Annotated in this window: 224 protein-coding genes, 2 tRNA genes and 2 riboswitches (1 of these 228 cut by a window edge); of the genes, 97 read left to right on the forward strand and 129 right to left on the reverse strand. The window is 58.4% G+C overall.

The window, feature by feature from the left end:
* Window positions 1-18: 18 nt before the first annotated feature.
* From tuf (ACP15F_RS11460) to rpsL, 4 genes are read right to left on the reverse strand one after another with little or no spacing between them, the layout of a single operon-like run.
* The gene (tuf, locus tag ACP15F_RS11460; RefSeq protein ID WP_163040919.1) at window positions 19-1194 is read right to left on the reverse strand and encodes an elongation factor Tu; all 1176 of its coding nucleotides are present in this window, start codon (window positions 1192-1194) and stop codon (window positions 19-21) included.
* Between the two features lie 59 nt (window positions 1195-1253).
* Complete coding sequence (gene fusA / locus ACP15F_RS11465; RefSeq protein WP_424940974.1) at window positions 1254-3371, reverse strand: elongation factor G; 2118 nt, start codon at window positions 3369-3371, stop codon at window positions 1254-1256.
* 21 nt (window positions 3372-3392) lie between these two features.
* Window positions 3393-3863, reverse strand: coding sequence for a 30S ribosomal protein S7 (gene rpsG / locus ACP15F_RS11470; protein ID WP_424940975.1), 471 nt, complete (start codon window positions 3861-3863; stop codon window positions 3393-3395).
* Window positions 3864-3875: 12 nt separating this feature from the next.
* A complete protein-coding gene (gene rpsL, locus ACP15F_RS11475) occupies window positions 3876-4247 on the reverse strand; it encodes a 30S ribosomal protein S12 (protein WP_008331617.1) in 372 nt (123 codons plus the stop codon).
* Between the two features lie 336 nt (window positions 4248-4583).
* Here rpsL and ACP15F_RS11480 point away from each other — a divergent pair, with 336 nt between their 5' ends.
* Entirely contained in the window at window positions 4584-5609 is a 1026-nt protein-coding gene (locus ACP15F_RS11480; RefSeq protein WP_424940976.1) for a glycosyltransferase family 2 protein, read from the forward strand.
* On the opposite strand, the gene ACP15F_RS11485 is transcribed toward ACP15F_RS11480, so the two are convergent.
* The 12 genes from ACP15F_RS11485 to ACP15F_RS11540 all read right to left on the reverse strand — a co-directional run bounded on the left by ACP15F_RS11485 (window position 5606) and on the right by ACP15F_RS11540 (window position 20637).
* Window positions 5606-6481: a DMT family transporter gene (locus ACP15F_RS11485; protein WP_424940977.1), complete on the reverse strand. Its 876-nt coding sequence runs from the start codon at window positions 6479-6481 to the stop codon at window positions 5606-5608. The genes ACP15F_RS11480 and ACP15F_RS11485 overlap by 4 nt on opposite strands.
* Before the next feature lie 117 nt (window positions 6482-6598).
* Complete coding sequence (gene rpoC / locus ACP15F_RS11490; protein WP_424940978.1) at window positions 6599-10855, reverse strand: DNA-directed RNA polymerase subunit beta'; 4257 nt, start codon at window positions 10853-10855, stop codon at window positions 6599-6601.
* A gap of 50 nt (window positions 10856-10905) precedes the next feature.
* A complete protein-coding gene (rpoB, locus tag ACP15F_RS11495; RefSeq protein ID WP_424940979.1) occupies window positions 10906-15042 on the reverse strand; it encodes a DNA-directed RNA polymerase subunit beta in 4137 nt (1378 codons plus the stop codon).
* A 244-nt stretch (window positions 15043-15286) separates the two neighbouring features.
* Window positions 15287-15661, reverse strand: coding sequence for a 50S ribosomal protein L7/L12 (rplL, locus tag ACP15F_RS11500; protein WP_424940980.1), 375 nt, complete (start codon window positions 15659-15661; stop codon window positions 15287-15289).
* A gap of 69 nt (window positions 15662-15730) precedes the next feature.
* Window positions 15731-16243 carry a 50S ribosomal protein L10 gene (rplJ, locus tag ACP15F_RS11505; protein WP_424940981.1) on the reverse strand — a complete coding sequence of 171 codons (513 nt, stop codon included), beginning with the start codon at window positions 16241-16243 and terminating at the stop codon, window positions 15731-15733.
* A gap of 451 nt (window positions 16244-16694) precedes the next feature.
* On the reverse strand, window positions 16695-17393 hold the full coding sequence (gene rplA, locus ACP15F_RS11510) for a 50S ribosomal protein L1 (protein WP_424940982.1): 699 nt from the start codon (window positions 17391-17393) through the stop codon (window positions 16695-16697).
* 1 nt (window position 17394) lies between these two features.
* Window positions 17395-17820, reverse strand: a complete 426-nt coding sequence (gene rplK / locus ACP15F_RS11515) for a 50S ribosomal protein L11 (RefSeq protein ID WP_142854942.1) — start codon at window positions 17818-17820, stop codon at window positions 17395-17397.
* Between the two features lie 105 nt (window positions 17821-17925).
* Window positions 17926-18459 carry a transcription termination/antitermination protein NusG gene (nusG, locus tag ACP15F_RS11520; protein WP_424940983.1) on the reverse strand — a complete coding sequence of 178 codons (534 nt, stop codon included), beginning with the start codon at window positions 18457-18459 and terminating at the stop codon, window positions 17926-17928.
* 155 nt (window positions 18460-18614) lie between these two features.
* Window positions 18615-18806 carry a preprotein translocase subunit SecE gene (gene secE / locus ACP15F_RS11525; RefSeq protein WP_108857582.1) on the reverse strand — a complete coding sequence of 64 codons (192 nt, stop codon included), beginning with the start codon at window positions 18804-18806 and terminating at the stop codon, window positions 18615-18617.
* A gap of 69 nt (window positions 18807-18875) precedes the next feature.
* Window positions 18876-19823 (reverse strand): nickel/cobalt transporter, encoded by a 948-nt coding sequence (locus ACP15F_RS11530; protein ID WP_424940984.1) that lies wholly within the window; start codon window positions 19821-19823, stop codon window positions 18876-18878.
* Window positions 19811-20512 (reverse strand): DUF1007 family protein, encoded by a 702-nt coding sequence (locus ACP15F_RS11535; protein WP_424940985.1) that lies wholly within the window; start codon window positions 20510-20512, stop codon window positions 19811-19813. The genes ACP15F_RS11530 and ACP15F_RS11535 overlap by 13 nt, the downstream gene beginning before the upstream one ends.
* A 49-nt stretch (window positions 20513-20561) precedes the next feature.
* Window positions 20562-20637, reverse strand: a tRNA-Trp gene (locus ACP15F_RS11540).
* 101 nt (window positions 20638-20738) lie between these two features.
* Between ACP15F_RS11540 and ACP15F_RS11545 the strand changes: the two genes are divergently transcribed.
* A complete protein-coding gene (locus ACP15F_RS11545; RefSeq protein ID WP_424940986.1) occupies window positions 20739-21578 on the forward strand; it encodes a hypothetical protein in 840 nt (279 codons plus the stop codon).
* Window positions 21579-21714: 136 nt separating this feature from the next.
* On the forward strand, window positions 21715-22107 hold the full coding sequence (locus ACP15F_RS11550) for a hypothetical protein (RefSeq protein ID WP_424940987.1): 393 nt from the start codon (window positions 21715-21717) through the stop codon (window positions 22105-22107).
* Window positions 22108-22225: 118 nt separating this feature from the next.
* Here the strand turns inward: ACP15F_RS11550 and tuf (ACP15F_RS11555) are convergent, their stop codons facing one another.
* From tuf (ACP15F_RS11555) to parC, 4 genes are all read right to left on the reverse strand, one after another.
* The gene (tuf, locus tag ACP15F_RS11555; protein ID WP_163040919.1) at window positions 22226-23401 is read right to left on the reverse strand and encodes an elongation factor Tu; all 1176 of its coding nucleotides are present in this window, start codon (window positions 23399-23401) and stop codon (window positions 22226-22228) included.
* A 197-nt stretch (window positions 23402-23598) separates the two neighbouring features.
* The gene (locus ACP15F_RS11560; protein ID WP_424940988.1) at window positions 23599-24774 is read right to left on the reverse strand and encodes a M48 family metallopeptidase; all 1176 of its coding nucleotides are present in this window, start codon (window positions 24772-24774) and stop codon (window positions 23599-23601) included.
* The gene (locus ACP15F_RS11565) at window positions 24771-25946 is read right to left on the reverse strand and encodes a DUF898 family protein (protein ID WP_424940989.1); all 1176 of its coding nucleotides are present in this window, start codon (window positions 25944-25946) and stop codon (window positions 24771-24773) included. Before ACP15F_RS11565 ends, ACP15F_RS11560 begins: the two co-directional genes overlap by 4 nt.
* A 6-nt stretch (window positions 25947-25952) precedes the next feature.
* Window positions 25953-28286, reverse strand: a complete 2334-nt coding sequence (gene parC / locus ACP15F_RS11570) for a DNA topoisomerase IV subunit A (RefSeq protein ID WP_424940990.1) — start codon at window positions 28284-28286, stop codon at window positions 25953-25955.
* A gap of 131 nt (window positions 28287-28417) precedes the next feature.
* Between parC and ACP15F_RS11575 the strand changes: the two genes are divergently transcribed.
* From ACP15F_RS11575 to ACP15F_RS11590, 4 genes are all read left to right on the forward strand, one after another.
* Window positions 28418-28996 (forward strand): SH3 domain-containing protein, encoded by a 579-nt coding sequence (locus ACP15F_RS11575; protein WP_424940991.1) that lies wholly within the window; start codon window positions 28418-28420, stop codon window positions 28994-28996.
* Between the two features lie 111 nt (window positions 28997-29107).
* On the forward strand, window positions 29108-29938 hold the full coding sequence (locus tag ACP15F_RS11580) for an SDR family NAD(P)-dependent oxidoreductase (protein WP_424940992.1): 831 nt from the start codon (window positions 29108-29110) through the stop codon (window positions 29936-29938).
* Window positions 29939-30010: 72 nt separating this feature from the next.
* Window positions 30011-30214, forward strand: a complete 204-nt coding sequence (locus tag ACP15F_RS11585; RefSeq protein WP_424940993.1) for a twin transmembrane helix small protein — start codon at window positions 30011-30013, stop codon at window positions 30212-30214.
* Window positions 30214-30786, forward strand: coding sequence for a cob(I)yrinic acid a,c-diamide adenosyltransferase (locus ACP15F_RS11590; RefSeq protein ID WP_424940994.1), 573 nt, complete (start codon window positions 30214-30216; stop codon window positions 30784-30786). The genes ACP15F_RS11585 and ACP15F_RS11590 overlap by 1 nt, the downstream gene beginning before the upstream one ends.
* Here ACP15F_RS11590 and ACP15F_RS11595 read toward each other — a convergent pair.
* Window positions 30783-31262 (reverse strand): GyrI-like domain-containing protein, encoded by a 480-nt coding sequence (locus ACP15F_RS11595; RefSeq protein ID WP_424940995.1) that lies wholly within the window; start codon window positions 31260-31262, stop codon window positions 30783-30785. The genes ACP15F_RS11590 and ACP15F_RS11595 overlap by 4 nt on opposite strands.
* A 224-nt stretch (window positions 31263-31486) precedes the next feature.
* Between ACP15F_RS11595 and ACP15F_RS11600 the strand changes: the two genes are divergently transcribed.
* Together ACP15F_RS11600 and ACP15F_RS11605 are read left to right on the forward strand one after the other, a co-directional pair.
* Window positions 31487-32245 (forward strand): electron transfer flavoprotein subunit beta/FixA family protein, encoded by a 759-nt coding sequence (locus ACP15F_RS11600; protein WP_424940996.1) that lies wholly within the window; start codon window positions 31487-31489, stop codon window positions 32243-32245.
* Complete coding sequence (locus tag ACP15F_RS11605; RefSeq protein ID WP_424940997.1) at window positions 32245-33171, forward strand: electron transfer flavoprotein subunit alpha/FixB family protein; 927 nt, start codon at window positions 32245-32247, stop codon at window positions 33169-33171. Before ACP15F_RS11600 ends, ACP15F_RS11605 begins: the two co-directional genes overlap by 1 nt.
* A 54-nt stretch (window positions 33172-33225) precedes the next feature.
* Here ACP15F_RS11605 and ACP15F_RS11610 read toward each other — a convergent pair whose 3' ends face one another.
* Window positions 33226-34053 (reverse strand): DUF6473 family protein, encoded by an 828-nt coding sequence (locus ACP15F_RS11610; RefSeq protein WP_424940998.1) that lies wholly within the window; start codon window positions 34051-34053, stop codon window positions 33226-33228.
* Window positions 34054-34247: 194 nt separating this feature from the next.
* Here ACP15F_RS11610 and ACP15F_RS11615 point away from each other — a divergent pair, with 194 nt between their 5' ends.
* Complete coding sequence (locus tag ACP15F_RS11615) at window positions 34248-35123, forward strand: 3-hydroxybutyryl-CoA dehydrogenase (protein ID WP_424940999.1); 876 nt, start codon at window positions 34248-34250, stop codon at window positions 35121-35123.
* A 41-nt stretch (window positions 35124-35164) separates the two neighbouring features.
* Here the strand turns inward: ACP15F_RS11615 and ACP15F_RS11620 are convergent, their stop codons facing one another.
* From ACP15F_RS11620 to ACP15F_RS11650, 7 genes are all read right to left on the reverse strand, one after another.
* The gene (locus tag ACP15F_RS11620) at window positions 35165-36022 is read right to left on the reverse strand and encodes a lysophospholipid acyltransferase family protein (RefSeq protein ID WP_424941621.1); all 858 of its coding nucleotides are present in this window, start codon (window positions 36020-36022) and stop codon (window positions 35165-35167) included.
* 53 nt (window positions 36023-36075) lie between these two features.
* Window positions 36076-36348, reverse strand: a complete 273-nt coding sequence (locus ACP15F_RS11625) for an HPr family phosphocarrier protein (protein WP_424941000.1) — start codon at window positions 36346-36348, stop codon at window positions 36076-36078.
* Window positions 36349-36354: 6 nt separating this feature from the next.
* Window positions 36355-36747: a PTS sugar transporter subunit IIA gene (locus ACP15F_RS11630; protein ID WP_424941001.1), complete on the reverse strand. Its 393-nt coding sequence runs from the start codon at window positions 36745-36747 to the stop codon at window positions 36355-36357.
* A 1-nt stretch (window position 36748) separates the two neighbouring features.
* Window positions 36749-37657, reverse strand: a complete 909-nt coding sequence (rapZ, locus tag ACP15F_RS11635) for an RNase adapter RapZ (RefSeq protein ID WP_424941002.1) — start codon at window positions 37655-37657, stop codon at window positions 36749-36751.
* Between the two features lie 80 nt (window positions 37658-37737).
* The gene (locus tag ACP15F_RS11640; RefSeq protein ID WP_424941003.1) at window positions 37738-38181 is read right to left on the reverse strand and encodes an HPr kinase/phosphorylase; all 444 of its coding nucleotides are present in this window, start codon (window positions 38179-38181) and stop codon (window positions 37738-37740) included.
* Window positions 38178-39923 (reverse strand): sensor N-terminal transmembrane domain-containing protein, encoded by a 1746-nt coding sequence (locus tag ACP15F_RS11645; RefSeq protein ID WP_424941622.1) that lies wholly within the window; start codon window positions 39921-39923, stop codon window positions 38178-38180. Before ACP15F_RS11645 ends, ACP15F_RS11640 begins: the two co-directional genes overlap by 4 nt.
* A 92-nt stretch (window positions 39924-40015) precedes the next feature.
* Entirely contained in the window at window positions 40016-40720 is a 705-nt protein-coding gene (locus ACP15F_RS11650; protein WP_424941004.1) for a response regulator transcription factor, read from the reverse strand.
* Window positions 40721-41090: 370 nt separating this feature from the next.
* Between ACP15F_RS11650 and ACP15F_RS11655 the strand changes: the two genes are divergently transcribed.
* Together ACP15F_RS11655 and ACP15F_RS11660 are read left to right on the forward strand one after the other, a co-directional pair.
* Complete coding sequence (locus tag ACP15F_RS11655; RefSeq protein WP_424941005.1) at window positions 41091-42689, forward strand: phosphoenolpyruvate carboxykinase; 1599 nt, start codon at window positions 41091-41093, stop codon at window positions 42687-42689.
* Window positions 42690-42815: 126 nt separating this feature from the next.
* Window positions 42816-43640 (forward strand): alpha/beta fold hydrolase, encoded by an 825-nt coding sequence (locus ACP15F_RS11660; protein WP_424941006.1) that lies wholly within the window; start codon window positions 42816-42818, stop codon window positions 43638-43640.
* Here the strand turns inward: ACP15F_RS11660 and ACP15F_RS11665 are convergent.
* Entirely contained in the window at window positions 43637-44404 is a 768-nt protein-coding gene (locus tag ACP15F_RS11665; RefSeq protein ID WP_424941007.1) for a sulfite exporter TauE/SafE family protein, read from the reverse strand. The two genes, ACP15F_RS11660 and ACP15F_RS11665, sit on opposite strands and share 4 nt — an antisense overlap.
* Window positions 44405-44594: 190 nt before the next feature.
* Between ACP15F_RS11665 and ACP15F_RS11670 the strand changes: the two genes are divergently transcribed.
* The 3 genes from ACP15F_RS11670 to ACP15F_RS11680 all read left to right on the forward strand — a co-directional run bounded on the left by ACP15F_RS11670 (window position 44595) and on the right by ACP15F_RS11680 (window position 47346).
* Window positions 44595-46244: an acyl-CoA dehydrogenase family protein gene (locus ACP15F_RS11670; protein WP_424941008.1), complete on the forward strand. Its 1650-nt coding sequence runs from the start codon at window positions 44595-44597 to the stop codon at window positions 46242-46244.
* Between the two features lie 109 nt (window positions 46245-46353).
* Window positions 46354-46911, forward strand: a complete 558-nt coding sequence (locus ACP15F_RS11675) for a TetR/AcrR family transcriptional regulator (protein WP_424941009.1) — start codon at window positions 46354-46356, stop codon at window positions 46909-46911.
* 36 nt (window positions 46912-46947) lie between these two features.
* A complete protein-coding gene (locus ACP15F_RS11680; protein ID WP_424941010.1) occupies window positions 46948-47346 on the forward strand; it encodes an META domain-containing protein in 399 nt (132 codons plus the stop codon).
* Here the strand turns inward: ACP15F_RS11680 and recO are convergent.
* The 12 genes from recO to folK all read right to left on the reverse strand — a co-directional run bounded on the left by recO (window position 47327) and on the right by folK (window position 56436).
* Window positions 47327-48067 (reverse strand): DNA repair protein RecO, encoded by a 741-nt coding sequence (gene recO, locus ACP15F_RS11685; RefSeq protein ID WP_424941011.1) that lies wholly within the window; start codon window positions 48065-48067, stop codon window positions 47327-47329. The two genes, ACP15F_RS11680 and recO, sit on opposite strands and share 20 nt — an antisense overlap.
* A 36-nt stretch (window positions 48068-48103) precedes the next feature.
* A complete protein-coding gene (locus ACP15F_RS11690; protein WP_424941012.1) occupies window positions 48104-48433 on the reverse strand; it encodes a DUF1491 family protein in 330 nt (109 codons plus the stop codon).
* A complete protein-coding gene (gene era / locus ACP15F_RS11695) occupies window positions 48433-49350 on the reverse strand; it encodes a GTPase Era (protein ID WP_424941013.1) in 918 nt (305 codons plus the stop codon). The genes ACP15F_RS11690 and era overlap by 1 nt, the downstream gene beginning before the upstream one ends.
* A gap of 3 nt (window positions 49351-49353) precedes the next feature.
* A complete protein-coding gene (gene rnc, locus ACP15F_RS11700) occupies window positions 49354-50034 on the reverse strand; it encodes a ribonuclease III (RefSeq protein ID WP_424941014.1) in 681 nt (226 codons plus the stop codon).
* The gene (gene lepB, locus ACP15F_RS11705; protein ID WP_424941015.1) at window positions 50031-50810 is read right to left on the reverse strand and encodes a signal peptidase I; all 780 of its coding nucleotides are present in this window, start codon (window positions 50808-50810) and stop codon (window positions 50031-50033) included. Before lepB ends, rnc begins: the two co-directional genes overlap by 4 nt.
* A 116-nt stretch (window positions 50811-50926) precedes the next feature.
* A complete protein-coding gene (gene acpS / locus ACP15F_RS11710; RefSeq protein ID WP_424941016.1) occupies window positions 50927-51325 on the reverse strand; it encodes a holo-ACP synthase in 399 nt (132 codons plus the stop codon).
* A complete protein-coding gene (locus tag ACP15F_RS11715; protein ID WP_424941017.1) occupies window positions 51322-51765 on the reverse strand; it encodes an ABZJ_00895 family protein in 444 nt (147 codons plus the stop codon). The genes acpS and ACP15F_RS11715 overlap by 4 nt, the downstream gene beginning before the upstream one ends.
* Window positions 51762-52514 carry a pyridoxine 5'-phosphate synthase gene (locus tag ACP15F_RS11720; protein ID WP_424941018.1) on the reverse strand — a complete coding sequence of 251 codons (753 nt, stop codon included), beginning with the start codon at window positions 52512-52514 and terminating at the stop codon, window positions 51762-51764. The genes ACP15F_RS11715 and ACP15F_RS11720 overlap by 4 nt, the downstream gene beginning before the upstream one ends.
* A 36-nt stretch (window positions 52515-52550) precedes the next feature.
* Window positions 52551-53198 carry a DUF2062 domain-containing protein gene (locus tag ACP15F_RS11725; protein WP_424941019.1) on the reverse strand — a complete coding sequence of 216 codons (648 nt, stop codon included), beginning with the start codon at window positions 53196-53198 and terminating at the stop codon, window positions 52551-52553.
* A gap of 33 nt (window positions 53199-53231) precedes the next feature.
* The gene (locus tag ACP15F_RS11730) at window positions 53232-55340 is read right to left on the reverse strand and encodes a RelA/SpoT family protein (RefSeq protein ID WP_424941623.1); all 2109 of its coding nucleotides are present in this window, start codon (window positions 55338-55340) and stop codon (window positions 53232-53234) included.
* 61 nt (window positions 55341-55401) lie between these two features.
* Window positions 55402-55758 (reverse strand): DNA-directed RNA polymerase subunit omega, encoded by a 357-nt coding sequence (rpoZ, locus tag ACP15F_RS11735; protein ID WP_163040754.1) that lies wholly within the window; start codon window positions 55756-55758, stop codon window positions 55402-55404.
* A gap of 81 nt (window positions 55759-55839) precedes the next feature.
* On the reverse strand, window positions 55840-56436 hold the full coding sequence (folK, locus tag ACP15F_RS11740) for a 2-amino-4-hydroxy-6-hydroxymethyldihydropteridine diphosphokinase (RefSeq protein ID WP_424941020.1): 597 nt from the start codon (window positions 56434-56436) through the stop codon (window positions 55840-55842).
* Window positions 56437-56539: 103 nt separating this feature from the next.
* Here folK and ACP15F_RS11745 point away from each other — a divergent pair, with 103 nt between their 5' ends.
* The 4 genes from ACP15F_RS11745 to rnhA all read left to right on the forward strand — a co-directional run bounded on the left by ACP15F_RS11745 (window position 56540) and on the right by rnhA (window position 59219).
* Window positions 56540-57097, forward strand: a complete 558-nt coding sequence (locus tag ACP15F_RS11745) for an NYN domain-containing protein (RefSeq protein WP_424941021.1) — start codon at window positions 56540-56542, stop codon at window positions 57095-57097.
* A 106-nt stretch (window positions 57098-57203) separates the two neighbouring features.
* Window positions 57204-58154: a 4-hydroxy-3-methylbut-2-enyl diphosphate reductase gene (ispH, locus tag ACP15F_RS11750; RefSeq protein WP_424941022.1), complete on the forward strand. Its 951-nt coding sequence runs from the start codon at window positions 57204-57206 to the stop codon at window positions 58152-58154.
* Between the two features lie 6 nt (window positions 58155-58160).
* A complete protein-coding gene (locus ACP15F_RS11755) occupies window positions 58161-58748 on the forward strand; it encodes a class I SAM-dependent DNA methyltransferase (RefSeq protein WP_424941023.1) in 588 nt (195 codons plus the stop codon).
* Window positions 58749-58766: 18 nt separating this feature from the next.
* Complete coding sequence (gene rnhA / locus ACP15F_RS11760) at window positions 58767-59219, forward strand: ribonuclease HI (protein ID WP_424941024.1); 453 nt, start codon at window positions 58767-58769, stop codon at window positions 59217-59219.
* A gap of 10 nt (window positions 59220-59229) precedes the next feature.
* Here rnhA and ACP15F_RS11765 read toward each other — a convergent pair whose 3' ends face one another.
* Genes ACP15F_RS11765 through def (ACP15F_RS11785) form a run of 5 tightly spaced genes read right to left on the reverse strand, consistent with a single transcriptional unit; the run spans window position 59230 to window position 62116 of the window.
* Window positions 59230-59892, reverse strand: coding sequence for a hypothetical protein (locus ACP15F_RS11765; protein WP_424941025.1), 663 nt, complete (start codon window positions 59890-59892; stop codon window positions 59230-59232).
* A 34-nt stretch (window positions 59893-59926) separates the two neighbouring features.
* Window positions 59927-60166 (reverse strand): GlsB/YeaQ/YmgE family stress response membrane protein, encoded by a 240-nt coding sequence (locus ACP15F_RS11770; protein ID WP_424941026.1) that lies wholly within the window; start codon window positions 60164-60166, stop codon window positions 59927-59929.
* Between the two features lie 38 nt (window positions 60167-60204).
* Entirely contained in the window at window positions 60205-61104 is a 900-nt protein-coding gene (gene fmt, locus ACP15F_RS11775) for a methionyl-tRNA formyltransferase (RefSeq protein ID WP_424941027.1), read from the reverse strand.
* Window positions 61101-61598 (reverse strand): peptide deformylase, encoded by a 498-nt coding sequence (def, locus tag ACP15F_RS11780; RefSeq protein ID WP_424941028.1) that lies wholly within the window; start codon window positions 61596-61598, stop codon window positions 61101-61103. The genes fmt and def (ACP15F_RS11780) overlap by 4 nt, the downstream gene beginning before the upstream one ends.
* Window positions 61595-62116, reverse strand: coding sequence for a peptide deformylase (gene def / locus ACP15F_RS11785; RefSeq protein WP_424941624.1), 522 nt, complete (start codon window positions 62114-62116; stop codon window positions 61595-61597). Before def (ACP15F_RS11785) ends, def (ACP15F_RS11780) begins: the two co-directional genes overlap by 4 nt.
* Window positions 62117-62216: 100 nt before the next feature.
* Here def (ACP15F_RS11785) and ACP15F_RS11790 point away from each other — a divergent pair, with 100 nt between their 5' ends.
* Window positions 62217-63386 carry a MalY/PatB family protein gene (locus tag ACP15F_RS11790; protein WP_424941029.1) on the forward strand — a complete coding sequence of 390 codons (1170 nt, stop codon included), beginning with the start codon at window positions 62217-62219 and terminating at the stop codon, window positions 63384-63386.
* A gap of 37 nt (window positions 63387-63423) precedes the next feature.
* On the opposite strand, the gene ACP15F_RS11795 is transcribed toward ACP15F_RS11790, so the two are convergent.
* The 9 genes from ACP15F_RS11795 to ACP15F_RS11835 form a co-directional block, all read right to left on the reverse strand.
* A complete protein-coding gene (locus ACP15F_RS11795) occupies window positions 63424-63774 on the reverse strand; it encodes a hypothetical protein (protein ID WP_424941030.1) in 351 nt (116 codons plus the stop codon).
* Window positions 63775-63851: 77 nt separating this feature from the next.
* Window positions 63852-64643, reverse strand: coding sequence for a precorrin-4 C(11)-methyltransferase (gene cobM, locus ACP15F_RS11800; protein WP_424941031.1), 792 nt, complete (start codon window positions 64641-64643; stop codon window positions 63852-63854).
* Entirely contained in the window at window positions 64640-66439 is a 1800-nt protein-coding gene (gene cobJ / locus ACP15F_RS11805; RefSeq protein WP_424941032.1) for a precorrin-3B C(17)-methyltransferase, read from the reverse strand. The genes cobM and cobJ overlap by 4 nt, the downstream gene beginning before the upstream one ends.
* Complete coding sequence (gene cobI, locus ACP15F_RS11810; RefSeq protein WP_424941033.1) at window positions 66430-67131, reverse strand: precorrin-2 C(20)-methyltransferase; 702 nt, start codon at window positions 67129-67131, stop codon at window positions 66430-66432. The genes cobJ and cobI overlap by 10 nt, the downstream gene beginning before the upstream one ends.
* On the reverse strand, window positions 67128-68327 hold the full coding sequence (gene cbiE / locus ACP15F_RS11815) for a precorrin-6y C5,15-methyltransferase (decarboxylating) subunit CbiE (RefSeq protein ID WP_424941034.1): 1200 nt from the start codon (window positions 68325-68327) through the stop codon (window positions 67128-67130). The genes cobI and cbiE overlap by 4 nt, the downstream gene beginning before the upstream one ends.
* Complete coding sequence (locus tag ACP15F_RS11820; protein WP_424941035.1) at window positions 68324-68980, reverse strand: precorrin-8X methylmutase; 657 nt, start codon at window positions 68978-68980, stop codon at window positions 68324-68326. Before ACP15F_RS11820 ends, cbiE begins: the two co-directional genes overlap by 4 nt.
* On the reverse strand, window positions 68977-70203 hold the full coding sequence (locus ACP15F_RS11825; protein WP_424941625.1) for a sirohydrochlorin chelatase: 1227 nt from the start codon (window positions 70201-70203) through the stop codon (window positions 68977-68979). The genes ACP15F_RS11820 and ACP15F_RS11825 overlap by 4 nt, the downstream gene beginning before the upstream one ends.
* A gap of 21 nt (window positions 70204-70224) precedes the next feature.
* Window positions 70225-70452, reverse strand: a complete 228-nt coding sequence (locus tag ACP15F_RS11830; RefSeq protein WP_424941036.1) for a DUF6732 family protein — start codon at window positions 70450-70452, stop codon at window positions 70225-70227.
* Between the two features lie 228 nt (window positions 70453-70680).
* Entirely contained in the window at window positions 70681-71502 is an 822-nt protein-coding gene (locus ACP15F_RS11835) for a protein-disulfide reductase DsbD domain-containing protein (RefSeq protein ID WP_424941037.1), read from the reverse strand.
* A 109-nt stretch (window positions 71503-71611) separates the two neighbouring features.
* On the opposite strand from ACP15F_RS11835, the gene ACP15F_RS11840 reads away from it, so the two are divergent.
* Window positions 71612-72190, forward strand: a complete 579-nt coding sequence (locus tag ACP15F_RS11840; RefSeq protein ID WP_424941038.1) for a YqgE/AlgH family protein — start codon at window positions 71612-71614, stop codon at window positions 72188-72190.
* Between the two features lie 6 nt (window positions 72191-72196).
* Here the strand turns inward: ACP15F_RS11840 and ACP15F_RS11845 are convergent, their stop codons facing one another.
* Entirely contained in the window at window positions 72197-73153 is a 957-nt protein-coding gene (locus ACP15F_RS11845) for an L-threonylcarbamoyladenylate synthase (RefSeq protein ID WP_424941039.1), read from the reverse strand.
* Window positions 73154-73247: 94 nt separating this feature from the next.
* Between ACP15F_RS11845 and ACP15F_RS11850 the strand changes: the two genes are divergently transcribed.
* Window positions 73248-74969, forward strand: a complete 1722-nt coding sequence (locus tag ACP15F_RS11850) for an acyl-CoA dehydrogenase (protein ID WP_424941040.1) — start codon at window positions 73248-73250, stop codon at window positions 74967-74969.
* Window positions 74963-76009, forward strand: coding sequence for an MBL fold metallo-hydrolase (locus ACP15F_RS11855; RefSeq protein WP_424941626.1), 1047 nt, complete (start codon window positions 74963-74965; stop codon window positions 76007-76009). Before ACP15F_RS11850 ends, ACP15F_RS11855 begins: the two co-directional genes overlap by 7 nt.
* Here ACP15F_RS11855 and ACP15F_RS11860 read toward each other — a convergent pair.
* Entirely contained in the window at window positions 76006-76953 is a 948-nt protein-coding gene (locus tag ACP15F_RS11860; protein ID WP_424941041.1) for an NAD(P)-dependent oxidoreductase, read from the reverse strand. The two genes, ACP15F_RS11855 and ACP15F_RS11860, sit on opposite strands and share 4 nt — an antisense overlap.
* A 163-nt stretch (window positions 76954-77116) precedes the next feature.
* Between ACP15F_RS11860 and ACP15F_RS11865 the strand changes: the two genes are divergently transcribed.
* From ACP15F_RS11865 to ACP15F_RS11875, 3 genes are all read left to right on the forward strand, one after another.
* Window positions 77117-77563: a DUF6173 family protein gene (locus ACP15F_RS11865; RefSeq protein ID WP_424941042.1), complete on the forward strand. Its 447-nt coding sequence runs from the start codon at window positions 77117-77119 to the stop codon at window positions 77561-77563.
* A gap of 95 nt (window positions 77564-77658) precedes the next feature.
* The gene (locus ACP15F_RS11870; protein WP_424941043.1) at window positions 77659-77793 is read left to right on the forward strand and encodes an aa3-type cytochrome c oxidase subunit IV; all 135 of its coding nucleotides are present in this window, start codon (window positions 77659-77661) and stop codon (window positions 77791-77793) included.
* Window positions 77794-77830: 37 nt separating this feature from the next.
* Window positions 77831-78427: a hypothetical protein gene (locus ACP15F_RS11875; RefSeq protein ID WP_424941044.1), complete on the forward strand. Its 597-nt coding sequence runs from the start codon at window positions 77831-77833 to the stop codon at window positions 78425-78427.
* Window positions 78428-78435: 8 nt separating this feature from the next.
* Here the strand turns inward: ACP15F_RS11875 and ACP15F_RS11880 are convergent, their stop codons facing one another.
* Together ACP15F_RS11880 and ACP15F_RS11885 are read right to left on the reverse strand one after the other, a co-directional pair.
* Window positions 78436-78768: an AzlD domain-containing protein gene (locus ACP15F_RS11880; protein WP_424941627.1), complete on the reverse strand. Its 333-nt coding sequence runs from the start codon at window positions 78766-78768 to the stop codon at window positions 78436-78438.
* A complete protein-coding gene (locus ACP15F_RS11885) occupies window positions 78768-79478 on the reverse strand; it encodes an AzlC family ABC transporter permease (RefSeq protein ID WP_424941045.1) in 711 nt (236 codons plus the stop codon). Before ACP15F_RS11885 ends, ACP15F_RS11880 begins: the two co-directional genes overlap by 1 nt.
* A 47-nt stretch (window positions 79479-79525) precedes the next feature.
* On the opposite strand from ACP15F_RS11885, the gene ACP15F_RS11890 reads away from it, so the two are divergent.
* Genes ACP15F_RS11890 through ACP15F_RS11905 form a run of 4 tightly spaced genes read left to right on the forward strand, consistent with a single transcriptional unit; the run spans window position 79526 to window position 83329 of the window.
* Window positions 79526-80413 carry a formate dehydrogenase accessory sulfurtransferase FdhD gene (locus tag ACP15F_RS11890; RefSeq protein ID WP_424941628.1) on the forward strand — a complete coding sequence of 296 codons (888 nt, stop codon included), beginning with the start codon at window positions 79526-79528 and terminating at the stop codon, window positions 80411-80413.
* On the forward strand, window positions 80410-80958 hold the full coding sequence (locus ACP15F_RS11895; protein ID WP_424941046.1) for a hypothetical protein: 549 nt from the start codon (window positions 80410-80412) through the stop codon (window positions 80956-80958). The genes ACP15F_RS11890 and ACP15F_RS11895 overlap by 4 nt, the downstream gene beginning before the upstream one ends.
* Window positions 80955-81572, forward strand: coding sequence for a molybdenum cofactor guanylyltransferase MobA (gene mobA, locus ACP15F_RS11900; RefSeq protein WP_424941047.1), 618 nt, complete (start codon window positions 80955-80957; stop codon window positions 81570-81572). The genes ACP15F_RS11895 and mobA overlap by 4 nt, the downstream gene beginning before the upstream one ends.
* Window positions 81569-83329 carry a bifunctional molybdopterin-guanine dinucleotide biosynthesis adaptor protein MobB/molybdopterin molybdotransferase MoeA gene (locus ACP15F_RS11905; RefSeq protein WP_424941048.1) on the forward strand — a complete coding sequence of 587 codons (1761 nt, stop codon included), beginning with the start codon at window positions 81569-81571 and terminating at the stop codon, window positions 83327-83329. The genes mobA and ACP15F_RS11905 overlap by 4 nt, the downstream gene beginning before the upstream one ends.
* 2 nt (window positions 83330-83331) lie before the next feature.
* Here ACP15F_RS11905 and smpB read toward each other — a convergent pair whose 3' ends face one another.
* The 3 genes from smpB to dapA are packed head-to-tail and all read right to left on the reverse strand — an operon-like array spanning window position 83332 to window position 85210.
* On the reverse strand, window positions 83332-83808 hold the full coding sequence (smpB, locus tag ACP15F_RS11910; RefSeq protein WP_424941049.1) for an SsrA-binding protein SmpB: 477 nt from the start codon (window positions 83806-83808) through the stop codon (window positions 83332-83334).
* Window positions 83809-83849: 41 nt separating this feature from the next.
* Window positions 83850-84335, reverse strand: coding sequence for a tRNA (N6-threonylcarbamoyladenosine(37)-N6)-methyltransferase TrmO (gene tsaA, locus ACP15F_RS11915; RefSeq protein WP_424941050.1), 486 nt, complete (start codon window positions 84333-84335; stop codon window positions 83850-83852).
* Complete coding sequence (gene dapA, locus ACP15F_RS11920) at window positions 84335-85210, reverse strand: 4-hydroxy-tetrahydrodipicolinate synthase (protein WP_424941051.1); 876 nt, start codon at window positions 85208-85210, stop codon at window positions 84335-84337. The genes tsaA and dapA overlap by 1 nt, the downstream gene beginning before the upstream one ends.
* A gap of 146 nt (window positions 85211-85356) precedes the next feature.
* Here dapA and ACP15F_RS11925 point away from each other — a divergent pair, with 146 nt between their 5' ends.
* Window positions 85357-87318 (forward strand): lytic transglycosylase domain-containing protein, encoded by a 1962-nt coding sequence (locus ACP15F_RS11925; protein WP_424941052.1) that lies wholly within the window; start codon window positions 85357-85359, stop codon window positions 87316-87318.
* Here the strand turns inward: ACP15F_RS11925 and ACP15F_RS11930 are convergent.
* Together ACP15F_RS11930 and mnmD are read right to left on the reverse strand one after the other, a co-directional pair.
* Window positions 87308-88171 carry a DMT family transporter gene (locus ACP15F_RS11930; RefSeq protein WP_424941053.1) on the reverse strand — a complete coding sequence of 288 codons (864 nt, stop codon included), beginning with the start codon at window positions 88169-88171 and terminating at the stop codon, window positions 87308-87310. The two genes, ACP15F_RS11925 and ACP15F_RS11930, sit on opposite strands and share 11 nt — an antisense overlap.
* 8 nt (window positions 88172-88179) lie before the next feature.
* On the reverse strand, window positions 88180-88857 hold the full coding sequence (gene mnmD / locus ACP15F_RS11935; protein WP_424941054.1) for a tRNA (5-methylaminomethyl-2-thiouridine)(34)-methyltransferase MnmD: 678 nt from the start codon (window positions 88855-88857) through the stop codon (window positions 88180-88182).
* Window positions 88858-88912: 55 nt separating this feature from the next.
* Between mnmD and ACP15F_RS11940 the strand changes: the two genes are divergently transcribed.
* Window positions 88913-89953, forward strand: a complete 1041-nt coding sequence (locus ACP15F_RS11940; RefSeq protein ID WP_424941055.1) for an NAD(P)/FAD-dependent oxidoreductase — start codon at window positions 88913-88915, stop codon at window positions 89951-89953.
* On the opposite strand, the gene ACP15F_RS11945 is transcribed toward ACP15F_RS11940, so the two are convergent.
* Complete coding sequence (locus ACP15F_RS11945; RefSeq protein ID WP_424941056.1) at window positions 89950-90489, reverse strand: NADPH-dependent FMN reductase; 540 nt, start codon at window positions 90487-90489, stop codon at window positions 89950-89952. The two genes, ACP15F_RS11940 and ACP15F_RS11945, sit on opposite strands and share 4 nt — an antisense overlap.
* A gap of 74 nt (window positions 90490-90563) precedes the next feature.
* Here ACP15F_RS11945 and ACP15F_RS11950 point away from each other — a divergent pair, with 74 nt between their 5' ends.
* Window positions 90564-92219, forward strand: coding sequence for a thiamine pyrophosphate-binding protein (locus ACP15F_RS11950; protein ID WP_424941057.1), 1656 nt, complete (start codon window positions 90564-90566; stop codon window positions 92217-92219).
* Window positions 92220-92241: 22 nt separating this feature from the next.
* On the opposite strand, the gene ACP15F_RS11955 is transcribed toward ACP15F_RS11950, so the two are convergent.
* The 3 genes from ACP15F_RS11955 to ACP15F_RS11965 all read right to left on the reverse strand — a co-directional run bounded on the left by ACP15F_RS11955 (window position 92242) and on the right by ACP15F_RS11965 (window position 94504).
* Window positions 92242-92553: a YciI family protein gene (locus ACP15F_RS11955; RefSeq protein WP_424941058.1), complete on the reverse strand. Its 312-nt coding sequence runs from the start codon at window positions 92551-92553 to the stop codon at window positions 92242-92244.
* Window positions 92554-92576: 23 nt separating this feature from the next.
* The gene (gene cobO / locus ACP15F_RS11960) at window positions 92577-93185 is read right to left on the reverse strand and encodes a cob(I)yrinic acid a,c-diamide adenosyltransferase (RefSeq protein WP_424941059.1); all 609 of its coding nucleotides are present in this window, start codon (window positions 93183-93185) and stop codon (window positions 92577-92579) included.
* Between the two features lie 113 nt (window positions 93186-93298).
* Entirely contained in the window at window positions 93299-94504 is a 1206-nt protein-coding gene (locus tag ACP15F_RS11965; protein ID WP_424941060.1) for a TsoY family (seleno)protein, read from the reverse strand.
* A gap of 161 nt (window positions 94505-94665) precedes the next feature.
* Between ACP15F_RS11965 and ACP15F_RS11970 the strand changes: the two genes are divergently transcribed.
* Window positions 94666-94980 (forward strand): hypothetical protein, encoded by a 315-nt coding sequence (locus ACP15F_RS11970; protein WP_424941061.1) that lies wholly within the window; start codon window positions 94666-94668, stop codon window positions 94978-94980.
* Window positions 94981-95008: 28 nt separating this feature from the next.
* Here the strand turns inward: ACP15F_RS11970 and cobN are convergent, their stop codons facing one another.
* Entirely contained in the window at window positions 95009-98710 is a 3702-nt protein-coding gene (gene cobN / locus ACP15F_RS11975; RefSeq protein ID WP_424941062.1) for a cobaltochelatase subunit CobN, read from the reverse strand.
* Window positions 98711-98773: 63 nt separating this feature from the next.
* On the opposite strand from cobN, the gene ACP15F_RS11980 reads away from it, so the two are divergent.
* Window positions 98774-98938, forward strand: a complete 165-nt coding sequence (locus tag ACP15F_RS11980) for a hypothetical protein (protein WP_424941063.1) — start codon at window positions 98774-98776, stop codon at window positions 98936-98938.
* 7 nt (window positions 98939-98945) lie between these two features.
* Here the strand turns inward: ACP15F_RS11980 and ACP15F_RS11985 are convergent, their stop codons facing one another.
* A complete protein-coding gene (locus tag ACP15F_RS11985) occupies window positions 98946-99398 on the reverse strand; it encodes a GNAT family N-acetyltransferase (protein WP_424941064.1) in 453 nt (150 codons plus the stop codon).
* Window positions 99395-100501, reverse strand: coding sequence for a cobalamin biosynthesis protein CobW (cobW, locus tag ACP15F_RS11990; protein WP_424941065.1), 1107 nt, complete (start codon window positions 100499-100501; stop codon window positions 99395-99397). The genes ACP15F_RS11985 and cobW overlap by 4 nt, the downstream gene beginning before the upstream one ends.
* Before the next feature lie 32 nt (window positions 100502-100533).
* A riboswitch (cobalamin riboswitch) is annotated at window positions 100534-100733 on the reverse strand.
* Between the two features lie 202 nt (window positions 100734-100935).
* Here cobW and smc point away from each other — a divergent pair.
* Window positions 100936-104391: a chromosome segregation protein SMC gene (smc, locus tag ACP15F_RS11995; protein WP_424941066.1), complete on the forward strand. Its 3456-nt coding sequence runs from the start codon at window positions 100936-100938 to the stop codon at window positions 104389-104391.
* A 69-nt stretch (window positions 104392-104460) separates the two neighbouring features.
* Complete coding sequence (locus ACP15F_RS12000) at window positions 104461-104928, forward strand: YbjN domain-containing protein (RefSeq protein WP_424941067.1); 468 nt, start codon at window positions 104461-104463, stop codon at window positions 104926-104928.
* 39 nt (window positions 104929-104967) lie between these two features.
* On the opposite strand, the gene ACP15F_RS12005 is transcribed toward ACP15F_RS12000, so the two are convergent.
* Genes ACP15F_RS12005 through ACP15F_RS12020 form a run of 4 tightly spaced genes read right to left on the reverse strand, consistent with a single transcriptional unit; the run spans window position 104968 to window position 108421 of the window.
* On the reverse strand, window positions 104968-106149 hold the full coding sequence (locus tag ACP15F_RS12005) for a lytic murein transglycosylase (RefSeq protein WP_424941068.1): 1182 nt from the start codon (window positions 106147-106149) through the stop codon (window positions 104968-104970).
* Window positions 106150-106197: 48 nt separating this feature from the next.
* Window positions 106198-107115: an adenosylcobinamide-phosphate synthase CbiB gene (gene cbiB / locus ACP15F_RS12010; RefSeq protein WP_424941069.1), complete on the reverse strand. Its 918-nt coding sequence runs from the start codon at window positions 107113-107115 to the stop codon at window positions 106198-106200.
* A complete protein-coding gene (locus ACP15F_RS12015; RefSeq protein WP_424941070.1) occupies window positions 107112-108053 on the reverse strand; it encodes a threonine-phosphate decarboxylase in 942 nt (313 codons plus the stop codon). Before ACP15F_RS12015 ends, cbiB begins: the two co-directional genes overlap by 4 nt.
* Window positions 108050-108421, reverse strand: a complete 372-nt coding sequence (locus tag ACP15F_RS12020) for a DUF1636 family protein (RefSeq protein ID WP_424941071.1) — start codon at window positions 108419-108421, stop codon at window positions 108050-108052. The genes ACP15F_RS12015 and ACP15F_RS12020 overlap by 4 nt, the downstream gene beginning before the upstream one ends.
* 159 nt (window positions 108422-108580) lie before the next feature.
* Between ACP15F_RS12020 and ACP15F_RS12025 the strand changes: the two genes are divergently transcribed.
* The 4 genes from ACP15F_RS12025 to ACP15F_RS12040 all read left to right on the forward strand — a co-directional run bounded on the left by ACP15F_RS12025 (window position 108581) and on the right by ACP15F_RS12040 (window position 111354).
* Window positions 108581-108949, forward strand: a complete 369-nt coding sequence (locus ACP15F_RS12025; protein WP_424941072.1) for a response regulator — start codon at window positions 108581-108583, stop codon at window positions 108947-108949.
* Window positions 108950-109028: 79 nt separating this feature from the next.
* Window positions 109029-109658 (forward strand): HAD-IA family hydrolase, encoded by a 630-nt coding sequence (locus tag ACP15F_RS12030; protein ID WP_424941073.1) that lies wholly within the window; start codon window positions 109029-109031, stop codon window positions 109656-109658.
* Window positions 109655-110569: an ornithine cyclodeaminase family protein gene (locus tag ACP15F_RS12035; protein WP_424941074.1), complete on the forward strand. Its 915-nt coding sequence runs from the start codon at window positions 109655-109657 to the stop codon at window positions 110567-110569. Before ACP15F_RS12030 ends, ACP15F_RS12035 begins: the two co-directional genes overlap by 4 nt.
* A complete protein-coding gene (locus ACP15F_RS12040) occupies window positions 110566-111354 on the forward strand; it encodes a phytanoyl-CoA dioxygenase family protein (RefSeq protein WP_424941075.1) in 789 nt (262 codons plus the stop codon). The genes ACP15F_RS12035 and ACP15F_RS12040 overlap by 4 nt, the downstream gene beginning before the upstream one ends.
* A 90-nt stretch (window positions 111355-111444) precedes the next feature.
* Here ACP15F_RS12040 and rpsU read toward each other — a convergent pair whose 3' ends face one another.
* The gene (gene rpsU, locus ACP15F_RS12045) at window positions 111445-111651 is read right to left on the reverse strand and encodes a 30S ribosomal protein S21 (protein ID WP_007255353.1); all 207 of its coding nucleotides are present in this window, start codon (window positions 111649-111651) and stop codon (window positions 111445-111447) included.
* A gap of 111 nt (window positions 111652-111762) precedes the next feature.
* Here rpsU and ACP15F_RS12050 point away from each other — a divergent pair, with 111 nt between their 5' ends.
* From ACP15F_RS12050 to ACP15F_RS12060, 3 genes are read left to right on the forward strand one after another with little or no spacing between them, the layout of a single operon-like run.
* The gene (locus ACP15F_RS12050) at window positions 111763-112446 is read left to right on the forward strand and encodes a COQ9 family protein (protein WP_424941076.1); all 684 of its coding nucleotides are present in this window, start codon (window positions 111763-111765) and stop codon (window positions 112444-112446) included.
* Window positions 112443-113426 carry an NAD(P)H-quinone oxidoreductase gene (locus ACP15F_RS12055; protein WP_424941077.1) on the forward strand — a complete coding sequence of 328 codons (984 nt, stop codon included), beginning with the start codon at window positions 112443-112445 and terminating at the stop codon, window positions 113424-113426. The genes ACP15F_RS12050 and ACP15F_RS12055 overlap by 4 nt, the downstream gene beginning before the upstream one ends.
* Window positions 113426-114073 (forward strand): sulfotransferase family 2 domain-containing protein, encoded by a 648-nt coding sequence (locus ACP15F_RS12060; RefSeq protein ID WP_424941078.1) that lies wholly within the window; start codon window positions 113426-113428, stop codon window positions 114071-114073. The genes ACP15F_RS12055 and ACP15F_RS12060 overlap by 1 nt, the downstream gene beginning before the upstream one ends.
* Here ACP15F_RS12060 and ACP15F_RS12065 read toward each other — a convergent pair whose 3' ends face one another.
* Complete coding sequence (locus tag ACP15F_RS12065; protein ID WP_424941079.1) at window positions 114074-114715, reverse strand: ribonuclease T2 family protein; 642 nt, start codon at window positions 114713-114715, stop codon at window positions 114074-114076.
* A 147-nt stretch (window positions 114716-114862) separates the two neighbouring features.
* Between ACP15F_RS12065 and ACP15F_RS12070 the strand changes: the two genes are divergently transcribed.
* Entirely contained in the window at window positions 114863-115603 is a 741-nt protein-coding gene (locus ACP15F_RS12070) for a DUF1013 domain-containing protein (protein WP_424941080.1), read from the forward strand.
* Window positions 115604-115741: 138 nt separating this feature from the next.
* Window positions 115742-117940 (forward strand): ATP-binding protein, encoded by a 2199-nt coding sequence (locus ACP15F_RS12075; RefSeq protein WP_424941081.1) that lies wholly within the window; start codon window positions 115742-115744, stop codon window positions 117938-117940.
* Here the strand turns inward: ACP15F_RS12075 and yaaA are convergent, their stop codons facing one another.
* From yaaA to ACP15F_RS12090, 3 genes are all read right to left on the reverse strand, one after another.
* Entirely contained in the window at window positions 117941-118702 is a 762-nt protein-coding gene (yaaA, locus tag ACP15F_RS12080) for a peroxide stress protein YaaA (RefSeq protein WP_424941082.1), read from the reverse strand.
* A 1-nt stretch (window position 118703) separates the two neighbouring features.
* On the reverse strand, window positions 118704-120749 hold the full coding sequence (recQ, locus tag ACP15F_RS12085; RefSeq protein ID WP_424941083.1) for a DNA helicase RecQ: 2046 nt from the start codon (window positions 120747-120749) through the stop codon (window positions 118704-118706).
* Between the two features lie 61 nt (window positions 120750-120810).
* A complete protein-coding gene (locus tag ACP15F_RS12090) occupies window positions 120811-121098 on the reverse strand; it encodes a YggT family protein (RefSeq protein WP_424941084.1) in 288 nt (95 codons plus the stop codon).
* 126 nt (window positions 121099-121224) lie between these two features.
* On the opposite strand from ACP15F_RS12090, the gene ACP15F_RS12095 reads away from it, so the two are divergent.
* From ACP15F_RS12095 to ACP15F_RS12130, 8 genes are all read left to right on the forward strand, one after another.
* Complete coding sequence (locus tag ACP15F_RS12095; protein ID WP_424941085.1) at window positions 121225-121755, forward strand: acyl-CoA thioesterase; 531 nt, start codon at window positions 121225-121227, stop codon at window positions 121753-121755.
* Window positions 121756-121813: 58 nt separating this feature from the next.
* Complete coding sequence (locus tag ACP15F_RS12100) at window positions 121814-123145, forward strand: MFS transporter (protein WP_424941086.1); 1332 nt, start codon at window positions 121814-121816, stop codon at window positions 123143-123145.
* A gap of 8 nt (window positions 123146-123153) precedes the next feature.
* Window positions 123154-124029, forward strand: a complete 876-nt coding sequence (gene mepA / locus ACP15F_RS12105; protein ID WP_424941087.1) for a penicillin-insensitive murein endopeptidase — start codon at window positions 123154-123156, stop codon at window positions 124027-124029.
* Complete coding sequence (locus ACP15F_RS12110) at window positions 124002-124928, forward strand: esterase-like activity of phytase family protein (protein WP_424941088.1); 927 nt, start codon at window positions 124002-124004, stop codon at window positions 124926-124928. The genes mepA and ACP15F_RS12110 overlap by 28 nt, the downstream gene beginning before the upstream one ends.
* Before the next feature lie 116 nt (window positions 124929-125044).
* Complete coding sequence (locus tag ACP15F_RS12115) at window positions 125045-125665, forward strand: queuosine precursor transporter (RefSeq protein ID WP_424941089.1); 621 nt, start codon at window positions 125045-125047, stop codon at window positions 125663-125665.
* 270 nt (window positions 125666-125935) lie between these two features.
* Complete coding sequence (arfB, locus tag ACP15F_RS12120; RefSeq protein ID WP_108857683.1) at window positions 125936-126355, forward strand: alternative ribosome rescue aminoacyl-tRNA hydrolase ArfB; 420 nt, start codon at window positions 125936-125938, stop codon at window positions 126353-126355.
* A gap of 91 nt (window positions 126356-126446) precedes the next feature.
* A complete protein-coding gene (locus ACP15F_RS12125) occupies window positions 126447-127724 on the forward strand; it encodes an aspartate aminotransferase family protein (protein WP_424941090.1) in 1278 nt (425 codons plus the stop codon).
* Complete coding sequence (locus ACP15F_RS12130; RefSeq protein ID WP_424941091.1) at window positions 127721-128665, forward strand: phosphotransferase enzyme family protein; 945 nt, start codon at window positions 127721-127723, stop codon at window positions 128663-128665. Before ACP15F_RS12125 ends, ACP15F_RS12130 begins: the two co-directional genes overlap by 4 nt.
* A 31-nt stretch (window positions 128666-128696) precedes the next feature.
* On the opposite strand, the gene pncB is transcribed toward ACP15F_RS12130, so the two are convergent.
* The 5 genes from pncB to ACP15F_RS12155 form a co-directional block, all read right to left on the reverse strand.
* On the reverse strand, window positions 128697-129989 hold the full coding sequence (gene pncB / locus ACP15F_RS12135; protein ID WP_424941092.1) for a nicotinate phosphoribosyltransferase: 1293 nt from the start codon (window positions 129987-129989) through the stop codon (window positions 128697-128699).
* Window positions 129990-130598, reverse strand: a complete 609-nt coding sequence (gene pncA, locus ACP15F_RS12140) for a bifunctional nicotinamidase/pyrazinamidase (protein ID WP_424941093.1) — start codon at window positions 130596-130598, stop codon at window positions 129990-129992.
* A gap of 321 nt (window positions 130599-130919) precedes the next feature.
* Window positions 130920-132020 (reverse strand): polysaccharide biosynthesis/export family protein, encoded by a 1101-nt coding sequence (locus ACP15F_RS12145; protein ID WP_424941094.1) that lies wholly within the window; start codon window positions 132018-132020, stop codon window positions 130920-130922.
* A gap of 157 nt (window positions 132021-132177) precedes the next feature.
* Window positions 132178-132831, reverse strand: coding sequence for an ABC transporter ATP-binding protein (locus ACP15F_RS12150; protein WP_424941095.1), 654 nt, complete (start codon window positions 132829-132831; stop codon window positions 132178-132180).
* Window positions 132832-132840: 9 nt separating this feature from the next.
* Window positions 132841-134106 carry a sugar transporter gene (locus ACP15F_RS12155; RefSeq protein WP_424941096.1) on the reverse strand — a complete coding sequence of 422 codons (1266 nt, stop codon included), beginning with the start codon at window positions 134104-134106 and terminating at the stop codon, window positions 132841-132843.
* A 130-nt stretch (window positions 134107-134236) separates the two neighbouring features.
* On the opposite strand from ACP15F_RS12155, the gene ACP15F_RS12160 reads away from it, so the two are divergent.
* From ACP15F_RS12160 to ACP15F_RS12175, 4 genes are all read left to right on the forward strand, one after another.
* The gene (locus ACP15F_RS12160; RefSeq protein WP_424941097.1) at window positions 134237-134989 is read left to right on the forward strand and encodes an ABC transporter permease; all 753 of its coding nucleotides are present in this window, start codon (window positions 134237-134239) and stop codon (window positions 134987-134989) included.
* 209 nt (window positions 134990-135198) lie between these two features.
* Entirely contained in the window at window positions 135199-136140 is a 942-nt protein-coding gene (locus tag ACP15F_RS12165; RefSeq protein ID WP_424941098.1) for a hypothetical protein, read from the forward strand.
* Window positions 136141-136198: 58 nt separating this feature from the next.
* Window positions 136199-138028 carry a DUF4422 domain-containing protein gene (locus ACP15F_RS12170; RefSeq protein ID WP_424941099.1) on the forward strand — a complete coding sequence of 610 codons (1830 nt, stop codon included), beginning with the start codon at window positions 136199-136201 and terminating at the stop codon, window positions 138026-138028.
* 4 nt (window positions 138029-138032) lie between these two features.
* On the forward strand, window positions 138033-138728 hold the full coding sequence (locus tag ACP15F_RS12175) for a sulfotransferase (protein WP_424941100.1): 696 nt from the start codon (window positions 138033-138035) through the stop codon (window positions 138726-138728).
* 7 nt (window positions 138729-138735) lie between these two features.
* Here the strand turns inward: ACP15F_RS12175 and ACP15F_RS12180 are convergent, their stop codons facing one another.
* The 3 genes from ACP15F_RS12180 to ACP15F_RS12190 all read right to left on the reverse strand — a co-directional run bounded on the left by ACP15F_RS12180 (window position 138736) and on the right by ACP15F_RS12190 (window position 141750).
* Complete coding sequence (locus ACP15F_RS12180; RefSeq protein WP_424941101.1) at window positions 138736-139476, reverse strand: phosphoadenylyl-sulfate reductase; 741 nt, start codon at window positions 139474-139476, stop codon at window positions 138736-138738.
* Window positions 139477-139548: 72 nt separating this feature from the next.
* Window positions 139549-140706 (reverse strand): NAD-dependent epimerase/dehydratase family protein, encoded by a 1158-nt coding sequence (locus ACP15F_RS12185; RefSeq protein WP_424941102.1) that lies wholly within the window; start codon window positions 140704-140706, stop codon window positions 139549-139551.
* An 87-nt stretch (window positions 140707-140793) separates the two neighbouring features.
* Window positions 140794-141750: an NAD-dependent epimerase/dehydratase family protein gene (locus tag ACP15F_RS12190; protein WP_424941103.1), complete on the reverse strand. Its 957-nt coding sequence runs from the start codon at window positions 141748-141750 to the stop codon at window positions 140794-140796.
* Between the two features lie 216 nt (window positions 141751-141966).
* Here ACP15F_RS12190 and ACP15F_RS12195 point away from each other — a divergent pair, with 216 nt between their 5' ends.
* Entirely contained in the window at window positions 141967-142950 is a 984-nt protein-coding gene (locus ACP15F_RS12195) for a glycosyltransferase (RefSeq protein ID WP_424941104.1), read from the forward strand.
* A gap of 1 nt (window position 142951) precedes the next feature.
* Here ACP15F_RS12195 and ACP15F_RS12200 read toward each other — a convergent pair whose 3' ends face one another.
* The 3 genes from ACP15F_RS12200 to ACP15F_RS12210 all read right to left on the reverse strand — a co-directional run bounded on the left by ACP15F_RS12200 (window position 142952) and on the right by ACP15F_RS12210 (window position 146871).
* The gene (locus tag ACP15F_RS12200; protein WP_424941105.1) at window positions 142952-144055 is read right to left on the reverse strand and encodes a hypothetical protein; all 1104 of its coding nucleotides are present in this window, start codon (window positions 144053-144055) and stop codon (window positions 142952-142954) included.
* 10 nt (window positions 144056-144065) lie between these two features.
* A complete protein-coding gene (gene glf, locus ACP15F_RS12205; protein WP_424941106.1) occupies window positions 144066-145211 on the reverse strand; it encodes a UDP-galactopyranose mutase in 1146 nt (381 codons plus the stop codon).
* A gap of 154 nt (window positions 145212-145365) precedes the next feature.
* The gene (locus tag ACP15F_RS12210; RefSeq protein WP_424941107.1) at window positions 145366-146871 is read right to left on the reverse strand and encodes a M10 family metallopeptidase; all 1506 of its coding nucleotides are present in this window, start codon (window positions 146869-146871) and stop codon (window positions 145366-145368) included.
* 250 nt (window positions 146872-147121) lie between these two features.
* Between ACP15F_RS12210 and ACP15F_RS12215 the strand changes: the two genes are divergently transcribed.
* Both ACP15F_RS12215 and ACP15F_RS12220 read left to right on the forward strand, forming a co-directional pair.
* Complete coding sequence (locus ACP15F_RS12215) at window positions 147122-150643, forward strand: calcium-binding protein (protein WP_424941108.1); 3522 nt, start codon at window positions 147122-147124, stop codon at window positions 150641-150643.
* Between the two features lie 110 nt (window positions 150644-150753).
* Window positions 150754-151575, forward strand: coding sequence for a DUF2793 domain-containing protein (locus tag ACP15F_RS12220; protein ID WP_424941109.1), 822 nt, complete (start codon window positions 150754-150756; stop codon window positions 151573-151575).
* An 18-nt stretch (window positions 151576-151593) separates the two neighbouring features.
* Here the strand turns inward: ACP15F_RS12220 and ACP15F_RS12225 are convergent, their stop codons facing one another.
* Entirely contained in the window at window positions 151594-152292 is a 699-nt protein-coding gene (locus ACP15F_RS12225; protein WP_424941110.1) for a sugar transferase, read from the reverse strand.
* Window positions 152285-153619 (reverse strand): UDP-glucose dehydrogenase family protein, encoded by a 1335-nt coding sequence (locus ACP15F_RS12230; protein ID WP_424941111.1) that lies wholly within the window; start codon window positions 153617-153619, stop codon window positions 152285-152287. Before ACP15F_RS12230 ends, ACP15F_RS12225 begins: the two co-directional genes overlap by 8 nt.
* 174 nt (window positions 153620-153793) lie before the next feature.
* Here ACP15F_RS12230 and ACP15F_RS12235 point away from each other — a divergent pair, with 174 nt between their 5' ends.
* The 3 genes from ACP15F_RS12235 (at window position 153794) to ACP15F_RS12245 (ending at window position 156365) form a co-directional block, all read left to right on the forward strand.
* Window positions 153794-154429 (forward strand): CAP domain-containing protein, encoded by a 636-nt coding sequence (locus ACP15F_RS12235; protein WP_424941112.1) that lies wholly within the window; start codon window positions 153794-153796, stop codon window positions 154427-154429.
* 159 nt (window positions 154430-154588) lie between these two features.
* Window positions 154589-154795 carry a hypothetical protein gene (locus tag ACP15F_RS12240; protein WP_424941113.1) on the forward strand — a complete coding sequence of 69 codons (207 nt, stop codon included), beginning with the start codon at window positions 154589-154591 and terminating at the stop codon, window positions 154793-154795.
* Between the two features lie 139 nt (window positions 154796-154934).
* Window positions 154935-156365 carry a mannose-1-phosphate guanylyltransferase/mannose-6-phosphate isomerase gene (locus ACP15F_RS12245; protein WP_424941114.1) on the forward strand — a complete coding sequence of 477 codons (1431 nt, stop codon included), beginning with the start codon at window positions 154935-154937 and terminating at the stop codon, window positions 156363-156365.
* Window positions 156366-156383: 18 nt separating this feature from the next.
* Here the strand turns inward: ACP15F_RS12245 and ACP15F_RS12250 are convergent, their stop codons facing one another.
* A complete protein-coding gene (locus ACP15F_RS12250) occupies window positions 156384-157121 on the reverse strand; it encodes a YjbF family lipoprotein (protein ID WP_424941115.1) in 738 nt (245 codons plus the stop codon).
* 3 nt (window positions 157122-157124) lie between these two features.
* On the reverse strand, window positions 157125-159248 hold the full coding sequence (locus ACP15F_RS12255) for a YjbH domain-containing protein (protein ID WP_424941116.1): 2124 nt from the start codon (window positions 159246-159248) through the stop codon (window positions 157125-157127).
* Between the two features lie 215 nt (window positions 159249-159463).
* Here ACP15F_RS12255 and ACP15F_RS12260 point away from each other — a divergent pair, with 215 nt between their 5' ends.
* From ACP15F_RS12260 to ACP15F_RS12285, 6 genes are all read left to right on the forward strand, one after another.
* Complete coding sequence (locus ACP15F_RS12260; protein WP_424941117.1) at window positions 159464-160621, forward strand: acyl-CoA dehydrogenase family protein; 1158 nt, start codon at window positions 159464-159466, stop codon at window positions 160619-160621.
* A gap of 48 nt (window positions 160622-160669) precedes the next feature.
* Complete coding sequence (locus tag ACP15F_RS12265; RefSeq protein ID WP_424941118.1) at window positions 160670-161758, forward strand: CaiB/BaiF CoA transferase family protein; 1089 nt, start codon at window positions 160670-160672, stop codon at window positions 161756-161758.
* Between the two features lie 110 nt (window positions 161759-161868).
* A tRNA-Arg gene (locus ACP15F_RS12270) sits at window positions 161869-161945 on the forward strand.
* A 131-nt stretch (window positions 161946-162076) separates the two neighbouring features.
* Window positions 162077-162364, forward strand: a complete 288-nt coding sequence (locus ACP15F_RS12275) for a hypothetical protein (protein WP_424941119.1) — start codon at window positions 162077-162079, stop codon at window positions 162362-162364.
* Between the two features lie 30 nt (window positions 162365-162394).
* Window positions 162395-162709, forward strand: a complete 315-nt coding sequence (locus ACP15F_RS12280) for a hypothetical protein (RefSeq protein ID WP_424941120.1) — start codon at window positions 162395-162397, stop codon at window positions 162707-162709.
* On the forward strand, window positions 162706-163986 hold the full coding sequence (locus tag ACP15F_RS12285) for a glycerate kinase type-2 family protein (RefSeq protein ID WP_424941121.1): 1281 nt from the start codon (window positions 162706-162708) through the stop codon (window positions 163984-163986). The genes ACP15F_RS12280 and ACP15F_RS12285 overlap by 4 nt, the downstream gene beginning before the upstream one ends.
* Window positions 163987-164033: 47 nt before the next feature.
* Here the strand turns inward: ACP15F_RS12285 and ACP15F_RS12290 are convergent, their stop codons facing one another.
* From ACP15F_RS12290 to ACP15F_RS12300, 3 genes are all read right to left on the reverse strand, one after another.
* Window positions 164034-164867 carry an alpha/beta fold hydrolase gene (locus tag ACP15F_RS12290; RefSeq protein ID WP_424941122.1) on the reverse strand — a complete coding sequence of 278 codons (834 nt, stop codon included), beginning with the start codon at window positions 164865-164867 and terminating at the stop codon, window positions 164034-164036.
* Window positions 164867-166492 (reverse strand): PHA/PHB synthase family protein, encoded by a 1626-nt coding sequence (locus ACP15F_RS12295; RefSeq protein ID WP_424941123.1) that lies wholly within the window; start codon window positions 166490-166492, stop codon window positions 164867-164869. The genes ACP15F_RS12290 and ACP15F_RS12295 overlap by 1 nt, the downstream gene beginning before the upstream one ends.
* An 82-nt stretch (window positions 166493-166574) precedes the next feature.
* Window positions 166575-167066 (reverse strand): MarR family winged helix-turn-helix transcriptional regulator, encoded by a 492-nt coding sequence (locus ACP15F_RS12300; RefSeq protein ID WP_424941124.1) that lies wholly within the window; start codon window positions 167064-167066, stop codon window positions 166575-166577.
* A 120-nt stretch (window positions 167067-167186) separates the two neighbouring features.
* Here ACP15F_RS12300 and ACP15F_RS12305 point away from each other — a divergent pair, with 120 nt between their 5' ends.
* Complete coding sequence (locus tag ACP15F_RS12305; protein ID WP_424941125.1) at window positions 167187-167786, forward strand: YceI family protein; 600 nt, start codon at window positions 167187-167189, stop codon at window positions 167784-167786.
* Window positions 167787-167789: 3 nt separating this feature from the next.
* The gene (locus tag ACP15F_RS12310; protein WP_424941126.1) at window positions 167790-168362 is read left to right on the forward strand and encodes a cytochrome b; all 573 of its coding nucleotides are present in this window, start codon (window positions 167790-167792) and stop codon (window positions 168360-168362) included.
* A gap of 63 nt (window positions 168363-168425) precedes the next feature.
* Here ACP15F_RS12310 and ACP15F_RS12315 read toward each other — a convergent pair whose 3' ends face one another.
* The 12 genes from ACP15F_RS12315 to ACP15F_RS12370 all read right to left on the reverse strand — a co-directional run bounded on the left by ACP15F_RS12315 (window position 168426) and on the right by ACP15F_RS12370 (window position 181895).
* Window positions 168426-169697, reverse strand: coding sequence for an ABC transporter permease (locus tag ACP15F_RS12315; RefSeq protein WP_424941127.1), 1272 nt, complete (start codon window positions 169695-169697; stop codon window positions 168426-168428).
* Window positions 169694-170614 carry an ABC transporter permease gene (locus ACP15F_RS12320; RefSeq protein WP_298563462.1) on the reverse strand — a complete coding sequence of 307 codons (921 nt, stop codon included), beginning with the start codon at window positions 170612-170614 and terminating at the stop codon, window positions 169694-169696. The genes ACP15F_RS12315 and ACP15F_RS12320 overlap by 4 nt, the downstream gene beginning before the upstream one ends.
* Window positions 170615-170625: 11 nt before the next feature.
* A complete protein-coding gene (locus ACP15F_RS12325) occupies window positions 170626-171738 on the reverse strand; it encodes an ABC transporter ATP-binding protein (RefSeq protein WP_424941128.1) in 1113 nt (370 codons plus the stop codon).
* Window positions 171739-171867: 129 nt separating this feature from the next.
* The gene (locus tag ACP15F_RS12330; RefSeq protein ID WP_424941129.1) at window positions 171868-173001 is read right to left on the reverse strand and encodes an extracellular solute-binding protein; all 1134 of its coding nucleotides are present in this window, start codon (window positions 172999-173001) and stop codon (window positions 171868-171870) included.
* A 334-nt stretch (window positions 173002-173335) separates the two neighbouring features.
* Window positions 173336-174175 (reverse strand): EamA family transporter, encoded by an 840-nt coding sequence (locus tag ACP15F_RS12335; protein WP_424941130.1) that lies wholly within the window; start codon window positions 174173-174175, stop codon window positions 173336-173338.
* Window positions 174176-174179: 4 nt separating this feature from the next.
* Window positions 174180-175325: an iron-containing alcohol dehydrogenase gene (locus tag ACP15F_RS12340; RefSeq protein WP_424941131.1), complete on the reverse strand. Its 1146-nt coding sequence runs from the start codon at window positions 175323-175325 to the stop codon at window positions 174180-174182.
* Entirely contained in the window at window positions 175322-176704 is a 1383-nt protein-coding gene (locus ACP15F_RS12345; protein WP_424941132.1) for an aldehyde dehydrogenase family protein, read from the reverse strand. Before ACP15F_RS12345 ends, ACP15F_RS12340 begins: the two co-directional genes overlap by 4 nt.
* Window positions 176705-176713: 9 nt before the next feature.
* The gene (locus ACP15F_RS12350; RefSeq protein WP_424941133.1) at window positions 176714-178063 is read right to left on the reverse strand and encodes a glutamine synthetase family protein; all 1350 of its coding nucleotides are present in this window, start codon (window positions 178061-178063) and stop codon (window positions 176714-176716) included.
* 54 nt (window positions 178064-178117) lie between these two features.
* On the reverse strand, window positions 178118-179152 hold the full coding sequence (locus ACP15F_RS12355; protein WP_424941134.1) for a TRAP transporter substrate-binding protein: 1035 nt from the start codon (window positions 179150-179152) through the stop codon (window positions 178118-178120).
* Window positions 179153-179185: 33 nt separating this feature from the next.
* Window positions 179186-180505 (reverse strand): TRAP transporter large permease, encoded by a 1320-nt coding sequence (locus ACP15F_RS12360; RefSeq protein ID WP_424941135.1) that lies wholly within the window; start codon window positions 180503-180505, stop codon window positions 179186-179188.
* Complete coding sequence (locus tag ACP15F_RS12365) at window positions 180502-181074, reverse strand: TRAP transporter small permease subunit (protein ID WP_424941629.1); 573 nt, start codon at window positions 181072-181074, stop codon at window positions 180502-180504. The genes ACP15F_RS12360 and ACP15F_RS12365 overlap by 4 nt, the downstream gene beginning before the upstream one ends.
* Before the next feature lie 8 nt (window positions 181075-181082).
* On the reverse strand, window positions 181083-181895 hold the full coding sequence (locus tag ACP15F_RS12370) for an N-formylglutamate amidohydrolase (protein WP_424941136.1): 813 nt from the start codon (window positions 181893-181895) through the stop codon (window positions 181083-181085).
* 87 nt (window positions 181896-181982) lie between these two features.
* On the opposite strand from ACP15F_RS12370, the gene ACP15F_RS12375 reads away from it, so the two are divergent.
* The 13 genes from ACP15F_RS12375 (at window position 181983) to ACP15F_RS12435 (ending at window position 197356) form a co-directional block, all read left to right on the forward strand.
* Window positions 181983-182855 carry a MurR/RpiR family transcriptional regulator gene (locus tag ACP15F_RS12375; protein WP_424941137.1) on the forward strand — a complete coding sequence of 291 codons (873 nt, stop codon included), beginning with the start codon at window positions 181983-181985 and terminating at the stop codon, window positions 182853-182855.
* A 160-nt stretch (window positions 182856-183015) separates the two neighbouring features.
* Entirely contained in the window at window positions 183016-185202 is a 2187-nt protein-coding gene (locus tag ACP15F_RS12380; RefSeq protein ID WP_424941138.1) for a hypothetical protein, read from the forward strand.
* A 20-nt stretch (window positions 185203-185222) separates the two neighbouring features.
* Window positions 185223-188675, forward strand: a complete 3453-nt coding sequence (locus ACP15F_RS12385; RefSeq protein WP_424941139.1) for a D-Ala-D-Ala carboxypeptidase family metallohydrolase — start codon at window positions 185223-185225, stop codon at window positions 188673-188675.
* 14 nt (window positions 188676-188689) lie between these two features.
* Window positions 188690-189742, forward strand: coding sequence for a hypothetical protein (locus tag ACP15F_RS12390; protein ID WP_424941140.1), 1053 nt, complete (start codon window positions 188690-188692; stop codon window positions 189740-189742).
* A gap of 176 nt (window positions 189743-189918) precedes the next feature.
* Complete coding sequence (locus ACP15F_RS12395; protein ID WP_424941141.1) at window positions 189919-190281, forward strand: hypothetical protein; 363 nt, start codon at window positions 189919-189921, stop codon at window positions 190279-190281.
* 6 nt (window positions 190282-190287) lie between these two features.
* Window positions 190288-191220: a proline racemase family protein gene (locus tag ACP15F_RS12400; RefSeq protein WP_424941142.1), complete on the forward strand. Its 933-nt coding sequence runs from the start codon at window positions 190288-190290 to the stop codon at window positions 191218-191220.
* Window positions 191221-191244: 24 nt separating this feature from the next.
* On the forward strand, window positions 191245-192483 hold the full coding sequence (locus ACP15F_RS12405) for an NAD(P)/FAD-dependent oxidoreductase (RefSeq protein WP_424941143.1): 1239 nt from the start codon (window positions 191245-191247) through the stop codon (window positions 192481-192483).
* A 101-nt stretch (window positions 192484-192584) separates the two neighbouring features.
* A complete protein-coding gene (gene msrB, locus ACP15F_RS12410) occupies window positions 192585-193031 on the forward strand; it encodes a peptide-methionine (R)-S-oxide reductase MsrB (RefSeq protein WP_424941144.1) in 447 nt (148 codons plus the stop codon).
* The gene (msrA, locus tag ACP15F_RS12415; RefSeq protein WP_424941145.1) at window positions 193028-193531 is read left to right on the forward strand and encodes a peptide-methionine (S)-S-oxide reductase MsrA; all 504 of its coding nucleotides are present in this window, start codon (window positions 193028-193030) and stop codon (window positions 193529-193531) included. Before msrB ends, msrA begins: the two co-directional genes overlap by 4 nt.
* Before the next feature lie 8 nt (window positions 193532-193539).
* The gene (locus ACP15F_RS12420; RefSeq protein WP_424941146.1) at window positions 193540-195006 is read left to right on the forward strand and encodes a protein adenylyltransferase SelO; all 1467 of its coding nucleotides are present in this window, start codon (window positions 193540-193542) and stop codon (window positions 195004-195006) included.
* Window positions 195007-195135: 129 nt separating this feature from the next.
* A complete protein-coding gene (locus tag ACP15F_RS12425; RefSeq protein WP_424941147.1) occupies window positions 195136-195840 on the forward strand; it encodes an ABC transporter permease in 705 nt (234 codons plus the stop codon).
* On the forward strand, window positions 195840-196553 hold the full coding sequence (locus ACP15F_RS12430) for an ATP-binding cassette domain-containing protein (protein ID WP_424941148.1): 714 nt from the start codon (window positions 195840-195842) through the stop codon (window positions 196551-196553). Before ACP15F_RS12425 ends, ACP15F_RS12430 begins: the two co-directional genes overlap by 1 nt.
* Window positions 196550-197356 carry a substrate-binding domain-containing protein gene (locus ACP15F_RS12435; protein ID WP_424941149.1) on the forward strand — a complete coding sequence of 269 codons (807 nt, stop codon included), beginning with the start codon at window positions 196550-196552 and terminating at the stop codon, window positions 197354-197356. Before ACP15F_RS12430 ends, ACP15F_RS12435 begins: the two co-directional genes overlap by 4 nt.
* A gap of 156 nt (window positions 197357-197512) precedes the next feature.
* Here the strand turns inward: ACP15F_RS12435 and ACP15F_RS12440 are convergent, their stop codons facing one another.
* The 4 genes from ACP15F_RS12440 to ACP15F_RS12455 all read right to left on the reverse strand — a co-directional run bounded on the left by ACP15F_RS12440 (window position 197513) and on the right by ACP15F_RS12455 (window position 201777).
* Window positions 197513-197914: a CBU_0592 family membrane protein gene (locus tag ACP15F_RS12440; protein ID WP_424941630.1), complete on the reverse strand. Its 402-nt coding sequence runs from the start codon at window positions 197912-197914 to the stop codon at window positions 197513-197515.
* Between the two features lie 23 nt (window positions 197915-197937).
* Window positions 197938-199716, reverse strand: a complete 1779-nt coding sequence (locus ACP15F_RS12445; RefSeq protein WP_424941150.1) for a helix-turn-helix transcriptional regulator — start codon at window positions 199714-199716, stop codon at window positions 197938-197940.
* 176 nt (window positions 199717-199892) lie between these two features.
* Window positions 199893-200882 carry a type I glyceraldehyde-3-phosphate dehydrogenase gene (locus ACP15F_RS12450; protein WP_424941151.1) on the reverse strand — a complete coding sequence of 330 codons (990 nt, stop codon included), beginning with the start codon at window positions 200880-200882 and terminating at the stop codon, window positions 199893-199895.
* Between the two features lie 67 nt (window positions 200883-200949).
* The gene (locus tag ACP15F_RS12455; RefSeq protein WP_424941152.1) at window positions 200950-201777 is read right to left on the reverse strand and encodes a bifunctional allantoicase/(S)-ureidoglycine aminohydrolase; all 828 of its coding nucleotides are present in this window, start codon (window positions 201775-201777) and stop codon (window positions 200950-200952) included.
* Between the two features lie 175 nt (window positions 201778-201952).
* On the opposite strand from ACP15F_RS12455, the gene ACP15F_RS12460 reads away from it, so the two are divergent.
* Genes ACP15F_RS12460 through ACP15F_RS12475 form a run of 4 tightly spaced genes read left to right on the forward strand, consistent with a single transcriptional unit; the run spans window position 201953 to window position 206158 of the window.
* On the forward strand, window positions 201953-202588 hold the full coding sequence (locus tag ACP15F_RS12460) for a CDP-alcohol phosphatidyltransferase family protein (protein WP_424941153.1): 636 nt from the start codon (window positions 201953-201955) through the stop codon (window positions 202586-202588).
* Entirely contained in the window at window positions 202585-203793 is a 1209-nt protein-coding gene (locus tag ACP15F_RS12465) for an ABC transporter substrate-binding protein (protein ID WP_424941154.1), read from the forward strand. Before ACP15F_RS12460 ends, ACP15F_RS12465 begins: the two co-directional genes overlap by 4 nt.
* A gap of 45 nt (window positions 203794-203838) precedes the next feature.
* On the forward strand, window positions 203839-205533 hold the full coding sequence (locus ACP15F_RS12470; protein ID WP_424941155.1) for an ABC transporter permease: 1695 nt from the start codon (window positions 203839-203841) through the stop codon (window positions 205531-205533).
* Window positions 205526-206158 (forward strand): ATP-binding cassette domain-containing protein, encoded by a 633-nt coding sequence (locus ACP15F_RS12475; RefSeq protein ID WP_424941156.1) that lies wholly within the window; start codon window positions 205526-205528, stop codon window positions 206156-206158. The genes ACP15F_RS12470 and ACP15F_RS12475 overlap by 8 nt, the downstream gene beginning before the upstream one ends.
* On the opposite strand, the gene ACP15F_RS12480 is transcribed toward ACP15F_RS12475, so the two are convergent.
* From ACP15F_RS12480 to uraH, 6 genes are all read right to left on the reverse strand, one after another.
* The gene (locus ACP15F_RS12480; RefSeq protein WP_424941157.1) at window positions 206155-206805 is read right to left on the reverse strand and encodes an energy-coupling factor ABC transporter ATP-binding protein; all 651 of its coding nucleotides are present in this window, start codon (window positions 206803-206805) and stop codon (window positions 206155-206157) included. The genes ACP15F_RS12475 and ACP15F_RS12480 overlap by 4 nt on opposite strands.
* Window positions 206792-207580: a cobalt ECF transporter T component CbiQ gene (gene cbiQ / locus ACP15F_RS12485; protein WP_424941158.1), complete on the reverse strand. Its 789-nt coding sequence runs from the start codon at window positions 207578-207580 to the stop codon at window positions 206792-206794. The genes ACP15F_RS12480 and cbiQ overlap by 14 nt, the downstream gene beginning before the upstream one ends.
* Complete coding sequence (locus ACP15F_RS12490; protein WP_424941159.1) at window positions 207577-208167, reverse strand: cobalt ABC transporter permease; 591 nt, start codon at window positions 208165-208167, stop codon at window positions 207577-207579. Before ACP15F_RS12490 ends, cbiQ begins: the two co-directional genes overlap by 4 nt.
* Window positions 208164-208781: a cobalt transporter CbiM gene (gene cbiM, locus ACP15F_RS12495; protein WP_424941160.1), complete on the reverse strand. Its 618-nt coding sequence runs from the start codon at window positions 208779-208781 to the stop codon at window positions 208164-208166. The genes ACP15F_RS12490 and cbiM overlap by 4 nt, the downstream gene beginning before the upstream one ends.
* 10 nt (window positions 208782-208791) lie before the next feature.
* Window positions 208792-209577, reverse strand: coding sequence for a DUF4198 domain-containing protein (locus ACP15F_RS12500; protein WP_424941161.1), 786 nt, complete (start codon window positions 209575-209577; stop codon window positions 208792-208794).
* Window positions 209578-209696: 119 nt separating this feature from the next.
* Window positions 209697-209908, reverse strand: a riboswitch (cobalamin riboswitch).
* Window positions 209909-210011: 103 nt separating this feature from the next.
* Window positions 210012-210365 (reverse strand): hydroxyisourate hydrolase, encoded by a 354-nt coding sequence (gene uraH / locus ACP15F_RS12505; protein WP_424941162.1) that lies wholly within the window; start codon window positions 210363-210365, stop codon window positions 210012-210014.
* A gap of 113 nt (window positions 210366-210478) precedes the next feature.
* Here uraH and puuE point away from each other — a divergent pair, with 113 nt between their 5' ends.
* Window positions 210479-211900, forward strand: coding sequence for an allantoinase PuuE (puuE, locus tag ACP15F_RS12510; RefSeq protein WP_424941163.1), 1422 nt, complete (start codon window positions 210479-210481; stop codon window positions 211898-211900).
* Window positions 211897-212388, forward strand: coding sequence for an ureidoglycolate lyase (locus ACP15F_RS12515; protein WP_424941164.1), 492 nt, complete (start codon window positions 211897-211899; stop codon window positions 212386-212388). The genes puuE and ACP15F_RS12515 overlap by 4 nt, the downstream gene beginning before the upstream one ends.
* On the opposite strand, the gene ACP15F_RS12520 is transcribed toward ACP15F_RS12515, so the two are convergent.
* The 3 genes from ACP15F_RS12520 to tmpA all read right to left on the reverse strand — a co-directional run bounded on the left by ACP15F_RS12520 (window position 212389) and on the right by tmpA (window position 216146).
* On the reverse strand, window positions 212389-214299 hold the full coding sequence (locus ACP15F_RS12520) for a M10 family metallopeptidase (RefSeq protein WP_424941165.1): 1911 nt from the start codon (window positions 214297-214299) through the stop codon (window positions 212389-212391). It lies immediately after the preceding gene.
* A 117-nt stretch (window positions 214300-214416) separates the two neighbouring features.
* Window positions 214417-215004, reverse strand: coding sequence for a (R)-1-hydroxy-2-trimethylaminoethylphosphonate oxygenase (tmpB, locus tag ACP15F_RS12525; protein WP_424941166.1), 588 nt, complete (start codon window positions 215002-215004; stop codon window positions 214417-214419).
* Window positions 215001-216146 (reverse strand): 2-trimethylaminoethylphosphonate dioxygenase, encoded by a 1146-nt coding sequence (gene tmpA / locus ACP15F_RS12530; protein ID WP_424941167.1) that lies wholly within the window; start codon window positions 216144-216146, stop codon window positions 215001-215003. Before tmpA ends, tmpB begins: the two co-directional genes overlap by 4 nt.
* Before the next feature lie 99 nt (window positions 216147-216245).
* Here tmpA and ACP15F_RS12535 point away from each other — a divergent pair, with 99 nt between their 5' ends.
* The 5 genes from ACP15F_RS12535 to ACP15F_RS12555 all read left to right on the forward strand — a co-directional run bounded on the left by ACP15F_RS12535 (window position 216246) and on the right by ACP15F_RS12555 (window position 220816).
* Window positions 216246-217106, forward strand: coding sequence for a LysR family transcriptional regulator (locus ACP15F_RS12535; protein ID WP_424941168.1), 861 nt, complete (start codon window positions 216246-216248; stop codon window positions 217104-217106).
* A gap of 133 nt (window positions 217107-217239) precedes the next feature.
* Window positions 217240-217971: an energy-coupling factor ABC transporter ATP-binding protein gene (locus ACP15F_RS12540; protein ID WP_424941169.1), complete on the forward strand. Its 732-nt coding sequence runs from the start codon at window positions 217240-217242 to the stop codon at window positions 217969-217971.
* On the forward strand, window positions 217946-218557 hold the full coding sequence (locus ACP15F_RS12545) for an energy-coupling factor transporter transmembrane component T family protein (RefSeq protein ID WP_424941170.1): 612 nt from the start codon (window positions 217946-217948) through the stop codon (window positions 218555-218557). The genes ACP15F_RS12540 and ACP15F_RS12545 overlap by 26 nt, the downstream gene beginning before the upstream one ends.
* Window positions 218558-218563: 6 nt before the next feature.
* Window positions 218564-219115: a biotin transporter BioY gene (locus ACP15F_RS12550; protein ID WP_424941171.1), complete on the forward strand. Its 552-nt coding sequence runs from the start codon at window positions 218564-218566 to the stop codon at window positions 219113-219115.
* Between the two features lie 165 nt (window positions 219116-219280).
* Window positions 219281-220816, forward strand: a complete 1536-nt coding sequence (locus ACP15F_RS12555) for an alkaline phosphatase family protein (protein ID WP_424941172.1) — start codon at window positions 219281-219283, stop codon at window positions 220814-220816.
* On the opposite strand, the gene ACP15F_RS12560 is transcribed toward ACP15F_RS12555, so the two are convergent.
* Together ACP15F_RS12560 and ilvD are read right to left on the reverse strand one after the other, a co-directional pair.
* Window positions 220789-221472, reverse strand: coding sequence for a haloacid dehalogenase type II (locus ACP15F_RS12560; RefSeq protein ID WP_424941173.1), 684 nt, complete (start codon window positions 221470-221472; stop codon window positions 220789-220791). The two genes, ACP15F_RS12555 and ACP15F_RS12560, sit on opposite strands and share 28 nt — an antisense overlap.
* A 106-nt stretch (window positions 221473-221578) precedes the next feature.
* Window positions 221579-223414: a dihydroxy-acid dehydratase gene (ilvD, locus tag ACP15F_RS12565; RefSeq protein ID WP_424941174.1), complete on the reverse strand. Its 1836-nt coding sequence runs from the start codon at window positions 223412-223414 to the stop codon at window positions 221579-221581.
* A gap of 187 nt (window positions 223415-223601) precedes the next feature.
* On the opposite strand from ilvD, the gene ACP15F_RS12570 reads away from it, so the two are divergent.
* Window positions 223602-224621, forward strand: a complete 1020-nt coding sequence (locus ACP15F_RS12570; RefSeq protein WP_424941175.1) for an NAD-dependent epimerase/dehydratase family protein — start codon at window positions 223602-223604, stop codon at window positions 224619-224621.
* A 76-nt stretch (window positions 224622-224697) separates the two neighbouring features.
* On the opposite strand, the gene ACP15F_RS12575 is transcribed toward ACP15F_RS12570, so the two are convergent.
* From ACP15F_RS12575 to ACP15F_RS12585, 3 genes are all read right to left on the reverse strand, one after another.
* A complete protein-coding gene (locus ACP15F_RS12575; RefSeq protein WP_424941176.1) occupies window positions 224698-224964 on the reverse strand; it encodes a spike base protein, RCAP_Rcc01079 family in 267 nt (88 codons plus the stop codon).
* A 101-nt stretch (window positions 224965-225065) separates the two neighbouring features.
* A complete protein-coding gene (locus ACP15F_RS12580) occupies window positions 225066-226028 on the reverse strand; it encodes a LysR family transcriptional regulator (protein ID WP_424941177.1) in 963 nt (320 codons plus the stop codon).
* Between the two features lie 14 nt (window positions 226029-226042).
* A protein-coding gene (locus ACP15F_RS12585; RefSeq protein ID WP_424941178.1) for an ABC transporter ATP-binding protein crosses the window boundary here: on the reverse strand, window positions 226043-226348 show its 3' end. 741 nt of this gene lie beyond the right edge of the window; 306 of the gene's 1047 nt are visible here — the last part of the coding sequence; its start codon lies beyond the right edge, outside the window — the gene reads right to left on this strand; it ends in the stop codon at window positions 226043-226045.

The raw sequence follows: 226348 nt of genomic DNA on the forward strand, positions 1-226348 counted from the left end.
TAAGAACGCTGGGCGTTCTTAGTCGATGATTTTCGAGACAACGCCCGAACCAACGGTGCGGCCGCCTTCACGGATAGCGAAGCGCAGCTTCTCTTCCATGGCGATCGGAGCGATCAGCTCGACGTTGAACTTCAGGTTGTCGCCCGGCATCACCATTTCGGTGCCAGCGGGCAGTTCAACAGTACCGGTCACGTCGGTGGTACGGAAGTAGAACTGCGGACGGTAGTTCGCGAAGAACGGCGTGTGACGGCCACCCTCTTCCTTGGTCAGGATGTAGACCTCGGCTTCGAACTTGGTGTGCGGGTTAACCGAACCCGGCTTACACAGAACCTGGCCACGCTCAACAGCTTCACGGTCGATACCGCGCAGCAGAACACCAACGTTGTCGCCTGCTTCACCGCGATCAAGCAGCTTGCGGAACATTTCAACACCGGTACAGGTGGTTTTCTGAGTGTCTTTGATGCCAACGATTTCGATCTCGTCGCCAACGTTCACTACGCCACGCTCAACACGGCCGGTGACAACAGTACCGCGGCCCGAGATCGAGAACACGTCTTCGATCGGCAGCAGGAAGTCGCCGTCAACCGGACGATCCGGGGTCGGGATGTACTCGTCCACAGCAGCCATCAGCTCGCGGATTTTCTCTTCACCGATTTCCGGGTTCTTGCCTTCCATAGCGGCCAGCGCGGAACCCGCGATGATCGGCATGTCGTCGCCCGGGAAGTCGTATTCGTTCATCAGTTCACGAACTTCCATCTCAACCAGCTCGAGCAGCTCTTCGTCGTCTACCTGGTCAACTTTGTTCATGAAGACTACCAGCGCAGGTACACCAACCTGACGTGCCAGCAGGATGTGCTCGCGGGTCTGAGGCATGGGGCCATCAGCTGCGTTCACAACCAGAATGCCGCCGTCCATCTGGGCCGCACCGGTGATCATGTTCTTGACGTAGTCGGCGTGGCCGGGGCAGTCAACGTGCGCATAGTGACGGTTCTCGGTCTCGTACTCAACGTGAGCAGTCGAGATGGTGATGCCGCGTGCTTTCTCTTCAGGTGCACCGTCGATCTCGTCGTATGCTTTGAAATCACCAAAGAATTTGGTGATAGCTGCCGTCAGCGTCGTCTTGCCGTGGTCAACGTGACCAATCGTGCCGATGTTAACGTGCGGTTTACCGCGTTCAAACTTTTCCTTAGCCATGATGGCCTCCTGTAAATCTAAGGACCGGGCAGCAATGGGTCACTGCCCGGCAATTTCGATTAGGCGTATTTCGCCTGAATTTCGTCCGAGATGTTCTGCGGAACCGGATCGTAATGCGAGAACTGCATCGTGAACTGCGCACGGCCCGAAGACATGGAACGCAGCGTGTTGATGTAGCCGAACATGTTGGCCAGCGGTACGTTGGCGTCAATTGCCACGGCGTTGCCGCGCGGCTCTTGACCCGATACCTGACCGCGACGCGAGGTCAAATCGCCGATGATGCCACCGGTGTATTCCTCGGGCGTGATCACTTCCACTTTCATGATCGGCTCAAGCAGCTTGGCGCCAGCCAAACGCATACCTTCGCGCATACACATACGTGCAGCGATTTCGAAGGCCAGAACCGACGAGTCAACATCGTGGAATTTACCGTCGTTCAAGGCAACCTTAAAGTCGATCACGGGGAAGCCAGCCAGGGGGCCGCTATCCATAACCGAGTTGATGCCTTTTTCAACACCGGGGATGTATTCCTTCGGAACAGCACCACCAACGATGCGGCTTTCGAACGAATAACCTTCGCCCGCTTCAGTCGGCATGATTTCCATTTTGACTTCAGCGTACTGACCCGAACCACCCGACTGTTTCTTGTGGGTGTAGGTGTGCTCGATCGCTTTCGAGATGGTCTCGCGGTACGCAACCTGCGGCGCACCAATGTTGGCTTCCACTTTGAATTCGCGCTTCAGACGGTCCACCAGGATGTCCAGGTGAAGTTCGCCCATGCCCTTCATGATGGTCTGACCACTTTCGATGTCAGTTTCCACACGGAACGAGGGGTCTTCAGCAGCCAGACGGCCCAGACCTTGCGACATCTTCTCTTGGTCAGCCTTGGTTTTCGGCTCGACCGCGATCTCGATGACGGGATCAGGGAAGGTCATGGTTTCCAGAACCACCGGATCGTTGACGGCACAGATCGTGTCGCCTGTGGTGGTGTCTTTCAGACCGGCCAGAGCGATAATGTCACCAGCGAACGCTTCCGTGATTTCCTCACGATCGTTCGAGTGCATCATCATCATACGACCAACGCGCTCTTTCTTACCTTTGGTCGAGTTCAAAAGCGTGTCGCCTTTGTTCAGGACACCCGAGTAGATGCGGGTAAAGGTCAGCGAGCCAACGAAGGGGTCGTTCATGATTTTGAACGCCAGCGCCGAGAAAGCCATGTCGTCGTCCGCACGGCGGGCGATGTCACGGGTTTCAGTTTCGTCACCGGGTTTAAAGCCCATGTAATCAACAACGTCCAGCGGGCTGGGCAGATAGTCGATAACAGCGTTCAGAAGCGGCTGGACACCTTTGTTTTTGAAGGCCGAACCACCCAGAACCGGAACGAAGTCCAGCGCCAGAGTACCCTTACGCAGCAGAGCGCGCAGGGTCGGAACGTCAGGCTCGTTGCCTTCCAGATAGGCTTCCATGGCATCGTCGTCTTGCTCGACGGCGGCTTCGATCATCTTCTCGCGCCACTCGTTGGCCATGTCCTGCAGGTCGTCACGGATCGGAACCCGTACCCACGATGCACCAAGGTCTTCACCCTGCCACAGCCATTCTTCCATGTTCACCAGGTCGATCAGACCTTCCAGCTCGGTTTCTGCACCGATCGGAATGCCAACCGGAACGGCGCGGGCGCCGGTGCGGTCTTCGATCATGTGAACACAGTTGAAGAAGTCAGCGCCGATTTTGTCCATCTTGTTGACGAACACCATACGCGGAACCTTGTAGCGGTCAGCCTGACGCCACACGGTTTCGGTTTGGGGCTCAACACCAGCGTTGGCGTCCAGAACACAGACAGCACCATCGAGAACCGCCAGCGAACGCTCAACTTCAATGGTGAAGTCAACGTGGCCGGGGGTGTCGATGATGTTCATGCGGTGCTTGGGCGTCTGAGCGGTTTCACCGTCTTCGGTGCGTTCCCAGAAAGTGGTCGTCGCAGCCGAGGTGATGGTGATCCCGCGTTCCTGCTCCTGCTCCATCCAGTCCATGGTGGCCGCACCATCGTGCACCTCACCAATGTTGTGGGACTTGCCGGTGTAGTAGAGGATACGCTCGGAGCAGGTGGTTTTACCTGCGTCGATGTGAGCCATGATACCGAAGTTACGGTACAGCTCGAGCGGATATTCGCGTGCCATGGTTTTGATCCTTCCTTGGCGTTACCAGCGGTAATGGCTGAACGCTTTGTTAGCGTCTGCCATTTTGTGGGTGTCTTCGCGCTTCTTAACTGCAGTACCGCGCGAGTTAACAGCATCCAGAAGTTCGCCTGCAAGACGCTCTTCCATGGTGTTCTCGTTGCGGTTACGAGCGGCGGTGATCAGCCAGCGGATTGCCAGAGCTTCGCGGCGCTCGGGGCGAACTTCAACCGGAACCTGGTAGGTGGCACCACCTACACGGCGCGAGCGAACTTCGACCGACGGTTTTACGTTATCCAGCGCTTCGTGGAACACTTCCACGGGGGCGCGCTTGATTTTGTCTTCAACGCGATCCAGCGCGTTGTAAACGATTTTTTCTGCAACCGATTTTTTACCATCGATCATCAGGTTGTTCATGAACTTGGTCAGAACCACATCACCAAATTTGGCATCGGGCAGGACCTGGCGCTTCTCAGCGGCGTGACGACGAGACATATCTGACTCTCCTTACTTCGGACGCTTGGCGCCGTATTTCGAACGACGTTGCTTACGGTCTTTGACGCCCTGGGTATCCAGAACACCACGCAGGATGTGGTAACGGACACCCGGAAGGTCTTTTACACGACCGCCACGGATCAGAACCACCGAGTGCTCCTGAAGGTTGTGGCTTTCACCGGGGATGTAGGAGATGACCTCGTAGCCGTTGGTCAGGCGAACCTTCGCAACTTTACGCATAGCCGAGTTCGGCTTTTTCGGGGTCGTGGTGTAAACGCGGGTACATACACCGCGCTTCTGGGGGCAAGATTCCAGGTGCTGCGACTTGGAACGCTTGACTTTGGGCTGACGCGGCTTGCGGATCAGCTGTTGGATCGTTGGCATAGGGCTCTTTTCCCGTTTCTCAACTCAGTCTACGCAGGGAAGCCCCCACGCGGTTAAATCTGTTTCGCGTTTCAGGATTGTGACAATCCACAAAACGAAAACCCGCGAGCGTTTCCATTCCGAGGCAAACGTCGCGGTTGGTTCACAGAGGATCGGCGCTTCAAAGTAGCCCGAACTTGATCCCTCAATTCTTGGATAGCCGGGTTAAACCCAGCTGGATGCTCGCGCGTATAAGGGGAGTCGATGGCACTGTCAACAGCAGGGCCTCTGCATTGCAGCGCCGGCGCCCCCCTTGTAAGCTCCTAAAGGCCGATGTTTCAACCTCAGGAGTTTCATATGAAGGGCACCTTGCTGCTGGCCTGCATGCGAAACGAAGGCGCGTTTGTTCTGGAGTGGTTGGCCTGGAACCGCATGCTTGGGTTCGAGAAGTTCCTGATCATGCACAACGATTGCACCGACCGAATGCCGCAGCTTCTCAGGTTGTTGGAACGTCATGGCGTTCTCGCAGCAAAGCGGCACCAACCGCAGCCCAATGAAACCCCGTTGGGGTCGGCCTATAAGGCGGCGCGTTCTCATCCCTTTCTGAAGCAATGTGACTGGATGTTTTCCTGTGACGTGGACGAGTATCTGGTGATCCGCAAAGGCAACGGCACCATCGACGAGTTGATCGGCAATGGCGCCGAAGAACGCTTTCGGGGTATGTCCGTCCACTGGCTGATCTTCGGCACGGGGGATGAAGAGAACTGGGAAGACCGGTTCGTCCACCAACGCTTTCTGAAAAGCGCGCCGGAAAAGGCGCGTCAGAACAACTGCGTCAAAAGCTTCGTCTACAAGCCACTGGACTTTGGGCGACTACGCTCGCACGCACCGAAGTTTTGGCGCGGTGAAGGGAAATGGGATACCGGCAGCAATCACTGGGTTTTTTCAGACGAAAGCTGGTTCGAAGACTTCCACCCTACCCACAACGCTCTGAACGGTTCTCACCACAAACTGATAACCCACGAAGCCGCGCATCTGAATCACTATATCCTGCAAACGAAAGAGCAATTCGCCTTCAAAAAGGGCAGTCCCGGATCCGCCGGGTCGATTAACCGCTACACCGATGACTTCTTCGACCGCTTCAATCACATCAGCGTCGAGAACCCATCTACGCTGGCGTTCAAGGATCGCTTCGATGCCGAGTATGCTCAGCTCGCTTCTATTCCGGGCGTGTTGCGGCTGCACCATTTGTGTTGCGCCGATTTGGTGACGGCCATGTGCGCCAAACGCGGGGATAACCACCAGAAGGATCCGCGCTTTGTGTACCATAGGGACATGGCCCAAAGCCTACCCAAGCCAGAGCTTCGGGATCAGACGGCCTAGCCCGCGGCCTGCCGCGCTGCTTTTTGTTCGCGAAACAGAGTGAACAGGCCAGTGCCAACAACGATCCCAGCGCCGATCAGGGTCAATTGGTTTGGCCATTCACTGAACAACACCAACCCCAGCACCAGCGCCCAGATAAGCCCCGTGTACCGAAAGGGTGCCGCAAAGGCGATGTCGCCCACGCGCATCACCATGACCGAGAAGAGGTAGCCCAAGAAAATAAAAAATGCGGCCAAAATCAGCATTGATGCCGACCAACCATCAACAGGAGCCCAGTCAACACCAACAGACGCCACGCCGAACCCAACGGTAATCGAAATTGCTGCCATGATCGCAACGGTCATCGAGGGCGTCTCGGGCGACAGCTTTCGCACCACCAGATCGCGGAAGGTAATGAACCCAACTGCGGCCAGCGCATAAAGCGACCAAACCGAAAACCCCGCACCAGGCTGGATAATCAAAAGCACGCCCAAGAAACCAACGGCGATGGCTGCCAGTCGACGCCAGCCCAATGGCTCGGACAGGAAAGCCCAAGCAGCCAGCGCGATCACCAGAGGTAAGACCTGCAGGATCGCTGTGACATTGGCGATGGGCATGTGAAACAGCGCCGTAAGAAAACAATAGGTTGCCCCCATTTCCCCGACACAGCGCAATCCAATCAGCTTCCATTCCCGCGCAGACAGATTGAACCGCATGGTCCCCAAATACCGGCCCAAGACGTAAAGCAACACACAGGTCGCAACCCCGCGCAAGAACACTGCTTGCTCCAACGGCATCATTGTCGACAGGATTTTCATACAGGCATCGTTGAACGTGTACCCGGCCATCGATCCAGTCATCAGTGCGGCTGCTTTAAAATTGTCCGAAGGCATGATCGGGAAATGTCCTTAAAAGCGTTCGGTCACCTAATCAGTGTTTCCCAAACTGGCCAAGCCAAAAAAGAAAGCCCCGCATAATGCGGGGCTTTCCAAATCTTATGTCAGCACTGATCAGGGCTGTTCGTCGCCACCCATTTCGGGGGTCTCGACCAGACCCAGATCGTCTTCGGGTGCATCGCCGAACACATCCTCGGCAGGCGCGGCCAGAGCGGCTGCGGCCTCGGCCTCGGCACGGGCTTCTTCGATCACCTTCTGGTCACGCTTCTGCGCGATGGCGCGAACCTGCTGGGTTGCCCCACCAGTACCGGCCGGGATCAGACGACCAACGATCACGTTCTCTTTCAGGCCAACCAGCTTGTCGCGCTTACCCTGAACCGAAGCTTCGGTCAGAACGCGGGTGGTTTCCTGGAACGACGCAGCCGAGATGAACGAACGGGTCTGCAACGAAGCCTTGGTGATCCCCAGAAGGATCGGCTCGGCCGAGGCCAGACGACGCCCTTCGGCGGCGGCTTTTTCGTTCGCAGCCATGTATTCGGCTTTATCGACGTGCTCGCCTTTCAGCAGTGTGGTTTCACCCGAGTCCTGGATTTCCCACTTCTGCAGCATCTGGCGAACGATCACTTCGATGTGCTTGTCGTTGATCTTCACGCCCTGCAGACGATAAACGTCCTGAACTTCGTCGATCATATAGTCGGCCAAAGCCTCGACACCCATGATGGACAGGATGTCGTGCGGCGCCGGGTTACCGTCCATCAGGTATTCACCCTTCTGGATAAAGTCCCCTTCTGCAACCGGGATGTGTTTGCCTTTGGGCACCATGTATTCCACGGTTTCCATCGACTCATCCGCAGGCTCAATCGAGATGCGACGCTTGTTCTTATAGTCGCGGCCGAAGCGCACATAACCATCGATTTCGGCGATGATTGCGTGATCTTTCGGACGGCGGGCTTCGAACAGTTCAGCAACACGCGGCAGACCACCGGTGATGTCCTTGGTCTTGGCGCCTTCACGCGGGATACGTGCAATAACGTCACCAGCTTTGACGTTCGAGCTTTCCTCGACCGACAGAATGGCATCCACGGACATGGTATAGGTCACCGGGTTACCCGCATCATTGCGGACCGGTTCGCCATCTTCTGCCACCAAGATCACTTCCGGCTTCAGCTCGTTACCTTTCGGTGCCGAACGCCAGTCAGAAACGATCTTCTGTGTCATGCCTGTTGCATCATCGGTTTCGTCACGAACCGAAATACCGCTGATCAGATCGACGAACTTAACCGTACCGTCCTTTTCAGCAATCATCGGAAGTGTGAACGGGTCCCATTCGAACAGCTTGTCGCCGCGGGCCACATCGGCACCGTCTTTGACGAACAGTTTCGAACCGTAACCGATCTTGAACGAAGCACGCTCTTCACCGTTGTCGCCCATGATCGCCATAACCATGTTGCGGCCCATAACGACGATCTCGCCGTCACGGTTTTCCAGCACCGACGCGTTGCGATACTCGATCTTGCCTTCTTGGTTGGCTTCCTGGAACGACTGCTGGCCACCTTGCGCAACACCACCAATGTGGAACGTACGCATGGTCAGCTGCGTGCCGGGTTCACCGATCGACTGTGCAGCAATAATGCCGACAGCTTCACCGATGTTCACCTTGGTACCGCGGGCCAGGTCACGACCATAGCAGTTGGCGCAGACGCCTTCTTCGCTTTCACAGGTCAGCGGGCTGCGGATGCGGATGGCGGTATGGCCAGCATCTTCCACAGCATCAGCTTTGCGTTCGTCGATGATCTCGTTCTTGGCGACCAGAACTTCTTCTGTGCCCGGAACCAGAACGTCTTCGGCAGCAACGCGACCCAGAATACGTTCGGCCAACGAGGCGACAACTTCACCGTCGTTCACAGCAGCTTCTGCGGTGATCGAGTTTTCGGTGCCACAATCCTGCTCGCGCACGATGCAGTCCTGTGCCACGTCAACCAGACGACGGGTCAGGTAACCCGAGTTCGCGGTTTTCAGAGCGGTATCCGACAGACCCTTACGGGCACCGTGGGTCGAGTTGAAGTACTCGAGCACGGTCAGACCTTCTTTAAAGTTCGAGATAATCGGCGTTTCGATAATCTCGCCAGAAGGTTTGGCCATCAGGCCGCGCATGCCGCCCAGCTGTTTCATCTGCGTGACCGAGCCACGCGCACCAGAGTGGGCCATCATGTAAACCGAGTTCGGTTCCATTTCCGAGCCATCTTCAGCGCGCTTGTTGGACGAGATGGTGTCCATCATAGCGTCGGTGACTTTGTCGTTACACTTCGACCAGGCGTCGACAACTTTGTTGTACTTCTCGCCCAGAGTAATCAGACCGTCCATGTACTGCTGCTCGAACCCTTTAACCTGATCGCGGGTTTCATCCACGATCGGCCATTTGGTGTCCGGAATAACCATGTCGTCCTTACCGAACGAGATGCCAGCCTTGAACGCTTCTTTGAAGCCCATCGACATGATCTGGTCACAGAAGATAACCGACTCTTTCTGACCGCAGTAACGGTAGACGGTGTCGATGACTTGCTGCACTTCTTTCTTACGCAGAAGGCGGTTCACCAGAGCGAACGGTGCCTTGTTGTTCTGCGGCAGAAGTGCGCCCAGACGGATACGGCCCGGTGTGGTTTCAAAGCGAACCATAACGGTGTTACCCTCTTCGTCTACCTGCGGCAGACGCGCCTGAACTTTGGCGTGCAGATGCACTTCGCCAGCGTCCAAGGCGTGGATCACTTCGTCCACGTCGGAGAAGACCATGCCTTCACCCTTCATGCCTTCGCGTTCCATCGAGATGTAGTACAGACCCAAGATCATATCCTGCGACGGAACGATGATCGGTGCGCCGTTTGCCGGCGACAGAACGTTGTTCGTCGACATCATCAGGACACGTGCTTCCAGCTGGGCTTCCAGCGAAAGCGGTACGTGAACAGCCATCTGGTCACCGTCGAAGTCAGCGTTGAACGCCGAACAGACAAGCGGGTGCAGCTGAATGGCTTTACCTTCGATCAGAACCGGTTCGAACGCCTGAATACCAAGACGGTGCAGCGTAGGTGCACGGTTCAGCATGACCGGGTGTTCGCGGATCACTTCGTCCAAGATATCCCAAACTTCGGGACGCTCTTTTTCCACCAGTTTCTTGGCTTGCTTCACAGTGGAAGACAGGCCTTTGGCTTCAAGACGCGAATAGATGAACGGCTTGAACAGCTCGAGCGCCATCTTCTTCGGTAGACCACATTGGTGCAGCTTCAGTTCTGGACCGGTCACAATGACCGAACGACCCGAGAAGTCGACGCGCTTACCCAAAAGGTTTTGACGGAAGCGACCCTGCTTACCTTTCAGCATGTCCGACAGCGATTTCAGCGGACGCTTGTTGGCGCCGGTGATTACGCGGCCACGACGGCCGTTGTCGAACAGAGCATCCACGGATTCCTGCAGCATCCGCTTTTCGTTGCGGACGATGATGTCGGGCGCACGCAGCTCGATCAGACGCTTCAGACGGTTGTTCCGGTTGATCACGCGGCGATACAGATCGTTCAGATCAGAAGTCGCGAAACGGCCACCATCCAGCGGCACCAGCGGGCGCAGCTCTGGCGGGATTACCGGGATCACGGTCAGGATCATCCACTCGGGGCGGTTGCCCGATTCAATGAACGATTCAACGATCTTCAGACGCTTGATGATCTTCTTCGGCTTCAGTTCACCTGTGGCTTCGGCCAGATCGGCACGCAACTGCTCGGCTTCGGCTTCCAGATCGATCGCGGCCAGCATTTCGCGGATGGCTTCAGCACCAATATTGGCGGTGAAGGCGTCCATGCCGTAGGTGTCCTGCGCGTCCATGAACTCTTCTTCGGTCATCAGCTGACCATACTGAAGGTCCGTCAGACCGGGCTCGATCACAACGTAGTTTTCGAAGTACAGGATGCGTTCCAGATCACGCAGGGTCATGTCCAGCATGAGGCCGATGCGCGACGGCAGCGACTTCAGGAACCAGATGTGAGCGACAGGGGCTGCCAGCTCGATATGGCCCATACGCTCGCGGCGTACTTTCTGAAGGGTAACTTCAACACCACATTTCTCGCAGACAACGCCGCGATACTTCATGCGCTTATATTTACCGCACAGGCATTCGTAGTCTTTGACCGGGCCAAAGATACGGGCACAGAACAGGCCGTCACGCTCGGGCTTGAAGGTACGATAGTTGATGGTCTCGGGCTTCTTGATCTCGCCATAGGACCACGAAAGGATCCGTTCCGGGCTGGCAAGCGAGACCTTGATCTCGTCGAACACCTTGGGGGCGGCCAGCGGGTTGAACGGGTTGGTTGTCAGTTCCTGGTTCATTTTGCGTTTCCTTTAATCAGGGGAAGGGTGGGAGGGGTAAGGCGGGCGCCTTACTCCTCGCCCTCCGCATCCAGGAGTTCCATGTTGAGGCCGAGGCCGCGGACTTCTTTGACAAGAACGTTGAACGATTCCGGTACACCAGCTTCGAAGTTGTCCTCGCCTTTGACGATGCTCTCGTACACCTTGGTACGGCCAGCAACGTCATCCGACTTGACGGTAAGCATCTCTTGCAGCGTGTATGCCGCGCCATATGCTTCCAAAGCCCAGACTTCCATCTCACCGAAGCGCTGACCACCGAACTGTGCCTTACCACCCAGCGGCTGCTGCGTAACAAGCGAGTACGGACCGGTCGAACGTGCGTGGATTTTGTCGTCCACAAGGTGGTGCAGTTTCAGCAGGTACTTCACGCCGACAGTAACTTCGCGCGAGAACTGTTCACCGGTACGACCGTCAAACAGAACCGACTGACCCGAGGTGTCGAAACCGGCACGCGTCAGCGCGTCGTTTACGTCAGCCTCTTTGGCGCCGTCAAAAACCGGAGTCGCGATCGGAACACCGCGGGTCACATTGCCAGCTGCATCCACAAGTTCGTCCTCGTCCATGCCCGAGATGCCTTCTTCATAGACATCGTCGCCATAGGCGATGCGCATGGCTTCGCGAACTGGGGTCAGATCGCCGGAACGGCGGTATTCACCCAGAGCTTCGTCAATGTTCAGACCCAGGCCGCGCGCGGCCCAACCCATGTGGGTTTCAAGGATCTGACCAACGTTCATACGCGAAGGCACGCCCAGCGGGTTCAGACAGAAGTCAACCGGAGTACCATCGGCCAGGAACGGCATGTCTTCCATCGGTACAACCTTGGAAATAACACCTTTGTTCCCGTGACGACCGGCCATCTTATCGCCCGGCTGAAGCTTACGCTTCACGGCAACGAAGACTTTAACCATCTTCATCACACCCGGCGGCAGATCGTCGCCACGACGGACTTTTTCGACCTTGTCTTCAAAGCGCGCATCCAGTGCACGTTTCTGAGCTTCGAACTGTTCGTTCAGGGCTTCAACGATTTTCGCATCGTCTTCGTCCTCAAGCGCCAGTTGCCACCACTGACCGCGCGACAGACCTTCCAGCAGCTCTTCCGAGATGGTCGAACCGGCTTTCACGCCTTTCGGCCCTTTTACGGCCGCTTTGCCCAGGATCATGTCCTTCAGGCGGGCATAGGTGTTGCGCTCAAGAATGTGCAGCTCGTCGTCACGGTCGCGGGCAAGGCTTTCGACCTCTTCGCGCTCGATCTGAAGGGCACGTTCGTCTTTTTCAACGCCGTGGCGGTTGAAGACACGGACCTCAACAACGGTACCGAAGTCACCTGGCTTCACACGCAGCGAGGTATCGCGCACGTCCGAAGCTTTTTCACCGAAGATGGCGCGCAGAAGCTTTTCTTCCGGCGTCATCGGGCTTTCGCCTTTCGGGGTGATCTTACCAACCAGAATATCGCCAGGTTCTACGTCCGCACCGATGTACACAACGCCAGCCTCATCGAGGTTGCGCAGCGCTTCTTCACCGACGTTCGGAATATCGCGAGTGATTTCTTCCGGCCCAAGCTTGGTGTCACGAGCAGCGACTTCAAACTCTTCGATGTGAACCGAAGTGAAGACGTCGTCACGCGCAATACGTTCCGAGATCAGGATCGAGTCTTCGTAGTTGTAGCCGTTCCAAGGCATGAACGCGACGACCACGTTTTTACCCAGAGCCAGTTCGCCCATATCTGTCGACGGACCGTCAGCAACCACTTCGCCTTTGGAAACCTTCTGACCTACTTTCACCAGCGGACGCTGGTTGATGCAGGTGTTCTGGTTCGAACGCTGGAACTTGCGCAGACGATAGATGTCCACACCCGCGTCACCCAGACCAAGGTCTTCGGTGGCACGCACAACGATACGGGTTGCGTCAACCTGGTCGATCACACCGCCACGCCTGGCCTGAATGGCAGCGCCCGAGTCGATGGCAACCTTGCCTTCGATACCGGTGCCGACAAACGGAGCCTCGGCCCGCAGAAGCGGAACAGCCTGACGTTGCATGTTCGAACCCATCAGAGCGCGGTTAGCATCGTCGTTTTCAAGGAACGGGATCAGCGAGGCAGCAACCGAAACCAGCTGCTTGGGCGACACGTCGATCAGGTCGACGTTATCACGCGGTGCCATGGTGTATTCGCCCGACTGACGGGTGTTCACCAGATCGTTTTCAAACCGGCCATTTTCGTCCAGATGCGCGTTGGCCTGAGCCACAGTGTGACGCATCTCTTCGGTGGCGGACATGTAGTTCACCTCGTCGGTGACCTTGCCGTCCACAACCTTACGATAAGGCGTTTCGATGAAGCCGTACTTGTTCACGCGGGCAAAGGTGGCCAGCGAGTTGATCAGACCAATGTTCGGCCCTTCCGGCGTTTCAATCGGACACATGCGGCCGTAGTGGGTGGCGTGAACGTCACGCACCTCGAAGCCAGCACGTTCGCGGGTCAGACCACCCGGCCCAAGCGCCGACAGGCGGCGTTTGTGGGTGACTTCTGACAGCGGGTTGGTTTGGTCCATGAACTGCGACAGCTGCGACGAACCGAAGAACTCGCGAACAGCGGCGGCAGCCGGTTTCGCGTTGATCAGATCCTGCGGCATCACGGTGTCGATCTCGACCGAGGACATACGTTCCTTGATCGCGCGTTCCATGCGCAGCAGGCCAACGCGGTACTGGTTTTCCATCAGCTCGCCAACGGAACGCACACGACGGTTGCCCAAGTGGTCGATGTCGTCGACATCGCCACGGCCATCACGCAGATCAACCAGCGCCTTGATACAGGCGATAATGTCTTCGCGACGCAGGGTGCGCTGGGTGTCTTCAGCATCCAGAGCCAGACGCATGTTCATTTTCACGCGGCCAACAGCCGACAGATCATAGCGCTCGCTGTCGAAGAACAGTGTGTCGAACAGGTTCGACGCGGCTTCAACCGTGGGCGGCTCGCCCGGACGCATGACACGATAGATATCCATAAGCGCGGTGTCGCGACCCATGTTCTTATCGGCAGCCATGGTATTGCGGATGTAGGGGCCAACATTGACGTTGTCGATGTCCAGAACCGGGATGTCGGTGATGCCCGCATCCATCAGCTCTTTCAGCGATCCGCCGATCAGCTCACCGTCTTTGTCGTGCTCAAGCGTCAGCTCGTCACCAGCTTCGACGTAGATCGCACCGGTGTCTTCGTTGATGATGTCTTTGGACACGTAACGACCAACGATCGCGTCGAACGGCACCAGAAGGTTGGTGACGTCGCCCGCTTCCATCAGTTTCTTGACAGCACGCGGAGTGATCTTCTTGCCAGCTTCAGCAATCACTTCACCGGTTTTGGCGTCGATCAGATCCTGCACCGGACGGGTGCCGGCAACACGCTCGGGGAAGAACTTGGTGACCCAACCTTTGTTCTTCTTCAGCTTGAACTGAACGGTGTCATAGTACGCGTCACAGATACCTTCTTGGTCCAGACCCAGCGCATACAGCAGGGTGGTCACAGGAAGCTTACGGCGGCGGTCGATACGGGCAAAGACGATGTCTTTGGCGTCGAATTCGAAGTCCAACCACGAGCCACGGTAGGGAATGATGCGGCAGGCGAACAGAAGCTTGCCCGAAGCGTGCGTCTTACCTTTATCGTGATCGAAGAACACGCCCGGCGAACGGTGCATCTGAGACACGATCACGCGCTCGGTGCCGTTCACAACAAACGTACCGTTCGGCGTCATCAGGGGCATGTCACCCATGAATACGTCTTGTTCCTTGATGTCCTTAACCGATTTCGCACCGGTATCTTCGTCCACATCAAACACGATCAGACGCAGGGTGACTTTCAGCGGAGCCGAATAAGTCAGGTCGCGCTGTTGGCATTCCTCAACGTCGAACTTCGGTTCTTCCAGCTCGTATTTCACGAACTCGAGGATCGAGGTTTCATTGAAATCCTTGATCGGGAAAACCGACTGGAAAACAGCATTGATGCCTTCTCCGTCCATCGGCTCCAGCTGATCGCCAGAGTTCAGGAAAAGATCATACGAGCTTTTCTGAACCTCGATCAGGTTCGGCATTTCCAGAACTTCACGGATTTTGCCGTAATACTTACGCAAGCGTTTCTGGCCAAGATAGGTCTGCGCCATAAGGTATTTACCTTTCATTTCTCAACTGAGGCGCCAACCGTTGGGTCGCCGGCGACACCTCGTCCGAGACGGGGGTTCGAACCAATTCATGGAAACCCGCCCAAGGGTTCCCTCCCGATCCATTGAACCTTTCCCAGAACAACGCCTGCATTCAGGCCCTCTTCAAGACAGGTTCGGCTGGACCCGGATTTCTCCGGGCCCAGCCTTGTTTTTACAGGCTACCGTGGGCCTAAAAGCGTAAAGCTTAAGCCAGTTCGACTTCGGCGCCAGCTGCTTCCAGCTTGCCTTTGATGTCTTCTGCTTCGGCTTTGTCGACGCCTTCTTTGATCTTGCCGCCGCCTTCAACCAGCTCTTTGGCTTCTTTCAGGCCAAGACCGGTGATGCCGCGAACTTCTTTGATCACGTTGATTTTCGAAGCGCCGGCGTTCTTCAGAACGACGTCGAATTCGGTTTTCTCTTCAGCTGCTGCGCCGCCGGCGTCGCCGCCTGCTGCCATTACAACTGCGCCGCCAGCGGCGGGCTCGATGCCATACTCGTCTTTGAGGATGGTTTTCAGTTCTTGTGCTTCGAGAAGGGTCAGACCCACGATCTCTTCTGCAAGTTTCTTCAGATCAGCCATTTGACTTCTTTCCGTATTTAGATGTGTTCCAACGTAGGGTGATATTCCGCTCCGCTGGTCTCAGATTGCTTAAGCAGCCTTGTCTTCAACAGTAGACAAGATGGATGCGATGTTCGAAGCAGGCGCGCCAATGGCCCCAGCGATGTTCGAAGCAGGTGCGCCAATACAGCCAGCGATCGAAGCAATAAGCTCTTCACGCGACGGCATAGCGGCAACGGCTTTAACACCAGCCTTGTCCAGAGCATCCTCACCCATTGCACCACCAAGGATGTCCAACTTTTCGTTGGTCTTGGCATATGCATCCATGACCTTGGCCGCAGCCACAGGGTCTTCGGAATAGGCAAGAACGGTCATACCCGTCAGATAGTCGGCGATCGAAGCGGCCGGCTTACCTTCAAGGGCGATTTTGGCGAGCTTGTTCTTGGCAACGCGTACAGACCCACCAGCTTCGCGCATTTGCGAACGCAGGTCCTGCATTTCAGCAACCGTGAGACCGGCGTAGTGGGCAACCACAACGACGCCAGAGCTTTCAAAGATCTGGCCGAGTTCCTCGACCACTTTTTCTTTTTGTGCTCTATCCACAGTTTCACTCCAAGTATGGAGGGTTTAACCCCTCCGGCTCATATTTTACCGAGTTTTCAAGGAAAACCCGGCAATCGGGTCCGCGATAAGGGTCCTTCGCAAAATCGCCCTAAGGCCAAGCGGCCGTAGGAATTCTTTTGTTCATTTCCCATCTCAGGCAGGAATTATGACACTTGTGCGCGGTCGCTTTTCAGCTTGGCCCACCGGCGTCACCCACCGTCTCGGACGAAACGCAAAACAGCGCACGACGAATCGCACGCTGGAATGCTCGGTCTATTTAGGACGTTTGAAGAGGTTTTCCAACCCCTAACAGGGCGCTCGGTCAAGAAACACCGGCGGCCCAATAAAGCGACACTACCACAAAACTCTGACTTCTCAAAATTCCTACGCACATCAGAACAAAAAAGGGCGCCCGATCAGGGCGCCCTTTTCGTAGTCAGACTGAAAAAGCTCAGTTACCGGTCGCGTTGTCCACGTCCAGCGTCACACCCGGACCCATGGTCGAGCTCAGCGAGATCTTTTTCATGTAGGTGCCTTTGGCGCCCGAGGGTTTGGCTTTCTGAACGGCGTCGATGAACGCTTTCACGTTCTCAACCAGCTTGGCTTCATCGAACGAGGCTTTGCCCAGGCCAGCGTGAACCACGCCACCTTTTTCAGCTTTGAACTGAACTTCACCGCCCTTGGCAGCTTCCACGGCCGCTTTAACGTCCATGGTCACGGTGCCAACCTTCGGGTTCGGCATCAGGTTGCGCGGACCCAGAACTTTACCCAGACGACCAACGACGGGCATCATGTCCGGAGTGGCGATGCAGCGATCAAACTCGATCGTGCCGCCCTGAACGGTTTCCATCAGGTCTTCAGCGCCGACGATGTCTGCACCAGCAGCCTGAGCTTCTTCAGCTTTCGGGCCACGAGCGAATACAGCAACGCGCATGGTTTTACCGGTGCCGTTCGGCAGGCCGATGACGCCACGAACCATCTGGTCAGCGTGACGGGTGTCTACACCCAAGGCCAGCGCGATTTCGATGGTTTCGTCGAATTTTGCATTGGCGTTGCCCTTAACCAGCGCAACAGCTTCTTCGACGGTCAGGTTTTCTTTGCCGGCGAAGGCTTCGCGAGCGGCAGTGGTACGTTTTCCCAGTTTTGCCATCTTACTTCACCTCAATGCCCATGGAGCGGGCCGAGCCCAGGATGATCTGCATCGCGGCTTCGATATCGTTCGCGTTCAGATCTTTCATTTTAGCTTCGGCGATTTCTTTCACCTGAGCAGCGGTCACCGAACCAACGGTTTCACGGCCGGGGTTGTTTGCACCCGACTTAAGACCAGCAGCTTTGATCAGGAAGTACGACGCGGGGGGCGTCTTGATGTCCATCGAGAAGGACTTGTCCTGATAATAGGTGATCACGGTCGGGCACGGTGCGCCGGGCTCCAGATCCTGCGTCTTGGCGTTGAACGCCTTGCAGAATTCCATGATGTTGATGCCGCGCTGACCCAGTGCGGGGCCGACGGGCGGGCTGGGGTTGGCTTGACCTGCAGGAACCTGCAGTTTCATCGTGCCAGCGAGTTTCTTAGCCATTTGGCTTCTCCTTTAACAACAGCTCCGGGACGCGTCCCTTTGCCTCTCATTGCCGCGGTCTGGATTGGTGATCGCGATCACCGCCCCTCCCACGTTCTCAACACGTCAGCCCTGCTTCGAGACCTGCGTGTAATCCAGTTCGACCGGGGTTTCCCGGCCAAAGATTGACACAGCAACCTTCAGGCGCTGGCCTTCTTCGTCCACTTCTTCGACCAGACCATCGAAGCCTTCGAAGGCACCGTCGGTCACGGCAACTTTCTCGCCGATCTCGAAGCTGATCATCAGCTTCGGTGCTTCAGCACCTTCTTCGACGCGGCCCAAGATGCCCTGAACTTCAGCGTCACGCATCGGCATCGGACGACCTTGCGGGCCCAAGAAACCAGTAACGCGGTTGATCGAGGTAATCAGGTGATAGCCTTCGTCCGACATTTCCATGTGGACCAGCACGTAACCCGGCATGAAGCGACGCTCGGTCGTGACCTTCTTGCCGCGACGCACTTCGATGACCTCTTCGGTCGGCACCAGAACTTCGTCGATCTGGTCCTCAAGACCTTTTTCTTCGACCGAAGCACGGATTGCTTCTGCGATCTTCTTTTCGAAGTTCGACAGAACGCTTACCGAATACCACCGTTTCGCCATGTCAGCCTCTGCATTCCTGCGCCCCGAAGGGACATTTTCAATTTCGTTTCCGGGAACAAAAAATCGGCGTGCAACTTGATTCGCCGCACGCCCGTCCCGAAGTGATGCCCGAACTACCCCTGAAACACGCTCATTTCAAGGGCAAAGACGGTGTGTTAGCCGAAGTAGCCCAGCACGGCGGACAGACCGCTGCGGATGCCAAGATCCACAAGCGAAAAGAACAATGCCGTAAGAGCAGCCAGCACGAAGACCATGCCGGTGGTCAAAAGAACCTCACGGCGGGTCGGCCAGGTGACTTTGGACACCTCGGCGCGCACTTGCTGGATGAATTGCAACGGATTGGTCATCTGTTTTCGGCCTTTCATATGATAGGCGGTCAATTACGCAATGCGCACGGGGTTTTCAAGCCTTCACCGTCAAACCACGCCTAAAAGGCCCAAAGCGACGATCATTACCAACGCGCCGGCGACGATTTCCAGCAGCGGAACAGCACGCGCGGCCATGCCGCCCCCGCCCTGTAGAAGCCCCACCAACAGACCGCCTCGCAGACCCACGGCGACCATTGCTGTGACGATGGTCACGCTGGCGGTTCCCAGCGCCATGGCCACGACACCTAGAATCCCCTGCCAGACCAGCCCCATCTGCCAAGTCAGCACCAGAAGAAACAAGGCACCAGTACAGGGACGGATAGCGACCCCTGCAATCAGGACGGCCAGCTCGCGCCAGTTTCCGGCGGCTTCCACATCATGCAGACCCGGAGCGTGGGCATGGCCGCAATCGTGGCAATGGGAGTGTCCGTCGGTCTGGTGGTCGTGGTCGTGCGAATGCGAATGCGAATGCGAATGCGAATGCGAATGTGCCTCGTCGCGTGTTGCACGCAACAGCTTCCGCGCCCCGCGTACTAGAAGATAGAGACCGATCAGAGCAATCGCGCCATAGCTTGCATCGGCGAACCAGTCCTCGGCCAGCCCAACCATTTGCTGTCGAGTCAGGTTCAAGACCAGCACACCCGCAAAAACCAGCACAATGGCACTGAGACCCTGCGCCAGCGACGACAGCAGCGCCACAAAAGACATCCGCCACATGGTCGCCCGAGATGCCAAAGAATAGCCTCCGATCAGCACCTTACCGTGCCCCGGTCCGACCGCATGAAAGAACCCATAGGAAAAGCAGATCGTCAGCAGTGCAATCAGTGCGCCCGGCTCCCCTGCCCTAAGCGCCCGCAAGCCCCGCGCCATCGAGGTCTGCACCTGCCGCTGCCAATCCGCCGCCCAAGCCGACACACCATCCAGCGCGCCGGTGGCCCACAGCGCCACGCCGACCACCAGAACCACAAGCGACAGGAGGGAGATTACTCGGAACATGTCAGCAGCAGTTGGTCGGCAAACAGGTCGCCCACTTCGGGATAGCTGTCCTCGGAATATTCGACGCTGTCCGGGCCATAAAGCAGGCTCTCCACCTTGTCATAGGCGGCGTTCAAATCAGCGGGCATCTGTTCGACCGCGCAGCTATCACGGCCTTCGACAGTGACCGGAAGACGTACATCATAGGCGACGAAAAAAGTGGGATCATAGATCTGCGCCAAAAGCGGCTCGGCCCCAACCGTCACGCGGGTTTCAAGCGGGCGGATGTGCCAACTGACCACGCGCCCGTCCTCGTACCGCATTCCGTGTTCAACCGGCCGCGCAAGCGCCACATCGGCACCTTGGTTCTGAAGATACAGGTCACCGGGAAATCCCGCGGCCCAATCAACATCTTGCCCAGCATAGGCATCAAGCGCGGCCTGCTCGGGGATACCATCCCCGTCCGCATCCAGTCCGTTATCTTCGACCAGCAGCAGCGAATAGAACTCGTCATAGGCCCAAAACACCCGCACCGCTGCAAGTTGGCCTGCATCGTCAAAGATCAGATTCGCGCCTGCATCGATGAAGACGTGCGGATGGCTGGCCATAGGTAGGGCCGAGGCCGCAATGATCGGTATGGACAGAAGGGTCGGGCGCAATGATTTCATACCACGGATGTAGCGCGGACCGCGCACAGCGACAACAGCCACCGGATCGCTAAGCGGGGCATCGCTGGGTCATCAAATTTTTTGAAGGTGGTGGCAGGGGCACCAGGGTTCGAACCCGGGACCTACGGTTTTGGAGACCGTCGCTCTACCAACTGAGCTATACCCCTATGACCGAGACAGCGATTATGCCAGCGCGGCCGGATTATCAAGAGGTTTCATTGACATTTTTGGTGCTATCTTTCACCTAATCCGAAAAACAGGCCCGCAGATGAACGATCCAGCAGTATTTAAAGACAGCCCATGGAAAGCGCTTGATCCAGCATTATTGGCGCAGGCGGCGAATGTACCGACAATGCTGGCCCCCGAAGAACAGCAATTCTATGCTTGGGCAACATCCGAATGGATGCAGGACAAAGGGGCCGTCGTTGATCTTGGTTGCTTTGCAGGTGGATCGACAGCCCGGTTGGCAGCAGGGCACCAGCATGCAGGCCATACAGGTCTTATTCACGCATATGACAGATTCGGCGCGAATGAAGAGGTTAAGACCCACATCCTCTATAAGCAGGGCATCGCTCCGTTCGAGGGCAACAACATATTGGAACTGGCAATTGACCTGCTAACGCCGTGGACCGAACGCATCTCACTTCACCCCGGTCAGATCGAAGACCAGTCATGGGAAGAAGGCCCGATTGAGATCCTTGTGATGGATGCGTCGAAAACAGTTCAGACCATGGACGCAATGACGCGCACCTTCTTTCCATCTCTGATTCCCGGACGCTCGCTGGTGGTGCAGCAGGATTACCTGTTCTGGCGCCAGCCTTGGATTGCCATCCAGATGGAACTTCTCGCCGACTATTTCGTTCCGGTTGCACACGTTCCGAACAACACGATGGTCTTTCTGAACACCAAACAGATAGACGGCACGGCGCTGGAGCATGCGGCTGTAGGACCAATCCCTCACGACAGGCGACTAGACCTTCTGCGCCTTGCACACCAACGCACGACCGAGGCCGGGTTCGATGTCTCGATGCCAATGGACGAGCAGATAAGGACTTTTGAACAGCACCCAAACGTGGATCGCGCCAAGCATTTTGTTCAGAAGTTTTAAGCTGGGCGTGTCAGATCATAGGCCAAAGGTGGTTTGACCTCGATCACTCCTAACTGAACGACACAGTTGACACACCGCAACGACCGGCACTGAGATTGCGAGTACCCTTAAGGGAGAAGTAATATGTGAGGAGGTCATGGCAAATTGGTTTTCGAAGCTGACGCTTGCGGTTTTGTCAGCGGTTTTGATCTACTGGCTTACAATTGCCTTAAATCCAGACCCACCGCCGCCGCCACCGCCAATCAAAAGCGTTGTGGGATATATCGTCGTACCCGACAACAGCCCGGCCCGCAGCCTTGACGAGCTCGGCGCGGGCGAGACGATTTGCGGCAGTAAAACGACGATAGACACACTTCGCGCTTTCCAACCGCTCGTAAAGTTTAACTTGCGCGCGGTACCAACGACCGAGCTGTTCCAAGCGTATCAGGTTGGCATCTGCAAAGGTGTTCTGTTCCGCGAGTTGTCACATGCCAATACCGTCTTTCCTACCGATTTAGCTGGCGGTCGCGTGATTGAAATCCGAGATTAAGCGTCCTCGCACAGGTGTTTTTTTCGTGACCTACGTCAAACGCAAAAAGGGCGCCCCGAGGGACGCCCTTTTCAATTCTGTATCTCTAGGCTCTCGCCCGTAAGAACGCTGGGCGTTCTTAGTCGATGATTTTCGAGACAACGCCCGAACCAACGGTGCGGCCGCCTTCACGGATAGCGAAGCGCAGCTTCTCTTCCATGGCGATCGGAGCGATCAGCTCGACGTTGAACTTCAGGTTGTCGCCCGGCATCACCATTTCGGTGCCAGCGGGCAGTTCAACAGTACCGGTCACGTCGGTGGTACGGAAGTAGAACTGCGGACGGTAGTTCGCGAAGAACGGCGTGTGACGGCCACCCTCTTCCTTGGTCAGGATGTAGACCTCGGCTTCGAACTTGGTGTGCGGGTTAACCGAACCCGGCTTACACAGAACCTGGCCACGCTCAACAGCTTCACGGTCGATACCGCGCAGCAGAACACCAACGTTGTCGCCTGCTTCACCGCGATCAAGCAGCTTGCGGAACATTTCAACACCGGTACAGGTGGTTTTCTGAGTGTCTTTGATGCCAACGATTTCGATCTCGTCGCCAACGTTCACTACGCCACGCTCAACACGGCCGGTGACAACAGTACCGCGGCCCGAGATCGAGAACACGTCTTCGATCGGCAGCAGGAAGTCGCCGTCAACCGGACGATCCGGGGTCGGGATGTACTCGTCCACAGCAGCCATCAGCTCGCGGATTTTCTCTTCACCGATTTCCGGGTTCTTGCCTTCCATAGCGGCCAGCGCGGAACCCGCGATGATCGGCATGTCGTCGCCCGGGAAGTCGTATTCGTTCATCAGTTCACGAACTTCCATCTCAACCAGCTCGAGCAGCTCTTCGTCGTCTACCTGGTCAACTTTGTTCATGAAGACTACCAGCGCAGGTACACCAACCTGACGTGCCAGCAGGATGTGCTCGCGGGTCTGAGGCATGGGGCCATCAGCTGCGTTCACAACCAGAATGCCGCCGTCCATCTGGGCCGCACCGGTGATCATGTTCTTGACGTAGTCGGCGTGGCCGGGGCAGTCAACGTGCGCATAGTGACGGTTCTCGGTCTCGTACTCAACGTGAGCAGTCGAGATGGTGATGCCGCGTGCTTTCTCTTCAGGTGCACCGTCGATCTCGTCGTATGCTTTGAAATCACCAAAGAATTTGGTGATAGCTGCCGTCAGCGTCGTCTTGCCGTGGTCAACGTGACCAATCGTGCCGATGTTAACGTGCGGTTTACCGCGTTCAAACTTTTCCTTAGCCATGAGCACTACGCCTCGTGTCTGGGGGGGTCACCGACCCCGTGGTTCAATATCGCGCGCTAGCTATATCCTTGACGAAAGAAAATCAAGACTTCCGTGGTTCCCAAAGCGCGGAAAAGACTTAAACCCATACCTGCAAAATGCAGCAACGGCATTTTCTTCACGTTGCCAAGGGGTTGGCCCGACGCGCCATTAAGGGATTAATTGGAGCGAGACCAAGGTTTTTTGTCAGGGGCCTCTGCGCTGGTCGACGTGCCCCCATGACCGCCGCACGCTGTCTGCAAATCACGCCACGTTTGCGCATCCAGAATCGTGTCATAGTCACGGCTCGGATCAACCGCGGCCTGCGCAGCCGAGATACGGTCCGTCATCTGCGGGTGCGAAGCAAGATGGGCCACGATCCCTTCGGCATCTCCATGTTCTTCGTGCAAACGCTCAAAGAATGTACCCAGCGCCACGGGCGAGATATTGGCTTTTTCCAGAAGGTCGTGGGCATAGTCGTCCGCCCGCGCCTCGGCCGCCTGACTGTAGGACGCATTGATCAGCTGGTTGGCGATGAACAGGGCAACGGTGCCGCCTGCAAAATCCCCAAACAAAAGTCCCAGGACCCCAAGGGATCCCGCCGAACGCAGTGCATCACGGGTTGGGTCACGATAGACCACATGCCCGATCTCATGCGCCAGAACTGCGGCGACCTCGTCAGGGTTGTCAGCCTCCTCTAGCAGCCCGCGGAAGAAGACAAGTCGTCCGCCCGGCAACGCAAAGGCGTTGACCATCGGGTGATCCAGAATGTGGATCTGAACATCATAGGGCAGATCCGCATCCGGATTCAGGCGCGTGTACATGGTTTGCATCGCGTCTAGGCCCGCCGGATCATCGCAAATCCTTAGCTGCGCTTCGAACCCCGTTTCAGAAAGCGCGGTTCGGATCTGTTCGAACGTGGTGTCGCCCAGCGCCTTTTCGCCTTCGGGCGGCAGGATTTCTGCCAGCTGGGTGGCCATAAGCGGCACCAAAAGAAAGATGATCGCGGCGACAGACGCCACGGCCCCGCCTGCCCAAAGAACTACTTTTGACAGGGGCGTCGAGCGGTCGCGTTTGCGCAGCGATCTAGCATGTTGCGTAACGAAACCCTGCGCGGCCTGATCCGTCAGATAGAGACGCGTCAGCGGATCACCTTTGCGCGACAGCACCATGACACGTCGGTCCGCCTGATCGGGCAACCGACGCAGGTTTTTCCAGCTCCACGTGACCTGTTCGCCGCTAGGCATCCCCAGAACCAGCGCCTCTGGGTGCAAGGCGATCTGCACGCGGGTCAGATGGGCGCGTTCACCCTGCGCCAGATCAGCAAAGACCCAATCCACGTCCTGTGCGCTCATATCGCGGCCCCCACATCCAGTGCGTCTGCGAAACCTTCAGCCTCAGCGAACTCATCTCGGTCTCGCTGGACAATCTGCGCAAGGTTCTGCGTATTTACGACCTTGGTCACTTCGGCAAAGTGCTTGGCCAAGGGCAGCGTGATCCATGCATGCGTCATGGCGCGTGTCAGCGTAAGCAACAGGAAATAGGCTAGCAGAGCGATCGGCAGAAATGCCGTGCCGGCGCCATCCAGCATCTCTAGGTCTAAGTTCTCGAAATCCGTTGTCCCTGCGACAAAAGCGAATGCCATGAACAGGGTTATGAACAGGCCGGACATGACGAGGTTCAGCATCAGCCCGCCCAGCGCATAGATCCCAATGATCCGCCACGGTCGCGGCTTGGCCGTGAACTGCATCTCGCCCAGTTGTTTCGCTTCGGTCATGCGCTTGAAGCTTTCGGCCCGCCAATAGGCCATCCCGTAGACAAGCCAAGATCCAGACAGCAAGAACAACAACGCCCATGCGGGATTTTCGTACAAATAGAGCATCAAACCAGCAACCGCGCTTAAACCGATGGCATAGTACACATGCCGCATCGCCCCAAACAGCAGCCCTTTCGAGCCCCCTTGAACAAAGCGCTCATCTCCATAGAACGTGCGCGAGACCCGGTATTTTTCTAGCCAGAGCGTCGTCAACGGCCAAGTCAAACCCAGCGTGCATATGGCCAGGGTCCAATGGATCATCGATCGCCAGCTGTAGCCCCACGCGCCGGGCTCTAACCCGAAGCGAATGCCGCGCCAGCGGGTACGGGCCAGAATATAGCGACGTGCACGGTACTGGGCGAAAAAGATGATCGGGGTCAGACCCAAAAAACTAAGCCCATAGGCCGCGTAGTTGGCGTTGAGCAGCGCAAAACTGAAATACATCAAGATCAGGTTCACGACCCCGATGTAGAAGGCCATAAAGACAACCGCGACCAGAAAGCCCAGAAGTTTTTCCAGCGGATCGCCCACATATTCCAGCGGCGCGTCTCCCGGGCGAATGGCGCTCCAATAGTAGCGGCGCAGCCGGGTCTTGGCCCAGAAACGATAGAACCCAAGTGTCAGAACCGTCAGGATACTGGTGCGCAAGGCCAGCCAAAAGACTGGCCCTTTTTCACCTGCATATGAAATCTTCAGAGAACTGGGAGGCACACCTGATCACTCGAACTTGTTATTACGCGGGAAGCCGTGTGGCGGTGTTTTACCAACCCCGGCACGTTTACCCAACCACGGCGACATATCGCTTTCCGTGCGGGTGCGGTCCCCGGTGGCGGGCCAGGACAGGCCTTCCTCGAGGTTGAAGGTTTTCACATCCGACAAACCGCCATCCAGCTCCAAGATCCCTTGCTTGCCGCGAGCCGAGTTATACTTCTGCAAGCGCACACCCTTGCCGCGCGTCATCTCGTTGATCTCGGCCACCGGGAAGACCAGAAGACGCCGGTTTTCCGAGATGATGGCCACGTGGTCTCCGGTGATCGGCGCACAGATCTTAGCTGTCGCATCGCCGACATTCAGCACCTGCTTGCCGTTCTTGGTCTGGGCCAGCACGTCACTTTCATTGACGATGAAGCCGTTACCTTCGTTCGAGGCGACCAACAACTTGCGGTCAGGCTGGTGGATGAACAGATCCACGATCTCGGCCTCGTTTGGCAGGTCGACCATCAGGCGCAGTGGTTCGCCCATGCCGCGCCCGCCGGGCAGGTTGGCGCAGGAAATGGTAAAGAATTTGCCGTTTGAATCGAAAGCCAACAGACGGTCGGTGGTTTCAGCGTGGAACACGAAACGCGGGCCGTCGCCATCACGGAACTTCAGCTCGCGGGTCAGGTCGATATGGCCCGACATTGCGCGGATCCAGCCCATTTGCGAACAGACCACGGTGATCGGCTCGCGCTCGATCATGGCTTCCAGCGGCACCTCTTCGACCTCGCCTGCTTCGGCGAACTGGGTGCGACGGGCACCCCCTTCGAAGTCTTTACCAAACAGCTTTTTCGATTCTTTCAGCTGCTCGGAAATCTTGGCCCACTGCAGGTCTTCGCTGTCCAGAAGGTCTTCAAGCGCGGCGCGCTCTTCCATCAGCTCATCCCGTTCGCGAACCAGCTCGATTTCTTCAAGGCGGCGCAAGCTGCGCAGACGCATGTTCAGAATCGCGTCGGCTTGAACCTCCGATAGCTCGCCCTCGCCGGGCGCGGGGCTGACATAATCGCTTTCCGACATGGCGCGGACGTGTTCGATGCCCCAGTCTTCGCGCATCAAAGCCGCTTTCGGGTCGTCGTCATAGCGGATGATGTCGATCACGCGATCGAGATTCAAGAAGGCGACAATGAAGCCTTCCAGCACCTCAAGACGGTGGTCAATCTTTGCCATCCGGTGACGCGAGCGGCGATCCAGTACGTCGCGGCGGTGATCAAGGAACGCACGCAGCACTTCCTTCATCGAACAAACCTTCGGCGTCACCCCGTCGATCAGCACGTTCATGTTCAAGCTGAACCGCGTTTCAAGATCTGAGTTCCGATACATCAAACCCATCAGAAGCTCGGGATCGACGTTCTTCGATTTCGGCTCAAGCACGATGCGGATGTCTTCAGCGCTTTCGTCACGGATGTCGCCTAGGATCGGAACCTTCTTGGTCTGGATCAGCTCGGCAATCTTCTCGATCAGTTTCGACTTTTGAACCTGATACGGAATCTCGGTCACGATGATCTGCCATTGGCCGCGGCCCAAATCCTCGATCTCGTGCTTACAGCGCAGACGGAACGAGCCACGGCCCGTGCGATAGGCGTTGGCGATGCTATCCTTGGGTTCGACAATCACGCCGCCTGTTGGAAAGTCCGGGCCGGGCACATAGTTCAAAAGCGTGTCATCGCGCGCATCCGGCGTCTTGATCAGATGCAGGCAGGCGTCGATCAATTCCGAGATGTTATGCGGCGGGATGTTGGTCGCCATGCCCACAGCAATGCCCGATGAACCGTTGGCCAACAGATTCGGAAACTCTGCCGGTAAAACAACCGGCTCGGTCAGGCGACCGTCATAGTTATCGCGATAGTCGACGGCGTTTTCGTCCAGACCCTGCAACATCGCCTCGGCGACGAAGGTCATGCGCGCTTCTGTATAGCGGCTGGCAGCCGGGTTATCACCGTCGATATTCCCGAAGTTTCCCTGCCCGTCGACCAGCGGATAGCGCACCGCAAAATCCTGTGCCAAACGCGCCATGGCGTCATAGATCGCGGCATCCCCGTGCGGGTGGAAATCACCCATCGTGTCACCTGAAATCTTAGCCGATTTCAGGAACTTACCGTTCGAAGTCAGCTTCAGACGGCTCATCGCATAAAGGATGCGACGGTGAACCGGCTTCAGGCCGTCGCGGGCATCGGGCAAAGCACGGTGCATAATCGTGGACAGCGCATAGGTCAGATAGCGGTCGCCAATGGCGCGTCGCAGCGGTTCGGCCAGCTCGCTACCTTTGTTCTCGGGATTGTCGGTTACATCATTCATGCGTTTGGTGTATCCTTGAGGACGACTCGCGTAAAGCTGCCAAGCGGGTTTGTCGGGGGAAAATCACATTACATTCCCCGCGATATTATTGAATGCAAATTGTTAACTGGTGAATGATTAAGGGGGATACTATGGGTATTATTCGTATGTCATTGCTGACGGTAGGCGTCATGGGCGCTGCCATGATGCACTACGGAAAAGACGACGGTCTGCCAACCGATCGGATCGGCCGCGAACCAACAGTTGCTCAGGATACCATCGTCGCTGTCTCGGCCAAGGTCGAAGAAACAGACGCTGAAGATGTTGTGCCGCTGACTGCTGCTTCGCTTGAGCACACCACATCGGAAGCGGAAAACGCCCCACGCGCCCTTCTCATCAAAGCTGCGGCGATTGCGGACGAATCCGCCAGCCCAGCGGCCCTTGCTGAAGCCGCCGCACGTAAGATGGCGGCAGGCGCCCCCTCGCCCGTCGCCACTGAAGCTGTCGCCTCGGACGGGCTATCCACCAGCTTCCCAACCATGTTTGTCAGCGGCAGCACCGTGAACATGCGTGGCGGCCCCTCGACCGGGCATGGAGTAGTCAGCAAACTGACACGCGGCACCGAAGTGCTTGAAACCGGTCAGACAGACGATGGTTGGAGCCAGATCAAAGTGGTGGACACCGGCCAGCGCGGGTTCATCGCATCGAGATTCCTTAAGCCGCAGCTTTAACAAGCGGTTCCCTTTCAAGAGCACCTTGGGGCGTCCTTTGTGACGCCTCTTTTTTGTTGACCCCATCCGTGACGACCCCGTACCCCTTTCCAGGCGAGGCAGGAGAACTACATGACCCAGAGATCCATTCTAATCACCGGATGTTCGTCCGGTATTGGCTATGACGCGGCGCACACTTTGGCCAAACGCGGCTGGCGCGTATTTGCCACCTGCCGCAAGGAAGAAGATTGTGAACGGCTGCGCGGCGAGGGGTTGGAAAGCCTTCTTCTGGACCACGCGGACGAGGCCAGCATGGAAGCCGCTTTGGCTGAAATCCTGTCGCGCACCGGCGGCACTCTGGACGCGCTCTTTAACAACGGCGCCTATGCCATCCCCGGCGCGGTCGAGGATCTGCCCACCGACGCCCTGCGCACCATCTTTGAAACCAATTTCTTCGGCTATCACCACCTGACCCGGCTGGTCTTGCCAGTGATGCGCAAGCAGGGGCATGGCCGCGTGATCCACAACTCGTCCGTGCTGGGCTTTGCCTCGCTTCCATGGCGGGGGGCCTATGTCGCGACCAAGTTCGCGCTGGAAGGGCTGATGGACACGCTTCGGCTTGAGATGCGGGACCAGCCCATCGACATCATCTTGATCGAACCCGGACCGATCACCACCAAGATCCGCGAAAACGCTCAGCCGCATTTCGAGCGTTGGATTGATGTGGAAAACAGCCCGCGCCGGAACCTCTATGCTAAGCTGCGCGAGCGTCTTTACGATGACAGCGGCGAGCTGGACACGTTCGAACTGCCCGCATCCGCCGTGACAACCAAGCTGATCCACGCGCTGGAGCACCCCAAGCCCAAGCCGCGCTATTACGTGACCACCGCCACTTATATCGCAGGCATCGCCAAGCGGCTGTTGTCGACCCGGCTGGGGGATCGGCTGACGCCCAACGGCTAGATGCGGTCAAATGTCCCTCGCAAACCGGGGGGAATGGGGCTATTTCAAACGAACACGTAAGGAAGAGACATCATGGCCGACGATCCCCTGTTCATACTCGTAGTAATATCCTGTGCTGCTGTCTTGATCATCCTGATGCTGGGCATCGGATCGTTTGGGATCGGGGGTAAAGTGGCCCATAAACACTCGAACCGATTGATGCGCTGGCGGATTGGGGCGCAGGCTGTGGCCATTGCGCTGATCTTGCTATTCGTCTGGCTGCGCGGAGGAAACTGATGGTTGTTCTGAACAAGATTTACACGCGGACCGGGGACAAGGGCGAGACAGCCTTGGGTGATGGCTCGCGCCGTCCCAAGCATGATGCGCGGGTCGAGGCCTATGGCACCGTGGACGAAACCAACGCCACCATCGGTTTGGCGCGGCTGCATTCCGAGGGGGAAATGGACGCAGCTTTGGCACGCATTCAAAACGACCTGTTTGATCTGGGCGCGGACCTCTGTCGTCCGGACATGGCCAAAGACGCCGACGCCGCCTACCCTCCGCTTCGTATGGCTCAGGAACAAGTGGACCGGCTGGAAGCCGAGATCGACGCGATGAACAAGGCGCTGGAGGCGCTCCGCAGCTTCATCCTGCCGGGAGGCACGCCTCTAGCTGCCCAGCTGCACCTGTCACGCACCGTATCCCGCCGCGCCGAGCGTCTGGCCACCGATCTGGCAACCCAAGAAGACGTGAACCCGGTGGCCGTGAAATACCTGAACCGCCTGTCCGACTGGTGCTTCGTCGCCGCCCGCGTGGCGAATGACGACGGAAAAGCGGACGTGTTGTGGGTTCCGGGGGCGAATCGTTAATCGGCAGCCTGCACGGGTGCCCAGATCTCGTAAGCCATAGCCTCGGGCGTGTTGCGTTCATCATGCGGATAGCGCTCGAACACCGCACCTTCACGCGGCACGACCGCGTTCGCCGGGATCAGCTCACTGAACACACGATCGAACTGACGCGGCAGATCTGCAACGGGCCCAAAGGCACGCAGGACCAGATAGTCTCCTTCAGACAAGGTGACATGACAGCAACCTTCGGGCAGAGCTTCTTCGGTTGATGGAACCTCAAGCCCGACGGCATAGTCGAACTCTCCAGCCGCCGTCATCCCATAGGATACACCGTAAAATGCCCCCTCGGTCACGTTCTCGATCTCGGGCGGGTCCGTAAAAAACTGCTGCCACAGACTCGGGATCTGATTGCGAGTTTCCATCGAATACCGACCCGAACGTCCCGCGATTATACGCGACGGCGCGTGAACCAATTCGACGATTTCGGATTGCGTCATGACAGATCTCCTGTGATTCCCGGATCAGGATGCACGCACTCTGCCGCCAAGGCAATCTGCTCCTCCAGCAACATTCTTGCAAAGAATCCCCGTCAAAACGAAAGAACGCGACGTCCGCGGACCCGGACGTGACGATTTTACGCTGTTTTCACATGCAGCATTTCGTTAAACGTGTCGCGAGAGCATTACCGCCCCCCGTGGGCATAACTGGGAGATACACGCCAATGAAGGTGCTTGTGCCTGTAAAGCGCGTGATCGACTATAACGTGAAAGTTCGTGTGAAAGCGGACGGCAGCGGTGTCGATCTTGCCAACGTAAAAATGTCGATGAACCCATTTGACGAGATTGCCGTCGAAGAGGCCATCCGCCTGAAAGAGGCCGGGAAGGCTGACGAGATCGTCGTCGTGTCCATCGGCGTGAAGCAGGCTCAGGAAACCCTGCGCACAGCTTTGGCCATGGGCGCCGACCGCGCCATTCTGGTAAACGCCGCTGACGATGTACACCAAGACATCGAGCCGCTGGCCGTTGCCAAAATCTTGGCCAAAGTTGTTGAAGAAGAGCAGCCGGGCATCGTCCTGGCGGGCAAGCAAGCCATCGACAACGACATGAACGCAACCGGTCAGATGCTGTCGGCCCTGTTGGGTTGGTCGCAAGGTACCTTTGCCTCCGAGCTGGACATTGATGGCGACAACGCTGTTGTGACCCGCGAAGTGGACGGCGGTCTGCAGACCATCAAGGTCAAGATGCCGTCGATCATCACCGTCGACCTGCGTCTGAACGAGCCGCGCTATGCGTCGCTGCCGAACATCATGAAAGCCAAGAAGAAGCCGCTGGACGAAAAGACCGCTGCTGACTACGGCGTTGACGTGACCCCGCGCCTCGAGATCGTTAAGACCTCGGAGCCGGCAGAACGCGCCGCTGGCATCATCGTTGGCTCGGTTGACGAGCTTGTATCAAAACTCAAGGAAGCGGGGGCTGTATAATGGCTGTTCTACTTCTTGCTGAAGTTACCAATGGTGAACTGGCGCTGGACGCCACCGCCAAGGCCGTCACCGCTGCGAAAGCTCTGGGTGATGTGACCGTTCTGGCTGCTGGCGCATCTGCCGCTGCTGCTGGTGAAGCCGCTGCCAAGATCGACGGCGTGGCCAAGGTTCTGGTTGCCGAAGACGCATCGCTGGGTCACCGTCTGGCCGAGCCGACCGCAGCCCTGATCGTATCGCTGGCTGGCGATTACGAGCACATCGTTGCTCCGGCCACCACCGACGCCAAGAACGTCATGCCGCGCGTTGCTGCCCTGCTGGACGTCATGGTTCTGTCGGACGTGACCGCTGTTGTAGACGGCGACACCTTCGAGCGCCCGATTTATGCTGGTAACGCCATGCAGACCGTCAAGTCGTCGGATGCCAAGAAGGTTATCACCTTCCGCACCTCGACCTTCGACGTCGCTGGCGAAGGCGGTTCGGCTGCGGTTGAGGCCATCAGCGCTGCTGACAACCCCGGCCTGTCGGAATGGGTTGAAGACAAGGTTGCCGAAAGCGATCGCCCCGAGCTGACCTCGGCTGGCGTTGTTGTTTCGGGTGGCCGTGGCGTTGGCTCGGAAGAGGACTTCGCCCTGATCGAGAAACTGGCTGACAAGCTGGGTGCCGCTGTTGGTGCTTCGCGTGCGGCAGTTGACTCGGGCTACGCCGCGAACGACCTGCAAGTTGGTCAGACCGGTAAAGTTGTTGCTCCGGAACTGTACATCGCCGTGGGTATCTCGGGCGCCATCCAGCACCTTGCTGGTATGAAAGACTCGAAGATCATCGTTGCGATCAACAAAGACGAAGAGGCTCCGATCTTCCAGGTTGCCGATTTCGGTCTGGTTGCCGACCTGTTCGAAGCTGTGCCGGCCCTGACCGACGCTGTCTAATCGGACATCGCTTAAGATACGAAAGGCCCGCCCATTTGGCGGGCCTTTTCATTTTCAGACCTTATGAGCCGAAAAGCTTTTCAACAGCTTCCTCGCCGCCCGCTCATGCGCCAGCGTGCCCAGCATCATGTGGGCAGCGGCAGCATCCATGTCTGAATGCACAAGCCCCTTTTGACCGCTCTCGATCTCGTCCGGCGTCAGCACGACGTGGACAAGGTCGCGCACAAAAGGGCGGACATTTTCAATCATCACCCGATCTACAAACAGCGGGTCAGAGCCCAGAGCATCATCTGATTGGTGACCAATCGGATGATCTGACATCCACACCAAGGTCGCGCGTTTATCCAGCCGAGACAGCAAGCCCTTCATGCGCCCCACCCATGCCTGTTGCAGCTCTTTCCGCACCACTGCGAACCGCTGGGCACAGGTCGATTGCAGCGCACTCAACAGATGCCGCGTGAAATGATAGTCGGTAAAGTCCAATTCGGGATAGAGGTACCTCAACATGCTGGACGCACGCAGAAAACGATCGTTTCGGCGCGGATGGACTGCATAGAACCGATTGGACAAATTCTGTGCGCCGGGCAGTTGGATCACAACATCAGAGGCTCCGTTGCAAAGCTTCATTAGCGCCGGGTCGTTCAAGAAGACGTCCAGCCCTGCGTTCGGACATCCGAAGTTCACCACCACGCGACCCAAGCTGGCTTCTAACAGGTCAGGATAGGGATGTTCCGTAAACCTGCCATAGGTTTCCGTCCCACCCAGCACCGCGACGTAGGGCGTATTCAAATCACGCTTCGGTCCCCGGAACAGAAGTTTTGATGTTTTGTAACGACACGGGGAATAGTCCAATGACCCCTTCCCAAGGCTTTCATAGGCCATGCCACCCACTCCTTCTTTATCACCCGAAAAGCAGTGTCGGCCCAAAGCCTTGCCAAATTGCTAAGCCTAAAATGCGCGATGTTTCTTTCAGCCCTGCTTAACCCTTGCGCCTGCGACCGCGCGGCGCATAGTCTATGCATAACCAGACGTAACACGGGGCCATGCCTGTGCGGCGTGACCAGAAGGAACGACATATGAGCATCGAGACAGTGGGCGTTGTTGGCGCCGGGCAAATGGGCAACGGCATCGCGCATGTTCTGGCCCTTGCCGGATACGAGGTTCGCCTGAATGACATCAGCCAGGACAGTCTGGATGCCGCCATCGCCCGCATCACCAAGAACTTAGAGCGCCAGGTCTCGCGCGATTTGATCTCGGCTCAGGAAAAAGATGATGCGATGGGCCGGATCAGCACCACGCTATCGCTGCCCGATCTTGGCCCAACCGATCTTGTAATCGAAGCTGCAACGGAAAACGAAGCGCTCAAGAAACAGATCTTCGATACGCTTTTGCCGCATTTGGGCGCAGATACAATCCTGACTTCGAACACGTCGTCAATTTCGATCACCCGTCTGGCAAGTGGTACAGATCGCCCGGAACGTTTCATGGGGTTCCACTTCATGAACCCCGTGCCGTTGATGCAACTGGTCGAACTGATCCGCGGTATTGCCACAGATGAACCCACCTATAAGGCCTGTCTGGCAGTGGTGGAAAAGTTGGGCAAAACTGCCGCTAGTGCTGAAGACTACCCCGCTTTTATCGTGAACCGCATCCTGATCCCGATGATCAATGAAGCGTGCTATGCGCTTTTGGAGGGCGTTGGCTCGGTCTCATCCATTGACGCATCTATGAAGCTAGGAGCGAACCACCCGATGGGCCCGCTTGAGCTGGGTGATTTCATCGGCTTGGACACATGTCTTGCGATCATGAACGTCCTACATGACGGGCTGGCGGATACTAAATATCGCCCCTGCCCGCTTTTGGTGAAATATGTCGAGGCCGGATGGGTCGGACGCAAGGCCGGGCGCGGGTTCTACGACTATCGCGGCGAAGTGCCGGTTCCCACGCGCTAATCCCTGAAAGAACAAAAGGCCCCAACGGGGCCTTTTTCATGTCACTTGGATGCTAGCGCCAGCGTATGTGCGCGAAGCCACGTCATGAATCCGCGCGGGTCCGATTGCAGCGTGGACATCTCTTCATCCGTCAGCTCTTTACCTACCACTGGAGCGATCGGGCGATTACAGCTTTTCACAATCTCATGCAAAAGCAGCGCCTGACGCATCGTGGCCGACAGACGGTTGGCGATCTGGTACCAACGCGAGTTCGAACCGGGGAAGAAGATCGGCACGACCCGCGCACCTGAGCGGCGGATCATTTGTGCGGTGAACACGTTCCATTCCCGCTCGATCGCGGGTCCCATCAGGCTGTCAGACGAAGCAACCACACCTGAAGGGAACAGAGTGATCAGACCGCCCTGCTTCAGAAACGCCATGGCTTCGGCCCGCATCTCGACCATTTTTCGCTGCGCTTCAGGATCATGGGGGAAAGGCACCGGGATCATGTAAGACGAGGCAACCTCGTCCAGCCCATCCAGAACCGAGCGCGACAAAATACGATAATCATCCCGACGACGGCCAATCATCTCGGCCAGCACCATACCGTCGGTCAAGCCATGCGGGTGGTTGGCCACCACGACCACGGGTCCTTCGGTGGGGATATTGGCAAGCTGCTCATCCGGGGTCTGCACCTGCACCCCCATTACGTCCAGACACGCCCCCCAGAACGCCTGTCCCTTGGGCGCTCCCCGGCGTTCTAGATTACGCACCATCCGAAGGATCGACAGTTTGCCAGTCATCCATTCGACAGTGCGGATAACTACCCCTTGCAGAGGGTTATTGAACGAATTGGCATAGGTCAGGCTGCGGCGGTCATACTGCTGTGGGGCCGCATCTGTTGGATTGACCTGCGCCATAGTGGTTTCCGCTTCATGCGTCACGTTTCGTTCATCCTTGCCACGTCGCAGCTTTACATGCCTTCGCCGAATTTGTCAGCTACCAGCGCCTCAAGCGCGTTCATCAGCTCGACCGCTTGCGGGCCCGAGGTTTCGACCTGAATGCTTGTCCCCTGCGAGGCCGCAAGCATCAACAGACCCATAATCGAATCTCCGTCCGCGTCCAGCCCATCCTTAGAAACGCGCGCGCGGGCGTCATGGTTTTCGACCGTGTCGACAAACTTTGCCGAGGCCCGCGCATGCAGGCCTTTCACATTGATAATCTCAAGCTCGCGGTTCGTAGTCATGTCGCGTCAGTCCTCGCTCACATCAATGCAGTCAATGTATTTTCGCCCCGCAGCCAGTGCTTTCTGCGTCGACGCTTCGACCGACAGATGACGGGTTTTTGCTAATTTCAGCAACATCGGTAGGTTCGCACCGTATAGGATCTTGCGGTCAGATTTGCAGCAGGCCGGAAGCGACAGATTGGCGGGCGATCCACCGAACATGTCCACCACGATCACCACACCATCGCCCTGATCCACACCATCAGCGGCTGCGGCGATTTCGGCCCGCTTGTTGTCACGATCACATTCTGCTGCCGTCGAAATGGCACGCATACCCGGCTGCTTGCCGACCACATGTTCGACCGCTGCCAGATATTCGTTTGCAAGCCCGCCATGCGCGACGATCACGATACCGATCACGCTAAATCCTCGATGTTGATGCCGCTGCTGTCCCTGCGCGGCGTTCCAATTCCCGATGCCTAATTGACACCTGCCACTCCTTAGTTGCAAGCGCCTTCGCCAAGTTTTCCGCAAGGGCAACCGAGCGGTGCTGACCACCAGTGCAACCAAACCCAATCGAAAGGTGTGCTTTGCCCTCTTCACCGAAGGCTGGGATCAAAAACTCGACCAAATTCTGCACCTGATCAAAGAACTGATCAAAACGCGGATCCTGTGCAACATAGTCAGAAACCTGATCGCTGCGCCCATCCAGCGCACGCAGAGCAGGTTCCCAATGCGGATTGCGCAGGAAACGGGCGTCGAACACCATATCCAACCCGCGCGGCACCCCGCGTTTATAAGAGAAGGAGTGAACCGACACGGCCAGCTCTTCCGCGCCCGACACTGACAGCCAGCGCATGATCTCGTCTTTCAGATCGTGGGGCGACAGGTCAGACGTATCAATCAAAACATCCGCACGGCCCCGGATCGGGACCAACAGCTCGATCTCGCGGGTGATGCCCAAGTCTGGGGTTTCATCCGGAGCAAGCGGGTGGCGGCGGCGGGTTTCGGAATAGCGACGTACCAGTACATCGCGCGAGCAATCCATGTACAAAACCTCGACCTCGAAGCCGGCATCTTCGCGCAGGTCTTCGATTACCTGCAAAAACATCTCGGTCGAGAAATCCCGGTTGCGCACATCCACGCCCAGCGCCAACGGGCGTGTCAGCGCAGGACCGGACAATACGCGGTCGATCAGGGATAGCGGCAGGTTATCGATAACTTCGTACCCGATGTCTTCCAACACGCGGATCGCGGTGGTACGCCCAGCCCCCGAGGGGCCAGTGACCAGCACGATTTTCTGACCGGTTTTGGTTTTACTATCCGTCATTGCCCTTCCTTTAGAACAGGCGACCGCCGCGTATCCGGCGCGTATAACGCAATTCGGACGCGGGCCCTAGTCCTGCCGTCTTATTCTGCGGTCGCGTGGCGTCCGTGACGCAACAAGTTGAATACCGCAATTGCGAAATAGGGTGCGTCGACACGGAACAAGCACTCGATCGCGCAACCGTTAACCTCTGTGAATGCAGGTGAGGCCGGCAAACGCGACATTTCGATTTGCCCCATATCCACCACCAGCTGCAAGCGGGCCTTAGGGCAATGGGGCACATTGATCAGACCGACGCCTCGGGCTTCGATCAATCCCTGCATCTCTGGTGGGGCGATCACGAAGGGGATCTCGTCTTCCATCACGATCTGACTAAGGTCGTCGGCCACAAGCTGTGCACCCAACCCGATCAGTTCCAATGCCAATGCGGATTTGCCCGAACCCGAGGGGCCGCTAATCATCACCGCCGCTTCATCCACTGCCACTGTCGTGGCGTGATACTGGGCGGTGACGGGCGTTTCGTTCATACTGGCAGACCTACGACGAAGCGCGCGCCCAACGGATCAGATGTCAAATCAGCATCGGTGGGCCGGATGTTTTCGGCCCAGATTACGCCGCCATGGGCTTCGACGATCTGTTTCGAGATTGCCAGACCCAAGCCCGAGTTGTTCCCGAACTGGTTCTGCGGGCGTTCGGAATAGAATCGATCAAAGATCTTCCCCAGCGCCTGATCGGGAATACCGGGACCTGTATCTTCGACCACCACCAGCACACGGTTTTCGCGACGACGCGTCCAGACGCGAATGGCATCGCCACTTTCGCAGAAGCTGAGCGCGTTGGTGATCAGGTTCACGAACACTTGCGCCAATCGCGCCTCAAGTCCGCTGATCATGATCGGATTGTTGGGCAAGTCGGTGATGAAATCGACACCCTTATTCTGCGCCTCGCCGCCCAGATAATCTGTCAGGCTGTTCAGCATCCGAAGCAGATCAAACTCTTCTTCGTCTTCACGTACCAGCTCGCTGTCCAAACGCGACGCGTTCGAAATGTCGCTGACCAGACGATCCAGACGACGCGTATCATGCTCGATCACGTCCAAAAGCCGTTCGCGCTGTTCTTCCTTGTTGGCCAGACGCAACGTCCCCACCGCCGAACGCAGACTGGCGAGCGGGTTCTTAATTTCATGGGCCACATCGGCGGCAAACTGTTCGTTGGCGTCAATGCGGTCGTAAAGCGCCGTTACCATACCACGCAGCGCACCGGAAAGACGCCCGATTTCATCCGGGCGACCGGTCAGGTCCGGGATGCGCACCCGTCGCGTTTTAACGTTGCGTGGATCGTTCTCGCCGCTCAGCTCGGCCGCCGTAGCCAGATCTGACAAGGGATTCGCAATGGTCGAGGCCAGCACAAGGCTAAGGCCGATCGAAACCAGAATTGCGATGACAAACATTTGCAGAAGCTGTTCGCGCTCAGCACGGACCAGAAGGTCAAGTTCGCCCGCTGCACTGGTGATCGCAACCACCCCTTTGGGCATTCCATCTCGCAAGATCGGGGTTGCCACCGAAAAGACCGTACCCCCGTTTTGATCAACGCCATTTGCCACCTGCGTGGCCCCCAACATCGCGCGGGAATACAGACTGCGCGCCATGCTTTCCGTATCCAACGGCTGATCCTGCCAACGGCCGGTATTCGCGATGCCCGAAGCGACTTCCCAGACCGAGTTCAGTACATCGGTGATCACAGTCGACCCAACATCGCGCTGAAGCCCGTCGACCGGAGTTGGCTCGTTGCGATCTCGCCCAACCGTTGTGGCCAGAAGCGTTTCCGTTTCATCGAACACGAACACCTCAAGCCCAACGGGCAGGTGCAGGTTCGACAACGTCTTGGCAAAGTTGGATGGTGCCGGGTCCGAAAGATCAGATTCGAGGGTTTCAATCGCCTCTTGCTCGACCTCGGTTTCTCCGATCACCCCATCGGTCGCGTCGGTGAGGGTTTCCTCAACAATGCGGGCAGCCTCTTCAGCCTGTGCCAGCTGCGCCTCGAATACGTCGGCAATCAGTTCAGCTTCAACAACAAGACCGCGTTCGCGTTGAAACAGCAGGCTGTCGCGGAAAGGGTTCAGGTACAGAACGCCCGCGACCAGCATCACCAAACCCAGAAGGTTGAAGGTGATGATCTTGCGGGCAAGCGGCGAACGGTTGATCGAAATCAGACCACGCTCAGACCGCTTGTCTTGCAACATCGAGTCAAACTCGTCTTCCGAGGGCATCCAATCTTCCCCAGAGACGACATCACCTTCGGACGTTTTTTTTCGGGCCTTCAAGCGCTTCTGCTTCCTGCCTGACGCAACCAACATCTGCGTCATTCTTCGTTATAGCGGTATCCGATACCATAAAGCGTTTCGATGGCCGAGAAATCTGAATCGGCCGTGCGCATCTTCTTGCGAAGGCGTTTGATGTGACTGTCGATGGTCCGGTCATCTACATAGACCTGATCATCATAGGCGACATCCATCAGCTGATCGCGGCTTTTCACGAAACCCGGGCGCTGGGCCAATGCCTGCAGCAACAGAAACTCGGTCACGGTCAGGGACACATCCCGACCCTTCCATGTCACGGCATGTCGCAGGGGATCCATACGAAGCTCGCCCCGCTCCAACACGCGCGCTTCTTCGACATCTCCGGCGTCGTCACTTGCGATCACCTCTTGCCGACGCAGAAGCGCACGGATGCGTTCGACCAAAAGGCGCTGACTGAAGGGCTTGGTGACATAATCATCGGCACCCATACGCAGTCCGAGCACCTCGTCGATTTCATCGTCCTTCGAAGTCAGAAAAATAACAGGCAGCGTCGAGGTCTTCTGCCGCACCCGCTGCAGCAGGTCCATCCCGTCCATGCGGGGCATTTTGATGTCAAAGACGGCAAGGTCTGGCAGGCGCTTGGAAAAAGCATCCAACGCGCTTTGGCCGTCATTATAGGTCTCTACTTCGAACCCTTCGGCTTCAAGCGTAATAGACACTGAAGTCAGGATGTTTCTATCGTCGTCAACCAAGGCAATCCTGGACATTGGGCTTCCTCGCACTGCTCGTGCCACAATTAATCTTATACTCTGATTTATATATTCTCGCGTTCTCTGCGGCGAATCAACTGAGAATTACGATTCGGGGCCGAGCCGCGCAGCTTTCTTACGTCGCCGCTCGGAAATCAACGCGAATGTATCTGGCGTTTATTTCGCATACGAAACTTTTTGATTGCGCAAACACAGACTTGCTTGCGCTAACGCGACAATGCGTACTGTTCCATCAGAAAGCAGTCGTGCTATAGGCCGGTCACCGGCCCTCGTTCACATGAGGGTTGGCGTGCGGGGGTTTCTCTGCGCTCTCATGTGAAACAGATACGTCGGGGACAACAGACGGACCGGCGACAGGAGCAAATAAATGACCACTGGACGGGTAAACCCAGCGCGCCGCTTGGAAGATCAAGGCATCTCCGGGCTGGGAAATGTCTATTACAACCTGATGGAGCCAGCTCTGATCGAAGCCGCACTGGGCCGCGGCGAGGGCAAGCTTGGACAAGGCGGGACCTTCCTGGTCGAGACCGGCAAGCACACGGGCCGTTCTCCCAAGGACAAATTTGTCGTCAAGACCCCCAGCGTCGAGCCGCATATCTGGTGGGAAAACAACCCGCCGATGGATCCGGCCAAATTCGACGTCCTGTACGAGGACATGCTGGAGCACATGAAGGGCAAGGACTATTACGTTCAGGACCTTTTCGGTGGCGCCGACCCGGCACACCGCTTGGATGTGCGCGTGGTTTCGGAACTGGCATGGCACAACCTGTTCATCCGTCACCTGCTGCGCCGCCCCGACCGCGACGAGCTGGACGAGTTTGAACCCGAGTTCACCATCATCAACTGCCCGACCTTCTTGGCCGATGCCAAGCGTCACGGCTGCCGTTCGGAAACGGTGATCGCGCTGAACTTCGAGCGTAAGCTGATCCTGATTGGCGGCACCGAATACGCGGGTGAGAACAAGAAGTCGGTCTTCACGCTGCTGAACTACATGCTGCCCGAAAAAGGCATCATGCCGATGCACTGCTCGGCCAACCACGCCACTGGCAACCCAGTCGACACCGCCATCTTCTTTGGCCTGTCGGGCACTGGTAAGACCACCCTGTCGGCAGATCCCGAGCGCACGCTGATCGGCGATGACGAGCACGGCTGGTCGGACACCGGCACCTTCAACTTCGAAGGTGGCTGCTATGCCAAGACGATCAACCTGTCGGCCGAAGCCGAGCCTGAAATCTACGCCACGACCCAGAAGTTCGCGACTGTGATCGAGAACATGGTCTATGACGAAGAGACCAAAGAGCTGGACTTTGAAGATGACAGCCTGACGGCCAACATGCGTTGTGCCTATCCGCTGCACTACATTGCCAATGCCTCGGACACGGCCATCGGCGGTCATCCCAAGAACATCATCATGCTGACCTGTGATGCATTTGGTGTCCTGCCTCCGATCGCGCGTCTGACGCCGGCGCAAGCCATGTATCACTTCCTGTCGGGCTTCACTTCTAAAGTGGCTGGCACCGAAAAAGGCGTGACCGAGCCCGAGCCCACATTCTCGACCTGCTTTGGTGCGCCCTTCATGCCGCGCCGCCCGGCCGAGTATGGCGCACTGCTGCGTGACAAGATCGCCAAGCACGGCGCAACCTGCTGGCTGGTGAACACCGGCTGGACCGGTGGTGCTTACGGCACCGGCTCGCGTATGCCGATCCGTGCCACCCGCGCCCTGCTGACCGCCGCTCTGGACGGGTCGCTGGCCGAAGCCAAGTTCCGCAAGGACGAAAACTTTGGTTTTGAGGTTCCGGTTAAAGTGGAAGGCGTTGCCGACCTGCTTCTGGATCCGCGCCGCACCTGGCAGGACGCTGCTGCCTATGATGCGCAGGCTGCCAAACTGGTGAAAATGTTCTCGGACAACTTCGTTCAGTACGAAGGCGACATTGATGACGACGTGAAAGCCGTCGCCATCGGCTAAGCCGCACAATAAATTCTGATAAACGCCTCGGTTCATCGCCGGGGCGTTTTCTTTTGCGCTGACGCCCCGTGAACTTACGTAAAGTCATGCTTTACGTGCGCGTAAACCTTGCGCTTGCATGGGCGCATGACCCAGACTGTCACCATAGATGGCCCCGCCCCGCTGACTGGCACTTTCTTCGCCGCGGACGCCCCGCGCGCTGTTGCGGTTCTGAATGGCGCAACAGGGGTACCGCACCGCTTCTATCGCCATTTCGCAGCGTGGTTGGCCGAGACACAGAACGTCTCGTGCCTGATCTATGACTACCGCGACTTCGCGACTTCAGCCCGCGGTCACGTAAAAAAGGTCACTGCCACAATGTTGGATTGGGGTCTGCACGACACCCAAGCCGCCCGAGACTGGGTCTCGGCCCGCGCAGAGGGATTGCCGATCTGGGTGATGGGGCATTCTCTGGGTGGGCTGCTTCTGGCCCGGCACAAGCGCACTAACGAGATTGCGCGCGTGATCACCGTCTGCTCGGGACCAGTGCACACGACGGATCACCCTTGGCCCTATCAAGCGATGGTGCGTGCGCTGTGGTTCGGCGTCGGGCCAATATCAGTTGCGACCTTCGGCTATGTGCCCGCGCGACTCTCTGGTCTTGGGACAGATATCCCCGGCCCAGTGTTCAAACAGTGGAAGCGTTGGTGCACTACTCACGGGTTCTTTGCAGCCGATGCCTCTGTGCCTGCTGCGCCAGAGGCCGCGTTGACCTGCCCGATCCGGATGGTGTCGCTGTCGGATGATCAATCCGTTCCACCCAACGCTGTAGCCCGTCTGGCCGATCTATACCCCGGCAGCCCAACCCAGCATGTCGTCCTAAATCCCAACGACTTCGGCCTTACCAAAGTGGGTCACACCGATGCTTTCCGCCGCCAAAATGCGGCGCTCTGGCCTGCGTTGATCGCCTAGCCCATGATCCCGCGCCGGATCAGGTTCAACCCCGCAACAGTCAATACAATAAGTGTCGCGCGTTTGAAGGTCTTCTGCGGCATCCGATCATGCAAGCGATAGCCCAAAGCCATTCCCAGAAACGCTGGGATCAGCAGGATCGCGGATAATGGCGCGGTGTGAGCGTTGAACACCCCAGACTGCAAATGCGCGCCCACCAGCACCATTGCTCCAAACCCATAGACAACCCCCTGCGCCAGCATCTGCTCGGACTTCGGAGTGTTTGTTGCGGTTAGATAGGCCACGAACGGTGGCCCCCACACGCCCGAGATGCCACCAACCAGTCCAGAGATCGTCGAGATAATGCTTTCATCTCGTACACGGTTTTCTGGCCGGAGCGTCGGCACCCAACCGCGCAATTGCATCAAGCAAAACAACACAATGGGCACACCGATCAAGATGAAGAACACGCGCTGAGGCAGAAACAACACCATCTGCGCGCTGATGATTAGGGTGACGAACAGACCCATCAAGAAGACGCGAAACTTCTTCACAACCTCCCATGCCGCGCGCGTGCCCTGCCGCAGCGCCTGCCGCACATTGGTGCTGGCGGTCGGCAGGATCAGCGCGGCCAAGGCGATCTCGGCTGGCAATACGGTGGCAAGGCCCGAGATCATGATCAGCGGAAGCCCAAAGCCCACCGCGCCTTTCACGAAGCCTGCAAACAGCGTGATTGCGACGGCAAAACCAAGCGTCGACAGGGTCAGATCTGCTAGAATTCCCATGCGCATCCTCCACTTAATGTCCCTTCTATCGGAATTAAATTGTCGCGGCACGAAAAACCCCATTGCGTTATATATGTTCGCACCAGAGGTTTCTGGCGTATTTTTATTGCGCTGCACCTGCAAAAGGATTATCTCTCTGCAGACGCGAAATAAGCAGCCGAATCCCGGCCGTATGTGACAGGAGTTTCCCATGACCAGCGCCCTGATCGACAACCTTCTTGACCTGACCGGCGCGGCCCTTGCCCCGGTCGAAGCAACCTTTGACGCCGCCAAGGAAAACGTCCGCGCGCTGGTGTCGGAAGGCGACCGCGTTTCGGGCGCCAAGCTGGAAGAGCACCAAGCCGCAGCGCACGCTCTGTCTTGGCTGGCAACTTACGCCGAAAGCCTGCGCCAGATGAACGCTTGGGCCACGCGCCTGACCGGTGAAGGTCGGTTCGGCGAGATGGAAAAGCTGATCCTTCAGATCGCATTCGGAGAATACCTCGCCCAGATGAAGGGCGGCATGATGATGAGCCAGAACGAAATGGCGCGTCTGGCAGACATGGGTGTTGATGGTGCTGCTCTGGATACAGATGCAATCAATGCACTGATCGCAAACGGCAACAACCAAGCTGCCCGCACGCGCTTGGTCGAACTGATGCAAGACAATGCAGGCCACGCCACTTTCGGCGCCACCGGTCTGGATGAAGAGCTGGAAATGATCCGCGAGCAGTTCCGCCGTTACGCGGATGAACGCGTCGTCCCGAATGCCCATGAGTGGCACCTGAAGGACGAATACATCCCTCTGGAAATTCTGGAAGAGCTGGCCGAGATGGGCGTTTTTGGCCTGACCATCCCCGAGGAATACGGCGGGCTGGGCTTGTCGAAAGCGTCGATGGTTGTTGTCTCGGAAGAATTGTCGCGTGGTTATATTGGTGTGGGATCGTTGGGCACCCGCTCGGAAATCGCGGCCGAACTGGTCGAGGCCGGCGGCACCGAGGAACAAAAGCAACACTGGCTGCCCAAGCTGGCCAGCGCAGAAATCCTGCCGACCGCCGTGTTCACCGAACCCAACACCGGCTCGGACCTTGGATCGCTGCGTACCCGTGCGGTGAAGAACGCTGACGGTGACTATGAAGTGACCGGCAACAAGACCTGGATCACCCACGCCGCGCGGACCCACGTGATGACGCTGCTGGCACGCACTGACCCGGACAGCAAAGACCACCGCGGTCTGTCGATGTTCCTGGCCGAGAAGACCCCCGGCGACGACGAAAACCCGTTCCCGACCGAAGGCATGACTGGCGGCGAGATCGAGGTGCTGGGCTATCGCGGTATGAAGGAATTCGAGCTGGGCTTTGACGGTTTCAAAGTTAAGGGCGAAAACCTGCTAGGCGGCGAAGAAGGTCAGGGCTTCAAACAGCTGATGAAAACCTTCGAAGCGGCCCGCATTCAAACCGCCGCCCGCGCCATCGGTGTGGCGCAGAACGCGCTGGAAATCGGCATGCAATATGCAGAGGATCGCAAGCAGTTCGGCAAGTCGCTGATCAACTTCCCCCGCGTGGCCAACAAGCTGGCCATGATGGCGGTTGAGATCATGGTCGCGCGCCAGCTGACCTATTTCTCGGCCTGGGAGAAAGACCACGGCCATCGCTGTGACCTTGAAGCCGGTATGGCCAAGCTGTTGGGCGCACGTATTGCCTGGGCCTGTGCAGACAATGCGCTGCAGATCCATGGCGGCAACGGTTTTGCGCTGGAATATCAGATCAGCCGCGTGCTCTGCGACGCCCGTATCCTGAACATCTTTGAAGGTGCCGCCGAGATCCAAGCACAGGTCATCGCACGCCGCCTTCTGGGTTAACACAAATGACACGTGTGGGGCGGCGAGGTATATCAGCCCGCCCCATACGATTACGTATGGTTCTCGATCAAGTTAGAGACAACATACGGTTACGTATGGAGGTCTGCCAATGACGAACCAACGACAACGACTTCGCAAAGATGACTGGATAACCGAAGGGTTGAACGCCCTTTCGCTGCATGGCCACACTCGCCTGAAGGCCGAACCGCTTTCACGGCAAATGAAGACAACAAAAGGGTCTTTTTATTGGCATTTCAAGGACCTGCAGGATTTCCACACTTCGGTCCTTACACGATGGAAAGAGCTATCATTATCTGCCTTAGCGGATCAATCGCAGTCCGAAGCGACACCCGTCGCACGTCTGACGATCTTTGCGGAAAGCCTATCGCATCCCCAAGCCCCATTGCCTGCGGGTATCGACACTCCGGTGCGTGCATGGGCGCATGACCACCATACGGCAACGGATGTTGTGGCATCTGTCGATCAAGCGCGCGAGCAATTTCTGGCCGGGATACTGCGTGACCTCGACCTGCCCAACCCAGATTTTGTGCATATCGTACACAGCGCGCTGATCGGATTTGGCACGCTTTCGACAAACAACCGCTCGGCAAACCAAGATACCATCAGCACACTGCTAGCCGCCCTTCTGGCCCTGCGGGATGCCTAGGCTGGAAATTCGCGCAGCAATCACCACATGAATCAAATGAAACCACTTCTTTGGATCACACTAGGGGCTGCTTTGATGACAGCTGGCTGCAAAGACGAAACCATTTCCGGCTATGCCGACACTGATGCAAGCTGGGAATTGATCGAGCTGGACGGAACATTGTTCCCTGCAAAGGCCACGATCAGCTTCCCTGAAAAAGGCCGAATCTCAGGACAAGCCCCGTGCAACAGCTATTTTGGCACCCAATCCGCACCCTATCCTTGGTTTGAGACTGGTCCGATAGCCGCCACTAAACGTGCCTGCCCCGATCTTCCTGCGGAAGGTGCCTTTTTCAATGCGCTAGAACAGATGAGCATCGCAGAAGTTTCCGGCAACACGCTGATCCTGTCCAACGAGGACGGGCGACAGATGATCTTTAAGGCCGCCCCGCGCTGACTGCATCTCGCTTGAGCCGATCCAAAAACCGCGCCCGCGCCTCGGGTAGAGGCTTGTCACCAAGCGCGTGCGCAATGCCATGGGTCAGGAAATGCCCAGTGGTCACCAAACCGTCCAACACATTGGCTAGTGACCCATCGCCTACGCCCAGAAGTTCGGGTGGCAAAGGCAAAAGTCGATCCGCCCACTCCCCAGCCCCTTCGGCTGACACCGCACGCCCCGTCTTGGGCGAGACATAAGCCAGATCTTCCCGTGATCCCGTCGCTGCACATTCACTCAGGTCCAGGCCAAAGCCCAGCTCCTCTAGCAATGCGAGTTCCCATTTTAGATAGGCCGTCGGCCACGCCTCGTTGACACCAAGTAGGTCCAGCATGGACTGCGTACGGTCATACAATACTGGATGGGGTTCACGTTCAGGAAGGGCATAGGCCAACAACGCGGTGATCGCATTCAGCCCTGCCAAAGCTGTGCGATCCGACAGGACCAACGCACGGCTTCGCAACGGTTCGACTGTGTAGCTACCGATATGTTCTTCCAATCGGGCGCGCCACGTGACGTCCAGCTGTGCGCCGGGTTGCAGGGTCGGGGCGATCTTACGGCTGACACCCCCGCGCACGACGCCCGCATGGCGTCCGTGTTCGGCTGTGAAAACATCAATGATGACAGAGGTTTCGCCATGCTTACGCACGGACAACAACGCCCCTTGATCCCGCCAATCCATTGCGACCCTCCTGCACGCAGCCTAGCCGGGCACGCGTCAGTCTGAAAGCCCCGGTTCGTCCAGAAGATGGCGGCCTTGTTTGTCCTCGACCTCGATCACCCACAGGTCAGGATCAAAGCCCTTCTGGCGCTGAAGCGCTGCGTCCACATCAGCTTCCACACCTTCGGACAGAACCACCCAGCAGCGATCTCCTGTCATCAGGTCAAAACTACGTTGATAGGCCACCGCCTGCCCGTCCAGTGTGTTCATTTTGACCAGAACGGCCCCAGCGGTCGCATCGCCCTTTTGCGTCACGAAAGCCGGAATATCAGACAACCGAAGCCGTGTAAGATAGGCCGATACCCAGACATCCGCCGTCAGGCGCATCACTTATTCCCGTCGCGGAAATCGAGCCCCATTTCCGAGTAACGCTCTTTTTCCTCAAGCCAATTCGGACGGACTTTGACCTGCAAAAACAGGTGGATTTTGCGGCCCATGAACTCTTCCAGTTCGGCGCGAGCGGATTGGCTGACGGCCTTGATCGTCTCGCCGCGTTTGCCAAGGATGATGCCTTTGTGGCCGTCACGGGCGACATAGATGATCTGATCCACACGGGCGGACCCATCTTTGCGCTCTTCCCAATTTTCGGTCTCGACCGTCAGCTGATAGGGCAATTCCTGATGCAAACGCAGGGTCAGTTTTTCGCGGGTCATCTCGGCCGCGATCATGCGCATGGGCAGATCAGCGATCTGATCTTCAGGGTACAGCCACGGACCTTCCGGCAGACGATCCGCCAACCACTTGCGCAGATCCTTCACGCCGTGGCCTTTCTCGGCCGAGATCATGAAGGTTTCAGCAAAATCATAACGCTCGTTTAGTTCTTTGGTCAGGGCCAGAAGCACTTCTGATTGCACGCGGTCGATCTTATTGATCGCCAGAGCAACCGTACGGCCCTGCCCGATCTCTCCCAGACCTTCCAGAATGCGCTCGACACCTTTGGTCACGCCCCGATGCGCCTCGACCAGCAGAACGATCACATCGGCGTCGGACGCCCCGCCCCAGGCCGCTGCGACCATGGCGCGGTCCAAACGGCGGCGCGGCTGGAACAGGCCCGGCGTGTCCACAAACACGATCTGCGCGTCACCTTCGATGGCCACACCACGAATGCGTGCGCGAGTCGTCTGCACCTTGTGCGTCACGATCGAGACCTTGGCCCCCACCATACGGTTCGTCAGCGTCGACTTGCCTGCATTGGGTTCGCCAATCAGGGCCACAAAGCCCGCGCGTGTGTTCGCATCCGACATCTTTTATCCTTCAACCTGCGCCAAAAGCGCTTTGGCCGCGGCTTGTTCGGCGGCCCGTTTCGAGTTGGCTTTCGCCTGCACTGCGCGCCCATCGGGCAATTGCACCTCGATGGTGAAGACCGGGGCGTGATCCGGGCCTTCGCGGCTTGTTTCGACATATTTCGGCACGGCCATCTTACGCGCCTGCGCCCATTCTTGCAGAGCTGTTTTTGCGTCGCGGGCGTCGGCCTCGACCTTATGGATGCGGTCGCCCCACAGGCGGATGATCATATCACGCGCCGGATCCAGCCCGCCATCCAGATAGACGGCAGCGATCACCGCCTCCATCGCGTCGCCCAGAAGCGCCAGTTTGCGACGCCCCCCGGTCTTCATCTCGGACCGGCCCAGCTTCAGGACCTCGCCCAGTTCAATCTGCTTGGCCACATCGGCGCAGGTTTCTTTGCGCACCAAAGCATTATAGCGCGGCGCCAGCGTGCCTTCGGGCGCGTTGGGGTCGTCTGCCAATAGCTTTTCAGACATCACCAGACCGAGCACCCGGTCGCCCAGAAACTCTAGCCGCTGATTGTCAGGACGCGTGGCTGACGAAATCGACCCATGCGTCAGCGCGCGGATCAGCAGGTCGGGCTTCGAAAACTCGTACCCAATGCGCGCCGTGAAGGCGATGAGATCAGCAGACAACTTCACTCGATTTCCTTGAAGAAACGATCCGAGCGCCACGTCCAGAAATAGAACAAGCGTTTGCCAGCAGCCGAGAACATGATGCGGTCGGCGCGGCCCAGAAGGTATTCAGCAGGCACGAAACCTACGCCGCCGGCATTCGGGCTGACACGGCTGTCGATCGAGTTGTCGCGGTTGTCGCCCATGAAGAAATAGTGTCCCTCAGGCACGGTGAAGACATTGGTGTTGTCGACGCTGCGCTTGGCGAAATTCAGGATCGAGTGGGACACGCCGCCGGGCAGCGTCTCGATGAACTTTTCCTTCAGGCACTCACCGCCCTCACCGACCGGACGGTTGATACATTGCGGGATGGTACGGAAGCGGCCCTGCGGCAGCTTGATTTCCGAGAACATCCCGGCAGATTCCTGCTTGGCCTCTTCGCCGTTGATCCAAAGAACGCTGTTCTTCACCTGAATCTTATCACCCGGCAGACCGACCAGACGTTTCACATAGTCGGTGCCAAGGGTCGGGTGACGGAAGACGACGACGTCCCCACGCTCGGGCTCCGAGCCAAGGATACGTCCCGAGATCGGGCAGCTTGAGAACGGGCAAGAGTGCTTGGAATAGCCATAGGCCATCTTGTTCACGAACAGAAAGTCACCGATCAGCAACGTGTCTTTCATCGACCCGGTGGGGATCCAGAAGGGCTGAAAGAACAGGGTGCGGAAGATCCCGGCGATAATCAGCGCCCAGAAGATCGTTTTAACGTTCTCCCACAAGCCATCTTTCTGCTTTTCGGTCATGTATCTGCCTTTTGTCTGTCAGGCCACAATGGACCGAAATCTATTGGGGGCGATATGGGCGGACGGGGGGCAGGAGTCAAGTTTCACCCCCGGTTTCGGCGACTTTGGCTGGGGATTTAGACGGGACGCGCCTCAATCACCACAAATGCCTGCGCCCAAGGGTGATCATCTGTCAGCGTGACGTGGATCACGGCCTTATGCCCAGCAGGGGTCAGTTCGTCCAAACGGTCCTTAGCCCAGCCGGTAACCTCCATCACCGGCTGGCCCGTTCGCAGGTTCGACACGGCCATGTCGCGCCAGCTGATCCCCATGGCAAGACCGGTGCCAAGCGCCTTCGAGCACGCCTCTTTCGCGGCCCAGCGCTTGGCCAGCGTCCCCGCTTCATCTTTGCGGCGTGTAGCCTTGGCCAGTTCTCGTTCGGTGAAAACACGGGCACGGAAACGATCCCCGAAACGATCCAGCGTACCTTGGATGCGCTCGATATTCGCAAGATCGGTGCCGATGCCAAGGATCATTTGGTGGCCTTTTTGTCCAAGGCTTTGCGCTGGTTCTTGTATCCCATGGCTAGGAAAGATCGATTTACCAGAAGGGTAAGCCCCATGATCCCCGCAAATACCAACACCCAAGTCATCATAGAGATCGACGAAAACATCTCGCGCATCGGAGGCATCAGAACAAGAAGCCCTGCCAGCACAGCCACGGTGATGACACCGACGACCGAAGTAGCAAGCGACGCAGCGGACCAAATTTCGGTTTTCTCATACGGCCCCAACCCGGCATCTGCACGCTTCTGACCTTCGATCATGGCGGCCATCATTGGCGGCAGAACGACAGACAATCCCGACGGCAATGAAAATGCGAACAGCCTCTCCAGCAACAAGCTCAGGATCATCAGTCCGATCATGCTCAGGATATAAACGCCGGCATACCGCTTCCAGTTCAACGCACCATTCATCCGCGGGCCTCATCCATCAAGCGACGCATCTTAGCGATAGCGTCGGGCATGCCACGAAAGATCGACTCGCCGATCAGGAAATGGCCGATGTTCAGTTCGACCACCTCGGGCATGGCGGCGATCGGGGTGACGGTGTCATAGGTCAGGCCGTGCCCCGCATGCACCTCAAGCCCCAGTGAATGCGCAAAAGCCGCGCCGTCGCGTAGGCGTTCCAGTTCGGCGTCGCGCTTGTCGAACGCGCCTTCCGCATGGAAATCGCAATAGGCCCCGGTGTGGAGTTCGACCACCGCAGCACCAATCCGGGCCGAAGCTTTGATCTGGTCGGCATCCGCATCGATGAACATCGACACGCGGCATCCTGCATCCCGCAAGGGCAGGATATAGTCGCCCAGACGGTTGTCATTGCGCGCCACATCCAGACCGCCCTCGGTTGTCAGCTCCTCGCGCTTTTCCGGCACCAAACAGACTGCATGAGGTTTGTGGCGCAGGGCAATCGCCTGCATTTCCTCGGTCGCGGCGCACTCAAAATTCAGGGGCGTCGTCAGAGCAGCCATCAACCCGTCAATGTCTTCATCCCGGATATGGCGGCGGTCTTCGCGCAGATGTGCGGTGATGCCATCGGCCCCAGCCTCTTCAGCCAGTTTCGCCGCCCGTACCGGATCAGGATAAGCCGACCCACGCGCATTGCGCACCGTCGCCACGTGGTCAATGTTCACGCCAAGCCGAAGCTTGCCTGCGGTCTGTGTCATGTTCGCGCTCCTGCACCGGTTCCGTTTGAGAAAGTGTTACTCGTTTTTGTCGGGGCCGCCACCCTCGGAAAATCGCTCAGCCATACGTTTTTGATAGCGCGTCTTCAGCTTGTTAATCCGGCGGCGCTGATAAGCATGGATCAGTGGGTTCGCCAGCACATAGGCCGCGATGCCTGCAATGATGCCAGGGATCAGACAGCCCACAAGATAGGGCAGGAACACACGATCATAGAACCGGTTGATCTTCGACCAGTCCGCAACCTTGTCTGTGAAGATCGACTTCAGGTTCGACCAAATATCGTTGGTAGCCGAAGCAAAACTAGCAACAATTTCAGGAAGGTGGACGGTCACATCTTGGCCCAGCATGGCATGCCCCAGATTGACCGAAAGCTCGGCGATCAGGGGGAAGGTCAGTGGGTTACCCACAAACGTCGCCAAAAGCGAGGCTAAGACGTTGCCGCGCATGAGCCAGGACAGAATGGCGGCCGTCAGGAAATGCAGGCCGTAAAAAGGCGTAAACGACGCAAACACCCCTGCCGCAATCCCGCGCGAGATCCGGTGGGCCGGATCTGGCAGGCGCCGCAAGCGGTGCGCGACGTACTGCGCGGCACGATACCATCCGCCACGCGGATAAAAGAATTCCGCTACGATTCGCAGATACGATCGCGGATTTCGTTTAAACACGTGCGTTTCCTTCCGCCTGCTCGGCCAGGTTAGTTATGGTTTGCGGCTCAGATCCCGATGTCGATGTACCGCCGCCACGTCGCTGTCGGCCTCAAGCGCCAGCATTATGGTATGTAAATGCTCAATATCCCGCAGCTGAACATCCACAATCAAACGATAAAAATCCGGTTTCCGGTCCAAGAACCTCAGATCCGAGATATTGGCCTTCTGTTCGCCGATCAAGGTGCAGATGCGCCCCAATACGCCTGCGTCGTTGGAAATCGTCAAATCAATGCTGACCACGTGGATGGCGGGGTGCTTGCCTGAATGCCAATGCAGGTCCACCCAGCGCGAGCCGTCATCATCCAATTCCGCCAATGCATCACAGTCGATCGTGTGCACCATCACGCCCTTGCCACGATAGGAAATCCCGACAATTCGCTCGCCCGGCACCGGCTGACAACATTGGGCGGGGGCGAAGTCCTGCCCGGCCTCCAGCCCGATTACAGTCGCTTCGACCTCGACTTCGTCGCCACCTTTGCCAGCTTCGGGATAAAGAGTACCCACCACGTCACGCGCCTGAAGCTCGGCCGAGCCGAGGCGGGCCAAAAGCTCGTCCGTGTCTTTTAAGCGCAACTGTTTTGCTGCGGTCGACAAAGCCTTGTCGCTGACCTTGCGCCCGACATGCTCGAAGGCAAGGCGCGCAAGTTCTCGTCCTAGACGCACATAGCGTTCGCGATCATCGCTGCGCAGCTTCTTGCGGATGGCGGCCTTGGCGCGCCCAGTTACCACGATGTCGATCCATGTGGCCTGCGGGCTTTGACCTTCTGCAGTCATAATTTCGACCGACTGGCCGTTCTTGACCCGTGTCCAAAGCGGCACCCGAATACCGTCGACCTTGGCGCCTACACAGCTGTCTCCAATCCGCGTGTGGATGGCGTAGGCGAAATCCAATGGTGTGGCGCCGCGAGGCAGCTTGACCACCTCGCCTTTCGGCGTGAAGCAGAACACTTGGTCCTGATACATCTCAAGCTTAACATGCTCGAGGAATTCATCGTGGTCATCCGCGGTCTCGAACCGTTCCGTGAGCGATGCAATCCACTTGGCTGGGTCAACCGCGAACGGGTTTTCAACCCGAATCCCGTCGCGATACGACCAGTGCGCCGCCACGCCGGTTTCCGCCACCTCATGCATCTCGCGCGAGCGGATCTGAACCTCGACCCGTTTGCCATCGCGACCCGACACCGTGGTGTGGATCGAGCGATAGCCGTTCGATTTCGGCTGGCTGATGTAATCCTTGAAGCGCCCTGGCACCGCGCGCCAGCGCTGGTGGATCGCTCCCAGTACCCGATAGCAGTCCGTGTCGCTATCCGTAATCACCCGGAAACCATAGGTATCTGACAGGCGCGAAAAGCTTTGACCCTTCTCTTCCATCTTGCGCCAGATGGAATAGGGCTTCTTTGCGCGACCAAACACCTTAGCTTCGATGCCAGCCTTATCAAGCTCCAAGCGGATGTCGCCAGTGATCTTCTCGATCACATCGCCGCTTTCCTTTTGAAGACGCAAGAACCGCCGCATGATCGAGTTTCGCCCCTCGGGGTTCAACACATGAAAGGCCAGATCTTCCAGCTCTTCCCGCATCCACTGCATACCCATACGACCAGCCAAAGGCGCATAGATATCCATTGTCTCGCGAGATTTCTGGATCTGCTTGTCCGGGCGCATCGCTTTGATCGTGCGCATGTTGTGCAGACGGTCGGCAAGTTTGACCAAGATGACCCGCATGTCCTTGGACATGGCCATGAACAGTTTGCGAAAGTTTTCTGCCTGCTTTGTTTCGGACGAAGACAGCTGAAGATTGGTCAGCTTAGTGACACCGTCCACCAGCTCGGCAATCTCTTTGCCGAACAGCTCGGACACCTCACCGTAAGTAGAACCAGTATCCTCGATCGTGTCGTGGAGGAATGCGGTAACGATAGTGGCATCGTCCAGCTGCATATCTGCCAGAATATCGGCCACGGCATAGGGATGCATGTAGTAGGGATCGCCCGAATGGCGATACTGCCCAAAATGCATTTGGCCGCCATATTCATAGGCGGCCATAAGCAGGTCCGAATTGGACTTTGGATTGTACGTCGAAATGCGTTCGATCAGACCGTCGATATCGAGATCAACAAGCTCGTCTTTCCAGCTCGTCACTCGTGACGCCTCCGTTCGCTTCCGATCAGCCTTGGCCTTGCGCTTCCATCAGCGCGCGCAACAGCTTTTCTTCCGACATGTCGTCGTCAGCAGGCTTGTCTGCGGCTTCGGCACCCATGAGCAGCGCCATGCTGTCTTCTTCGGGCTCGTCCACCTCGATCTGAGTCTGGTGGTCTTCGATCATGCGCTCGCGCAGCTCGTCCGCCGTCTGAGTTTCGTCTGCAATCTCGCGCAGAGCCACAACGGGGTTCTTGTCGTTGTCGCGATCAACAGTGATCTCGGCACCTGCCGAAATTTCACGCGCACGATGCGATGCCAGCATAACCAGATCAAACCGGTTCGGCACCTTATCCACGCAATCTTCAACCGTCACACGGGCCATGTCAGTTCCATTCCTTGCAAGGGGATGTGAAAGGCCTATTTATGCGTCCGGGCTGGCGTTGACAAGCACAAACCCCCCATTTCAGCCCATTTCAAAGAGCGAAACTTCGCTTTTTTGGCCCTCAGACAACGCCTCTGCCATCTCTTTGATGGTTTTCCCCAGAACTGGATGTCGCCAATCGGGTGCCACGTCAGCCAGAGGAATCAGCGCAAACCCCCGGTCCTGAAGCCGTGGATGGGGCAGGATCAGCTGATCCGGTGCTTCTTTCATCTGCCGTTCCAGCGGTAGGTTCATCCAGTGCAGAAACGTGTCGCGATCCGGTGACACGCAGCCCCCATAGGCAATCAGGTCAATGTCCAATGACCGTTGCGCCCAGCGCGATGGCCGCTCGCGACCGAAGGCATCTTCAACTTGGTGCAGCATCGTCAAAAGATCCGCGGCAGATTCATCCACCCATAGTTGTGCCGCTACGTTAATAAAATCCGGCCCAGCCCCTGCTGGAAAGCAAGCTGTGCTATAATACGGACTTATGGAGGTGATTCTTAAACCCCGTTCAGAAAGACAATTCAGCGCGTCGCGCACAAGTTTAGCAGAATCTTCTAATTCAAAAGTGACGTTGCTTCCCAGCAAAACTAGTGCTTTTGTATAGGTTCTCTGGTAATTTTTGGCTTGCAGCACAGCGCGCGTTCCCTAGATTGCGATGGGTGTTTTCTTCGTTAAGTGATTTTTATCCTACCACTCACGGAATTGCTCGGCGAAGACAATTGGAAAGGAATAATTAATGTTCTATCGCGACGAGCGACTCGCACTCTTTATCGATGGCTCAAACCTTTATGCAGCGGCTAAGTCGCTTGGGTTCGACATCGATTACAAGCTGCTCAGACAAGAATTCATGCGCCGTGGCAAACTGCTGCGTGCATTCTACTATACTGCCCTGCTTGAGAACGATGAATACTCACCCATTCGTCCTCTGGTTGATTGGCTGCACTATAACGGCTTCTCGATGGTGACGAAGCCCGCCAAGGAATACACCGATTCCATGGGGCGCCGGAAAGTCAAAGGCAACATGGACATCGAACTGACCGTTGATGCGCTTGAGCTGGCCGACCATATCGACCACGCTGTTCTGTTCTCGGGCGACGGCGATTTCCGTCCGCTCGTGGCCGCGCTTCAGCGTAAAGGCGTGCGTGTGTCGGTCGTCTCGACGATCCGCAGCCAGCCACCGATGATCGCGGACGAACTTCGCCGCCAGGCCGACAATTTCATCGAACTGGAAGAGCTGAAAGACGTGATCGGCCGCCCTCCACGTGAGTTTGACGGTCCTGAAGACCGCGAATGATCTGAATAGACAGGCCGGGGCAAACGCTCCGGCCTGTTTCCTTTGGGGTGCGGCTCTGGACGACCCGCGTGAAAACCCTTACCTCTGACCCAGATCGGAGGACGCCATGACCAAACCCGCCCTGACCCTTTATCTTGCTGCCCCCAACGGTTTTTGTGCCGGTGTGGATCGCGCTATCAAGATCGTCGAAATGGCGATCGAGAAATGGGGTGCGCCGATCTATGTCCGCCATGAAATCGTGCACAACAAATTCGTTGTGGACGGGCTGCGTGCAAAAGGTGCGGTGTTTGTCGAAGAACTGGACGAATGCCCTAATGATCGCCCGGTAATTTTCTCGGCGCATGGTGTTGCGAAATCCGTCCCCGCCGAAGCCTCGCGTCGCGAGATGGTCTATGTTGATGCCACCTGCCCTCTTGTCTCGAAAGTCCATATCGAGGCCGAACGTCACCACGACAACGGTCTTCAGATGGTCATGATCGGCCATGAAGGTCACCCTGAGACGGTCGGCACGATGGGCCAACTACCCGACGGGGAAGTTCTGCTGGTCGAAACCGCCGAGGATGTCGCCACGCTGGAACCCCGCGACCCAGAGCAGTTGGCCTATATCACCCAGACCACCCTGTCTGTGGACGACACCGCTGGAATTGTCGCTGCGCTGCGCGACCGTTTCCCAGCCATTGTCGGCCCGCACAAGGAAGACATCTGTTACGCCACCACCAACCGCCAGCACGCGGTTAAAGCCATCGCGCCGCAATCGGACGCAGTTATGGTGATCGGCGCGCCCAACAGCTCGAACTCGCGCCGTTTGGTTGAGGTCGCGCGCGCCAATGGCTGCGACTATTCCATGTTGGTGCAGCGCGCATCCGAGATCGACTGGCGCTCGCTTGAAGGAATCCGTACGGTCGGGCTGACAGCCGGCGCATCCGCCCCGCAAGTTCTGGTGGACGAGGTGATCGACGCCTTTCGCGACCGCTATGACGTGACCGTCGAGATGGTCGAAACCGCGCAGGAAAACATCGAGTTCAAAGTCCCGCGCGTGCTGCGTGTGCCTGCCTGACCCCGCATGTCCGAGGATCGCCAGACCCTTGACGTCTACGACGCCCAAGCCGCGGAATACGAGGCGCGTGTCGCTGTCAAAGACACTCCCGGGCTGGACGATTTCATCGCGGTCCTGCCTAGCCAAGCGCATGTTCTGGACTTGGGGTGCGGCCCCGGCCTGACTGCAAAACAGATGATGGATCACGGCCTGACCGTGGATGCCACGGACGGCTCCGACGCGATGGTAAAACGTGCCCGCGATCACGGTGTGCCTGCGCGACAGGTTTTGTTTCATCAGATTGACGGTCGGTCCCTCTATGACGGGATCTTTGCGAATTTCAGCCTCCTCCACCTGCCCCGAACCGAGATGCCCGCGATGCTGACCCGGCTTCAGAATCTGTTGAAACCTCGGGGGATGCTCCACATTGGAGTTAAGCTCGGCACGGGTGATGCGCGCGATGATCTGGGGCGCTTTTACACCTACTACCAACAGGATGAGCTGGAAGAGCTGTTGACCTTGGCGGGCTTTACAATCATCACCCGCATTCTGGGAAGTGGTACTGGGCTGGACGGCCGATCCTCCGATTGGATAGTCCTGCACGCGCGCAGCTAAGGCGAAGGGAACACAATCATGGCCGAGTTTTTCGCCTATACCGATGGCGCCTGTTCAGGCAATCCCGGCCCCGGTGGCTGGGGCACGCTTTTGCAGGCCAAAGAAGGCAACACCGTCGTCAAAGAGCGCGAGCTGAAAGGTGGCGAGGCGCTAACCACCAACAACCAGATGGAGCTTATGGCCGCCATCATGGCGCTTGAGACATTGGGCAAACCTTGTGCGATCACTGTTATCACAGACAGCCAGTATGTGAAGAACGGCGTGACCGGATGGATCCACGGCTGGAAGCGCAACGGCTGGAAAACCTCAGCCAAGAAGCCCGTGAAGAACGCCGAACTATGGCAGCGTCTGGACGAGGCGCAGGCGCGTCACCACGTGACGTGGGAATGGGTCAAAGGCCACGCAGGTCACCCAGAAAACGAGCGTGCGGATGAGTTGGCGCGTGCGGGAATGGCTCCGTTCAAAGGCTAGGCTCGCATCGCTAGAACTGAAGCCACAGCCCCAAGCCAAGTTCCTTCTCGTTGCTCCCGTGCAAACCTCTGGTGTATTGCGCCGTCAGGTGTCGACCTTCACGCAGTTCCCACGCGACTGAGGGGATGACTTTTACAAAGGTCTTGTCCGCGGCCCTCATCACATCGACGCCCAGCATCGTCATTAGTCGATCATGTGGTTTCAAACCCAGCATCCCGAAACCGCCATACTCGGTCTTTCCCCCTTGTGTGGACAAGCTTGCGTAAAGCTCCAGATCTGCCCAACCGGACCCGAATGGCGTGCCAAACCCACGCCCTGCATGGACGGCCGGTTCAATTCGGGGATCCTCAGTCGGACCTGCCAAGGTTAGACTCAACGCGGTTCTAAGAGGCTGGTCCGTTTCGGGGAAATGCCACTGGGCAGACAGCTCGTATTCCGTCGCCTCAAGTATCGCAAAATCATAGGCGATTTTGCCTGATATGGTGATGTTGTGTCGCAACCCGTATTCGACATAGGCGGTGCCAAGCGGATAGTCCTGCAATCGGTTGGTTTCCTGCTGTGCCGAAACCGACAGGAATACCTCGCCCTGTTCACGCGGCCACGCGCCAGCAGCGGCTTGAACCGCAGTGATCATCAAGGCAAGGCAGATAAGGATAAACGCACGAACCAACATCGGTTCACTGTGCGCCAGGAAGGTTAATGGGGTATTAACTGCGGTTCGAGAGCTTTTGCCACAGCCAGATCACTAGGATGGCCCCCAGCACTGCCCCGATAGCTCCGAAAGCAAAACTGCCAATAGCCATCAGAGACCGCATCAAAAGACCACTGATCAGCGCGCCACCTACTCCGATGGCAATCGTGGTGGGTACATCGGTGCGCACATCCATGATGCGAGTGGCCAAAAAGCCCGCAGCAGCACCTATGATGATCAAAAGAATGAACGGCATAAGTTCAATATGGGGTCAGAGCGCGCGAATTGAAAGGCTTAAGCGACGTGATCAGGCATCTCGAACCCGCGCAGGAAGTCCTCGGCCTCTACCGCGCGTTTGCCCGGGCGCTGGGCGCGTAGAACTTCGACAGCGCCGTCACCGCACGCGATGGTCAGCCCATCCAGAACTTGCCCCGGAGCACCCTGCCCGCCGGCCAGACGCGACGCCAGAAGCTTCACTTGCTCGCCCGCCATATCGCATTTCGCGCCGGGAAACGGGGACAGGCCACGGATCAGGCGATCCACTTCGGTTGCGGGGCGGGTCCAATCCACCCGCGCATCGGACTTGTCGATTTTATGGGCATAGGTCACGCCTTCGTCCGGCTGTTCCTCGGGGGTTAGGTCATCCAACTGCGCCAAAGCGTCGACAATCATACGCGATCCCATAGCCGCCAGACGGTCATGCAACATTGCGGTGGTTTCCTCGGTCCCGATGGGTGTCGCTTCGCGCAACAACACAGGGCCAGTATCCAGACCGGCCTCCATCTGCATGATGCAAATACCGGTCTCGGCGTCGCCAGCCATGATTGCGCGGTGGATCGGCGCAGCCCCACGCCAGCGCGGTAGAAGCGAGGCATGAATGTTCAGGCACCCATGTGCCGGTGCATCCAGAACCGCTTGCGGCAGGATCAGACCATAGGCGACGACGACGGCGGCATCGGCGTTCAGATCGGCAAATGCAGCTTGCTCGTCCGCGCCCTTCAGGGACACCGGGTGACGTACCTCCAGCCCCAATTCCAAGGCCCGCACATGGACCGGGCCGGGACGATCTTTCTTGCCGCGACCCGCCGGACGAGGCGGCTGGCAATAGACGGCGGCAATGTCATGCCCTGCCTCGACCAAAGCCTCAAGCACCGGAACGGAAAAGTCGGGCGAGCCCATGAAGACCAATCTCATCGGTTTAGCTTCCTTGCCTTTTTCACCAGCATATCGCGCTTCACCTTCGACAGATGATCGACGAAAACCTTGCCGTTCAGGTGATCGATCTGGTGCTGCACGGACGTGGCCCAGATGTTCACGAAATCGCGTTCCTCGACCTCGCCCGCCTCGTTCAGGAACCGTACGGTCACCGCGCGCGGACGGCTAATAACGGCAGAAGCACCGGGTAGGTTCGGGCTAGCTTCCTCATGCTCGCGATACTGAGTCGAGGCATGCAGGATTTCCGGGTTCGCCATGCGCACAGCCTGACCACGCTCATCGGACGCATCTACAACTGCCAAGCGGAGCATGATCCCCAGCTGAGGCGCTGCCAGCCCAACACCGGGCATCGAGTCCATCGCGAAGATCATCTCGTCCCAAATGGCGCGAATATCGTCCGTTACGGACTCGACAGGTTCGGCGGCGGTGCGCAGAGATTTATGCGGGTATTTCACATAAGGGCGATGGGTCACGAGCGAGCAAGCTCTCGTTTCAGTTTCTGCATCTTGCGCGTGATCATCTGGCGCTTCAGCGGCTTCAGATAATCAATGAAAAGTTTTCCATTTAGGTGGTCAATCTCGTGCTGGACACACGTCGCCCACAGCCCGTCAAAATCGCGTTCCTGCAGATTACCGTCGCGGTCCAGCCACTGCACCCGGACCTCTTTCGGACGGGTGACTTCGGCGAATTGATCCGGGATCGACAGGCACCCCTCTTCATAGACGTTCAGCTCGTCCGAGGATTGAATGACCTCGGGGTTGAACATGACCATCGGCTCGCGCGGCGCGTCTTCATCGCGCACGCAATCCAGAACGATCAGACGTTTCAGAATACCGATTTGCGGCGCTGCCAGCCCGATACCCGGCGCGTCATACATAGTTTCCAGCATGTCATCAGCCAGCACGCGCAGTTCGTCCGACAGATCGGGCACGGCGTCGGCCACTTTTTTCAGGCGCGGGTCGGGATGGATAAGGATTGGTTTGATGGTCATATGCAGCATTTAGGACATGCGCCCGTTTGGTGCAATGGCTGGCTTGCGCCTGCTGCCAAAGCCGCTAACGTGCCCAAAACGCCATCCCGAAGGAGACACCATGAATTTCGACGAGATCATCGAGCGCCGCGGCACCCATTCCGCAAAATGGGACATGATGGAGAAGATCTATGGCGTTCCAAAGGATGAAGGCATCGCCATGTGGGTCGCCGACATGGACTTTCGTCCGCCGGAGGCCGTTCAGAAATCGCTGCAGGGCATGCTGGATCACGGGATCTATGGGTATTATGGCGACGAGGGCAGCTATAAGGATGCCATCTGCTGGTGGATGAAAACCCGCCATGATTGGGAGGTCGACCCAGCTGCAATTTTCACCACGCATGGCTTGGTAAATGGCACGGCCATGTGCGTCGATACCTTCACCAAGCCCGGTGATGGCGTTGTCCTGTTCACTCCGGTCTATCACGCATTCGCCCGCGTCATTCGTGCCGCTGAACGCGACCTGCGGGAATGTCCTTTGGTCAACAATGATGGGCGCTATGAAATGGACTTTGCGGCCTATGACGCGATGATGCAGGGCAACGAGAAGTTGTTGATCCTGTGTTCGCCTCACAATCCCGGCGGCCGCGTCTGGACCCGCGAAGAGTTAGAGGGCGTCGCCGATTTCGCCCGTCGTCACGATCTGATCATTGTCTCAGACGAGATCCACCATGATTTGGTCTTCCCCGGCACCACTCACATCCCGATGACCAAGGTTGACGGGATTGAAGACCGGCTGGTCATGATGACGGCCACCACGAAGACCTTCAACATTGCTGGCTCGCATTCAGGCAATGTCATCGTGCCGGATCCGGCCTTGCGTGCGAAATTTGCCGCCCGCATGGCGGCGATGGGCATTTCGGCTAATTCATTCGGGATCGTCATGGCCGAAGCGGCCTATTCCCCCGAAGGGGCCGAATGGGTAGACGGAGTCGTCGCCTATATCGACGAGAATCGAAAACTGTTTGATGCCACGATTGCTGACATTCCGGGTCTGGCGTCGATGCAGATGGAAGCGACCTATCTTGCTTGGGTCGACTTCTCGGGCACTGGCATGGATGTCGCCGAGTACCGCCGTCGGGTCGAGAAGGATGCCAAGCTGGCCGTGAACCATGGCGAGACCTTCGGCAAGGGTGGCGAAACGTTCCTGCGCTTCAACCTGGCCACCCCTCGCGCGCATGTCGAAGAGGCGTGTGCTCGACTAAAAGCAGCCTTCACGGATTTGCAGTAAAAGCATAAAGCCTGCGCGGTTCAGTTCCGCGCGGGCTTCACTTGCCCTCGATCAGTGCGACCGGCGCGTTTTCTTCACGCGCAAAATCAAGAGGCGCTTGGTCGTGTGCTTCGGCCTTGCGCTTAAATTCGTACTTCATCTGGCCGTCTTCCTCTTCCGAGGCAATGATCAGGCACTGATACAGATGCCGCGACCCGTCATACAGATCCACAAGCCCACGCAAATGCGGGGCGCGTTCGGCATCCAGCGCGAATCCAGTCTCCCAAAACTTGAGCACCGGAAACGCTTCTTCGTTCACGCGAATGCGCAAACGGCTTCTTTTTTTGAGGTCTTTTTTGCGCGCGGCTTCCAGCCCCTCGCGCACCTCTTTTGGCAGAAATTCAAGCATGGGTCCCCTCCCTGCCAACATCATGGCAGGGAATTGGTTGGCGTCAAGTTAACCAGTTAAGAACAATACGTTCTTGATCAGGTGTTGTGGTCTTCCACTAGATCCACCCCTACCACTGGACGCAACACGTGGGGCTTCTCGGGATCATACAGCGCGGAATCCTTAAAGTCGCGGCCACGATCCAGCGCGGGACCGACCAGAATCAACGCGGTCCGGGTGATCTTTTCCGCGCGGACCTTCTTGCGAATGTCCTTGATCGTGCCGCGGATGAACATCTCATCCGGCCAGCCAACGCGATAGGCGACGACCACCGGGCAATCCTCGCCATAGTACGGGGTCAGCACGCGTTCGATCTCGCGCATGTTGCGGACGGCAAGGTGAATGGCCAGCGTCGCGCCCGTCTGGGCGAAGTTCTCCAGCGTTTCGCCTTCTGGCATCGAGGTCGACTGCATCGACATCCGCGTCAGCACGATCGACTGTGCGATCTCTGGGATGGTCAATTCCTGCCCCAAAGCCGCAGCCGCAGCGGCATAGGCAGGCACGCCTGGAATGACCTGATAGTCGATCCCATCCGCGTTCAGGCGGCGAATCTGTTCGGCAATCGCGCCATACAGCGACGGGTCGCCGGAATGCACGCGCGCCACGTCTTCGCCGCGCGCGTGGGCCGCTTTGATTTCGGCATGCGTGTCGTCCAGCGTCATCGCTGCCGTATCCATCACCTTGGCGTTCTCCGGGGCGCATTCGACCACCTGTGGGGGGACCAACGAACCGGCATAAAGGCAGACCGGACATTCGCCGATGACGCGCTGCGCCTTCAGGGTCAGAAGTTCGGGATCACCGGGGCCGGCACCAATGAAATAGACGGTCATGACAGATCTCCATCAATGCGACGGGCATAGCCGCGCGGGGTAAACATACGGGGGCCTTCGCCCAGTTGCGCCAGACGCGAGTTCGACGAACCAACCAGAACCACGGTCAGCATATCGACCTCGTCCACCTGCAATTCGTCCAGACGACGATAGCGGATGTTTTCGGTCGGACGGCCCAGATTGGACGCCAGCATGACGGGCGTATCCGCCGGGCGGTGCTTCAGCAGAATGTCGCGCGCCTCGGCCAACAGGGTGCGGCGTTTCATCGACACCGGGTTGTAGAAGGCGATGACGAAATCACCTTCAGCGGCGGCGTGCAGACGCTTCACGATATCCTCGCGGTGGGTCAGCAGGTCCGACAGAGAAATGGCGCAGAAGTCATGGCCCAACGGCGCGCCTGCACGGGCGGCTGCACCCTGCAGCGCGGACACACCGGGTGTGGACACAACCTCGACCCGACGCGCTGCATCGGTCACGCCTTTTTCCTCAGCGGTGCGGTCGAGAAGTTCGTAGACCAGCGCACCCATTGCATAGATGCCCGCGTCGCCTGAACAGACCAGCGCGACGTTCTTGCCCTTGCCTGCCTGTTCCAGCGCATAGCGGCAACGGTCTTCTTCGCCACCCAGCGGGAAATCCGAGCGGGTTTTGCCAGCGGCCAGCGGGCCGATCAGGTCGATATAGAGCCCATAGCCCACCAGCTCCTCGGCTTCTTGCAACAGGTGGCTGGCTTCTGGCGTGCGCCATGTGTGCTGGCCCGGTCCGATCGACACGATCGACAGCTTGCCACGAGTACGGCCGCGCATCTCGGTGATCGGTTCAGGCGCGCGGGCGATGGCGCAGGTGGTGTTGGCGGTTTTGACTTTCTCGACGACCAGTTTGGCGTCGGGTCCGGCAGCGGCCAGCGCCGCGCCCTCGGACACGCCATGGCAGCCGACTTCTTCGAACACGACGTCGGAAGGGTTCGCGAGACGCGCTGTCTCGGCTTCCAGTTCTTCCGCCGTGAACACGCGGAACGGCACGCCCAGTCGACGCGCCAGATCATTCATCGCGCGCTCGTCTGCTTTCAGGTCCAGCGAGGTCACACAAGCAATCGCCTCGGGTGCGATGTTGGCGGCGGCCAGTTGTTCTGACACGTTCTGCCACAGCTCTTCCGGGTCGGCATTGCGTGCGCAGCCCACGCCCAGCGCAAACCGTTGCGGGTGATAGGCCAGACGGGTCGGGCCGGTCTCGACCGGAGCCTCGGACACGACCAGCTCGACCGATCCGCCTGCGTCTTCGATCTCAAAGATGTTCTCGCCAACGATGGACACGCCAGCGCCCGAGAGTAGCTCGGCCATGGCTTCTTTGGCGTCGCTTTGATTGGCCAGACGATAGCCCACGGGCGGCTCGTCCAGCGCCACGCCCATCGACACGTCACCGGCGGTGGTCACGGCAGCGGTGGCGTTGATTCCGGTTGCGATCTGCGTAGCAAGACGGTTCGCCCCACGATGTCCGCCAAGAAGCGGCAACACAGCGGATCCATCATCGGCCACGGCCACAACGGGAGGCTCGGCCAGTTTGTTGGCGAGGATCGGCGCGACGGCGCGGATCAGGATACCGGCAGCACAAACGCCGACAATAGGCGTGCCAGCGGCAAACAACATCCGCACGTGATCCAGCGCGTTGGGGAAGAATGCATCGGCTTTTTCGACACGGCCTTCACGGCCATGCACCTGCGCGCCCAGCAGGGCAGCGACCTTATGGGCCAGAGGTTCGCCTGAAGCATTCAAGCAGATAACAACAGGCGTTACAGCCATGGGTCGGTTCCTTTCGCAAGCAGGATCATCGAGAAATAGGGGGCCTTTTCAGGCGCTTCAGACAGGGGCAGCACAACCTCTTCCGGTAGGCTGGCGCGTTCCACATAGGTGGCTTTATCGGTCAGGCCGAGGCCATCAATCACGCTGCGGATTTTGGGCAGGTGACGGCCAACTTTCATGATCGCCACCGATTCTGCACCTTCGATCCGCGACCGAAGCTCAGCCTCGTCCAGCGGGCCGGGCAGCACGGTCAGGCGCTCGTTGCGCGCGACCAGCGGGCACTGCGCGCGGGCGGCCACCGTGGTGATCGAGGTCACGCCGGGGATGATGTCACAGGTAAACCGGTCCGACAGGCGGGCAAACAGATACATGAACGAGCCATAGAAGAACGGATCGCCCTCGCACAGCACGACCACATCGTCGCCTGCTTCCAGACGTTCAGCGATCTGGGCTGCACCCGCGTCATACGCGGCTTGGGCGGGCGCGCGCTCAACGCTCATCGGGACGGGGATGCGGATCTCAATCGCGTCTTCCGCGATCAGGTCAGCGGCAATCGAGCGGGCAAAGCTGTCGCCACGTTCGAGCGCTGGATAGGCCACGACCTTGGCCGCCGCGATCAGGCGCGCAGCCTTCAGCGTCATCAGCTCGGGGTCTCCCGGGCCAAGGCCGATCCCGTAAAGGGTTCCGTTCATCGTTTAATCAGGCTCCATTGGGTGACAGGGCGCAGCGGCTTCCAGCCGGACAGCGACCCCAGCGCTTCAGCGCGTTCCACGGACAGTTTCACCAACTGCCCCCCGTGTTTCTTGTGCAGCGCGGTCAGGCACATTTCGCTTTCGATAGTGACCGCATTGGCGACCAAGCGACCCAGCGGGCGAAGCGCGGCCCATGCGGCGTCAAAAGTTTCCTCGGTCAGACCACCGCCAATGAAAACAGCATCGGGGGCGTCGAGCCCGTCCAGAGCAGCAGGGACCATGCCATCGACAAGCTCCAGACGCGGCACGCCCAGCGCCAGTGCGTTCGCAGCAGCCATGGCGCGGCGTTCGGGCTTGGGCTCGATCCCAATCGCGCGGGCATAACGCGCGCCACGCATCCATTCGACGGCGACCGAGCCACAGCCCGTCCCAACATCCCACAGTAAAGCGCCGCGCATGGGCATCAGCTTTGCCAGAGTGATCGCGCGGACCTCTTGCTTGGTCATGGTGCCGTCAGATTGGAACAATTCGTCTGCCAGACCCGGCACGCGCGGCAAAAGCGCCGCGTCGGGGGCGGCAACACAGTCAACGGCCAGCGTATTGAACTCCGGCACCTCGTGGTTCCAGCTTTCCGCCAGCCCATCGAAGCGTGCTTCTTTGTCGCCACCCATATGCGCCAGCACGGTCATGGGAGATTTGCCAAAGCCACGCTCGGTCAGGAAGGTTGCGATTTGGCCGGGGGTCTCGGCCCCGGTGGTCAGCACCAAAAGCCGTGCGTCGGGCTGGATGAAGGCAATCATCTGCTCGACCGGGCGGCCATGCACCGTCAGCGTTTCCAAATCTGCCATCGACCACCCCATGCGGGCGGCGGCCAATTGGAACGCGCCGACCTGTGGATGGAAAACGATCTGAGACGCATCGAAATGACGGCCAATTTTCGCCCCGACCGAGAACCACAACGGGTCGCCGGTCGCCAGCACCGCCACGCGTTTGCCTCGGCGGGCTTCCAACTCAGCAATCAGACTGTCGAAGGGCGAGGGCCACGCAAGGCGTTCGGCCGGCGTGTCCAGCATCTCGTGATGGCGCTTCCCGCCCACGATGACCTCGGCCGCATCCAGAACCGCGCGGGTCGCCGGGGCCAGCCCTTCCACACCGTCTTCACCGATGCCGATGATATGCAGCCAAGGTTGGGTCATGCCTTTTCCTCCGGCAGACCAGCGGCCAAAGCGTTCACAGCAGCTGATGCAATCGCCGAGCCACCACGCCGTCCGCGCAGGGCTACGAACTCGCAACCACGCGGGTTGTTCGCCAGTTCTGCCTTGCTTTCTGCCGCGCCGACAAAGCCCACGGGAAAGCCGAGGATCACGGCAGGTTTCGGTCCGCCCGCGTCGATCAGTTCTAACAAGTGGAACAGGGCGGTGGGTGCGTTGCCGACCGCGACGATCGCGCCCTCCAGCTTATCCGCCCACAGTTCGACCGCAGCGGCAGACCGTGTATTCCCGATTTCCTTGGCTAGCGGGGGCGTGCGCGGGTCGTTCAGGGTGACGATCACCTCGTTCTCGGCGGGCAGATAGCGGCGAATGATCCCCGCGCCCACCATCTCACAGTCGCAAAAGACGGGTGCGCCAGATTTCAACGCTTCGTGCCCGACCTCATAGGCGTTTTCCGAGAACGCCAGACGATCCGCGACCTCGACCATGCCGCAAGCGTGGATCACGCGGGTGGCAAGGGCGGCCATGCCACCGGGGAAACGGTCCAGCCGGGCCTCACGGCGCAGGGTCGCGAAGCTTTCGGCGTAAATCGCCATCGGGTCACGCTCGTAGCGCAGAGGAGGTCGGCCCGTGCTCATTTCGAGCGTGCCGATTCCGGGCCATGCGGGTGTTTCGCATGGGGGTATTCCGCGTGCACATGATCGTGGTCGTGATCATGGTGATGATGGTGATGCCCATGGTCGTGATCGTGCCCGTGGTCATGGCTGTGATCGTGGTCATGGTCGTGATGATGGTGGTGGTGCCCCATGTGCAGGCGGCATTCGCCGGTGCAGAAGGTGTCACACAGTTTGCAATCCGCCACGTTCGAGCCGGGCGCCGATGCCCCCTGCCCTTCAACGTGGTGGTGGTGGCTTTCCTGAATGGCACCCACCTCGGCCTCGAAGCCCAGAACTTCCACGCGGTATTTGCACATCACACAAGTGGGCGGCGGGACATCTGCAAAGGCCGGATGCTTCTCGCGATCCTCGACAGAAATCGTTTTCTCTTCGCCGCCATCCATCGCCAGAACCTGCGTGCGATAGCCACAGGTGCCGCAATTCGGAGGGCGCACATCACCCAGCTGCTCGGTCACGCGCTCGGCGAAGGTTTCCAGCACTTTCGGGTGATCATTCAGATAGCCCGCTTTGACGAAATGAATGTCCGGGTTCTCGGCGGAAACCTTATCGGTGAAGCCATAGATCCGGTCGATCAGGATGCCAGAGAACAGGAAGTAGGGGAAGACGATGACGCGTTTATAACCCAGCTTGGTCACGTGGTTCAGGCATGGTTCAACCAAGGGGAAGGTCACGCCGGAATAGCCCACTTCCAGCCAGCCAAAACCCATGCCTTCCTGCAACAGACGCGCCACCTTGGCGACGTTGCCGTTGGCGTCGGGGTCCGAGGCACCACGGCCGATGACCACAAGGCAGGTTTCTTCCAGTGGCACTTCGCCCTTCTCGGCGTTGGCCGCGTCGACGGCTTCCTGAATGCGTGCGCCAGCGGCGGCGATCATCTTGGGATCCACGCCCAACTCGCGCCCATAGGTCACGTCGACCCCGTGCTTTTCAGCGTAGGAGTTCAGAACAGTCGGAATGTCGTTCTTGGTGTGCATCGCGGCAAACAGCATCCCCGGCACGGCCAGAATGCGATCACAGCCCGCTTCACGCAGACGGTCCAGACCGTCGCGGATCACCGGGTTTGCGAACTCCAGATAGCCATAGTCGGTCATCCAGTCGTCCGGGAAATAGGCCGGGAGCTTTTCAGCTAGGACTGCGAACTGGTCCACAGCGTCCTGGCTACGCGAGCCGTGCCCGCAGATCATCACACCAATTTTCGACACGGGTTATGCCTCCTGCGGCTGTTCGTCAGTCTCGTCTGCCTCAGCGTCGTCGGCCTTGGCGTCATTGTCTTTCTGGCCTTTCAGCGCCGCCCAAAGGCCAATGGCCGCTGCCAGACCAATCAGGATAATAGCCCCGATGTGGTCATGTCCTGCGACGTCTCCGATATGGCTGGGGTGGGCAATGGCCGGACCGGCCAGAAGGCCAAGAACTACAAGAGCAAAACGGGTCATGCGGCATCCTTTCACGCATAAAGCGGGCGCAAAGAGGTTGCCTCTTTCGTTCAACGACGCTGCGTCTGATCCCCTATCTGGGTCGATCGCCTGCAGCCAACCTCTCTGGCCCATAAGGGCTTCGTTGGGTTTTCTATAGAAAGCGTATGGGATGGGCGCAATGGGAAAGACGGCACGGAAGGGCCGATTGGCGACATTCGGGGGAAGTATATGGGGATATAGGGGGCGTTAGCCGCCCGTGCAGCCGCGAATGTCCACGCCACGCCCGGCGGCCAGAACGGTCAGACGTACATCCGAGCGATTCAGCAAGAACGGCTTGCCCGAGGTCGAAACAAGCTCGGCCACCGTGGTCAGCACCCTGCCATCACGCTGAGTCGACAAGGTGTTCACCCACAACGATGGGTCTGCGGTTTCCACTACGACCACTTCGCCCCGGCCAACGCGCGGCATGTCGATTGTTGCGGTTAGGCGCAGCCCATCCTTAATCGGCTCGACCTGACAGATGGCTTTGCGCAGCCCTGCTTCGGCAGCCGTGTCGGGGCGCGCGTTCAGCGCCCGTTTGATTGGGCGCTTCGCCTTTCCTGCGTCTACAGGCAGGGTTACCGAAACCTGAGCATCCATCGGCATGCACACATCCTTGCACACACCAAGGTTCACTTTGCCCGTCAATGTGATGGGTTCACCCGCTTGGTTGGGCGTCAGGCTCATCGGCAGGACAAGCTCGCGCGAGTATCCGATAGTCTGCATTCCGGCTGTATCGAAGACTTCCGGAACCGGCCAGTGAAAGGTCACACCCTCCAAATTGCCCGATCCACGCCAATCAAGACTTGGGGGAATTCCGGCCTCTCCGGGGCTGCGCCAATATGTTTTCCACCCATCCGCCAGCCGCACCCGAAGAGCGGCCATGTGATTGCCAGACGCGTCCCGCCATCCCGGCAGGACGTCGATCTGCGCCACATCCTCAAGCGACGGAGGCATGTCCGATTGGGCCGAAGCCGGAGACACCAGTGACATGGTCCCAAGGCAGGCAGCAAGGATGGCGTGTTTCATCTTCATGCCCAAATACATAAGCAGCAAATCACACATGTAAAATCACAAAATCCGGATAAGTTGTGACCAGCCCTTGCAAAGCACCGGCTGGACCGCTTTTCTATTAAGTATGAGCGACACCGAAAACACCGAAATGAACCTCAGCGGCAAGCTGTTGATTGCGATGCCCGGCATGGGGGATCCACGGTTCGAAAAATCCGTGGTGTTCATGTGCGCCCATTCGCCCGAAGGGGCGATGGGGCTGATCGTGAACAAGCCATCTGCCGAGCTGTCTTTGGGCGACGTGCTATCGCAGCTTGAGATCGACGCAAGCTCGATCACTAAGGCGGGGAAAGTGTTTTTCGGCGGTCCCGTAGAAGGTGGACGTGGATTTGTTCTGCACTCGGGCGAATACAACAACGACGATTCGACGCTGAAAGTGGATGAAGTGTTCTCGATGACCGCGACGCGCGACATTCTTGAGGCCATGGCCCATGGCGAAGGCCCGGAAGAGGCGCTGGCCGCTTTGGGTTATGCCGGCTGGTCGCCGGGGCAGATTGAAGACGAAATTCAGCAAAACGCGTGGCTGACCTGCGACGCCGAGAAAGCGATTGTCTTTGCCGCTGACAATGACAGCAAATGGACCGCTGCGCTGGCCCAACTTGGCATTGATCCGCTACTTTTGTCGGCTGAAGGCGGTCACGCCTAATCTTGATCAGTCACGCGGAGCAGCCGCCCGACGCAAACGGTCATTGATCGCACGTCCCAGCCCGTGATCCGGAATTGGTGACACCGCGATCGGCGCGTCGCCCTCCGCATCCAGCTTGTGCAGATATCCAAACAGGTTTGCCGCTGCTTCTACCAAATCGCCCGAGGGCGACAGGTTCAAAGAGGCCTCGACATTTCCAAATCCCAATAGCCTTTCACTGGGCGCGACAGTGTCCGCATTCAGCCGCATCCGTGCGTTCGGCGCGTAATGCGATTGAAGCTGACCCGGCGCGTTGATGGCTTCATCTTGACCGCGTGAGGTCAAAGACCCACCCAAAGCAGCCTCAAGCGCTTCGACCGGCAGCCCACCGGGACGCAGAAGTGTCGGTTCAGGGTCCAGCCCAACAATGGTGCTTTCCAGCCCGACGCCGCAGGGGCCTCCGTCCAGCACAGCTTCGATCCGTCCTGACAATCCGTCCAGAACGTGCTGTGCGGTCGAGGGGCTGATCCGGCCCGATGGATTGGCCGAGGGCGCGGCGACTGGAACGCCAGCAGCCTCCAACAACTGCTGCGCCAGCGGATGCGCAGGCACGCGAATCGCGACAGTCGGCAATCCGGCGGACACCAAGGCGGACAGTGGTCCATCCGGTTTCAGCGGCAACACAAGTGTCAAAGGCCCCGGCCAGAAGGCCATCGCCAAATCATGGGCGACGCCAGTCAGCTCGGCATAGTCCGAAACCGCATCGACCGAGGGCAAATGCACGATCAGCGGATTGAAATGCGGACGGCCTTTGGCTTCGAAAATCCGTGCAACCGCCCGGTCATCCGTCGCGTTCGCGCCAAGGCCGTAGACGGTCTCGGTCGGGAAGGACACCAAAGCCCCCGCGCGCAGCAGCTTTGCCGCGCGGGAAATCCCTTCCGCGTCGTCCCGCAAATGCTCGGTTTTCAACTCGCGTTCGGCCATGACGCTGCGTTTTCCTTTGCCCTTCAAGTGACCTTCGGTAAGGGGTCATCAAAGCCCTGTTAAGGGTCAATGTCCACGAAGCCAAGGATCGAACATGACTTATCGCGCCACTACCGACGACTTTCAATTCCTGTTCGATCATATCATTGGCTATGACGATATTGCCGCGACCGAGCGGTTTGCGGAAGCCGCCGGCGACATGGCGACTGCGGTTCTGACCGAAGCGGGCAAGATGTGCGAAGACAAGCTGGCGCCCTCGCATCGCGATGGCGACCTGACCCCGGCGGTTCTGGAAAATGGCGTCGTGCGCACGTCGCCGGGTTTTGCTGACAGCTACGCCGCGATTGCCGAAGGCGGATGGGTCGGCATGGCCGCGGACCCAGAATATGGCGGCATGGGCCTGCCTTTGACTCTGCAAACTGCCGTAAATGACATGATGTCGGCGGCAAACCTGTCGCTGCAGCTATGCCCGTTGATGTCCCAAGGCCAGATTGAAGCTCTAGAACATCACGCCTCGGACGAGTTGAAGGCGCTTTACCTGCCCAAGCTGATTTCCGGCGAATGGGCGGGCACCATGAACCTGACCGAGGCTCAGGCAGGGTCAGATGTGGGCGCGCTGAGCTCGAAGGCCGTGGACAATGGCGACGGGACCTATGCGGTCTCTGGCCAGAAGATTTTCATCAGCTGGGGCGACAACGACATCACGGAAAACGTCTGCCATCTGGTTCTGGCGCGCTTGCCCGATGGCGTTCCGGGCACCAAAGGCATCTCGCTGTTCCTTGTGCCGAAGTTCATCCCCGATGCCGACGGCAACCCCGGCGAAAAGAACGACCTGCGCGTCGTTAGCCTTGAGCACAAGATGGGCCTGCACGGCAGCCCAACGGCTGTGATGTCGTTTGAAGGCGCGAAAGGCTGGATGATCGGCGAACCGCACAAGGGCATGGCCGCCATGTTCACCATGATGAACAACGCCCGTCTGGGTGTTGGCGTTCAGGGTCTGGGTGCCGGTGAAGGTGCCTATCAGAAAGCGCTGGAATATGCGCTGGAGCGTAAGCAGGGCCGCACGCCACTGGGCGAAGACGGCACCGGCATGATCGTCGATTTCGCCGATGTACGCCGGATGCTGACACAAATGCGCTGCGAGCTTTTCGCTGCCCGCGCCATGGCATTGTCCCTCTCCAAAGCCATCGACATGGCCACCGCAACGGGTGACGAAAGCTGGAAAGCCCGTGCGGCGCTGCTGACCCCGATTGTGAAGGCATACGGGACTGAGACCGGCATTCTGGTCAGCCATCTGGGCGTTCAAGTCCATGGAGGCATGGGCTTCATCGAGGAAACCGGTGCTGCACAGTACTGCCGCGACGTACGCGTGACCGCGATTTACGAAGGCACCAACGGCATTCAAGCGATGGACCTTGTGGGCCGCAAGATGATGGACGGGGGCGAAGCCGCATTCCGCCTTCTGGAAGAAATCGAAACACAGGCCGAAGGCGCGCGCGCCATGTTCCCCAATATGTCCGAAGCTGTCTGGTCGGCCGCAGAAGACCTGCGCGAAACCGTTGAATGGATGGTTGAACAGGGCAACATGCAAGACCGCTTCGCCGGTGCCGTGCCCTTCCTGATGGGCTTTGCTCGCGTTCTGGGCGCACATATGCATCTGAAAGCGTCGATTGCGGAAGGCGGCAAAGGCCCGCGCACCGAACTGGCCCGTTTCCACATCAACCGCCTTCTGCCGGAACACGTCGCACAGTTTACACAGGCCCGCGCCGGGGCTGCTGGCCTGTATGCGCTCAGCCCGGAAGATCTGGCATCGTGAGCACGAACAAGACCGGAAAGCTCGGTTTTCCATTCCCTGATGCCCCCGCCGAGGGCGAGGCCATCGAAGTTGCTAAAGGCGCGCTTTGGGCGCGCCTACCGCTGCCCATGGCGTTGGACCATGTGAACGTCTTCGCCTTCGAGGATCCCGAAGGCTGGACCATCGTCGATACTGGCTTTGACACCGGCAAGACCCGTCGCATCTGGGAAAAGCTTCTGGCAGGCCCCATGGGCGGCAAGCCCGTGGTGCGCGTGATCGTCACGCATCATCACCCCGACCACGTCGGGCTGGCTGGCTGGTTCCAACGCGAACACGGCGCGGAGCTGGTCACGACACGCACAGCGTGGCTGTTCGCACGGATGCTTCTGCTGGATGAACAGATGGAACCGGTGGACGAAACGCTGGCCTACTGGCGCGCAGCAGGGATGGATCGCGAGGTTTACGAGAAACGCCTGACCGAGCGGCCCTTCAACTATGCCGACATCGTCGCCGACATGCCCCTCGGTTTTAAACGCATCAAAGAAGGTAGCCGAATTCACTTCGGCGGACGCGATTGGGACGTGCGCATCGGCAACGGCCACGCGCCAGAACATGCCACGCTGTGGTCCACGGACGGAGAGCTGGTGATCGGCGGCGACCAGCTGCTGGCCACGATCAGCCCGAACCTTGGCGTCTACGCCACGGAACCCGATGCGGACCCGGTCGGCGATTGGTTGGAAGCCAACGAACGGCTGAAGCAATACGCCACGCCTGACCAACTGGTCCTGCCCGGTCACAAGCTGCCCTTCACGGGTCTGCCAACACGGATGCGCCAGCTGATCGACAATCATCACGGCGCATTGCGACGGTTGGAAGAGTTTCTATCCGAGCCCCACACGGCTGGCGAATGTTTCCCACCCCTGTTCAAACGCGAGATCAAGGGCGGCGAATACGGACTGGCGCTGGTCGAGGCCGTCGGCCATTTGAACCACCTTCTGCACGAAGGCCGCGCCACCCGAACCAAACGCGAGGATGGCGCGTGGGTGTGGCAAGCGATCTAGCCGCGCGCTGGGACCACCTCGTATCCGGGTTCTTCGGGCTCATCATCCGTCATCTCGGCGGGGAAGCCGGGCGCGGTGATGTCCAGCCCCGTAGCTTCCTCGAGCCGACGAATGATGTCATCTGACTGCGCCCGCTCGCCAAAGCGCGCGATCCCGTCCTTGAAGATCTCGATCATCAGGGGCGAGATTTCTAACGGAACACCTGCCCGCTCGGCGATGTCCTGAAACAGGCCGATGTCCTTTTTCACAAGGTCCATCGTGAAAGAGATATCGCGCGATCCGTTCAAGATCACTTGGCTTTCGGTTTCATGAACAAAGGACGTCCCGGACGAGATTTTGATCGCTTCATAGGTGGTCGCTAGGTCCAGACCAGCGGCCTTCATCGTCACCAAGGCCTCGCAACAGGTCAGCAGGTTGGCGGTCGCCAGATAGTTCGTCATCACTTTCAGAACCGACGCGGACCCCAGTTCGCCCGTATGCAACACGCGCCGCCCCAGCACAGTCAGGATCGGCAGCACCCGCTCAAACGTCGCCCGATCACAACCCGCGAAGATCGAGATATTGCCTGTATCCGCCCGGTGGCACCCGCCCGAGACCGGGCAGTCCACAGCGGCACCTCCACGCGCAATCACTTCGGCCCCCAAGCGCTTCACTTCGGCCTCGTCCGTGGTGGACATTTCAAGCCAAATCTTGCCTTCGCAAACCTCGTCCAGCATCTCGCTGACCACAGCATTACAGGCAGCGGGAGAGGGTAGACAGGTGATCACCACGTCGCAGTCCCGCATCAGGGCAGCGGGTCCATCCGCGGCCTCAGCTCCGCGCGATACAAAATCTTCGACAAGCTCCGAATTCAAATCCAGAACCGTCAGATTCTTGCCATTGCGCAACAGGCTACCCGCCAGTTTACCACCAACATTGCCAAGCCCTACAAATCCAATCTTCATACACACTCTCCCTGACTTTCGGTCAGGCTTTCAGCCGAGGTCGCGCCTTTCTGTCCTGAAACCGACATTCCCCAAGATTTGCGGGGATCATTATATCGTGACGTGACGCCGAGACTTGGCTGTGCCAATCTTGCCAAAGTGTAATTCGAGAAAACGGTGCCTTATGTCCGACGACACCCCCAAACCCAAAACCCGCCAACCCCGTGCGCACACTGTTGATTGCAGCGAATCCGGGCCGGTCGTGGTCGAAGACCAACCCCTGCCTGCAAAGGTGGCCGAAACTCCGGTCGAGGAAAAAAGCCCCGCGGAATGGGCCTATGAGCGCCTGATTCTCTATATCAAGAACTTTGAAGAGCAGTTGGACAACGAACACGAGGTCGCCATGGGCTTTGCCGGCGGCGACGCAGGTGTTCTGCGGATCGAGGGGATTGGTTTTTTCGATCCAGATATCATCACCTATTACGGGTCTGATGGAGAAGGCACAAAAACCCAACTGGTACAGCATGTAAGCCAGCTGTCTGTAATGCTGCGCGCCCTTCCCAAACAGGTCGAAAGCGCCGAACCGAACCGTATCGGGTTCCGCTTGGCTGCCCAGTTGGAAGAAGAATAGGCCCGAAGTGAACGGTAATTGGATTCCGGGCCGTGACAGAGGCTCGGAAATCCGTTATTCGAGGCAAAACGCAAACTCAGGACAGGATTTGAACTATGGCTGATCACGTACATGGCACCATGGATACAAGCGCTCAGGAAAAGACCTATGCGGGCTTTATCACTGCAACAAAATGGTCGGTCATCGCTATTCTAGCCATTCTGGTCTTTTTGGCCCTCGTCGGCGCGTAAAACCCACCCACCACTATAGTTCAGGTTAGAGGGTCTCATGGTGCGATTGCTTGCAGTGCTGTCGTTGATTGTTTCGCTTGCCGGTTGCGGAGGCGCAGACAATATCTGGGCCAGCGATCAGGCCGTGTCTGATGCGGTTTATCGACATGATGGCCCCCCGACCCTCACCCTGTTCACTGTGATCTCGAAAGCATCCGGATCGGGTGCCCATTCGGCGCTGATGATCAATGGATCTCAGCGAGCGATCTTTGATCCAGCTGGCACTTTCAACCACCCCAACTTGCCTGAACGCCATGACGTGATTTACGGCATGACCAACAAGGCCGTGGACTTCTATATCGATTACCACGCTCGCGTCACATATGATGTTGTGCGTCAGGATATCGTGGTGTCCCCACAGGTGGCTGAGATGGCCAAACGTGCCGCCGAGCAATATGGCGCAGTACCAAAGGCCCATTGCGGCCAGTCGGTCAGCGCCATCCTGCGCAGCCTACCGGGCTTCGGGTCCATCCCGCAGACCTATTATCCGAAAAAGATCATGGAAGCGTTCGGAGAACTGCCCGGCGTACGCGCACAATCCTTCAGCGATGACGACCCGCATAAGGGCGGCAAAATCGTTACGCAGGGTCTCTGATTCAAGCGTCAGCCTAGCAAGAATAGCAGCCCGTAAAGTGTGGCGGCGCCCGACAGGATCGCCGCCAGAACGTTCTTGCTGAAATACCCCACTGCCAGCGTCACCAAAGCCGCGCCCAAGCGGGCCGGATCAGGATTGCCACCGGTTGCGTCTGGCCAGAACACCAAGGGGGCCACCAGCCCCGGCAGCACTGCTACGGGTGTATAGCGCAAGTGGCGCAGCACCCATTCGGGCATAGGGCGTTCGCCAATCAGACCTAGAAAGCTGAAGCGGATCAAAAAGCTGCCAATCGCCATTGCGACGATAACAAACCAGACAGTGGCGTGGTTCAGGTCTTCAATCACGCGGCTCTCCGTTCCATGTAAAGCTCGATCTGAGCACCCACGATCATTGCGCCAATCGCAGCCACCAGCAGGCCCGAGCCATACGGCATCCACGCCATGAGCAGCGCCAACGCTACCGAGGTTCCAGCCGAAGCAACATGGGCAACACTTCGCAGTGCCGGAGCGATCATCGCCAGAAAAGTAATCGGAAGCGCGAAGTCCAACGCAAACTCAGGTGGGATCTGCGCACCTGCGACGGCACCAAGATAAGACGCCCCGTACCAGAACGGCACCAAAGGCAGGACCGTGCCCAAGTAATAGGCGAAGCGTTCGGAGACCGTCAGATCCCGCTCCACCTCGAACTTGATTTGAGACAGCGCATAGGCCTGATCCACCATCAGATACGCCACCAACGCGCGCTTCCAAATCGGCGCACTTCCCAGATAGGGCGTCAAAGCCGCGCTATACATCGCCATACGCAAGTTTACCGCCAGCGCGGTCAGGATCACGATCACAGTAGGTGCGTTTTCCGTCATAAGCTGCACAGCGGTGAACTGCGCGGCCCCCGCAATCACCAACACCGAAAAACCCATCGTTTCGACCAGATTCAGGCCAGCTTCGGTCGCCACAACTCCGAAAAGAGCAGCAAAGGGGACAACAACCAGAAGAAACGGCAGCGCATCGCGCGATCCGCGCAGGAAATGTCGTTTCGGGTTGGACGTGGTCATGGGGAAATCCTAGATTACCCCTAACGCTTACGGCGTCCGTGCAGGAGTTGCAATTGGCCACTGAACTCAATCTATCAGAATACTTGATCGCCCCTAATCCCGGCGCGGCACGCTTGACGCGTGCTGTCGCAGGTTATGACGAAACCGGCGCACCGGTGACCATCAATGTCGTGGAAGAACGTCCTTTGACCATCTTCCTGAACCGGCGCGAGATCGTGACCGCCATGACCATCGGCGACTATCCCGAATATCTGGCGCTGGGATTTCTGCGCAATCAGGGAATGCTTTCCGAAGACGACCAGATCACCGGCGTCGACTATGATGACGACATTGAAACAGTCGTCGTGCGCACGGCCACGGAAACGGATTATGAAGACAAGCTGGCCCGCAAGACCCGCACCTCGGGTTGTGCAGTCGGCACGGTGTTTGGCGACATGATGGAGGGTCTTGAAGGGCTAATCTTGCCCTCAACCCCGGTGAAAACCTCGTGGCTTTACGCACTGTCGCAAAAGATCAACCGCACGCCCTCGTTATACCTTGAGGCGGGCGCTATCCATGGAACCGTCCTGTGCGAAGGGGACCGTCCTTTGGTCTATATGGAGGATGTCGGCCGTCACAATGCCGTCGACAAAGTCGCGGGATGGATGCTGGATCAAGGTGTCTCTGGCTCGGACAAAATTCTCTATACCACTGGGCGGCTAACATCTGAGATGGTAATCAAAACCGCACAAATGGGCATCCCGGCCCTGGTCTCGCGGTCCGGCTTCACCGCTTGGGGCGTCGAGATCGCGAACGAAATTGGCCTGACCTTGATCGGTCGGATGCGTGGACAGAGATTTACCTGTCTGGCCGGAGAATCGCGCTTGATCCGTGACGTAGATCCGACCCATGTCACCCGCGAAGACAGTAAACATCGACGCAAGGGGGCGCGATGACCAGTTACACGTACAATTTCACACCCGAGCTAGACGCCTGGATCGAGGGCGCGCGCTTTGGGGGTCAGGTCCTGCAAGGCGATCTGCCGCGTGACCCCAATCGGCTGACCAGTCGCTTCATGAACGCACAGTGGTTGTTGGCTGGATTCGGCGTTGGACTGCTTGGCTGGACCATAACACCTGGCGGCGGATTGCGTGCTTTGCTAGTTGGCTATGCCTTTGCCGCGGCTTTTGTCGCCCTGATTTATTGGGTAGGTCTGCGGCACAAAGGCTGGTCCACACGCAACTTCTTTCTACGCATCGGGCTGCCTGCACAGATCGCCTATGATCAGAGTGGCGTACGCATCACACAACAAGACATCGCCTATCAGCTACCATGGTGGGTCTATGATCATATGCAACTTGGGAAAACCAGTTTGACCGTCGTGATGGGCGGGCTTGCCGTGGTCCTCCCGCGCAGCGTGTTCGAGAACGATACTGAACAAGAGACCCTAATGGCGCAAATCACAGCTTGGGCGGAAGCCGCCGAACGGACGACCACATGAAGCCTGCTGGGATCATCCTTGCCGGAGGGCAAGCCACACGTATGGGCGGTGGCGATAAGGGGCGGCTGCCATTGGGCGACGGGTCGCTTCTATCCCATGTAATCGATCGGCTGGCCCCGCAAGTGGGTTCAATGGCACTGAACGCAAACGGTGACCCCGCACGCTTCGCGGATACCGGCCTGCCCGTGCTGCCTGACAGTATCAAAGGTTTCGCGGGTCCGCTTGCAGGCGTATTGGCTGGACTTGATTGGGCGGCAGAACAGGGCGCAACCCATGTGGTGTCTGCAGCCGCCGACACGCCGTTCTTCCCGCGCGACCTTGTGGATCGGCTTTTGATTGCCGCACAGCGTGATGGCACTGACATTGCTTTGGCTGCCACTCTAGATCCTCAACGCGGGGCCATGCGCCAACCCACCTTTGGCCTCTGGCCAGTAGCGCTGCGTGATGACCTACGTGCGGCCCTAGAAGACGGCTTGCGAAAAGTCGTCCTTTGGACCGACAAGCACGGCGCTGCCATTGCCAGCTTTGCCCCCACCCCTTTCGACCCCTTCTTCAACGTGAACACGCCTGACGACCTTGCCCACGCCGAACAACTGTTGGAGACCGCCCCATGAAAATCTTCGGTGTTACCGGCTGGAAGAACTCAGGGAAAACCGGATTGATGGAGCGGCTGATCGCCCACTTCACCGCCCAAGGCCTGCGCGTCTCGACCCTTAAACACACCCATCACGGCGTGGATCTGGAAAAGCCCGGCACCGACACCCATCGCCACCGTATCGCGGGTGCGCAAGAGGTCGTGCTGGCCTCGTCCGCCCGCATCACCACCCTGCACGAGCTGCGAGATGATCCCGAGCCGCGTCTGGCCGAGCTGATTGCGGGCCTGACCCCGTGCGACCTTGTGCTGGTCGAAGGCTTCAAAGGCGCGCCGCATCCCAAGATCGAGGCCCACCGTTCGGAAACGGGCGAAGACCTTCTGGCACCAGACAACGACACGATCCGCGCCATTGCCAGCAATGAAGCCCTGCACGATCTGGATCTGCCGGTTTTCGATCTGGATGATACCGCCGCGATTGCCGATTTCATCGCGGACCTCACCGGCATGGCTCCGCGCAAGCCCAAAGGACTGAAGAACGACTGCTTCGCGCTGCCGCAAGGAGTCCACTGGACCCCAGTCGATGAAGCGTTGGACACGCTTCGCGACCGCCTGTCGCCGGTGGTTGGGACCGAAACCGTATCGACCGCGACCTCGCGTGGACGCATCCTTGCGACCGATCACATGGCGGTCAGGTCCAACCCACCCGGCGCGAACTCGGCCGTCGATGGATACGCCTTCACCTATGCTGGTCTGCCCAATGGCGACGTGATCGAGATGCCTCTGATGGCCGAACGCGCCGCAGCCGGAGGCCCCTTCACTGGAACTGTCCCGATGGGCCACGCCATCCGCATTCTGACGGGTGCACTTTTGCCCGCTGGTGTGGACACTGTGGTCTTGCAGGAAGACGTGCAGATTGAAGGGCAAACCCTGCGCTTCCCCGCAGGCGTCAAACCCGGCGCCAATGCGCGAGCTGCTGGTGAAGACGTCGAGGCCGGCAAACTGGCCCTGCCCGCAGGCCACAAGATGCGCGCGCCCGATGTTGCGCTACTGTCCGCACTCGGCCTGCCTGACGTCCAAGCCTTCAAGCCGCTGCGCGTTGGTGTTCTGTCCACGGGCGATGAACTGGCCGAGCCCGGCACCACCACAGACACCGCCCGCACCTATGATGCCAACCGACCGATGCTGCTGTCTCTGGCCGAGGGTTGGGGATACACCCCCGTCGATCTTGGTCACGTGGCCGATGACCGCGACGCGCTGCGGGCAGCATTCGACAAAGCCGCGACGCAGGCCGATGTCATCCTGACCTCAGGCGGTGCCTCTGCTGGGGATGAAGACCATGTCTCGGCACTGCTGAAGGAAACCGGATCACTGCACCACTGGCGTATCGCGATCAAGCCGGGCCGCCCTCTGGCGCTGGCTCAGTGGAACGGAACGCCCGTTTTCGGCCTGCCCGGCAACCCGGTCGCCGCTCTTGTCACCACATTGGTTTTCGCACGCCCCGCGTTCTCGGTTCTTGCGGGCGGTCCATGGCTGACCGCACCCGGCACAATGCTTCCGGCCGCTTTCACCAAATCCAAGAAAGCAGGCCGCCGCGAGTACTTGCGCGCGCGCCTGAGCAAAGATGGCCAAGTGGAGGCGTTCAAGTCGGAAGGGTCCGGCCGCATCTCGGGTCTCAGCTGGGCCACAGGCCTTGTCGAACTTCCCGACGAGGCGATGGAGATCGCGCCGGGCACGCCCGTTCGCTATCTGCCTTACGAAGGTTTTGGAATCGGCTGAGTTTAGTCGCCGTGGCGCAGCAAACGCTGCTTCTGACGACCCCAATCGCGCTTGGCTTCGGTCGCGCGCTTGTCATGGGCTTTCTTACCCTTGGCGATCCCGATTTTCACTTTCACCAGACCCTTGTGGTTGAAATACATGACCAACGGCACAAGGGTCATACCCTTGCGGCTGGTTGCATTCCACATCTTCGAAATCTCACGCTTTGAAGCAAGAAGCTTGCGCTTGCGCCGCTCTAAATGGCCCCATGTCACAGCTTGCTTGTAAGGCGCGATATAGGCATTGGTCAGGTAAAGTTCGCCGTCTTCAACAGCCGCATAGCTTTCGGCAATGTTAGACCCACCCTGACGCAAAGACTTCACCTCGGATCCCATCAGGACGATACCGCATTCGATATCTTCCTCGATCGCGTAGTCATAACGCGCCCGCCGATTGTCGGCGATTACCTTATAGTTGGTGTCTTCTTTCGTCTTAGCCATGTGCCGGATGTAGGGCTTGTGCCGCGAACTGTCCAGACTGCTCAGGCAACCGGCGCGTCAATCGTGGCAATCCATGGCTTGATATCGACAATCGGCGTCCCATCAAAACAATCCAACGCATCAATGCCAATGACGCCCGGCTCGACATCCAGCGAAACAATTTCGACCGTGCTCATTGCAATCGGATTGGGACGATTGGGCGAGCGAAGCGAAAACACCCCGCGCGGAGCATCTGCGTGGCGAGGCGTCTGCACGATCAGATCGCGCCGCGCCTGATCCATCCAGTACAGAACGATAATATGCTGACCGACCGACAGATCCTTGATCCCGGGCTGATAGCCCTCGGCAAGCTCAATCCGAAATGCGCCACCCTCTTCGGCCACACGCTTGCGCGCGCCAGCCACGTTGCCCGGCGCATCGCCCGGCTGCCACGGCGTGCGGATATGTCCGACAAAGGCCACTCGCGGCCCATCGTTATCGGCAGGATCGAAGGCGAGTTGAACCTCGCCTTCGCGCGCCTTTTTCATCAGTTGATCAGCCCGGCGTGACGCATGGCCGCGTCGATGGCTGCCTTGGTCTCATCCGTGATCTCGGTCAGGGGGCTGCGCACTTCGGTGCCACAACGGCCCAGCTTCGACAGGCCATACTTGGCACCGCAAAGTCCCGGCTCCATGAAGATCGCCTGATGCAGCGGCATCAGCTTGTCTGCGATTTCCAGCGCCTTGCCGAAATCACCTGCCAGTGTTGCAGCCTGCATATCCGCGCAAAGGCGCGGGGCCACGTTCGCCGTGACCGAGATACAGCCCACGCCGCCTTGGGCGTTGAACCCGTGCGCAGTGGCGTCTTCACCCGACAGCTGCACGAAATCCGCGCCGCAGGTCATGCGCTGGAAGCTGACTCGCGCCAGATCTCCAGTCGCATCTTTCACACCAACGATGTTCTTGTGCTTGGCTAGAACGCCCATGGTCTCGGGTGTCATATCCACGACCGAACGACCGGGAATGTTGTAGATCACGATCGGCAGATCAACCGCATCAGCCAGCGTTTCGTAATGGGCAATCAACCCGCGCTGTGTCGGCTTGTTGTAATACGGCGTCACCACCAGACCGGCTGCGGCGCCAACACGCTTGGCGTGCTCCATGAAGCGCAGCGATTCGGCGGTGTTGTTCGACCCGGCTCCGGCGATAACCGGCACGCGACCTGCAGCGGCATCGACCACGGCTTCGATGACCGCCTCGTGCTCCTCATGAGTCAGCGTCGGGCTTTCCCCGGTTGTACCCACGGGCACCAAACCGGTCGAGCCTTCTTCGATCTGCCATTCGACTAAGCGTTTAAGCGCGTCGAAATCCACTGCACCGTCCTTGAACGGCGTAACCAGGGCAGGAAGAGATCCTTTGAACATGACACGCTCCATTTTTGTCTGTGTTTCCAAATGCGTTCGCAGATTTGCGCTGAATCGCGCTGCAAACGCGGCGGAAACTAGCCGGGTTCATGTAAAATGCCAAGTTTGTGTGTTGCGTGTTAGCGCCACAAAGATAGATTTTGCACATGAACAGGATCAAATCGCGCTTAACACCGGCAGTTTTGCTGACCGTTTTCATGGGATTGCCGTCGTTTTCCGGTGCAATTGCACAGGATGCTGGCGCCGTTTCTGCATTTCAGACGGCCATTAAGTCGGCTCGAACAGATGATTGGGGCACCGCACAGGCCGAAGCACGCAAAGGCGGTGCGCTGGCTGCAGACATTGTCGAATGGCATCGGCTGCGCGAAGCAAAAGGTAGCTTTGCCGACGCCCGCGCCTTTCTGGCGCGCCATCCAGACTGGCCGGGGTTGAAACTTCTGCGCAAGCGATCCGAGAAATCTATTCCGCACAATCACACGCCCTCAGAGGTGCTTGAGTTCTTCAAAGACGAACCACCCCAATCTGGGCGCGGCGCGCTGCGATTGGCTGAGGCGCTGAAAGCGACGGGCAATACAGCTGAAGCCAACGCCCAGATCGTTCAGGGCTGGTTAACGATGTCTCTGGACGAGGACGAGCACAACGCCTTCGTGACGCGCTATGGCGATACCCTGAAATCCCATCACTGGGACCGGGCGGATATGCTTCTGTGGCGCGGGGCCTCGACCGAGGCCGGGCGTATGATGTCGCTGCTGTCTTCTGGGCAGCAGGCGCTGGCCAAAGCCCGCATCGCGCTGCGCAAAAAACAAAATGGCGTGGACGCTTTGATCAAGGCCATTCCCGCCAGCCTGTCTGACGATCCGGGGCTGGCGTATGAACGCTTTCTGTGGCGTGCCTCGAAGGGGCGCAATCAGGATGCGTCTGATCTGCTGTTAGAACGCTCAAAGAATGCCCAGACTTTGGGCCAGCCGGAACGCTGGGGCAGTTGGAGACGTGTTTTGGCCCGTTGGTCGATGCGCGATGGCAAACCAAAACAGGCCTATCGCCTTGCAGCTTCGCACCACATTTCGGGCGGATCAGACCGCAACGATCTTGAGTGGCTCGCGGGCTACATCGCTCTTCGCAAGCTGAACGATCCCGCAACCGCTAGCGAGCATTTCCAAGCCTTCCAGTTGGGGGTCGAAACCCCGATCAGTTTAGGCCGTGCCGGGTATTGGAACGGTCGCGCCTATGAGGCATTGGGCGACAAGGTCTCGGCACAGGCAGCTTATGAGTTCGGTGCCGAATATCAGACAAGCTTCTACGGGCTGCTTGCAGCAGAGAAGGCAAACGTCCCGATGGATCCTCGGCTGACCGGATCCGAACCCTTCCCCGACCACAAGCAGGCCAGCTTTTGGGGCGGATCTGTGATCGAGGCCGCCCGCCTTCTGCATGCTGCGGGCGAACTGTATTGGGCCGAGCGATTCTCGGTCCATCTGGCTGAAAGTCTGACCCGCGAGGAACTCGGACAGTTGGGCGCTTGGGCCGAAAGCGTAGATGAACCGCATCTTCAAGTGATGATCGCCAAACAGGCGGCGCGTCAGGGACACACCATTGCTCGCCCTTATTTCCCGACGCCCGACATCGGGCGCGGAAACCGCACCGTTCCGCGTGCGTTGGAACTGGCGATTGCGCGCCGGGAAAGCGAATTTGACCCCTCGGTCGTCTCGGGCGTGGGAGCACGTGGATTGATGCAGCTGATGCCGGGCACCGCATCCGACATGGCGAAACGGCTGGACATGCCCTATTCCAAGGCTCGTCTGACCGAGGACCCGGCCTATAATACGCGGTTGGGATCGGAATATCTGGCGAAGCTGATCGAAGATTTCAACGGCAACCCGGTTCTGATCTCAGTGGGCTATAACGCAGGTCCCAGACGCTCGCAAAACTGGAGCGAGCGGTTCGGGAATGTGCGGTCCTCGTCGGTGGATATCATCGACTGGATCGAGCACATTCCGTTCCGCGAAACCCGCAACTATGTGATGCGCGTCACCGAAAGCCTGCCCATCTATCGCGCGCGGCTTACCGGGAAAACCGAACCACTGCGTTTGTCGAAAGAGCTCAAGAAGTAGAGCGGCGGCTGCGGATCAGGGTGAAGATCCCGGCTGACACGACGATCACCGCACCGATGACGACATTGGTGTGCAGCGTCTCGTTAAAGATCAACACGCCGATGAAGCTGACGAAAACCAGTTGCAGATAGGCAAAGGGTTGGACCGTGCTGGCCTCGGCAAATTCGTAGCACTTGATCAACAGCCAATGGCCCAACACGCCTGTGCAGCACAAAAGCGCCATCCACGCCCAATCGTTCTGTGACATGGGCTGCCAGAACCAAACGCCAATCGCGGTCATCACCACAGCGCCGATAATACCGGTCCAGAAAAAGCTGGTTTGCGTGCAGTCTGTCTTTGCCGCCAACCGCGTCATCAAGCCATAGACGGCAAACATCGCAGCCCCAAGCAGCGGAATGATTGCATAGGGTGAAAACACGCCCGTCCCCGGCTGCAGAATGATCAAGATCCCGATGAAGCCCACCCCAATGGCGGCCCAACGGCGCCAGCCCACTTGCTCGCCCAGAACCGGGCCAGACAGGGCCGCGACCATCAGGGGATAGACGGCAAAAATCGCATGGCTTTCCACCAAACCCAAAAGCGTGAACGAGATGACCGTCACACAAATCTCAAGCGCCAGCAGAGCCCCCCGTGATATCTGCAGCCAAAGGCGGGCAGGACGAAGAGCTTGTGATAGCCCCCCGTTTCGGCGCGTGATCCAGATAACAAACGCCGCAAAGAACCAATAGCGGATCATCACAACCATCCAGACGTTGTACTCGCCACCCAAATGGCGCGAGATCCCGTCCTGCATCGCAAAGACAAAGGTGGTGGCCACCATCAGCCAAATGCCGATTTGATTGTTGCGATCCATTGCGCCCCCTAGGGTCGCAAAATTCCGCGGCTCATGTGCCGCTTGCGCCCGTATCCGGGAACACGTTCCACGTCGAACCCCGCCGCGTCTAGGGCGCGACGAACAAAACCTGCCGCGGTATATGTCGCAAACGTGCCATTTGGCGCGGTGTGGATGCCAACCTCGCCCAACAGGTCTTCACCCCACAGTTCGGGGTTTTTGGCGGGTGAGAAGCCGTCAAGGAACCACGCATCCGCTTTGCCATCCCACGCGGAATGGGTTTCGCGGGCGTCGCCTTCGATTACCTCGACCGAGAACCCGTTCAGATCAAAACGGCGCGCTCCCTGCTCCCATGCGGTCAAGAACGGACCTGCGACCGCATGCGCCTCGGGGAAGGCTTGCAGAGCACGGTCAATGTCGGCAGCCCCCATCGGGAAGGCCTCGAACGAGGTGAACCCAGCCCCATCAGGCGACCCCGCCGCACGCCACGCGATGAACGCAGCCAGCATGTTCAATCCGGTACCAAAGCCCAGCTCGGCAATCTGAAAACCGGGACAGAACCGGGTGGTCAGATCATTGCCCTCGATGAACACATGCCGGGTTTCGGCCAGCCCGTCTTCAAGCGAGAAATAGGGATCGTCAAAGCGGTCCGCCACCGGCACGCCGCTGTCTTTCCACGTGATGCTCGCTGTCTGGCGCTTTGTCATGATCTGCCCTAGAACGCTGATGAAACCTGCGCGAACATGAAGAAGGATGGCTTGGATGGCAACGGCTGATGTGACGGTCTATGGCGCAGGGATCTTTGGCCTGTCGGTCGCATGGAGCTGCGCGCGCCGTGGCGCGAAGGTGCGGGTGATTGATCCAAACGGACCGGGCGCCGGGTCATCCGGAGGGTTGGTCGGCGCGCTAGCTCCGCATGTTCCCGAGCGCTGGAACGCCAAGAAAGCTTTTCAATTCGACAGCCTGATCATGGCGGAACCCTATTGGGCCGAGGTCGAGGCTGTGTCCGGAAAATCCCCCAGCTACGCGCGCTCGGGCCGGTTGCAACCCATTGCTGACGAGCGCCTGCTGGACCTTGCCAAAGCCCGCGCGGTCGAGGCCGAAACCCTATGGCAGGGCAAAGCCGTGTGGCAGGTACGCCCCGCATCAGACTTTCCCGATTGGGCGCCAAACAGCCCAACGGGTTTCCTGATTTACGACACGCTGACTGCCCGGATGAGCCCCCGCCGCGCCGGGGCCGCCTTGGTGGCCGCAATCCAAGCCAAGGGCGGCGAGATCGTTACCGAAGGCCTCTCGGAAGGGACCGAGGTCTGGGCAACTGGCTGGCAAGGCATGGTGAAACTGTCCGAGGAGTTGGGCAAGCCTGTCGGAAACGGCGTCAAAGGCCAAAGTGCGCTTTTGGACTATGACGCGCGCGACATGCCTCAGCTGTTTGCAGACGCCGTGCACATCATCCCCCATGCGGATGGCACCGTGGCTATCGGATCGACCAGTGAACGCGAATTTGAGGACCCCTCAAGTTGTGACGAGGCATTAGACGAAGTCATCGCCCGCGCCCGTGCCGCCTGCCCTGCCCTTGCAGATGCGACCGTGATCGAACGCTGGGCCGGGGTGCGTCCCCGCGCCAAATCCCGCGCGCCTATGCTCGGGGAATATCCCGGGCGTCCCGGTACCTTTATCGCCAATGGAGGCTTCAAGATCGGGTTCGGTATGGGCCCGCGTGTGGGCGAGCTGATGGCCGATCTGGTGTTGGACGATCGAGACGGGATCCCCGATGACTTTCGAGTTGAGGCGAGCCTTTAAACGACAGCTGCGCGCAGCTTGGCCGTCAGCTTCACCAAGTTGGCCTCGTAGCGTTCATTCGTCAAAACGCCATCCGCGTCGAACTCTTTCGAGCTACCCGCCACAGCGATCTCTGGCCCGATCACGAGCTTGGGCTGAAATGGAGTCATGGCCGCAACCAGCGATGCCTGCGCCCGCTCTCCGCCCGCGCGCCCTCCGGCGGCGGACATGACCGCAACAGGCTTGCCCTCCCACGGCTGTGGCTTGACCCGACTGACCCAATCCAACGCGTTCTTCAGAACACCGGTCAGCATCTTGTTGTATTCGGGGGTCGAGATGATCACGGCATCCGCGGCTGCAATCTGGGCGGCCAGTTTGGCCACGCTATCGGGGATGCCCTCAGACGCTTCAAGGTCTCCGTCATACAGCGGCAGGTTAAGATCTGCCTCGGTATAGTCTGCATCGCCGTAAAGCCGCGCTGCATTTCGCAGCAAGAACCGGTTGGTTGCGTCTTTACGCAGCGAACCGGACATGCCAAGCAATTGGTGTTTGGACACAAGAACCTCCTTCGTCGGGTCACAAAGATGTGGGGCGCGGCACGTATGAGGTCAAGAAGAGACGAGACACAGCAATGCGCCACGGCGGACAAATCCTTGTCGATCACCTGAAAACCGAAGGCGTCAGCCGCGTCTTTTCCGTACCCGGCGAAAGCTTTCTGGCCGCATTGGACGGGCTTTACGACAGTGGGATCGAGAACATCGTTGGCCGTCAGGAAGGCGGTGCTGCCATGATGGCCGAGGCGCATGGCAAGCTGACCGGCGCGCCGGGTGTTCTGTTCGTGACGCGGGGACCGGGGGCAACGAATGCCTCGGCGGGGATCCATGTGGCAATGCAGGACGCGACGCCGATGGTGGTGTTCGTCGGTCAGATCGCACGCGCCCATAGGGATCGCGGCGCGTTTCAGGAAGTCGACTATCGTGCCTTCTTTGGACCGCTGGCCAAATGGTCCTGTGAGGTCGATCAAACCGAACGCCTTCCCGAATATCTGGCCCGCGCTTTTCACGTAGCCCGAACCGGGCGTCCCGGCCCTGTCGTGGTCGCCTTACCCGAAGACATGCTGAGCGACGTGGCTGACGTGCCAGATCGCCCCGCTGTGCCCGCAACGCAGGGCCGCGTGTCCAGCGCGGACGCAGATGCGATACTGGCGACAATCGAAACCTCCGCGCGTCCGCTTCTGATCGCGGGTGGGCCGGGCTGGACGGCAGACACGGGCGCGGACCTCATGGCTTTCGCCACCCAAAACGCTCTGCCCGTCACCACGGCCTTCCGCCGTCAGGATTACGTCGACAACCGCCACCCGAATTATGTCGGAGACCTTGGCCTTGGCATCAACCCAGCGCTCAAAGCCATGTTTGATGAGGCCGACACGCTGATCGTTTTGGGAAGCCGTCTGGGCGACATCGTCACCGGAAGCTACGAGATGCTGGATCCGATGCAGACAGGGAAACGCATCATCCATGTCTACCCCTGCGCAGAAGAGCTAGGCCGCGTTTATCATGCGGATCGGACTGTGGTGGCCACCGGTCCCGCAGTGATCTCGGCGCTCAGTGAGCAGCCCGCACTGACCGCGACACCCTGGGCCGACTGGACGCAACAGGGCCGCGCGGCCTATGACGCGTTCCAAACCCCGGTCGAGACCCCCGGCCCGGTCAAGCTGGAACGCATCATGCACTGGCTCTCGGACACCCTGCCCGACAATACGATTATGACCAACGGGGCGGGAAACTATGCCACATGGCTGCACCGCTATTTCCGTTTCAAGGAGTACGGCACGCAGCTTGCCCCGACCTCAGGCTCGATGGGATACGGCTTCCCGGCGGCAGTTGCAGCCAGCCTTCAGCACCCCGATCGCACCGTCATTGCATGGCTTGGGGATGGCGAATTTCAAATGACCCTGAATGAGATGTCGACCGCGATGCAACACGGGGCCAAACCCATCGTGATCATTGTGAACAACGGGCGTTATGGCACTATCCGGATGCACCAAGAACGCACTTATCCGGCGCGCGTCTCAGGCACCAATATGGCGAATCCTGAATTCGCAGATCTGGCCCGTGCCTATGGAGGCCACGGCGAAACCGTCACCAAGGGCGAAGACTTCGAAGCTGCTTTCCAACGCGCAAAAGCGTCCGGAAAGCTGGCCGTGATCGATTTGGTGGTAGACCCGCAAGTCGCCACGCCGGGCCTGACTTTGGATCAGTTGCGCGCACAGGGCGAGGCGGGGTAACCGCCAACCCTGTCGCTAAGGCTCAGCCCTTCGGCATCTCCATTAGCTCGGCCAGATGGATCGTGCCCATCTGGATGAAGCTGTTTTCGCTGGCAATCGCCAAGGCCGTGTCCGCATCCGGTGCGTTGATCACGCAAAAGCCCATCATTGGCTGTTTGAACCCTTCGCGGTGGCCATCGCCATCCACGGTCCATTGCGCCCTGAACGGGGTTTCAGGCATCTCGAACACATCTGCGTATTTGGCGATCCACGCCTTATAGGCGGCCTGCATCTCGGCCTTTTTGTCGTCGGGCACATCCGTCGGCTCGTGATAGGCCATATAGAACTTCGGCATCGTTTCTCCTCCCGTTGTCGGGATCAGTATTCGACCCCAATTTGCGCCTTGATGCCTGACCGGAACGGGTGCTTCACCAATTCCATCTCGGTCACCAGATCGGCAATTTCGATCAGATCGTCCGAGGCATTGCGCCCGGTCAGAACCACGTGGGTCATGTCGGGCTTTTCTTCGACCAGAAACTTCACCACCTCGTTGATGTCGACATAGTCGTACCGGATCGCGATGTTGATCTCGTCCAGCAGCACCATCTTGTTCGACGGGTCGCGGATCAGCTCTTTCGACTTCTCCCATGCGGCCTGCGCCATCTCGATATCGCGGGTGCGGTCTTGGGTCTCCCACGTGAAGCCTTCACCCATCGTGTAGAATTCGCAGGTATCGCTGAACTTGGCATTGATCAGATCACGCTCGCCGCAATCCATACCGCCCTTGATGAACTGCACCACGGCGCATTTCATGTCAGCAGCAATGCAGCGGAAGATCATCCCGAACGCGGCCGAGCTTTTGCCCTTGCCCTTGCCCGTATGCACGATGATCAGACCCTTCTTGTCGGTCTTTGTCGCCATGATTTTATCACGGGCGGCTTTCTTCTTTGCCATCTTTGTGGCGTGGCGATCGGGATCTACGGTCATTCTGGCCTCACTTCTGAATGTCAGACCAGTGTGAGAGTACATGGCCCCGGATGCAAGTGCGGGCGTCCCGAAAATCGGAACGCCCGCTTATTTTGGCCACCGTGAGTGGTATATTACTCGGCTGGTACGGCCGAGCTGAGTACGCGGCCAAAATGCTGTTTGTTCAAGCGAACAACCAGAGCAATCATGGCCATTTGGAACGCAATCGCAATGGCGGAAATCACCCAGTACATGACCGAGAATTTGTCGATCACACCAGCTTTGACTAGGCCCGAGTTCAGGAAGAAGTGCAGCAGAACCGACAGGGCAACACCCGGGCAGACCAGCGCATAGGAACCGGGCGATGTCTCGTTCCCGAAGACAAAGCTTTTCCAGTAGCCAACGCGCGACAGCACAACCAGACCCAACAGACCGAACAGCACTTGGATGGCGATCAGGCGAGCAAGGAACATCATGGTTTCGGCACCCGAACCGTGCACATCAAATGTGGCATGCAGGCCGTGGTCTTGGCGCAGGAACATGATGCCCAGAATGGTCATCAGCGGGATGACGATCATCAGGGTCGGGGCAGCTTCCTTAGCGGTGCCGTGGTGCAGCATCGAGTTGAAGGCGGTGAACAGGGCCAGCGCGGCATAGACGATGGACGCGGTGCCAAAGAAGGTCGAGCCGACCAGCGACACACCCACAACGATGGTGTTGGTGCTCATCGCAGCAGGGGCAGCAAAACCTACGGCGGTCATGGCCAAGGCAAAGGCGGGCAGCATCTGGGCGAAGCTGTTGTGCGCGGTTACGTCGAAGACACCGCCTTTGGACAACACGCGGCCAAGGAAATCACCGATATAGCTCAGCGCCAGAATGCCGATGGCAAGGAAGGCCGCCATGGCGAAGGGAAACAGGTATTCCACGATCGACCACAGGCCGGGTACGAAGACCAGACCGGCCACGAACATGCCGTTCACGCTCATCGCCAGCGCCAGCGGCATGGCAAGGATGGTCGTTTCAGCGTTCGAGTTCTTCAGGGCCGTATAGGCTTCAGTTTTACGGAAGGCCGAGAAGCTTTTCAGGTTCCAGATCAGGTATTTCAAGTTCAGGAAAACCATAGCGGCGATGCCAGCCCATGCCACGGCAATAGCGATTTTGATGCCCATGGAGCCCGTGGTGAAAGCGGCCATGATGTCTTCAAAGACCGGCACCGGCTGGCCCGGGTGCTTCACCCAGAACATCAGGTACATGAAGAAGGTGACCGACAGGCCACCGGCCCCGACCGAAGCGAGGAAGTAGAGTGGCGAATATTTATCCGCGGGACGAGAGGTTTGCATCGGATTTCTCCATTCATATTCGTTTTCTTGAATATCTTATAATTGCAAATGCAACAGTTGGCAAGCCGTCAGGCTGCACATGTTGTCGCGGGACGAAACCGCACGAATTTACGGATTGTTAACCAAGGCAGCGCAAAGTGTGGGGGAAGGAGACACCAACCATGCGCCTCGCCCATTCCTTTGTTTTACTGGGCCTTTCAGCCCTCGCCGCCTGTGACAGCCCAAGCCCGCAATTCATGCATCGCGACACCGCCACCACGCGGATCGAGGTCGAGGGCTCTACCTTTTCCGTGCATCAGCGCGAAAGCTGGGTCGAGGTTTATCGAATAGGATTCGAGGCCCTGCCCCGCGTTCCAGTGATTCTGGCACGCGCGAAGATCGCAATTGAACAGGCCACGGGCTGTAAGGTGGTCAAAGGGTCGCTCAGCGGCGATCAGGCCATTCAGAGGGCCGAGATTGACTGCGATACGCGCTAGTGGTGGTGCCCTTCAAACCGCAGATGGATCACCGGATCTGATCCAGCATAGCCCGCGCAGAATTCGACCGCGGCGTCCACAGCCCGCGTTCAATCGCTTCGCGCAGACGTTCGGCGATCTCTTTCAGCGCCGGGTCGTTGTGTTCCTCGATAAACTCGCGGGTGTCGTCATCCTCGATGAAGGCACTGTAAACCAGATCGAAGTGATGGCTACGCACGGCACCCGTCGTGGCCGCGAAGGCGAACATATAGTCGACCGTCGCCGCAATCTCGAACGCGCCTTTGTAGCCGTGACGCTTCACCCCATCGATCCATTTCGGGTTCACAACACGGGATCGCACCACGCGGCCAATTTCGTCTTCCAGCGTCCGGATGACAGGGCGTTCCGGGCGTGAGTGGTCGTTGTGATAGATCGGGCGATCCCGCCCCTGAAGTGTCGACACAGCAGCAGCCGCGCCACCTTCGAACTGGTAGTAATCGTCGCTGTCCAGAAGATCGTGTTCGCGGTTGTCTTGGTTTTGGACGATAGCTTCGACCTGCCCCAAACGGGTCTCGAAACCTTCGCGGTCGCGGGTGCCTTCGCTGCCCGCACCATAGGCATAGCCGCCCCATTCCAGATAGGCCTCGGCCAGATCCGCTTTGTCGGCCCAAAGCCGTTCGTCGATCATTGCCTGAAGTCCGGCGCCATAAGCGCCGGGTTTCGATCCATAAACCCGCGACGCACCCTCGCCCGAACGCACGCGAGCGGCGGCAGGGTTCACGTCGTCGGGTTCGTCCAATGCCTGCACGGCCCGCGCGGCGCTGTCGACCAAGGCAATCAACTGCGGGAAGGCGTCGCGGAAGAACCCGGACACGCGCAGGGTTACGTCTACGCGCGGGCGACCCAAGGCGGACGAAGGGATCACTTCAAACCCAGTCACGCGGCGGTTGGCGCTGTCCCATTTGGGCTTCACGCCCATCAGCGCAAGCGCTTGCGCGATGTCATCACCGCCGGTGCGCATATTGGCGGTGCCCCATGCGGTCACCAGCATAGAGCGCGGCCAGTCGCCGTGGGTCTGTAGGTGCTTGTCGATCAGCAGACTTGCCGACTTCCAGCCCAGCGCCCAAGCGGTCGGGGTCGGCACCGCACGACTGTCAACCGAGAAGAAGTTGCGTCCGGTCGGCAACACGTCCAAACGTCCGCGGGTCGGCGCGCCAGACGGCGCAGGGGCGACGAACTGCCCAGCAAGGGCGGTGAGGAGCCCCTTCCCCTCGTCCGGCCCACAGGCCTGCACTGAGGGCAGAACCTGCGCGTGATAAGCGTCCAGAACGGGCCGTGTTTCGCTGAATTGCTCGGGCACTTCGCCCCACTGAACCGCCATCTGCGCCAGCAACTCCAACCGCTCCACAGTATCGCCATTGCTGCGCCAGTTTCCTGCCTCGACGGCTTCAAGAAACTTGTGACGTGGGCCTTCATAGGTTTCGGCCATATCACAATCGAGCGGGTCAATATCTACGCCGCAATCCAACGCCAACGCGCGGATCAGCGAGGCATCGCCGTCCTGCCCTTGCCCACGTGGCACACGGACAAGCGCAATCCCAAGGTCGCGTTCAAGATCGCCCTCTGGGGACTGCCCGAACACGTGCAGCCCGTCTCGGATCTGCGCTTCTTTCAACTCGCACAGATAGGCGTCGAGCTTGGCCAGATCGCTATCCTCATCCTCGCCGGACATGCCGACATCGGCGTCCAGCCCGGTGGCTTGGGTCAGAGTCAGGATCTCGCGGCGCAGATGGTTGATCCGGCGGGGATCGACGCCAGCCGCTTCATAGTATTCATCCACCAACGCTTCCAGATCGCGCAGCGGCCCATAGGTCTCGGCCCGCGTTAGGGGTGGCGTCAGATGGTCGATGATCACCGCTTGCGCGCGACGCTTGGCTTGCGTGCCTTCGCCCGGATCGTTCACGATGAACGGATAGACGTGGGGCATCGGGCCCATCACGGCCTCAGGCCAGCAGGTCTCGGACAGAGCGACCGCCTTGCCCGGCAACCATTCAAGGTTTCCGTGCTTGCCCATATGCACCAGCGCGTGCGCGCCGAACGTGTGACGCAGCCAGAAATAAAAGGCGAGATAGTTGTGCGGCGGCACAAGGTCGGGCGAGTGATATGTGTCGGTCGGGTCGATGTTATAGCCACGCGCGGGTTGCACGCCGACGACGACGTTTCCGAACTCCAGAACCGACAATGCAAATGAACCGCAATCAACGTCACCCGGCGTGAAGAATGGGTCTTGTTCCGGCTTGCCCCAGCGGCTCTCAATCGCCTCACGCATCTCCCACGGCAATTGGCCATAGTTGATCTGGTATTCGGACATTGGCATGGTGACACCGCCGGCGCGCGCGGCGCGGTCGGTCAGCCAATTGGTCGGCCCTGCCATGACGGCTTGCATCAGCGCATCGCTATCCGCAGGCGCATCTGTGACCCTATATCCCTGATCCGCCAGCAGCCCTAGCGCGTGCACCACGGCAGCAGGTGTATCCAGTCCGACGCCATTGGCCAGTCGTCCATCCTTGTTGGGATAGTTCGCCATGATCAGCGCGACTTTACGTTTACCTGCCTCGGCCCGACGCAGCCGCGCCCAGTTGGCAGCAAGCTCGGCCACGAACTGCACCCGGTCGCCCAGCGCCTTGTAGGTCGCAATGGGGCATTCGGTGGCTTCATCAAAGAACGCCTCACCTTTGAAACTGATCGCGCGGGACAGGATACGGCCGTCCACTTCGGGCAGGGCCACATTCATCGCGATGTCACGGGCGGACAGGCCGGTCAGCCCCTCAGCCCAGGCTTCTTCACTGGAGCCTGCCAGCACCACTTGGAACACGGGGGCCGCATTGCACCACGGGGCTTCGAACGGGTTCTGACTGGGGGCGTCGCCCTGATGCGGCGAGCCGACGGCGAAGGAGGTACAGTTCAGGATCACGTCTGGCGCGGCCTCGGTGAACAAGCTTTCCAGCGTCGCGACAGATACGGGATCTTTCAAAGACGCCACGAAAACCGGTAGAGGGTTCAGACCCCGCCGTAGAAGCGACTTCACCAGCCGGTTGATCGGGTTCAGCCCCGCGCCCTGCACCAGCGCACGATAGAAGACGAGGGGCACGACGGGGGCACCCTCAGTCCACATCTCTTGCGCAGCAGACAGATCAGCCACGCCAGCGCCCGGCCAATAGACACCCGCACGCAACAAGGGGCGCGCGGCTTCAGGCTTGTCTCCGCCCTCCATCATCGCCTTGGCGTAGTTCAGGAACCCCACCGAGTTCTCTGGTCCACCCTCGACCAGATAGGCCCAAAGCGCATCGTAATCTTCATCCGACACGGTCGACAGCGCGCGCAGTTCCGCGTCGGGCTTGTCGTCGCCCGGCAACAGCGCCAAAGGCACGCCAGCGTCGCGAAGATGGGCGGCATATTGCTCGGCCCCGTATTTCCAGTACCCGATGCCGCCAAGCACGCGCGCCACAACCAGACGGGATTTCGTCGCGCAATTGTCGATATGCAAATCGACCGACATTGGGTGCGCCAGATGCATCATATTGGCCAGCCGCAACCCGGGCGCATCGTCCATCTCGGCCCGCGCTTGGGCAAGGCCCGCAAGTTCCGTGTCTGCGGCCGAAATGAACACCAGATCCGAGGGCGTCTGCCCCAGATCCACCGGTTCTTTCCCGTCATCAATGCTGCCCGGAGTGGCTGCCAGAAGATGCATGTCGCGTCCCTTGCGTTAAGATGTTATGGACCGGCCAAACATGACCCGATCAAGGTGAACCCTATGGATTATAAAGCTGCTGGCGCGCCGAAACCGGCAAAAGGCAACCCCCGCCACTCCGAACACAATGCCCGCGGAACCGAGAAGAACCCGCTTAATCGCAAAGACGACAAAGCGGCACTATTAGCCCGCATGAAAGCGGCTGCCGAAAAGGGCAAAAAGGCGTAAGGCGCGCTCACAGCGCTTTCTCCATGAAAATCGAGCTATCCGCCTTTTCATAGGGCGGGAAGGCGTCGCACAAGGCAAATCCGGCGCGCTGATACAGCCGATGTGCGGCGTGCAGTGCATCACCGGTTTCCAGTTTCATATGTGGAAATCCCCTGGCCCGTGCTTCTTTCTCGAGCTGCGCAAGCAACGCTTCGCCCACACCTTTGCCGCGCGCATCTGGCGAAACGAACATCGACTTCACCTCGGAAAAACTGCCCTTATCGGCCAGCGCTGCGGTGCCCAGCACCATGTCGCCGTCGCGCGCCACAAAGAACGAGATCTCGGGCACGCACAGGTCGTCGATATCCAGAAAAAAGTTGTCCTCGGACGGAAACAGGCTCTCCATCAGGGCATGGCTTTGCCTAAGCAGCGCCGTGGCCTGAGGATCACGCGGATCGCCGGGGACAACGTCGATCGTCATGCGGTCAGCGCCTGTTCGATGGCTGCGCGATCCAACCCGGATTGGCCAATGACCACCAGACGCGTTTCGCGGGTCTGGGAGCCGAAGGGCTGGTCGAAATAGGTGTCCACACGGGGACCGACAGCCTGCAGCGTCAAGCGCATCGGTTTGCCTTCTACGGCAGCGAACCCTTTTAGGCGCAGAATGTTGTTGGCGCGGATCACGTCGGCGACTTTCTCGGCAAAGATTTTAGGGTCGGCGACCTCGCCCAGCGTGACCACGAAGCTTTCAAACGCATCATGATCGTGATCGTGGTGGTGGTGGTGGTCATCATCGTGATCATGGTGGTGATGGTCGTCGTCATGGTCGTGATGGTAATCATCGTGGTGATGATGCCCCTTCTCATGCAGCGACAGACGGGCGTCCATGTCATCTTCGGCGCCCATGCCCTGACCCAACAGAACTTCGACGGGCAGCGCGCCCATGGTCGAGCGGACCACCTGCACGCCATCGCGGCTTTCACCTGTCAACCGCGAGACCAACTGATCCGCTTCGCCGTCCGCCAGCAGGTCCGACTTGTTGACGACGATCATGTCGGCACAGGTTACCTGATCCTTGAACAGCTCTGACAGAGGTGTTTCGTGATCGAGGTTCTCGTCCAGTTTGCGCTGCGCTTCCACGGCATCCAGATTGGAGGCGAACTGACCGTCAAACACGGCCTTCCCGTCAACGACAGTCACTACGCCATCCACGGTCACGCGGGTCGAGATCTCGGGCCATTGGAACGCGCGGACCAAGGGCTGCGGCAGAGCCAGCCCCGAGGTTTCAATCACAATGTGATCCGGTGGGGTGTCGCGGTCCAGCAGTTTCTCAAGCGTCGGGATGAAGTCCTCGGCCACGGTGCAGCAGATGCAACCGTTCGACAGCTCCATGATGTCATCTTCGGTGCAGGTCTCGTCCCCGCAACCTTTCAGGATGTCGCCATCCACACCCAGATCGCCAAATTCGTTGATGATCAGCGCGATGCGCTTACCTTTGGCATTGTCCAGCATGTGGCGGATCAGGGTCGTCTTACCCGCGCCCAGAAAACCGGTGACCACGGTGGCAGGAATCTTAGCTTGCATCTTATCCTCCTTCGCCCGTCTCCCCGACGGGTGGGTTGCATGTGCGCATGGCAGGTCTCCTGGCTTTGCGGGTCGAAGCGCGCCGCCGCCTTCCCGACCCTTTGGGCCAGTGGCGCTGGCGGGCGCTCTCCGCTTACAGTCGCGGGGGCGGCTGCACCATCAGACCCCGGATTGGGTCGTCCCCGGTGCATTCCCTTTTGTCCCATTGGGAACCATGCGGAACTTCTTTGCCGTGCAAGGGGGCAAAGGGTCAAGATCGAAACCGACGTCGCAGGCGGGATTGGCGGCAAGCCGAACGCGCCTCGGCGGTGACAAATGCAATATCTTGTGGATAACTCGCCCATTTCGACCACATATCGGTCCTCGCCGTTGACTCCTGCACATTCCCTTCGAACAATCATCCAACAGTAAGAATCAATTATGAGGCAGACCGCTTGCGGTTTTCAAAACTCCGTCTGAATGGCTTTAAAAGCTTTGTAGACCCGACCGATCTGGTGATCGCGGACGGGCTGACGGGTGTTGTGGGTCCGAATGGCTGCGGCAAATCCAACCTTCTGGAAGCGCTCCGCTGGGTCATGGGCGAGAACCGCCCGACCGCCATGCGCGGCGGCGGGATGGAGGATGTGATCTTCGCCGGTGCCGCGTCGCGCCCTGCACGTAACTTTGCCGAGGTCTCGCTGCTGCTCGACAACAGCGAACGGCTGGCCCCTTCCGGATTCAATGAAAGCGACAATCTGGAAATCGTGCGCCGGATCACCCGCGATGCGGGCTCTGCCTATAAGGTGAACACCAAAGATGTGCGCGCACGTGACGTGAGCATGCTGTTCGCCGATGCCTCGACCGGCGCGCATTCGCCTGCGCTGGTGCGGCAGGGGCAAATTTCCGAGCTGATCAACGCCAAGCCCAAGGCGCGCCGGCGCATTCTGGAAGAGGCCGCCGGGATCTCGGGTCTGTATCAGCGTCGTCACGAGGCAGAGTTGAAGCTGAAAGGCACCGAGACCAATCTGGCGCGTGTTGAAGATGTGATCGAACAGCTGGCCTCGCAACTGGGGCAACTGGCGCGGCAAGCGCGGCAGGCTGCGCGCTATCGCACCATTGGCGACGATTTGCGTCTTGCTGAAGGGCTGCTGCTTTATCGCCGTTGGCGAGAGGCCGATGTCGCGCGCGCCGAAGCTCAGGCACAACTCACGGAACGGGTAAAGGCTGCCGCCTCTGCCGAAGGTGCCTCGCGACAGGCGACCAAAGCCCGTCAGGACGCCGAAGACCGCCTGCCGCCCCTGCGCGAAGAAGAAGCTGTCGCAGCCGCTATTTTGCAGCGTCTTCAGGTACAGCGCGACCAGTTGTCGGATCAGGAAAGCCAAGCCCGCGAACGGATCGAAACACTGACCAGCCGTATCGCGCAACTGACCCGCGACATCGACCGTGAAAGCGGGCTGAACAAAGATGCGGGCGAGACGATCGAAAGGCTGGAATGGGAGCAAGCGCAGATCGCCAAGGCGTCCGAAGGCCATGACGATGCGCTTGAGGCATCCAATGCCGATGCTCGCGACAGCGCTGCGATCCTGCAGGAACGTGAAGGCGATCTGACCCAACTGACGGAAGACGTCGCGCGGCTGGCCGCGCGCCACCAATCCGCCCACCGTCTGCTGGATGACAGCCGTAAAACGCTTGAGAAAAGCGAAGGCGAAGCCACGCGGGCGCGGTCTGCGATGGACGACTCCAAAGGGGCCGTGGACAAAGCCGCTGCGGATTTCGAAACGGCCGGTGTGGCGCAAACGGCTGCGGCCAAGGCTTCGGAAGAAGCTGAAGCGGCGCTTGTTGCCGCCGATGAAGCCCGTTCCGAGGCCCAATCACGTGAAGCCGACGCCCGGGCCGCTCGATCATCTGCTGAAGGTGAAGTGAACGCCCTACACGCCGAGGTTCAGGCGCTGTCACGTCTGGTCGAGCGCGATGCGTCTGAAGGATCGCAGGTGCTGGATACTCTGCGCGTGAAATCGGGGTACGAGAAAGCCCTAGGCGCAGCGCTGGCCGACGATTTGCGCGCGCCAGAGATTGATGGCGAGGCACCCTCGGGCTGGGCACTTTTGCCGGGATACTCACAAGCGCAATCCCTTCCTGACGGCGTGAATGCCCTGTCCAACTATGTCACTGTGCCCGAAGTTCTGGCACGCCGGATGAGCCAGATCGGCCTTGTATCGACCGACGATGCCGCCCGTCTTCAAGCGGATCTAAAACCGGGCCAACGACTGGTGTCGATGGAAGGGGATCTGTGGCGTTGGGACGGCTTCCGGGCTGGTGCAGAAGATCAGCCCTCGACCGCGGCGCTGCGGCTTGAACAGCTCAACCGCCTGCAGGAACTCAAACAAGATCTGGAAGAGGCCACTGCCCGCGCAGATGGCGCCCGCGCCGCCCATGACGTGCTAAAAACCCGGCTGGTAGAAACCACCGAAGCTGACAAACGTGCCCGCGACGCCCGCCGTGATGCCGACCGCGCCGTGACCGAAGCCAACCGCGCCCTATCGCGTGCCGAAGCGGATCGCAATATCGCGGAAGGCAAGCTGGAAAACCTTGGGCTGGCGCTGAAACGCCACGAGGAAGAAGCCATGGGCGCGCGCCAGCGTCTGGCGGAAGCTGAAAAAGGCGTCGCCGATTTGGGCGATCTAGATGCTGCCCGCACGCAAGTGGAAGAGGTCAAGATGGCCGTGGAAGCCGCGCGGATGACCATGATGTCCAAACGTTCGGCCCATGATGAATTGCGCCGCGAGGGCGAGGCGCGGACACGTCGCAGTCAGGAAATCACCAAGGAAATCTCGGGCTGGAAGCACCGTCTGGAGACCGCAGGCAAACGGATCGCCGAGCTGGATGAGCGCAAGACCGAGAACGAGGCCGAGTTGAAAGATGCTCAGGCCGCACCGGATGAGCTGGCCGCAAAGCGCGACGAGCTGGCCGACGCGATTGACGAAGCGGAAACGCGGCGCAAAGCGGCGGGCGACAAGCTGGCCGAGGGCGAGACCGCCGAGCGCGAGGCCGCCAATGCCGAACGCGACGCGGAACGCGCCGCCGGCGAAGCCCGCGAGGCCCGCGCCCGTGCCGAAGCGCGCGCAGATGCCGCCCGCGAGACCGTGACACTTGCCGCCGAGCGCATTCAGGAAGAAATGGAGATCACGCCAGACGCCCTTCTGGAAACGCTAGGCGCCGATCCCGACAAGATGCCGTCGTCCGAGCAGATCGAGCATGACGTGAACCGCCTGAAACGCCAGCGGGACTCGCTGGGCGCGGTCAACCTGCGCGCCGAGGAAGACGCCAAGGAAGTTCAGGAAGAGCATGACAACCTGCTCTCTGAGAAGATTGATCTGGAAGAGGCGATCAAGAAGCTTCGCTCGGGCATTTCCAGCCTGAATAAAGAAGGGCGCGAACGCCTTTTGACTGCGTTCGAACAGGTGAATGCAAGCTTCGGCACTCTGTTCCAGCACCTGTTTGGCGGCGGTGAAGCCAAGCTAGTTCTGGTCGAAAGCGACGATCCGCTGGATGCGGGGCTTGAGATCATGTGCCAACCGCCGGGCAAGAAACTGTCGACACTCAGCCTGTTGTCCGGGGGCGAACAGACCCTAACAGCGCTGGCCCTGATCTTTGCCGTCTTCCTAGCCAACCCCGCCCCCATTTGTGTGCTGGACGAGGTCGACGCGCCATTGGATGACGCCAACGTCACGCGCTTCTGTGACCTGCTGGACGAGATGACCCGCCGCACCAACACGCGCTTCCTGATTATCACGCACCACGCGGTGACCATGGCACGGATGGATCGGTTGTTTGGTGTGACGATGGCGGAACAGGGTGTCAGCCAGTTGGTCAGCGTAGATCTGAAAAAGGCCGAACAAATGGTCGCGTGACCGGGTAACGCTCTTGCCCCATCCCGGTCCTCCCCCTAGGCTTGCCCAAAGTACGATTTGGAGAAGCTTATGAAATCCATTCTTTTTTCCGGCGCGATGGCTTTGTCCCTGATGGCTGGACACGCTGCAAGTGCCCAACAGGTCAAAGCGTCCGAGCCTGAAAGCGTTCTGGCCTATTTCGAAGAACTTGGCGCCCCTGCAAAACTGGTCGAAGACAGCGTTGGCGATCCGTCCGTCGAGGTGCAGTACTACGGTACTAACATGGTCGTTTTCTTCTATGGCTGCCGCGATAACACGAACTGCAATTCACTTCAGTTTTTCGCGGCCTATACCAAGGAAAGCGAGATTTCTCTGGAGGGCCTGAACGGCTGGAACGCCGATCAGCGCTATGGCCGGGCCTATCGCGCGGAAGACGGGCGCAAGATGTTGGAATATGATATCTATACCGGTCAGGACGGTGTCAGCATGACCGACTTTGACGAGATCTTCGACATCTGGACCGAGGTTGTCGAAAGCTTCGAAGACGCGCTTTCCTAAATCATTACGCCCCCTACCGTCAGGCCGGGGGCGTGCTTTCTACAGTGCGTTCAAAAGCTTTGCTGTCGGCCATGCGTCGGCGGGCAGGCCAAGACGGATCTGCTCTTGCTGGATGGCCGCGCGAGTTTTCGCGCCCAGAATACCATCCACTTTCCCCACATCATGCCCGCGCGCAGACAGTTTCTTTTGCAGCGCTTTCATCTGCTGACCGGTGAAGGCCGGATCAGGATTGCCTGCGTTGAAGATCGGCGCGCCTTCCAGCCGCGTGGCGAAATAGGCGGCGGTGGTCACATAGACAAAGCTCTGGTTCCACTCGAAATACACGCGGAAATTGGGATAGGCGATGAAGGCCGGGCCTTTGCGCCCCTGCGGCAAGATGATCGACGCGGGCAGATTGCCTGCCCCCAGTTTTCCCGCGCGGGGTGTCACGCCCAAGGCAGCCCAGTTTGACACAGGTTTGGTCGTGTCCAACCCAGTCTCGGCCCAATTCAGATCGGCAGGAACGGTGACCTCTTGCAGCCACGGCTCGCCTGCGCGCCAGCCTAGACCGCGCAACATGTTGGCCCCGGACAACAGCGCGTCGGCTGGGGTTTGGCGCAGGTCGATTTTGCCATCGCCATTGCCGTCCACCCCGGCTTCGATGATGTCGCCTGGAAGCATCTGGACCATGCCAATCTCGCCCGCCCATGCGCCGGTCGAGGTGGCGGGGTTGAACGCGCCGGCCTCGTACAGTTCCAGCGCGGCGAAAACCTGCGGCTGGAATAGCTCGGGACGGCGGCAGTCATGGGACAGCGTGACCAGAGAGTTCAGCGTGTTGAAGTCCCCTTGGAAGGCGCCATAGTCGGTCTCGAACGCCCAGAACGCGGTCAAAACGCCGCGACTGACGCCGTATTCGTCCTCCATCCTATCAAAGACGGCGGCATGTTTGGTCAGCATCGCGCGGCCCCGGTTGATCCGGTCCTGACTGATCAGACGGCGCGAGAAATCAACGAAGGGCCGTTGAAAGATCCCTTGCGAGCGGTCCGCCTTCAGTGTCGCCTGATCTTGCCGGACGGAAGCAAAGAACTTTTCCACGGTGGATTTCGAATGCCCCTTGGCAATCGCCGCGTCTTTCATCGCGCCAACAAAGCCCGAGAAGCTGCCACCACACGCCACGGTCTGCGCCTGTGCGGGCAGGCCAAGCGACATCGCGACTGCCGCTGCTGAGAGAAGTTTTTGCATGCGAAACCCTTTGGTTAACTGCGTGGCGCGCAGATTAGCGCATTCGCATCACGTGACAACCGCCAGCGCGATCACGATCCCGACAAGGACCAACCATGCTGACCACAGAGCATCCACGGCCTGATCGACCTCTTTCGCGCCGATCTCGCGGGCGCCTTCGCCATTTACCCAAGGAAAGCCCCGCATCTCGCCGTGGTAAGCGCGGGGGCCGGACAGGGCCACGTTTAGGGTCGAGGCCATAGCCGCCTCGGGCCAGCCCGCATTGGGCGAGCGGTGCAAGGGCGCATCGCGACGGATCACCGACCACGCGGACCATTTGCGGCTGGCCAAAATCAGGATCACAGCGGTCACGCGCGCGGGCACCCAGTTCAGAACGTCATCCGCGCGGGCCGCGAATTTGCCGAACTGCTCGTAGCGCTTGTTGCGATAGCCAATCATGCTGTCGGCCGTGTTCACCAGCTTATAGATCATCAGCCCCGGCAGGCCTGCGATCAGGAACCAGAAGGCAGGCGCCACCACCCCGTCCGAGAAATTCTCGGCCGCGCTTTCGATGGCACCACGCGCGATGGCATCGTCACGCATATACTGAGTGTCTCGGCCAACGATCATGGCAACCGCCTGACGTCCGTCTTCGGTCGATTGGCGCAGCGCGTCAGACACGGCCTGCACGTGTTGAGCCAAGGATTTCTGCGCCAAAAGGATCGCAGCGACGATGATTTCCAAAAGTCCGCCGAAGGGCAGGTCCTGGATAATATGGCCAACCACCCCAGCCAAAGCGGCCAGCACGAGAACCCCCATCGCACCGTTGAAGAAGCGATTGTCGCCTTCATTTAGCCCGCGCTCAAGCCAACCGATTGCACGCCCCATCAAGACGGCGGGATGCGGCACGCGTTTCCACGCCCAGTCTGGTTCGCCGAAAAAGGCGTCCAGCAGAAGGGCAATGGCGAGGGCACAGGCATAGCTCATAAGGCGGTCTCCAACTGTGACCAGCGATCAGGGTGTGGCAGGCCAAGGCGGAGCCAGCGGCTGGAATAGGGGAAGATACGCGACCAGACATGGTGTTCTGCCAAGCGGTCCTGCCATGCCTGCGCGTCGCCCACATCGTAAAGCCGAAACAGCGTGGTGCCACCCAGCGCTTTGGCCCCATTGGAGGTCATCAGTGCATCTAGCCGCGTGCTGTCTTCTGCTAATCGCGTGCGGGTGGTCTTAGCCCAGTCAAAATCCTCAAGCGCCTGCGCGCCCAGCTCCAATGCGGGGCCCGAGACCTGCCACGGCCCGATGGTGTCACGCAGCTTGGAGATCAGCGCGGGGTCTCCGATCGCGAAGCCCAGACGCAGGCCCGCAAGGCCCCAGAACTTGCCGAAGCTTTTCAGGATCAAGACGCCCGGTTTGGTCGCGGCTTCAATCAGGCTCTGATCCGGCATCACATCACAAAAGCTTTCGTCGATCACCGTCAGAGCGCGGTCCAGATCCAAACCCGGCCAGACACGGCCATCGGGGTTGTTGGGATGAACGACGACGCGCGCCAGAGCGGTGTGATCCACAACCTCCCAGCCCTGCGCCTGAAACCCCGCGGCGTGTTCATTATAGGTCGGACCTTCGATCTGCACCTGCCCTGCGGACAGAAGCGACGGGATTCGCGCGATCAAAGCAGATGCGCCGGGCGCGGCCAATACTGCGGCACCATCGGGGACGTTCCAGAAGCTGCGCGCCGCGGCCTCAAGCCGCGCAAACGCGCCTTTGTCGGGCAGCGCGGTCCACGCATCCGCCGAGAACGCACCCACGGGATAGGGCAGCGGATTGATACCCGTAGACAAGTCCAGCCAGCCCGCACGCGTACCGCCGAACCGCGCAATGGCGGCATCCAGCCCGCCCCCGTGATCACGTTCTTCCGCTTGGGTCATGTGTCCTCCGGCAAGGGGGCGTGGCGGGTTACGAAATGACCTTTCACGGCCTGCGGCCATTCACGATAAGGCACCTGCCCGGTCTCGCTATCCGCATGGGCCGTGGCGTAGTCGACGATCCCCTGTGCAGCGTCCTCGGAGACCTCGAAACGGCCCAGCGTATAGCAAAGCTTGCCGTGCGCTTGGATGGCGACGTTGCAGCTGTTGTCACAACCCATCAGACAGGACACGCGACGGGTGCGGACGGTGGTGCCATCGGCCTGAGCTTCGATCAGCGCAGCCAAAGCTTCGCCGTCGGTCTGCTTCATCCCGCGCTCAGCCCAATCCGCATGTTTGCAGGTGTCACAGATGGTGATCCAAGTTGTCATCGCGCGCTCCTTCGTTGCTGGTGTTGGTTCAAGCGGAAAATGCGGCGAAAGACAACGCAAATTGCGGCGAAGTGGTTGGGTTGGGCGACACGGATGCGTCAAACGAAGCCAATTGGCAAAGCTCTTCCTTCATGCGATACCCCGCCGGCGGAGGCCGTCATGCACGTTTTGATCATCGAAGAAAATCCCGATCTGGCCAAGATCTGGTCGACGCATCTGACGCGTCAGGGGATGGATGTGTCTCATGCCCAATCGAAACCTGACGCCAATGCGTTGCTGGCCGCCGAGACATTTGACGTGGTTATTTTGGACGCCGATATCGACGGAGGACGCCCCTTTGCGCTGGCCGATTTCATCGCCTATCGCCTTCCAAAGGCACGGATCATCTTCGTGACCAGTACCAGCTTCTTCTCCGACGGGTCGATCTTTGCACTGGCCTCAAACGCCCATGCATGCGTTCCCGCTGACGCGGAACCGGCCGATATCGTAAGCCTTGTCGACCACCATGCGCGCGCTGCACGGCGCTAGACCGACGCCCTGAAACGAAGACCGCGCCTCGCTCAAGGATATGACTTCCGTTTCCTCACAAACGCACTAAGGTCGCGGCATGACACAGAATACCCCCGTCACCGCCGTAGTCTTTGACATCGGCAACGTCCTGATCCGCTGGCAACCGGAAGAGCTCTATGACCAATGGGTTGGGAAAGCCCGTCGGGAAGAGATGTTCGCCGCCGTTGATCTGCATTTCATGAACGAGCTGGTGGATCGCGGCGGGGATTTTCGTCAGGTGATTTATGACACCGCCGACAAGCACCCCGCCTATCGGGACGAGATCCGCTGGTGGCATGATCGCTGGCTGGATCTTGCCGGCCCAACAATTGACCTGTCCGTCGCAACTCTGCGGGCCCTGAAAACCCGTGGCGTGCCAGTCTTTGCCCTGTCGAACTTCGGCATCGGCACGTTCGAGGTCGGGGAAGCCGCATATGACTTCCTGTCCGAATTCGACCGGCGCTATATCTCGGGCCATATGGGCGTAACCAAGCCCAGCGCGCAGATCTATCAGATGGTGGAAGACGATAGCGGCCACGCCCCTTCCGGCCTTCTATTCACCGATGACCGAACCGAGAATATCGACGCCGCCGCCCAGCGTGGCTGGCAGGTGCATCTTTTCACCTCGCCCCGTGACTGGGCCGACAATCTTATCGCCCGCGACTTGATTAAGGAGAGCGACCTGTGACCCCTGAACTGATCCCTTTTGACGCCGACGCCCTTCTGGATTGGCAAGGTCTGGCCGATGCATTCCTTGAAGACCACGCAAAACCGAAAGCCGAGATCGGCGACACGTTCCTCTATCGTGGCGAGGATACGATGCTGACCCGCTCGGCTTGGATCGACGGGTTGGGGATTGCTGTGAAGACCGCCAACATCATGCCCGGCAATCCGGGACGCGGCGAGCCGATGATCCACGGGGCGGTGAACCTGTATGACGACACCACCGGGCTTCTGGAAGCCATCGTGGATTTCCACCTTGTCACCAAGTGGAAAACCGCAGGCGACAGCGCCCTTGGCGCGCGGCTTCTGGCCCGGCCCGACAGCAAAGTGGTGCTGATCGTTGGCGCGGGAACGGTCGGGCGCAATCTACGCATGGCCTACGCCGCGATGTTCCCCGATGCCCGTTTCCTAATCTGGAACCGCAGCCCCGAGGGTGCTGCAAAGTTCGCGGATGAGTTCGATAAAACCGAAGCTGTTGCTTCGCTCGAAGAGGGCTTTGCCCAAGCCGACATCATTACCTCAGCCACCATGACGACTGATCCCCTGATCAAAGGCGAGTGGCTGCGCCCCGGCCAACACCTTGACCTGATCGGCGCCTATCGCCCCGACATGCGAGAGGCAGACGACACTGCCCTGACCCGCGCCCGCCTGTTCATGGACAGCCGCGACACGGTGCTGGATCACATTGGCGAATTCAAAGACCCTCTGGCCCGCGGGGTGATCAACCGCGACGACGTGGTGGGCGATCTTTACGACCACAAGGATGGCGTTTTTGAACGCGCGCCCGAGGACATCACCCTCTACAAAAACGGCGGCGGCGCGCATCTGGACCTGATGACCAGCCGCTACATCCTGAACGCTTGGAGGAATAGATGATCACGAAGCAGCATATCGAAGACTTCCAGCGCGACGGTGTGGTCGTGATCCGAGGGGCTTTCACCGACTGGATCGACACGATGATCGCGGGTGTGGATAGGAACATGGCCGAGCCCTCGCAATACGCGTCCGAGAACGCCGTCACCGAAGGGCGCTTCTTCGACGACTACGTCAACTGGACCCGCATACCCGAATACGAAAAGATCGTGCGCGAAAGCCCAGCAGCCCGGATCGCCGCCGAGGTCATGCAAAGCGACACCGCGCAGTTCTTCCATGATCACGTGCTGGTCAAGGAACCTGGCACGCCCAAGCCCACGCCGTGGCATCAGGACGGCCCCTATTACTTTGTCGAGGGCGAGCAAACCGCCAGCTTCTGGATCCCGCTTGATCCGGTCCGCGAGAACTCTTTGCGGTTCATCGCAGGTAGCCACAAATGGGAACGCATGGTCCGACCGGTCAGCTGGGCTGATGACAGCGACTTCTATGATGGTGATCAGGAATGGACGCCGGTGCCCGACCCGGATGCCAACCCAGACGACATGAAAGTGCTGGAATGGGAGATGGACCCCGGCGACGCCGTCATCTTCGACTTCCGTACCGCCCACGGCGCACGCGGCAACCAATCGCCCAACCGCCGCCGTGCGCTCAGCCTGCGTTGGATGGGGGATGACGCACGTTATGTGGAACGCCCCGGTCGCACCTCGCCGCCCTTCCCGGGGCACGAGATGACACAAGGCCAAAAGCTGCGCGAAGACTGGTTCCCGGTGATCTGGCCTGCGGGCTGATCCCAGAAAAAACAAACCCCCGGAAGCGGCGCTTACGGGGGTCGTTTTGACGGACAGTTGACAACCTGCCCATCGAACACTGTTCAGATCTTAAAGAAGACCTTCACGCTGTGCTTTCTTACGAGCCAGCTTACGCTGACGGCGAATCGCTTCTGCCTTCTCGCGCGCTTTTTTCTCGGAGGGCTTCTCGAAATGTTGCTTAAGCTTCATCTCACGGAAGACACCTTCACGCTGAAGTTTTTTCTTCAGCGCACGAAGCGCTTGATCGACGTTGTTATCACGAACCGAAACCTGCATGTGGTTGTCACCACCTTTCTAAGTTAGAGTTTGCAAAAAGTTGCAGGAAGCTGGCTTCTAGCAGCGACGAAGTCTCTTGTCCAGTTCGCCTTCAGATGCGAGGAACAGCCTATGATCGAAAAAGACAAATTGCTTGAGGCCGCCCTGAACCACGTTCCTTTCGATGGGTGGTCGGATGCAACCCTTCTGGCCGCTGCCGAGGATTGCGACCTGTCTGAAACTGATGCGCGTGCGATGTATCCGCGTGGTGCCGTGGATCTGGCGCTGGCGTATCACCGGGCGGGCGACGCCAAGATGGTCGAACGCCTGAACTCTGAAGACCTGTCCGAGATGCGCTTTCGCGACAAGATCGCAGCGGGTGTGCGGTTCCGGCTTGAGGTCGCGGATAAGGAACTGGTCCGAAAGGGCATGGCGTTCTTCGCAATGCCGCAGAATGCCAGCGACGGTGCAGCAGCCCTTTGGGCCACTTGCGGTCTGATTTGGGAGACGCTTGGCGACAGCTCGACTGATCTGAACTGGTACACGAAACGGGCGACGCTATCGGCGGTCTATTCATCCGTGGTGCTGTTCTGGCTGGGCGACGAAAGCGACGGGGACGAGGCCACGTGGGCCTTCCTTGATCGCCGCATCGACGACGTGATGCAGATCGAAAAGATCAAAGGGCAGGCGCGCGGATCTGGGCTTTATAAGGCCTTCATGTCGGGACCGGGCAAAATCCTGGACACGATCAAAGCCCCCGGAACGCCGAACCCGAACTACCCTGGCCGCTGGCACCCAGACGAGGACGAAAAATGACCGATACCATGCGCGCAATCCAGATCACCGAACCGGGTGGCCCTGAGGTTCTACAGCTTTGCGAGCAACCGATCCCCGCCCCGCGTCCGGGCGAGATCCTGATCAAAGTAGCCTATGCTGGCGTGAACCGCCCTGATGCGCTGCAACGCGCTGGCAGCTATGCTCCGCCCCCGACCGCAAGCCCCCTGCCCGGCCTTGAAGCCTCGGGCGAGGTTGTGGCGCTGGGCAATGGTGTGACCCAATGGGCCGTCGGCGATAAGGTCTGCGCCCTGCTTCCCGGCGGGGGCTATGCGGAGTATGTCACCACACCCGCAGCCCACGCCCTGCGCATCCCCAAAGGCATGGGCATGAAAGAAGCAGCTTGCCTGCCCGAAACCTTCTTCACCGTCTGGTCCAACGTCTTTATGCGCGGCGGTCTGCAGGCGGGTGAGCGGTTCTTGGTCCACGGTGGAAGTTCGGGCATCGGGACGACAGCAATCCAGTTGGCCAACGCTTTCGGCGCACGCGTGTTCACCACTGCTGGCTCGGACGAAAAATGCGCCGTCTGCGCGGATCTGGGAGCCGAACGCGCGATCAACTACAAAGACGAAGACTTCGTCGACGTGATGAAGCCCGAGGGCGGCCCGAACCTGATCCTCGATATGGTGGGTGGCGACTACATCGCGCGGAACATCAAATGTCTGGCCGTCGAAGGTCGCATGGTCCACATCGCCTTCCTGTCCGGCCCCAAGGCCGAGATCAACTTCGCGATGATCATGGCCAAGCGCCTGACCGTTACGGGGTCCACCCTGCGCCCTCAGTCAGACTTGGCGAAAGCGCGCATCGCAGAAGAGCTGGCCGAAAAGGTCTGGCCGCTTCTGGATTCAGGTCGCATCGCACCCGTAATGGATCAGGTCTTCACACTTGAAGACGCCGCCAAGGCCCATGCCCGCATGGAAACCAGTCAACATATCGGCAAGATCGTTCTGGAGATTAGCTAGTGCCCTATATCGAACACGGCGGGAAACGCATCCTGTTCGTCCATATTCCCAAGACGGGCGGATCCTCGATTGAGGATTGGCTAAGCTCGATTGCGCCGCTTCGGTTACACAATCCGATCCCGACCAACGGGCTGCGTCTGACCCCGCAACACCTGCGCATGACGGATATCGAAGCCATGTTCGGTGCCGATTATTTCGATTTCGTCTTCGCGATTGTGCGCGACCCGTACAAGCGGACCGAATCCGAATTCAAAATGCGCACCAAGCGCTCGGCCGACGTGATCGCACAGAAGGGTCGTTTCCAAGCTTGGGTGGATCGCGTCATGAACCAGGCAAAATCCGACCCGTTTTTTCTGGATGGCCACTTGATCCCACAATGGGAGTTCCTGACCGAGAATTGCACGATTTATCGGTTTGAAGATGGCATTGGTGAAATCATCAAGGACGTGGCCCAGAAAACCGGCCTTCCCATGCCAGACGATATCCCGCACCGCCGTGGATCAAACGATCTGAAGGTCGAGATCAACTGGACTGCGAACAGTACCATCGCGGCAAATCAGAAGTACCGGGCGGATTTCGAGAACCTCGGATATGACATGCGCAAAACCAGCTTCAAATCCCGTGTGGTCCATCTGTTAAAGTCGTAGCTACTTGATTGGATCCAGTAGCGCCCGCTGCGCCGTGCAATCGCGCACTACATCGCGGGCGCATTTTCTGGGTTCCAGATCTTTGGTCAGACACAGGCGCGCCTCTTGGATGCGGTTAGTTTTACAAGTGATGGTCAGCATGTCCGGATGCCAGTCGGGATTGGCTTGAAGGAAGGCCTCTTCCACCACCAAGGCGGGCAGGCGCACGGGCTGGTCCAGTTTGCGAAAAACTTCGGGACGGTTTACGGCGCCAAACGCCTTGCGCACAAGGTCATAGTACACCGCAGCTTCGAGCCCCGCGCAGGATCCGTGTTTCTTCCACTGATACCACGCCGCCCCGCTGGTGCCGAACAGATCGGTCTGCGCTGCGGTCATAGACCGGGACGGTGGTCGAACGGCGGTTTTACAGTAACTCGGCCAGCCGCTCTCGTATTGCGGCCACAGCCCGTGCACGACCCAACCCAAATCGCGCGAGGGGTCACATTGTTCGGATCCGCGCTGATCACCGGTCGTGGCGCACCAGTTGGGTGACCAGCTCAGCGACAGGACGTAATAATCAAAATCCCCCGCGCGTTCACCCTCGGCCACACAGGCCCAAGCAGCGCTCAGCCAGATCAAGCCACCCAAGAACAGTTGACGCATTTGCACTTCCCTCTTTCGCCTTCCTTCCTTATATAGACCCCAAGTTCCCCGACAACGGAAACCCGTCTGGAAGGCCAAAAGGCGCCAGACAGCCCAGCCAGGGCGCGGGAGAGTTGTATTCGGGCCGATATTGTAAGGAGTGTTCAGATGAGCAAACTGATCATGGCAAAAGCCACCGCCGTCTGGCTGGTGGACAACACGACGATCAGCTTCAAGCAGATCGCGGATTTCTGTGACCTGCACGAGCTGGAAGTACAGGGCATTGCGGATGGCGACGTTGCCACCGGCGTAAAAGGCTTTGACCCAGTGGCCAACAACCAGCTGGATCAAGAAGAGATCGACAAGGCCGAGAATAACCCGCTGCACAAGCTGAAGCAGAAATTCTATGCTGCTGCGGCTGGCGAAGAAAAACGCCGTGGCCCGCGCTATACCCCGCTGTCCAAGCGTCAGGACCGTCCGAATTCAATCCTGTGGCTGGTTAAGTTCCACCCGGAACTGGCCGACGCACAGATCGCCAAGCTGGTGGGCACCACCAAGCCGACTATCCAGTCGATCCGCGAGCGCACCCACTGGAACATTGGAAACATGGAACCGATCGACCCGGTTGCTCTGGGTCTGTGCCGTCAGAGCGAGCTAGACCAAGCTGTTCAGAAAGCTGCAGCCAAACAAGCCAAAGAAGGCGGCGTGATGTCGGATGACGAGCGTCGCAAGCTGGTCTCGACCGAGCAGAGCCTGTCCATGGACACCGAGCCCAAGATGCCCAGCGCCATCGAAGGGCTGGAAACTTTCTCGCTGTCTGATGAACCGAAAGAAAAAGAGGAAGAGCTGCCCGATGCAGACAGCTTCTTCAACTTGCCTGACTCGAAAGACGATGACGACGAAGAATAAGATCCAAAACCCCGGCCAAGCGCCGGGGTTTTTCTTTACCGGCTCCGCCTGCCTCAAATTTTCCAAGTCTCGTTAAGTTCCTGTTCACCGTGATGGACGATGCTGCTTTCGACAGTATCGGACACCGGAGAACCGGGAATGAAAATCGAAGACATTCTTGCACAAGAACGGCGGGCCAGAATGGCCGCTGAACGACTGTTGGCCCAGAAACAGGCCGAACTGTCGGATGCGAACCGCGTACTGTCCCAGCATGCGTTGTCACTGTCGGACGAGATTACCGAAACCCGTGAGGTCGTCGAGGAAATCAAAGGGGAGAACACCCAAGTCCGCGCAGACCTTGAAAAGGCCAACAAGGAAGTCGTGATCGCCAAGCGGCGTCTGTGGGATTCGTTGGAAACCATCGAGGATGGGTTTGCGGTATTTGACCAAAGCAATCGCATGATTGCCGCCAACAGCGCTTATCTGAAGCCCTTCGACGGGCTGACCTGTGTGGCACCGGGCATTCGCTATGTCGATATCCTCAACATCGCCACGGAAGAAGGGATCGTCGACATTGGCGACCTGCGCCCGCTGGCGTGGCGCGACATGATGCTGGACCGCTGGCACGCACCCAAACGTGATCCCATGAACCTGCGGCTTTGGGATGGCACCCATATTCAACTTGTGGACCGCCGGTCGCGTGACGGAGATATGGTGTGCCTTGGGCTGAACATCACCGAAACCATCACCTATCAAACCAAGTTGAAGGAAGCACGCTTCCGTGCCGAGGCCGCGAACCGTGCCAAGTCCGCGTTTCTTGCCAATATGAGCCACGAGATTCGCACGCCAATGAACGGTGTTGTTTCAATGGCAGAGCTGATGGTGGAAGGTGAACTGGATGACGAACAGCGTATCTACGTCGATACGATCCGCAAATCGGGCGAAGCGCTGCTGACGATCATCAACGATGTGCTGGACTACTCGAAAATCGAGGCGGCGAAACTGGCGCTGAATCCACAACCGTTTGATCTTGAAAAAACAATTCTCGATGTGGTCACTTTGCTGCAGCCCACTGTGCAGGAAAAAGGGATCCAGCTGTCGATTGATTTCGATCTGTTCATGCCGACAAAATTCATGGGCGATGCCGTGCGGTTGCGTCAGATTCTAACCAACCTAATCGGAAACGCGGTCAAGTTCACGTCAGAGGGACATGTGCTGGTCCGCGCCATTGGGCTACCTGCCGCAGACGACAAGGACTATCGCGTCCACATCTCGGTCGAAGACAGCGGCATTGGCATCCCCAAAGAAATGCAGGCCCACATATTTGGTGAATTCAATCAGGTCGAAGATGAACACAACCGTCGATATGAGGGCACGGGATTGGGCTTGGCCATTGCCCGCCAACTGGTCAAGCTGATGGAGGGCGACATCTGGCTGGAAAGCAAAGAGGGCAAAGGCTCTTGCTTTGGCTTCAACATCTCGCTTCCTGCGTTGGATCACGTGGTCGAACCTAATCTACCAGATGCACCCGGAAAAGCAGTGCTGGCCCTGACCGAAGGGCTAAACAAAACCATTCTGGACAAACGCCTGCGCGCACTCGGATTTGAGGTCACCTTGACCTCGGCGACCGCCAATCTGATAGACATTTGCAACGGAGCGCAGTTGGTCTTCGTGGACGAGGCGCTCTGTACAGCAGCGACTTCAGAATTAGACCCACTGCGGGCACTGAAGTCTGCCTACCCTGATATCAATCTGATCCTACTGACGCCTCCTCAGAAACGGGCGCCCGATTGCAGCTGCGTTACTGTCGCCTCGCATGTTCTGCACACCCCGGTTTTACGAGGTGTGCTGTTCGACACGCTCAGCAAACTTAGCTTTCCACCGGCGATGCCAGATGCGTTGCAGCAGTCAGATAAGCTCTCTACCAAGGCCACCGCGGCCCAGGACCAGACGCGCGTGATGCGCGTGCTGGCAGCCGAGGACAATAAGACCAACCAGCTCGTCTTTTCGAAACTGGTCAAGTCTCTGAACATCGACCTGCGCTTTGCAAACAACGGGCTTGAGGCAGTCGAGGCATTTCTGGACTTCAAGCCCGACCTGATTTTCATGGATATCTCGATGCCCGAGGTTGATGGCAAAGAAGCCACTCGCCGCATCCGCCTGATCGAGAAGGATCAGCACATGCCTCGCACCCGGATCGTCGCCCTGACAGCGCATGCCCTGACAGGCGATGCCGAGGAAACTCTGGCGCACGGGCTGGACAAGCACCTGACCAAGCCCCTGCGTAAACCTGCCATCTTCGACGAGATCATGGCCACTTGCCCGGTCGGCGCGATATCCCCAATCGAGGACGCGTGATCAGCCTTCGCTGCGCAAGAAGACCGGTTGGTCCGGGGTGCTCATCTCTGGTTGGAATTGGTAGCCACCCAGATCAAATTCGGTCAATGCCTCAGGATCACGCAATCGGTTCTGCACCACATACCGCGCCATCGAGCCACGCGCCTTCTTGGCATAGAAGCTGACCACTTTCGGCGTGCCGTTCTTCATTTCCAGAAACTGCGGGGTGATCACACGCAAGGCCAGCCGGTCCTTCTGCACCGCCGAGAAATACTCGACCGAGGCGCAGTTCACCAAGACTTCGCTTTGGGTTTCTTGCCCTGCGGCGTTCAATGCATCCGCAATGCGCGGCCCCCAGAACTCATACAAGTTCTTGCCGCGCGGGTTCTGCATCCGCGTACCCATTTCCAATCGGTGCGGCGCAATTTGGTCGCGTGGGCGCAGCAGGCCGTAAAGTCCCGACAGTAGACACAGATGATCATCTGCATAGCGCAATACATCCTCGTCTAGACTAGGTGCATCCAGCCCCGCATAGGTGTCGCCCGCGAACATCTCGATCGCGGGTTTCTCGCCCTCTCCACTGCCGAAAACCTGAAACCGCTCGGCGTTCAGCGCGCCCAACTTGGGCGAGATATGCATGAGCTTTTCCAACCCTTCCGCCCCGGCCCCTCGCGCTGTTTCGGCCAAAATCTCAGCCTGATCCAGAAACCGTGGTCGCGTACCAGCACCATTTAAGGCCGGTTTTTCGTCTAGTTTTTTGGCGGGTGAAACCACAACGAGCATGTCAGTCTCCTTCGCTTAGTATTTCCAAAAAGGCCGGGCCGAACCGTTCGGCCTTAGCGTCATTCATTCCCGGCATACGGCCAAGATCACCAGTGCTCATCGGCTTGCGCTCTGCGATTTTACGCAGCGTGCCCGGCGCGATAGTTAGGTATTTGCCCGTCCCATCTTCGCCGCGCAACAGGTCCGTCGCAGCGTCTTGCAATCGGTCAAACAAGCTGCCTGCATCGCGGCCAGCCAACTTGCGACGGGCGGGATGCATGTGTCCAACTTCGCCAGCAATGACCTGCAAAAAGTCAGCCCCGTAGCTTTCCAACTTCTTTGCCCCAACGCCCCCGACTCGTGCCATGTCGTCCAACGTCGCTGGCCGGGTCTCGGCCATTTCAATCAGCGTTTTGTCTGTGAAAACGACGTACGCGGGCACGCGGGCAGCTTCTGCCAGCGCACGGCGTTTTGCTTTGAGTGCGGACAGGAGCGGCGCGTCTTCTTCCGACACCAACATCTTGGCGGCGGGTCTGCGTGCGGCGGCTTTCAGCGTGTCACGCCGCAATGTCACTTGAGCCTCACCCCGCAGGACGGGATGCGCCTTTTGCGTGATCCGCAGTGCACCGTGCCGTTCCGGATCGGGGCGCACCAGATCCAAACCAAGCATCTGCCGGAAGATCGCTTGCCACATGGGTTTTGCGTGGTCCTGCCCAACACCAAAAGTCGGCAGGCTATCATGGCCGCGTTCCTGCACCCGATCGGTCATCGTACCGCGCAGAATGTCGATCAGATGCCCCGCGCCAAAGCGTTCGTCTGTGCGCAAGATGGCTGACAGAGCCTTCATTACGTCCACAGTTCCGTCAAACAAGTCGGGCGGGTTTGTGCATAGGTCGCAGTTCCCGCAGGGTTCAGCCTCTTCCCCGAAATAGGCGAGCAGCTGCTGGCGGCGGCAGCCATGCGCCTCGGCCAAACCAAGCAATGCATTCAGTCGCCCATGGTCTGCGGACCGCCGCTCCGCCGGGGCAAGTCCTTCGTCGATTTGGGTGCGGCGAAACCGGATGTCATCTGCGCCGAACAGTGTCAGCGTCTCGGCGGGCGCACCATCGCGACCCGCGCGGCCGATTTCCTGATAGTAGGCCTCGATCGACTTGGGCAGGTCGGAATGGGCGACCCAACGGATGTCGGGCTTGTCGACGCCCATACCAAACGCCACGGTCGCAACCACGATCAGACCGTCTTCCTGCTGAAAACGGCGCTCCACTTCGCGGCGGTCATCGGGTTCCATGCCGCCGTGATAATGCACCGCGGCGTGACCCGCATCGCGCAGTGCTTTGGCCAAAGTCTCGGTCCGCGCACGTGTTCCGGAATAAACGATCCCCGACTGACCTTTGCGGGCAGCGGCAAAAGACAAGATCTGTTGGCGGGGCGAATTCTTAGCGGAAAAAGCCAGATGGATATTGGGCCTGTCGAACCCGCGCAGAAAGGCTTGAGGCGGCGCACCGTCAAACAGTTTCTCGACAATCTCGGCTTGGGTTTCTTCGTCTGCGGTGGCAGTGAACGCGGCCAAGGGCACGTCAAGCGCACGGCGCAGCTCTCCAATTCGCAAATAATCCGGACGGAAATCATGGCCCCATTGGCTGACGCAATGTGCCTCGTCCACGGCGATCAAACTGGTGCCGATCCGGCGCAGAAGGTTCAGTGTCCCACCCGAGGCAAGACGCTCGGGCGCCATGTACAAAAGCTTTAGCTCACCCCGCTCTAGCGCCGCAAAGACAGCGTCGGTTTCTTCCTGCGTGTTGCCCGAGGTCAACGCCCCCGCCGACACGCCCGCCGCCTGAAGCCCGCGCACTTGGTCACGCATCAACGCAATCAGGGGCGAGATGACCACCGTCACCCCGTCGCGCACAAGCGCGGGCAATTGAAAGCAAAGGGATTTTCCACCACCCGTCGGCATGATGGCCAACGTGTTCTGACCAGCGCATACGGCCTGCACGATCTCGGCCTGTCCGGGCCGAAAGTCATCGAAGCCGAAAACGGATTTCAGAAGATCAAGGTCGCGGGGCATGTGTGTGCTGCTCGGTGTTTTGACAGCACAATCCCATGCCCACGCTTAGGCGGCAAGCGCTTTAGAAGAAATATGCGGCGTTGTTGATCAGGATGATCCGCACCGCATAAAGCGCGATCAGCGCCACCAGTGGGGCCAAGTCCAACCCGCCCATATTCGGCAGGAAAGCGCGAATACGGGAATAGATCGGCTCGAGCAGACGGTTCAGGCCGTACCAGATTTGCGCCACCATATGCTGGCGCAGGTTCAGAACCTGAAAGTTGATCAGCCAAGACATGACGATATGCGCAATCATGATGAACCAGACGATGTCCACGATCAGCATCAGGATTTGAAACAGGGATTGCATGTTGGCTCCTTGAATTTGGTTCCCTGTCATCTAGGTCGCCTAAGCCGCAAGAGCAAGGGTGACGCGCGGTTCGGATTGACCTTCCTGAACCGGCGCGGCAGGTCGGGCACAGAAAAAGGAGCCGCCATGTACCCGTTCGTCCGCATGATCAAAGAGATGGTGAAATTCGCCAAGGCCGAGCCTTTGCCCGTCGATGGCGTCCATATCAGCCACCATCGGTGCTGGCCGTGGGACATCGACCTGTGGCGCGAACTGAACAACGGGCGCACCTTGACCATGTATGACCTGGGCCGCATTCCGTTGGCTGGCCGCACAGGGCTGAGCCGGGCACTGATCAAAAACCGGTGGGGGCTGACCATGGCAGGTGCCAGCGTGCGCTATCGCAAGCGGATCCGCACCTTTGCGCGGTTTGAGATGCGCAGCCGTTTGGTCGGCTGGGACGGAAAATTCTTCTATGTCGAACAGACGATGTGGCTGGGCGACGACTGCGCAAACCAGATCGTCTATCGCTCGGCCGTGACAGACCGCGGTGGAATTGTCCCAACCGACAAGGTGCGGACAGCCATTGGCCATACCGGACCTGCACCCGCATTGCCTGAATGGGTGCAAGCTTGGATTGCGGCTGACGCCACGCGACCTTGGCCACCTGAAATGTAAGCCCCCTTGCCCGCGCGCCCGTTTCCCTGTTTGATCGACAAAAAGCACAGGGGCAGACATGGCAGAAATCTCGGCACGCAAGCGCATCTGGGGATGGTTCTTTTTCGATTGGGCCAGCCAACCTTATAACACGCTGATCCTGACCTTCGTCTTCGCGCCCTATTTCAAAACCGTCGTTGGCGATGGCGCACAGGCGCAGGCCAGCTGGGGGTTTGCAGTTGGCACCTGTGGTCTGATCATTGCGCTGCTGGCGCCTATTCTGGGGGCCTTTGCAGACAACTCTGGCAACCGCTTGCGATGGATCTGGATGTTTTCCATCATGTATGTGATTGGCAGTTTCGGGCTTTGGTATTCCTCTCCTGACAACTTCAACATGACGCTTTTGTTGATCTTCTTTGGCATCGGACTGATCGGGATGGAGTTCGCGACGATCTTTACCAACGCCATGTTGCCCGACCTCGGCTCGCGTGAGGAGATTGGCAGCATTTCCGGCAATGGCTGGGCGTTTGGTTATATCGGAGGCTTGCTGACCCTGATCATCATGCTGGCGCTGTTCGTTGAACAACCGAACGGAAAGACGCTGATCGGCATGACGCCCCCCTTCGGGCTGGATCCTGCAGCGAAAGAGGGCACACGCTTTGTTGGACCACTGACTGCTATCTGGTTTGCCGTTTTCATGATCCCGTTTTTCCTGTGGGTGCGCGATCCGAAGCCCGTCAGCAGCGACCCGCTTTTGGTGCGGCACGCGTTGGCAAGCCTGTGGAAGACCATTCGGTCGCTTCCGAAGTCTCCTAGCCTGTTTGCCTATCTCAGCAGCTCGATGTTCTATCGGGATGCGTTGAACGGGATGTATACGTTTGGCGGCATCTATGCCGCGGGCGTTCTGAACTGGTCCGTGGTTGATGTGGGTATCTTCGGCATTCTTGCGATCATCACCGGCGCGATCTTCGCATGGATCGGAGGGCGCGCGGATCGGCGCTTTGGTCCCAAGCCAGTGATCACGATCTGCATTCTGGTACTGACCTTCGTAGCGATCTGCATCGTCTTCATCTCGCGCGATAGCGTGTTTGGCATGCCTGTCCCTGCCGACAGCAACCTGCCAGACATCGGATTTTACATCTTGGGTGCGCTGATCGGGGCTGCTGGCGGGGCGCTGCAATCGGCCAGCCGCACCATGATGGTGCGCCAAGCCAACCCTGAACGGATGACCGAAGCTTTCGGCCTTTACGCCCTTGCAGGCAAGGCCACCAGCTTCCTTGCGCCCTTCCTGATCGGCATCATCACCGCCGCGACGGGCAGCCAACAGCTCGGCGTCTCCCCGCTTATCGCGCTCTTTTTACTGGGACTTGTCCTATTGATCTGGGTTAAACCCAAAGGCAACCACGCGTAGGTTTTCATATGAAACTGTTTCAAAAGCTTATCCTGATTGCAGGGCTTGCCCTGACCGGCGTACCTGCAGCGGCTCAGCAGCCCGCGAAAGAGCTGTTTGGCGCGGCCCGGAAGGGCACCGCAAGCCGTTCGGCTTCGTTCGGATCATACGCCAAAGGCTGTTTGGCCGGGGCAGAGCAACTGGCTGAAACCGGACCGACTTGGCAGGCAATGCGCTTGTCGCGCAATCGAAACTGGGGCCACCCCGAGCTGATCGACTTCGTGAAAGACCTATCGCGCAAAGCGGCACAACAACGTGGATGGAAAGGGCTCTACGTAGGAGACCTCAGCCAACCACGTGGTGGACCGATGCTGACCGGGCACCGCTCGCACCAGATCGGGCTGGATGCCGATATTTGGATGCTGCCCCCCAAACGCCTGAACCTGAGCACCTCGGAACGCGAGGGGATCTCGTCGATCTCGACCCGTCGGTCGAAAGGCGCGTATGTAAACAAGAACTGGACGCGTGCGCATCACGAAATCATTAAAGCTGCGGCGAAAGACAAGCGCGTGGCGCGTATCTTCGTCTTTCCGGGCGCCAAAGTGCAAATGTGCAAGGACGCCAAGGGCGACCGGCGCTGGCTTCGGAAAATCCGCCCTTGGTGGGGGCATCACTACCACTTCCATGTGCGTCTTTCCTGCCCCAAGGGCGTTAAAGGCTGCGTGAACCAAGCCCCGCCCCCCGCAGGTGATGGCTGCAAAGACGCCGAGAGATGGGTACAGGATATTCTGCACCCCAAACCCGCACCGAAACCCGCGAAACCGGCAACGCCCAGAAAACCCCGCGGACCTCTGACCCTTAAGGACCTTCCCAACCAATGCGGACCCGTTTTGTCATCGCGATAGCGTCACTTGCCGCGCTTCTGACGCTTGATCTTGGCGCTCAGCCGGTGTCGGACGCACAGCTTGTGTCCGCTTATCGTTGGCATGGCAAAGGCGAGCATTTCGGTGGGTTCTCGGGCCTGGAAGTCAGCGAGGACGGCAAGAAATTCATCGCAATCACCGACCGTGGTTACGTTGTTCGGGGTCTTTTTGATCGCGAGAACGAGGTCATTTCAGATGTGCGCACCGCCCCGCTTGGCCCACTGAAATCCCCCAAAGGCGGCCCGTTTGGCCGGTTCAGATCGGACAGCGAGGGGTTGGCCTCGCATATGGATGGTCCGATTTTCGTCAGCTTCGAAGCAAAGCACCGCGTGATGCGCTTTGGGGGCATCAAAACCAAAGGCCGCGCGCTGAAAATGCATCCCGACTTCAAAGGGCTGCAAAACAACTCGTCGCTTGAAGCACTGGCCATCGACCACGCCGGCACGCTTTACACCATCCCGGAGCGCACCGGAGTCGAGGGCTCGCCCTTCCCGGTTTACCGCCTGCCCGCGGGCAGCAAAACATGGGAAAAACCGTTCTCGATCCCGCGTTTCGCGCCCTATCTACCGGTGGGGGCCGACATTGGCCCAGATGGAAAATTCTATCTTCTTGAACGTCACCTCAGCGGCGTTTTGGGCTTCACCAACCGCGTCCGCCGCTTCGACATCACCCCGGACGGCTTCAAGAACGAGGTCGAGCTGCTGCGCACCCCCGTGGGCCTGCATGACAATCTGGAAGGTTTGGCCGTGTGGCGTGACAACAATGACAATATCCGCCTGACCATGGTGTCAGACGACAATTTCAAGTTCTTCCAAGTGACCGAGTTCGTTGAATATGTCGTCCTGACCCCGTCCCCAGATCCGGCCCGTCCCGCAAACTGACGCGGCACCCTCCTTGTTTACAAGGGTTGATCTGTCCGTTTTCCCGCTGTAAGAGCACCTCGTCCCTGTCCTTCAGGGGCCAAGTCTCCGCAACCTTGCTAAAACGGACCAACAATATGACCCGTCTTCTTCCTGGCGTAATCGCCATGGCCGCCATCGTCGTGGCCTCGAACATTCTGGTGCAATACCTTTTCGGTAATTGGCTGACCTGGGGTGCCTTCACCTACCCGCTCGCATTTCTTGTCACCGACGTGATGAACCGCGTCTACGGCGCCTCGGCCGCACGCAAAGTCGTCTTTGCCGGTTTCGTCACTGGTGTGATCTGCAGCTTCATCGGCACTCAGATCATGGGCGAGTTCGGCCCGCTTGTGACCCTGCGCATCGCCATGGGCTCGGGCCTTGCCTTCCTGACTGCACAGCTTCTGGACGTTGCGATCTTTGATCGTCTGCGCGAAGGCCGCTGGTGGCGCGCGCCGGTTGTCTCGACCCTGATCGGCAGCTCGGTGGACACCGCGATCTTCTTCACCATCGCCTTCTCGGGCGCGCTGACCTTCCTGGAACCAGCCAACGACGTAAGCTGGGCGGGCGAGGTTCTGCCGCTTCTGGGAACAGGCCCGATGGCCCCACTATGGGTGTCCTTGGCGGTCGCTGACTGGATGGTGAAACTGGCGCTTGCCCTGCTGGCACTGGTGCCGTTCCGCGTGCTGGTCACAAAACTTTCACCAAATCCTGCGTGAAAAGTTTTGACAAACGCAAAATATGTGGCACGCTCCTAGATATAGAAACAGCGAGAAAGGAGGTGTCCATGTCAAGAGATACAACGGAGCGAGGTGCCGGGACAATCTAGATCGCGACGTTCCGGGGCAGCCCCCGGATCGGAACGCGGGCCGATTTGACTCTGGTCTAACCGGTCCCACCTCCTACATTCTCGAAAGGGTCGTCCTGATGGGCGACCCTTTTTCGTAACAGGCATTCCCGTCGCGCATGTGATTGGATAGTGTGCCCTCATGATCCGCGTGAATGACGATATCACCCTGCAAGACTGGGAACTCAGCGAAAGCTTTTCACGCTCGTCCGGCCCCGGTGGGCAGAATGTGAACAAGGTCTCGACCGCTGTCGAGTTGCGGTTCGAAGCAGCACGCTCGCCCCATTTGTCACAACCAGTGAAGACCCGCCTGAAACGTATCGCAGGACGGAAATGGGCGCAGGACGGCGCGATCACCATTCGGGTCGAGGATACCCGAAGCCAAGCCCGCAACCGCGAGATCGCCGCCGAACGTCTGGCCGAGATGATCCGCAAAGCGCTGGTCGCGCCCAAGCGGCGTATTCCCACCAAGCCCACAAAAGGCTCGCAACGACGGCGCATGGACACCAAGACCAAACGCGGACAGGTTAAGGCTCTGCGTGGTCGCGTGACGGACGACTAGGGTCACTTAATTAACAACGCAATTATTTTGCGTTGCGCCGATGAAACTGGCATAGTCGGCGCAGACGACACCCAGCACAGTGGAGCATGACATGGCGGACACCTCTTCGATATTGCACCGGCGCGCACGGCTTCTTGGTCCGAACATGACCACCTTCTATCGCGAGCCGGTTCACGTGGTGCGCGGCGAAGGGACTTGGCTGTGGGATGCGGATGGGAACCGCTATCTGGACTGCTACAACAACGTTCCGCATGTCGGCCACGCACACCCGAAAGTGGTCGAAGCGATTACCAAGCAAGCCTCGACCCTGAACACACACACGCGGTACCTGCACGAAGGCATTCTGGATTATGCCGAACGCCTGACCGGCACGATGGATCATGGGTTGGACACGATGATCATGGTCTGCACCGGGTCCGAGGCCAACGACATCGCCCTGCGCATGGGCCGCGCGATGACCGAGAAGGTCGGCATCATCTGCACCGACAACACCTATCACGGCAATACGGATCTGGTCAGCCAGATGTCCTCGAAACGCACGCCGATTGGAGGGCCTGTGGATTGGGTCAAGAAGGTGCCCGCCCCGGATACCTTGTTCCCGTTGGGCGGCAGCGCCGACGCTCAGCCACAGGCCTTCGCCGAAGAAATCCAGCGTGCCGTCGACGAGCTGGAAGAGGCGGGGTATGGGTTCGGCACGCTGATCCTTGATCCGTTTTTCGCCAACGAGGGCTTTCACACATTGCCCAAGGGCTTTCTGGACCCAACAGTTGCCGTTGTCCGAAAGGCCGGGGGGATCATCATCGCGGACGAGGTGCAGCCGGGCTTTGGGCGCACCGGGCGCAATTTCTGGGGACACGACCGGATCGGTTTGGTGCCCGACATCGTGACGATGGGTAAGCCCATGGGGAATGGGCATCCGGTGGCCGCTGTGGTTACCCGTCCAGAAATCATGGCCGAGTTCCGCACCCGCTTTGGGTACTTCAACACCTTCGGTGGCAACCCGGTTTCGGCTGCCGCAGCGATGGCGGTTCTGGACGTGCTGGAAGAAGAGCAGTTGGTTCAGAACGCACGCGACACCGGCGACTATGCACTGGGATTGCTCAAAGAACTGGCCCACCCGATGATTTCCGACGCCCGAGGCGCGGGCATGTTCATGGGGATCGAGTTCACGCGGGACGGAGACCCAGAAGGCGCAACAACCTTCTGCAAGGATCTGGTCGAGGAAATGCGCAATCGTGGCGTCCTTCTGCACCTGATGGGGCGGCACTATCACGGGATCAAAATCCGCCCTCCGATGTGTTTTGACAGATCCCAGGCCGAACTGCTGGCCGAGACTCTGGACGCCGCATTGAAAGCCGTACCCGCATGAGCACCGTTTTGAAACAGGCCTTGAAGGCATGGAACGCACAGCATGTGCGGATGATCAAAGACCGCGAGAACGCGGTGCACGAGGTACGGATCAACGGAAAGCCTGCGGCGCTTCGGTTGCACCGTCCGGGGTATCAATCCGAAGCCGCAATTCAGTCGGAACTGGACTGGATGGCCGCGCTGGCTGAACGTGGAATGCGGGTGCCCTCGCCCGTCCCTACAACTGACGGCGATCTCGTGTTTTCCATGGGATCAAACCAGTGCGCGACGATGGTGTCGTGGGTCGAGGGCGCACCGATCGGGGAAAGCGGCGTACCGCTGGGCGGCATGGCCGAAGATCAAGCCGCACTGTATCGTAAAGTCGGTGCCGAACTGGCGAAGCTGCACAACCTGACGGATGACATCACCCTGCCCGACGGCTTTTCACGGCACCGTTGGGACATCCCGGGATTGCTCGGGGACGAGCCGTTCTGGGGACGGTTTTGGGAGTGCCCGGCGCTGAGCGAGGATGACCGCAATGTGGTTCTTCGCGCCCGTGCCGTGGCGCATGATTTGGCCACCGTTTACCTTGAGAACGGCGCAGATTTCGGACTGATCCACGCAGACGCGTTGCGTGAGAACGTATTCATTCACGAGGACCTACTGACCTTGATCGACTTCGACGACGCAGGGTTTGGGTTCCGACTCTACGACCTTGCGGTGATGATGACCCAAAATGTCGACGAGCCCGCATATGAAGCGATCAAAGCGGCGGCGCTGGCGGGGTATCGGGAACACCGAACGCTAAGCCAAGAGGCGGAAGACCTGCTGCCCATGTTCCTAATGATGCGCCGCTTTGCCTCGATGGGCTGGGCAGTTCCGCGCTACGACCCAACCGGCCCCGAAGTCGCCAGCTACACCCAAAAAGCCGTCACCGCCGCCCGGAGTTTTCTTGGGGGATGAGGAAACTACGCAGTAGGTGAGATTTGAGAGCTTAAACCACAACCTCCATCCCGACCTGCTCGCCAACGCCGAACACGCGCTTATAGCGCGCGATCTCGTCCTCCGGACCCATCGCCTTGTTCGGGTTGTCGGACAGTTTCACCGTCGCGCGTCCGTTCGCCTCGACCGCCTTACAAACCAGCGAGAACGGGGCGAGGGCGTTGTCGGGGACGAGGTCTCGGAAATCGTTGGTGAGCAAGGTTCCCCAACCGAAGCTGGTGCGGACGCGGCCTGCGAATTGCTGGTGCAGTTCGATGATTTTGTCGGTGTCCAGACCGTCCGAGAAGATGACCATTTTCTGGGTGGGATCCTCGCCGCGGGATTTCCACCAGTTGATGGCGATCTCGGCGCCTGTGGCGGGGTCTCCGCTGTCGATGCGGATACCGGTCCAGCCGGCCAGCCAATCAGGCGCGTTGTCCAGAAAGCCCTTCGAGCCGTAGGTGTCGGGCAGGATGATGCGCAGGTTTCCGTCGTGTTCGTCTTGCCAGTCAGCAAGCACGTCATAGGGCGCGCGAGCCAGCGCATCGTCATCCTTGGCCAGTGCGGCGTAGACCATTGGAAGCTCGTGGGCGTTGGTGCCGATCGCCTCGATATCGCGTTTCATTGCGATATGGCAGTTTGAGGTGCCAACAAAGCTGCCCGGCAGCCCCTCCATTGCGGCCTGTACGCACCAATCCTGCCAGAGGTAAGAGTGACGGCGGCGGGTGCCGAAATCGGCAAGGCGCAGGCCGTCGAGAGAACGAAGCCCAGAGATCTTCTCCCACGCGCGGGTCATGGCGCGGGCATATAGGACTTGCAGTTCAAAGCGGCCCATACCGCGCAGAACTGCGCGCGAACGAAGCTCCATCAGGACGGAGAGCGCGGGGATTTCCCACAGCATAACCTCGGGCCAGGAGCCTTCGAACGTCAATTCGTATTGATCGCCGACGCGTTCAAGGTGGTAGGGCGGCAGGCGCAGATTCTCGAACCACTCCATGAAATCTGGGCGGAACATCTGGCGTTTGCCATAGAAGGTGTTACCGCGCAGCCATGTGCTTTCACCGCGCGAGAGGGAGAGCGAGCGGATGTGATCCAGTTGCTCACGAAGCTCGCCTTCGTCAATCAGGTTGGCAAGCGGCACGTGTTTCGAGCGATTGATCAGACTGAAAGTGACATTGGTGTCGGGCTTGTTGCGAAAGACCGACTGGCACATGAGCAGTTTGTAGAAATCTGTGTCGATCAGGGACCGGACGATTGGATCGATCTTCCAGCTGTGGTTATAGACTCGGGACGCAATATCAACCATTTAGGCCTCCAGCTTGACGCCTGCGGCGCGCATGTTGTCACGGGCAGCAACCAGTGAGCCATCAAGGTCGATGGCACGACAGGCGGGCTCAAGAACGGTCACATCAAAGCCCAGCTTCGCACCGTCGATCGCCGAGTAAGCGACGCAGAAATCGGTGGCGAGGCCCACCATGGTCAGCTTGGTGACGCCGCGGGTGCGCAGATAGCCCTCTAGCCCCGTGCGCGTGGACTGGTCGTTCTCGAAGAAGGCCGAATAGCTGTCGATCTGCGAGCGGAAGCCTTTGCGGATCACCATGTCGGCCGGATCGGTTAGAAGCTCTGGGTGGAAAGCCGCACCTTCGGATCCTTGAACGCAGTGGTCTGGCCAGAGGACCTGGGTGCCATACGGCATCTCGGTCACTTCGAAAGGGGCTTTGCCCTCGTGGGACGTGGCGAACGAACTGTGGCCATCTGGGTGCCAATCCTGCGTAAACACCTTCACTGCGAAGTCGGGCAGCATGGCATTGATCAGGGGCACAATTTGATCCCCGTCGGCGACAGCAAGGGCACCGCCGGGGCAGAAATCATTCTGCACATCAATCACGATCAGGGCTTCGTCTGCATTACGCATGGGCGGTCCTCCTTGAAACTCAATGGGTAAGGACCGCGCGCAGAAGGGTCAAGTGAATGGCTGATCCCTTGGCATGATCATTTGGGGTTCCAAAAAGGACAGCTCGTCACTGTTCGTCGGCTGAACTTGTTCCGCGCGTCCAGTTCTAGAGCGAGCTTCAGCGGACAAGATTAAACGCATCTGTCGATGATCAATCGCAGTTCATCTGGGAACCGAAGCCACAACGCCCCCGCAGTTTCCTGCGAGGGCGTTCGTATCAGGCGTCATTTAAACCGAGCGTTTGGCACGAGCCTAGAGGCTTTCAAACCTGCTACGCGTCGCCTAGAACTTGTCTACATTCAAGGCGATGCCAGTCAGCTGACGCAGCAGCCCAACCAGGGTACTGGCCGCGGCTACAGAGCTTTCTGTGACAAGAACCGTGTCCTTGCTGTGGATCTTGAACTTACCCGCGCTGAACAGTCCGTCTGCAGATGTAAGGTCGATCACAAAGACGCTTCGGGCATTATCTGGGCCACGATCGTCCTGACGTACGGCGGATTGAGGATACTCGCGCAGGATCAAGATCCCTTTGGGGTTCGCGCGGGCGTCTGACAGGCCGCCGATCAACGACATGGCATCCAGCGCCGAAATCTCGGACTTCGCAAAGGGGATCAGCGCCTCTTTCGACGCGGCGCCGAGCGAGCGGAAATAGCGGCGGTCACTTTCAACAGCCAGCTTATCGCCGGGCTGGAGGTAGGTGTCATAGGAGGCATTTGCCATCACTTGCCCCAACGGGCGCAGATACGTTTTGCTGCCTCGGATCAATTTGATGGCAGGATTATCAAGGTTCTTGTCAGGACCACCGGCCGAAGCAATGGCGTTCAGGACAGTAAAGCTTGGATCATCCATCGTTATTGGGCCTGGACGGGCAACGCCGGATACGACTGAAACTGTACCGCGTGTTCCTTGTGTGACATTCAGCTGCACTTGAGCCGAGGGGATCACCTCGACATATTTGCGCTGAATTCGGGCGCGTGCCGCGGAATGAGGCATGCCCGCGATGTGAACCGTACCTACGAAGGGCAGGAAGATGGTGCCACCAGCAGAAACCTGCATGTTCTGCATCTGAACCGTGTTCTGGTTCGGGGTCGACAGAAGCGATGATTCTTCACTATCCCAAACGGTCACATCCACGCGGTCAAATGGCCTGATCGGCTTGTCCGCTGCGGCCGCACCGCGCGAGGGCCACGAATAGTTTCCATCGGTGTTCGGAGCAGGCCAGCGCGAAATTGCCGGCAGGGTGGCTTTGGACACGTTATAAACAGCCAAATCAGATCTGCTTTCAGCATCTCCACCCACAATTTCAGATTGAATGGCCGCACCGCGAGGTGCGCCACAGCTGGCCAGAATAAAGGCCGAAACTGCAATTAAAACAAAACGCATACGCGCAACCCCCAGGTTTCTTTGTGGTTCAAGGCAGCAAACCAATTGCGCGCACATTAGTAACGAAGCGGTAATTTCTCAAGCGCCGAGAGGCAGATTTCGATGTAATTTCTAAACTGTGCACAATTTGCAGTAGCAGGTGTGCAGCCAAACCCGATTAGGCGGTCATCTCTCGATGCAATGCGACCGCCTCTTCGACGTCGTCAAAATATGTCAAACGACCTTCATCCAGGACACAGGCAGCATCGCATACATTCGAAATCACACGCAGGTTGTGGGTCACCAAAAGCGCCCCACTGTTTTCCATCCGGTCGCGGAAAACGCGCATGCTTTTCTTGCGGAAGGCAGCGTCTCCGACCGATGTCACTTCGTCGACCAGATAGACATCAAATTTGATCCCCATGGATAGACCGAAAGCAAGACGCGACCGCATCCCCGACGAATAAGTGCGCACCGGTAAATAGAACTGCTGCCCTAGTTCTGCGAAGTCTTCGACATACTCGCGCAGTTCCTCAGTATCCACACCATAGATTCGCGCTAAGAACTTGGTGTTCTGCGCACCGGTCAGGTCCTTGTGGAAACTGCCCGCGAAACCGACCGGCCAGCTTACCGTGCCATCTATGTCGATGGTGCCGCTGTCCTGACGCATCGTTCCTGCCACCATGCGCAGCAGACTGGATTTCCCAGCCCCGTTTCGCCCCAGCAGGCCGATCACCTTACCCGGCTCAAAATCAACCGAGATTTTGTCAGCCACGACCTTGGTATGCCCATGCAGACGATAGGCTTTGCGCAGGTTACGGATCCGGATCATGCAGCAGCCCTATCGTCTGTCGCGAATCGAATAGTAGATCATGGTCGCAACGATCCAGATACCGATCAGGAATCCGGCCAGAGTGGCCAGAATGATCAGACGTCTCGGGTATTGCGGCTTCTCAGCCAAGGTCGGCTCGATATAGGCGGCCAGATAGCGTGATTTCCGCGATGCTTCGGCGGTAGCAGCATCTACTCCAGCGAGCGCTGACAGATAGGCTTGCTCGGCGAACTGCTTGTCTACAGAGAGACGCTCATAATCGCCGATCAGATTGGCATAGGCCCCGTTTACTGTGCCGTCCGTTGCGCTGAACCGATCACGTTCGTTCGCCAAGCGCTGTTCGATCACGTCGACGCGGCGGCGCGCCTGAATAAGGCGCGGATCACCTTCGCGTGCGGTCTGCATCAGGATGTCCAGATCAATCTGCGCTGATGCCAACTGGTTCTGCAGAGAATTCAAAAGCCCCATACGGCCTACGATATCGGCCTCGGGATCGATAATTTGAGTTTCCAGACGGAACTTCTGGATCGCGGCGCGGGCATTACTGAGACGCTCAACCGCCTTTTCAAGCTCACTTCGGGCATAGCTGGTGGCGTCATCGCGGGCGACGGCCGTCAGTTTGTTGATCATGACGGTGCTTTCGTCATAGATCGCGTCGGCAACTGCCTTGGCATCATCCGGGTCAAAGGCGGTCACGCGCACCTCGATCAGGCCCGAGCCACTGTCGTAGAACACTTTCACGACACGTCCCCAGAACTTTTGAAGCCCTTCGATGGTCACATCAGGATCAATGCCAAATACCGGATCCGAAGGCATGTGGTACATTTTCCGTAGGTCGAGCTTTTCATCCACAAGCCGGACGATGCGCTGACTTTGAATGAACTCGAACAATACGTCGGTATCGGCACCACTGGACGAACCAGCTAGTTCTGTGATGCCGCCAAGCATCTCAACCGGCGAGGCGCTATCTTCTGCGCGAACCGAGAACCCCAGATAGGAGGCGTACTGATCCTTGGCGATCACATAGAGGTACAAAGTTGCCAACAGGATAGGCGCCAAAACGCCGATCACAAAGAACCTACGGATCATGCTGTGCCGCTTGCGACGGCGGGCTGGCTTTGCAGGAGGGCGCGGAGGTGGAAGATCCTTGCCACCTTGCTCGTCATCGCCCCAACCGTCATCGTCCAGCTCGTCCAGCTCTGTGGAAGAGGCGTGAGCGTCTTTGTTGATTTTGGCTTCAGCCTTGGGCTTCGGCGCTTCTGAAGACTGGGTCATTGGCTATCCACGGCAAAACATTTTGCAAATCATATGCATTGGCGGCAGTTATCGGATACCTCTTAGGACGAATCAACTCGATATTATCCATATGCCAGCTACACACACCGCAGACCCTACACGTTTCAAGATGGGACGCACCATCGCAGCTCTTATGCTGCGCGAGATGTCGTCGACTTATGGACGGTCGACCGGAGGGTATATCTGGGCCCTTATCGAACCAATCAGTGGCATCGCGTTTTTGACGGCTGTTTTCTCGTTGGCATTGCGATCTCCCTCAATCGGGGACAGCTTCGCCCTTTATTATGCAACCGGGATGCTACCACTGGGCTTGTTTCGCCAAATCAGCGCCAAGACAGCTAGCGCCATCAGATACTCCAAACCACTTTTAGGATATCCGCGTGTCACGTTCATCGACACGATCATCGCAAGGACTTTACTGAACAGTCTCACGCATATGCTGATCAGTGCGATGCTGATCGGCGGGATGGTGCTGATCAGTCCATCCTTCGTCTTCCTGAACATCCCGCAAATGGGAATGTCATTCCTGATGGCAATATCACTGGGGCTTGGCATTGGAACGCTGAACTGCTTCCTATTCTGGCGTTTCGACTGGTGGCGTCAGTTGTGGAAGGTGCTCATGCGCCCGCTCTTCATCATCTCGTGTGTGCTGTATAGTTTCGAGGATCTGCCCGCCTTTGTGCAGGATATTCTATGGTGGAACCCGATCGTACACGTGGTCGGTCAGATGCGCATGGGCGTTTATGCCACTTATGACCCCACCTATATCTCGTTTATTTATGTTTTTGTCATCTCTCTGGGAACGTTGTCGCTGGGATTGACGCTGCTCAATCGATATCATGACGATATTTTGTACAAGTAGACCACACACCACGCTCTGATCCAAAATCAGGACATGCCTCAGCCGAGTGCATTCCTATCAAGACGTGCAAATCAGGCTTGCATTTCGCACCGCTACACGAAATGAAACTCTCTGGGTTTCCGTTGACGAAGCGGGGCGATCAATATTAGCAATTCAGCGCGCAGGGTCGTTAGTCGAGACTGTCTTTTTGTCTTACTGGAGGTAAGAGCATGCCAAAGTTTATTTTACATATCGGCTCACACAAAACAGGCACATCGTCGCTTCAAACCGTACTGCAAGCTGCACATGATCACGGTCAGCTGAGCAATTGGTCTTACCTCACCCCCCCACCAAAAAAACATTTCCGTCAAAACTTGGTGCAGATTAAAGGACCCAAACAGAACTTCAAAACTGAGATCAATTATCGACGCTTCAAACGTATGATCGCGCATGATGGTGATTGCATTGTTTCAATCGAGAACTTTTTTTGGATCGACAACCAGCAGCAGATCGAAAAATTGGCCAAAATCATACGACGGCGGTTCGATGATATCCGAATCGTTGCCTATCTGCGTCGTCAGGATTCGTTGGCGCTATCGCATAGAAAACAGGCGGTAATGCGTTTTCCGACATCGAAATTCTATGGGACCGAGATCACTGCACTACCCCGATACAAGCCGGCGCTCGACAATTACTTTTGCTATGATCGGAAGTTACAGTTGTGGATCAACGCGTTCGGAGCAGACAGCTTGATTGTCCGGAAGTTCGAAAGGGATGCTCTTTTCAAAGGAGATACTATCGCGGACTTCTTCCGCTTGTTGGATTTGCCTGATCCCGACCAGAGTGCAGCCGTAAATTCAGCTTGGCCGCGTAAAAAGCTTCTGACCGGCCTGTACCTAAGATCAAAAGAGGAAGACGGGAGAAGCATCCGAAAGATTCTGAGAAGGATTGAGGACACCGAAAAGCTAACGCCATCGCGCGCCGATGCCGAGGCTTTCCTGAACCACTTCCAAGAGAGCAACCAGCGGCTCGCTGAAATGCTCGGAGACAACGACGCCCCTTACTATTTCGACACGGATCTGTCCCGCTATCCAGACGTCGGAAATGACAACGTCACTGAAGCCGAAATTGAACAGTGGATCGCCGAGTCCTTACACCCACAGACCGCTTGATTTCTTGTGAGTCGCGCCCAACCCCCCTATACAATCCGCGACGCAGATAAGGTGTATTATGAAAGTCTCGATTTATTCCGCCTATCACAAGCTTTCGCCGCGGGTTTCGTCGGAAAGCATCAAGCCCATCCATGTTGGAGCTGCCTTCGCGAGCACTCCTTTGACGGGCATGCTGGTAGACAATACGGGTGACAACATCTCGGATAAGAACGGATCTTTCTGCGAACTGACGGCTCTGTATTGGGCGTGGAAGAACGACCGTGACAGCGACTTCGTTGGATTGATGCACTATCGCCGCCTGCTGGACGTTGCAGGCGAGATCGAAGACGGCCCGGCCGAGGCGTATGTGGGGGCGGTTGATATCGAAAGCTGGACTAGCCGCGCTGAGACGTGGATGGCGGCCGAGCTCGACAACTGGGACATCGTTCTGCCGCGCCTTCATGCAATGGGTGTCAGCGTCGAAAACAATTATCTGGCGGGACACCACAAGGAAGACTTCGACAAGATGCGCGACGTGATCGCGACAGATCATCCTGCGTATCTGGAGGCTTTCAATACGGCGGCTAAGTCAATGGACATGCGCCTTGGCAACATCGCATTGATGCGTCGCGAGGTTTTTGACCGCTATTGTGCATGGCTGTTTGATATCCTGCTGAAGGTGGACGCTACGGTCATCGATCGCAGCAACTACAGCCCTTATCAGTCGCGCTATATTGGCTTCCTGGCCGAGCGCCTGATGACGGCGTTCATCCTCCATGAGCAGAAGACCAACCCGTCCACACGCATCCGCGAGACTGCGATCGTGAACCTGTCGAAGGCGGTCGTGACGCCTTACCTGACCCAACAGGACAAGTCTGCTGCCGATGTGATGAACCTCGCGATTGCTGCGGACCGGAACTATCTGCCGCATGCTTCGGCGATGATGAGTTCACTTTTGGCACATGCCGATCCCAAACGCCCCATCGCGCTTTACTTCCTGCATTCGGGAATCGAGGCGGATGATATCGAGATCTTTGACGGTTGGCTGAAGTCTCAGCGCGCCAACATTGCGCTACACGCAATCGACACCGGTAATTATTTCGATGACAGCTATCGGTCGTCCAGTCGCGCACCGTCGAACGCGACCTATAACCGGTTCCTGTTGTTCAACCTTCTGCCCGGGCTGGATCGCCTGCTCTATCTGGATGTGGACATCATACTGAAAACGGATGTGGCCAAGCTGTATGACGCGGATATCGGCGACGCCAAGATCGGCGCGGTGCCGGATTGGATCATGACCCGTACCCTGACCGGCCCCATTCCCACGATTGATCCAGATGTACCGGACCTATCCACCTATCACCGCGAGCGGTTAGAGATGTCGGACGAGCAGATCGCGCGTTACTTCAACGCAGGCGTTTTGTTGTTCAACTTCAAAGCCATGGGTGACCTGAACGCGCTTGGCCGCCACCTGCTGCACGAGGCGCAGAACGGGCGTTATCTGTTCCGCGATCAGGACATTCTGAACAAAGCGTTCAAGGATGACCTGCATGTGCTGGACGGACGCTGGAACGTGTTCAACTCGGTTGATGCGGCGTATTCGAAAGTGCCCACGCCCAACCACGTCAAGGCGATGGAAGCGCGTCGTGATCCGTGGATCATTCACTATGCTGACCGCGCCTATAAGCCGTGGCACGGGGTGGCAGTGCCACAGTCTGGACTCTACTGGCAGGCGCTGATCAACACGCCATACTACGGAGAAGTAATGGCAACCCTGCAGGCGGCCAGCCGACGCAAGCTGTTCGACAAAACACGCATCGTCGAGGCTGGGAAGGCTGTGGGGCAGAAGTATCCATCACTGAACCGCCCGCTTCTGATCACCTACAACACCATTCGTAAGATCCGATAGTTGCATGAAGACGGTTCTGAGATCCCTTGCCAGCCGCTTGATGACGGGCCCGTCACCGACACAAATCGATGGGCCAGTACACATCATCGCGTCACCCTATAAAACTGGGTCGACCTCGGTCGGTAAGTCGCTGATTGCTTTGGGGGTCGGACACAGCGAAATGCCGCATGATGGGGCGCTGATGAAGGCGCTTAAACCCACCTTGCGCCACTATCGCAAGCAGACACGAAACGTGCAGGATTTCCGCAGCTTCGAAGCTGCGGAAAAAGGCAAGATTCTGGAGCACTTCAAACCGCTGGTGGCCAAAGCCGCACGCCATGACATCTTTCACGATGCACCGATGGGGCACACACATCTGCATCCGTTCATCCGCAAGATCATCGCCCCCGAAGCCCGGTTCATCTGGGTTAACCGAGATTCAGAAGGTTGGCTGGAAAGCGTTCGTAAATGGGAAACGTCGCATCCCGAAATCTATCGAAATCACGAGGTGTGGGAAACGGAGCCAGAAGTGCGTATCGCCAATCGGCTAAAGTTCTGGAAGCGCCATCACGACGCGTTCCGCGCATTGGCAGATACCTTCCCCGAGCATTGCCTTGAGCTTCAGTGGAGCGACCTGAAAAGCTATTCAGCGCTAGCAAAGTTTTATGATGTGCCAGAACCGAAAGATGCGTTCCCGCACACGAACGCGGCGAAAAACTAAGCTAGCCTCAGTCGCCGCCCCGCACCATTTTGCCATCGACAAAGTGAATGCCGCATTCGGTCTTTTCACTATCCGCCCAGCGCCCGGCGCGGGCGTCTTCGCCGGGTTTCACGGCGCGCGTGCAGGGAAGGCAGCCCACGGACAGATAACCGCGTTCTTTCAACGGGTGGTCGGGCAGTTCATGCGTCTCATAGTATGTGGCCACGTCTTCTGCGGTCCAGTTCAGCAGCGGGTTGACCTTTAACCAACGATCCTGTGTCTCGAACAGCTCAAGCTCGGACCGCGTTGCAGCCTGCCCACGTTTGCGCCCGGTGATCCAGCAGTCCAAGCCACGCAGCGCCGCCAGCATCGGCAGCGTCTTGCGCACGTGGCAGCACAGATCGGTGTTCGTCTGGTGCAACAAGCCTTCTGGATCATCGGCCTTCACACTGGCAGGTCGCGGGCGAACTGTCTGGATGTTGCACAGGCCAAGACGTGCCACCAGATCCTCTCGGTACTGAAGCGTTTCTGGAAAATGCATGCCTGTTTCCAGAAAGATCACAGGCACATAGGGATCAATCCGCGAGACCATGTGCAAAAGCACTGCGGCCTCGGTCCCGAAGGACGATACAAGCCCAATTCGGCCGGGAAAGTGCGTCTTGATCGCGTGTTTCAGAACATCTTCGGCAGGGAATTGGTCATAACTTTCCGTCAGACCCTGCGCTTTTTCACGCAGCTCGATGCGTGCATTTGTTTCCAGAGCGTGCATGTACCTGCCTTTGGTGTCTGGAGGACAAGAGAGTTGGGGCCGCTACCTTCATGGCAGCGGCCCCAGTAAGCTTTATTTCCAGAGCGAGACGCAGGGGATCTTGGTCGTATCGCAGCGATCGGCGTATTTCTCGGCGATCTCTTTGACTTCGTCCATCAAGCCACCTTCCAGCTTGATCGGCTCAAGGCCCAGACCCAGGAAACGGTCGTTGGCAACATGCAGTTCGTTTTCGGCTGCTTCGTTGCGCGGGTTTTCCAGATAGGCGATCTCGGCGCCCATCATGTCGTGGATCATCTTGGCCAGATCACGCACGCGGTGCGTTTCGGTCATCTGGTTCAGAATGTTCACACGCTCGCCCGATTGCGGCGGGTTTTCCAGCGCCAGTTCGATGCAGCGGCAGGTGTCCTGAATGTGGATGAAGGCGCGGGTCTGGCCACCGGTGCCGTGCACCGTCATCGGGTATTCCACAGCCGCCTGCATGATGAAACGGTTCAGAACCGTGCCATAGTCGCCGTCATAGTCGAAACGGTTGATCAGACGTTCGTCCATCTTGGTCTCAGCCGTCTGCGTGCCCCACACGATGCCTTGGTGCAGGTCGGTGACCTTCACGTCATCGTTCTTGTTGTAGAAGGCGAACAGCAGTTGGTCCTGACTTTTCGTCATGTGATAGATCGAACCCGGGTTGGTCGGGTACAGGATCTCGGTCTCGGTCTCGCCCTCGGGGGTATCAACCTTCACCTTCAGATAGCCTTCGGGGATCTTCATGCCAGCAGTGCCGTAACCGTAGACGCCCATGGTGCCAAGGTGGATCAGGTGAACGTCCAGACCGCTTTCGACTACAGCTGCCAGAACGTCGTTGGTGGCGTTCAGGTTGTTCGAAACCGTATAGCGCTTGTGCGCTGCGGATTTCATCGAATAGGGGGCGGCGCGCTGTTCAGCGAAGTGGATGATTGCATCCGGCTTTTCTTCTTTGATCAGCGTCAGCAGGCGGTGATAGTGCTCGCCCACAGTGAAGTTGTGGAACTGAATGTCCTTGCCGGTCAGCTCTTTCCAGACGCGGATGCGCTCTCCGATCGGACGGATCGGGGTCAGGCTGTCTACTTCAAGCTCAAGGTCAATCTCGCGGCGCGACAGGTTGTCGACGATAATGACATCGTGGCCACGGTTGGACAGGTACAGGGCGTTCGGCCAGCCGCAAAATCCGTCACCACCTAGAATGATTACTTTCATGTTTCTCTACCCGTTATAATTAGGTTGGAACGAGCTATAGACCCGTTTCTATCAAAGGAAAACCACTATCCGCGAGGCTGCGACAGCCTAGCGCGAATAGTAGGTATAGGTTTCGCGAATCCCGTCAGCAAAATCGGTGATTTGATCACCCAAAAGCACCTTCACATCCTCTGCCGAGGCGATCACGTCGCGCGGCTCGGTCTTTAGAAGGTCTTCGGCAGGGATCTTGGTATAGTTCAATTTGTCGCCACTGGCGGCTTCGATAGCACTCACCACATCCATCAGGGTGGTCGAGACGCCTGCACCCAGCATATTCACGCGGTCATAGGCCTCGCCCTCGCGGACGCGCTTGGCTTGGGTGGCAATCCCGCGACCCACGTCCCCGGCATAGATGAAGTCGCGCGACTGCTTACCATCGCCATTGATGAACACCTCGCCGCCTTCGACGACGGCGCGCGTGAAGGCGTGGATGGCGCTTTTCTTCTTATCCGAGAAGCGGCCATAGACGTTGGTCATCCGAATGACCGAGAAGGTGCCGCCGCGCAGCTCGACGAGCTTCTCAAGGATCATTTCCTCGGCCGCTTTGGTCGCGCCATAGAAATTCTTGGGGCAATAGGCCGACGTGGTTTGCACTTCGAAAGTGCCATCAAACAGCGCGCCAGCGGTCGAGATCAGGATGAAGTGGTCGCCGGGCTGGACGGCCTCCATCACGAATTTCGAAGGGTTAGCGATGTTGGCGTCGATGAAGTCCAGAGGGCGGTCTTTCGATTCTGCAACGCGGGTCTCCCCGGCCAGAAAGACGAAAATGCGGCCACTGTCTTCGGATTTCTGCACTTCGAGAAAATCGATTGCGCCAGCGTCTTCATAGCCGCCTGCAAAGCTGGGCAGGTCCAAGGCTTCGTGCCCTGGCACAGCGTTGGACAGGTCATCGATTACCATGGGTTCCAGACCGTCGAACTGACCGTCCTGTGCGATCACATCCAGAATGTTGCGTCCCACGAAGCCAAAGCCTCCGATCAGCACCAGCGAAGTTGAATTTTTCATGTCTGTTTGCCCGGTAAAATATCTGCATTTGTTGCCCGTTCACCTAAAGCCCCCTGCCCCAAAGGTCAAACCTTGGAGCGCCAAAACGGGCCACTGTTCCCCTTTGGCACCTTGAGCCGATCGGGGCTGAGGGAAGAGCATTGACAAGCCCTGTAAATAAAGGGGAAAACCCACGGCGAACGGCGTGCGCGCCCACACAAGATCAAGGTTTTGAAAATGCACGATAATGCCGGCCAGAATGGCAACTTGGTTGCTGTTGTCGTGACATTTAACCGACTGGACAAGCTGAAGCTGACGCTGTCGAACCTGCTGAAGAACTCGCCTGCCGGGTTGGCCTCGATCGTGGTGGTGAACAATGCCAGCACCGATAGCACAGCGAATTGGCTGTCCACGCAAGATGATCCGCGGCTGGACATCCTGACGAGTGCAACCAATCGCGGTGGTGCAGGCGGGTTCGAGCAAGGGCTGCGCCACGCTCTGACCCAGCATCAGGCCGATTGGTATGTGGTGATGGATGACGACGCATGGCCCGAGCCGGGTATGTTGGACAACTTCATGTCGGTACAGCGCCCTGATGACACAGCAGTTGCGGCGGCGGTTTACTATCCTGATGGGCGCATCTGCGAAATGAACCGCCCGTCGGTAAACCCGTTCTGGTCGCCCCGCACTTTCCTGCGCACGTTGGTCAAACGGCGTGACGGCTATCACATCCCGCCCAGCGCCTATGAGGCCAACGCCCCTACCCCCATCGACCTTACGTCATTCGTCGGGCTCTTCATTTCGAAAAAGATGCTGCACACAGTGGGGCTGCCCGACCCGGGGCTGTTCATCTATGGCGATGACGTGATTTACACGCTGGGCCTGCGCAAACGTGGCTTCAAGATCAACTTCGATCCGTCCGTGCGCTTCGTGCATGACTGCTCGACCTTTCAGAAGGACGAAAAGAAGACCTATAAGCCACTGTGGAAAGTCTACTATGCCTATCGCAACGGGCTGATCATGTATCGACGTGCCGCTGGCATCTTGTTCTGGGCACTTCTTCCGATTCTGCTGTTTGCGTGGAAACGGGCCGCCAGCCGCTATGGCGATGACAAAGCGGCCTATGAGGCGCTGCGGCGTGCAGCGGTGTCAGACGGGCTGCGTCACCGCACCACGCGGTCGCACCCTGAAGTCATGGAAATGACAAAGCTCCAGGGCTGATCTAGTCGTCCAACCCGAACTTCTCTCGTAGACGTCGGCGCAGCTTGCGCAACTGATAAAAAGGGCGTTCAAGATCGCGAAGCCGTCTTGCGTGCTCGTTGGTCAGTTGATCCGATAGATCGTCGATCAGCTTCTGCTGCTCACCCACAATCCGGCTAAGATAAAACAGCGCGTCCTGATTGCCGTTTTTATAAAGAGTGCCGCCACCCACCGGAAAATCACCAAACAGCTTGTCGCGCCCGAGGGCCAGTTTCGCAAGTTCGTCATTGTCAGCGACACAGCGATCCAGAACTTTCTGACGCAACTCGGTCGATACAAAACTGCTGTTCTTGTCGTCCAGCTCGGGTAGGTCGTAAGCTTGGAACACTTTGCCAAACTCGACCGGTCGCACCGGGCCTTCATGAGTGCCATTGTGAAGCGCGTTCAAATAGCTTTGCGCGGGTCCAAGAGACACGTTCTTTTCACCCATCGCCTCGGTCAAAATAAGGTTGCTTGGGATTTCAAACACCTTGCACAGGAAGGGTACGCTACCACCTGCCTTGCGCATATCATCATAGGTCAAAACGCGGATACGATCCGCCCCTAACGCGGCCCAGATACGATACAGGCCGAGATAGTCCAAGGCATCCCAGTTGCGATCCAGCCAGTCCTCGGGTGCTTCGATCCCGCGTGACTGCATCATTTTGTGCTTCAACCCCCATTGGCGATAAGCGCTTTCGACCCAATCGTCCTGCCGACGCAAACAGATTGCAATCTCAAGCGACTTAAAGAGGCTAGAGTTGTCGATGAAACGTTCGATAACCTGCACAACAGCGGGCAGATCCGGAGCCATACCTATGGTTTCATTCGACCAGATGACGGTCGTGACGTCAGGGTTACTTGCTGCGGCTTTTTCCAAAGAGGCCAACGCAGAGGCAAGATGTTCTGGCTCACCTGCCAGATACTGCGCCTCGAGCTCTTCTCCTTCGGGGACCGCAAATTTGAGCCGCGGTCCGGCACACAGGAAGCCTGCCTCTCTCAACGGTTCAAAACTGTCCCGAATGGCATCCTGAAACGCAGTTGTCCCGGTCTTACCTAGCCCGACGTGAAGGATCAGCTTTGTCATGTGTCGATCCTTAGGGTGCTACGGCGAAGGTCGGCATGTCCGCCCCATCTGCAACAGATTTGCGGAACATATCAGCGGTGTCTAGCGCTTCGCGGATGGTGACGTCCATGTCGAGGTAACGATAGGTGCCCAGTCGGCCTACGAAGGTCACGCCCTTGGTGGTCTCGGCCAGCTCGACATAGTCTGCCAGCAAGGCTTTTTCATCCACCTGACGGATCGGGTAATACGGAATATCATCTGGGCCACAAGCGCGCGAAAACTCGCGATAGCAGACCGAGCCTTCATGCTCTTCCCACGGGCTGAAATACTTGTGTTCGGTGATGCGGGTGAAGGGGATGTCCTCTTCACCATAGTTCATCACGGCACAGCCCTGATAATCGCCCTCATAGGTGAAGCGTTCGAAGTCCAGCGTGCGATAGCCAAGGCGCCCCAGTTCGAAATCAAAGTACCCATCCAGCGGACCGGAATAAAATACGTGGTCGTATTGATCGGCCTGATCGCGGGTGAAGCGCGTGTTTAGATGGACGGTAATGGATGGATGATCCAAGATCTTCTCGACCATGGCCGTATAGCCGTCTTCTGGCATGCCTTGGAACTTGTGGAAGAAGTAGTTGTCATCGTAATTGAAGCGCACCGGCAGGCGCTTGAGGATGCTGGCGGGTAGTTCGGACGGCTGCATACCCCATTGCTTGATCGTGTAGCCTTTGAAGAAGGCCTCATACAGATCCTTACCGACAAACCGCAGGGCTTGTTCCTCGAAGGTCTCGGGATCCTCGATCGAAGTGTCGGCCTGTTCGCTGGTAATGAACTCCAGCGCCTCGTCGGGGCGCATGGAGCGACCAAAGAATTGGTTGATCGTATGCAGGTTGATCGGCAGCGAAAACACCGTGCCCTTCGAGGTCGTCTTTACGCGGTTTTTGAACGGCAGGAAATTGGCGTGACGGTTCACATAGTCCCAAACCTGCCCGTCATCCGTATGGAAGATATGCGGCCCATAGACATGAACCATGATCCCGGTTTCGCCGTCCCGTTCGGTGTGACAATTGCCTGCGATGTGATCGCGGCTTTCAACGATGGTGACCTGATGCCCGTCTTCGGCCAGCTCGCGCCCAATGACAGCGCCGCTCAGACCTGCTCCGACAAGTAAGATGTTCATCGCAATCTCCAACCTAAATATCCACGGCGTTGTTCCACATCACGGCTTTCTTGGCAAACGAGAATGGAGAAACAGAGATCGTTTTCAGTGACGCGCATATGCATAGGGGCCAGCCGCGACATGCAGCCAGCCCCTTTGCCAAAACACTGTAGGATCAGATGAACGAGATGTCGTCGACAAGGTCCAGAGCAGTGACAACACCTTCAACCGTCAGAGTATCACCATTGCTAAAAGTGATGACTGTGTTTCCGTTTACGATCGCGGCATTGTTCGTCAAGAGCTGCGTCGCATCGGTAACAGCCACAAGGCTTGCGTCGATTTCAATCGTATCACCTTCAGCGCTGTCGAAATCGGTGATCGAGTCATTTCCGGCATTGAACACAAAAACATCGGCATCATCGCCACCAGTCAAGACGTCGCTTCCAACTCCGCCTTCAAGGCGATCAACGCCAGTGCCGCCTAGCAAGGTATCATTCCCGGATCCGCCCCGCAGAACGTCGCTTCCGTCGTTACCATTCAGCGTGTCACCACCGCTAGAACCATAGAGGTTGTCGTTTCCTGCACCGCCATTCAGCTTGTCATTCCCGGTTTGCCCATAAATGTTATCATTCCCCAAACGACCGAAAACGATATCTGCGCCGCCGCCGCTGTGCAGATCATTATCAAGCTCGTTGCCATAAAGCTTGTCCTTGCCCCTACCGGTCTTGGCACTCTCAATCCAAGTGCTGTTTTCAATTTGGATGTTCTTGGTTTTTCCAAGGACATTTGAGAAAGCACCGGGATTAAGATCGATTTTCTGATTTCTGCCTGACTTCGAGAAGTCCATAACATCGTCGCCGCCCTGGTCAAAAATCGTCATGGCGCTGACAGGCTTGGCCTTTACGAAGTCCCTTGCCGGCCCCTTGGCATTCGAACCAAAGCCCCAGATGGTGTCGGCCGCATTTACCTGCCCCCCTCCGGAGGGCACGCCATACAGCTTGTGGATGGCGGCCAAATCCGCAGGCATCGGCGTCAAGATATATGCAAAGGAACCGGTAACATTCGGGTTCTCGGTTTGCGAGAAATAGGACATGACCGTCATCTGCCAGCTGTCATTCGAGAACCGTGCGTCCCCGGCAAACCCACCCGAGCCATTATAGTTCCCGGCATGGCCCAACCCCAGCGCATGACCGATTTCGTGCAGGAAGGTCTGATAGCCATAGCTGCTTAGATCGTATGCCTCGCCTTTGTACCACGATGTTGGGATATTCACCTTGGCCTTAACGATATCGCCATCGGAGTTGAACTTGGTAACAGCATAAGCGCCGGATTTATCACCTTGGACAAACTTGATGTCTGCGCTGCTTGCCTTGACGTGCTTGAAAGTTATCCCAGTCGCGGCGGACCACGCGGACAAGGCTTTCTTCGCAAACCACTTTCCAGCCTTTGACAGGTTCGAAACGTTATAGGTAAGGACCCGCCCCGGACGCAGGTCAAACGACGCATTCACAGGCTCTCCGAAATAGTTCGAAAAATCCACAGTGAGTTGCTTAACGAAATCGCTGATATCTCCATACGGTTTCGACGCGTATTTTGGTTGCGAGGTATAATTCTGCGGGGCAAGTGCCTGCTGAGGAAATTCGAAACTGGCGGTTTGCATGGCCATTGTCATCTCTGGCATCTCCACTTTTGGTCCATATGGCATCCGGTTCAACTGGAACTACAATTAGAACGGGAACTAAGGCAACATGACGACATGGCATTGCCATCAATTGGGCAATATGGCGCGCAATTGCTAGAAAACCAAATAGATTCAATTGCCAACAATTCCTAAACAAATTCCTGACGGCCGATAAACAGTCATTAACCCGAAGCCAACACACTCGAAGGGCGTCTTCTGACGCGTGGGTAAAAAATCGAGGGTGGTTGGGGTGACCATTTTTAGTTTCGCTGGCACCAGTTCTGGTGTCAGTCAGCTGTACGATTCCGGTATCTCGGATCTTCAGATCGTCTGGCAAGGCGGCCAAGCCTGCCTTGTATCGATCAGCGCATCCGCGAACGGATCAATGATCTATACCGTTGGCGCAGGGGGCGTGCTGACGCTGTCTGATCAGGTTTGGACAGGCGGCGGGGCGGTTTCATCGTCCACCCCCGTGCTCGAGACCGTTACGCATAACGGCACGACAGTTTTGCTAGCCTTTGGTCAAAGCGATTGGAGCATCGCCGGCCTAACACTGGAACCCGGTGCAAAGCTGTCGGATCCAACGCTCTTCCAATGGGGACCAAACGGGGTGGGATTACTGTCTGCTCTGCACACAACTACGATTGCCGGCAGTACGCATATCTATGCCGCCAGCATGACTGGCGCAGGCTTTTGCCACTATACGATCAACAGCGACAACGAATTCATCTTGCAAGGTAATTTCAGTCTGCCGGGATACCAAGCAGAACCGGATCTGATCGACTTTGACACCTTAGATTTCGGAACGCATCAGGTCCTGATTGCAGCGTCTTCGTCAGGTGACGGTGTCGTCAGTTACCTGCTTGACGCCGGGGGCACCCCGACGCTGGTTTCCGAGCATTCGGCTGACACAGTGCTGCCGGTTGACACGCCGACCAAACTGGCGACCGGCATGGTCGGGGGGCAGAATTTTGTCATCATGGCCAGCGCAGGAAGCTCCTCTCTAACCGTATTCGAAGTCGATCACACAGGCACGCTGACACCAGTAGACCACGTCATCGACAACAAGTTCACACGATTTTCGGACGTGACTGAAATGACCACGGTCGAGGTCGGGGACCGCCTGTATGTCATCGCAGGGGGATCGGATGACGGGTTGTCCCTGTTCACCCTTTTGCCCGACGGGACGCTGGTGCATCTGGACACAGTCTGGGACACAAATGCGACGGCGCTTCAGAACATCTCGGCCTTAGAAGCAGCGGTTGTGGACGGGCAAATTGTGGTCTTCGCCACCAGCGAGACCGAGGAAGGGATCACACGTTTCACAATTGACCCCGACCCTACTGGCATAACGCTGACGGGAGGTATTTCCGGAGACACGCTTACCGGTGGCGCAGACAGCGACACCATCCTTGGAGGCTATGGCGATGACACTCTGTCCGGCGCTGGCGGACGTGACATCCTCGGCGACGGCGCCGGTGCGGACACTCTGACGGGTGGGGCCGGGTCAGATCTGTTCATCCTGTGCAGCGACGACACCTTGGACACGATCACGGACTTCAATCCGGGTCAGGATATGCTGGATTTGAGCGGCTACCACATGCTGTACGACGCCAGCCAGCTTCAGATTACACCAACCGCTTGGGGAGCGATCCTGAACTATCAGGACGAGGACCTTCACGTCTATCGCGCGGGCGGGGGCACGCTGAACGCCTCTCATTTTCAAACCAAAGACACCGTGTTGTTGGATCGCCCACCGAACGGCTTCAACTATTTCCCCGAGACCGTGAGCGGCACCGCGGCAAACGACACAATCGAAGGCAATGCCGGCTTCGACACCCTGCATGGAATGGCCGGTGACGACGTGCTGAAGTGGTCTGGCGGCGGTGACCTTTTCTATGGCGGGGCTGGGATCGACACCGTGTCCTATGCAGAAGCAAACACCGGTGTCCTTGTGAATCTTTACACCGGCGAGACGGACATGGCCGCCTTAGGAGAACAGTTTGATTCCATAGAAAATTTACTGGGCTCGAGCTTCGACGACATCCTGATCGGAGACGCAGGGATCAACCATCTGATCGGGGGCGATGGGGACGACATTCTGTGCGGCGGTGCAGGACAGGACCAACTGGATGGCGGTGCGGGGCTGGACAGCGTGAGCTTCGCCCTAAGCACGCAAGCCATCACCATTTCACTTTTAAACGGAACCGGAGGAGACGGAGATATGTTGATCAGTATCGAAGGCGTTGTTGGAAGCATCCACGACGATGATGTCACAGGAGATGACGATGAAAACCGGCTGGAAGGCGGGGGTGGCGGCGACATTTTGTACGGCCTGGACGGTGATGACGAGCTGTTGGGAAATGACGGTGATGACACTCTGATCGGTGGCTATGGCGACGACATTCTGGATGGCGGCAACGGCGATGACATCCTGATCGGAGGTGAGGGCGCAGACCAGTTTATCGGTGGGGCCGGAATCGATACAGTGGATTACTCGGGGTTGGGATCCGCGTTGGTTCTGGATCTGAAAACTGGCCTTCGGGCAGGCTGGACAATAGGCGATCAATTCACCTCGGTCGAGGTCATCACTGCGACAGATTTCGATGACAATCTGGGCGGTTCAGATGCCAGTGAATCGCTCCTCGGCAACGGTGGAGATGACGCGATCCGCGCAAATGGCGGAGATGACACCGTGCTGGGCGGTAGTGGGAATGACAGTATTTGGGGTGGTACCGGAAACGACTTGGTCCTTGGGGGATCAGGTGACGATATGCTGTACGGTCAAGATGGGAATGACCGACTGGTTGGCGGTGCGGGGGCGGACACGTTGTACGGCGGATCGGGCACCGACATCGCGGATTACAGCAATGCGCGGGACGGCTTCATTTTCAATTTCGCCACCGGGCAACGCACCGGGGCTACAGCTGCGGACACATTTGATTCCATTGAGGGAATCTCAGGTGGGCTTGGCTCCGATCAATTGACCGGAGCCGCCGCTGATGACGTATTGGAGGGCGGCGGCGGTAACGATGTCATCGATGGTGGGGCCGGAAACGACCAGTTGATCGGCGGCGAGGGCAATGACCGTTTCTTGGCAGGCGACGGTGCTGATCTGTTTGATGGCTCCGCGGGTCGGGATGTGCTGGACATGCGTGCCAATACCGCTGCCGCGACGGTGGATCTGACAGACGGCACCGGGGGCGGCAGCATGGCAGGCGATCAGTTTGCTAATGTCGAGGTGCTGTGGGGAACCAACTACAATGACAGGTTCATCGGTGACGAGGCCAACAACAGACTAGTCGGCCGTGGCGGTGCGGACACCCTTGCTGGGGCCGACGGCAATGACAGCCTCTACGGAGGTAGCGGACGGGATCACCTGACTGGCGGGCGAGGAAATGACAAGCTGTACGGCAGCACTGGGTACGACAATCTGTCTGGTGGTTGGGGGCGCGACGTCCTACGCGGTGGAAGCGGCAATGACGTGATTGACGGCGGCGGCGGACGGGATGTGATGTTCGGAGGCCGAGGGCGCGACACGTTTCTTTTCAATGACGGTGCGGATCGCATCCGCGACTTCAACCACAAGCGGGAAAAGATCTTGTTCGATAGCGAGCTGTGGGGCGGTGGCCACAAGTCAGTGAAGCAAATCCTGAAATACGCCGATATCAAGCGCGGCAAGGCCGTGTTCGACTTTGGCGATGGGGACAAACTTGTTGTCGACGGGGTTTCGAGTCTCTCGCAGCTCTATGACAATATCGACTACTACTAGGGCTCACTTCAGGGGGGGGCTCGCTGCGATGCAACGTTCGGTGGCGTGTGATGGCGTTAATTATTTTCACCAATCACTCGGACGGGAATGACTTTTTCGCGGAGAGCCCCATGAGCCTATCACCTGTCCTGTCCCTTCCCCTGATCCAGCCGTCTCAGGCGCAGAAACACGTCACCCATAACGAAGCCCTTCGGCTGCTGGATGTGTTGGTCCAACTGACGGTCCTAAGCGCCGATGAAACCGCCCCGCCCGTCGCCGCGGCGGATGGAGACCGCCATATCGTTTCCAGCGGTGCTACCGGCGACTGGGTGGGTCAGGATCACAAAATCGCTATGCTGGAAAATGGCACGTGGCAGTTCTTTGTCCCGCTCGAGGGCTGGCGCGCCGATGTCACCGGCACAGCCACTCAGATGCGGTTCGACGGCAGTGCTTGGGCCGAGATCACGCCGGACACCAGCAATCTGAGCGTTGTGGGCGTAAACACCAGCGCGGATGCCACCAACCGACTAGCAGTGTCGTCAGACGCGACGCTTTTGACCCATGCAGGCGCATCGCATCAGCTGAAGGTCAATAAGGCCAGCAGCAGCGACACTGGATCTCTTCTGTTTCAGGACAACTGGTCCGGGCGTGCGGAAATGGGGTTGGCGGGGAATGACGACTTTTCGGTCAAGACCAGCGTCGATGGGTCCAGCTGGAACAACACGATTGTCGCCACCGGCGGCGGAGATGTGGGGATCGGCAAGACCCCAGACGCCAAGCTGGACGTGGACGGGGTGATGAAGCTGGCCCCTGTTCTGACGGCCAACTTGCCGGCCGCAGCAACCATTGGCGCAGGCGGGATTGCTTTCGTGTCAGATGCCAGCGGCGGTGCGCAACTGGCCTATTGCGATGGATCGGCATGGCGCAAAGTGTCAAATGGTTCGGCGCTCTAAGCTATAGCGCCTTAGTGCTTACTGCCCACGAATACGGGCAGCACGACGACCTGGCAGCGGCAACAACTTCGCCGCTGTCAGATACAGCACATACAGATCCAGCATCGGCGACTTGTTCCGGTGATAGATCATATCCAGATGCGCCTTGCGGGGGATGCAGCGACGCACATAGACGTCTTCCGATTCTTCTTGGGAATTACACTCCGCCAGCATCTTTTCTTCATGTGAGTGAAAGATGATCGAGGCTAGCCCAGTGATCCCCGGACGATCCAGCAGCACCTGCTGATAAATCTCGGGACAAGCGGCGACATAGCGCGGCTCGGGCGGGCGCGGGCCTACAAAGCTCATCTCGCCTTTCAAGACATTCCAAAGCTGCGGAAGTTCATCCAAACGATGGTTGCGCAAATAGCGACCCAATTTGGTTATCCGACCTTTCTTATGCCCCCCGGTGATCCCTACGTTCTCATGCGCAGGCACCGTCCGCATGGTGCGGATCTTCATCAGGTCAAATTCCTGCGTAAAGGTGGTGTTGCGGCGCGAGCGATAGATGAACGGGCGTCCATCCTTCACCAGCACCACGACATACAGCACCAGCAGTGCAGGAATCACCGGCACCAGAAGCACAAGTGCCAACACAATGTCGAGAAGTCGTTTCAACCTTTGCCCGTTCCGTTTCTTGCCTGCCGCCTCCCATGTCTGGAAGGTTGCCTCAGTCATTCCATTCTCCGGTGCCAAAGCCGCGACGGCCAACGGCACTATAGGCCGAGAAACCCGCACGCTCCGCATCCGATGGCGAATAGATGTTGCGCAGATCGGCCATAGCCGCTGTGTTCATGCATCCGGCCAACCGTTTCAGGTCCAGCGCACGGAACTCGTTCCACTCGGTCAACAGCACAACCGCATCCGCATTCTCGGCTGCCTTATACGCATCTTCGAACCAATGTGCACCCGGCAAAAGTGCTTCTCCCTCTGCAAGACCCTGAGGGTCTACCACGCGCACGGTGGCCCCGCCGCCGATCAGGGCTGGAACAATGGTCAAGCTGGGTGCGTCGCGCATATCATCTGTGTTGGGTTTGAAAGTGACGCCAAGCACGGCGATTGTCTTGCCTGAAACCGACCCGCCGCACATGTCGACCACCTTATCGATCATCCGGCGTTTGGCATCGTCATTCACGTTGATCACAGTCTCGGTGATCTGCATCGCCATGCCGTTTTCCTGCCCGATCCGGGCCAACGCCTTGGTGTCTTTCGGGAAGCAGCTGCCACCATAGCCGGGGCCAGCATGTAGGAACTTATTCCCGATGCGCCCATCCAGTCCGATGCCCTTCGACACCTGTTTGACGTCCGCATCGACGCGCTCACACAGCGCCGCGATTTCATTCATGAACGTGATCTTTGTCGCCAGAAACGCATTGGCCGCGTATTTGATCATCTCAGCGCTTTCCAGATCGGTCGTGACGATCGGGAAATCACGCAAGAAGAGCGGGCGATAGACGTCGGCCATGACCTGCTCGGCGCGGTCGCTTTCGACGCCAACCACCACACGATCGGGCCGCATGAAATCATCAATCGCGGCACCTTCGCGCAGGAATTCAGGGTTCGAGGCCACGTCGAATTCCAGATCTGGATTGGTCTTCGCGATCACCTCGGCCACGCGGCGATTGGTGCCGACTGGCACCGTCGATTTCGTAACCACCACAGCGTAGTGGTCCAGCGAATCAGCAATTTCTTCTGCAGCTGCAAAGACGTAAGTCAGGTCTGCATGGCCGTCTCCGCGGCGTGTGGGCGTGCCAACGGCAATAAAAATAGCATCGGCATCTGTAACGGCATTTTTCAAGTTTTCGGTGAATGTCAGACGTCCTGCTTGAACGTTCTTGGCCATTAAGTCTTCCAAGCCGGGTTCGTAAATCGGAACCTTGCCAGCTTCGAGCATTTGAATTTTACGCGGATCTTTGTCGACGCAAACAACTTCATGTCCAAAATCAGAAAAACAAACCCCGGAAACAAGCCCAACATAGCCCGTTCCAATCATCGCGATTTTCATCGGTCTTTTCTCTCATATACTTCAAAATACAGTGGAACTTTGGTGCGGGAAACGCCGCGCCAAGTCAATGGACAGCGCCATATTATTGCCTATAAATTGCCCCCCAGTTCCCCAATGACTTTATTAACTCTTAGATGGTAAACTGGATATCACCACTCATATTCGGAGCCACCAATGTTGCGCCCCATACAGACATTCTTGCTAACGGCATGCCTTGTCGCATTCCTATCGCCTGCTGAAGCTCAAGCTAAATGCGGCGTTCAGCGCGTAGCGGGTGCAGAAAAAACCATATCTTACAAAAAGTTAAATCAATCTCTGCTAGATGCTGCGATCCTTGCCGAAGTTAACTTTTACCGGTGCAAACACGGGCTGTCGAAGCTGACCCCTGCCAGTGGCTTGCGCAAGCAGGCCAGCAAGCATTCGCTGTGGATGGCGAGGTCCGGCAAGCTAAGCCACAAGGCAACCAGCGGGTCTTCGCGCACGCTTTCCAGCCGCCTGAAGTCCTCGGGCCAGAAGTTCAAGACGGGTGCAGAAAACATTGGGGTCATGCGCCTTTACAACATCGATGGTCGTCGTTTTCTGATTCGGTCGTCCGGGAAATGCGTTTTCACTACCCCAGCTGGCAAGCCTATCGGGCGGCACAGCTATCGCAGCTTGGCGCAGCTTGCGGTGCGTGAATGGATGGAATCACCAGGTCACCGGAAGAACATTTTGCGCCGAAATCTGCGCCATACCGGTGCCGGAGGGGGGATTCGCCCCAATTCTCGGCATTGTGGTGCGGTTTTCCTTACCCAGATATTTCTTGGTTGATATCGGGGTATTGCAACAGGGCCACAGGGTCTAAAACTTAGCTATCATATGGCGACTGATCCGAAAATCAGACTTCCAATGCTGTCTCTTGTGTGCAAAACAATCATGGACGGCTCGCTAAACCAGCGGTGCCCGCTAATTAATTATGGAGTATGAGACATGAAAAAAGTCATGACCCTTGCCGCTGCTGGCATGTTCGCCCTGACCGCACCTGCTTTTGCTGGCGGCTACAGCGACCCGGTTGTTGAAGAAGAAATCGTAGTAGTAGAAGAAGCTGCAAGCTCGCTGGGCAACACCGGCGCAGCACTGCTGGGCCTGGCCCTGATTGCTGGCATCATCGCTGCTTCGGATTCGTCGAGCGAATAATATCGACTGCTTCGCAAGAAGCTTTCGGTTGAAACGGCAAGCCTTCGGGCTTGCCGTTTTTCGTTAGAGGGGACATGATTCCACCAAGGCGTGCACAAGCCACGTGTGGATTGAGATCATGTAGCCGGAGTCCTCTGACGTGAAAAAGATCGTTCCGATCGTATTGGCCGGCGGTATCGGAACCCGGCTGTGGCCAATCTCACGGCAATCCTATCCCAAACAATTTCGAAAACTGGGTGCTACAGACAGCCTGTTTCAAAGCACTATCAAGCGTTTTCAAAGCCCGCTCTACCAACGCTCCATCGTCGTGACAAACGAAAGCTATCGCTTCCATGTGGTCGAGCAGATGGGAGAGATCGCAACCCTGCCCGAACAGATCCTGCTTGAGCCTATGTCACGCAACACGGCCCCGGCGATTTTGGCCGCGACAATGGCGGCGATGGGCAAAGACCCGGATGCCATTTGTGTTGTCACTCCATCGGACCACTTGATGCCTGATCATACGCTATTCTCCGAGAGCGTGACAAAGGGGCTTAGAGCAGTTCAAGCAGGTCACATGGTCACATTCGGCGTCACCCCCGACCGGGCCGAGACCGGGTACGGCTATCTTGAACTGGCCGCCACCCCGTCTGCAGGTCAGGATGCAATCCAGCTGGAAAGTTTCACCGAGAAGCCCGATGCCCAGACAGCCGCGCAAATGCTGGCGGGCGGACGTCATCTGTGGAATGCCGGGATCTTTCTTTATCGTGCCCGCGACATGATCGCTGCCTTCGAGGCCCATGCGCCCGAAATGCTGCCCCCGGTCCGCGCCGCGTTGAACGACAAAGAACTGGATTTGGGCTTCACCCGTTTGCCGCAGGACCACTGGGCCGCGCTGCCTGATCTGTCGATCGACTATGCCATCATGGAAAAGCAGCGCGACCTGCATGTAGTGCCGTATGACGGCCGCTGGTCGGATCTGGGCAGCTGGCAGAGTGTCTGGCGCGACGACGTAAGCGACGCCTCCGAGCAAGGTACTGTGACACTGGGCGACAGCCATGCGGTCGACTGTCAATCGTCTCTGCTTATGGCTGATCATCCGGAACAGCTGCTGGTCGGACTGGGGCTTGAAAACGTCATTGCGGTTGCGACCAAGGACGCGGTCCTGGTGGCCGATAAAAGCCGCTCATCCGAGATCGGGGCACTGGTTAAGAACCTGGCCAAGCGCGGGAAAGAGCAAGCCAGAACGATGCCCCGCGACTATCGTCCATGGGGCTGGTTCGAGCGCCTAGTCGCCGGGCCGGGTTTTCAGGTGAAGATTATCACGGTGCATCCGGGCGGTGTGCTTTCGTTGCAATCACACGAGAGTCGGGCGGAACATTGGGTGGTGGTCGAAGGCTGCCCGACAGTGACTATAGGGCCAGACAGTTTCGACGTTCCCGCAAACCAGTCCGTCTTTGTGCCCTTGGGCGCGCAGCATCGGCTGGAAAACAACGGTATACAGGACACAGTGCTGATCGAAGTCCAGACCGGTGCTTATCTGGGCGAGGATGACATCACGCGCTACGAAGACGCCTATGCGCGAAACTAGCACATAGGCGATCCCAGGTTACATGCGCAGGTTCTGAATGGCCAAGCTACCGAGGCGCTGACCGACCCATTGGCTGGATTTCAGCACACGGCCGGCCCCATCCACCCAATAGATATTGGTGAAGGCAATCTGATCCTTGCGGCAGCTTTCCTTCATGATGACGGCATTTGCGTTTACTTCACCTACGGCGACCTTTTCAGTACCGGAACGGCGTAGGGAGCAGCTCAACGTCAGCTCTGTCGTCTGCCCAAGATCACCTAGGTAATAATGCTTACGTGTATAGTCCGCATCGCGGCGCGACGTGATCGCCGAGACCGCCGCATCGATGCGCGAAGACATCAGATCTTCACCCAGACCACGTGTGTTGGACATGACCCCGCGTTGATAGGTGATCCCCTGCCCCGGAGCGCTGCCCCAGGTCACGTGATCGCCATTACGGCCAACAGGGTTCATCGCCAGCACGGCCTTGGTGTCCAGTCGGACAACGATGGCAATCGGACCTTTCGTGGCCGACAGCGCCTTGGCGACAAGTTGGTTGGGATCGGCAGGGGCGGCAGGTTGCCCGGACGCGGCTTTCGCGCTGGACTTGCCACCCGAAACCTTCGAGGTGATTTTGCCTGTTGCTTGCTTCAGGAACCCGGCAGTCGCCTTGGACAGCTCAGTTTCCTGTGTGTCCGACCCACAAGCGGCCAAACCAGCAATGCACAAGGCCAAACCTGCCGCGCGCAGCGGCTTTGTCAGATTAAATCCCAGCACTGTTTACCTCCAGAATTTGCCCCAGCGGCCTGCATAGGCGTCGCCGTGACCTTCTTCGACCCAGTCGAACAGGCGACCGTCAACCTTCAGGCGTGCGCCGCCGTCACGCTCAAGCGAACGCAGCTCGGCCGCGCTTTCGCTTTTTGACGGGGTGCCCAAAGCCCACTCGAACGGGATCGAAATACGAATACCCTTGTCGAACGAGCCTTCGCCGAAATCTTCGGCCGAGACGTTGGTCTTTGTGAAATAACCACCGATCTTCCAGCCATTGGCAAAGGTCCGGTCGACCGAGAAGGTCGCGCCATAGTCCCCAGCCAGATAGCGGCCCGCATCCACACGGGTCGAGAAGCCATTTCCGAAATCGTAGTAAGCCGAGACATGGCCGGTTACGATATCATAATCGCGGAACCCAAACAGCTGGTCATAGTCACGCTGCTTGACCCATGCGACCTCGGCACCGACGGCCAGCGGACTGTCCACGGGTTTCCACAGCACTTCGGCAGACACACCGCCGAACATCTTTTCCAGGTAGCCAACGGTGACGCGGCTATAAAGGTTCTTGCCGGGGCGTTCATACCACGACGCGGTCAGATGCTCGATCGCGGGGTCGCCCTGTTGAGCGTAAAGCGCACCATCGGTCCGAACATGCGGCAGAACAGAAGTGTCCAGATGCACGTCATCATCCAAGTTGCCCCAGATGCTTTTCTGGATCGCACCCGACAGGATGATATTCGGTGCAAGCTCGTATTTCGCGCTCAGACGCAGCCCGAAATCGCCACGAACCGGGCTGGACGGGTCAAAGAAACTGATTGCCATATACGGGGCCAGAGCCCACGTGAACCGCGTGTCGCCGTTCGGCAGGTCCGCATTTTTCAACGCGGTTGGTGCGGATTCATCAATGGTGACGCGTTCGTAGATGTCGATGGCAGGCGCGTGTTCCAACCGTTCGATGTCGCTGCGACGCATGGTGACAGTCGACAGCGGAATGCCGTTCTGTGTGACCGTGATCTTGAAGGTCTCGACCGAAGGCGGCAGGGCATGGGTCAGGACACGCGCGGTGCGCCCGATGGCCTGCGGCTGCGAGTTGTAGCGCTTATTGTCGATCTTCAGCTCGGCTTTGGTCGCGGTCAATGCCAGCGCTTTCAGGCGGATGCCTTCTTTGCCAAGAGCATCAGTGACAACTTTACGGATGCCGGCCTGATCTTCTGAAGTGGACACCCAATCAGTGCCCCAAGCCGCTGAATCAGCACGCGACGGGCGCGGCTTGACTGGCAGCGGGGCCTTTTCGTTACCCGAGCGTGCCTGCGGGGTGCGCGGGTTCAAGCGAATGGTCAACCCAGCCCCGAACATGCTGCCCGCAACATAAGAAGCGTTCAGGTGAAGGGCCGGTGACACCTCGTAATCGATGCCGAAGTTGAAGGGCGAGTTGTATTCCATCGTCCCGCGCGCAGTCTCTCGCACGAACGCATCCGAAGAGTATTCGGCCTTGAAGGTCAGCTTGTCGTTGACCTTATAGCTGAGGCCCGCGAAGGGCGCGAAATCACCACGGAACCACTGACCAACATTCAGGTTGCCGCCCCGTCCAGCGTCCCAATCCGGGCGAGCATCCCCGATCTGGCCAATAGGATTGTGCGAGGCCAGACGCCCCCAACCCAAACCACCGTGAACCCGCAGCTTGTCGCCGAAACCCTTGGTCGCGACGACATATTCGCCCGAATAGATCCCGGTGCCGATGAAGTCACGGATGCCCACCGAAACGGCTGGCAGGTATTTCGATTCATTCAGAACGCGGTATTGCAGGTCAAAGCTGCGGTCGAAGAAATCCTGACCGCGCAGCGGGCCGCTGTTCCAGAAATTGTCCAGCTTCGTATAGCGGAAGCTACCCGACAGGCGGGGCAGAATCTGGAATGTCAGGGTGCCGTTCGCGTTCGGACCAAATTGCGAATAGGAAAACGCCAGCTCGCTGTCGGCCGCAACCTCGGCGGTTGGTGTCAGGATCAGGCCCGGCGTCCCGAACAGCGTATAGCTTGTCGTCTCAGTCCCGACCTGAGCATATGCAGGCGTTGCAGCCGTGGCCAGAAGGCCAAGTGCCGCGTATTTGATGTAATCCACCCGTGCAGTAGTCACCGCAGTCTCCGTCTAACGTCTTTTTTCCAATCTCAATACGTGATCCACGCGATCAACGCACGTAAAACATATCCGCCGTGGCGGTTTGTGGAGAATTGTCGCGCAATTGCACAAGTTCCCTCGCGTCGGCTTAGCGTGTGTAACGCCACGTTACCAGTCCGATTGCAGCATGCGCGGCGTATAGTTTGAAAAACAACGTCAAATCGGAGGCCCCCATGAGCCTGTTTTCGCCCTCGGCCAGCTGGATCAGCGACGAACATCGCATGTTTGCAGATATGACCAACCGCTTCTTCGCGGACGAGCTTAGCCCCAATATCGAACGGTGGGTCGATCAGGGCATTGTCGACCGTGAGTTTTGGCACACGGCCGGACAGGCAGGGATCATGGGCGGCGCAACACCGGAAGAGTATGGCGGCGCAGGCGGCGATATGGGGTTCGAAAGTGTCGTGATTTACGAACAAACGCGCACCGGCGATTGCGGCTGGGGATACGGCATTCAATCGATCGTCACGCACTACATCACCGCCTATGGCACCGAAGAACAGAAGGCACGCTGGCTACCGGGCCTTGCCTCGGGCGAGATCGTGGGCGCGATTGCGATGACCGAGCCGGGCACCGGGTCCGACCTTCAGGCTGTAAAAACGCGGGCCGAGAAAGACGGCAACCAGTACAAGATCAACGGATCGAAGATCTTCATCACCAATGGACAGGCCGCTGACTTGGTCATCACCGTGTGTAAAACCGATCCTGCAGCCGGGTCGAAAGGTGTCTCGTTGATCGTTGTAGAACCAGATCAATGCGAGGGCTTCCAGCGCGGAAAGAACCTGAAAAAGCTGGGTATGAAGGCCAATGACACATCCGAGCTGTTCTACGAAGACGTAAAGGTGCCGCTGACCAATCTTCTCGGATCGGAAGAGGGTCAGGGCTTTTATCAACTGATGCGCCAACTGCCCTGGGAACGTCTGCTGATTGCCATTCAGGCGCTTGGTGCGATTGATTTCGCGCTCGAGCAGACCGTGGCGTACACGCAGGAACGTAAAGCCTTTGGGCAGCGCGTAATGGATTTCCAGAACACGCGCTTCAAATTGGCCGAGTGCAAAACCAAGGCCGAGGTGCTGCGCAGCTTCGTCAATGACTGCATTGCGCAGCTGATCGCAGGAACTTTGGACGCCCCCACAGCCTCGATGGCGAAATACTGGGGCAGCGAGGTGCAGAACGAAATCATGCATGAATGTCTGCAGCTGTTCGGAGGCTATGGATATATGACCGAGTACCCAATCGCGCGACTTTATGCGGATGCACGGGTCCAGATGATCTATGGCGGGACGAATGAGATCATGAAGGAATTGATCGCGCGGTCGATTGACGTGTAAACGGGGCTACTCCTCGCCTTTATGCCTACTCTTCCAAAGGATCGCGACATGAACGCAGAAAAGCCCCTTACGGGATTGAAAGTCGTTGAGATCCAAGGACTTGGCCCAACACCCTTCGCAGCCATGTGGCTGGCGGATATGGGGGCGGATGTGGTGCGCATTCAACGTCCGAACCTGAAGGCGCTGATCCCGCAGAAGGTAGATGTGCTGAACCGAGGGCGCGGTTTCGTCGAACTGGATCTGAAGTCAGACGCCGACCGCGCCACCGCGCACGACCTGATCTGCCATGCCGACATGTTGATCGAAGGGATGCGCCCGGGCGTAATGGAGCGTCTTGGGCTTGGCCCCGAGGATTTCCCTGCCAACCCAGCATTGGTCTATGGCCGCATGACCGGCTGGGGGCAAAGCGGCCCGCTGGCCCATGCAGCCGGGCATGACATCAATTACATCGCCATCTCGGGCGCGCTTCATGCGATTGGCGGCGATCATCCGGTGCCGCCTTTGAACCTCTTGGGCGACTTCGGTGGCGGCGGCATGTATCTGGTGGCCGGGATGCTAGCAGCCCTCCACGCAGCGAAAACCACCGGCCAAGGGCAGGTGGTCGACGCGGCCATCACCGACGGCACCGCTCATCTGATGGCGATGATCTATTCCCTTTATGGATCAGGTATCTGGGCTGACACGCGCGAGGCCAACCTTCTGGACGGCGGCGCACCTTTCTACACGGTCTATGAATGTGCATGTGGCGGGCACATGACAGTGGGCGCTCTGGAAGCCAAGTTTTATGCCGAATTCATCGAGCGGATCGGTCTTGCCGATGCCGATCTGCCCGCCCAGCACGACGTCGAGGGATGGCCCCAGCTGCGCGCAGCCTTTGCGAAACGCTTTAAGGAAAAGGCCCGCGACGCATGGGCTGAATTGTTGGAAGGCACAGACGCCTGTTGCGCCCCTGTCCTGTCGATGGCCGAGGCTCCAGCCCACCCGCACAACGCAGCCCGGAGCAGTTTCGCCACGATCGACGGGGTGGCGCAGCCTAGCCCAGCCCCCCAAATGTCAAAGAGCATTCTGCCTGCCGAAGCCGGGGAAGAAAAAGCGCCTCTGAACGTTTCCGACGTTCTGTCCCGCTGGGCCCGCTGAGCCATCGGATCGTCTCTGGCGCGTTTGACGCCTTCGAAAGAAAAAGTCGAAAAAACTTCAACTTTCGCCCTTGCAAACCCCCAGCGGTCCAGTTAATTCCCCCCTACCGCGCTCTGGTAGCTCAGCTGGATAGAGTACCTGACTACGAATCAGGGGGTCGGGGGTTCGAATCCTCCCCAGAGCGCCATTTTCCTTCTTCTTGCTGAATACCTGATGGATTTGTCCATTGTCTCATCTGCCCCATGCTGACCTGCTGGTGGCTGAACCGATTTGCTGGCGGCCTTTGACCGCATCTGCCGCTGCGATATAGGTGACAGTATGAGCAACCGGCCCCACCAGCATCTAACGTCCGTGAACGCCATTGATGGCGCAGGCACGAGATGCCGACTTGCACTAACAACCGAGACCCAGCCCTTGCTGGTCGAATGTGGGTCGGTCAGTGTCACCAGTGGCTTTGATGCAGCCGTTCTCGAACTGTCACGTGATCTTGGAGCATTGGCAGGAACAGCTGGTCTTACCGCGCCGGACATTGCGTCATTGCCTACCTATGCAGGTCTGGCAGTGTCATGGATCAGGGCATGGCGCAGTTGTATCGCTACGAGCTGAGCAATCGCTTACAGTAAGAAGCAGGGCAGCATGACAGACGTCACCATAACTTTGTGCAATCGTTGCACCTTCGACGGCACCAACCTGCATGACGACACGTTAGCCGGGACTGATCTGGCCCCAACCACGGCGATAAGCCCCCTGATGGATCAAGTCGGAATTTCACTGCTAGGCGCTCTGCGCGCGGCTGCGACCGATCCAGCCAGCCTTATTGGCAGCGCCGTGACAGATGTGACAATCGAAGGCAGGCAGCTGTCAGAACTGTTGCGTATCTCAAACGGACTCAGCAGTGTTCTATTTCTGGACAGTATTCCGTCACCCCCGCCCAGTTCGAGACTGATATGACCACTCACAGCATCGAGGCGCTTCGTTGCGCCGCCCGTCAGATATTCATGAAAGCCGTCGAGGCCGCCGACCCTGCCGTTGCGGTCCGGCAGGCGCTTACCCAAGCTCCGTTTCCAACGCCTGGACCAACCGGGCAATGCTATGTGATCAGCATCGGCAAAGCGGCACCCGCGATGATGCGTGAGGCGCTGAAACACATAGAAGGCCCGCACCGCGCCCTGTGTATCACCCACCCCGAGAACGAGGAACAGGTCGAAGGCGCGACGCTTCTGCAAGGCGCGCACCCTGTGCCAAATGACGGCAGCTTGGTGGCGGGACAAGCCGTGAAAGATCTGCTTGCACAGGCCGGAGCTGATGATCGCGTGATCGCCCTGATCTCGGGTGGTGGGTCGGCGCTGATGGCCCTGCCAGCACGCGACATTTCAATTAAGGATAAGGGAACAGTCAGCGCGCTTTTGCTGGGGGCGGGTATCGATATCACCCAAATGAACCTTGTGCGCCAACAGCTTAGCCAGCTGAAAGGCGGTGGCCTGCTGAGGGTTTCCGCCCCCGCGCCGGTGACGGCCTATATCCTGTCAGACGTGATCGGCGACGATCTAAGGGCGATTGCCAGCGGACCGACGGTGGCGCCCATTGGCACGCGGAAAGATGCCCGTGCGATCTGCGAAGCGGCGGGGGTTTGGCCGGATCTGCCACCTTCGGTCCAAATGCATCTGTCACAACCCGGCACACCCGAAGACCTGCCCCAAACCGCTCAGAACACTCTGATCGGATCGAACCGCCACAGCCTCCACGCAGCCCAAGCGGAAGCAAAAAGCATTGGCGCGGTTCAGATCGTCTCGGACATGTTTACCGGGGATGTGAAACACGCCGCCACCGTCCTTTTAGACGCGGCCGAGGCTGCGCCTTCCGGCACCTTGTCCGCACTTCTGGCGGGTGGCGAGACCACTGTGCAGCTAACCGGGACGGGCCGGGGTGGACGCAATCAAGAACTGGCGCTTCATGTGGCCATGGGCGCGGCTGAACGCGGATTGCAGGGGGATTGGGTCTTCCTAAGCGGCGGAACAGATGGGCGCGATGGTCCGACTGATGCGGCTGGTGGCATCGTGGACGCAGGCAGCTTGCATCGGATGGCTGCAGTAGGAGCAGATCCCGCCGCGCTTTTACAGAACAATGACAGCTACGCCGCCCTTGCGGCCTCGGGTGATCTGTTGATGACCGGTGCGACGGGCACCAATGTAGCCGACATTCAATGTTTTCTGATTTCCAAAACCTAGACTGACAAAGCTGGGCACCATCCTTTGGCGCCCACTTTGTCGACAGGTCAGTCCTTACCCAAGAAACTTGTGATCTCGGCCCCGACTTCTTCCCGTTGTGTGTACATCAACAGATGCCCGGCAGGGTACACATGCAGCTTGGCGTTCGGCAGCATGTTCGACAGCAGGATCTGATTGGTGATCGGAATTAGCCCGTCATACTGGCCAGCAATCACAAGCGCGGGCTGGGTCAGCGTGCGCAGCCATGGCAGGCTGGTCCAACCACACATCGCCCGCACCTGCGAGAAATACCCTTCGGGGCTGGGACGGATTGCGTGTTTCGAGTACTCGCGGAACTCCGCCGGGGCAAAGATCGCCTCGCCGCCATACATCAGGGGACCGATGAAATTACCATAAGCTTTGCTGGTAAAGCGCAGCGGGAACATGATTTCGGTCAGCGCAATGGGGGTTCCCCACCAGCTGCCAACACCACCCGCAGAACAGATGGCCAGCACCAGTTTCGCCACACGATCCGGGACCGTATGGGCGATCTGCTGCGCCAAGGCGCCGCCCCAAGAGATGCCGAGTATATCGAAGTTCTCGATCCCGACCTCGTCCAGCACCTTGAGGGTGAATTCGGCATAGTCCGGAATGGTCGAGATCCCGTCGATCATATGCGATCGGCCCGTGCCGGGCATATCAATCGCGATAAGGCAGCGGTCGTTGATCTCGTCCAACAGGGGCAAAAGCACCTCGATGGACTGGGCAAGACCGTTGCAGACCAGCAGCGGCGGAAGGTCCGAATTTACGACCCGATGGAAGTAACGGATCTTGGCTCCGTCCACCTCGATCATATGAAATTCGGACTGGTCGATGGTATCGATCACTTCTTGAACGCCCATTACCCCTCGCCCTCAAGCACATAGGTGCCGGGCGCATCGGCCAAACGCTTGTATTTGCGGTTGCCCAAAGTTTTGGCCGCCGCGCCGCGTTCGGCGGGGTTGTTCTGATCCAGCCATTCAAGCCAATGGGGCCACCAGCTGCCCTCGGTCAGCGTGGCGCTTTCCTGCCAGCTTTCCGCGCTGGACTGGTCCGAACCATCGGCCCAGAACTTGCGGCGAGTTTTAACCGGGTGATTGATCACAGTGCCCGAGACATGGCCACCTGTGGTCAGCACAAACTCGGTCGGGCCAGACACCAGATTGGTCGCGGTGAACGAGGTTTTCCACGGCACGATATGGTCGCCATCGGCTGCCAGAAAATAGCAAGGCACGTCGATCTTGTGTGTATCAACCGGCGTGTCGCAAATTGTCAGCGCGCCCGGCTGCATTAGCTTGTTCGCCATGTACATCTGCTCGACGTAATAGCTGTACCACTTGGCAGGCAGGTTCTGCGTGTCGGCGTTCCAGTAAAGCACATCGAACGGGGCAGGAGATTTACCCATCAGATAGTTCGAGACCACAAAGCCCCAGATGCTTTCGTTCACGTGCAGCATCGCCATTGCGTTGGCGATATCACGGCCCGGCGCGACTTTTTCGGACTTCAGACGCTGGTTATAGGCTTCGACCTGCGGCTCATCGATGAACACTTTAACCTGACCCGGATCCGAGAAATCGATCATCGACGACAAGAAGGTCGCGCTGCCAACCTTCGCTTTCAGGTCTTCCGGCATGACAGCCAAAGCGGCGATCAACATGGTGCCACCGTTACACCAGCTCATCATATCCACTGATTCCGATTTCGAGATTTCAGATACCGCACGCAGTGCTTCAAACACCCCGTCCGAGACATATTCGTCCCAGCCAAGCTCGCCCAGTTCAGGGGTCGGGTTACGCCATGCGATCATGTAAACGCTCTGCCCTTGCTCAAGCAGATAGCGGATCATGGATTTCTTTTCGTTCAGATCGAAGATGTAGAACTTGTTTACGCAGGGCGGCACGATCAGGATCGGTGCCTTGCGGGTCTTCGCGGCCATCGGCTTGTACTGGATCAGTTCAATCAGATCATTGCGATAGATGACCGAGCCCGGCGTCGTGGCAAGGTTTTTCCCAACTTCGAACGCATCCTCATCGGTGGTGCTGATATAGCCCTTCTCGAGGTCTTCCATCATGTTCTGATAGCCATCAATCAGGCTTTGCCCACCGGTTTCCTGCGCCAGTTTTTGCGCTTCAGGGTTGGTGGCAAGGAAATTCGAGGGCGACATGTTGTCGGCGGCAACGCGGGCGTAGAAGCTGAGCTTGTCTTGCTCCTGATCCGACAGACCGGCCTTATCGGCCATGTCCACCATCGCCTTGGCGGTCAATTCATACGAATGGCGCAGCAGTGGGAAGACACCTTCGTTCCACGCGTCACCCCGGAAGCGATGATCTTTGGACGGTTCGATTCCTTCGCCCGCTTTCAGCGCCGTGGTCATCCACAGCTTCGCCATGTCTTTCTGATAAGACATCCAAGTTTCAGCCCAGGCACCGAAGGGATTTTCCCCGGATTTATTCATGTCTTCCAGCAGTTTGAAAAATTCTTTGTTCATGCCGCGCGCCTTCTGATTCCGGTTTTCGCGCCGCAGTATCCCAACGAAATGCTTCACGAGTTTTTCAATACGGTTCTTTAGATCAGTTTTCGGCCGTCTCTCGGGCTGAATCTAACTTTCCCTGAAGCTTTTCGTCTTTCTCGGGAATCATCGAGGCCAACCCCTCGATCAAACCCGAAAGGTGTGCCGCTGGCACCTTATCTTCGATCTGCGACAGCATCAGCCCACCATAGACTTCCCACATCTGGGCCCGAAGCGCCTTGCCCGCATCGGTGATCCGCAGCACCCGACCGCGCCGATCGCTTGGCGCGGGGCATTGCGTGACAAGCCCGTCATCCACCATCCGCTTGATGGTCCGCGACAGGTTGGGCTGGTCGAACAGGGATTGGCGCTCCAACTCGTTTTGACGCATCCCCTCTTCTGCACGCTCCAACGCCCACAAGATGTCATACCACGCGGCTGACGGCAGGCGCGCGCGTTTCAGTTCGGACTCGAACGTTTGCGTGACCCGTTTGTGGGCGATGTTCAGAAGCACCCAGATCGCGGTTGTCTGATCATTTGGTTTCTTATCCATCTCACATTCCCGTTACCGGAGCGACTGCCGGCTTCCCTCATCGCTTTATATTAGATACATGCACATGCATCTAATAAGTTATCACACGTTGTCCTGCAACATGACAAAGGAGCCGACACAATGAAACCTCTTCTGACTGCAGTCACCCTTGGACTGGGCTTTGCCGCCGCTGGAACCGCCACCGCCGAGATCTATAAATTCGACCCCGGCCACACCGAAATCCGCTTCTATTACAACCACGCCGGCCTGTCCGAGCAATCGGGTCAGTGGAAAGTGATCGGTGGCGAAGTTGACTTTGACCCCGCGAATGTCGCGGCCACCAAAGTGACCGTTACCGTGGACCCGGCAAGCGTCGACACTGGTGTTGGTCCGCTGGACGATCACCTGAAGAGCGCCGATTTCTTCGACGTCGAGAACTTCCCCGAAATCACCTTCACCTCGACCGGCGTCGAGCAGACCTCGGACACCATGATCACGCTGGTGGGCGATCTGACCATCAAGGACAACACCAAGCCGATCACCATGAACTTCACCCTGAACCACAATGGCCCGCACCCGCTGGGCGAGTTCTTCGATTACTACCAAGGTGAATGGATCGGCGTTCAGGGTACCGGCGACATGCTGCGCTCGGACTATGGCGTGGGCATGTTCGCGCCCGTGACATCCGACGAAGTGCGTCTGGAAATCTCGGCCGAGATGCGCGCGGGCGGCTGGGAGTAACCCGTGCGCCTGACGAACACGACACAAAGCTGGGGGGCGCTTGCGCGCCTCCTGCACTGGGCGATAGCAGGGATCATCCTGTACTTGCTTGGGCTGGGTGTTTGGATGACACAGTTCGCGACCGACGCCTTGGCGCAGTTCCCGCTGGTGCAGACCCACAAAAGTTGGGGGTTCATTGTGTTCGTGCTGGCCGTGATCCGCGTGGTCTGGCGTCTGTTGAACCGCAAAGCACCCGCCCTGCCCGAACATATGCCTCCGCTGGAAAAGCTGGCGGCGAAGCTGGGGCATCTGGGGCTTTACGCCTTGATGTTCATCATGCCGCTGTCGGGGTGGTTGATGTCTTCAGCCTCGCCTTTGCAGGATCGGTTCGGCGTAAAGAACAAGGTGTTCAACTGGTTAGAGATGTACGACCCCTTCGTTCCGGGAAGCCAGGCCCTGGCAGACTTTTTCGCACAGGTACATTTCCTGTCCGCGATTGCCCTTGGCCTTCTTCTGCTCGGCCATGCCGGGGCGGCGATTTGGCATCATGTCCATCACAAGGATGACGTGTTAAACCGCATGACTTGGGGAAAGTGACCCCCAGAATGTAAAAAGGCCCGGCGCAGTGCCGGGCCTTTTCGTTCTCAAGCAGCGGAACGATCAGTTGTTGTCGTTCCCGATCGCGTTGGGATCGAACACATTTCCAAAACCGGAATTGTTCGACGACCCATCGCCACCTTCGTCCGAAGCACCCTCATCTTCGTTCTGCAGTGTGTTCGGAGCGAACACCCCACCGAAGCCCGAATTGTTGGACGGCTTAGGCGCCGATTGGGTTGCCCCACCTTCCGCACCTTCGGCGGCAGCTTTCTCGGCTGCATCCTTGGCGCGACGGTCACGCAGTTCCTGAATGCGCTTCTCGGTCTCAAGGCGCTTCTGCTCCTGAACACCAGCGATACATTGATCTGGGCTATAGGTCATGGCCGAAGCCGTGATCGAAACCACACCAATCACCAGCACGATCAAGGCAATCGCGGCCGGGTTGCGGCTGATCAGGCCCGGCACTTCGATCTTGCCGGCCAGTTCACCCACCGTGGCATCCTTGCGGGCCTCAGCGATCATCTTCTTACGCTTGATGTTCGCTTCGTTGATCAGTGCAAAGAAGACCGTCAGGGCCACGATCATGAAGGCCAAGGCCGAGATCGCCGGGGTGATCCCGTAACGTACCTTCTGTGCCAGTTCGATCGTCAGGGTCGGATACTCACCAAAGGTGAATGTGGTGGTGTTGTAGTTCTCGAACGAAGCGAGGAACGCCAGCACCGACGCCGACAGGATCGCGGGCATCATGAAGGGCATCAGCACCTTCCGGAACGCTTGCGCATGGGTTGCGCCCAAGTCCAAAGCAGCCTCGGTCAGCGCGATATCATAGCGCTGAAGGCGGGCCACCAGCACCAGCATGCAGTAGCTGGCGATGAAGGTGGACTGACCGATGATGGTCAGGAACAACCCGTTCGACAGGAAGCTATCTGCACCCAAACCCAGCATCCGGTTGATCCGGTCCCAGAACACCAGCGTCGATATACCGATCACAACGCCCGGGATCAGGATCGGAGCGATGATGATCGTGTAATAGGTCGCCCGAAGCTTCGGCCAGATCTGGGTCAGCATCAAAGCCCCTGCCAGACCCATCGAAACGGACATGATCACCGTACCAAACCCAACAAGGATCGAGTTCCAGATCCCGTTCAGGATACGCTCGTCCCTAAACAGCTCGCCGAACCAGTTGAAGGTCAGACACTCCCACGGCGTCATGCGCGGGAAGCTGGGCGAGTTGAATGCCGTCACCGACATGATGATCAGCGGGCCAAGCAGATAGGCGAAGAAGATGCCCAGATAGATCCAGATGGATACGCGAATGATTTTATCAGTCGTCATTTGCCAATATCCCCCATGTTCACTTTGAACACGCGCATCAGAGCAAGCACCAGCAGGATACAGGTGACAAGTAGGACGATCGCGTAGGCTGCACCTTGCGGCCAATCAGAGTTGTCGTTGAACTGCTGATAGATCAGCTGCGTGAACCACAGACTGGACGGTCCCCCAAGGATTTGGGGTGCGGCCAAGGCACCAGCGGACAGCATGAACACCATCGTACAGCCCGAGCTGATGCCCGGCTTGGCATAAGGAATGACCACCCGCTTGTGGATCCGCCACCACGGCGCACCAAGGTCGCGTGCGGCCTCGATCTGATTGTGATCAAGGCTTTCGATCACGTTGTAGATCGGGAAGATCATCAGAAGGATGTACGCATAGCCAAGACCCGCATAAAGCGCGATGTCGTTGCGGATGAAGTCAAAGGGCGTATCGAAAATCCCCGAGCCGACAAGCAGCGTGTTTATGACCCCGCTTTCGCCAAAGATGATACGCAACGCGAAAGCGCGCAGGATCTCGTTGATCCAGTAGGGGATGATCAGCATCAGCGCGAAAACGCGGATGTGGTTGCCCTTGTTCTGACCCAGATAATAGGCAATCGGATAGCACAGGATCAGATTGAAGATGGTCACACAGACGGCGGCCACCAGCGTGCGGAAGAACACGCGAAGGTCCACCGCATTGTAATCTTGCGACCCGCCTTCGGGGCCAAAGATCAGGTATTTATAGTTCTCGAGTGTATAGACATCCTTCGGCCCACCGATCTCGGGCGGGGGAAGGTTCGGACGGAACGAGAAGTCGAGCATCGACAGCTGCGGAAGAATGATCAGGCCAACGGTCCAAAAAAGGACCAGACCCAGCATCAAGGATCCCATCAGCGTGCCGTTCCGGTTGAAGAATTCCTTCAGGAAACCTGGCATCGCGTCTCTCCTTATTCCGCGGCCAATTCGCCGGCGGGGACAGCAACGGCGTTGTTGACCTCGTACTCCAGCGTCATGTCTTGGCCCGAGTGATCCTCAAACGACTGACCATGGTTGGGGATTGCGACCTTCAGCTCTTTACCGCCGTCACCTTCCATGAAGATGTTGAAGGTGTTGCCTTCGAATTCTTCATGATTGACCTTCGCGGTCACAAAATGATCGCCTTGCGTCCCGGTTGGGGCCAACGAAAGCGCTTCGGGACGGATGAACATCATCGCATCGTCACCCGCTTTCATTATGCCTTGGTTGGCGGTCGAGATGCGGGATAGAAGATCGCCCGACCGGTTGGTGCGGATCAGAGCTTGGTTGCCCCTTACCTCAAGCACCTTCCCGCGGAAGACGTTATTTTCACCCACGAAACTGGCTGCAAAGGCAGTCGCCGGATCGTTATAGATGGTTTTGCCATCCGCGATCTGGTCAATCACACCTGCGCGCATCACTGCGATGTCGTCCGACATGGTCAACGCTTCGCCTTGGTCATGCGTGATGTAGATGAAGGTAATGCCAACGCGCTTCTGAATTTCGCGAAGCTCGGTGCGCATATGTTGGCGTAGCTTCAGGTCCAATGCAGACAGCGGTTCGTCCAGCAGCAGCACGTCCGGTTCAGCGCAAAGCGCGCGGGCAATTGCCACACGCTGACGCTGACCGCCCGACAATTCGCTGGGCAGCTTGTCGCCCTGACCGGGCAGCGCGATCATGTCCAAAAGCTCGTCCGCGCGTTTGCGACGATCGCGGGCAGATGCACCTGCGATCTCCATCGAGAAGGTGATGTTTTCCCAGACTTTCATAAGGGGGAACAACGCAAGGTTCTGGAAAATCAGCGCGGTTGGGCGCTTGTTCGGCCCGATACCCTGCATGTTGTTTCCGCCGATCAGCACATTGCCTTCGCTGGGCTCAAGAAAGCCCGAAACGGCGCGCAGGATCGTGGTCTTGCCACAGCCCGACGGTCCTAGGAACGAGAAGAAGTCGCCCCCTTTGATGTGCACATTCGCGTCGCGCACCGCGACGAAATCTCCAAAGCGGATCCAGAGGTTTTCAAGATCGACGCCTACTCCGGCACTCATATGGTCTCTCCCCATAAACGGGTCGCTCACGCGCTGATCTCAGGCGTGCGACTGTGTTTCCAGACGTTTCAGTCAGTGTTTGGTGTGGCGCCCCCATCCGGTGATGGGGACGCGCAGATTTCAAGTCGCTTAGGCGCTCTTGAACTTGTTGACGAACTCGGTACGCACATCGGCGTACCAAGGCGCTTCAGCAGGCCAGGGGTTCAGGTTGGCCAGGCTGTCTCCCGGATAGGCTTCCGAGAAGTTCTTCTTGTAGGTGTCGCCCGAATAGGTGTCGGCACCCAGCACCGGCGAGTTATAGCCGTGGCTGTCAATCGCAACGCCTGCAGGCTGCTGACGGTAAGCGTATTCAATGAAGGCATAGACTTGCTCATCATTGGTTGCGCCAACCGGCATCGACATACCGTCGACCCATGCCATCGCACCTTCGACCGGAGCTTGATAGTGCACCGGCTCGCCTGCCGATTTCAGGGCAAGCGGCGGACCATCCCAAGTCTGACCAACCACAACGCCTTCGTTCAGAAGACCGTTCTTCTGGGTGTCAGCGTCGTTCCAGATCAGCTTGATGCGCGACTTGCGTGCGATACACCAATCAGCGATCTGACCCCATACTTTGCGCATGGTGTCTTCGTCGTTATAGGCAGCCCAGACCGAGCCCGGCTCCATCTCGCCCGACGCTTCCATGTACAGACCAGCGCCCAACATCATCGAGTGTGCACGGCCCATGGTCTTGCCAGCGTTTTCTTCCGACCAGACATCGCCATAGCTGGGTGCATCACCCGCTGGCAGCCATTTGTCGGTACGATAGGCGATACCTTCGGTGCCCCAGATATGCGGCAACCAGTGTGCGCCGCCACCTGCGAAGTTCCAGGCATCGGTGCCGATCTTGGCCATCGCCGGGTTCACAGCATCGATGTTCACCTTCGACAGATCGAAAGGCTTCAGAAGCTCAAGCGGCTCCCACTGCAGCGAACGGTTGTTGGTGGGCGACACGATGTCGAAGCCCTGGCCTTTGGTCGCTTTCATCTTGTTGATGATTTCTTCGTTCGACCCGATACCGGTGTAGTTCACCTTGATGCCGGTCTCGGCCTCGAAGCCCGCGATGAACTCGGGCGGCAGATAGTCGGACCACATCAGGATGTTGATCTCACCCGAGGACGCCAGCGCGTTCTTCACGTAAAGCGGCGTCGCAAGCGCGGCGGCACCCATCGTGGTTGCGCCTTTCAGCACAGAACGACGACTGAACTTGTTCTCTGTTGTCATTGTATTCTCCCGTTGGTTTTTAGTTTTTGTCTTGCGATAGTTTTTTTCATTATCCAGCACACCAATAGCGCCAGCTTTTATCGCTTGTTCGGTCCAGTTGAGATGCGCCAACTTGGCTTCTGGTCGCTTTTCGACCAGGTATTCGCAACAAACCGGGCACTCTATTTAATATTCCCCCTTTGTTTTCAAGTCTCTAAAGATCCAAGTGCAATCTGGATACATCAGCACCCCGGCACTTGATTTCACTGGACCGACTCCTCGGCCACCTTAGGAAGTGAACGACCTGAAAGGGGTATGTGTCAACAACTTAGACCCCACTGGTTTCGAATCCCTGTCAGATCGAAAGGCCAATAAGGGCAACCCCCCCTGCCATCAGGACCGCAGCCAGCAGACGGCGACGCCAATTGCCTTCACCCAAGAAGACGAAGCCAATCAACGCCGCGAAGATGACCGAAGTTTCTCGCAATGCCGACACCGCGCCAAGCGGCGCGAAGTTTTTGGCATAAAGCACAAGACCATAGGCAGCCATCGATACCATGCCCCCCAGAATGCCGATCATCCACGTGCGCCGGGACAATGCGCGGATCGCGTTTCCCCGTCGCAAGGCGATAAAACCCACGATGAAAATATGCAGCACCGAATGCCACGCCCAATAGGAAAGCGTATTGCCCGACAGCCGCACGCCGACCCCATCCACCAGCGAATAGCCCGAGATGCAAAACCCCGTTCCAAGGGCAAAGAACAGCGCCGCCCGACCGACCCCGTGGCGCAGGGCCGCCCAGCTTGAAATCTGAATGGCGACCGCGATCAAGGCGATGCCGTACCATGCTTGTGCGGGCAGTATCTCGCCCACGAACAGCATGGCCCACAGCGACACTAGCGCTGGCACAATGCCACGCGCGATGGGGTAAACGACGCTAAGGTCTCCGTGCTTATAGGCCTGACCCAGCATGTAGAAATAGCCAAAGTGGATCACCGTCGACGCAATCAGGTACGGCCAGCTTTCGGCTGAGGGCCATGGCAGCACCGCCACCATGGCCAAGCCGGGGATCACTTGGCCCAGCGCCACCAGACCCAACGTGGCCGTCCGATCCCCCGCCGTTTTCACGATGGTGTTCCATGTGGCGTGCAACAGCGCCGCCGACAGGATGATCAGGACGATGCCCGTGGTCATAAGGTCAGATCACATCTTCAAACAGTTGGCGCAGGTTTTCGCGTGTCAGTTCGACCGGGTTGCCGCCACAGCTGGGATCCTTGATGGCCCCTTCTACAAGAGCATCCATCTGATCGGCCGACACGCCCATCTCGGACAGTTTGCGCGGGATTTCGAAGCTGTCATTGAAGTCTTGAACGAAGCGTTGGAAGCCTATGAAGCCACCATCGATGCCCAGATAACCCGTTGCGCGGTCAAAGCGCTCGGCGATCTCGTCCGCATTGAACTCCAACACCGCTGGCATACACACCGCATTGGTCGTGCCGTGGTGCGTGTTGAAGATCGCGCCGACCGGGTGGGAAAGTGCATGGATCGCGCCCAATCCTTTTTGGAACGCGGTCGCGCCCATTGCGGCAGCGGACATAAGATGCGCCCGTGCCTCGAGGTCGGTGCCATCCGCATAGGCGCGCGGCAGATAGTCGATGACCAACCGCATCCCTTCCAGCGCGATGCCCTGCGACATCGGGTGGTAATGTGGGGACGAGAACGCCTCGACACAATGCGCGAAGGCATCCAGACCGGTGCCTGCGGTGATGAACTTGGGCATGCCCATGGTCAGTTCTGGGTCGGCAATCACGACCGCGGGCAGAACCTTGGGGTGGAAGATGATCTTCTTCTCATGCGTCTCGGAATTCGTAATGATCGAGGCACGACCCACTTCCGAGCCCGTCCCCGCCGTGGTCGGCACCGCGATGATCGGCGCAATCGCATCCGCATCTGCGCGGGTCCACCAATCGCCAATATCTTCGAAATCCCAGATCGGGCGGGTTTGGCCTGCGAAGAACGCAACCATCTTGCCCAGATCCAGCCCCGAGCCACCACCAAACGCAATCACGCCATCATGGTCGCCCGCCTTATAGGCTTCGACACCAGCATGCAGGTTGATCTCGGACGGGTTCGGGTCCACGTTGCTGAACATGCCACGGCCCAGACCGGCGGCATCCATGATATCCAGCGTCGTCTTGGTGATTGGCAGATCAGCAAGCCCCTTATCCGTCACCAAAAGTGGGCGCTTCATGCCCGCCTGCGCACAGGCCTCGGGCAGTTCCTTGATGCGGCCTGCGCCGAATTTCATAGCGGTCGGATAGGACCAGTTTCCAACAAGGCTCATGATGTCACCTTCTTCAGATGGTAGGATTTCGGGCGTGTCAGGTTGTGGAAGCCGATCACGGACAGCCCCCCTCCGCGCCCAGTGTTTTTGCAGCCGGTCCAGCACAGGCCAGGATCAAGATAGTCCGCACGGTTCATGAAAACTGTCCCCGTTTCGACCTGATCCCCAACGCGAGCGGCACGATCCACATCGCTGGTCCACAAGCTCGCCGTAAGACCGAACTCGCTGTCATTCATCAGCGCGATGGCTTCATCATCGGACGAGACCTTCATGATCCCCACCACTGGGCCAAAGCTTTCATCCCGCATCACCCGCATGTCGTGGGTGATGTTGGTCAGGATCTGGGGCGTCAGATAGGCGCCGCCATCATCCTCGGCGAAGGTGTCGATGTGGGCCACAGCACCATCAGCCAGCGCCTCGGAAATCTGCGCCCGCACTTCGTCTGCAAATCGCACATTGGCCATCGGACCTAGCGTGGTTTCCGGGTCCAGCGGATTGCCCAGCTTATAGCCCTTCACGATCTCGACCGCCTTGGCGACGAAGTCGTCATACAGGCTATCATGCACGTAAATCCGTTCGATCCCACAGCAACACTGGCCGGCGTTGAACATTGCGCCATCGATCAACGTGTCGACTGCCGCGTCCAGATCGGCATCTTCCATGACATAGCCCGGATCTTTGCCGCCCAGCTCGGTGCCCACGCCGGTAAACGTGCCCGCCGCCGCGCGTTCCATCGCCTGACCGCCGCCAACGGATCCCGTGAAGTTCACGAAGTCGAACGCATTACCCGCGATCAGATCATTGGTCACGTCATGGGACAGGAAGACATTCTGGAACACATCCGCGGGCACGCCCGCAGACGCAAACGCTGCCGCCATCCGCTCGCCCACCAACAAAGTCTGCGTCGCGTGTTTCAGAACCACCGTGTTCCCGGCAATCAGCGCAGGCGCGACGGTGTTGATCGCGGTCATGTAGGGATAGTTCCACGGCGCCACGACGAAGACCACGCCATGCGGCACGCGCTTGATGTAGCGCTTGAAGGTCGCATCCTCGCCCACCTCGATATCGGCCAGACTGTCTGCCGCGATCGACGCCATGTGGCTGGCGCGCTCATTGAACCCGCCGAACTCTCCGCCATAGCGCACCGGGCGGCCCATCATCTGGGCCAGTTCCGGCACGATCTCGTCATTCATTGCGCCAACGGCGGCCACACCTGCCATTACCAGGTCGATCCGCTCTTGCAGCGGACGGGTGGCCCAATCTGCCTGAGCAGTCCGCGCGTGCGACACCACTTCACGTGCTGCCTCAAGCGACAACACCTCTCGTTCAGCAAACACCGATCCGTCGATCGGCGAGATGCATTTCAATAGCTGTGACATTGTAGTTCCTTAAGCCCTCTCGAACCCGCGTGCGATTTCCCAATCGGTCACGACGCGTTCGAATTCTTCGATTTCGACTTCGGCGGCGCGGGTATAGTGGTCGACCACGTCGTCCCCCATCGCGGCCCGCAGCATCTTTGACCCATGCAGCGCATCACGCGCAGCGGACAGATTACCCGGGATCATGCCGGTTTCCCCCTGATAGACATCGCCCGTGGTCGGGGCTTGAAGCTCCAACCCTTCTTCAATGCCAGCAATACCTGCCGCCAGCATTCCGGCTATGGCCAGATAGGGGTTCATGTCCGATCCAGGGATACGGCATTCCACGCGCACCGCTTTGGTGCCTTCTCCGCACAGACGGAACCCCGCCGTGCGGTTGTCCACCGACCAGATGATCCGCGTGGGCGCAAAGGTGCCCTTCATAAAGCGCTTATACGAGTTGATATAGGGCGCCATGAAATAGGTGTAATCCGGCGCGTATTTCAAAAGCCCCGCCATATAGGATTTCATCAGATCCGACATGCCCAGCGCATCATCAGGGTCAAAGAACGCATTCGCACCGTCTTTCCAAAGCGACTGATGCACATGGCTGGACGATCCCACCTTGTCGTGATGCCACTTGGGAAGGAAGGTCGCGGCATGGCCTTGCTGCCACGCGATTTCCTTCACCGCGTGTTTGGCGATCGAGTGGAACTCGGCATTGTCCATCGCGGGGGCATATTTGATGTTCAGTTCTTCCTGACCGGTTTCGGCTTCGCCCTTTGAATTTTCAATTGGCAGCCCGGCGTTCCACAGATGATTGCGGATCGGCCGCATCACGTGTTCTTCCTTGGTGGTCTGAAGGATGTGGTAATCTTCGTTGTAGCCACTGATCGGGGTCAGATCGCGGAATCCGCCTTTGCTAATCTCGTCAAAGCTTTTCTCGAACAGGAAGAATTCCAGTTCGGTCGCGGTCATCGCGTCAAAGCCCAGTTCAGCCAGACGCGCCACCTGACGTTTCAGGATCGCACGCGGGGAGTGCGGAACATCCGCATGGGTATGGTGATCCAGAACATCGCACATCACCATCACCGTGCCTTCAAGCCACGGCACCGGGCGCAGGGTCGACAGGTCGGGCTTCATGACATAATCGCCATACCCACTTTCCCACGAGGTCGAGGCATAGCCTTCCGGCGTGCCCATCTCGAGATCAGTGGCCAGCAAGTAATTACAGCAATGGGTTTCTTCATAGGCTCCGGCCACGAAATGGCCCGCATGGAACCGTTTGCCCATCAGGCGCCCCTGCATGTCGACCAGACATACCAGAACGGTATCAACGCTGCCTTCGGCAAATTGGGCTTTCAGATCGTCGAGTGTCATAACTGCCTCTTTCAAGAAAAGCGGGGGCGGCAGGTGCCGCCCCACGCGGTATCATTAACCGTAGCGGTAAGGCCGTCCAGCCTTCTGCATGTCGGCGTTATACTTGCGGAAGATCTCGACCACTTTTGCTTTGGTCGGGCTTTCTGCAGCGATCTCGTCCCAGAAGGCGACGGCGGCTTCTTCGACCTGTGCCCATTCCTCGTCCGGGATGGTAGTCAGCTTCATCTTGTCGCCGTTGACGCGCAGGCTGGCCTCACCGCCCCAATACCACCACTGGCGATAATAGTGCGACTGATCACAGCAGACGCGGAACAAGGTTTGCAGATCCTCCGGCAGTTCGTTCCAACGATCCAAGTTGGTGAAGAACGACCCGGCCCATGCGCCCGAGATGTTGTTGGTCAGGAAATAGTCGGTCACATCGGCCCACCCAACGGTGTAGTCTTCCGTGATGCCTGACCAAGCAACGCCATCCAGCTCGCCGGTTTGAACGGCGACCTCGATGTCTTCCCAAGGCAGTGTCACCGGGACCACGCCGAACTGCGACAGGAAGCGACCTGCGGTCGGGAAGGTGAAGACGCGCTTGCCTTTCAGGTCTGCAAGCGAGTTGATCGGATCCTTGGTGGCAAAGTGGCATGGGTCCCACGATCCGGCGCTGACGTGCTTGATGCCAACGGCCGAGTATTCCTCGTCCCAGATCTCGTTCAGGCCGTACTGGTTGAACAGCACCGGCACATCCAGAGAATAGCGCGAAGCGAAGGGGAAGTAGCCGCCAAAGACCGTCACATCCGTAGGCGACGCCATCGAGTCATCATCCGACTGGACCGCATCAATCGTGCCCTTCTGCATGGCGCGGAACAGCTCGCCCGTCGGGACCAGCTGATCGGCATAGAACAGTTCGATCTGCATGCGGTCACCAGCGATCTTGTTGAACATCTCGATCGCCGGATCGATCACGTGAGCAGCAAGCGCTGGACCCGCATAGGTCTGCATGCGCCACTTGATCGTGCTTTGCGCAAGCGCGGGTGTCGCCAAAGGAGCCGCGGCCATGCCGACCCCGGCGGTGGTTAAAAACTTACGTCTTGTCGTCATCTTCTCTCTCCTAGTTGGTTGTTTTTATTATCGTTATTTTCCGTACACATAATTGGGCAGCCAAAGAGCGATTTGGGGGAAGGTCATGATGATTGCCAAGGCAATGACCATGATAAGGACGAATGGCACGATCGAACGGTAAATGTCCCCCAGCCCAATTTCTGGCGGTGCCATGGCCCTCATAAGAAACAGGTTATAGCCAAAGGGCGGCGTCATATACGCGATCTGGGTGGTGATCGTGTAGAGCACCCCATACCAGATCAGGTCGAAGCCCAGCACTTTGACCAAAGGCACGTAAAGCGGCGCCACGATGACCAGCATCGCGGTATCGTCCAGAAACGTGCCCATGATGATAAAGCTTAGCTGCATCAGGATCAAAATGACCCACGGATTCAGCCCAAGCTGTTCGGTAAACAGGTTGTCGATGGCCTTGACCGCGCCCAGCCCGTCAAAGACAGCACCGAAGCCAAGCGCTGCCAAAATGATCCACATGAACATGCAGGAAATCAGCAGCGTCTGCTTGGTGCAGGTCTCGAATATGTGCCACGTCATGCGGCGCTTGGCGACCGAGGCGAACAGAGCGGTCAGCGCCCCAATGGCCGAGCTTTCCACCAGCGAAGTCCAGCCGTTCACGAAGGGAACCATCATCGCAGCGAAGATTGCCAATGGCAGGATGCCTGCGCCCAGCAGGCGGATCTTCTCGGCGCGCGAAACCTGATGCGCGTCCTCCATCGCGGGGCCAAGATGCGGTTGGATTTTGCAGCGCAGCCAGATGTAAATGATGAACAGCGACGCCATCATCAGGCCGGGCAACACACCCGCCAGCCATAGCTGCCCAACGGGTTGGCGCGCGATCATGGCGTACAGCACCAAGACGACCGAGGGCGGCACTAGGATCCCCAGACTGGACCCCGCCTGAATCACCCCCGTGACCATGATCTTGTCATAACCCCGGCGCAGCAATTCCGGCAGCGCGATGGTGGCCCCAATGGCCATGCCCGCAACGCTGAGGCCATTCATGGCGGACACCAAGACCATCAGGCCGATCGTGCCGATGGCGAGGCCTCCGTTCACGGGGCCCATCCAGACGTGGAACATGCGGTACAGGTCGTCTGCCAGACGGCTCTCGCTTAGGACATATCCCATGAAGATGAACATCGGCAGGGTTAGAAGCGGATACCATTTCATCAGCTTCATTGCGGCCGAGAACGGAATGTCCTGTCCGCCGACGCCCCAGAGGGCAAGCGCAGCAATAGCACCCACAGCCCCGATCGCGCCAAACACCCGCTGTCCAGTGAACAGCATCAGCATCATCGATGCGAACATGAAAATGGCGATATATTCTTGGCTCATACGCGTTTCACACCAATCTCGTTGCCGCGGATGCGGGCGATGTCTTTGAACAGTTCGGAAATGGCCTGAAGCAGCATCAGGAAGAAGCCGATGACCATGATGGATTTGATGGGCCAAGCGTAAGGACGCCACGCAGTCGAGGATCGCTCAAGTCGCCCAACCTCCTCGGCCCCCGTGATCAGCCCCCAGAAATAGGAAAATGGCGCGTCGCCCCAATAGCCCAGCGAATAGGCCGTCGATCCCACACCGCCCCAGATCAGAACGCTCAGATAGATCAACAGGAAGAAGACTGTGAACGCATCGAACCAAGCTTTCTTGCGGTCGTTCCAATTGTGGTAAAACAGGTCCATCCGAACATTCGACCCCATCTGGAGCGAGTACGGCCCACCCATGATGTAGTATGTCACCATCGCGAACTGGGCCATTTCGAGCGTCCAAAGTGATGGCACGAAAAACGTCTTCGAGATCGAGGACCACAACAGGATCCCCATCATCACAAATAGCCCCCACATCATCACCCGTCCGATGCGATAGTTCACGGCGTCAACAACGCGCACATATCCTCTCATGAACGCAGTCACATGTTGTTCCTTTCGCTCATAGCGGCCTCGGCCGTGGTGACCCAATGCGCCAGCACTTGGGCAATGTTCGCTTGCTGAGCGGTGGACTCGATCAAGTCATTTCGGATCTCGATCATCACATTCGGAAGTCCATACGGAACCGCATGTCGGTTCAAGGTGTGCGCCACACCATCCGCGGCGGAATAGGGTTCGTTCAATTGGACGTTCATATCCAGATCAGCGGGGATAGACTGCATCATGGCCTGCGCCAGACGGTCGTCGTCTCCGTGTAAGATACCGATCTGCACCGCCCGCATCTGATCGCGAAAGATTGGGGTGAAGCTGTGAACCGTGACCATCATTCTGAGATGCGCACGATGAACTCCGATTTGCTCTGTCAGCATGCTTGAAAACGGGCGATAGACTTGGGCAATCCGCGCATCTCGCGCGGCGTCGCTGAGAGCCGTATTTCCGGGTATCTCAAACACTTCGCTACGCTCGGGGATTGCGTCCGGCGCGTCTGGAGGGCGGTTACAATCATAAACCAGCCGCGAGATCCCGCCATGTACCAGCACGGCACCTAACTGCTGTGACAGCCCTTGAGCGACGGGCAATGCTCCGGGATCCCAAGCGATGTGACGGGTCAGGGTCTCGTCTTTTAAACCAAGCCCATCAAGATGTGCAGGCACCCGGTTCGAGGCGTGCTCACACACCACGATCACCGAGGGCGCATCGCCCATCTGGTCCACATGCACCGCTGGACCGAAAGCAGGTTTCAAAGACTGCGATTCCATCTGGAAAAAGTTCCACAGCTTCATTCGCTGTGTCAATATTTTTCCGTAGTGATTTTACCACCCTTGATTTTCATGTCAGTTTTTTGACAGAATGACTAAATTCACAGCAAAGGATGTTGCCACGTGCGCGTAACCGATCAGCTTTTACAACACCGTGAGGATATGACCCCATCCGAGCGTCAGCTTTTGAACGTGCTTCTGGACGACTATCCCTTATCCGGGCTTGGCAGCATCACCGAACTGGCCGCGAACGCGTCGGTGTCCACCACCACGGTCGCGCGGCTATTGCAGAAAACCGGGTTCAAAGGCTATCCGCAGTTCCAGGCCGCCCTGCGGCGAGAGTTGAAAGAGATGATCTCGGACCCCGTTGCAAAGCGTGACGTGTGGAAGACCGATCTGCCGGAAGAGCACATGCTGAACCGGTATTCACGACAAGCGCTTGAAAACCAGCGGCGCAGTCTGGACGAGGTTGACCCAGACGAGTTCGACGGTTTGTGCAAGCTGCTATGTGATCCCAGCCGCCGCATCTTCATTGCCGGGGGCCGCATCACCGGCACGCTAGCGCAGTACTTCTATTTACACCTCCAGATGATCCGGCCAGACGTGCGGCTTCTGCCTTTCTCGGCATCGTGGACGCACGAGCTTTTGGACATTCGTAAGGGTGACGTTCTGATCGCTCTGGATGTACGCCGCTATGAGAACACAACGCTGGTGATCGGACAGCTCTGCCATGAACGCGAGGCTGAGATTGTGCTGTTCACTGACCAATGGCGCTCGCCCATTCACCGACTGGCACGCCACACCTTCAGCGCGCGTATCGCTGTCCCATCCGCGTGGGATTCAATGGCTGCGATTCTGGTCTTGCTGGAATGCGCCGTGGCCGAGGTTCAGGAACGCCTTTGGGATGATGTGAAAGCCAGAACAGATGCGTTGGAAGAGGCGTTTGATCGCACCAAATTGTTTCGCAAATTTGGACAAAGCAGTAGTTCAAACTAGAACTTTACGACTTTCGGATACAGCGCAACCAACCAAGCGCAGCTCTATTTCCTGCGTGCCACCACCTGCCCCAATTTTGAGAAGCACCCGCTTTGTGATAGAGTGACGGCAATAGCCTTCTAAATTTAATTGCAAATTCCGATTTGGGCCGCGGGTGCGCATGTCCGAAATTGATGCCAAAATAGTAAAGAAAAATGGGGTCCGTGCAGATTGGGTTGATCTGAGGGATCAGACCTATGTGCCGAACTTGGCCATCCTCAAGCACGCCTTGTCGATTGACCCTCAGTTGCTGACCGCACCTGACAATGCAGGTTTGCGGCATCCGATTTTCACAGTTCGACATCAAGGGACATCTGGGCGGTGTGTCGGGTTTGCGCTTGCCAACTTGATCGACATTCAGCGCCACCTGCAACGGGCCGAACGGGGTGAGCAACCACAGGGCGGCGCGACAAATGGGAAGGACATCACCAGCGCGGACATGCTGTATCGCATGGCATACTTCCATGACCGCTATCCAACGCTCGAGGCGATGAAGGTCGACGAGCGCGAAGGGGTTTTGACCCTGCGCTCGGCCATCAAGGGATTTTACCACCACGGAGCCTGTCTGGACTGGCCCTTTGCCACTCTCCCGCCTGATGACACAAGATGGCAAAGCAAGTGCTATCTGAATGACGGGCCGGACGCGGCGCGGCGTTTCACCAGCGTGGCGCAAGCACGGCACGCGCGCGACATTGGTTTGGGCGCGTATTTCCGGCTCGCTTCGGTTCTGAACCATTTTCATGCCGCCTTGAATGACGCGCAGGCCGTTTTGGTCAGCGCGAATATCCATGACGGCTGGCTTCAAGCCACGCAAGGCAACAGCGGTGTGATTGGATGGCCTCCTGAACAGGGCAAGTTGGGAACCCATGCCTTTGTGCTGACCGGCTATGACGAACACGGCTTTCATGTGTTGAACTCGTGGGGTCCTGAATGGGGCGGCTATCAGGGACAGGCCGGAATCGGGTTGTGGAGCTATGACGATTGGGCGCGCAACGTCATAGACGGCTGGGTGCTGCGTTTGGGCGTCCCTGCTCCTGCTGCATTCGGAGCCTCGGTTGGCGAGAAAGGCACAAAAGGTGTGATTGGCAAGATCCGGTCAGGCTCGACCCCCTGTTTTGAATTGGTCGGGCATTACATGCATCTTGACGATGGCTATCATGTTTCGACCGGGTCTTACCCGTCGTTCAAGGATGGCTGGTCCCGCACCCAAGCCCACCTTGCCCCCAAGCTCGACCCCAAGGCCGCGCCGGACGATCCCAATAAATATCGCGGACTACTGGTTTGGATCCCCGGCAGTCTGGAGGGCATCAAACCTGCCTTTTCTGCTGCCGCCGCGCGCAAGAATGCGATCAAGGCGATGGGGCTGTATCCCTATACGGTTTTCTGGTGCAACAGCTTTGTCGAGAAGTCGCTGGAGGTTCTGGAGACCCTTTTTGACAGCTGCACAGAGCAAGCCGGAGAAACCGCCGAACATCTGGACGAGCTGATCGAAAACCGCGTACGCGGTGTTGGGCGCGCCTTCTGGCGGGATATCGAGATGAGCGCCATGCGCGCGCTGAAAGGCACCGGCGAGCTGCCGTTCGAACGTCATCTTGACCGCAGCTATTCCGATACCGGCGTGGTCGGGGATTTCCTGCACAGCCTCCTCGATCTGAAAGAACAGACCGGCTGCGAGTTGCATATCGTGGCCGAGGGCGCGGGCGTGCTAATGGTGCACGAGATGCTGTCGCTGCTGAAGCCCGACATGCCGCCCCCGTTTTCCCGCCCCGGCGTGGATTTCCGCGAGACATGGTTCGACACAATGCATCTGGTACATCCGGCCATCGGCCTGCCCCGCGCACAAAACGTCCTGCTGCCCCGGATAACGCAGATGAACGGAACGCTGGATGCAGCACGCCACAGCAAAAGCCGGGCGCGTGGTCCAGTCGTTAAACCGGTCCTGCGTGCCGCCGACGACGTGCCCGCGCGCATTTACATCCCGACAGAGGAACTGGAAGACCGCGTCTGCTTCGGCGCCTATGGCAAATCCGTTTTGCATCTGGTCTCGAACGCGTTCGAAGATCGCTATCCCCTGCCGCGCGGCACGGATACGCCGGATGCTGGCGCATATCTGAAAGCGCGGCCCTTTCTGGGCATGGCCAGCCTTGTAGAAAACGACGCGGCGGTCGCCAGCGGCGCGATCTTTCGCCTGAACCGCATCCTCAACCAAAAACACGATCTTGAGCGCATTCAGCAGAGCGACCTGAATGCCGACCCAACCATCACCAACAGTATTTTCGAGTGCATCAGAGGAATCAGAAACACGTGACCTGACAAAGGAGAAGACCGATGGCCAAAATCTCAGTCGAACAGCTTATGTCCCAAATGGCGGATCCCAACGTCGCGGAAGAGGACTTGGCCAAATACTTCATCTTGGATGAAGAGAACTCTGGGGCGTTCAACCCGATGTTTGAACTGAACCCGAAAACGGTCGAGATTCCGGAAGGCCCAGATGCAAGGGCGCGCACTGCGGCAGCCATGAATTTTTTCAACTGGGCTTCGCGTACAAAACGGCAAGGCAAATTCAAGGAAAAGATCGGTGCCGGATATACGGGGCCGATTATCGTGTCTGAAGGGGACAGCTGGTTCCAATACCCGGTGCGGTTACACGACACCATTGATTATTTGATGAAGCCCTACGCAGTGTTTTCGCTGGGGGCTGCCGGTGATCTTTTGAAAAGAATGGCGGACAAGCAAGAGTACCTGAAAGCCTTAGAAGAACAGAAAGGCGAGATCCTTCTGTTGTCCGGCGGCGGTAATGATCTGGTCGCGGGTGGGGCACTTGCCTCGCATCTTGAAAAATTCGACCCGGCGCTCAAACCCGCTGACTATCTTCTGCCGTCCTTCCAAACTTTGTTGGACGATGCGATCCACAACTATGGGCGCATGTTCCGGGACGTACAGCAGGAATTCCCGCATGTCAGCATTCTGTGCCACGGCTATGATTATCCGATCCCGGATGGGGGCCGCTGGCTGGGTGCGCCCATGGAAGAGCAAGAGATCCTCGATAAGAAGCTACAGCGTGCCATTGCGGTCGAGATGATGGACGCCTTCAATCGTCGTTTACGGCGGCTGGCACGGTCTGTGCCGAACGCAACCTATATCGACTGCCGTGGCCTGATCAAAGACAAGCACTGGCATGACGAGCTTCACCCCGACAACACGGGCTATGCCGAGGTTGCAAAGAAGTTCCAGAAAGAGATCAAAAGGATCGAAGCTGATCGTATCAGCCCCGCCCCGATCGTTAGCGGGCCGTTTGGTTTGGCCAGCGATCTCGAGGCGGATATTCATCCAACGCCCGTCATCGCGGGTGGCACACCCAAGGGAATGTCCCTGCATGTGGGGCTGAACACGGTGGACCCGGCCCATTACAACGGTTGGGACGGTAAGCTAGCGGCCTGCGAGGCCGACGCATTGGATATGGAAGCCTTGGCCGAGGCCGAGGGGTTCACTCCCACGCGGCTTCTGACCGCCGACGCCACGCGGCAAAACGTGGTCGATGAAATCGAACGTGCAGCGGCCGGACTGAAAGCAGGCGACATGTTCCTGTTCACCGTCTCGGGCCACGGAGGGCGGGTACCTGACTTCAATCAGGACGAAGACCACGACGGCGACGAAAAGATGGACGAGACCCTTTGTCTTTTCGATTTTCAAATCGCCGATGACGAACTTTACATGCTTTGGACCAAGTTCAGCGCGGGCGTGCGTGTACTGGTCGTGCCGGACACCTGCCATTCAGGGTCGATGATCCGGTTTAGCCCCGGCGCGCCAACGACCCTGTTTGGGCGTCCGATGTCACCAAACCCGAATGTACGGGCGATGCCCCTGTATATCGAAGAGCGTGTGTGGCGCGCGAATGAAGCGGCGTATCGCGAGGCGTCGAAGTCTTATAGCGCGCTCAAAGAAAGCGTGATGACCTCGCCATTGTCCAGCCCGATCCAAGCCTCGGTCCTGAACCTTGGGGCTTGCAAGGACACACAGTATGCGATGGACGGTCCCCGGAACGGTGCCTTCACCGGCGCGCTTTTGGAGGTCTGGGCAGATGGTGCGTTCAAAGGGGACTATCGTTCCTTCCGCACCGCAATTGACGCCAAGATCAACAGCGACAGCCAAACACCGCAACTGTTCGAAACTCTGCTGAAAGAGCCGAACTTCGTCACAGATCGGCCCTTTACGCTGCTGCCGACACGCGGCGGGCGCACCACTTCAGTTGGTGGTCACATCCACGCCAGCGCCGAGGATGAAGAAGGCGATGAGAACGACCAAATTCCAGACGACGAAGTCCGCGCGATCCTTGACGCCAAAGCGCGCGGCGCTGGGTTTCGCGACACAACTGCCGCTCTAAACTGGCCGGACTATGCAAAGTTCGACGCCTTCATCCGTTCGCTGGGTCTGAGGAATTTTTCGACCGACGAGTTTCTTGTTCTGGGTGGCGGACACAGTACCCCCGGCGGGGCATGTCAGGGCAAGAACCGCTACCCTCCGCGCAATCTGTGGAACAACATTGCCAAGACCGCGCAGGTCATTGACCATCTGCGTGACCGGCTGGGCAAACCGATTGCGATCACCAACGCCTACCGTGCGCCTGCGTATAACAAATGTATTGGCGGTGCGACCTCCAGCCAGCATATGGCGTTCCGGGCGCTGGACTTCAAAGTATCGGGAATGGACGCACCCAAAGTCGCAACTGCCCTGCGTTGGCTTCGCGACAAAGAAGGTTTCTTTACAGGGGGTGTTGGTCGCTACAACAGCTTCACCCATATAGACACACGCGGCAACAACGCCACGTGGCCGCATGCGTTCCGGGATAGTGCGCTGCCAAGTAAATCGCCACTTCTGCCGCACAAACCGGGAGCCCCCTCCAAGCCTCCCAAACCCGAGAAACCTCAGACATCTCGGATACCGGATCGTATTCCAGATCGGATACCGGACAAGATCCCCGAGTTGGCGGACCGGATTGCGACGCTGATTTCTACCATTCTCGCCAAGACACGGTCCGCGCCGGGAGACTTCGCGCCGTCAGCTTTCGCCGAACCCACCACACGATCAGCGGGCCAGTTTGATCCGGATACGACCAGCGCAACCGCACAGCAGGCGCTTCAGTCGGCGGTAAATGCATCGAGCGTGATCTCGTTTGTCGAGAACCTGACCCCGCAGCAGAAAGAGGACGTGCTGCTGTCTACCCTATTCGCCCAGCGCGCAGCCGATGCGGCGTTTGATCCTGTAAAGGAACGCGAGGCATGGTTCGTGAAATACATGGAGTTGCTCAGCGTTCTGGGATGGAGCCGCGAGGCAGCGCCCGTCGAGGCCAGCCAGAAAATGAAAGGCAATGGCAGCTTTGATCAGGTCATTCTGGCCACGCTGGCGCAGGTCGCAACGGGAAACCAGTTTCGCATCGTGCAAAGCGCAATCGACGCGCTTCGCGGGCTGACGCAGGACGATGGCAAGATCAAGCTCTTCGACTTTGAGACCTCATCCTCGACCGGAGGCAATTTCCAGATCGGCAGCGCCGAGGCCGCAGGCAGTGTCATCAGCTTGGCTTTGGGTGCGTTCAACTTCACCTTCAAGGATCGCAAGCAAAATGTGCTGTTCGTGACTTGGGGCAAGAACGAGTTGGAGTATTGGCTGTCTGCCCAGAAGCTGACACTCAGCCCCGATATCTATGCAGATATTCGCGACATCGTACGCGACAAGCTGGCGGATTCGCGCCAGTCGCTAATCGCCGACATTGATCTGGGTTGATGGGGAATTTGACGATGCGCGCGACGGACATAGCCAAGCTGCAAATTGATCCGCGATACCTGCTGATCATGCTTCTGCCAGTGGGTGTTCTGATCATGGCCGAGTATCTGCTTGGCACGTTTGGGGACACGTCGGTTCATCTTGAGGGGTTGGAGCTCAAAGACCAATCCCAGCTGATCGAACTCAGCGCGCGCTATCGTTTTTTGGCAGCGGTTTTTTTCTTCGGTGGGGCGACAATCTCGGTCACGGCGATCTTCGTGTTCGAGCTTTACTCGCGCCACACAAGGCGGTCGATCCTAACCACGTTGGTGGGCATTTTGGTGGTGATCGCCGTATCGCTCAGCTTCTCGACGTTCGAGCCGGACTGGATGCCCGCAGGGTTCGAGAGCCAAGCCCTTTTGGGGGATAACCTGTATCATGCGTTGATGATCCCCGCCCAGTTGCCGGGCTGTGACGCCGAAGGCAGCCTGCCGAATGGGTGCGACCAGCAAGGTGCCTATTTCGCGATGGAGTACCTTTTGGATCGGGTCAATATCCTGACGTCTCTGTCGGCGGGGGCCGTCATTGCCGGAATGGTGCTGGCCCTGTCCAGACCGGCAAGCGTCGGCTTGTCAGCACATCCCGACCTTGAAGCGGAAGCACGCATTCTGAAATCCGCGCAGGAGGCCACGCAACGCTATCTCTATTGCTCGGGCATTTTGCTGACGACTGGAATGGTATTGATGCTGTCGTGGATGTCTTGGCCAGGTGACGCGATCCTGAATGACGACATGCGCAAAGCTCATGCCGAACTGGTCAGTTCTTTGTCGATCTATCGCGGCGTGACCTATTCGGTGCTGATCTTGTCGTATTATCTGCCAGTCAGCCTGTTCCTGAAAGTGCGTATTGATGCCTTCCATGATGCGGTTGACGCTGCCGGCCAACACGAACTGGCAGAAGACGTCGCTGGCTTCGACATCCAACGCATCGCAACCTTGGACGCGCTGAAAGCGATCATTGCCATCGTGTCCCCGATTTTGACCGGAGCGATTGGATCGTTCGGAAATCTGGCGGGGTTTGGAGGCTAACGAAAGCAAATCTGACCCTCTGAAATCCAGCACCGCCACATGGTAAATTGCACCGTCGTCAACTTTGACTTGTGCTTACCTCACGTCGCAATTTTTCTTCTAGATTTTTGGATCCAAAATACACTAGGCTGGATTCACCACTCGCGGACAGCCGGCCTTCTTTCGAAAAGTCGTCGATGAAACAGGACATTTCAATCAATGGAGAGCTCACCCCTTTGATCCAGCATCACTTGGTGGTCAAAGGACCGATTGGCACATGTGCCAACACGAGCAATATATCAATCCATAAACGAGAATGCGCTGTGCCACCCACCCCTTCGGCACGGCAAAATAGTTTCAAAGATGCACCAGTGATGGAAGGTGTTGAGCGCACCTTAAATGCGTGTCTGCGCGTCGAAGGTGACTTCGATGCTCTTAACCCAGCACCGGCCGCCGCCCATGCGTTTTTTGCGCAGAACATGGGCGCGGCCGGGCTGGCGGAGTTTCGAGATAAAGCGCCAATCTGCCACCTTCTAGTTAATACCCATAGTCTGGAATGAACTGTCATGGACATTGTCGATAGCCACACGGGTGGCGAACCCACGCGCGTCATCTTGAACGGCGGCCCTGATCTAGGTTCCGGCCCCTTGGCCCAGCGCGCCCAGACGCTGGCAGATGACCACGAAGATTTCTATCTGTCCGTTATGCTGGAACCACGCGGCCAGCCCGCCATGGTTGGCGCGCTGCTGGTCGAGCCGGTGGACCCCACGTGCGTCACCGGTGTGATTTACTTCGACGCGGGCGCGGTGATTGGCATGTGCGGACATGGCACGATCGGGCTGGCCGTGACGCTGTATCACCTTGGGCGGATCGGACTGGGCACCCATCGGATCGAAACGCCTGTTGGCGTGGTCGAGGTACTGCTGTCCGACCCCAACACCGTCACCGTTACCAATATCGAAAGCCGCCGCGTGCACGCAGGTGTAACTGTCGATGTACCGGGGCTTGGGAAAGTGACCGGGGACGTCGCCTATGGCGGAAACTGGTTCTTCATCCTTGATCCCTCGCCCCTACCAGTCGATCCCGGCAACATCCGCGCCTTGACCGATGCGGCCATCGCCATCCGTGACACGGCCAACGCGCAGGGCATCGGCGGCGGAGGGGGCGAGCCGATTGATCACGTGATCTTCCAAGACGCCTCGCCCAATCCAGACATGCACAGCCGCAACTTCGTGCTCTGCCCGGATGATGCCTATGACCGCTCGCCTTGCGGGACGGGAAGCTCGGCCCGCTTGGCCTGTCTGATCGCAGACGGTCGGCTGGCATTCGGTGAAGAGATCACGCAAGAAAGCGTCATTGGTAGCCCCTATCGTCTGTCCTGTACGCCGGGACCGAACGGGGGCGTCATCCCCTCGATCACGGGCCAAGCTTTTATCATGGCGGAAGGTCGATTGATCTTTGACGCCGCCGATCCTTTCAGGAATGGTATCCGCACCTGACCCACGTTTCACACAAGGTCCAAGATGTCTGACGAAATCACAATCATCGGTGCCGGGATCATCGGCGTCAGCATCGGGCTAGAGCTTGCCCGCCGCGGCCAGAAGGTGCGCGTTCTGGACCGCAAGGGCGTCGCGGGTGAGACCTCGGCCGGGAATGCGGGTGCTTTTGCGTTTCAGGAAATCGAGCCGCTGGCCAAACCCGGCATCATGAAGCAAGCCCCTAAATGGCTGTTGGACCCCTTGGGGCCACTGTCGGTCCCGCCAGCCTATGCAGTACAGATCGCGCCGTGGATGATACGGTTATGGCGGGCCAGTTGGCGCGATCGCTACGAAGGCTCGATGAAAGCACAGGCCGAATTGATGCACGTGGCGAAGGCTGCGTTTGAACGTCAGGTGGCACATATCAGACGCGACGATCTGATCCAGCGCAAAGGCCAAATGGCACTGTATGAGGGCGAGAAAGCCTATCGCAGCACCCTGCCCGCATGGGCTTTGAAGAAAGAACACGGCTTTGACGCCATCCACCTGACCAGCCCCGAGGCAATTGCCGAATACCAGCCGGGTCTGCACCCCCGTTTTACCCACGGGGCATTTACCCCCAATTGGTTCAACACCGTGGACCCGAAACTGTGGACCGAAACTGTGGCGCAGGCGCTGCGCGACGCGGGGGGCGAGATCCAGATCACGTCGGTCAAGAATATCCTACCCACGGAAACCGGCGTGCGGATCGACACGGATGAAGGGCCGATTGAAACCCAGAAGCTGATCGTAGCAGCCGGGGCGTGGTCGCATCATCTGGCACGTCTACTGGGCGACAAGATCCCGCTTGAGACCGAGCGTGGATATAACACCACCCTACCCCCAGGCGCGTTTGACCTGCGCACCCATCTGACCTTCAGCCAGCACGGCTTCGTGGCCTCGGTGATCAATGGCGGCGTGCGGATTGGTGGCGCGGTTGAGCTGGGCGGGTTGAAGCTGCCTCCGAATTTCAAACGTGCGGATGTCCTGCTGAAGAAAGCAAAGGCGTTCATGCCTGGCCTGAACACTGACGGCGGCACGCAATGGATGGGATACCGCCCGTCCCTGCCCGACACCCTGCCGGTGATCGGTGCCTCACCCAAGGATCCACGGGTGCTCTATGCCTTCGGTCACGGCCATCTGGGTCTGACGCAATCGGCTGGCACGGCCGAGCTGATCGCGGCCCTCGTCTTTGGTGAAACGCCGGGGCTGGGACTGGACGCGTTCGCACCGACGCGGTTCTGAACAGCAATCGTTACAGAACGCTCACGTCAACGTGCGCCACGGGGCGCTTCCATTTAGCGTCCAACACCCCATATCCTTGCCTTAACCATCAGGAGGAACACATGCGCTATCAAAAGACCCAAGATGCCATTGAACGCCTGACCCCGGAAGAATACCGGGTAACTCAAGAAAACGGGACCGAGCGGGCGTTCACGGGCAAGTATGACAAGCACTATGAACCGGGGATCTATGTGGATATCGTCTCGGGCGAGCCGCTATTCTCGTCCTCGTCCAAGTTCAATTCTGGCTGCGGCTGGCCTGCGTTCTCGACCCCGATCGTAACCGCCCATGTGACGGAACACCGTGACAGCACCTTCGGAATGGAGCGGGTCGAGGTCCGGTCCAAGCATGGCGATAGTCACCTGGGGCACGTCTTCCCTGACGGCCCACGCGAAATGGGCGGGATGCGCTATTGCATCAACTCGGCCTCGCTGCGCTTTGTGCCGAAAGACCAGATGGAGGCCGAAGGCTATGGCGACTATCTTGACCTTGTGGAGGGAAACCAATGACTGAACGCGCAATTCTGGCCGGTGGCTGTTTCTGGGGCATGCAGGATTTGATCCGCAAGATGCCGGGCGTGGAAAAGACCCGTGTGGGATACACCGGCGGGGACGTTCCCAACGCGACCTATCGCAACCACGGCACTCATGCCGAAGGAATCGAGATCTGGTTTGATCCGGCCAAGATCAGCTATCGCACGCTGTTGGAGTTTTTCTTTCAGATCCACGATCCGACCACGGTGAATCGTCAGGGCAATGACCTTGGCACCAGCTACCGCTCGGGCATCTACTATCTGTCGGAAGACCAGAAAGCGATCGCGCTAGACACCATCGCAGATGTCGATGCCAGCGGGATTTGGCCGGGTAAAGTCGTGACCGAGGTGAAAGCCGCCGGTGATTTCTGGGACGCAGAACCCGAGCATCAGGATTACCTGGAGCGTCTGCCCAATGGCTATACCTGCCATTTCGCCCGCCCCGATTGGGTCCTGCCCAAACGCGCTGCTGAATAAGACAACGCATGACCCAACCAGATTTTGACAACAGCTTCGTCCGCGAGCTTCAGGGCTTTTATGTCGATTGGAAGGGCGCGCAAGTGCCCGACCCAAAGGTCTTGCGTCTGAACCGCCCTTTGGCGGACGAACTTGGCTTGGATGCAGATCACCTGATGACCCCGGATGGCGCGCAAGAGCTGGTAGGAATGCGCATTCCCGACGGCGGCAGTTCAGTCGCGATGGCTTATGCCGGGCACCAGTTCGGGGGGTTCTCGCCCCAACTGGGCGATGGCCGCGCGCTCTTGATTGGCGAGTTGATTGACAGAAACGGAAACCGCCGCGATCTGCACCTGAAAGGCTCGGGAAAGACGCCCTTTTCGCGTGGCGGCGACGGCAAAGCCGTGCTTGGCCCCGTCTTGCGCGAATACCTGTTGGGCGAGGCGATGCACGCCCTTGGCATCCCCACCACCCGCGCGCTTGCGGCCTCGACCACCGGCGAAACGGTGCTGCGTAACAATGGGCCTGAGCAGGGCGCTGTGCTGGCGCGGGTTGCTGCGTCTCACTTACGGGTCGGCACGTTCCAATTTTTTGCGGCGCGGGGCGACCATGGGCGCGTGAAGCAGCTGGCGGATTACGCCATCGCGCGGCATTACCCCGAAATCGCGGACACCGACGCACCGTATCTTGAGCTGTTCCGGCAAGTGCAGGCCCGTCAGGCTGCGCTGATCGCCAGCTGGGTGCATGTGGGCTTTGTCCACGGGGTTATGAACACCGACAACATGACCATCTCGGGCGAGACGATTGACTATGGCCCCTGCGCTTTCTTGGATGCCTACAGCCCGGACGCAGTGTTTTCCTCGATCGACCGGCAAGGGCGCTATGCGTTTGGAAACCAACCCAATCTGGCACATTGGAACCTTGCCCGGCTCGCGGAAACGCTGGTCTTGCTGATCAATCCTGATGACCAAGACGCGGCCATTTCACAGCTGATGGAAGTGCTGGAAGACTTCCCTGCGCAGTATCAGCAGCACTGGCTGGTTGGCATGCGCAAGAAGCTTGGCCTGTTCACCGCACGTGACGAGGATCTGGTTCTGGCGAACGATCTGCACAGCCTGATGCAAGAGGACGGCAGCGACTACACCCGCACCTTCCGCGCACTTTCGCGAGTGGCGGATGGGGATGCGACGGCGCTAGACGGGCTATTGCAGGCTGAGGGCACCGTAGACTGGATCGCGCGCTATCAACACCGGCTAAAACACGACGGCGAAAGCGATACGCGCGTGGCAGCAATGGACGCGGTCAATCCGATCTACATCCCGCGCAACCACAAGGTGGAAGAGGCTTTGGCGGCTGCATCTGACGGTGACATGGAACCGTTTGATCGGATGCTAAAAATTCTCAGCACCCCCTTCGTGGAACAGCAAGGCGCCGAGGCCTACACCCTGCCCGCCCCTGACGGGTTTGGACCCTACACGACCTATTGCGGGACCTAGCCGGGTACCAAGCTGTTCAGAATGTCGGTTTCCCGCCCTCAATAGACCATTCCCAATCGCTTCGCCGCGCTTGCCTTGTGGCAGAACGGGCCTGTATCAGGGATGCCTGAGCTGAGCTAAGGACCGCATATGTCGGATCTGTGGGAAGGAATAAGTCAGGCGCTCTGGCTGCTGGTGACGCTGGACGCGGATCTGGTCGAGATCACGCTGCGTTCGTTGCGCGTGACGCTGACAGCTTTGGTCATCGCCTGCGCCATCGCCCTGCCGATCGGAGCCTTCCTTGCCGTCCGCCGCTTCCGCGCCCGCCGTTTCACCATCGCGCTTTTGAACGCTCTGATGGGCCTGCCGCCTGTCGTGGTCGGGCTGATCGTCTATGTGCTGCTCAGTCGCTCCGGCCCCTTTGGCGTCTTCGGGCTGATCTTCACCCCGACCGCCATGATTATCGCGCAGGTGATCATCATCGTTCCGCTGATCGCATCCATCGCGCATCAGGCTCTGCGCGAACTTTGGTCTGACTACCACGACCTTCTGATCTCGTTGAACACAACGCAACGGCAACGCATGGCCGCGCTTTTGCGGGACGGACGTCGCGCACTTTTGACTGCCGCGTTGGCAGGTTTTGGCCGCGCCATTGGCGAGGTCGGCGCGATCATGATCGTTGGCGGCAATATCGACCACCACACCCGCGTCTTGACCACGGCCATCGCACTGGAAACCGGCAAGGGTGACTTTGCCATGGCACTGGGGCTGGGCTTTGTGTTGATCCTAATGGCGATTGCGGTGAACCTTGCAATCCACATCATCGGGCGCACCGAACAAGAGGGGCGCTGGTGATGAGCACCCTATTCCCTCTGATCCTGACCAGGGCCACAATCCGACGCAAAGGCAAGCGGTTGGTGGGTCCCATTGACCTGACACTCCAAGGCCAAGGCATCACCATCGTCATTGGCCCAAACGGGGCGGGGAAAACAACGCTTCTGCGGATGATGCACGGTATCGCCCGCCTTTCGGACGGCGCCATCACATGGGGCTGCGATCTGAACACAGCACGCCAAGCGCAATCTTTTGTCTTTCAGCAGCCAATCCTGATGCGACGCTCTGTGCGCGACAACATCGCCTATCCCCTACGCCTGCGTGGCGTTGCCAGAGATCAGGCCCGCGCGAAGGCCAGCAAAGTCGGGCAACAGGTCGGGCTTGGAGCAATGCTAGACCGCCCCGCCACCTTCCTGTCCGGTGGCGAACGGCAGAAGCTTGCCATCGCCCGCGCGACGATCACCGACCCAACGCTCTTGTTTCTGGATGAACCATGCGCCTCGCTTGATGGCCGCGCCACGCGCGAGATCGAAGAGATCCTGCTGCAAGCCGCGGCCTCGGGCACGCGCCTGATCATGTCCACCCATGACATGGGGCAGGCACGCCGCTTGGCGGATGATGTGATGTTTCTGCTGAACGGACAGATCCACGAACACGCGTCCGCAGACCAGTTTTTTGACCACCCCAAGACCCCGGAAACACGGGCTTTCCTGAACGGAGATATCGTCGAATGAAAACCTTTGTAGCTGGTCTTTGGCTTACCGTTGCCACCACCGGAGCAGCCTTTGCAGAAGACTTGAAACTGGCCGTTACAACGTCCTTTCACAACTCGGGTCTGGCCGAGGTTCTATTGCCCGCCATCAAAGACGACACCGGATTTGATGTGCAGCTTTTGGTCGTCGGCACGGGGCAAGCAATCCGCCTGGGTGAAGCGGGCGACGTGGATGCCATACTTGTGCATTCCCGCGCGGCGGAAGAGGCGTTTGTAGATGCGGGTCACGGCACCCATCGGCGCGAAATCATGTATAATGATTTTGTCCTAATCGGCCCCGCAGAGGACCCCGCCGGGATCAAAGCCGCCACCAGCGCGTCGGACGCGCTTGCGCGTATCTCGGACGCTGGCGCCGCTTTTATCAGCCGAGGTGATGACAGTGGCACACACAAAGCTGAAAAGCAGTTGTGGGCTGCCGCCGATCTGACGCCCGCTGCCGATTGGTATCGCGAGGCAGGTGCCGGAATGGGTGCTGCCCTAAACATCGCAGCAGGGATGCAAGCTTACATCTTGTCGGACCGCGCCAGCTGGCTGAACTTCGGCAACAAGGGGGATCTGGCCCTGCTGTTCGCTGGCGATCCAGTTCTGTTCAACCAATACGCCTTCCTGCCGGTGAACCCTGAAAATCACCCACATGTGAACGCCAAAGGGGCCCAGGTGCTTGAATCTTGGCTGATATCGGACCGCGCGCGCGAGTTGATTGACGGCTATCAGATCAACGGAGAAACCCTGTTTACCTTCAACGCGACACCCGCAGCCCGGTAGGACGCAACCGCAAAACAGCCTCGGGATCGCTGTAAAGAACAACGAACCCGAGTGTTTGCATGGGCACGCCACGTTGCCCATGAAATGTGCTTTCACCTTTTCCAAATCCCACCCCCGGTCGGATCAGCGTAAGCACAATTGGTTGTCGCGGGACGCTTAAGAAGCTTCCGTCGCGAGGAAACGTGCCGTTCGCCGGTCCAATTTCCGGCGGCGAGACATAGTGAAGCGAGTTGCCTCCCCGCGACGAAGCATCCCGACCAGTCCGAAGAAGATGAACCCAACCTGGATCAGGAAGGCACCCAGGTTGAAGGCATCAATCAAACTGGCCAGCACAAGCAACGCTGCCACGATTTTGGACAGCGAATACCCAGCGCCGTTGCCGCATGTATACCCACATTGAACCAGTGCGAACCCACCCACATAGATGGCCGATCCGATCACTCCTCCGAGCTGGAGAAGCCAAGGGTATCCCGCAAGAATTTCGAGAACATTTGGCAACTTAAAAAACCTCTTTGCATCAATACGATTGAATCTAAGAGGTCGCGGGGAAGGCGTCATACCCAAGTTAGGGTAAAATGATCCTAGGGCAGATATTTCTCCACCTCATCCAGCACGTCACGCCAGTGACGGAAGAACACAAGCTGCCCTGCATCGTCATACAAACGATAGTCGATCCAATCAAAATCGCCCCGGAATTCGGCCAAGGTCTCAAGTGGCACCTGTGGATCCTGGGCGCCATTCATATAGATCACAGGCAAGCGCCCTTTCAACGAATTGGCCAAGTCAGACCAATCATTTTGCTGCTCACCCATCACCATCCGCGAGAACGCCTCGTGCGCGGAATGCGTGTCAGTCAAAGCGGTTTCCGATCCTGTGACCATTGCCTCGAAAACCTCTGGGTTTTCAAAGGTTTCGATGTCCGCTGGATTATTTCCATAGACCGCATGAACGAAGCCACGCTTGCCGATTTTCCGCGCCAGATAGAACCCGGCTTTGACCATGAAGGGCAGAAGGTGCGGCGTGTATCGGGCACCGGCCAGAATGAAACGGTGCCATTTCTCCATCCGCTCATATTGCGCCTTTTTGGTCATGGGCAGCGTCCCAGCGCAAGCGATGATCGCCGTCAGTTCGACGTCGTCCTGTTCGGCCAGAGAAAAGGCGTAAAAACTGTCCGATCCCAGCGAAATCACCGGGCAACGGTCCACCCCTTCGGCTTGCATGATCTGGACCGTGTCGCGGGTGGCGCTGATGTCATAATCGACCGATTTCGGCACCATGTCAGATTGGCCAAATCCTGCGCGGACTGGAACAATAACCCGCAGTCCACGCGCCTGTGCCTCGGCCTCGGCCGAGGCAGGCCAGCGCACCAGACCATAGTCCAGAGGCAGGAACACGACAGGCTTGCCTGCCGGATCGCCCAGCACCAGATAATCCAGCCGCCGCCCGTCCGGCGTGATCAGAGTCTGGAAGCGGCGCTCTTCAAGCGTGGCATAGCCACGGCTAACAATGCGCGGGCCGGGATTGGCATTGATCGTCAGGTTCGACATATCCATGACCGACAGCGCAAGGCGCACCAGCTCGATCTGGCTTTTGGTTTCGGTTTTGGACAGGATCGACTTAATCTGAGCGCGCACCGTATCGATCGACCGGCCCCGCTGTTCGGCAATCTCTTTGACCGAACAGCATTCGACAAGACTTTGCACCACTTTGGCCTCAGCCCCGGTCAGGTCAAAAGCGCGTTTCAAGATGTCTTCAAACCCGTCCGGGCAGCTGACTTCCGACGAGGCCGCAAGAACGAACGCGCCCCGGTCGCCCACTTGGACCTCTTGCAGGCGCACCACGACGAAATGCCCCTTCTCGCGCGACCTCAGCCGCAGCACCGCAGTTTTGTCACCCGCTTCGGACGTCAAGGCGCGGGCGGCGACGCGAATGCTTTCAACGTCCTCTGGATTCACACGCATGGTTGCAATGTCATCGCCAAGCGATAGGCCCAACACCTGCTTGGCGGCCGAGTTCACGGCGGCGACCTTGTCCTGAGGGTCCAGAAGAAATGCCGCCACCTTATCAAAAGGTGCGATGGCCGCGTTCAGTTGGTCCTGCGTGCTGGACTGATCCAGTCGATCCAAAAACGCGCCCGCACGCTCAAAGTGGCTGGATATCGACTGGTCGTCCAACAGCCGCGGGGCAGACAGATCCACACCTTCGCGCATTGGTTTCAGGGCGGTTTCCCACAGATCCAGCAGCGTTTCGTACCGCGACGGATCAAGCGCCACATCATACAGGCGTTCGATTGCTTCATCACGGGTTTTGCCGGTCAGGCCATCTTCCTGGGCTGACATCGGATGAGCTGGTTCAGTCATATCCATACCGTGTCAGAGCGCCAATCGGCGCAGGGTTCGCATAGGTTAATTCTAGCAATCCGCACGTGCCCCGCCAAGGGGCGCAGGCTTACGGGAATCCCGTAGGAATCACCACTTGACGCAGGTTTTGCAGGCGAATGTTGTACGTCGCCCGAGGCGAGCAATCTCAGCTAGAACTAGCTATTTGCCATCAATCGCGCGACATCCAGCATCCGGTGCGAGAAGCCCCACTCGTTGTCATACCAGCCGAAAACCCGCAGCAATCCACCCTCACACACCGAGGTTTCGGGGCCGGAAATGACAATGCTTTCGGGGCGCATCCGCAAGTCGGACGAGACCAGAGGTTCCTCTGTCCAGCCCAGCACTTTCCCGGTTGCGCCTTCTTGCAGGATCGCGCGGGCCTGCGCCTCGTCGACCTCATCGCGCACACGCACGGTCAGATCGATACAGGATACAGACGCGGTGGGCACACGGATCGCGCGAGCCTCGACCTTGCCAGCCAATTGAGGCAGCACGTCGCCCACCAGTTTGTGGGCGCTGGTGGTGGTCGGCACCATCGACAGCGCCGCTGCCCGCGACCGCGCAGCATTGGCGCGGGGCTTGTCCACGGTGGGTTGGCTGCCCGTATAGCAGTGCACGGTGGTCATATGGCCCCCGATTACCCCCAAGCGGTCGTCCAGCAGCTTCAAAAGCGGCGCCAGCGCGTTTGTTGTACAGGATGCATTGGACACGATCCGATGCCCCGCCAACTGATCCTCGTTCGCGCCCAGCACGACGGTCACATCCGCCTCGGACGACGGACCCGAAATCAAGACATTGCGCGCGCCTGCTGCCAGTCCACGTTCAGCCACAGCGCGTTTGCCCGCCATGCCGGTGCATTCCATAACCACATCCACATTGGACAGGTCCATCGTGCTGATGTCGGGCTTGTCATAGAACGGGATGCTCTGCCCGTTGATCACAAGCGCCTGTTCCGCGGCTGAAACCTCGCCCGGGAAAGGACCGAATACGCTGTCGTACTTGAACAGATAGGCACAAGTATCCAAGCTTTCGATATCGTTGATAAAGGCCACTTCAAACGGCCCCATATCCTGCGCCAAGATACGCAGAATGGATCGGCCAATGCGGCCAAACCCGTTCAATCCGATGCGAATCTTCTGTGACATCGTTGATCCCTCGCGCGTGTTTCCGTGCCACAGAAGGGGAAATAGGCGGAAGGTTCAAGCATTTTGATCAAAACCCACTTAAGGGCATGTGGCGGTTCACATCCTTATAGAGCAGATAGCGAAACGGCCCCGGACCGCCCGCGTAACACGCTTGCGGGCAGAAGGCGCGCAGCCACATGTAGTCGCCGGCCTCGACCTCGACCCAATCTTGGTTCAGGCGATAGACGGCTTTGCCTTCCAGCACATAAAGCCCGTGTTCCATCACATGGGTTTCGGCGAATGGGATAACCCCGCCCGGCTGGAAAGTCACGATGTTCACATGCATGTCGTGGCGCAGATCCGAGGGATCGACGAACCGTGTCGTCGCCCATGCCTCGTCCGTGTCGGGCATTGGGATCGGGTCGTGATCGGCCTCGTTCGTGACGAAGGGCGTTGGGGCGTCAATGCCGTCGACCGGCTGATACCGCTTGCGGATCCAGTGGAAACTAACCGGCGCGTCCGAGCTGTTGGTCAACCTCCACGCACAACCCGCCGGAAGGAACGCATAGCCACCCGTCTGCATGTCATGCGTTGTCCCGTCGATGGTCACGCTCATCTCACCCTCGACGACGAACAACACCGCCTCGGCGTCCGGGTTATCCTCGGGCCGATTACTTCCGCCACCCGGCGCGACCTCGGCGATATAATGCGAGAATGTTTCAGCGAAGCCCGACAGCGGACGCGCCAAGACCCAAAACCGCGAATCCTTCCAATGCGGCAGGGCCGAAGTCGTGATGTCCGACAACGTCCCCTTAGGGATCACGGCGTAGGCATCCGTAAACACCGCGCGATCCGTTAAAAGCTGGGTCTGCGGCGGCAAGCCGCCCTTGGGCGTGTAATAGGTCGGTTTCTTCATCAGGGCCTCCGATTGACGCCCCATTCAATCGCAAGACGGCACACCCGCCAAGGTTTTTCACGCGGAACCTATGACGAATGCTCACGTTTTCGTATGCCTCATGGACGAGAGGTGCAGATTTGGTCCAGATAACCAAGAAACGCCGCAATAAATTGGCGAAGGGAAAGGACGCGTCATGCTGGACGCTTATGCACGCAAACTGATAGATCCGCCGCTGGATCGGGCTGGCGGCCTGCTGGCTCGGGTGGGCATTAGCGCCAATGCCGTGACTTTGGTCGGGCTGGGCCTTGGCCTGCTGGCCGCGGTCAGCATCGTGTTTGGGCAGTTCGTGCTGGCTCTTTGGCTGGTTCTGGCCTCGCGCCTTGCGGATGGTCTGGACGGAGCCGTCGCCCGCGCCAGCACGCGCTCCGATTTCGGCGGCTATCTGGATATCACCGCCGACTTTGCCTTCTACGGCGCCATTCCGCTGGCGTTCATTCTGTACGATCCCTCCACGAACGGCATTGCAGGCGCGATCCTGCTGCTGAGCTTTTATGTGAATGGCGCCAGCTTTCTGGGTTATGCCATCCTCGCTGCAAAGAAAGGGCTCGAGACCCGCACGCAGGGCGTCAAATCGCTCTACTATTCCAACGGCATCCTCGAGGGCACGGAAACCATCCTGTTCTTCGTGCTTCTCTGCCTTGCCCCCCGTTTCTTCATGCCCTTGGCATGGCTGTTTGCCATCGCCTGTTTCGCCACCGCCATTCTGCGTGTCTGGGGTGCGTATCAGGCCTTTGGCCCCTCTCTTTCTGATCAACAGGAGTCCAAATGAAACACCTTGCTCTTGCCGCCAGCCTGCTGGCGTCGACCCTTCTGCCCACGGCCAGCATTGCCGATCCAGATCCCGCGAATTGGGACGCAGTACTGGACGAGGCGAAAGGCCAGACCGTGTATTGGAACGCATGGGGTGGTTCGCCCACCACGAACGCGTTCATCGAATGGGCAGGCGACCAAATCCAAGCACGCTATGGCGTGACGCTGGAGCATGTGAAGCTGACCGACACCGCCGACGCCGTAACCCGCGTTTTGTCAGAAAAGCAAGCCGGTCAGGATGATGATGGCGCGATCGACATGATCTGGATTAACGGGGCCAATTTTGCCTCGATGAAGGAAAACGGCCTGCTGTTTGGCCCGTTTTCCGAGGATCTACCGAACTGGCAATTCGTGGACGCGGAAGGCAAGACTGTGCGCACAGACTTTACGGTTCCCGTCGAAGGCTATGAAGCTCCGTGGGCAATGGCGCAGGTGGTGTTCATGTATGACACCGCGGATATTGCCGAGCCACTTCCGTCCGCTGCCGCGATCCTTGAATGGGCCAAAACCCATCCCGGCCGCTTCACCTATCCCCAGCCGCCTGACTTCCTGGGCACGACCTTCCTGAAGCAAATGCTGGTCGAGCTGCTGGACGATCCCTCGGTTCTGGCCGCGCCTGTGTCTGACAAAAACTACGCCGACGTGACCGCTCCACTGTGGGATTATCTGGAAGAGCTGACCCCCGCCCTGTGGCGCGAGGGCCGCACCTATCCGCCCAACGGCACCCGCCAGATCCAGCTGATCAATGACGGCGAGCTAGACATGGCTGTCTCGTTCAGCCCCAGCGCGGCCTCGACCGCGATTGCCAATTACGAGCTGCCCGACACAGTGCGCACCTTCGTTCTGGACAAAGGCACCATCGGCAACGCGTCCTTCGTGGCGATCCCCTATAACTCGGGATCGAAAGCGGGCGCGATGGTGCTGGCTGACTTCCTGATGTCGCCCGAGGCGCAGGCCAACGCCCAAGACCCGAACGTGCTGGGCTATGGCACCGTTCTGAACATGGCCGCCCTGTCTGACGAAGACCGCGCCCGTTTTGACGCGCTGGATCTGGGTATCGCCACACTGACCCCGGCCCAGCTTGGCCGCGTGCAGGACGAACCCCACCCCAGCTGGATGACCCGCATCGCGGAAGACTGGCAGACACGCTACGGCGTTCAGTAAAACATCTGATTGCCCCGCGTCCTGCACGCGGGGCACTATCTCACCATGACCCGCTTCCCCCGCCTTCCCCTGTTTCCTTTGCTGACGGTCCTGTTCCTGCTCGGGCCGCTAGTGGCGGGGTTGTGGGGTACGCTTCTGCCCGCCTTTGGGCACTTCCCGGTGGGCGGGCAACATGGGCCATCGCTCGACCCGTTTCGCGCGCTTCTGGACTGGCCCGGACTGCCCGATGCGTCCCGGCTGTCACTGGTCACGGGCATTGTCTCGGCCCTGCTGTCGCTGGCGATTACGACTTTGATCCTTGCGGGCTGGACAGGAACCCGTGGGTTTCGGGTGCTCGAGCGCCTTTTGTCACCCTTCCTGTCTGTTCCCCATGCCGCCGCCGCCTTCGGGCTGGCCTTTCTGATCGCCCCATCAGGCTGGATCGCACGACTGTTCTCCCCGTGGCTAACCGGGTGGGACCGACCGCCCGACCTTTTGATCCTGAACGACCCGTGGGGGCTGTCGCTTATCGCTGGCATGGTGGTGAAAGAGGTTCCGTTCCTGCTGCTCATGTCCATCGCCGCACTTGGCCAAATCGACGGTCGCCGCCGCATGGCGTTAAGCCAAAGCATGGGATACGGCCGCATAAAGGCGTGGATGATCGCCATCTTCCCAGCGCTTTACGCCCGCATCCGACTGCCTGTCCTTGTGGTCCTGACATGGGCCATGTCCGTGGTGGATGTGGCAGTGATCCTTGGCCCATCAACTCCGCCCACCCTGTCGGTGCAAATCGTACGCTGGATGTCCGACCCGGATATCGGCTTCCGCCTGCTCGCCGCCGCCGCCGCACTATGGCAGCTGGCACTGGTCGTCGCGGGCGTCGGCCTGTGGTTTCTGGGCGAACACCTGATTGCCCGTCTAGCCCGTCGTCACGTAGAAACCGGGCAACGCGGGCGCAGCGACGCTACCCTCCGCGTCGCAGGCTTCGCCCTAGGTACTACCGTCTCGCTGTCTCTGCTTCTGGGCTTCCTTGGCCTGATCATCTGGTCCTTCGCCGGGTTCTGGAGCTTCCCTGACCTGCTGCCCGACCAGTTCACCCTGCGCAGCTGGATGCGCCACCGAACGGGCAGTCTGGATGCGCTGGGAGAGACCGCGCTGATCGCCGGGGTCTCGGTCTCGATCGGGATGATCCTGACCATTGGCTGTCTGGAGACCGAGGAAAGATACGGCCTGCGCATGACTCAGCGCGGGATGTGGCTGATCTATTTGCCGCTGATCCTGCCGCAAACCGCCTTCCTACCGGGGTTGCAAACGCTGCTGCTGAACCTTGGGCTTGGAATGGGACGCGTGCCGGTCATTTTGGTGCATCTGGTCTTCGTCTTGCCCTATCTGCGCCTGTCGCTGGAAGGCCCATGGAGGGCGTGGGACAACCGGCAAGCCACAGTCGCCAAGGCGATGGGGGCCTCGCCAAACCAGATCCTGTGGCGCGTGCGTCTGCCCATGCTGCTGGCTCCGCTTTTAACCGCAACCGCCGTCGGCGTTGCCGTGTCGGTCGGACAATACCTGCCCACGCTTCTGGCAGGCGGAGGTCGGGTCGAGACCTTGACGACCGAGGCCGTCGCCTTGGCATCCGGCGGGGATCGTCGCGCCATTGGTGTCTTCGGCCTGATGCAAACTGCCGCCGCGATGCTGCCCTTCGCGCTGGCCTTGGCGCTGCCAGCTTTGGTATGGCGCAACCGAAAGGGGCTTTTGAATGGGTAATGGATTGCATCTGGATCAGGTCCGCATCCTGAAAGACGGCGCCAAGCTGATCGAGATCGACACGCATGTCGCGCCCGGATCGGTGCTGACGCTCATGGGGCCTAGCGGCGTTGGGAAATCCACGCTGCTATCCGCGATCATTGGCACCCTGCCCCCGGCGTTCGCACTGCACGGCCATGTCCGTTTGGAAGGCCGCGACCTGCTGCCCTTGCCGCCCGAGGATCGCTGCGTCGGGATCCTTTTCCAAGACGCGCTTCTGTTCCCGCATCTCAGCGTCGGGGCCAATCTGGCCTTTGGGCTGGCCCAAGGCGGCCCGCGGGCCGAACGTCGCGCGCAGATTGACTCTGCTTTGGCAGAAGTGGGACTGGAGGGCTTCGCTGACCGAGACCCCGAAACCCTGTCGGGTGGGCAGCGGGCACGGGTGGCGTTGATGCGGATGCTTCTGTCAGAACCAAAGGCGCTGTTGCTGGACGAGCCCTTTTCCGGCCTTGATGCCGCCCTGCGCCAACAGGTGCGCGCGCTGGTGTTTGACCACGCCAAAGCCCGAGCTTTGCCGGTTCTGATGGTCACCCATGATCAGGAAGACGCGGATGCAGCTGGGGGCGAGTTGGTGAGGCTCGGCTAAATCCTAACCAGCTTCCGGTTTTCCAGACGATAGCCATCGGGCGCAATCTCGGCCCGGAAATCAGGGGCATGGCTGACCAGCAAGATCGCTTGATCCAGCCCTTTCAGGATCTCGGTCAGGCGGGCGTAGTTGTCCGGGTCCAGCGCGTTGGTGGGTTCGTCCAAGATCAGCACTTCGGGTTCCATTGCCAACACGGTGGCCAGTGTCACCAGACGCTTTTCGCCGCCCGACAGCTTGTGCGTAATTCGGTCGCGCAGATGCATTAGGCTAAGGCGGGTCAGCACCTGATCAACAATCGCCAATGCCTCGTCCTTGGACTTGCCTAAGTTCAGGGGGCCAAAGGCTACATCCTCGGCCACGGTGGGGCAGAACAGCTGATCATCCGCGTCCTGAAAGACAAACCCGATGCGGCGGCGGACTTCGTGGAAATCGGCTTCCTCGGTGCGGGGTTTGCCAAAGGCGCTGATGGTTCCGGCACTAGGCGGCATGAGCCCCATGATAAGCTTCAGAAGCGTCGACTTACCCGCACCATTCGGCCCGACAATCGACAGACGCTCGCCCGGATCCATCCGCATGGACGCCCCGTCCAGCACCGGTTCAAGCCCCGGATAGGCGAAATGGATGTCATTGAGTTCAAGCAGCGGCATATGCGACCTCGGCCCAGATCAGGGCAGCCAGAGCAAGCAGCATCGCGCCTGCAAACATTACATCGGTACGGGTCAGGCGGAACTCTTCCAGCAAAACGATCCGACCAGAAAAGCCACGGCATTTCATCGCCGCCAGAATACGTTCGGACCGTTCAATCGCGCGCACCAGCATCATGCCCACCAAATAGCCATAGCTGCGATAAGTGTGCCAGTTGGTGCCGGGGCGAAACCCGCGCAGTTTCATCGAGGTGCGCAACCGCATGTATTCTTCACGCAGCACGTCGATATAGCGGATCGTGAACATCATCAGATGGACCAGCCGCTCGGGCGTTTTTAGTGCAAAGAGCGCGTGACCCATCGTGACCGGCTCCATCGAGCCGACCAGCGTCATCACCGCCAGAATGACCGCGTTGGCGGTCAGCGCGATCTCGGTCGCGCGCCAGAGACCTTCCCATGTGGCGTCAAACCCGAACACCGAAAACATCGGCGTGCCGGGCATGGTGAAGGGCAGCAGGATCAAGGTGAAGATGATGAACCCATCCATCATCGCCATGCGTTTCAATGTCTTCTGAAACGGCAGGCCTGAAATGGCCAAGAGCCACATCGACAGGATCAGTGCTCCGGATAGAACCCGCAGGTCATCCAGCGCGACTACGGTGATCGCATAAATCACGGTCATCACGATGCGCATACGCGGGTCAAGCGACGACACGGCCGCCCGAAGTGCGCCAAAACCGGTAAGCGGCTTGTCTTCCCCTGTCAGGACATAGGTCACTTGCCGCCCTCCATCTTGCGGCGAGCGGCGATATAGAAGCCCAGACCGAAAAGGCCGACGATATAGCCAATCCCGCCCAAAACGGTCTGCAGATCGTTCTTGTTCTTATAGGCGCTGATTTCCTGCCGCAGGGGGCGCAACTCGGTGCGGATCATCGTGGCAAGCTCGGCGCGTGCTTGATCGGATAATCCGGCGGGAACCAATTCCGAGGTGGAAGGCGCTCCATTCAGAACCGACGCGGCGGCGCTGGTCTCAGCGGCCTCTTGCCCCATCAGTTGGGCGACCTCGGCGGCGGGCATGATGACCTCGGCCACGTGGCCTGCGCCCAGATCGCCTCGGAAGATATGGGCGACGGGTTGCGTGGGTGTATAGAGGAAGAAACCGTCCGCGTCGGTCACGGTCTCGCCCAGTTTTTTACCTGCCTCGTCAAAGACCTCGATTGTCAGGTCGGTGGCCATAGCGCCGTTAGAAAACCCAATCTCGCCTTCGATGTCGGACCCAGACGGGAAGACAGACGAAATGACGTTGTGGGCCAGAGCCGGAACGGGAGCTGCCAAGACTAGGATCAGCGCAAGTGATCGGATCATGCCCATCCCCCTTTCGAGCCCGTAAACAGCTCGGGCTTCACGCGGCGGGCCAGGAAGATAGCCGCGCCGGACAGAAGCGCTTCGATGATGATGACTGGAATATGCGCGACGAAAACCAGTTTGGCGGCAGGGATGAATTCGTCCCCTGACAGCGCCAGAGAAAACGCCACAGCCAAAGTTGTGACTGCGATGGCGAAACCGCCGCCAATTCCGCCCCAAATCGCGCCCTGCATAGGTGTGCCACGGGCAACGAGGCGACCAAAGATCAGACCGGCCAGCACGGCGGGCCCGGCGATATTGATCGCATTCACACCCAACACGGTCAGACCGCCGAAGCCAAAGAACACCGCCTGCAACAGCAGACCGACGAACAGCGCCGGGAATGCGGCCCAGCCCAGCACCAGCCCGGCCAATCCGTTCAGGATCAGGTGGACCGAGCTTGGGCCGATGGGCACATGGATCAGAGAGGCGACGAAGAAGCTTGCGGACAGCACACCCGCTGCCGGAATACGCTCAAGCGGCAGCTTTTTCAGACCCATCGCGATACCGCCCACAGCCAAGACCGCACCGCTGATCAGCACGGGGTTTGACAAGGCTCCATCTACAATGTGCATCGCGCGTTCCTTACTTCAGCTCTGTGGCGTGGACCCACAGAACCGCGTCTTGGCTAAGCTCTTTGCCGTCGTGTTCGGTGATTGGTCCCGACCCCAAGGCCGCGAAGCCCCAGTTGCCCGCTTTTGGAATGCCAAAGGTGAAGACGCCATTTGCGTCGGTCAGAGCTACAATGGTCCCGCCCGGCATCGCGCCGACCGAGCTATCAGTTGTGGAGAACGCGGCCAAATCCGGCTCGGCGGCCATATATTCGATCTCGATTTCAGCACCCGGAACCGGCTTACCTTCGGACAGAACCACGCCCGAGAAGGTCGAGCCGACCACGACGTTATAGGGCTTGTTCAGCGGCAGGATTTCAGTCGGCAGGCCAACGGGCTGATCCCAATCGGTGGGCAGCGTGTTGCGGTTTAGAACCGACTTGGTGATCTGCTGAATGTAGATGTCTTCGCTTTGCTCGTAATACGGGGCAGGCACTGTCACGACCACATAGTCGCCCGAGCGCTTGACCGGTACGGAGGCGGTGAAAGCGGCAGCTTCATTATGCTTGCCCTTGAAAGCGGCCGGGGCCACGCGATCCATCAGGTCGGTCTTCTTGCCGTTGTGGACCATGAAGAATTCCTGCGGAGCAGCCATATCCATGGCGTGCCCGTTCTCCATCGGGTGCCAGAAGATCAAGCCCATCGGCACATCGCCGGGCTTCTCAATCAACACGTCATCAGTGTGCTGAAGAAGAAAATGCGCCTGTGCGGCAACGGGTATTAATGTGGCCAGTGCAGCGGCCAGAACTGTTTTTCTCATGTCGTCCTCATTCGACGTCACAGGTATTACCTGCAATCAAATGAACGAACGGGGTTTTGGCACGGGAGGGTCTTTGGACCGCCGGGCCAGACGCTCACCCCGGCGTCCGGTGGAAATGGGCAGATGCCCAGCGTCCGGCAGGTCTCCTGACTTGCGGGTCTTTGCTTGGCTGGCCTTCCCGGGACGGACCCAGTGGCATGTTCAGCTTCGCTCGCCGCTCACAGTTGCGGGGGCAGTCTCGGTTTTGGCGCCTGTTGGCTACACCTCACCGGGTTCCCTATTACTTCCGCGGTGCTTCTGCACACGCGAAACCGATCGCTGGTTCTGAATGTCAGAACAGGCGGGGACGAGTCAAGCGAAAGCGCGGGGGGCGATGGGTCGCATACGCGGCGGGAAAAGTCGCAAAAACTTCAAGAGGTTGTTTTGAAAGAGAATTAGCTTCCGCGATATGTCGAGTAGCCATAAGGCGACAGCAAAAGCGGCACGTGATAGTGTGCCTGCTCGGCCATGCCAAAGCGGATTGGAACCACATCAAGGAAAAGCGGGCTTGCGCCGTCCTGACCGGTCGCACGCAGATAATCGCCCGCATGGAAGACCAGCTCATAGGTCCCGACCTCGAACTCGTCTGCGGGCAGAATTTGTTCGTCTGTCCGCCCATCGTCATTGGTTGCAAGGCTTCTCATCAGCGCCCGTACGTCACCCTCGATCCGGAACAGATCAATGCGTAGGCCTTGCGCAGGGCAGCCGCGTGCCGTGTCCAGAACATGGGTGGTCAGATATCCGGTCATAGTATGTCCTCTCGTTGGCCCCACTATTGGGGGATCCGCGTCCCGGTGCAATCCTATTTGACCTGACCCGTGTTCCTTGGAAGGGTGGGACGGAACCAAACACGAGAGAACCCATGCCCGACAGATACACCCGCGACATGCGCGGCCACGGCCCAACACCGCCCAACCCGAACTGGCCGAATGATGCCAAGATCGCGGTGCAGTTCGTTCTGAACTATGAAGAAGGCGGCGAGAACTGCGTGCTGCACGGCGATGCGGCGTCCGAAGCGTTCCTGTCCGACATACCGGGTGCCGCCCAATGGTCTGGCCAGCGCCACTGGAACATGGAAAGCATCTATGAATACGGCGCGCGGGCGGGGTTCTGGCGACTGCATCGTTTGTTCACGGGTGCGGGTATTCCGCTGACAATCTATGGCGTCGCAACGGCCCTTGCCCGCAGCCCTGAACAGGTTTCTGCAATGAAGGATGCAGGGTGGGAGATCGCGAGCCACGGCTTGAAATGGGTCGAGCACAAGGACATGCCCGAGGACGACGAGCGCGCCGCAATCGACGAAGCCGTCCGCCTGCACACCGAAGTTGTCGGCACCCCTCCGCGCGGATGGTACACGGGGCGGTGTTCGGAAAACACTGTGCGGCTGGTCGCCGAGCATGGTGGGTTCGACTATGTCTCGGACACCTATGACGATGATCTGCCCTATTGGGCCGAGATCGGCGATCGGGATCAGCTGATCATCCCCTACACGCTGGAAGCCAATGACATGCGCTTTGCCACCGCGCCGGGTTGGGTGACGGGCAACGATTTTGGAGACTATCTGATCGACGCCTTCGACACGCTCTATGCCGAAGGGCAAGCCGGGGATCGCCCTGCGATGATGTCGGTCGGGCTGCACTGTCGGCTGATCGGGCGCCCCGGAAAGATCGCGGGTCTGCGCCGGTTCATCGACCACATTCAACGGCATGACGACGTCTGGTGTCCTCGCCGGATCGAGATTGCAGATCACTGGGCCACCCATCACCCGCATACGCGGTTCGAGCGCCCCAGCCAGATGTCACGCGACCGTTTCGTCGCGCTTTACGGTGGGATTTTCGAACACTCAGCCTGGGTTGCCGAACGTGCCTTCGAATTGGAGCTTGGCCCCGCCCATGACAGTGCTGCGGGTCTGCACAACGCGCTATGCCGCGCCTTCCGATCGGCAAGCGCTGATGAACGGTTGGCTGTCCTGACCGCACACCCGGATCTGGCGGGCAAACTGGCGGCCGCAGGCCGATTGACCGCAGAAAGCACCTCTGAACAGGCAAGCGCCGGGCTGGACATGTTGACAGACCAAGAGCACGAGGCATTCACGCATCTGAACACTGAATATGTGGCCAAACACGGCTTTCCCTTCATCATCGCGGTACGGGATCACGACAAGGCATCGATCCTTGCGGCCTTCAAACGGCGCGTCAGGAATGACCGCGTCACCGAGTTTGCCGAGGCCTGCCGTCAGGTTGAACGCATTGCAGAATTCCGCCTGATGGACCTGTTGCCATGACCATGATCGCCGCTCAGCCGCTGACGGCCGAAGCGTTCGCACCGTTTGGCGATGTGTTGGAACTGACTGACCGCGACAGCCTGACCATTAACGCAGGCATGTGCCAGCGCCATCACGATCTGGCGCAGCTGGACTTTGGCGAAGGCCGCGCAGGGATCAGTCTGTTTGATGGCAAGGCGCGGCATTTTCCCTACACGCTGGATTTGGTGGAACGACACCCGTTGGGGTCACAGGCCTTTATCCCGATGAATGGCGTGCCCCTTTTGGTGACTGTCTGCCCGGATGAAGACGGCATCCCGGGCACCCCACAAGCCTTCATCATGCGCGCGGATCAGGCAATCAACCTGCACAAAGGCACATGGCACGGGGTTCTCGCCCCCATTGACGCGCAGGGACTTTATGCGGTTGTTGATCGGATTGGGGATGGCACCAACTTGGAAGAGTTCAGCTTTGCTGAGCCTATTCTGGTCCACCCACCAAAGGGGTGATCAATAGAACTGAATGTCGTCTACAAGGCTCATCTTGTTGGAAACATCTTCGATGATCAGCTTGTCGCCATTGCCAAAGTCGATGTGAACATCGCCGTCCACGACGGTCGCTTTCGTCTTCAGCATCCTCCACACTGAGATGTTCCCGACAAGATCATCATCAACATAGATTTTATCTTTTTGACCCGCTCGGAAATCAGAAATCACGTCTTGCCCGTCGTTATAATAAAAGCGGTCCTGACCTGTCCCTCCGAACAGGAAATCATCGCCATCATGGCCCAACAGATGGTCCTTGCCACCGCCGCCTTTTAGGACGTCATTGCCATCGCCTCCGACCAAGCGATCGTTCCCGAACCGGCCAATCAAAAGATCATCGCCCTCACGACCGTACAGTTTGTTGGCTGAATTTGTTCCACGCAGAATGTCGGCGCCAAAACCACCGTGGGCGCCTTCAACACTCGAGAAGCTGTCGCCCGATGCCGCACCCAGTGCATCATTGGTAAGAAGATCGATTTCGACGCTTGCAACCTCAGTCGAATACAAGATGAAGTCGAATCCGGTGCCGCCGATCAGAGTGTCACCACCGGCCCCGCCCATCAATCGATCGTTTCCAGACCCACCAACCAAACGGTCTGCAGCTCCGCCACCATTCAATTGATCGTTGCCAGCGCCACCGCGCAAAGTGTTGGCGACGCCATTACCAATAAGGGTGTCATCATCGGAACCTCCGATAACTCCTTCGATATTGGCATAGGAATCACCGCCAGCCACACCGCCGGACCAATTGGTTTCTAAGTCGACATAGATGAAGGTTCTTTTGTTCGAATAGTCCACAAAGTCGAACCCTGTGCCGCCATCCAGATGATTGGTCCCCGAACCACCGTACAGATAGTCATTGCCACCAAATCCGAAAAGATCGTCATCGCCACTGTTGCCATACAGTTTGTTCGCTTGGTCATTACCATACAGGAAGTCGTCACCCCCACCACCTTTGGCATTTTCAATGACCGTGCCCAGCGCAATCACCAGATTGCCTTTATCGCCGAGCACATCCGAGATGCTTCCTTGGCGCAGGTCAATCCGCTGGTTGGCCTGTATGCCAGCAAAATTGAACGTATCTACTCCGCCTGTGTCAAACACTGTCATGGCAGCGCCCGGCCAGCCTTTGCCAAGGCTAACAAACTTGTTGTATGCACCCTTGGCATTCGAGCCGACACCCCAGATCGTGTTCCCCCCGTTGGACGAACTTGGCGTACCATACAGGCTTTGAATGGCATAAAAATCCGCCACCATCGGCCCCAGTAGATAGGCATAGGTCGCATCTATGTTCGTGTTCTCGGTCTGCGAGAAATACGACATGACGGACATTTGCCAACTGTCATTGGCATAGTGCGCATCGCCCGGGAAGCCTCCGCTGCCGTTGTAATTTCCGGCATGCCCCAGCCCAAGTGCGTGGCCGATTTCATGTACATATGTCTGGAAGGAATAGCTGTGTAGGTCGTACTCATCGCCCTTGTACCAGCTGGTGCTTACATTCACGGTGGATTTCAGGATCTCATTGCCCGAGGTCACGGACCAGTTATAGGCACCGCTATCGTCGTCCTCGAATACGATGTCTGCATTTGACGGAGAGCTTTTCACAAACTTGATCCCGGTCGCCAAGCTCCAAACTTGCAGCGCTTTTTCGACGAACCAAACCCCAGCGGCCTCAAGCCCTTTGACCGAATAGGTAAGAGTACCGCCAGACGACACGTCGAACTTTCGCCATGAACGTCCGGTCGCGTTCCAATAACCATTGACCAAGTAATCTGCGACCTGGGGGATCGTGTACGTCGGCAACGCTGCAGACGTCGCCCCAGCTACGCCGGTCCCTGCGTGCGTCCCGTGATGATCTACATTGTCAATGGACATGCTGGCCTCCCAACCAATTTGTCCACAACAAAGCAAAGCAGCGCGTTCATCGCAAGGTTGATATCGCATTTAGGCGGTTTTGTGCGGGCAGTGCGACACACAGCCCGCACACTAGCACTATGTCGCGCGGTGACGATCCACCATGCGCTGAACCATCGGCGCAAAGTGCCAATAGTCCGGCGTTTCCATCCCGGCGCGCTTGCCTGCTTCGTCCAGATAACGCACCGCGATGATCTGTTTCAGGTTGGGGTTCTTTTCGAAAACGGCCACTTCATCCGCGCTCATGGGCCCGCCCTGCAATTCCAGCGTATGCACTGATGCCGCACTTAGCCGATCGTAATAGGACGGCTTTGTCGCGCAAAGATAGCGTTTCGCCGCCACGTGAAACCGCACGCAATCGGTGATGACGCTTGGGAAGAACTGCTCCAGCACCTCGGCGCCCGCATCTTCGTGATGGCGGTCTTCGGTGTCATCGGGGTGATAGGTGCCGAACTCGGATGTGAAGTGGCCGATGTCGTGCAGAAGGGCACCGACAATGATTTCTTCGCTTTGGCCGTTCTGCTCGGCGATGGTGGCCCCTTGCAGCATATGTTCGGCCATCGTGACGTCTTCACCCAGATACTCCTCACCGCCACGGCGGTCGAAGATCCCGCCAATGAAGTCGACGATGTTTTCCGCAGTGAGGGTTTCGATATTCGGCTTCATTCCGCAGCCTCCTGACGACGCGACCGCGACAGGGCAGCAAAGGTCGAGCGCAGCCCGTCTTTGTCCGAGTAACATCCCTGAAGCCAGCGTGTGCCTTCACCGGAATAGCCTTTACGCGCATGCAAAACGCGGGTGTTGTCGACGACGAAGCCTTCGCCGGGCTCAAGGCGGAAGGTGACCTCCATCGCGGGGTCGTCAATGATCTCGCCCAGACGACGATAGGCGGCGTAATAGGCCTGCATCTGGTCGAAGGGCACGTCGGTCACGGCGGCCAGCGATCGGTTGTTGAAGCGCACGCCGATGATCTCGCCATCCGGGGCAAGTTCGATCATGGGGCGGCGCGATTGCAGGCAAACGCCCTCTTCACCCGCATATTCGAACCGGGCGCAGTGATTGGCCAGAACGTCGAAGGCGGCGGGGTCTTCTTCGCGCAGGCGACGCGCGGCGGCGAAACCGTCCACGACCATGTTCTCGCCGCCAGCGGCCGAGCTTTCCAAACAATAGAGCACCTGAACCGAGGGCACCGGGTCGCGGTATGGGTTGTCTGTATGCGCCTGAAGCCCAAGCCCCGTGAAGGCAAGGTTGGTCGGGTTCACCTCGGTCCGCACCTCGAAATGACGGCCATAGTTGGTTTCACGCACATAGCCGAATAGGTCGACCACCTTGAACAGCGCGCCGTCCTCGACCGGACCGTTCACGACCTTGCCGAAGCCATAGCGCGTGACCAGTTCCAGCCACGCGGCCAGCGCGTCGGAGTCCGAAGACAGCTGCGCGAAGTCGCCAATTGGCACAGCGCCCATCAGGCCGGAATTCCAAGTCTCGATGCCTTCGCCCAGCCAGCCACGTTCCGTTGACGCCGGACGATCATAAGCATTCTTGACCAACCAGCCCGCATCATAGGTGACGGTCTTGCCTTCCGGTGCAAAGGTGACAGTGATCTGATCTCCACTCACCCCGGCCTCGGTCATATGCGTGTCGGCGGGCAGTTCGCCCAAAGACAGCAGACGCTGGCCATTGCCAGCCGCGCGGGTTTCGGGATCCCACGAATTGTCACGAAGCCACATGGCGTGAAAACGAAGGGGGCCGTTTGGGGTGGTCAGGGTCAGAACCTGGCCCGCCGGGTCAAGCTGGGTGGTAAACATGCGCGTGTCTCCTGTGACGCGTTGATCCTGTGGTGATTGTCCGCGCAAAGCGTGATAAGGACAACCAAGCGAAATTGCATCTGAGACCTCGATCTTCTTATGGATAATCCCCTCTCAAACCTGCCCCTCGATTGGATTCACGCGTTCGAGGTCGCCGGACGGCTGGGCAGCTTTACCGCCGCCGCGCAGGAAACCGGACTGACACAGGCCGCGATCAGCCAGCGGATCGGGCATCTGGAAACCCGGCTGGGCGTCGCCCTGTTCATCCGCAAACCGCGCGGCGTTGTGCTCTCGGTCGAGGGCGAGGCATGGCTTCCTTACGTCACCCACGCGCTGGGGACGCTGCGCCAAAGCTCAGAAGAGCTCTTCGGCATTCAACGTAAACGCCTGACGATCTGGAGCAGCGCCTCGGTTCTCGAACACTGGATTGCGCCGCGATTGGCGGGGCTGTCACTGGGAGAAGACGTACAACTGTCATTCAAGACGCTGATGCTGGCGTCTGAAGACAATCCGCAGCTGCGCGGGGTGCGCTTGCGCTATGGCAGCGGCGATTGGAACATCCCACACCGCGCCCGCCTATTTGACGAAGTGCTGGCCCCCGTCGCCGCGCCCGCTTTGATGCGAGGGCTGGAGCCGGAGCGCTGGCAAGACCTGCCACGGATCGGACTGTCTGGGCCACGCATGGGCTGGCATGAGTGGGCGGCGCAGACCGGCGACGCCCCCACCCCGATCCCGCATCTGCGATTTGATACCTTCACCGCTGCCCTCTCTGCCGCGCGCGCAGGCGCAGGTGTGCTGTTGGCATCAATCCCGCTGGTCGAACGCGCTTTAGCATCTGGAGAGCTGATCCGCCTGTCCGAAGACGCTCTTCCGTCCGAGAATTCGTACTGGATGGTGGCGGAACGTGGAGAGCTGACCCAACGCCAATGGAACACGCTGACAACTGCGATCTGCACCTGATGTGATCAAATGCGAGGCCCGAAATGTATCGAGGTAGAACTACGGTTTCTGCGTTTTCTTGCGGCATTCTCTATTGCGTCCCGTTAAAAGGCCCGTCAAATACCTGCAAACTTCGGGGCCTTGGAAAGGGCACATGGACAGACAGATGAAACCCGCGCGGATCGAATTCAGCACCGCTGCCCTTACGGTGGCCGAGCGTCGGATTCTGTCGGACCTGTCGGTAGACCTGACCGCCAAACGCATCGGCATCATCGGGCGCAACGGGTCGGGCAAGACCAGCTTTGCGCGACTTCTGTCCGGACTTGTGGAGCCTAGCGCAGGCACCGTGCGGATCGACGGGGTTGATCCCGCAAAAGATCGCCGCGCCGCACTGTCGCTGGTGGGCATCCTGTTTCAGAACCCCGACCACCAGATCATCTTCCCCACTGTGGTCGAGGAACTGGCTTTTGGCCTGCGCCAGCTTGGTCTGGACGATCCCGAGGCTGCCGCCCGCGCGCAGCTTGATCGGTTTGGCAAATCCCACTGGGCGGATAGCCACGTGCACGGGCTATCTCAGGGGCAGAAACAACTGGTCTGCCTGATGGCGGTTCTTGCAATGGCCCCGCGCATTCTGGTTCTGGACGAGCCTTTCGCGGGACTCGACATCCCGACACGGATGCAGCTTGGCCGTTATTTGGAGCGGTACGAGGGCACTCTGGTCCATGTCACTCACGACCCGGACGAACTGACCGCCTATGACCATGTGTTGTGGATCGAGGCCGGTGCGTTGGCTCAGCAGGGTCAGCCCGCCGATGTGCTACCCGCCTTCACCGCCCAGATGAAACAGCAGGGGGAAAGCGATGATATCTCTAACCTCTCCGATTGAGACCCGCGCACATGGTTGGCCCGCCGGTCTGAAGCTGGCGGCGCTCTGCGTCGTGACGATCGTGTTGTTTCAGATGCAAAGCCTGTGGTTCCATCTGGCCGCATTCGCAACCACGCTGACACTTTATGCCCTGCCCGGTCAAAGCTTCCTGCGCACTGGACTGCGGTCGCTGAAAGTGTTGTGGCCCTTCGTTCTGCTGGTCGGCATCTATCACATCATCACCCGCAGCCCCATCGACGGGTTGGTTATCATCCTGCGCATGCTGACCGCTGTGGGGTTGGCCAATCTGGTCACGATGACCACGCGCCTGTCTGATATGATCGCCGTCGTGCGCTGGCTGGCCACGCCCCTGCGCGCGCTGGGTCTGCGCACCGAATACCTCGAGACTGCGATCGCATTGGTCATCCGCTTCACGCCTGTGCTTTTAGCAAAAGGCACCCATTTGACCGAGGCCTGGCGCGCCCGGTCTGCCCGCCGTCCCGGCTGGCGCATCATCCTGCCATTCACGGTTCTTGCGTTGGACGACGCAGACCATATTGCCGACGCGCTGCGTGCGCGCGGCGGTTTCGACGCCATGAAGGAGTGAGAAGTCATGGAAAAGAATGTAACCCTTATCGCGCTGTTCGCAGCCCTGATCGCGGCGCTTGGCCTGATCCCCAAGATTGATCTGTTTTTTGGTGTTCCGATCACGGCCCAAAGCCTTGGCATCATGCTGTGCGGCACCATTCTGGGCGCCAAGCGCGGCGCGCTGGCCGTGCTGCTGTTCCTGCTTTTGGTTGCCATCGGTCTGCCGCTACTGTCCGGCGGTCGCGGCGGTCTGGGCGTCTTCGCTGGCCCGTCGGTCGGTTTCCTGATCGGTTTCCCCGTCGCAGCTTTCGTCACCGGTCTGATTACTGAAAAATGGCGCACTGGCCCCGTCTGGCTAAGCGCTGGTGTAGCCTCGGTCATCGGCGGTATCATCGTGCTTTACGCCTTCGGCATTCCGGGTCTGGCGTTCATGCTGGACAAGACACTGGTCGAAGCCACCGGTCTGGTCACCGCCTTCATCCCCGGCGACATCATCAAGGCAGCTCTTGCCGGTATGTTGACCGCAGCACTGGTCAAAGTGCGCCCGGCCAGCGTTTTGTCGCGCGCCGAAGCCTGATCTAAAATCGCTCTTCTGGGCCGAAGCCGCAGCGCTACAAGCGCTGCGGCTTTTTCTTTTGCGATATAGACCAGTTTGCCGATTTCGACGGTGCCAGTGAAACTTCCGCTGGACGCCGTGAAAATCCATGCCCTATCAATTTCATAACAAGGTAGGAGGTCCGAGATGGCTGCCAAGAAGAACGTGCTGTTTATCATCATCGACCAGCTGCGGGCGGACTGCCTGCATGGCGCGCTGGCCGATCACGTGGACCTGCCCAACCTGCGGGTCCTCATGGACGAAAGCGTCACGTTCAAACGTCACTTCTCGGTCGTGAACCCCTGCGGGCCGTCGCGTGCCTCGATCCTGACGGGGCAGTATTCGATGAACCACCGCTCGGTGCGCAATGGCACGCCGCTTCGTCACGACACGCCCACCATCGCCAGCGAGATGCGAAAGGCCGGGTATCTGCCGATGCTGTTTGGCTATACGGACACGTCGCAGGACCCGCGCGTCTTCGCACCGAATGACCCGGCCGTGCAGACCTACGAAAGTCCAATGGCGGGCTTTGTCGAACATGTCGAAATGCGGCTTGAGATGTCGTACCCGTGGCGGTCCTACCTGATGGGCAAAGGGCACCACTGGAATAATTATTGGCAGCTTTACATCCCCGGCGGCAATGGTTCTGCGATCAACGCCCCCGCCGTGTACAAGGCCGAGGACAGCGACACCGCCTTCCTGACCGACCAGTTCCTTGACCGGATGCCTGCCTATGCCGATCAAAGCTGGTTCGCGCATCTGACCTATATCCGCCCGCACCCGCCGCTGGTCGCCCCCGCGCCCTATAACGACATGTACGACCCGACCACCCTGCCCGACCCAGAGCGGGTTGGCACGCGGGACGACGAGGCCGCCGTGCATCCGTTCTTTGGCCCTGCGTTGACCAAAGAAAAGGCCGCGAACTTTGTTATCGGCGCGAAAGCCGACGACAGCGACGAGACCCTGCAAGCCCTGCGCGCCGTTTATCTGGGACTGGCGACCGAGGTGGACCACCATATCGGGCGCGTCGTCACCTTCCTGAAAGACAGCAGCCAGTGGGACGATACGCTTCTGATAGTCACTGCCGACCACGGCGAGATGCTGGGCGATCACCACGCGTGGGGCAAGCACTCGGTCTATGACGCGGCCTATCACACGCCGCTGATCATCCACGCGTCGGGCGGTGACGCGGGGCATGTTGTCGACGTGCCGACCGAAAGCATCGACCTGACTCCGACGATCCTGTCATGGGTTGGACAAGAGGTGCCGAATGCGATGGACGGGCGGTCTCTGCTGCCGTTCCTGTCGGGCGAGACGCCGGGCGATTGGCGCGACTATTCCTTCTCGGAACTGGATTTCGGAGACCCGATCACGCCGACCCTGTGGCAAAAAGAGCTGGGCACGGATGCCAGCAATTCCTGCGTCGGCATCCTGCGCGATCAACGGTTTACCCTGATCGAATTCGCCGCTGATCTGCCGCCACTTCTGTTTGATCACGATGGTCAGGGAGAGCTTGAGAATGTTGCCGAGAACCCGGCCTTCGCTGCCGATCTGACCCGGCTGACGCGGCAAATGCTGCGGCACCGAATGCTGAACATGGACCATACGCTATCGTATGACATGATCACCGATCAGGGGCCGAAACGAGCCTCGCGCTATCCCGAGAATGACGCCAGCGCGTAATCTGCCACGTCCTTCAGGCTTTTCCCGCGCGCCATTGGTTCGACCCCCAGCCGTTCCATTGGCAGGCCGTAACGGTTCAGCCAGATCGTGTGATAGCCGAACCACGTGGCCCCGCAGATGTCCCAGCAATTGGACGACACGAACAGGATTTCTGATGCGTCGAGGCCGAACGCATCCGGCCCCATCTGATAGGCCTCGGGCGCGGTTTTAAACTTGCCCACCGTGTCGACCGACAAAACATGGTCCAACAGCCCCTCCAACCCTGCAGCATCAAGCGCGCTGTCGATCATCGCGCGCGTCCCATTGGACAGGATCGCCATCGGCACACCAGCAGCTTTCAGACGGGTCAGCTGGGCGAGGTTTTCCTCGAACGCGGTCAGCTTCTCATAGGCGCCCATCAACGCAGCACGTTGCTCTGCCGTCGGGGCGACCCCATGCAGTTCGCAGGCATAGTCCAGCCCGTCCCCGGTCACCTGCCAGAAATCGGCGTAGCGGTCGCACATCGTCCGCAGGCGGGTGTATTCGATCTGCTTGTCGCGCCATGTGACGGCAATGTCCGCGCCCTTGCCAGGAAAGAACTCTTCCGCCAATGCGCCGACCGAATAGACATCCAGCAGGGTGCCATAGGCGTCGAATGCAATCGCTTTGATGGGCATGATGGAGAGGTCCTTTCCGTTCGCCCCCTTAGCCTAGGGGCAAGCAGGGTGGTCGGGAAAGGGAAAACGGGCGCGAAGGTATTCCTACCTACGCGCCCGATGGTGTTTAGTCGATGACGCGCACCGCGCCTTTTGCTGCCGACGAGGCCAGCATCGCATAGGCTTTCAGTGCCTTCGATACCTTGCGCTTGCGCGGCTCAGCAGGCTGCCAGCCTTTTTCATCCTGCGCCTTGCGGCGTGCCGCCATTTCCTCGTCCGAGATGGCAAGGTTGATGGAGCGGTTCGGGATGTCGATCTCGATCTTGTCGCCGTCCTGCACCAGACCGATGGCACCGCCTTCAGCCGCTTCCGGCGAAGCGTGACCGATCGACAGGCCCGAGGTCCCGCCCGAGAAACGACCATCCGTCAAAAGCGCACAGGATTTACCCAGACCCTTCGATTTCAGATAGCTGGTCGGATAGAGCATTTCCTGCATACCCGGACCACCACGGGGACCTTCATAGCGAATGACAACCACGTCGCCTTCCTTAACCTTGCCGGTCAGGATGTTGTTCACGGCAGCGTCCTGGCTTTCACAGACATGGGCCGTGCCGGTGAAAGTCAGGTTGGATGCATCCACACCAGCGGTTTTCACGATGCAGCCATCTTCAGCGATGTTGCCGAACAGAACCGCCAGACCGCCGTCTTGGCTGAACGCGTGTTCCTTCGAACGGATCACGCCGCCTTCGCGGTCAGTGTCTAGTTCCTTGTACCGGTTCTCGGTCGAGAACGCCTGAGTGGTGCGCACGCCACCGGGGGCCGCCTTGAACAGGCTCTCGGCTTCGGGATTGTTTGCAACCTTGATGTCCCACTTGGCAATCGCTTCGCCCATAGTGCTGGAATGCACCGTCGAGCAATCATTGTGCAGAAGCCCCGCACGCGACAATTCACCGAGGATCGAGAAGATGCCGCCCGCACGGTGCACGTCTTCCATATGCACGTTGTGGATGTTCGGCGCGACCTTACACAGGCACGGCACTTTACGGCTGAGTTGATCCATGTGGGTCATGTTGAAATCAACTTCGCCTTCGTTGGCGATGGCCAGAAGGTGCAGAACCGTATTGGTAGATCCGCCCATGGCGATGTCCAGCGACATGGCGTTCTCGAACGCTTTGAAAGTCGCGATCTCGCGCGGGAGCAGACCTTTTTCGTCGTCCTGATAGTGGCGCTTTGTGATCTCGACGATCTTGCGGCCAGCCTCGAGGAACAGGTGCTTACGGTCGGCGTGAGTAGCCAGCGTCGAGCCGTTGCCCGGCAGTGCCAAGCCCAGCGCCTCGGCCAGACAGTTCATCGAGTTCGCGGTGAACATGCCCGAGCACGACCCACAGGTCGGGCAGGCGTTCTCTTCGATGTGCTGGACCTGCTCGTCAGTGAACTTGTCATCCGCAGCGGCAACCATAGCGTCCACAAGGTCAATCTTGGTCATGTCCAGATCGGCAATGTCGATCTTGCCTGCTTCCATCGGACCACCGGACACGAAGATCACGGGGATGTTCAGGCGCATGGCGGCCATCAGCATGCCGGGGGTGATCTTGTCGCAGTTCGAGATACAGACCATCGCGTCGGCGCAGTGTGCGTTGACCATGTATTCGACGCTGTCCGCGATCACTTCGCGCGACGGCAGCGAATACAGCATCCCGTCATGGCCCATCGCGATGCCGTCATCGACAGCGATGGTGTTGAATTCTTTGGCGACGCCGCCTGCAGCCTCGACCTCGCGGGCGACCATCTGACCCAGATCCTTCAGGTGGACGTGACCCGGTACGAACTGGGTGAAGCTGTTCACGATGGCGATAATCGGCTTGCCGAAATCGCTGTCGGTCATGCCGGTCGCGCGCCAAAGGCCGCGGGCACCAGCCATGTTGCGGCCATGAGTAGAAGTTCTGGATCTGTAAGCAGGCATGCGGTTCCCACCCTTATCTTAGTGTTCCTGTCTGGCAGCGATTATCACTCTGCGCGCTCCGAAACCAGTGCAGATTATCATCTGCGTCGGTATTGCGCCCCTCCCCGTCCGCAGCAGCAAGACGCTTGGCGCGGACGATTGCGACGTTTAGAACAGGAACTGACGATTTCAGAAAAGGTCATTTTCAATGAGCAAACGTAAGGTTCTTGTGACGGGCTCGGCCGGGTTTATCGGCTATCACCTATCAAAACTGCTGCTGGAAGAGGGCTTTCGTGTCCACGGCTTCGATGGGATGACGGATTATTACGACGTCACCTTGAAGCAGCGCCGCCACCAGATGCTTTTACAGAACGAAGGCTTCTCAGCCACCGAAGGGATGCTGGAAGATCTGGAGCTGTTTGACCAAATGGCAGACGACTTCGTGCCCGACATCATTGTTCATCTCGCAGCGCAGGCGGGCGTGCGTTACAGCCTTGAGAATCCCCGCGCTTATATCGACTCGAACGTCGTCGGCACCTTCAACGTGATGGAGGCCGCCCGTCGTCACGAGGTGGACCACCTGCTGATGGCCTCGACCAGCTCGGTCTATGGCGCGAATGATGAGATGCCGTTCACTGAAATGGAAAAGGCCGACAACCAGCTGACCATCTATGCGGCCACCAAGAAGGCGAATGAAAGCATGGCCCACAGCTATGCGCATCTGTGGAACATCCCGTCGACGATGTTCCGGTTCTTCACCGTTTATGGCCCGTGGGGTCGCCCCGACATGGCACTGTTCAAGTTCACCAAAGGGATCATCGAGGGCACGCCCATCGACATCTACAACAATGGCGATATGTTCCGTGACTTCACCTATGTCGAGGATCTGGTTCGTGGAATCCGCCTGTTGATCGACAGCCCTCCGGTCCGCCCCGACAGTAAGGATGACATCGAGGAAGGCGACAGCCTGTCCCCTGCCGCGCCCTATCGCGTGGTAAATGTTGGGAACTCGGACAAGGTGCGCCTGTTGGATTTCGTGGAAGCGATTGAAGACGCTTTGGGCAAGAAAGCCACGCGTAACTACATGGAGATGCAGAAAGGCGATGTGCCTGCCACTTGGGCGGATGCAACGTTGCTACACCGTCTGACCGGATACAGCCCAGCCACCGATTTCCGCGACGGCGTGAACAGCTTCGTGGCGTGGTACCGAGATTACTACAAGGTCTAAGCCTTATGCCCAAAAGACAAAACCCGCCGTGTTCGGGCGGGTTTTGATTATGTGATGGTGGGAAAACAGACCAAGATCACGTCAGTACAAGCGCGTGGATACCAGTCGCCGTTGTCCCCAACGACATAACCTTACGCACACCGACTGGAAGGAAGGAATTGTCTGCGACCGTAACGGTCCGGATGCCACCCGCCACGCTGACAAACGACACGACGCCGCCGTTTTCCACATACAAGGACACCGCCACATTTGGCAGTTCGCTAAGATCGGACGGCAACACAGGTACCAGATCGGTGGCCGGTCCACGCAGAGACGGCGAACGGTTTTCGAAGGGATTGGACATTGCAAGCTCCTGACAAGTTCACACGCTGACAGGTAGCCAAAATCTGGGCACCTTTGCGCGTTGGTGTGTCGAGCTTTCTAAGCAGACGGGTTGAAGAAGCCTTAACTGGGCCGCACGCCCTGTTGCGTCGCCGTCAACGACGAGGGCAACACATCGGGTCCAAGATCGGACAACTGATTCCACAGGCTGCTTAGTGTATTCTTGCTGTTCTTGGGGTCGCGATAGATGCGTATCTCAAGATCTGTGACCAATCGATCATCCACGATGGTCAGAACACCATCATCAATCTCGGACTGGCACAGGCTGAGGGGCAACCACCCCATCCCGAATCCTTCAAGGATCATCGCTTTCACACTGTTGGCCAATGCGTTCTGGTTCACGACGAATACTTTGCGTGGGCTGACAATCTGTTCGACCACAAATTCCTGCACCGAACGCAACGCCGAAACAGCACCATAGGACAGAAGCGGGATGGCCTCTTTCGCGGTTTCACTGAATGTGAATTCCGCTTCCCCGCCGGGCTTGCAGCGCGACACTGGGACGAAAAGGTCATGTGCCAGCGTCATGTGCTCGAAATTTGCCACCTCAAGCGGGCCAAGATAGTCCATCGACGGGTGCCAATAGGTCAGGAACGCATCGCAATACCGCTGCTGCAATGCACTGACGAACTGATCCGCCGCCCACGAGGTCGAATTCAGATCCGTCTCCATCCCGCCTTCGGTCACCAACGGGGTAATCAGGTGCTTGTAATGCGTCATGTAAAGCGACTGGGACGCTGCAAAGCGAATTACGTTTTCCTTCGCCGCATCAATAGTTTGGCAGCGCTCAATCGTTTCTTCATAAGTCCGCAACATGATGCGTGCCTGCGACAGGAACACATCACCCGCAGGCGTCAATGTCAGGGGAAGCGTCTCGCGGTTGATCAGCCGCACACCGATGTCGTTTTCAAGCGCACGGATCCGGCGCGAGAACGCCGGTTGGCTGACATTCCGCTCTTCCGCCGCGCGCGAGAAATTCCTGCACGCGACAAGGGCTTCGAAGTCTTTCAACCAAAGAATGTCCAAAGGGCCAATCCGCCTTAAAGGCCAGGCGCATCCGCATCCAACCGACCTTCTTCAAGGGCGTGACAGGCAACCATGCTGCCGTCTGGCTGGTGAATTGCGCGCGGCTTTTCACTTTTGCATCTGCCATTCGCAAAGGCACAGCGGCTTTCGAAGGGGCAACCTTGCGGCAAATTGATCGGCGTCGGGATCTCGCCTTTCAGGCGGATATGGTTCGGCCGGTCATCCTTCAACTGCGGCACTGCGGACAGCAAGGCCCTAGTATACGGGTGTTTTGGATTCGAAAACAGAGTTGCCGTCTCGGCAACCTCGCAGACGGTCCC

Source organism: Aliiroseovarius sp. S253 (assembly GCF_049800855.1).
GTDB lineage: Bacteria > Pseudomonadota > Alphaproteobacteria > Rhodobacterales > Rhodobacteraceae > Aliiroseovarius.

What these genes read in the sequence shown, in the direction of transcription:
- ACP15F_RS12395 (WP_424941141.1), top strand. Translation starts at nt 189,919, where the DNA reads ATGAAACAGGACATTTCAATCAATGGAGAGCTCACCCCTTTGATCCAG.
- dapA (WP_424941051.1), bottom strand. Translation starts at nt 85,210, where the DNA reads ATGTTCAAAGGATCTCTTCCTGCCCTGGTTACGCCGTTCAAGGACGGT.
- ACP15F_RS11835 (WP_424941037.1), bottom strand. Translation starts at nt 71,502, where the DNA reads ATGAAACACGCCATCCTTGCTGCCTGCCTTGGGACCATGTCACTGGTG.
- ACP15F_RS12220 (WP_424941109.1), top strand. Translation starts at nt 150,754, where the DNA reads ATGAGCCTATCACCTGTCCTGTCCCTTCCCCTGATCCAGCCGTCTCAG.
- ACP15F_RS12150 (WP_424941095.1), bottom strand. Translation starts at nt 132,831, where the DNA reads ATGATCCGGATCCGTAACCTGCGCAAAGCCTATCGTCTGCATGGGCAT.
- ACP15F_RS11955 (WP_424941058.1), bottom strand. Translation starts at nt 92,553, where the DNA reads ATGCCGAAGTTCTATATGGCCTATCACGAGCCGACGGATGTGCCCGAC.
- ACP15F_RS11830 (WP_424941036.1), bottom strand. Translation starts at nt 70,452, where the DNA reads ATGACCCGTTTTGCTCTTGTAGTTCTTGGCCTTCTGGCCGGTCCGGCC.
- fusA (WP_424940974.1), bottom strand. Translation starts at nt 3,371, where the DNA reads ATGGCACGCGAATATCCGCTCGAGCTGTACCGTAACTTCGGTATCATG.
- ACP15F_RS12550 (WP_424941171.1), top strand. Translation starts at nt 218,564, where the DNA reads ATGGAAAAGAATGTAACCCTTATCGCGCTGTTCGCAGCCCTGATCGCG.
- ACP15F_RS12540 (WP_424941169.1), top strand. Translation starts at nt 217,240, where the DNA reads ATGGACAGACAGATGAAACCCGCGCGGATCGAATTCAGCACCGCTGCC.
- ACP15F_RS12210 (WP_424941107.1), bottom strand. Translation starts at nt 146,871, where the DNA reads ATGCCAGAGATGACAATGGCCATGCAAACCGCCAGTTTCGAATTTCCT.
- yaaA (WP_424941082.1), bottom strand. Translation starts at nt 118,702, where the DNA reads ATGCTCGTTGTGGTTTCACCCGCCAAAAAACTAGACGAAAAACCGGCC.
- pncB (WP_424941092.1), bottom strand. Translation starts at nt 129,989, where the DNA reads ATGGTTGATATTGCGTCCCGAGTCTATAACCACAGCTGGAAGATCGAT.
- ACP15F_RS12325 (WP_424941128.1), bottom strand. Translation starts at nt 171,738, where the DNA reads ATGAGTGCCGGAGTAGGCGTCGATCTTGAAAACCTCTGGATCCGCTTT.
- ACP15F_RS11770 (WP_424941026.1), bottom strand. Translation starts at nt 60,166, where the DNA reads ATGCCGTTCATTCTTTTGATCATCATAGGTGCTGCTGCGGGCTTTTTG.
- ACP15F_RS12500 (WP_424941161.1), bottom strand. Translation starts at nt 209,577, where the DNA reads ATGAGAAAAACAGTTCTGGCCGCTGCACTGGCCACATTAATACCCGTT.
- ACP15F_RS12025 (WP_424941072.1), top strand. Translation starts at nt 108,581, where the DNA reads ATGCACGTTTTGATCATCGAAGAAAATCCCGATCTGGCCAAGATCTGG.
- ACP15F_RS12285 (WP_424941121.1), top strand. Translation starts at nt 162,706, where the DNA reads ATGACCACTCACAGCATCGAGGCGCTTCGTTGCGCCGCCCGTCAGATA.
- ACP15F_RS12305 (WP_424941125.1), top strand. Translation starts at nt 167,187, where the DNA reads ATGAAACCTCTTCTGACTGCAGTCACCCTTGGACTGGGCTTTGCCGCC.
- ACP15F_RS12315 (WP_424941127.1), bottom strand. Translation starts at nt 169,697, where the DNA reads ATGACGACTGATAAAATCATTCGCGTATCCATCTGGATCTATCTGGGC.
- ACP15F_RS12170 (WP_424941099.1), top strand. Translation starts at nt 136,199, where the DNA reads ATGAAAGTCTCGATTTATTCCGCCTATCACAAGCTTTCGCCGCGGGTT.
- ACP15F_RS11530 (WP_424940984.1), bottom strand. Translation starts at nt 19,823, where the DNA reads ATGTTCCGAGTAATCTCCCTCCTGTCGCTTGTGGTTCTGGTGGTCGGC.
- ACP15F_RS12280 (WP_424941120.1), top strand. Translation starts at nt 162,395, where the DNA reads ATGACAGACGTCACCATAACTTTGTGCAATCGTTGCACCTTCGACGGC.
- ACP15F_RS11625 (WP_424941000.1), bottom strand. Translation starts at nt 36,348, where the DNA reads ATGACTACGAACCGCGAGCTTGAGATTATCAATGTGAAAGGCCTGCAT.
- ACP15F_RS12295 (WP_424941123.1), bottom strand. Translation starts at nt 166,492, where the DNA reads ATGAACAAAGAATTTTTCAAACTGCTGGAAGACATGAATAAATCCGGG.
- ACP15F_RS11650 (WP_424941004.1), bottom strand. Translation starts at nt 40,720, where the DNA reads ATGTCCAGGATTGCCTTGGTTGACGACGATAGAAACATCCTGACTTCA.
- ACP15F_RS11660 (WP_424941006.1), top strand. Translation starts at nt 42,816, where the DNA reads ATGACCCAGACTGTCACCATAGATGGCCCCGCCCCGCTGACTGGCACT.
- fmt (WP_424941027.1), bottom strand. Translation starts at nt 61,104, where the DNA reads ATGAGATTGGTCTTCATGGGCTCGCCCGACTTTTCCGTTCCGGTGCTT.
- ACP15F_RS12265 (WP_424941118.1), top strand. Translation starts at nt 160,670, where the DNA reads ATGAACGCAGAAAAGCCCCTTACGGGATTGAAAGTCGTTGAGATCCAA.
- ACP15F_RS11645 (WP_424941622.1), bottom strand. Translation starts at nt 39,923, where the DNA reads ATGCCCTCGGAAGACGAGTTTGACTCGATGTTGCAAGACAAGCGGTCT.
- ACP15F_RS11885 (WP_424941045.1), bottom strand. Translation starts at nt 79,478, where the DNA reads ATGACCACGTCCAACCCGAAACGACATTTCCTGCGCGGATCGCGCGAT.
- ACP15F_RS12290 (WP_424941122.1), bottom strand. Translation starts at nt 164,867, where the DNA reads ATGGGCGTTCAAGAAGTGATCGATACCATCGACCAGTCCGAATTTCAT.
- ACP15F_RS11895 (WP_424941046.1), top strand. Translation starts at nt 80,410, where the DNA reads ATGACCAGTTACACGTACAATTTCACACCCGAGCTAGACGCCTGGATC.
- cobI (WP_424941033.1), bottom strand. Translation starts at nt 67,131, where the DNA reads ATGAACGGAACCCTTTACGGGATCGGCCTTGGCCCGGGAGACCCCGAG.
- ACP15F_RS11925 (WP_424941052.1), top strand. Translation starts at nt 85,357, where the DNA reads ATGAACAGGATCAAATCGCGCTTAACACCGGCAGTTTTGCTGACCGTT.
- ACP15F_RS11755 (WP_424941023.1), top strand. Translation starts at nt 58,161, where the DNA reads ATGTCCGAGGATCGCCAGACCCTTGACGTCTACGACGCCCAAGCCGCG.
- mepA (WP_424941087.1), top strand. Translation starts at nt 123,154, where the DNA reads ATGAAACTGTTTCAAAAGCTTATCCTGATTGCAGGGCTTGCCCTGACC.
- ACP15F_RS12520 (WP_424941165.1), bottom strand. Translation starts at nt 214,299, where the DNA reads ATGTCCATTGACAATGTAGATCATCACGGGACGCACGCAGGGACCGGC.
- ACP15F_RS11970 (WP_424941061.1), top strand. Translation starts at nt 94,666, where the DNA reads ATGCGCCTCGCCCATTCCTTTGTTTTACTGGGCCTTTCAGCCCTCGCC.
- tsaA (WP_424941050.1), bottom strand. Translation starts at nt 84,335, where the DNA reads ATGAAAAAGGCGCGCGAAGGCGAGGTTCAACTCGCCTTCGATCCTGCC.
- ACP15F_RS12360 (WP_424941135.1), bottom strand. Translation starts at nt 180,505, where the DNA reads ATGAGCCAAGAATATATCGCCATTTTCATGTTCGCATCGATGATGCTG.
- ACP15F_RS12355 (WP_424941134.1), bottom strand. Translation starts at nt 179,152, where the DNA reads ATGACGACAAGACGTAAGTTTTTAACCACCGCCGGGGTCGGCATGGCC.
- ACP15F_RS12040 (WP_424941075.1), top strand. Translation starts at nt 110,566, where the DNA reads ATGATCACGAAGCAGCATATCGAAGACTTCCAGCGCGACGGTGTGGTC.
- smpB (WP_424941049.1), bottom strand. Translation starts at nt 83,808, where the DNA reads ATGGCTAAGACGAAAGAAGACACCAACTATAAGGTAATCGCCGACAAT.
- ACP15F_RS11655 (WP_424941005.1), top strand. Translation starts at nt 41,091, where the DNA reads ATGACCACTGGACGGGTAAACCCAGCGCGCCGCTTGGAAGATCAAGGC.
- ACP15F_RS11790 (WP_424941029.1), top strand. Translation starts at nt 62,217, where the DNA reads ATGAATTTCGACGAGATCATCGAGCGCCGCGGCACCCATTCCGCAAAA.
- ACP15F_RS12570 (WP_424941175.1), top strand. Translation starts at nt 223,602, where the DNA reads ATGAGCAAACGTAAGGTTCTTGTGACGGGCTCGGCCGGGTTTATCGGC.
- ACP15F_RS12110 (WP_424941088.1), top strand. Translation starts at nt 124,002, where the DNA reads ATGCGGACCCGTTTTGTCATCGCGATAGCGTCACTTGCCGCGCTTCTG.
- ACP15F_RS12300 (WP_424941124.1), bottom strand. Translation starts at nt 167,066, where the DNA reads ATGGATAAGAAACCAAATGATCAGACAACCGCGATCTGGGTGCTTCTG.
- ACP15F_RS11940 (WP_424941055.1), top strand. Translation starts at nt 88,913, where the DNA reads ATGGCAACGGCTGATGTGACGGTCTATGGCGCAGGGATCTTTGGCCTG.
- cobW (WP_424941065.1), bottom strand. Translation starts at nt 100,501, where the DNA reads ATGCAAGCTAAGATTCCTGCCACCGTGGTCACCGGTTTTCTGGGCGCG.
- ACP15F_RS12365 (WP_424941629.1), bottom strand. Translation starts at nt 181,074, where the DNA reads ATGAGAGGATATGTGCGCGTTGTTGACGCCGTGAACTATCGCATCGGA.
- ACP15F_RS12230 (WP_424941111.1), bottom strand. Translation starts at nt 153,619, where the DNA reads ATGAAAATCGCGATGATTGGAACGGGCTATGTTGGGCTTGTTTCCGGG.
- ACP15F_RS11930 (WP_424941053.1), bottom strand. Translation starts at nt 88,171, where the DNA reads ATGGATCGCAACAATCAAATCGGCATTTGGCTGATGGTGGCCACCACC.
- rapZ (WP_424941002.1), bottom strand. Translation starts at nt 37,657, where the DNA reads ATGACGGATAGTAAAACCAAAACCGGTCAGAAAATCGTGCTGGTCACT.
- ACP15F_RS12400 (WP_424941142.1), top strand. Translation starts at nt 190,288, where the DNA reads ATGGACATTGTCGATAGCCACACGGGTGGCGAACCCACGCGCGTCATC.
- ACP15F_RS11665 (WP_424941007.1), bottom strand. Translation starts at nt 44,404, where the DNA reads ATGGGAATTCTAGCAGATCTGACCCTGTCGACGCTTGGTTTTGCCGTC.
- ACP15F_RS12425 (WP_424941147.1), top strand. Translation starts at nt 195,136, where the DNA reads ATGTCGGATCTGTGGGAAGGAATAAGTCAGGCGCTCTGGCTGCTGGTG.
- tuf (WP_163040919.1), bottom strand. Translation starts at nt 23,401, where the DNA reads ATGGCTAAGGAAAAGTTTGAACGCGGTAAACCGCACGTTAACATCGGC.
- ACP15F_RS12405 (WP_424941143.1), top strand. Translation starts at nt 191,245, where the DNA reads ATGTCTGACGAAATCACAATCATCGGTGCCGGGATCATCGGCGTCAGC.
- ACP15F_RS11585 (WP_424940993.1), top strand. Translation starts at nt 30,011, where the DNA reads ATGGCCGACGATCCCCTGTTCATACTCGTAGTAATATCCTGTGCTGCT.
- ACP15F_RS11845 (WP_424941039.1), bottom strand. Translation starts at nt 73,153, where the DNA reads ATGGCCGAACGCGAGTTGAAAACCGAGCATTTGCGGGACGACGCGGAA.
- secE (WP_108857582.1), bottom strand. Translation starts at nt 18,806, where the DNA reads ATGACCAATCCGTTGCAATTCATCCAGCAAGTGCGCGCCGAGGTGTCC.
- ACP15F_RS11965 (WP_424941060.1), bottom strand. Translation starts at nt 94,504, where the DNA reads ATGCAAACCTCTCGTCCCGCGGATAAATATTCGCCACTCTACTTCCTC.
- ACP15F_RS12480 (WP_424941157.1), bottom strand. Translation starts at nt 206,805, where the DNA reads ATGCCGCTGCTTGAACTCAATGACATCCATTTCGCCTATCCGGGGCTT.
- parC (WP_424940990.1), bottom strand. Translation starts at nt 28,286, where the DNA reads ATGAATGATGTAACCGACAATCCCGAGAACAAAGGTAGCGAGCTGGCC.
- ACP15F_RS12335 (WP_424941130.1), bottom strand. Translation starts at nt 174,175, where the DNA reads ATGACCACGGGCATCGTCCTGATCATCCTGTCGGCGGCGCTGTTGCAC.
- glf (WP_424941106.1), bottom strand. Translation starts at nt 145,211, where the DNA reads ATGAACATCTTACTTGTCGGAGCAGGTCTGAGCGGCGCTGTCATTGGG.
- ACP15F_RS12445 (WP_424941150.1), bottom strand. Translation starts at nt 199,716, where the DNA reads ATGACTGAACCAGCTCATCCGATGTCAGCCCAGGAAGATGGCCTGACC.
- ACP15F_RS12345 (WP_424941132.1), bottom strand. Translation starts at nt 176,704, where the DNA reads ATGTCACAGCTATTGAAATGCATCTCGCCGATCGACGGATCGGTGTTT.
- era (WP_424941013.1), bottom strand. Translation starts at nt 49,350, where the DNA reads ATGTCGGATGCGAACACACGCGCGGGCTTTGTGGCCCTGATTGGCGAA.
- rpoC (WP_424940978.1), bottom strand. Translation starts at nt 10,855, where the DNA reads ATGAACCAGGAACTGACAACCAACCCGTTCAACCCGCTGGCCGCCCCC.
- arfB (WP_108857683.1), top strand. Translation starts at nt 125,936, where the DNA reads ATGATCCGCGTGAATGACGATATCACCCTGCAAGACTGGGAACTCAGC.
- ACP15F_RS12175 (WP_424941100.1), top strand. Translation starts at nt 138,033, where the DNA reads ATGAAGACGGTTCTGAGATCCCTTGCCAGCCGCTTGATGACGGGCCCG.
- ACP15F_RS12000 (WP_424941067.1), top strand. Translation starts at nt 104,461, where the DNA reads ATGAAATCCATTCTTTTTTCCGGCGCGATGGCTTTGTCCCTGATGGCT.
- ACP15F_RS11610 (WP_424940998.1), bottom strand. Translation starts at nt 34,053, where the DNA reads ATGGCCTATGAAAGCCTTGGGAAGGGGTCATTGGACTATTCCCCGTGT.
- ACP15F_RS12460 (WP_424941153.1), top strand. Translation starts at nt 201,953, where the DNA reads ATGCTGGACGCTTATGCACGCAAACTGATAGATCCGCCGCTGGATCGG.
- ACP15F_RS12515 (WP_424941164.1), top strand. Translation starts at nt 211,897, where the DNA reads ATGACCATGATCGCCGCTCAGCCGCTGACGGCCGAAGCGTTCGCACCG.
- ACP15F_RS12020 (WP_424941071.1), bottom strand. Translation starts at nt 108,421, where the DNA reads ATGACAACTTGGATCACCATCTGTGACACCTGCAAACATGCGGATTGG.
- ACP15F_RS12260 (WP_424941117.1), top strand. Translation starts at nt 159,464, where the DNA reads ATGAGCCTGTTTTCGCCCTCGGCCAGCTGGATCAGCGACGAACATCGC.
- cobO (WP_424941059.1), bottom strand. Translation starts at nt 93,185, where the DNA reads ATGACCGTAGATCCCGATCGCCACGCCACAAAGATGGCAAAGAAGAAA.
- ACP15F_RS11580 (WP_424940992.1), top strand. Translation starts at nt 29,108, where the DNA reads ATGACCCAGAGATCCATTCTAATCACCGGATGTTCGTCCGGTATTGGC.
- ACP15F_RS12195 (WP_424941104.1), top strand. Translation starts at nt 141,967, where the DNA reads ATGCACGATAATGCCGGCCAGAATGGCAACTTGGTTGCTGTTGTCGTG.
- mobA (WP_424941047.1), top strand. Translation starts at nt 80,955, where the DNA reads ATGAAGCCTGCTGGGATCATCCTTGCCGGAGGGCAAGCCACACGTATG.
- ACP15F_RS11825 (WP_424941625.1), bottom strand. Translation starts at nt 70,203, where the DNA reads ATGATCTGCGGGCACGGCTCGCGTAGCCAGGACGCTGTGGACCAGTTC.
- ACP15F_RS11480 (WP_424940976.1), top strand. Translation starts at nt 4,584, where the DNA reads ATGAAGGGCACCTTGCTGCTGGCCTGCATGCGAAACGAAGGCGCGTTT.
- ACP15F_RS11640 (WP_424941003.1), bottom strand. Translation starts at nt 38,181, where the DNA reads ATGAACGAAACGCCCGTCACCGCCCAGTATCACGCCACGACAGTGGCA.
- cobM (WP_424941031.1), bottom strand. Translation starts at nt 64,643, where the DNA reads ATGACCGTCTATTTCATTGGTGCCGGCCCCGGTGATCCCGAACTTCTG.
- ACP15F_RS11715 (WP_424941017.1), bottom strand. Translation starts at nt 51,765, where the DNA reads ATGAATGGTGCGTTGAACTGGAAGCGGTATGCCGGCGTTTATATCCTG.
- ACP15F_RS12005 (WP_424941068.1), bottom strand. Translation starts at nt 106,149, where the DNA reads ATGCAAAAACTTCTCTCAGCAGCGGCAGTCGCGATGTCGCTTGGCCTG.
- rplK (WP_142854942.1), bottom strand. Translation starts at nt 17,820, where the DNA reads ATGGCTAAGAAACTCGCTGGCACGATGAAACTGCAGGTTCCTGCAGGT.
- tuf (WP_163040919.1), bottom strand. Translation starts at nt 1,194, where the DNA reads ATGGCTAAGGAAAAGTTTGAACGCGGTAAACCGCACGTTAACATCGGC.
- ACP15F_RS12030 (WP_424941073.1), top strand. Translation starts at nt 109,029, where the DNA reads ATGACACAGAATACCCCCGTCACCGCCGTAGTCTTTGACATCGGCAAC.
- ispH (WP_424941022.1), top strand. Translation starts at nt 57,204, where the DNA reads ATGACCAAACCCGCCCTGACCCTTTATCTTGCTGCCCCCAACGGTTTT.
- ACP15F_RS12535 (WP_424941168.1), top strand. Translation starts at nt 216,246, where the DNA reads ATGGATAATCCCCTCTCAAACCTGCCCCTCGATTGGATTCACGCGTTC.
- cbiM (WP_424941160.1), bottom strand. Translation starts at nt 208,781, where the DNA reads ATGCACATTGTAGATGGAGCCTTGTCAAACCCCGTGCTGATCAGCGGT.
- uraH (WP_424941162.1), bottom strand. Translation starts at nt 210,365, where the DNA reads ATGACCGGATATCTGACCACCCATGTTCTGGACACGGCACGCGGCTGC.
- ACP15F_RS12160 (WP_424941097.1), top strand. Translation starts at nt 134,237, where the DNA reads ATGGGACGCACCATCGCAGCTCTTATGCTGCGCGAGATGTCGTCGACT.
- ACP15F_RS11875 (WP_424941044.1), top strand. Translation starts at nt 77,831, where the DNA reads ATGGTGCGATTGCTTGCAGTGCTGTCGTTGATTGTTTCGCTTGCCGGT.
- ACP15F_RS11680 (WP_424941010.1), top strand. Translation starts at nt 46,948, where the DNA reads ATGAAACCACTTCTTTGGATCACACTAGGGGCTGCTTTGATGACAGCT.
- rpsU (WP_007255353.1), bottom strand. Translation starts at nt 111,651, where the DNA reads ATGCAGGTTTCGGTTCGTGATAACAACGTCGATCAAGCGCTTCGTGCG.
- rplL (WP_424940980.1), bottom strand. Translation starts at nt 15,661, where the DNA reads ATGGCTGATCTGAAGAAACTTGCAGAAGAGATCGTGGGTCTGACCCTT.
- ACP15F_RS12560 (WP_424941173.1), bottom strand. Translation starts at nt 221,472, where the DNA reads ATGCCCATCAAAGCGATTGCATTCGACGCCTATGGCACCCTGCTGGAT.
- ACP15F_RS12330 (WP_424941129.1), bottom strand. Translation starts at nt 173,001, where the DNA reads ATGACAACAGAGAACAAGTTCAGTCGTCGTTCTGTGCTGAAAGGCGCA.
- ACP15F_RS12165 (WP_424941098.1), top strand. Translation starts at nt 135,199, where the DNA reads ATGCCAAAGTTTATTTTACATATCGGCTCACACAAAACAGGCACATCG.
- ACP15F_RS12320 (WP_298563462.1), bottom strand. Translation starts at nt 170,614, where the DNA reads ATGCCAGGTTTCCTGAAGGAATTCTTCAACCGGAACGGCACGCTGATG.
- pncA (WP_424941093.1), bottom strand. Translation starts at nt 130,598, where the DNA reads ATGCGTAATGCAGACGAAGCCCTGATCGTGATTGATGTGCAGAATGAT.
- mnmD (WP_424941054.1), bottom strand. Translation starts at nt 88,857, where the DNA reads ATGACAAAGCGCCAGACAGCGAGCATCACGTGGAAAGACAGCGGCGTG.
- cobJ (WP_424941032.1), bottom strand. Translation starts at nt 66,439, where the DNA reads ATGGCTGTAACGCCTGTTGTTATCTGCTTGAATGCTTCAGGCGAACCT.
- ACP15F_RS12130 (WP_424941091.1), top strand. Translation starts at nt 127,721, where the DNA reads ATGAGCACCGTTTTGAAACAGGCCTTGAAGGCATGGAACGCACAGCAT.
- ACP15F_RS12430 (WP_424941148.1), top strand. Translation starts at nt 195,840, where the DNA reads ATGAGCACCCTATTCCCTCTGATCCTGACCAGGGCCACAATCCGACGC.
- rpsL (WP_008331617.1), bottom strand. Translation starts at nt 4,247, where the DNA reads ATGCCAACGATCCAACAGCTGATCCGCAAGCCGCGTCAGCCCAAAGTC.
- rplA (WP_424940982.1), bottom strand. Translation starts at nt 17,393, where the DNA reads ATGGCAAAACTGGGAAAACGTACCACTGCCGCTCGCGAAGCCTTCGCC.
- ACP15F_RS12115 (WP_424941089.1), top strand. Translation starts at nt 125,045, where the DNA reads ATGACCCGTCTTCTTCCTGGCGTAATCGCCATGGCCGCCATCGTCGTG.
- ACP15F_RS12470 (WP_424941155.1), top strand. Translation starts at nt 203,839, where the DNA reads ATGACCCGCTTCCCCCGCCTTCCCCTGTTTCCTTTGCTGACGGTCCTG.
- ACP15F_RS12225 (WP_424941110.1), bottom strand. Translation starts at nt 152,292, where the DNA reads ATGACTGAGGCAACCTTCCAGACATGGGAGGCGGCAGGCAAGAAACGG.
- ACP15F_RS11670 (WP_424941008.1), top strand. Translation starts at nt 44,595, where the DNA reads ATGACCAGCGCCCTGATCGACAACCTTCTTGACCTGACCGGCGCGGCC.
- ACP15F_RS11690 (WP_424941012.1), bottom strand. Translation starts at nt 48,433, where the DNA reads ATGCGCCTGACGGCGGATGTCTGGGTATCGGCCTATCTTACACGGCTT.
- ACP15F_RS11905 (WP_424941048.1), top strand. Translation starts at nt 81,569, where the DNA reads ATGAAAATCTTCGGTGTTACCGGCTGGAAGAACTCAGGGAAAACCGGA.
- ACP15F_RS12475 (WP_424941156.1), top strand. Translation starts at nt 205,526, where the DNA reads ATGGGTAATGGATTGCATCTGGATCAGGTCCGCATCCTGAAAGACGGC.
- ACP15F_RS12275 (WP_424941119.1), top strand. Translation starts at nt 162,077, where the DNA reads ATGAGCAACCGGCCCCACCAGCATCTAACGTCCGTGAACGCCATTGAT.
- ACP15F_RS11560 (WP_424940988.1), bottom strand. Translation starts at nt 24,774, where the DNA reads ATGAGCGCACAGGACGTGGATTGGGTCTTTGCTGATCTGGCGCAGGGT.
- tmpA (WP_424941167.1), bottom strand. Translation starts at nt 216,146, where the DNA reads ATGTTTACCACCCAGCTTGACCCGGCGGGCCAGGTTCTGACCCTGACC.
- ACP15F_RS12555 (WP_424941172.1), top strand. Translation starts at nt 219,281, where the DNA reads ATGGCTGCCAAGAAGAACGTGCTGTTTATCATCATCGACCAGCTGCGG.
- ACP15F_RS11615 (WP_424940999.1), top strand. Translation starts at nt 34,248, where the DNA reads ATGAGCATCGAGACAGTGGGCGTTGTTGGCGCCGGGCAAATGGGCAAC.
- lepB (WP_424941015.1), bottom strand. Translation starts at nt 50,810, where the DNA reads ATGACCGAAAAGCAGAAAGATGGCTTGTGGGAGAACGTTAAAACGATC.
- ACP15F_RS12185 (WP_424941102.1), bottom strand. Translation starts at nt 140,706, where the DNA reads ATGAAAGTAATCATTCTAGGTGGTGACGGATTTTGCGGCTGGCCGAAC.
- ACP15F_RS12440 (WP_424941630.1), bottom strand. Translation starts at nt 197,914, where the DNA reads ATGACGCCTTCCCCGCGACCTCTTAGATTCAATCGTATTGATGCAAAG.
- ACP15F_RS12575 (WP_424941176.1), bottom strand. Translation starts at nt 224,964, where the DNA reads ATGTCCAATCCCTTCGAAAACCGTTCGCCGTCTCTGCGTGGACCGGCC.
- ACP15F_RS11980 (WP_424941063.1), top strand. Translation starts at nt 98,774, where the DNA reads ATGGATTATAAAGCTGCTGGCGCGCCGAAACCGGCAAAAGGCAACCCC.
- ACP15F_RS12455 (WP_424941152.1), bottom strand. Translation starts at nt 201,777, where the DNA reads ATGAAGAAACCGACCTATTACACGCCCAAGGGCGGCTTGCCGCCGCAG.
- ACP15F_RS12490 (WP_424941159.1), bottom strand. Translation starts at nt 208,167, where the DNA reads ATGATCCGATCACTTGCGCTGATCCTAGTCTTGGCAGCTCCCGTTCCG.
- ACP15F_RS11985 (WP_424941064.1), bottom strand. Translation starts at nt 99,398, where the DNA reads ATGACGATCGACGTTGTCCCCGGCGATCCGCGTGATCCTCAGGCCACG.
- ACP15F_RS11820 (WP_424941035.1), bottom strand. Translation starts at nt 68,980, where the DNA reads ATGAGCACGGGCCGACCTCCTCTGCGCTACGAGCGTGACCCGATGGCG.
- ACP15F_RS11765 (WP_424941025.1), bottom strand. Translation starts at nt 59,892, where the DNA reads ATGTTGGTTCGTGCGTTTATCCTTATCTGCCTTGCCTTGATGATCACT.
- tmpB (WP_424941166.1), bottom strand. Translation starts at nt 215,004, where the DNA reads ATGAAGCCGAATATCGAAACCCTCACTGCGGAAAACATCGTCGACTTC.
- ACP15F_RS12385 (WP_424941139.1), top strand. Translation starts at nt 185,223, where the DNA reads ATGGCCAAAATCTCAGTCGAACAGCTTATGTCCCAAATGGCGGATCCC.
- ACP15F_RS12465 (WP_424941154.1), top strand. Translation starts at nt 202,585, where the DNA reads ATGAAACACCTTGCTCTTGCCGCCAGCCTGCTGGCGTCGACCCTTCTG.
- ACP15F_RS11600 (WP_424940996.1), top strand. Translation starts at nt 31,487, where the DNA reads ATGAAGGTGCTTGTGCCTGTAAAGCGCGTGATCGACTATAACGTGAAA.
- ACP15F_RS11795 (WP_424941030.1), bottom strand. Translation starts at nt 63,774, where the DNA reads ATGCTTGAATTTCTGCCAAAAGAGGTGCGCGAGGGGCTGGAAGCCGCG.
- def (WP_424941624.1), bottom strand. Translation starts at nt 62,116, where the DNA reads ATGACCATCAAACCAATCCTTATCCATCCCGACCCGCGCCTGAAAAAA.
- ACP15F_RS12450 (WP_424941151.1), bottom strand. Translation starts at nt 200,882, where the DNA reads ATGTCACAGAAGATTCGCATCGGATTGAACGGGTTTGGCCGCATTGGC.
- ACP15F_RS11485 (WP_424940977.1), bottom strand. Translation starts at nt 6,481, where the DNA reads ATGCCTTCGGACAATTTTAAAGCAGCCGCACTGATGACTGGATCGATG.
- ACP15F_RS11870 (WP_424941043.1), top strand. Translation starts at nt 77,659, where the DNA reads ATGGCTGATCACGTACATGGCACCATGGATACAAGCGCTCAGGAAAAG.
- ACP15F_RS12340 (WP_424941131.1), bottom strand. Translation starts at nt 175,325, where the DNA reads ATGAGCCTTGTTGGAAACTGGTCCTATCCGACCGCTATGAAATTCGGC.
- ACP15F_RS12145 (WP_424941094.1), bottom strand. Translation starts at nt 132,020, where the DNA reads ATGCGTTTTGTTTTAATTGCAGTTTCGGCCTTTATTCTGGCCAGCTGT.
- ACP15F_RS12200 (WP_424941105.1), bottom strand. Translation starts at nt 144,055, where the DNA reads ATGACAAAGCTGATCCTTCACGTCGGGCTAGGTAAGACCGGGACAACT.
- ACP15F_RS11860 (WP_424941041.1), bottom strand. Translation starts at nt 76,953, where the DNA reads ATGAAGATTGGATTTGTAGGGCTTGGCAATGTTGGTGGTAAACTGGCG.
- ACP15F_RS12350 (WP_424941133.1), bottom strand. Translation starts at nt 178,063, where the DNA reads ATGACACTCGACGATCTGAAAGCCCAATTTGCCGAAGGCAGCGTTGAT.
- puuE (WP_424941163.1), top strand. Translation starts at nt 210,479, where the DNA reads ATGCCCGACAGATACACCCGCGACATGCGCGGCCACGGCCCAACACCG.
- ACP15F_RS11950 (WP_424941057.1), top strand. Translation starts at nt 90,564, where the DNA reads ATGCGCCACGGCGGACAAATCCTTGTCGATCACCTGAAAACCGAAGGC.
- ACP15F_RS12065 (WP_424941079.1), bottom strand. Translation starts at nt 114,715, where the DNA reads ATGCGTCAACTGTTCTTGGGTGGCTTGATCTGGCTGAGCGCTGCTTGG.
- ACP15F_RS12050 (WP_424941076.1), top strand. Translation starts at nt 111,763, where the DNA reads ATGATCGAAAAAGACAAATTGCTTGAGGCCGCCCTGAACCACGTTCCT.
- ACP15F_RS12090 (WP_424941084.1), bottom strand. Translation starts at nt 121,098, where the DNA reads ATGCAATCCCTGTTTCAAATCCTGATGCTGATCGTGGACATCGTCTGG.
- cobN (WP_424941062.1), bottom strand. Translation starts at nt 98,710, where the DNA reads ATGCATCTTCTGGCAGCCACTCCGGGCAGCATTGATGACGGGAAAGAA.
- ACP15F_RS12180 (WP_424941101.1), bottom strand. Translation starts at nt 139,476, where the DNA reads ATGCACGCTCTGGAAACAAATGCACGCATCGAGCTGCGTGAAAAAGCG.
- ACP15F_RS11545 (WP_424940986.1), top strand. Translation starts at nt 20,739, where the DNA reads ATGAACGATCCAGCAGTATTTAAAGACAGCCCATGGAAAGCGCTTGAT.
- msrA (WP_424941145.1), top strand. Translation starts at nt 193,028, where the DNA reads ATGACTGAACGCGCAATTCTGGCCGGTGGCTGTTTCTGGGGCATGCAG.
- ACP15F_RS11745 (WP_424941021.1), top strand. Translation starts at nt 56,540, where the DNA reads ATGTTCTATCGCGACGAGCGACTCGCACTCTTTATCGATGGCTCAAAC.
- ACP15F_RS11850 (WP_424941040.1), top strand. Translation starts at nt 73,248, where the DNA reads ATGACTTATCGCGCCACTACCGACGACTTTCAATTCCTGTTCGATCAT.
- cbiB (WP_424941069.1), bottom strand. Translation starts at nt 107,115, where the DNA reads ATGAGCTATGCCTGTGCCCTCGCCATTGCCCTTCTGCTGGACGCCTTT.
- ACP15F_RS12015 (WP_424941070.1), bottom strand. Translation starts at nt 108,053, where the DNA reads ATGACCCAAGCGGAAGAACGTGATCACGGGGGCGGGCTGGATGCCGCC.
- ACP15F_RS12075 (WP_424941081.1), top strand. Translation starts at nt 115,742, where the DNA reads ATGAAAATCGAAGACATTCTTGCACAAGAACGGCGGGCCAGAATGGCC.
- ACP15F_RS12055 (WP_424941077.1), top strand. Translation starts at nt 112,443, where the DNA reads ATGACCGATACCATGCGCGCAATCCAGATCACCGAACCGGGTGGCCCT.
- msrB (WP_424941144.1), top strand. Translation starts at nt 192,585, where the DNA reads ATGCGCTATCAAAAGACCCAAGATGCCATTGAACGCCTGACCCCGGAA.
- ACP15F_RS12190 (WP_424941103.1), bottom strand. Translation starts at nt 141,750, where the DNA reads ATGAAAAATTCAACTTCGCTGGTGCTGATCGGAGGCTTTGGCTTCGTG.
- ACP15F_RS12545 (WP_424941170.1), top strand. Translation starts at nt 217,946, where the DNA reads ATGATATCTCTAACCTCTCCGATTGAGACCCGCGCACATGGTTGGCCC.
- rpsG (WP_424940975.1), bottom strand. Translation starts at nt 3,863, where the DNA reads ATGTCTCGTCGTCACGCCGCTGAGAAGCGCCAGGTCCTGCCCGATGCC.
- ilvD (WP_424941174.1), bottom strand. Translation starts at nt 223,414, where the DNA reads ATGCCTGCTTACAGATCCAGAACTTCTACTCATGGCCGCAACATGGCT.
- ACP15F_RS11840 (WP_424941038.1), top strand. Translation starts at nt 71,612, where the DNA reads ATGAGCGACACCGAAAACACCGAAATGAACCTCAGCGGCAAGCTGTTG.
- ACP15F_RS12100 (WP_424941086.1), top strand. Translation starts at nt 121,814, where the DNA reads ATGGCAGAAATCTCGGCACGCAAGCGCATCTGGGGATGGTTCTTTTTC.
- ACP15F_RS12435 (WP_424941149.1), top strand. Translation starts at nt 196,550, where the DNA reads ATGAAAACCTTTGTAGCTGGTCTTTGGCTTACCGTTGCCACCACCGGA.
- cbiE (WP_424941034.1), bottom strand. Translation starts at nt 68,327, where the DNA reads ATGACCCAACCTTGGCTGCATATCATCGGCATCGGTGAAGACGGTGTG.
- ACP15F_RS12240 (WP_424941113.1), top strand. Translation starts at nt 154,589, where the DNA reads ATGAAAAAAGTCATGACCCTTGCCGCTGCTGGCATGTTCGCCCTGACC.
- ACP15F_RS11575 (WP_424940991.1), top strand. Translation starts at nt 28,418, where the DNA reads ATGGGTATTATTCGTATGTCATTGCTGACGGTAGGCGTCATGGGCGCT.
- nusG (WP_424940983.1), bottom strand. Translation starts at nt 18,459, where the DNA reads ATGGCGAAACGGTGGTATTCGGTAAGCGTTCTGTCGAACTTCGAAAAG.
- acpS (WP_424941016.1), bottom strand. Translation starts at nt 51,325, where the DNA reads ATGATCCTTGGCATCGGCACCGATCTTGCGAATATCGAGCGCATCCAA.
- ACP15F_RS12095 (WP_424941085.1), top strand. Translation starts at nt 121,225, where the DNA reads ATGTACCCGTTCGTCCGCATGATCAAAGAGATGGTGAAATTCGCCAAG.
- ACP15F_RS12380 (WP_424941138.1), top strand. Translation starts at nt 183,016, where the DNA reads ATGTCCGAAATTGATGCCAAAATAGTAAAGAAAAATGGGGTCCGTGCA.
- rpoZ (WP_163040754.1), bottom strand. Translation starts at nt 55,758, where the DNA reads ATGGCCCGTGTGACGGTTGAAGATTGCGTGGATAAGGTGCCGAACCGG.
- recQ (WP_424941083.1), bottom strand. Translation starts at nt 120,749, where the DNA reads ATGCCCCGCGACCTTGATCTTCTGAAATCCGTTTTCGGCTTCGATGAC.
- rpoB (WP_424940979.1), bottom strand. Translation starts at nt 15,042, where the DNA reads ATGGCGCAGACCTATCTTGGCCAGAAACGCTTGCGTAAGTATTACGGC.
- ACP15F_RS12125 (WP_424941090.1), top strand. Translation starts at nt 126,447, where the DNA reads ATGGCGGACACCTCTTCGATATTGCACCGGCGCGCACGGCTTCTTGGT.
- recO (WP_424941011.1), bottom strand. Translation starts at nt 48,067, where the DNA reads ATGGATTGGCGGGATCAAGGGGCGTTGTTGTCCGTGCGTAAGCATGGC.
- ACP15F_RS11865 (WP_424941042.1), top strand. Translation starts at nt 77,117, where the DNA reads ATGTCCGACGACACCCCCAAACCCAAAACCCGCCAACCCCGTGCGCAC.
- ACP15F_RS12420 (WP_424941146.1), top strand. Translation starts at nt 193,540, where the DNA reads ATGACCCAACCAGATTTTGACAACAGCTTCGTCCGCGAGCTTCAGGGC.
- rnhA (WP_424941024.1), top strand. Translation starts at nt 58,767, where the DNA reads ATGGCCGAGTTTTTCGCCTATACCGATGGCGCCTGTTCAGGCAATCCC.
- ACP15F_RS11590 (WP_424940994.1), top strand. Translation starts at nt 30,214, where the DNA reads ATGGTTGTTCTGAACAAGATTTACACGCGGACCGGGGACAAGGGCGAG.
- ACP15F_RS12070 (WP_424941080.1), top strand. Translation starts at nt 114,863, where the DNA reads ATGAGCAAACTGATCATGGCAAAAGCCACCGCCGTCTGGCTGGTGGAC.
- ACP15F_RS12235 (WP_424941112.1), top strand. Translation starts at nt 153,794, where the DNA reads ATGTTGCGCCCCATACAGACATTCTTGCTAACGGCATGCCTTGTCGCA.
- ACP15F_RS11605 (WP_424940997.1), top strand. Translation starts at nt 32,245, where the DNA reads ATGGCTGTTCTACTTCTTGCTGAAGTTACCAATGGTGAACTGGCGCTG.
- ACP15F_RS11675 (WP_424941009.1), top strand. Translation starts at nt 46,354, where the DNA reads ATGACGAACCAACGACAACGACTTCGCAAAGATGACTGGATAACCGAA.
- ACP15F_RS12390 (WP_424941140.1), top strand. Translation starts at nt 188,690, where the DNA reads ATGCGCGCGACGGACATAGCCAAGCTGCAAATTGATCCGCGATACCTG.
- ACP15F_RS11595 (WP_424940995.1), bottom strand. Translation starts at nt 31,262, where the DNA reads ATGACGCAATCCGAAATCGTCGAATTGGTTCACGCGCCGTCGCGTATA.
- ACP15F_RS11720 (WP_424941018.1), bottom strand. Translation starts at nt 52,514, where the DNA reads ATGACACAGACCGCAGGCAAGCTTCGGCTTGGCGTGAACATTGACCAC.
- ACP15F_RS11550 (WP_424940987.1), top strand. Translation starts at nt 21,715, where the DNA reads ATGGCAAATTGGTTTTCGAAGCTGACGCTTGCGGTTTTGTCAGCGGTT.
- ACP15F_RS11620 (WP_424941621.1), bottom strand. Translation starts at nt 36,022, where the DNA reads ATGGCGCAGGTCAATCCAACAGATGCGGCCCCACAGCAGTATGACCGC.
- ACP15F_RS12155 (WP_424941096.1), bottom strand. Translation starts at nt 134,106, where the DNA reads ATGACCCAGTCTTCAGAAGCGCCGAAGCCCAAGGCTGAAGCCAAAATC.